This is a genomic window from Streptomyces sp. STR69, assembly GCF_024519455.1.
Classification (GTDB): domain Bacteria; phylum Actinomycetota; class Actinomycetes; order Streptomycetales; family Streptomycetaceae; genus Streptomyces.
In genome coordinates this window covers 207,966-436,781 of the sequence record NZ_JALJRY010000002.1, presented here as the reverse complement: position 1 = coordinate 436,781, position 228,816 = coordinate 207,966, and the positions used below count along the sequence as shown (strand labels likewise).

The 228,816-nt window shown below is 70.8% G+C and carries 202 protein-coding genes and 2 pseudogenes (1 of these 204 cut by a window edge); 101 read left to right on the top strand and 103 right to left on the bottom strand.

What is annotated here, in order from left to right; all coding sequences use genetic code 11:
• The 6 genes from dnaK to OC490_RS05635 form a co-directional block, all read right to left on the bottom strand.
• Window positions 1-1,561, bottom strand: partial view of a molecular chaperone DnaK gene (gene dnaK / locus OC490_RS05660; protein WP_262056666.1) — the 5' portion only. Its footprint begins 314 nt before the window's first position; the window shows 1,561 of its 1,875 coding nt (coding positions 1-1,561); the start codon lies at window positions 1,559-1,561; its stop codon lies beyond the left edge, outside the window.
• A gap of 115 nt (window positions 1,562-1,676) precedes the next feature.
• On the bottom strand, window positions 1,677-2,102 hold the full coding sequence (locus OC490_RS05655) for an OsmC family peroxiredoxin (protein ID WP_262056665.1): 426 nt from the start codon (window positions 2,100-2,102) through the stop codon (window positions 1,677-1,679).
• Between the two features lie 53 nt (window positions 2,103-2,155).
• Window positions 2,156-3,961 carry a DUF2201 family putative metallopeptidase gene (locus OC490_RS05650; RefSeq protein WP_262056664.1) on the bottom strand — a complete coding sequence of 602 codons (1,806 nt, stop codon included), beginning with the start codon at window positions 3,959-3,961 and terminating at the stop codon, window positions 2,156-2,158.
• A 19-nt stretch (window positions 3,962-3,980) separates the two neighbouring features.
• The gene (locus OC490_RS05645) at window positions 3,981-5,042 is read right to left on the bottom strand and encodes an ATP-binding protein (protein ID WP_262056663.1); all 1,062 of its coding nucleotides are present in this window, start codon (window positions 5,040-5,042) and stop codon (window positions 3,981-3,983) included.
• Between the two features lie 79 nt (window positions 5,043-5,121).
• Entirely contained in the window at window positions 5,122-7,197 is a 2,076-nt protein-coding gene (locus OC490_RS05640) for a phage holin family protein (RefSeq protein ID WP_262056662.1), read from the bottom strand.
• An 82-nt stretch (window positions 7,198-7,279) separates the two neighbouring features.
• Complete coding sequence (locus OC490_RS05635; RefSeq protein ID WP_262056661.1) at window positions 7,280-7,711, bottom strand: hypothetical protein; 432 nt, start codon at window positions 7,709-7,711, stop codon at window positions 7,280-7,282.
• Between the two features lie 85 nt (window positions 7,712-7,796).
• Between OC490_RS05635 and OC490_RS05630 the strand changes: the two genes are divergently transcribed.
• Both OC490_RS05630 and OC490_RS05625 read left to right on the top strand, forming a co-directional pair.
• A complete protein-coding gene (locus tag OC490_RS05630; protein ID WP_262056660.1) occupies window positions 7,797-8,570 on the top strand; it encodes an MBL fold metallo-hydrolase in 774 nt (257 codons plus the stop codon).
• Window positions 8,567-9,202 carry a DedA family protein gene (locus tag OC490_RS05625; RefSeq protein WP_262056659.1) on the top strand — a complete coding sequence of 212 codons (636 nt, stop codon included), beginning with the start codon at window positions 8,567-8,569 and terminating at the stop codon, window positions 9,200-9,202. Before OC490_RS05630 ends, OC490_RS05625 begins: the two co-directional genes overlap by 4 nt.
• Here the strand turns inward: OC490_RS05625 and OC490_RS05620 are convergent.
• The 7 genes from OC490_RS05620 to OC490_RS05590 all read right to left on the bottom strand — a co-directional run bounded on the left by OC490_RS05620 (window position 9,199) and on the right by OC490_RS05590 (window position 15,908).
• Complete coding sequence (locus OC490_RS05620) at window positions 9,199-10,251, bottom strand: MBL fold metallo-hydrolase (RefSeq protein WP_262056658.1); 1,053 nt, start codon at window positions 10,249-10,251, stop codon at window positions 9,199-9,201. The genes OC490_RS05625 and OC490_RS05620 overlap by 4 nt on opposite strands.
• On the bottom strand, window positions 10,248-11,495 hold the full coding sequence (locus tag OC490_RS05615; protein WP_262056657.1) for an aminotransferase class I/II-fold pyridoxal phosphate-dependent enzyme: 1,248 nt from the start codon (window positions 11,493-11,495) through the stop codon (window positions 10,248-10,250). The genes OC490_RS05620 and OC490_RS05615 overlap by 4 nt, the downstream gene beginning before the upstream one ends.
• 53 nt (window positions 11,496-11,548) lie before the next feature.
• Window positions 11,549-12,151: a hypothetical protein gene (locus OC490_RS05610; RefSeq protein ID WP_262056656.1), complete on the bottom strand. Its 603-nt coding sequence runs from the start codon at window positions 12,149-12,151 to the stop codon at window positions 11,549-11,551.
• Between the two features lie 186 nt (window positions 12,152-12,337).
• Window positions 12,338-13,144 carry an RNA polymerase sigma factor SigF gene (locus OC490_RS05605; RefSeq protein ID WP_262056655.1) on the bottom strand — a complete coding sequence of 269 codons (807 nt, stop codon included), beginning with the start codon at window positions 13,142-13,144 and terminating at the stop codon, window positions 12,338-12,340.
• A gap of 115 nt (window positions 13,145-13,259) precedes the next feature.
• Window positions 13,260-13,532, bottom strand: a complete 273-nt coding sequence (locus tag OC490_RS05600; RefSeq protein WP_262056654.1) for a DUF6158 family protein — start codon at window positions 13,530-13,532, stop codon at window positions 13,260-13,262.
• A 30-nt stretch (window positions 13,533-13,562) separates the two neighbouring features.
• Window positions 13,563-15,182 (bottom strand): ABC-F family ATP-binding cassette domain-containing protein, encoded by a 1,620-nt coding sequence (locus tag OC490_RS05595; RefSeq protein WP_262056653.1) that lies wholly within the window; start codon window positions 15,180-15,182, stop codon window positions 13,563-13,565.
• 42 nt (window positions 15,183-15,224) lie between these two features.
• Window positions 15,225-15,908, bottom strand: coding sequence for a histidine phosphatase family protein (locus OC490_RS05590; RefSeq protein ID WP_262056652.1), 684 nt, complete (start codon window positions 15,906-15,908; stop codon window positions 15,225-15,227).
• 78 nt (window positions 15,909-15,986) lie between these two features.
• On the opposite strand from OC490_RS05590, the gene OC490_RS05585 reads away from it, so the two are divergent.
• The 3 genes from OC490_RS05585 to OC490_RS05575 all read left to right on the top strand — a co-directional run bounded on the left by OC490_RS05585 (window position 15,987) and on the right by OC490_RS05575 (window position 18,830).
• Window positions 15,987-17,504, top strand: coding sequence for a bifunctional phosphatase PAP2/diacylglycerol kinase family protein (locus tag OC490_RS05585; protein ID WP_262056651.1), 1,518 nt, complete (start codon window positions 15,987-15,989; stop codon window positions 17,502-17,504).
• Between the two features lie 78 nt (window positions 17,505-17,582).
• Window positions 17,583-18,404: a class I SAM-dependent methyltransferase gene (locus OC490_RS05580; RefSeq protein ID WP_262056650.1), complete on the top strand. Its 822-nt coding sequence runs from the start codon at window positions 17,583-17,585 to the stop codon at window positions 18,402-18,404.
• Between the two features lie 78 nt (window positions 18,405-18,482).
• Window positions 18,483-18,830, top strand: a complete 348-nt coding sequence (locus OC490_RS05575) for a VOC family protein (protein ID WP_262056649.1) — start codon at window positions 18,483-18,485, stop codon at window positions 18,828-18,830.
• A 37-nt stretch (window positions 18,831-18,867) separates the two neighbouring features.
• On the opposite strand, the gene OC490_RS05570 is transcribed toward OC490_RS05575, so the two are convergent.
• On the bottom strand, window positions 18,868-20,829 hold the full coding sequence (locus OC490_RS05570) for a DUF5107 domain-containing protein (protein WP_262056648.1): 1,962 nt from the start codon (window positions 20,827-20,829) through the stop codon (window positions 18,868-18,870).
• 145 nt (window positions 20,830-20,974) lie between these two features.
• On the opposite strand from OC490_RS05570, the gene OC490_RS05565 reads away from it, so the two are divergent.
• On the top strand, window positions 20,975-21,322 hold the full coding sequence (locus OC490_RS05565; RefSeq protein WP_262056647.1) for a DUF6204 family protein: 348 nt from the start codon (window positions 20,975-20,977) through the stop codon (window positions 21,320-21,322).
• Here OC490_RS05565 and OC490_RS05560 read toward each other — a convergent pair.
• The 7 genes from OC490_RS05560 to OC490_RS05530 form a co-directional block, all read right to left on the bottom strand.
• Window positions 21,294-21,845 (bottom strand): GNAT family N-acetyltransferase, encoded by a 552-nt coding sequence (locus OC490_RS05560; protein WP_262056646.1) that lies wholly within the window; start codon window positions 21,843-21,845, stop codon window positions 21,294-21,296. The genes OC490_RS05565 and OC490_RS05560 overlap by 29 nt on opposite strands.
• Window positions 21,846-21,858: 13 nt before the next feature.
• Window positions 21,859-22,107 (bottom strand): LapA family protein, encoded by a 249-nt coding sequence (locus tag OC490_RS05555; protein WP_262056645.1) that lies wholly within the window; start codon window positions 22,105-22,107, stop codon window positions 21,859-21,861.
• Window positions 22,108-22,166: 59 nt separating this feature from the next.
• Window positions 22,167-23,948 carry a CocE/NonD family hydrolase gene (locus OC490_RS05550; RefSeq protein ID WP_262056644.1) on the bottom strand — a complete coding sequence of 594 codons (1,782 nt, stop codon included), beginning with the start codon at window positions 23,946-23,948 and terminating at the stop codon, window positions 22,167-22,169.
• 75 nt (window positions 23,949-24,023) lie between these two features.
• Window positions 24,024-24,956 carry an LD-carboxypeptidase gene (locus tag OC490_RS05545; RefSeq protein ID WP_262056643.1) on the bottom strand — a complete coding sequence of 311 codons (933 nt, stop codon included), beginning with the start codon at window positions 24,954-24,956 and terminating at the stop codon, window positions 24,024-24,026.
• Window positions 24,953-26,905: a prolyl oligopeptidase family serine peptidase gene (locus OC490_RS05540; RefSeq protein WP_262056791.1), complete on the bottom strand. Its 1,953-nt coding sequence runs from the start codon at window positions 26,903-26,905 to the stop codon at window positions 24,953-24,955. Before OC490_RS05540 ends, OC490_RS05545 begins: the two co-directional genes overlap by 4 nt.
• Before the next feature lie 15 nt (window positions 26,906-26,920).
• Window positions 26,921-28,231, bottom strand: coding sequence for a M20/M25/M40 family metallo-hydrolase (locus tag OC490_RS05535; RefSeq protein ID WP_262056642.1), 1,311 nt, complete (start codon window positions 28,229-28,231; stop codon window positions 26,921-26,923).
• The gene (locus OC490_RS05530; protein ID WP_262056641.1) at window positions 28,224-29,057 is read right to left on the bottom strand and encodes a M55 family metallopeptidase; all 834 of its coding nucleotides are present in this window, start codon (window positions 29,055-29,057) and stop codon (window positions 28,224-28,226) included. The genes OC490_RS05535 and OC490_RS05530 overlap by 8 nt, the downstream gene beginning before the upstream one ends.
• 200 nt (window positions 29,058-29,257) lie before the next feature.
• Here OC490_RS05530 and OC490_RS05525 point away from each other — a divergent pair, with 200 nt between their 5' ends.
• A complete protein-coding gene (locus OC490_RS05525; RefSeq protein WP_262056640.1) occupies window positions 29,258-29,659 on the top strand; it encodes a hypothetical protein in 402 nt (133 codons plus the stop codon).
• Between the two features lie 54 nt (window positions 29,660-29,713).
• On the opposite strand, the gene OC490_RS05520 is transcribed toward OC490_RS05525, so the two are convergent.
• The 3 genes from OC490_RS05520 to OC490_RS05510 form a co-directional block, all read right to left on the bottom strand.
• Window positions 29,714-32,491, bottom strand: a complete 2,778-nt coding sequence (locus OC490_RS05520) for an ATP-binding protein (RefSeq protein WP_262056639.1) — start codon at window positions 32,489-32,491, stop codon at window positions 29,714-29,716.
• A gap of 251 nt (window positions 32,492-32,742) precedes the next feature.
• A complete protein-coding gene (locus OC490_RS05515) occupies window positions 32,743-33,540 on the bottom strand; it encodes an SDR family NAD(P)-dependent oxidoreductase (protein ID WP_262056638.1) in 798 nt (265 codons plus the stop codon).
• A gap of 3 nt (window positions 33,541-33,543) precedes the next feature.
• Window positions 33,544-35,079 carry an acyl-CoA synthetase gene (locus OC490_RS05510; protein WP_262056637.1) on the bottom strand — a complete coding sequence of 512 codons (1,536 nt, stop codon included), beginning with the start codon at window positions 35,077-35,079 and terminating at the stop codon, window positions 33,544-33,546.
• Between the two features lie 213 nt (window positions 35,080-35,292).
• On the opposite strand from OC490_RS05510, the gene OC490_RS05505 reads away from it, so the two are divergent.
• From OC490_RS05505 to OC490_RS05495, 3 genes are all read left to right on the top strand, one after another.
• A complete protein-coding gene (locus OC490_RS05505; protein WP_262056636.1) occupies window positions 35,293-36,072 on the top strand; it encodes an enoyl-CoA hydratase/isomerase family protein in 780 nt (259 codons plus the stop codon).
• A gap of 72 nt (window positions 36,073-36,144) precedes the next feature.
• Window positions 36,145-37,203 carry a 2,3-butanediol dehydrogenase gene (locus OC490_RS05500; protein ID WP_262056635.1) on the top strand — a complete coding sequence of 353 codons (1,059 nt, stop codon included), beginning with the start codon at window positions 36,145-36,147 and terminating at the stop codon, window positions 37,201-37,203.
• 1 nt (window position 37,204) lies between these two features.
• A complete protein-coding gene (locus OC490_RS05495) occupies window positions 37,205-38,359 on the top strand; it encodes an acyl-CoA dehydrogenase family protein (RefSeq protein WP_262056634.1) in 1,155 nt (384 codons plus the stop codon).
• Between the two features lie 43 nt (window positions 38,360-38,402).
• Here OC490_RS05495 and OC490_RS05490 read toward each other — a convergent pair whose 3' ends face one another.
• Window positions 38,403-39,110, bottom strand: coding sequence for a TetR/AcrR family transcriptional regulator (locus tag OC490_RS05490; RefSeq protein WP_262056633.1), 708 nt, complete (start codon window positions 39,108-39,110; stop codon window positions 38,403-38,405).
• A 141-nt stretch (window positions 39,111-39,251) separates the two neighbouring features.
• Between OC490_RS05490 and OC490_RS05485 the strand changes: the two genes are divergently transcribed.
• Window positions 39,252-41,240: a dehydrogenase E1 component subunit alpha/beta gene (locus tag OC490_RS05485; protein ID WP_262056632.1), complete on the top strand. Its 1,989-nt coding sequence runs from the start codon at window positions 39,252-39,254 to the stop codon at window positions 41,238-41,240.
• Between the two features lie 78 nt (window positions 41,241-41,318).
• Here OC490_RS05485 and OC490_RS05480 read toward each other — a convergent pair whose 3' ends face one another.
• Entirely contained in the window at window positions 41,319-42,368 is a 1,050-nt protein-coding gene (locus OC490_RS05480; RefSeq protein WP_262056631.1) for a cyclase family protein, read from the bottom strand.
• 157 nt (window positions 42,369-42,525) lie between these two features.
• Here OC490_RS05480 and OC490_RS05475 point away from each other — a divergent pair, with 157 nt between their 5' ends.
• Together OC490_RS05475 and OC490_RS05470 are read left to right on the top strand one after the other, a co-directional pair.
• Window positions 42,526-42,924 carry a nuclear transport factor 2 family protein gene (locus OC490_RS05475; protein ID WP_262056630.1) on the top strand — a complete coding sequence of 133 codons (399 nt, stop codon included), beginning with the start codon at window positions 42,526-42,528 and terminating at the stop codon, window positions 42,922-42,924.
• Window positions 42,925-42,976: 52 nt separating this feature from the next.
• Window positions 42,977-43,375 carry a nuclear transport factor 2 family protein gene (locus tag OC490_RS05470; RefSeq protein WP_262056629.1) on the top strand — a complete coding sequence of 133 codons (399 nt, stop codon included), beginning with the start codon at window positions 42,977-42,979 and terminating at the stop codon, window positions 43,373-43,375.
• A 60-nt stretch (window positions 43,376-43,435) separates the two neighbouring features.
• On the opposite strand, the gene OC490_RS05465 is transcribed toward OC490_RS05470, so the two are convergent.
• A complete protein-coding gene (locus OC490_RS05465) occupies window positions 43,436-45,064 on the bottom strand; it encodes a flavin-containing monooxygenase (protein ID WP_262056628.1) in 1,629 nt (542 codons plus the stop codon).
• A gap of 227 nt (window positions 45,065-45,291) precedes the next feature.
• Between OC490_RS05465 and OC490_RS05460 the strand changes: the two genes are divergently transcribed.
• The 6 genes from OC490_RS05460 to OC490_RS05435 are packed head-to-tail and all read left to right on the top strand — an operon-like array spanning window position 45,292 to window position 50,188.
• On the top strand, window positions 45,292-45,687 hold the full coding sequence (locus OC490_RS05460; protein WP_262056627.1) for a carboxymuconolactone decarboxylase family protein: 396 nt from the start codon (window positions 45,292-45,294) through the stop codon (window positions 45,685-45,687).
• A gap of 58 nt (window positions 45,688-45,745) precedes the next feature.
• Window positions 45,746-46,486, top strand: coding sequence for a 3-oxoacyl-ACP reductase family protein (locus OC490_RS05455; RefSeq protein ID WP_315986653.1), 741 nt, complete (start codon window positions 45,746-45,748; stop codon window positions 46,484-46,486).
• A 44-nt stretch (window positions 46,487-46,530) separates the two neighbouring features.
• Window positions 46,531-47,730 carry an NAD(P)/FAD-dependent oxidoreductase gene (locus OC490_RS05450; RefSeq protein ID WP_262056626.1) on the top strand — a complete coding sequence of 400 codons (1,200 nt, stop codon included), beginning with the start codon at window positions 46,531-46,533 and terminating at the stop codon, window positions 47,728-47,730.
• An 18-nt stretch (window positions 47,731-47,748) separates the two neighbouring features.
• A complete protein-coding gene (locus OC490_RS05445) occupies window positions 47,749-47,943 on the top strand; it encodes a ferredoxin (RefSeq protein WP_262056625.1) in 195 nt (64 codons plus the stop codon).
• Between the two features lie 49 nt (window positions 47,944-47,992).
• Window positions 47,993-49,234: a cytochrome P450 gene (locus OC490_RS05440; RefSeq protein WP_262056624.1), complete on the top strand. Its 1,242-nt coding sequence runs from the start codon at window positions 47,993-47,995 to the stop codon at window positions 49,232-49,234.
• Window positions 49,235-49,270: 36 nt separating this feature from the next.
• Window positions 49,271-50,188 carry an SDR family NAD(P)-dependent oxidoreductase gene (locus OC490_RS05435; RefSeq protein ID WP_262056623.1) on the top strand — a complete coding sequence of 306 codons (918 nt, stop codon included), beginning with the start codon at window positions 49,271-49,273 and terminating at the stop codon, window positions 50,186-50,188.
• Window positions 50,189-50,264: 76 nt separating this feature from the next.
• Here the strand turns inward: OC490_RS05435 and OC490_RS05430 are convergent, their stop codons facing one another.
• The 4 genes from OC490_RS05430 to OC490_RS05415 form a co-directional block, all read right to left on the bottom strand.
• A complete protein-coding gene (locus tag OC490_RS05430) occupies window positions 50,265-50,993 on the bottom strand; it encodes a class I SAM-dependent methyltransferase (protein WP_262056622.1) in 729 nt (242 codons plus the stop codon).
• A 162-nt stretch (window positions 50,994-51,155) separates the two neighbouring features.
• Window positions 51,156-53,618 carry a SpoIIE family protein phosphatase gene (locus OC490_RS05425; protein ID WP_262056621.1) on the bottom strand — a complete coding sequence of 821 codons (2,463 nt, stop codon included), beginning with the start codon at window positions 53,616-53,618 and terminating at the stop codon, window positions 51,156-51,158.
• A 150-nt stretch (window positions 53,619-53,768) separates the two neighbouring features.
• Entirely contained in the window at window positions 53,769-56,198 is a 2,430-nt protein-coding gene (locus tag OC490_RS05420; RefSeq protein WP_262056620.1) for an MFS transporter, read from the bottom strand.
• Window positions 56,199-56,364: 166 nt separating this feature from the next.
• Window positions 56,365-56,808 (bottom strand): SRPBCC family protein, encoded by a 444-nt coding sequence (locus tag OC490_RS05415; RefSeq protein WP_200711535.1) that lies wholly within the window; start codon window positions 56,806-56,808, stop codon window positions 56,365-56,367.
• 178 nt (window positions 56,809-56,986) lie between these two features.
• On the opposite strand from OC490_RS05415, the gene OC490_RS05410 reads away from it, so the two are divergent.
• From OC490_RS05410 to OC490_RS05395, 4 genes are all read left to right on the top strand, one after another.
• On the top strand, window positions 56,987-58,033 hold the full coding sequence (locus tag OC490_RS05410) for an Rv2578c family radical SAM protein (protein ID WP_262056619.1): 1,047 nt from the start codon (window positions 56,987-56,989) through the stop codon (window positions 58,031-58,033).
• A 166-nt stretch (window positions 58,034-58,199) separates the two neighbouring features.
• Window positions 58,200-59,780, top strand: coding sequence for an alpha/beta hydrolase (locus OC490_RS05405; protein ID WP_262056618.1), 1,581 nt, complete (start codon window positions 58,200-58,202; stop codon window positions 59,778-59,780).
• Between the two features lie 66 nt (window positions 59,781-59,846).
• Window positions 59,847-60,245 (top strand): RidA family protein, encoded by a 399-nt coding sequence (locus tag OC490_RS05400; protein WP_262056617.1) that lies wholly within the window; start codon window positions 59,847-59,849, stop codon window positions 60,243-60,245.
• Window positions 60,246-60,286: 41 nt separating this feature from the next.
• Complete coding sequence (locus OC490_RS05395) at window positions 60,287-60,820, top strand: GNAT family N-acetyltransferase (protein WP_262056616.1); 534 nt, start codon at window positions 60,287-60,289, stop codon at window positions 60,818-60,820.
• A gap of 63 nt (window positions 60,821-60,883) precedes the next feature.
• Here the strand turns inward: OC490_RS05395 and OC490_RS05390 are convergent, their stop codons facing one another.
• On the bottom strand, window positions 60,884-61,459 hold the full coding sequence (locus tag OC490_RS05390) for an adenylosuccinate lyase (protein ID WP_262056615.1): 576 nt from the start codon (window positions 61,457-61,459) through the stop codon (window positions 60,884-60,886).
• 339 nt (window positions 61,460-61,798) lie between these two features.
• On the opposite strand from OC490_RS05390, the gene OC490_RS05385 reads away from it, so the two are divergent.
• The 9 genes from OC490_RS05385 to pssA all read left to right on the top strand — a co-directional run bounded on the left by OC490_RS05385 (window position 61,799) and on the right by pssA (window position 72,737).
• Window positions 61,799-63,604 carry a 3-hydroxyacyl-CoA dehydrogenase family protein gene (locus OC490_RS05385; protein WP_262056614.1) on the top strand — a complete coding sequence of 602 codons (1,806 nt, stop codon included), beginning with the start codon at window positions 61,799-61,801 and terminating at the stop codon, window positions 63,602-63,604.
• Window positions 63,605-63,752: 148 nt separating this feature from the next.
• Window positions 63,753-64,562 carry a TetR family transcriptional regulator gene (locus tag OC490_RS05380; RefSeq protein ID WP_200711542.1) on the top strand — a complete coding sequence of 270 codons (810 nt, stop codon included), beginning with the start codon at window positions 63,753-63,755 and terminating at the stop codon, window positions 64,560-64,562.
• A gap of 427 nt (window positions 64,563-64,989) precedes the next feature.
• The gene (ccrA, locus tag OC490_RS05375; RefSeq protein ID WP_262056790.1) at window positions 64,990-66,327 is read left to right on the top strand and encodes a crotonyl-CoA carboxylase/reductase; all 1,338 of its coding nucleotides are present in this window, start codon (window positions 64,990-64,992) and stop codon (window positions 66,325-66,327) included.
• Window positions 66,328-66,336: 9 nt separating this feature from the next.
• A complete protein-coding gene (locus OC490_RS05370) occupies window positions 66,337-68,376 on the top strand; it encodes a protein meaA (protein WP_262056613.1) in 2,040 nt (679 codons plus the stop codon).
• A complete protein-coding gene (locus OC490_RS05365) occupies window positions 68,373-69,344 on the top strand; it encodes an HpcH/HpaI aldolase/citrate lyase family protein (protein ID WP_019071296.1) in 972 nt (323 codons plus the stop codon). The genes OC490_RS05370 and OC490_RS05365 overlap by 4 nt, the downstream gene beginning before the upstream one ends.
• A 5-nt stretch (window positions 69,345-69,349) precedes the next feature.
• Window positions 69,350-69,862, top strand: a complete 513-nt coding sequence (locus tag OC490_RS05360) for a MaoC family dehydratase (RefSeq protein WP_262056612.1) — start codon at window positions 69,350-69,352, stop codon at window positions 69,860-69,862.
• Window positions 69,863-69,864: 2 nt separating this feature from the next.
• Entirely contained in the window at window positions 69,865-71,070 is a 1,206-nt protein-coding gene (locus OC490_RS05355) for an acyl-CoA dehydrogenase family protein (protein WP_262056611.1), read from the top strand.
• A gap of 169 nt (window positions 71,071-71,239) precedes the next feature.
• Window positions 71,240-71,896, top strand: a complete 657-nt coding sequence (locus OC490_RS05350; RefSeq protein ID WP_200711547.1) for a phosphatidylserine decarboxylase — start codon at window positions 71,240-71,242, stop codon at window positions 71,894-71,896.
• A 22-nt stretch (window positions 71,897-71,918) separates the two neighbouring features.
• Window positions 71,919-72,737 carry a CDP-diacylglycerol--serine O-phosphatidyltransferase gene (gene pssA, locus OC490_RS05345; RefSeq protein ID WP_262056789.1) on the top strand — a complete coding sequence of 273 codons (819 nt, stop codon included), beginning with the start codon at window positions 71,919-71,921 and terminating at the stop codon, window positions 72,735-72,737.
• A gap of 70 nt (window positions 72,738-72,807) precedes the next feature.
• Here pssA and OC490_RS05340 read toward each other — a convergent pair whose 3' ends face one another.
• Entirely contained in the window at window positions 72,808-73,926 is a 1,119-nt protein-coding gene (locus OC490_RS05340; protein ID WP_262056610.1) for a glycerate kinase, read from the bottom strand.
• 198 nt (window positions 73,927-74,124) lie between these two features.
• Here OC490_RS05340 and OC490_RS05335 point away from each other — a divergent pair, with 198 nt between their 5' ends.
• Window positions 74,125-75,201 carry an ADP-ribosylglycohydrolase family protein gene (locus tag OC490_RS05335; RefSeq protein WP_262056609.1) on the top strand — a complete coding sequence of 359 codons (1,077 nt, stop codon included), beginning with the start codon at window positions 74,125-74,127 and terminating at the stop codon, window positions 75,199-75,201.
• Here the strand turns inward: OC490_RS05335 and OC490_RS05330 are convergent.
• Window positions 75,198-76,217 (bottom strand): NAD-dependent epimerase/dehydratase family protein, encoded by a 1,020-nt coding sequence (locus OC490_RS05330; RefSeq protein WP_262056608.1) that lies wholly within the window; start codon window positions 76,215-76,217, stop codon window positions 75,198-75,200. The genes OC490_RS05335 and OC490_RS05330 overlap by 4 nt on opposite strands.
• Window positions 76,218-76,350: 133 nt before the next feature.
• Between OC490_RS05330 and OC490_RS05325 the strand changes: the two genes are divergently transcribed.
• A complete protein-coding gene (locus OC490_RS05325) occupies window positions 76,351-76,908 on the top strand; it encodes a TetR/AcrR family transcriptional regulator (protein ID WP_262056607.1) in 558 nt (185 codons plus the stop codon).
• Here the strand turns inward: OC490_RS05325 and OC490_RS05320 are convergent.
• Window positions 76,877-77,761 carry an SDR family NAD(P)-dependent oxidoreductase gene (locus OC490_RS05320; RefSeq protein WP_262056606.1) on the bottom strand — a complete coding sequence of 295 codons (885 nt, stop codon included), beginning with the start codon at window positions 77,759-77,761 and terminating at the stop codon, window positions 76,877-76,879. The two genes, OC490_RS05325 and OC490_RS05320, sit on opposite strands and share 32 nt — an antisense overlap.
• A gap of 101 nt (window positions 77,762-77,862) precedes the next feature.
• Between OC490_RS05320 and OC490_RS05315 the strand changes: the two genes are divergently transcribed.
• The 3 genes from OC490_RS05315 to OC490_RS05305 all read left to right on the top strand — a co-directional run bounded on the left by OC490_RS05315 (window position 77,863) and on the right by OC490_RS05305 (window position 80,095).
• The gene (locus OC490_RS05315) at window positions 77,863-78,720 is read left to right on the top strand and encodes a helix-turn-helix transcriptional regulator (RefSeq protein ID WP_262056605.1); all 858 of its coding nucleotides are present in this window, start codon (window positions 77,863-77,865) and stop codon (window positions 78,718-78,720) included.
• On the top strand, window positions 78,717-79,214 hold the full coding sequence (locus tag OC490_RS05310; RefSeq protein WP_262056604.1) for an NUDIX domain-containing protein: 498 nt from the start codon (window positions 78,717-78,719) through the stop codon (window positions 79,212-79,214). Before OC490_RS05315 ends, OC490_RS05310 begins: the two co-directional genes overlap by 4 nt.
• Window positions 79,215-79,366: 152 nt before the next feature.
• On the top strand, window positions 79,367-80,095 hold the full coding sequence (locus tag OC490_RS05305) for an SIR2 family NAD-dependent protein deacylase (RefSeq protein WP_262056603.1): 729 nt from the start codon (window positions 79,367-79,369) through the stop codon (window positions 80,093-80,095).
• Here OC490_RS05305 and OC490_RS05300 read toward each other — a convergent pair.
• Both OC490_RS05300 and OC490_RS05295 read right to left on the bottom strand, forming a co-directional pair.
• On the bottom strand, window positions 80,092-80,577 hold the full coding sequence (locus tag OC490_RS05300; RefSeq protein WP_262056602.1) for a methylated-DNA--[protein]-cysteine S-methyltransferase: 486 nt from the start codon (window positions 80,575-80,577) through the stop codon (window positions 80,092-80,094). The genes OC490_RS05305 and OC490_RS05300 overlap by 4 nt on opposite strands.
• Window positions 80,578-80,592: 15 nt before the next feature.
• Window positions 80,593-82,071 (bottom strand): AlkA N-terminal domain-containing protein, encoded by a 1,479-nt coding sequence (locus OC490_RS05295; RefSeq protein ID WP_315986652.1) that lies wholly within the window; start codon window positions 82,069-82,071, stop codon window positions 80,593-80,595.
• Between the two features lie 147 nt (window positions 82,072-82,218).
• On the opposite strand from OC490_RS05295, the gene OC490_RS05290 reads away from it, so the two are divergent.
• Window positions 82,219-83,505 carry an aminotransferase class I/II-fold pyridoxal phosphate-dependent enzyme gene (locus tag OC490_RS05290; protein WP_262056601.1) on the top strand — a complete coding sequence of 429 codons (1,287 nt, stop codon included), beginning with the start codon at window positions 82,219-82,221 and terminating at the stop codon, window positions 83,503-83,505.
• Window positions 83,506-83,617: 112 nt separating this feature from the next.
• Window positions 83,618-84,004, top strand: coding sequence for a luciferase family protein (locus tag OC490_RS05285; protein ID WP_262056600.1), 387 nt, complete (start codon window positions 83,618-83,620; stop codon window positions 84,002-84,004).
• Between the two features lie 24 nt (window positions 84,005-84,028).
• Here OC490_RS05285 and ppk2 read toward each other — a convergent pair whose 3' ends face one another.
• Genes ppk2 through OC490_RS05270 form a run of 3 tightly spaced genes read right to left on the bottom strand, consistent with a single transcriptional unit; the run spans window position 84,029 to window position 86,375 of the window.
• The gene (gene ppk2 / locus OC490_RS05280; RefSeq protein WP_262056599.1) at window positions 84,029-84,919 is read right to left on the bottom strand and encodes a polyphosphate kinase 2; all 891 of its coding nucleotides are present in this window, start codon (window positions 84,917-84,919) and stop codon (window positions 84,029-84,031) included.
• Between the two features lie 50 nt (window positions 84,920-84,969).
• Window positions 84,970-85,203, bottom strand: coding sequence for a hypothetical protein (locus OC490_RS05275; RefSeq protein WP_262056598.1), 234 nt, complete (start codon window positions 85,201-85,203; stop codon window positions 84,970-84,972).
• 17 nt (window positions 85,204-85,220) lie between these two features.
• Window positions 85,221-86,375: an inorganic phosphate transporter gene (locus OC490_RS05270; RefSeq protein WP_262056597.1), complete on the bottom strand. Its 1,155-nt coding sequence runs from the start codon at window positions 86,373-86,375 to the stop codon at window positions 85,221-85,223.
• Window positions 86,376-86,667: 292 nt separating this feature from the next.
• On the opposite strand from OC490_RS05270, the gene OC490_RS05265 reads away from it, so the two are divergent.
• Window positions 86,668-88,527: a M1 family aminopeptidase gene (locus tag OC490_RS05265; protein ID WP_262056596.1), complete on the top strand. Its 1,860-nt coding sequence runs from the start codon at window positions 86,668-86,670 to the stop codon at window positions 88,525-88,527.
• 51 nt (window positions 88,528-88,578) lie between these two features.
• Here OC490_RS05265 and OC490_RS05260 read toward each other — a convergent pair whose 3' ends face one another.
• Window positions 88,579-89,724, bottom strand: a complete 1,146-nt coding sequence (locus OC490_RS05260; RefSeq protein WP_262056595.1) for an FHA domain-containing protein — start codon at window positions 89,722-89,724, stop codon at window positions 88,579-88,581.
• Between the two features lie 244 nt (window positions 89,725-89,968).
• On the opposite strand from OC490_RS05260, the gene OC490_RS05255 reads away from it, so the two are divergent.
• From OC490_RS05255 to OC490_RS05220, 8 genes are all read left to right on the top strand, one after another.
• On the top strand, window positions 89,969-91,645 hold the full coding sequence (locus OC490_RS05255) for a serine/threonine-protein kinase (protein WP_410098578.1): 1,677 nt from the start codon (window positions 89,969-89,971) through the stop codon (window positions 91,643-91,645).
• A gap of 464 nt (window positions 91,646-92,109) precedes the next feature.
• Window positions 92,110-93,360, top strand: coding sequence for an MFS transporter (locus tag OC490_RS05250; RefSeq protein WP_410098577.1), 1,251 nt, complete (start codon window positions 92,110-92,112; stop codon window positions 93,358-93,360).
• A gap of 11 nt (window positions 93,361-93,371) precedes the next feature.
• The gene (locus OC490_RS05245) at window positions 93,372-93,935 is read left to right on the top strand and encodes a hemerythrin domain-containing protein (RefSeq protein ID WP_262056593.1); all 564 of its coding nucleotides are present in this window, start codon (window positions 93,372-93,374) and stop codon (window positions 93,933-93,935) included.
• Window positions 93,932-97,678 carry a nitrate reductase subunit alpha gene (locus OC490_RS05240; protein WP_410098557.1) on the top strand — a complete coding sequence of 1,249 codons (3,747 nt, stop codon included), beginning with the start codon at window positions 93,932-93,934 and terminating at the stop codon, window positions 97,676-97,678. Before OC490_RS05245 ends, OC490_RS05240 begins: the two co-directional genes overlap by 4 nt.
• Window positions 97,678-99,387 carry a nitrate reductase subunit beta gene (gene narH / locus OC490_RS05235; RefSeq protein ID WP_262056592.1) on the top strand — a complete coding sequence of 570 codons (1,710 nt, stop codon included), beginning with the start codon at window positions 97,678-97,680 and terminating at the stop codon, window positions 99,385-99,387. The genes OC490_RS05240 and narH overlap by 1 nt, the downstream gene beginning before the upstream one ends.
• Entirely contained in the window at window positions 99,384-100,028 is a 645-nt protein-coding gene (gene narJ, locus OC490_RS05230; protein WP_262056591.1) for a nitrate reductase molybdenum cofactor assembly chaperone, read from the top strand. Before narH ends, narJ begins: the two co-directional genes overlap by 4 nt.
• Entirely contained in the window at window positions 100,025-100,768 is a 744-nt protein-coding gene (narI, locus tag OC490_RS05225) for a respiratory nitrate reductase subunit gamma (RefSeq protein ID WP_262056590.1), read from the top strand. Before narJ ends, narI begins: the two co-directional genes overlap by 4 nt.
• Window positions 100,768-101,145, top strand: a complete 378-nt coding sequence (locus OC490_RS05220) for a cupin domain-containing protein (protein ID WP_262056589.1) — start codon at window positions 100,768-100,770, stop codon at window positions 101,143-101,145. The genes narI and OC490_RS05220 overlap by 1 nt, the downstream gene beginning before the upstream one ends.
• 94 nt (window positions 101,146-101,239) lie before the next feature.
• Here the strand turns inward: OC490_RS05220 and OC490_RS05215 are convergent, their stop codons facing one another.
• From OC490_RS05215 to OC490_RS05195, 5 genes are all read right to left on the bottom strand, one after another.
• Window positions 101,240-101,758, bottom strand: a complete 519-nt coding sequence (locus OC490_RS05215) for an O-acetyl-ADP-ribose deacetylase (protein WP_262056588.1) — start codon at window positions 101,756-101,758, stop codon at window positions 101,240-101,242.
• Entirely contained in the window at window positions 101,755-103,164 is a 1,410-nt protein-coding gene (locus OC490_RS05210; RefSeq protein ID WP_262056587.1) for a phytoene desaturase family protein, read from the bottom strand. Before OC490_RS05210 ends, OC490_RS05215 begins: the two co-directional genes overlap by 4 nt.
• A 112-nt stretch (window positions 103,165-103,276) precedes the next feature.
• Window positions 103,277-104,119, bottom strand: a complete 843-nt coding sequence (locus OC490_RS05205) for an inositol monophosphatase family protein (protein ID WP_262056586.1) — start codon at window positions 104,117-104,119, stop codon at window positions 103,277-103,279.
• 109 nt (window positions 104,120-104,228) lie between these two features.
• The gene (locus OC490_RS05200) at window positions 104,229-106,031 is read right to left on the bottom strand and encodes a gamma-glutamyltransferase family protein (protein ID WP_262056585.1); all 1,803 of its coding nucleotides are present in this window, start codon (window positions 106,029-106,031) and stop codon (window positions 104,229-104,231) included.
• 80 nt (window positions 106,032-106,111) lie between these two features.
• Entirely contained in the window at window positions 106,112-107,266 is a 1,155-nt protein-coding gene (locus tag OC490_RS05195) for an ROK family transcriptional regulator (RefSeq protein WP_262056584.1), read from the bottom strand.
• Window positions 107,267-107,635: 369 nt separating this feature from the next.
• Between OC490_RS05195 and OC490_RS05190 the strand changes: the two genes are divergently transcribed.
• The 7 genes from OC490_RS05190 to OC490_RS05160 all read left to right on the top strand — a co-directional run bounded on the left by OC490_RS05190 (window position 107,636) and on the right by OC490_RS05160 (window position 118,845).
• Window positions 107,636-109,696 (top strand): fibronectin type III domain-containing protein, encoded by a 2,061-nt coding sequence (locus tag OC490_RS05190; RefSeq protein ID WP_262056583.1) that lies wholly within the window; start codon window positions 107,636-107,638, stop codon window positions 109,694-109,696.
• 56 nt (window positions 109,697-109,752) lie between these two features.
• Window positions 109,753-110,778, top strand: a complete 1,026-nt coding sequence (locus OC490_RS05185) for a carbohydrate ABC transporter permease (RefSeq protein ID WP_262056582.1) — start codon at window positions 109,753-109,755, stop codon at window positions 110,776-110,778.
• Between the two features lie 11 nt (window positions 110,779-110,789).
• Window positions 110,790-111,728, top strand: coding sequence for a carbohydrate ABC transporter permease (locus OC490_RS05180; protein WP_262056581.1), 939 nt, complete (start codon window positions 110,790-110,792; stop codon window positions 111,726-111,728).
• A 32-nt stretch (window positions 111,729-111,760) separates the two neighbouring features.
• Window positions 111,761-114,178, top strand: a complete 2,418-nt coding sequence (locus tag OC490_RS05175; protein ID WP_262056580.1) for a glycoside hydrolase family 95 protein — start codon at window positions 111,761-111,763, stop codon at window positions 114,176-114,178.
• On the top strand, window positions 114,172-115,209 hold the full coding sequence (locus tag OC490_RS05170) for an acetylxylan esterase (RefSeq protein ID WP_262056579.1): 1,038 nt from the start codon (window positions 114,172-114,174) through the stop codon (window positions 115,207-115,209). Before OC490_RS05175 ends, OC490_RS05170 begins: the two co-directional genes overlap by 7 nt.
• Window positions 115,206-116,567, top strand: coding sequence for an ABC transporter substrate-binding protein (locus OC490_RS05165; protein WP_262056578.1), 1,362 nt, complete (start codon window positions 115,206-115,208; stop codon window positions 116,565-116,567). The genes OC490_RS05170 and OC490_RS05165 overlap by 4 nt, the downstream gene beginning before the upstream one ends.
• Window positions 116,568-116,661: 94 nt before the next feature.
• The gene (locus OC490_RS05160; RefSeq protein ID WP_262056577.1) at window positions 116,662-118,845 is read left to right on the top strand and encodes an alpha-galactosidase; all 2,184 of its coding nucleotides are present in this window, start codon (window positions 116,662-116,664) and stop codon (window positions 118,843-118,845) included.
• Here OC490_RS05160 and OC490_RS05155 read toward each other — a convergent pair.
• Together OC490_RS05155 and OC490_RS05150 are read right to left on the bottom strand one after the other, a co-directional pair.
• A complete protein-coding gene (locus OC490_RS05155) occupies window positions 118,826-119,548 on the bottom strand; it encodes a response regulator (RefSeq protein ID WP_262056576.1) in 723 nt (240 codons plus the stop codon). The genes OC490_RS05160 and OC490_RS05155 overlap by 20 nt on opposite strands.
• Window positions 119,545-120,660: a sensor histidine kinase gene (locus OC490_RS05150; RefSeq protein WP_262056575.1), complete on the bottom strand. Its 1,116-nt coding sequence runs from the start codon at window positions 120,658-120,660 to the stop codon at window positions 119,545-119,547. The genes OC490_RS05155 and OC490_RS05150 overlap by 4 nt, the downstream gene beginning before the upstream one ends.
• Window positions 120,661-120,826: 166 nt before the next feature.
• Here OC490_RS05150 and OC490_RS05145 point away from each other — a divergent pair, with 166 nt between their 5' ends.
• On the top strand, window positions 120,827-121,816 hold the full coding sequence (locus tag OC490_RS05145; protein WP_262056574.1) for a carboxymuconolactone decarboxylase family protein: 990 nt from the start codon (window positions 120,827-120,829) through the stop codon (window positions 121,814-121,816).
• 163 nt (window positions 121,817-121,979) lie between these two features.
• A complete protein-coding gene (locus OC490_RS05140; protein ID WP_262056573.1) occupies window positions 121,980-122,651 on the top strand; it encodes a hypothetical protein in 672 nt (223 codons plus the stop codon).
• Between the two features lie 27 nt (window positions 122,652-122,678).
• Here the strand turns inward: OC490_RS05140 and OC490_RS05135 are convergent, their stop codons facing one another.
• The 9 genes from OC490_RS05135 to OC490_RS05095 form a co-directional block, all read right to left on the bottom strand.
• The gene (locus OC490_RS05135) at window positions 122,679-124,226 is read right to left on the bottom strand and encodes an NCS1 family nucleobase:cation symporter-1 (RefSeq protein WP_262056572.1); all 1,548 of its coding nucleotides are present in this window, start codon (window positions 124,224-124,226) and stop codon (window positions 122,679-122,681) included.
• Window positions 124,227-124,354: 128 nt separating this feature from the next.
• Window positions 124,355-125,374: a TIGR03842 family LLM class F420-dependent oxidoreductase gene (locus OC490_RS05130; RefSeq protein WP_043678720.1), complete on the bottom strand. Its 1,020-nt coding sequence runs from the start codon at window positions 125,372-125,374 to the stop codon at window positions 124,355-124,357.
• 11 nt (window positions 125,375-125,385) lie between these two features.
• On the bottom strand, window positions 125,386-126,789 hold the full coding sequence (hydA, locus tag OC490_RS05125) for a dihydropyrimidinase (protein ID WP_262056571.1): 1,404 nt from the start codon (window positions 126,787-126,789) through the stop codon (window positions 125,386-125,388).
• 142 nt (window positions 126,790-126,931) lie between these two features.
• Entirely contained in the window at window positions 126,932-127,774 is an 843-nt protein-coding gene (locus tag OC490_RS05120; RefSeq protein ID WP_019071248.1) for a nitrilase-related carbon-nitrogen hydrolase, read from the bottom strand.
• A gap of 155 nt (window positions 127,775-127,929) precedes the next feature.
• Entirely contained in the window at window positions 127,930-129,492 is a 1,563-nt protein-coding gene (locus OC490_RS05115) for a PucR family transcriptional regulator (protein WP_262056570.1), read from the bottom strand.
• 27 nt (window positions 129,493-129,519) lie between these two features.
• Window positions 129,520-130,806, bottom strand: a complete 1,287-nt coding sequence (locus tag OC490_RS05110) for an aspartate aminotransferase family protein (protein ID WP_262056569.1) — start codon at window positions 130,804-130,806, stop codon at window positions 129,520-129,522.
• Entirely contained in the window at window positions 130,803-131,645 is an 843-nt protein-coding gene (locus tag OC490_RS05105) for a nitrilase-related carbon-nitrogen hydrolase (RefSeq protein WP_262056568.1), read from the bottom strand. Before OC490_RS05105 ends, OC490_RS05110 begins: the two co-directional genes overlap by 4 nt.
• A gap of 158 nt (window positions 131,646-131,803) precedes the next feature.
• Window positions 131,804-133,528, bottom strand: a complete 1,725-nt coding sequence (locus tag OC490_RS05100; protein ID WP_262056567.1) for a hypothetical protein — start codon at window positions 133,526-133,528, stop codon at window positions 131,804-131,806.
• A 166-nt stretch (window positions 133,529-133,694) separates the two neighbouring features.
• A complete protein-coding gene (locus OC490_RS05095) occupies window positions 133,695-133,946 on the bottom strand; it encodes a helix-turn-helix domain-containing protein (protein ID WP_262056566.1) in 252 nt (83 codons plus the stop codon).
• A gap of 32 nt (window positions 133,947-133,978) precedes the next feature.
• Between OC490_RS05095 and map the strand changes: the two genes are divergently transcribed.
• Both map and OC490_RS05085 read left to right on the top strand, forming a co-directional pair.
• Window positions 133,979-134,749 (top strand): type I methionyl aminopeptidase, encoded by a 771-nt coding sequence (gene map, locus OC490_RS05090; RefSeq protein ID WP_262056565.1) that lies wholly within the window; start codon window positions 133,979-133,981, stop codon window positions 134,747-134,749.
• A 140-nt stretch (window positions 134,750-134,889) separates the two neighbouring features.
• The gene (locus OC490_RS05085) at window positions 134,890-137,448 is read left to right on the top strand and encodes an ATP-dependent Clp protease ATP-binding subunit (RefSeq protein WP_262056564.1); all 2,559 of its coding nucleotides are present in this window, start codon (window positions 134,890-134,892) and stop codon (window positions 137,446-137,448) included.
• On the opposite strand, the gene ggt is transcribed toward OC490_RS05085, so the two are convergent.
• Window positions 137,432-139,234, bottom strand: coding sequence for a gamma-glutamyltransferase (gene ggt / locus OC490_RS05080; protein ID WP_262056563.1), 1,803 nt, complete (start codon window positions 139,232-139,234; stop codon window positions 137,432-137,434). The genes OC490_RS05085 and ggt overlap by 17 nt on opposite strands.
• A gap of 143 nt (window positions 139,235-139,377) precedes the next feature.
• Here ggt and OC490_RS05075 point away from each other — a divergent pair, with 143 nt between their 5' ends.
• Window positions 139,378-140,133 (top strand): hypothetical protein, encoded by a 756-nt coding sequence (locus OC490_RS05075; protein WP_262056562.1) that lies wholly within the window; start codon window positions 139,378-139,380, stop codon window positions 140,131-140,133.
• 116 nt (window positions 140,134-140,249) lie between these two features.
• A complete protein-coding gene (locus OC490_RS05070; RefSeq protein WP_262056561.1) occupies window positions 140,250-141,818 on the top strand; it encodes an alpha/beta fold hydrolase in 1,569 nt (522 codons plus the stop codon).
• Window positions 141,819-141,855: 37 nt separating this feature from the next.
• Here OC490_RS05070 and OC490_RS05065 read toward each other — a convergent pair whose 3' ends face one another.
• The 5 genes from OC490_RS05065 to OC490_RS05045 form a co-directional block, all read right to left on the bottom strand.
• The gene (locus OC490_RS05065; RefSeq protein WP_262056560.1) at window positions 141,856-142,713 is read right to left on the bottom strand and encodes an amino acid ABC transporter permease; all 858 of its coding nucleotides are present in this window, start codon (window positions 142,711-142,713) and stop codon (window positions 141,856-141,858) included.
• Window positions 142,710-143,354, bottom strand: a complete 645-nt coding sequence (locus OC490_RS05060) for an amino acid ABC transporter permease (protein ID WP_262056559.1) — start codon at window positions 143,352-143,354, stop codon at window positions 142,710-142,712. The genes OC490_RS05065 and OC490_RS05060 overlap by 4 nt, the downstream gene beginning before the upstream one ends.
• Window positions 143,355-143,365: 11 nt before the next feature.
• Window positions 143,366-144,271, bottom strand: a complete 906-nt coding sequence (locus OC490_RS05055) for a glutamate ABC transporter substrate-binding protein (RefSeq protein WP_262056558.1) — start codon at window positions 144,269-144,271, stop codon at window positions 143,366-143,368.
• 17 nt (window positions 144,272-144,288) lie between these two features.
• A complete protein-coding gene (locus OC490_RS05050; RefSeq protein WP_262056557.1) occupies window positions 144,289-145,032 on the bottom strand; it encodes an amino acid ABC transporter ATP-binding protein in 744 nt (247 codons plus the stop codon).
• A gap of 112 nt (window positions 145,033-145,144) precedes the next feature.
• Window positions 145,145-145,552 carry a DUF6278 family protein gene (locus OC490_RS05045; RefSeq protein WP_262056556.1) on the bottom strand — a complete coding sequence of 136 codons (408 nt, stop codon included), beginning with the start codon at window positions 145,550-145,552 and terminating at the stop codon, window positions 145,145-145,147.
• A 148-nt stretch (window positions 145,553-145,700) separates the two neighbouring features.
• On the opposite strand from OC490_RS05045, the gene OC490_RS05040 reads away from it, so the two are divergent.
• Complete coding sequence (locus tag OC490_RS05040) at window positions 145,701-147,068, top strand: lipase family protein (protein WP_262056555.1); 1,368 nt, start codon at window positions 145,701-145,703, stop codon at window positions 147,066-147,068.
• Here OC490_RS05040 and OC490_RS05035 read toward each other — a convergent pair.
• The 8 genes from OC490_RS05035 to OC490_RS05000 all read right to left on the bottom strand — a co-directional run bounded on the left by OC490_RS05035 (window position 146,993) and on the right by OC490_RS05000 (window position 157,971).
• Entirely contained in the window at window positions 146,993-147,772 is a 780-nt protein-coding gene (locus OC490_RS05035; protein WP_262056554.1) for an exodeoxyribonuclease III, read from the bottom strand. The genes OC490_RS05040 and OC490_RS05035 overlap by 76 nt on opposite strands.
• 30 nt (window positions 147,773-147,802) lie before the next feature.
• Entirely contained in the window at window positions 147,803-148,447 is a 645-nt protein-coding gene (locus tag OC490_RS05030) for an MBL fold metallo-hydrolase (RefSeq protein ID WP_262056553.1), read from the bottom strand.
• Between the two features lie 70 nt (window positions 148,448-148,517).
• Window positions 148,518-149,810 (bottom strand): 4-carboxymuconolactone decarboxylase, encoded by a 1,293-nt coding sequence (gene pcaC, locus OC490_RS05025; protein WP_262056785.1) that lies wholly within the window; start codon window positions 149,808-149,810, stop codon window positions 148,518-148,520.
• Window positions 149,811-149,979: 169 nt separating this feature from the next.
• Window positions 149,980-152,136: an SWIM zinc finger family protein gene (locus OC490_RS05020; protein WP_262056552.1), complete on the bottom strand. Its 2,157-nt coding sequence runs from the start codon at window positions 152,134-152,136 to the stop codon at window positions 149,980-149,982.
• Between the two features lie 218 nt (window positions 152,137-152,354).
• Entirely contained in the window at window positions 152,355-155,189 is a 2,835-nt protein-coding gene (locus OC490_RS05015; RefSeq protein ID WP_262056551.1) for a DEAD/DEAH box helicase, read from the bottom strand.
• Between the two features lie 98 nt (window positions 155,190-155,287).
• The gene (locus tag OC490_RS05010; protein ID WP_262056550.1) at window positions 155,288-155,869 is read right to left on the bottom strand and encodes a sugar kinase; all 582 of its coding nucleotides are present in this window, start codon (window positions 155,867-155,869) and stop codon (window positions 155,288-155,290) included.
• Entirely contained in the window at window positions 155,866-157,014 is a 1,149-nt protein-coding gene (locus OC490_RS05005) for an ROK family glucokinase (protein WP_200713538.1), read from the bottom strand. Before OC490_RS05005 ends, OC490_RS05010 begins: the two co-directional genes overlap by 4 nt.
• 219 nt (window positions 157,015-157,233) lie before the next feature.
• A complete protein-coding gene (locus OC490_RS05000) occupies window positions 157,234-157,971 on the bottom strand; it encodes a GntR family transcriptional regulator (protein WP_262056784.1) in 738 nt (245 codons plus the stop codon).
• Between the two features lie 129 nt (window positions 157,972-158,100).
• On the opposite strand from OC490_RS05000, the gene OC490_RS04995 reads away from it, so the two are divergent.
• Window positions 158,101-159,117 (top strand): Gfo/Idh/MocA family oxidoreductase, encoded by a 1,017-nt coding sequence (locus tag OC490_RS04995; RefSeq protein ID WP_262056549.1) that lies wholly within the window; start codon window positions 158,101-158,103, stop codon window positions 159,115-159,117.
• Between the two features lie 122 nt (window positions 159,118-159,239).
• Here OC490_RS04995 and OC490_RS04990 read toward each other — a convergent pair whose 3' ends face one another.
• The 4 genes from OC490_RS04990 to OC490_RS04975 form a co-directional block, all read right to left on the bottom strand.
• Window positions 159,240-159,638 (bottom strand): PaaI family thioesterase, encoded by a 399-nt coding sequence (locus OC490_RS04990; protein WP_262056783.1) that lies wholly within the window; start codon window positions 159,636-159,638, stop codon window positions 159,240-159,242.
• Between the two features lie 109 nt (window positions 159,639-159,747).
• Entirely contained in the window at window positions 159,748-160,932 is a 1,185-nt protein-coding gene (locus OC490_RS04985) for a cytochrome P450 family protein (protein ID WP_262056548.1), read from the bottom strand.
• A 65-nt stretch (window positions 160,933-160,997) separates the two neighbouring features.
• A complete protein-coding gene (locus tag OC490_RS04980) occupies window positions 160,998-161,684 on the bottom strand; it encodes a response regulator transcription factor (protein WP_262056547.1) in 687 nt (228 codons plus the stop codon).
• Window positions 161,685-161,722: 38 nt separating this feature from the next.
• Window positions 161,723-162,979 (bottom strand): histidine kinase, encoded by a 1,257-nt coding sequence (locus tag OC490_RS04975; RefSeq protein WP_262056546.1) that lies wholly within the window; start codon window positions 162,977-162,979, stop codon window positions 161,723-161,725.
• A gap of 288 nt (window positions 162,980-163,267) precedes the next feature.
• On the opposite strand from OC490_RS04975, the gene OC490_RS04970 reads away from it, so the two are divergent.
• Window positions 163,268-163,657 carry a ribonuclease gene (locus OC490_RS04970; RefSeq protein WP_262056545.1) on the top strand — a complete coding sequence of 130 codons (390 nt, stop codon included), beginning with the start codon at window positions 163,268-163,270 and terminating at the stop codon, window positions 163,655-163,657.
• Between the two features lie 169 nt (window positions 163,658-163,826).
• Here OC490_RS04970 and OC490_RS04965 read toward each other — a convergent pair whose 3' ends face one another.
• Entirely contained in the window at window positions 163,827-164,903 is a 1,077-nt protein-coding gene (locus OC490_RS04965; RefSeq protein ID WP_410098575.1) for a DUF6745 domain-containing protein, read from the bottom strand.
• 177 nt (window positions 164,904-165,080) lie between these two features.
• Entirely contained in the window at window positions 165,081-165,407 is a 327-nt protein-coding gene (locus tag OC490_RS04960; RefSeq protein WP_093630027.1) for a hypothetical protein, read from the bottom strand.
• Between the two features lie 166 nt (window positions 165,408-165,573).
• On the opposite strand from OC490_RS04960, the gene OC490_RS04955 reads away from it, so the two are divergent.
• From OC490_RS04955 to OC490_RS04930, 6 genes are all read left to right on the top strand, one after another.
• A complete protein-coding gene (locus OC490_RS04955) occupies window positions 165,574-166,533 on the top strand; it encodes an STM4015 family protein (RefSeq protein WP_262056544.1) in 960 nt (319 codons plus the stop codon).
• Window positions 166,530-167,702: an STM4014 family protein gene (locus OC490_RS04950; protein WP_262056543.1), complete on the top strand. Its 1,173-nt coding sequence runs from the start codon at window positions 166,530-166,532 to the stop codon at window positions 167,700-167,702. Before OC490_RS04955 ends, OC490_RS04950 begins: the two co-directional genes overlap by 4 nt.
• Before the next feature lie 158 nt (window positions 167,703-167,860).
• Window positions 167,861-168,676 carry an STM4013/SEN3800 family hydrolase gene (locus OC490_RS04945; RefSeq protein ID WP_262056781.1) on the top strand — a complete coding sequence of 272 codons (816 nt, stop codon included), beginning with the start codon at window positions 167,861-167,863 and terminating at the stop codon, window positions 168,674-168,676.
• Window positions 168,673-170,010: an STM4012 family radical SAM protein gene (locus OC490_RS04940; RefSeq protein ID WP_262056542.1), complete on the top strand. Its 1,338-nt coding sequence runs from the start codon at window positions 168,673-168,675 to the stop codon at window positions 170,008-170,010. The genes OC490_RS04945 and OC490_RS04940 overlap by 4 nt, the downstream gene beginning before the upstream one ends.
• 9 nt (window positions 170,011-170,019) lie before the next feature.
• Window positions 170,020-170,943 (top strand): STM4011 family radical SAM protein, encoded by a 924-nt coding sequence (locus OC490_RS04935; RefSeq protein ID WP_262056541.1) that lies wholly within the window; start codon window positions 170,020-170,022, stop codon window positions 170,941-170,943.
• Window positions 170,944-171,281: 338 nt separating this feature from the next.
• On the top strand, window positions 171,282-172,280 hold the full coding sequence (locus tag OC490_RS04930) for a CHRD domain-containing protein (RefSeq protein ID WP_262056540.1): 999 nt from the start codon (window positions 171,282-171,284) through the stop codon (window positions 172,278-172,280).
• Window positions 172,281-172,374: 94 nt separating this feature from the next.
• On the opposite strand, the gene OC490_RS04925 is transcribed toward OC490_RS04930, so the two are convergent.
• The 4 genes from OC490_RS04925 to OC490_RS04910 form a co-directional block, all read right to left on the bottom strand.
• Complete coding sequence (locus OC490_RS04925) at window positions 172,375-174,741, bottom strand: glycoside hydrolase family 95 protein (RefSeq protein ID WP_262056539.1); 2,367 nt, start codon at window positions 174,739-174,741, stop codon at window positions 172,375-172,377.
• Between the two features lie 188 nt (window positions 174,742-174,929).
• Window positions 174,930-175,835 carry a DMT family transporter gene (locus OC490_RS04920; RefSeq protein ID WP_262056538.1) on the bottom strand — a complete coding sequence of 302 codons (906 nt, stop codon included), beginning with the start codon at window positions 175,833-175,835 and terminating at the stop codon, window positions 174,930-174,932.
• 91 nt (window positions 175,836-175,926) lie between these two features.
• Entirely contained in the window at window positions 175,927-176,553 is a 627-nt protein-coding gene (locus OC490_RS04915) for a dihydrofolate reductase family protein (protein WP_262056780.1), read from the bottom strand.
• Between the two features lie 90 nt (window positions 176,554-176,643).
• Window positions 176,644-177,459, bottom strand: a complete 816-nt coding sequence (locus tag OC490_RS04910) for an AIM24 family protein (protein ID WP_262056537.1) — start codon at window positions 177,457-177,459, stop codon at window positions 176,644-176,646.
• A gap of 100 nt (window positions 177,460-177,559) precedes the next feature.
• Here OC490_RS04910 and OC490_RS04905 point away from each other — a divergent pair, with 100 nt between their 5' ends.
• Complete coding sequence (locus tag OC490_RS04905) at window positions 177,560-178,312, top strand: SDR family oxidoreductase (protein ID WP_262056536.1); 753 nt, start codon at window positions 177,560-177,562, stop codon at window positions 178,310-178,312.
• A gap of 173 nt (window positions 178,313-178,485) precedes the next feature.
• On the opposite strand, the gene alc is transcribed toward OC490_RS04905, so the two are convergent.
• Together alc and allB are read right to left on the bottom strand one after the other, a co-directional pair.
• Entirely contained in the window at window positions 178,486-179,616 is a 1,131-nt protein-coding gene (alc, locus tag OC490_RS04900; RefSeq protein ID WP_262056535.1) for an allantoicase, read from the bottom strand.
• Between the two features lie 49 nt (window positions 179,617-179,665).
• Entirely contained in the window at window positions 179,666-181,003 is a 1,338-nt protein-coding gene (allB, locus tag OC490_RS04895; protein ID WP_262056534.1) for an allantoinase AllB, read from the bottom strand.
• 281 nt (window positions 181,004-181,284) lie between these two features.
• Between allB and OC490_RS04890 the strand changes: the two genes are divergently transcribed.
• Window positions 181,285-182,079 carry an IclR family transcriptional regulator gene (locus OC490_RS04890; protein ID WP_262056533.1) on the top strand — a complete coding sequence of 265 codons (795 nt, stop codon included), beginning with the start codon at window positions 181,285-181,287 and terminating at the stop codon, window positions 182,077-182,079.
• Window positions 182,076-182,753: a DUF6304 family protein gene (locus OC490_RS04885; protein ID WP_262056532.1), complete on the top strand. Its 678-nt coding sequence runs from the start codon at window positions 182,076-182,078 to the stop codon at window positions 182,751-182,753. Before OC490_RS04890 ends, OC490_RS04885 begins: the two co-directional genes overlap by 4 nt.
• Before the next feature lies 1 nt (window position 182,754).
• On the opposite strand, the gene OC490_RS04880 is transcribed toward OC490_RS04885, so the two are convergent.
• Window positions 182,755-183,075 carry a DUF5955 family protein gene (locus tag OC490_RS04880; protein ID WP_262056531.1) on the bottom strand — a complete coding sequence of 107 codons (321 nt, stop codon included), beginning with the start codon at window positions 183,073-183,075 and terminating at the stop codon, window positions 182,755-182,757.
• 188 nt (window positions 183,076-183,263) lie between these two features.
• Between OC490_RS04880 and OC490_RS04875 the strand changes: the two genes are divergently transcribed.
• Both OC490_RS04875 and aceB read left to right on the top strand, forming a co-directional pair.
• A complete protein-coding gene (locus tag OC490_RS04875; protein ID WP_262056530.1) occupies window positions 183,264-183,863 on the top strand; it encodes an NTP transferase domain-containing protein in 600 nt (199 codons plus the stop codon).
• A 187-nt stretch (window positions 183,864-184,050) separates the two neighbouring features.
• Window positions 184,051-185,673: a malate synthase A gene (gene aceB / locus OC490_RS04870; protein WP_262056529.1), complete on the top strand. Its 1,623-nt coding sequence runs from the start codon at window positions 184,051-184,053 to the stop codon at window positions 185,671-185,673.
• 25 nt (window positions 185,674-185,698) lie between these two features.
• Here aceB and OC490_RS04865 read toward each other — a convergent pair whose 3' ends face one another.
• The 3 genes from OC490_RS04865 to OC490_RS04855 form a co-directional block, all read right to left on the bottom strand.
• A complete protein-coding gene (locus tag OC490_RS04865) occupies window positions 185,699-185,968 on the bottom strand; it encodes a SelT/SelW/SelH family protein (RefSeq protein WP_262056528.1) in 270 nt (89 codons plus the stop codon).
• A 38-nt stretch (window positions 185,969-186,006) separates the two neighbouring features.
• Entirely contained in the window at window positions 186,007-186,921 is a 915-nt protein-coding gene (locus OC490_RS04860) for a HipA family kinase (protein ID WP_262056527.1), read from the bottom strand.
• Between the two features lie 500 nt (window positions 186,922-187,421).
• Window positions 187,422-188,924, bottom strand: a complete 1,503-nt coding sequence (locus OC490_RS04855) for an IucA/IucC family protein (RefSeq protein ID WP_262056526.1) — start codon at window positions 188,922-188,924, stop codon at window positions 187,422-187,424.
• Window positions 188,925-188,961: 37 nt separating this feature from the next.
• Here OC490_RS04855 and OC490_RS04850 point away from each other — a divergent pair, with 37 nt between their 5' ends.
• The 3 genes from OC490_RS04850 to OC490_RS04840 are packed head-to-tail and all read left to right on the top strand — an operon-like array spanning window position 188,962 to window position 192,617.
• Window positions 188,962-190,530, top strand: coding sequence for an IucA/IucC family protein (locus OC490_RS04850; protein WP_262056525.1), 1,569 nt, complete (start codon window positions 188,962-188,964; stop codon window positions 190,528-190,530).
• Window positions 190,531-190,539: 9 nt separating this feature from the next.
• A complete protein-coding gene (locus OC490_RS04845; protein WP_262056524.1) occupies window positions 190,540-191,805 on the top strand; it encodes a VWA domain-containing protein in 1,266 nt (421 codons plus the stop codon).
• A complete protein-coding gene (locus OC490_RS04840) occupies window positions 191,805-192,617 on the top strand; it encodes a hypothetical protein (RefSeq protein ID WP_262056523.1) in 813 nt (270 codons plus the stop codon). Before OC490_RS04845 ends, OC490_RS04840 begins: the two co-directional genes overlap by 1 nt.
• Before the next feature lie 42 nt (window positions 192,618-192,659).
• Here OC490_RS04840 and OC490_RS04835 read toward each other — a convergent pair whose 3' ends face one another.
• A complete protein-coding gene (locus OC490_RS04835; protein ID WP_262056522.1) occupies window positions 192,660-193,289 on the bottom strand; it encodes a winged helix-turn-helix transcriptional regulator in 630 nt (209 codons plus the stop codon).
• A gap of 88 nt (window positions 193,290-193,377) precedes the next feature.
• Between OC490_RS04835 and OC490_RS04830 the strand changes: the two genes are divergently transcribed.
• From OC490_RS04830 to OC490_RS04810, 5 genes are read left to right on the top strand one after another with little or no spacing between them, the layout of a single operon-like run.
• Window positions 193,378-194,586 (top strand): pyridoxal phosphate-dependent aminotransferase, encoded by a 1,209-nt coding sequence (locus OC490_RS04830; RefSeq protein ID WP_262056521.1) that lies wholly within the window; start codon window positions 193,378-193,380, stop codon window positions 194,584-194,586.
• A gap of 36 nt (window positions 194,587-194,622) precedes the next feature.
• Complete coding sequence (locus OC490_RS04825) at window positions 194,623-195,156, top strand: HAD domain-containing protein (protein ID WP_262056520.1); 534 nt, start codon at window positions 194,623-194,625, stop codon at window positions 195,154-195,156.
• Window positions 195,157-195,159: 3 nt separating this feature from the next.
• Window positions 195,160-195,759 (top strand): histidine phosphatase family protein, encoded by a 600-nt coding sequence (locus OC490_RS04820; RefSeq protein WP_262056519.1) that lies wholly within the window; start codon window positions 195,160-195,162, stop codon window positions 195,757-195,759.
• A 50-nt stretch (window positions 195,760-195,809) separates the two neighbouring features.
• Window positions 195,810-196,439, top strand: coding sequence for a hypothetical protein (locus OC490_RS04815; protein ID WP_262056518.1), 630 nt, complete (start codon window positions 195,810-195,812; stop codon window positions 196,437-196,439).
• Window positions 196,440-196,494: 55 nt separating this feature from the next.
• Window positions 196,495-196,917 carry an acyl-CoA thioesterase gene (locus OC490_RS04810; protein ID WP_262056517.1) on the top strand — a complete coding sequence of 141 codons (423 nt, stop codon included), beginning with the start codon at window positions 196,495-196,497 and terminating at the stop codon, window positions 196,915-196,917.
• Window positions 196,918-196,937: 20 nt separating this feature from the next.
• On the opposite strand, the gene OC490_RS04805 is transcribed toward OC490_RS04810, so the two are convergent.
• On the bottom strand, window positions 196,938-197,327 hold the full coding sequence (locus OC490_RS04805) for a winged helix-turn-helix transcriptional regulator (protein ID WP_262056516.1): 390 nt from the start codon (window positions 197,325-197,327) through the stop codon (window positions 196,938-196,940).
• 191 nt (window positions 197,328-197,518) lie between these two features.
• Between OC490_RS04805 and OC490_RS04800 the strand changes: the two genes are divergently transcribed.
• On the top strand, window positions 197,519-198,856 hold the full coding sequence (locus OC490_RS04800; protein WP_410098573.1) for an MFS transporter: 1,338 nt from the start codon (window positions 197,519-197,521) through the stop codon (window positions 198,854-198,856).
• 20 nt (window positions 198,857-198,876) lie between these two features.
• On the opposite strand, the gene OC490_RS04795 is transcribed toward OC490_RS04800, so the two are convergent.
• Complete coding sequence (locus tag OC490_RS04795; RefSeq protein ID WP_262056514.1) at window positions 198,877-199,743, bottom strand: NAD(P)H-binding protein; 867 nt, start codon at window positions 199,741-199,743, stop codon at window positions 198,877-198,879.
• Window positions 199,744-199,839: 96 nt separating this feature from the next.
• Here OC490_RS04795 and OC490_RS04790 point away from each other — a divergent pair, with 96 nt between their 5' ends.
• Both OC490_RS04790 and OC490_RS04785 read left to right on the top strand, forming a co-directional pair.
• On the top strand, window positions 199,840-200,640 hold the full coding sequence (locus OC490_RS04790; protein ID WP_262056513.1) for an AraC family transcriptional regulator: 801 nt from the start codon (window positions 199,840-199,842) through the stop codon (window positions 200,638-200,640).
• 43 nt (window positions 200,641-200,683) lie between these two features.
• Entirely contained in the window at window positions 200,684-201,280 is a 597-nt protein-coding gene (locus OC490_RS04785; protein WP_262056512.1) for an exonuclease, read from the top strand.
• Between the two features lie 178 nt (window positions 201,281-201,458).
• Here OC490_RS04785 and OC490_RS04780 read toward each other — a convergent pair whose 3' ends face one another.
• The 6 genes from OC490_RS04780 to OC490_RS04755 form a co-directional block, all read right to left on the bottom strand.
• The gene (locus OC490_RS04780) at window positions 201,459-202,832 is read right to left on the bottom strand and encodes an 8-oxoguanine deaminase (protein ID WP_262056511.1); all 1,374 of its coding nucleotides are present in this window, start codon (window positions 202,830-202,832) and stop codon (window positions 201,459-201,461) included.
• Between the two features lie 48 nt (window positions 202,833-202,880).
• A complete protein-coding gene (gene pucL / locus OC490_RS04775; protein WP_262056510.1) occupies window positions 202,881-203,765 on the bottom strand; it encodes a factor-independent urate hydroxylase in 885 nt (294 codons plus the stop codon).
• 2 nt (window positions 203,766-203,767) lie between these two features.
• Window positions 203,768-204,175, bottom strand: coding sequence for a hydroxyisourate hydrolase (gene uraH, locus OC490_RS04770; protein ID WP_262056509.1), 408 nt, complete (start codon window positions 204,173-204,175; stop codon window positions 203,768-203,770).
• Window positions 204,172-204,687 (bottom strand): 2-oxo-4-hydroxy-4-carboxy-5-ureidoimidazoline decarboxylase, encoded by a 516-nt coding sequence (gene uraD / locus OC490_RS04765; protein WP_262056508.1) that lies wholly within the window; start codon window positions 204,685-204,687, stop codon window positions 204,172-204,174. The genes uraH and uraD overlap by 4 nt, the downstream gene beginning before the upstream one ends.
• Window positions 204,688-204,793: 106 nt before the next feature.
• A complete protein-coding gene (locus OC490_RS04760) occupies window positions 204,794-205,162 on the bottom strand; it encodes a helix-turn-helix domain-containing protein (RefSeq protein ID WP_262056507.1) in 369 nt (122 codons plus the stop codon).
• Window positions 205,159-205,410 (bottom strand): thiamine-binding protein, encoded by a 252-nt coding sequence (locus OC490_RS04755; protein WP_262056506.1) that lies wholly within the window; start codon window positions 205,408-205,410, stop codon window positions 205,159-205,161. Before OC490_RS04755 ends, OC490_RS04760 begins: the two co-directional genes overlap by 4 nt.
• A 445-nt stretch (window positions 205,411-205,855) precedes the next feature.
• Here OC490_RS04755 and OC490_RS04750 point away from each other — a divergent pair, with 445 nt between their 5' ends.
• From OC490_RS04750 to OC490_RS04740, 3 genes are all read left to right on the top strand, one after another.
• Window positions 205,856-206,677, top strand: coding sequence for a TIM barrel protein (locus OC490_RS04750; RefSeq protein WP_262056505.1), 822 nt, complete (start codon window positions 205,856-205,858; stop codon window positions 206,675-206,677).
• A 22-nt stretch (window positions 206,678-206,699) separates the two neighbouring features.
• Window positions 206,700-207,590, top strand: coding sequence for a 2-hydroxy-3-oxopropionate reductase (locus OC490_RS04745; RefSeq protein ID WP_262056504.1), 891 nt, complete (start codon window positions 206,700-206,702; stop codon window positions 207,588-207,590).
• A gap of 427 nt (window positions 207,591-208,017) precedes the next feature.
• Window positions 208,018-208,257, top strand: a complete 240-nt coding sequence (locus OC490_RS04740; protein WP_262056503.1) for a hypothetical protein — start codon at window positions 208,018-208,020, stop codon at window positions 208,255-208,257.
• Between the two features lie 72 nt (window positions 208,258-208,329).
• Here the strand turns inward: OC490_RS04740 and gcl are convergent, their stop codons facing one another.
• Entirely contained in the window at window positions 208,330-210,114 is a 1,785-nt protein-coding gene (gene gcl / locus OC490_RS04735) for a glyoxylate carboligase (protein WP_262056502.1), read from the bottom strand.
• Window positions 210,115-210,295: 181 nt separating this feature from the next.
• Here gcl and OC490_RS04730 point away from each other — a divergent pair, with 181 nt between their 5' ends.
• The gene (locus OC490_RS04730) at window positions 210,296-211,003 is read left to right on the top strand and encodes a hypothetical protein (protein ID WP_262056501.1); all 708 of its coding nucleotides are present in this window, start codon (window positions 210,296-210,298) and stop codon (window positions 211,001-211,003) included.
• Here the strand turns inward: OC490_RS04730 and OC490_RS04725 are convergent.
• Window positions 211,000-212,613 (bottom strand): AMP-binding protein, encoded by a 1,614-nt coding sequence (locus tag OC490_RS04725; protein WP_262056779.1) that lies wholly within the window; start codon window positions 212,611-212,613, stop codon window positions 211,000-211,002. The genes OC490_RS04730 and OC490_RS04725 overlap by 4 nt on opposite strands.
• Before the next feature lie 8 nt (window positions 212,614-212,621).
• A complete protein-coding gene (locus OC490_RS04720) occupies window positions 212,622-214,298 on the bottom strand; it encodes an AMP-binding protein (protein ID WP_262056500.1) in 1,677 nt (558 codons plus the stop codon).
• A gap of 125 nt (window positions 214,299-214,423) precedes the next feature.
• On the opposite strand from OC490_RS04720, the gene OC490_RS04715 reads away from it, so the two are divergent.
• From OC490_RS04715 to OC490_RS04705, 3 genes are all read left to right on the top strand, one after another.
• Window positions 214,424-215,257, top strand: coding sequence for a LuxR C-terminal-related transcriptional regulator (locus tag OC490_RS04715; protein ID WP_262056499.1), 834 nt, complete (start codon window positions 214,424-214,426; stop codon window positions 215,255-215,257).
• Between the two features lie 174 nt (window positions 215,258-215,431).
• The gene (locus tag OC490_RS04710) at window positions 215,432-218,251 is read left to right on the top strand and encodes an ATP-binding protein (protein ID WP_262056498.1); all 2,820 of its coding nucleotides are present in this window, start codon (window positions 215,432-215,434) and stop codon (window positions 218,249-218,251) included.
• Between the two features lie 201 nt (window positions 218,252-218,452).
• Window positions 218,453-219,244, top strand: coding sequence for a S1 family peptidase (locus tag OC490_RS04705; protein ID WP_262056497.1), 792 nt, complete (start codon window positions 218,453-218,455; stop codon window positions 219,242-219,244).
• 93 nt (window positions 219,245-219,337) lie between these two features.
• Here the strand turns inward: OC490_RS04705 and dmpI are convergent.
• Together dmpI and OC490_RS04695 are read right to left on the bottom strand one after the other, a co-directional pair.
• Window positions 219,338-219,526 (bottom strand): annotated as a pseudogene (gene dmpI / locus OC490_RS04700) (4-oxalocrotonate tautomerase DmpI); the annotation flags it as partial.
• A gap of 85 nt (window positions 219,527-219,611) precedes the next feature.
• Window positions 219,612-220,478, bottom strand: a complete 867-nt coding sequence (locus OC490_RS04695; protein ID WP_262056496.1) for a LysR family transcriptional regulator — start codon at window positions 220,476-220,478, stop codon at window positions 219,612-219,614.
• A 66-nt stretch (window positions 220,479-220,544) separates the two neighbouring features.
• Here OC490_RS04695 and OC490_RS04690 point away from each other — a divergent pair, with 66 nt between their 5' ends.
• Window positions 220,545-221,192, top strand: coding sequence for a LysE family translocator (locus tag OC490_RS04690; protein WP_262056495.1), 648 nt, complete (start codon window positions 220,545-220,547; stop codon window positions 221,190-221,192).
• Between the two features lie 4 nt (window positions 221,193-221,196).
• On the opposite strand, the gene OC490_RS04685 is transcribed toward OC490_RS04690, so the two are convergent.
• Window positions 221,197-222,318 (bottom strand): winged helix DNA-binding domain-containing protein, encoded by a 1,122-nt coding sequence (locus tag OC490_RS04685; RefSeq protein ID WP_262056494.1) that lies wholly within the window; start codon window positions 222,316-222,318, stop codon window positions 221,197-221,199.
• 188 nt (window positions 222,319-222,506) lie between these two features.
• Between OC490_RS04685 and OC490_RS04680 the strand changes: the two genes are divergently transcribed.
• The 3 genes from OC490_RS04680 to OC490_RS04670 all read left to right on the top strand — a co-directional run bounded on the left by OC490_RS04680 (window position 222,507) and on the right by OC490_RS04670 (window position 225,382).
• Window positions 222,507-223,712, top strand: a complete 1,206-nt coding sequence (locus tag OC490_RS04680) for a magnesium and cobalt transport protein CorA (RefSeq protein ID WP_262056493.1) — start codon at window positions 222,507-222,509, stop codon at window positions 223,710-223,712.
• 478 nt (window positions 223,713-224,190) lie between these two features.
• Window positions 224,191-224,583, top strand: a complete 393-nt coding sequence (locus OC490_RS04675) for a hypothetical protein (RefSeq protein WP_262056492.1) — start codon at window positions 224,191-224,193, stop codon at window positions 224,581-224,583.
• A 208-nt stretch (window positions 224,584-224,791) separates the two neighbouring features.
• Window positions 224,792-225,382, top strand: coding sequence for a DUF3105 domain-containing protein (locus OC490_RS04670; RefSeq protein ID WP_262056778.1), 591 nt, complete (start codon window positions 224,792-224,794; stop codon window positions 225,380-225,382).
• A 77-nt stretch (window positions 225,383-225,459) separates the two neighbouring features.
• Here the strand turns inward: OC490_RS04670 and OC490_RS04665 are convergent.
• Window positions 225,460-226,240 (bottom strand): annotated as a pseudogene (locus tag OC490_RS04665) (cation diffusion facilitator family transporter); the annotation flags it as partial.
• Window positions 226,241-226,459: 219 nt separating this feature from the next.
• On the opposite strand from OC490_RS04665, the gene OC490_RS49510 reads away from it, so the two are divergent.
• From OC490_RS49510 to OC490_RS04645, 4 genes are all read left to right on the top strand, one after another.
• Entirely contained in the window at window positions 226,460-226,612 is a 153-nt protein-coding gene (locus OC490_RS49510; protein ID WP_410098548.1) for a hypothetical protein, read from the top strand.
• A 9-nt stretch (window positions 226,613-226,621) separates the two neighbouring features.
• Window positions 226,622-227,422: a hypothetical protein gene (locus OC490_RS04655; protein ID WP_262056491.1), complete on the top strand. Its 801-nt coding sequence runs from the start codon at window positions 226,622-226,624 to the stop codon at window positions 227,420-227,422.
• The gene (locus tag OC490_RS04650) at window positions 227,353-228,096 is read left to right on the top strand and encodes a YcnI family protein (protein WP_262056490.1); all 744 of its coding nucleotides are present in this window, start codon (window positions 227,353-227,355) and stop codon (window positions 228,094-228,096) included. Before OC490_RS04655 ends, OC490_RS04650 begins: the two co-directional genes overlap by 70 nt.
• A gap of 181 nt (window positions 228,097-228,277) precedes the next feature.
• Window positions 228,278-228,676, top strand: a complete 399-nt coding sequence (locus tag OC490_RS04645) for a DUF6174 domain-containing protein (RefSeq protein ID WP_262056489.1) — start codon at window positions 228,278-228,280, stop codon at window positions 228,674-228,676.
• Window positions 228,677-228,816 lie beyond the last annotated feature (140 nt).

The window sequence follows — 228,816 nt, the reverse complement described above, 5'->3', positions numbered from 1 at the left end:
GGTAGACGAGTTGTTCGGCCTGGTTGCGGGTCTCGGCGGCCTCGCGGCGCCTGCGGTCCTCGTCGGCGTACTGTTCGGCCTCGCGCATCATGCGGTCGATGTCGTCCTTGGGGAGCGCGGAGCCGCCGGTGACGGTCATCTTCTGTTCGCGGCCGGTGGCCAGGTCCTTGGCCGAGACGTGCATGATGCCGTTGGCGTCGATGTCGAAGGCGACCTCGATCTGCGGGACGCCGCGCGGGGCGGGCGGCAGGCCGGTGAGGTCGAAGACGCCCAACTTCTTGTTGTACGCGGCGATTTCGCGCTCACCTTGGTAGACCTGGATGCCGACCGAGGGCTGGTTGTCGGTGGCGGTGGTGAAGATCTCCGAACGCCGGGTGGGGATGGTCGTGTTGCGTTCGATGAGTTTGGTCATGATGCCGCCCTTGGTCTCGATGCCCAGGGACAGCGGGGTGACGTCGAGGAGCAGGACGTCCTTCACGTCGCCGCGGATGACGCCGGCCTGGAGGGCGGCGCCGACCGCCACGACCTCGTCGGGGTTGACGCCCTTGTGCGGGTCCTTGCCGGTGAGTTCCTTGACGAGGTCGGTGACGGCGGGCATCCGGGTCGAGCCGCCGACGAGGATGACGTGGTCGACGGCGGAGAGTTTGACGCCGGCGTCCTTGACCGCCTGGTGGAAGGGGGTCTTGCAGCGGTCGAGGAGATCGGCGGTGAGTTCCTGGAACTGGGCGCGGGTCAGTTTCTCGTCGAGGTGCATCGGGCCGTCGGCGGAGGCGGTGATGTAGGGGAGGTTGATCGTCGTCTCAGTGGACGAGGAGAGTTCGATCTTCGCCTTCTCGGCGCCCTCGCGCAGGCGTTGCAGCGCCATCTTGTCCTTGCCGAGGTCGATGCCGTACTGGCCCTGGAACTTCTTGACCAGGTACTCCATGACCCGCTGGTCCCAGTCGTCGCCGCCGAGGTGGGTGTCGCCGTTGGTGGCCTTGACCTCGATGACGCCGTCGCCGATCTCCAGGAGGGAGACGTCGAAGGTGCCGCCGCCGAGGTCGAAGACGAGGACGGTCTGTTCCTCGCCGCGGTCGAGGCCGTAGGCGAGGGCGGCGGCGGTCGGTTCGTTGATGATGCGCAGGACCTTGAGGCCCGCGATCTCGCCGGCCTCCTTGGTGGCCTGGCGCTGGGAGTCGTCGAAGTAGGCGGGGACGGTGATCACCGCGTCGGTGACGTCCTCGCCGAGGTACGCCTCCGTGTCCCGCTTCAGTTTCTGCAGCACGCGCGCGGACAGTTCCTGGGCGCGGTACCGCGTTCCGTCGATGGCGCCCGTGTCCGGGAAGCGCCACGCGGTGTCTCCCATGTGGCGTTTCACCGAGCGCGCGGTGCGGTCGATGTTGGTCACCGCCTGCCGTTTGGCGACCTCGCCGACCAGTACCTCGCCGTTCTTGGCGAAAGCCACCACCGAGGGTGTGGTCCTCGCTCCCTCGGCGTTGGCGACGACCGTCGCCTCCCCGCCCTCCAGCACCGCGACCACCGAGTTCGTGGTCCCCAGATCGATCCCGACCGCACGTCCCATAGCCGTCCCCTTCCGCCAGGCACTGCCCGATCTCCAGCACAAAACTTGAGTGGCGGAAAGTCAATGCCGCACCCGTTTTCCGAGTGCGGCATCGAGGTGGGAGAGGGAGCCGGGGTCAGGCGGATTCCACCGTCAGCGTGATCGTCGTACCCGCGAGGGCCTGGCTGACCGGGCAGTTCTTCTTGGCGTCCTCGGCGGCGGCGGCGAAGCCCGCCGCGTCCAGGCCGGGGACCTCGCCGCGGACGGTGAGGTGGATGCCGGTGATGCCCTCGCCGGGCTGGAAGGTGACGTCGGCCTTGGTCTCCAGGCGGGTGGGCGGGGTGCCCGCGCCGGTGAGGCCGTGCGACAGCGCCATGGAGAAGCAGCTGGAGTGGGCGGCGGCGATCAGTTCCTCGGGGCTGGTCCTGCCGTTGGCCTGCTCGGCGCGCGACGCCCACGTCACCGGCTGCACACCGATGCCTGACGAGTCGAAGGTGACCTCGCCGCTGCCCTTGATGAGTTCGCCTTCCCAGACGGTGTGTGCGGTGCGCGTGGTTGCCACGATGATTCCTTTCGACGCGGATGTCGTTCGGAGCCATCCGATCACATTCCGGTTCAGCGCACCCGGAAGACCGGCCCACGCGGGGTGAACGGCAGGCGAGCGCCTTGTGGAATCAGATAGGCGTGCTCGCGCCGCACCCGCAGGACGTCGCACCAGCCGTCGGTGATGACGAGGACGGGCGCGCCCGGCGGGAAGTCGTCGGCGCGGTGCAACAGGTCGATTCCGGGCTGCAGTACGGTGCCGCCGCGGCCGTGCACGCGCACCCGGCCGGCGATGTCGGTGACCGGTACATAGCCCGCGTCGTGCGGGGCCGCGTCGCAGAACACGACCCTGGCCGCCGGTACGTCACGGGCCTCTGCGTACGAGGCGATGGCGCCCAGCGCCTTGCCGAGGAGGGTGCGTTCCATGGAGCCGGAGGTGTCGAGGACGACGCCGAAGGTGCAGCGGGCGACCTCCTCGGGCGGGAAATAGCGGCCGGCACGCGGGATGTCGGGGGTGGAGGACTGGCGGCGCGAGGGGCGGGCGTACGACCGTACGGGCTCGGGGCGGGGCACGAACTCGTCGAACCAGCGGGCGAGTTGGGCGTCCCAGGGCAGGGGCGGATGGCTGAGGGCACGGATCTCCTCGACCAACCCGCCGGGCAGGAAGCCGCGTTCGTGCTGCTGGTGCAGGTCCAGGCCGCGGGCGAGGCCGCGCCGGTAGAACTCGTCGAGGTCGACGTAGTCGCGGGCGCTGCCGAGCGGTCCGCCGAGGATGTCGCCGGTGCCCTTGCCGCGCAGGGTGGCCAGGCGGTGGGTGCGGCGCAGGTCGGCGGTGATCCGGTCGTAGGCCTCCTCAGCGGAGAGGTCCTTCAACTCCGGGTCGTACAGCAGGCCTTCGGGCATGGTGCCGATGTCCATCTCGCGCAGCCAGCCGTTGATGACGTAGTCGGCGGCGACGTTGAAGAGGAACGGGTCGCGGGTGCCGCAGCGGTCGCCGTGGCGCAGGGCGGCGTGCAGCATCTCGTGGGCGAGGACGAACCGCCATTCCTCGTCGTCGAATTGACGCAGCGGGTTGATGTAGATCTCGGCGGCCTCGGTGTCGACGGCGGCGACGGAGATGCCGTGGGCGCGGGCGAGTTCGGCGTCGGCGACGAGGGTGATGCCGGCCGCGATGCCGCCGAGGAGCGGGTAGTTGGAGACGAACCAGCTCAGGGCGCGCTCCCAGGGGCGCAGCCGGGTCGGGCCGCCGTACATCGAGTCGCGGCGACCGCCGGCGAGGTCCATGGCGACGGACATGGTGCGGGTGAGGGCGCTCGCGAAGGCGATCTGCCAGTCGACGGGGTTCCCGGGCCAGCCGTGCCACGGTACGAGCCGCTGGTCGGGGGCGCTGCCCGCCGTACCGCAGTGTTCGTAGGCGGCCGGGATGCCGTCGCGGCGCCAGCGGGCCGCGAGTTGTTCCTCGTCGCCCGAGGGGTAGGCGGCGGGGAGGTCTTCGGGGGTGCGGCCGATGGGGAAGGTGAGCAGGAAGCGGTTGACGACGACGCAGCGGGCGGCGAGGTCGAAGCGGTCGGGCTGTTCGCGCTCGCCGTTCGCGCCGGGGACGTGTCCGAAGCCGAGGTGGATGAGCGCGTGGGCGATCGCCCAGGCCCATTCGGCGGGTTCGGCGAGGCGGGTGGGGTGCGCGTGGAGATACCCGTTGGAGTTGACGAGCACGAGCCCGGCGAGGGGCGCGGCCCGGCACTCCTCCTCCCGGCACAGCTCGAAGTCGATCGCGGCGAGCGCGGGGTTGGCCCACACGAGCTTCAGCCCGGCTGTGAACGCCTCGGTCGCCGGGTCGGGCTTCTTCTTCTCGGGGTCCTTCTTGCGGGTACGGCTCACCGGGGCACCTCCGTGGAACTCATCGGCGCGCCTCCACCAGGCGGGGCATGTCCCGGGCCGCTTCCACCAGGAACCAGGCCGGAAGGACCGGGTTGCCGTCGTCGTCCGAGGCGATGACGCTCTGCGCCACCTCGACGGAGATCTCGGCGAGTTGGACGAGCAGGGACTTGGCGCGGTACGCGGTCTGGCGGCCGTTCGCCGACAAGTGGTCCTTGCTGGCGGGGAGTTCCTTGATGAGGCGGCCCCGGAACGACTCCGCGAGGTAGTAGAGGAGGTCGCGGTCCTCGGTGCGGTTGGGCCAGCGGGCGTCGCCCTTGAGGACGGCCTCGATGCCGAAGCGGCTGCGCACGATCTTGACGTAGCCGCAGAACGCGACCGCGTGCGCGGGCGTCAGCGTGCCGTGCGCGATGACCTTGAGGGTGTCCTCGTCGAGGTCGGGCCCGAAGGAGCCCAGCGCGTCGGAGAGCATGTGCCAGGAGCGGGGCGTGGAGAAGGGTTCTTCCGTCTTCGGCGGCTTGGACCACAGGTGGTCGGGGCGGTCGGTGAGGTGGTCGAGGACCCACGGGTGGATGCCGTTGGCGGCGGCCCACTTGAGCCAGTCCTTCGGGGACGCCTCCAGGTGGACGTGGGTGAGCCGGTTGATCAGCGCGGAGGCGATCGGGCGGGCCAGCGCGTTGTCGGTCGCGCGGTTGCCGGCGCCGATCACGATGGAACCCTTGGGGAGTTCGTAGTTTCCGATGCGGCGGTCCAGGATCAGCGAGTAGAACGCCTTCTGCACATCCGGTGTGGCCGCGTTGAGTTCGTCGAGGAACAGGCAGTAGGGCTCGTCCCGCGCGATGGCCTCCGGCGGGCAGAACACCGACCGCCCGTCGCGGATCTGCGGTACGCCGATCAGGTCCTCGGGCGCGAGCTGCGTACCGAGCAGACTGACGCACTCCAGCCCCAGCGACTGGGCGAACTCCCTTACCAGGGAAGACTTTCCGATGCCGGGCGCGCCCCAGAGGAAGACGGGGCGGACGGTCGCGAGACCCAGCAGCAGTTCGGGGATCCGGGCGGGCGTGACAGTGACGGCAGCCTGCAAAGCAGCAGCTCCTGAAGGAGGTTCGAGGTGGGGAGACTCGAACAGTGTGGGCGCACGAACCGCCCACCGCAGCCCATTTTCAGGCGGCCCGCTCCTCCGGCTCCGCCGTCAGCGGCACCTGCGGGCCGTTCAACTCCCGCAGCCAGCGCCGCAGTACGCGGTGAATGCGCTCGGCGCCGACGAGGTCCTCACCGTCCTCGACGGGCGCGGAGAGGGCACGCGGCGACAGCAGGAACGGCTTGCCCTGGCAGCCGCCGAGGCCGCCGTGAGAGCCGATCTGCTCCTCGAAGGCGAGGACTTCGCCCTCGACCGGGTCGTACCAGGAGTTGACCATGATGTCGGCGGTGTGCGGGAAGGAGTGCGTGCGCCGGACGGCGTCCGCGACCCCGGGACCGAAGTCCGCCAACGGGCCCTGCTTGTCGTCGAGTTCGGCCACCGGCAGCTCCGCGCCGTGCGCGCCGAGGACGACTCCGCCGTACTCCTCGCTGCGCACCAGGACGAAGCCGACGCCGGGGTGGTTGGCGAGGGTGGTGAGGAGCGCCGGGTGGCGGGCGTCGATCTCCTCCTTGGTCATACGGTGCGGCACGTCCGGGAAGGAGACCAGGCCGAGGTTGCCGGAGGCCAGCACGATCGGCTCCGAGTGCCGGCCGGCGTGAACCTGCCGCTCGTCGCCGTCCTTGGCGGGCCTGCGCAGCGCCGCGCGTACGGCGGCACGGGCCTCCGCGCCACTGTGGGTACGGCGGGCCCGACGCGGCACGGGCAGCCCGCAGCCCGCCCGTACGAGGTCGCCGAGGGTGAGGCCGTAGCGGCCCTGGAAGGTCTCGCCGGGGCTCTGCCCGTGGTCGGAGAGGACGACGATGCGGTACGGCCGCGGGGCGTGCTCGGCGACGTTCTCGATCAACGCGAGGGAGCGGTCGAGGCGTTGGAGGACCTTGGCGGCGTCGCGGCTGCGCGGGCCGGAATGGTGGGCGACCTCGTCGTAGGCCACGAGGTCGGCGTAGACGGCGGTGCGGCCGGCGAGCATGTCGCCCATGACCGCGGCGACGACGACGTCCCGCTCCACGACGGTCGCGAAGGCGCGGACAAGGGGGTAGAGGCCGCCGCGTTTGATGCGTGGGCGCTGCTTGGTGAGGCGGGAGCGGGTCGACTGGCCGATCTCGCGGCCGACCTCGGCGACGAAGGACAGCGCGGTGCGGACGGCGTTGGCGGGGTCGGAGAAGTAGGCGAAGTAGCCCGCGCGGGAGCGGTTGTCGCGGCCCCGGCGGCGGATGGCGATGGACAGCACGAGGGCCTGTTCGTCGGCGCCGCCGCTGAACAGGTTGCCGCGGCTGGCGCCGTCCACAGTGAGGAGGCCGCCGTCGCCGGTGTGCTCGACGGCGCGGCGCTGGAGCTCGGCGGCGCTGGTCGGGCGGTTGCAGACCATCACCTCGCCGGTGTCCTTCTCGTACCAGCGGAACGCGGGGATGTCGTGGTTGGAGCCGTGCAGGATGCCGAGCTGGCTGGCGCCGGTCTGGCTGGACCAGTCGGTGCGCCAGGGGGTGAGGCGGTGGGTGGCGCGGTCGCCGCCGAGGAGCCGCGCGACAGTGGGCATCAGCCCCTTCTCCATCGCGTCGAGCAGGACGTCGTGGCCGACGCCGTCGAGCTGCAGGAAGACCGTGCCGGGCGAGGACGGGCCGGGCGGGAGGGCTCTGCGACGGCGGTCGGCGAGGCGGTAGAGGCGGCGGCGGTAGGCGTCGTCGTCGCGCACGGCCAGGGCACCACCGGTCGCCGAAGCCACGGCGGACATCACGGCGGCCACGACCACGGCGGTCTCGGGGGCGACCTGGCCGCGCAGTCCTCCGTCCGGATTGATGCGCAGGGCGATCAGCAGCAGCGAGCCGTTGAGGACGAAGACCAGGAGGCCGAGGACGAGTGCGGGCACCAGCAGCAACAGCCGTACCAGCAGCGGCCAGACCAGGGCCGACAGCACACCGAAGGCGCCGGCGCCGAGCGCGGCCGTGACCGCGATCCGGGTGGCGCTGTCGCCGTCCGCGGACTGGAGCTGGAAGTCGGGCAGGATCCCGGCGAGCACCAGCATGGTGACCGTGGAGACGGCCCACACCGCGATGCTCCGCCCGATCTGACTGGCGAGCCGCCGCCAACGCCCTCCACGCACGCCCCGTACACCTCACGTCCCGGGCCCGTCGACCTGGCGGGCCTGTCCCCAGCCTGTCATACGGGACGCGGGGACCCCGGAGCTAGCGGCCGTCGTAGCCGGCCGTGGGCATCGACAGCCGCCGGTGCACACGGGCCTTGGCCTGGGCGTCGTACGACGGTTCCGCGCGGCCCACCGTCTCGATGCGCACCCCGCGGCGCGCGCACTCGTCGGTGAACTCCTCGACGGAGGACAGCGCGCTCTCCAGGACCCGGCGGCTGGGGGCGACGAACAGGTCGAGGCCGGGGCGGACGCCGTCCCACAGGGCGCTGTGGTCGGGGCGCAGTCCGCGCACGAGAAGTTCGCGGGCGATCACATAGCCGTGGTCGGCGGCCCAGCGGGCGCACATGGCGTGCTGGCTGCGGGAGTCGACCAGGAAGGGGTCCTCGTCCAGCTCCTCCAGCGGTGTCAGGCTGGCGATCGCCGTGACCCTGACCCGCGAGGGCATACCGGAGGCACCGCGTACCTGTCCCATGGCGTCCCCCTCACCTCCGGGTTTCGCCGCCGACCCTACTCCTGCCCGTAGGCTTCGGGGGAGTCGCGCGAAGGAGGCAAAGAAGGTGCCGGTGGAGATCACCTGGTGGGGTCACGCCACCTGCACGATCGAGGACTCGGGCGTACGTGTCCTCACCGACCCCCTGTTCGCCCGCCGGCTCGCGCATCTACGACGGCGCCGGGGTCCGGTGCCGCCGCCCGAGGCCCGGCGCGCGGACCTGGCGCTGGTCTCCCATCTGCACGCCGACCACCTGCACCTTCCCTCGCTGGGCGCCCTCGCCCCGGGTACGCGCCTGCTCGTGCCCCGGGGCGCACTCCGCGCGGTGCCCGGGCTGCGCCGGCTCCGGCAACTGCGGATCGACGAGGTGTCCCCCGGCGACCGGACGATGGTCGGTGACCTGGTCGTACGGGTCGTGCCCGCGCGGCACGACGGGCGGCGGCTGCCGGTCGGGCCGCACCGCTCCCCCGCGCTGGGCTACGTCGTCGAGGGCGAGGCGCGCACCTACTTCGCCGGGGACACCGGGCTGTTCGACGACATGGCCAAGGAGGTCGGGCCGGTCGACGTGGCGCTGCTGCCGGTCGGCGGCTGGGGACCGTATCTCGGCGAGGGGCATCTGGACGCGGGGCGCGCGGCCCAGGCGCTGGTGCGGCTCGCGCCGCGCAGTGCGGTGCCGGTGCACTACGGCACGTACTGGCCGATCGGGATGGACGCGGTGCGCCCGCACGAATTCCACACGCCGGGCGACGAGTTCGTGCGGATCGCGGCCCGACTGGCGCCCTCGGTGGCGGTGCACCGGCTCGGGCACGGGGACAGCGTACGTCCGGAGGTCGCGCGGTGAGCTGGATCGCGGACGCGCTGTCCGCGACGACGACGACCTCGCCCGAGTCCACCCAACAGGCCATCGGCTACCCGACGTTGTTCCTGCTGGTGCTGTTCGGGGCGCTGGTGCCGGTGATTCCGACGGGGGCGCTGGTGAGTTCGGCGGCCGTGGTCGCCTTTCACCAGACGGCGCCGTTCGCGCTGGCGCTGGTGTTCGTGACGGCGTCGCTGGCCGCGTTCCTCGGGGACATCGCGCTGTACTGGCTCGGGCGGCGCGGGATGGGGTCGAAGAACGGCTCGCGCTGGCTGGAGGCGATCCGCGCGCGGGCTCCGGAGGACCGTCTTGAGCAGGCCCGGAAGAAGCTGGCCGACCACGGGGTGACGGTGCTGGTGCTGTCCCGGATGGTGCCGGCGGGCCGTATCCCGGTGATGCTGGCCTGTCTGCTGGCCGAGTGGCCGATCCGCCGGTTCGCCCGCGGCAACGCGCCCGCGTGTCTGGCGTGGGCCGTGACGTACCAGCTGATCGGCATTCTCGGTGGGTCGCTGTTTCCGGAGCCGTGGGAGGGTGTGGTGGCGGCGGTTGTACTGACCGTGGTGATCAGCGCCGCCCCGACCGTGTGGCGGCGCGTACGCAGGACAACTCCCGTTTAGGCAAGCACTCTTGAGCCTCCCACCGGTAGATCCCACAGGTTCTCGCGCGCCAACTCCGCCTTCTCCCAGGCTGCCTTGACCCGTGTCAGCGGTTCCAGGACCGGCTCCGCCGAGAGGACAAAGGTGCCCCAGTGCATCGGGGCCATCCGGCGCGCCCCCAGATCCTGGGCTGCCCGGACCGCTTCCTCCGGGTCGCAGTGGACGTCGCTCAGCCACCAGCGGGGGTCGTACGCGCCGATGGGGAGCAGGGCGAGGTCGATGCCGGGGTAGCGGGCGCCGATGCGGGAGAACCAGTGGCCGTAGCCCGTGTCGCCCGCGAAGTAGACGCGTTGTCCGTCCGGTGCCGTCATCACCCAGCCGCCCCACAGGGAGTGGCAGGTGTCGGTGAGGCTGCGCTTGGACCAGTGGTGGGCGGGCACGAAGTCGAGCCGTACGCCGTCGAGTTGGGCCGCCTCCCACCAGTCGAGTTCGGTGACGCGGGTGAATCTGCGGCGCCGGAACCAGCTGCCGAGGCCGGCCGGGGCGAACACCGGGGTGTGGCGCGGGAGTCGGCGCAGGGTGGGGGCGTCGAGGTGGTCGTAGTGGTTGTGGCTGATGACTACGGCGTCGATCGGCGGGAGCGCTTCCCAGGCGACGCCCACGGGGGTGATCCGGGCCGGGGTGCCGAGGATGCGGCGGGACCAGACCGGGTCGGTGAGGATGGTCAGCCCGCCGATGCGCACCACCCAGCTGGCGTGTCCCGCCCAGGTGACGGCGACGGTCAGGGAGTCGACCCGGGGCAGTGGTTCGGGTGCGAACGGGAGTCGGGGGATGTCGGCGAGCCCCTCGGGGCGGGGGCGTACCGAGCCCTCGCGGGCGAAGCGGGCGATCGCCTTGAGGCCGGGCAGCGGGGCGGTGAGCCGGTCGTGGAAGGTCCGGGGCCACACACGGCGCTCGCCGAGGGGGCGGGGTTCGGCGAGCGGGGGCGAGGAGGGGACGAACGGGGGCGTCTGGTCGGCGGTTTCCCGCGCGGTCGGCGTGCTGGTGGTCGACTCGGACTGCTGCGTCATCGAGGAGGCTCCCATCGCTGAGCGTCGTCGCGGAGATCGTCGAAGATCGACCTCAAGGACATCAACGCGCGTTGCACGTGTGGCAGTTCCAACGGCACGGGTGACATGAGGCATTCCGCGCGTTCCTCGTCGGTTCGGCCCAGCAGTGGTCCGGTGGACAGCCGTACCCGCAGCGCGCCCAGGTCGTCGCCGAAACGGTGACCGCCCGGCGCGGGCATGCCGAGCCGGGCGGTGAGGAACTCCTCCAGGTCCTGGGCGTCGCCCACCCCCTGCGGGGTGAGCGCGTGGCGCAACGGCCCGAGATCGACGTACAGATGACGTCCCGCCTGCGGCGGCCGGGCGAACGCCCCCGCCCCGGTGACGGCCGCGTGCGCGGCGGCGGCCACGCGCGCGTGCAGGCCTACGGCGGTGTCGCGGCGGGCGTTGACGGGCGGGGGTTCGCCGAGGGCGTGGCCGGCCGCGGCGGCGACGGGTGCGGCGACGCGGGCGCCGAGTGCGGTGAGGACGTCGAGCACGCGCGCGTGGAGCGCGTTCCCGGCGCGGCCGGCGGGGAAGCGGGCGATGGCGGCGGGCCAGCCGGACGGGAGGAGCGCGCCGGCCAGGTCGGTGACGACGGTGACCCGGTCGGGCAGCATCTCGGCGGGGCTGAGCAGCATGGTGCGCCGGGGCGCGTGCAGGGTGTCGCGCCAGGTCTCGTCGCTGACCAGGTGCAGGCCCTCGCCCGCGGCGGCCTCGACGGTCTCGTGCATGACCTCGGGCGGCACGACGGTGGCGGTGGGATCGTCGGCGACCGACAGCACCAACAGCCGTGGGTCACCGCCCTCGTCCCGGACCCTGCGCACGGTCTCCAGCAGGGCGTACGGGTCGGGCACCCCGCCGCACTCGGCCGGAGTGCCCACATGGAACACGGGTCTGCCCAGCAGCCGGGCGTACGGCGCCCACCAGGCGGCGCAGGGTCTGGGTACCAGGACGTCGCCGCCGAGCGCCGCGGTCAGCGCGACCAGCAGCGCGGGGGCGCCCGGGGCGGCGGCCACGCGGGCGGCTTCGGCGGGCAGGCCACGGCGTTCGAAGTAGCCGCTCGCGGCGTCGAGCAGTGCGGGGGCTCCGCCGACCGGCTGTTCCCCGGTGCGGCTCGCGGCGGCGGCGAGGACGGCGGCCAGTTCCGGCAGGACGGGCAGTCCGTCGTCGGGGAACACCGGCCCGTAACGGACGGGTCCCTGGCCTACCGCGTCCGCCTGCCGCATGGTGCCTCCGCGCAGTCGCTGGTGCAGTGCCGTGCCGTGTCCTGGTCGCGCCCTCAGTGTCCCGGTGTCCGCCTGCGCAGCCGGTACACGGCACCACCGAACGCGCCCGCGATCAGCACACCCCCGGCGACCAGCGCCGGCACGGAGTCGGTGAAGGTGCCGCCCTCCCCGGCCCGCACCCCGCGCTCGATCACTGCGGCACCGGCACAGGAGTCGGCCCGGGGTTCCTGGCAAGGCCGCTGCCCGCCTCCTCCCCCGTGTTCCACGCTGAAGGTCGCGCTCCACGGCCTGCCCTGCCCGCCCGGCGGCGCCGGACAGGACCCGTCGACGGTCCACGCGGCGTCCCGTCCGACCTGCTCGTCGTCGGAGATGCGCGCGGTACCGCGATACGCGGCTCCGGCCACCCGGTCGTCGTCGCCGGGCACCCGCCGCAGCTGAACGGTCCCGTCGTCGAAGGCCTGGGAGGAGGCGTCCAGGGTCTCGGGCGCGATCCCTCCGATCACCTCGCAGGAGACGGACACGGTCACGCTCCCGCCCGCCTGGGCGGTGCTCGGGCTGACCTGAGCGCCCGGATCGGCGGCCAGAGCCGGGGCGGCGGCACCCCCGACGACGCCGACCAGGGCGACGACGGACAGGGCAAGGGCGGTGCGGCGCATGAGCGGGGCTCCTTAGACCGAGGACGGCGGCAACACCATCACAGCCCGGTCAGGAGAGAGCCGCGCGCGGCCAGGCCCCATTGGGGTTAAGGAGACGGGCCGAGCGAGTGAAACGCAGGCCGGGTCCAAAGGGGCGCGGGGAACTGCGCGACCAGCCCCGACGGACCCGCGGCCGACATACAACCGCTACGCGGCGTCCTCAAGAACCTCTTCCCGGATCCGCCGGCAACACCGGCTGATCAACCGGGACACGTGCATCTGCGAAATCCCGAACTCCTCCGCGATCCGGCTCTGCGTCATGTCCCCGAAGAACCGCAGGTACAGAATCTCCCGCTCCCGCTCGGGCAGCGCGGCCAACCGCGGCTTCACTGCCTCCCGGTCCACCACGACGTCCAACGCCGGATCAGCAGACCCGAGTACGTCCCCCAACGCCCACCCGTCCGCGCCGCCGGAGGTCACCGCGTCCAACGACAACGCGCTGAAACTCTCCAGCGCCTCCAGCCCGGCCCGCGCATCCTCCTCGGAGAGGCACGCGTGCGCGGCGAGTTCCGCCACGGTCGGCCGCCGCCCCGGCAGCGTCTGCTCCAGCTCCTGCCCGGCGACCCGCACCCGGTTCCGCAGTTCCTGCACCCGGCGCGGCACGTGCAGTGTCCACATGTGGTCGCGGAAGTGCCGTTTGATCTCGCCGGTGATGGTCGGCACGGCATAGCTCTCGAAGGCGTTGCCGCGCCCGGGGTCGTATCGGTCGACGGCCTTGACCAGGCCGATGGCGGCGACCTGGCGTAAGTCCTCGGTGCTCTCGCCCCGGTTGCGGAACCGTCCGGCGAGCCGGTCGGCCATGGGCAGCCAGGCCTCCACGATGCGTTCGCGGACGGTGTCGTGCTGCGGGCCCGGCGGCAGCGTGACCAGGGTGCGGAACGCCTCCGCGGTGTCGGGGGCGTCAGGGTGGGCATGGCGTTTCTGGTGCGTACGAGGGGACGTGGTGCTGGGCATGGTGCGTCACAACTCCCTTGAGCATGCTCCGGGTTGGACGGTCACCGGTGAGGAACGCGTCTGCGCTCCAGCGCTGAGGATTCGCCTGCCCCCGACCTCAGGGCACAAACCCGCGTCAGTCCCGCTCGCGTGCCCCCTGCCGGGTACGGCCGGGGGCCACGAGGCGGCGCGGATGGCGGCGCAGGTACTCGCCCTCCAGCCCGGCCATGCGGTCGTTGTGGGCGCGCAGCGCGTCGTTCGAGCCGTACAGCAGGGTGTCGTGGCGCGTGCGGTGGATGGTCTCCAGCTCCTTCATGAGCTGCGAGTCGTCCAGGCGCGCAGGGTCGACTCCGGTCATGGTGTGCCCCGCTCGTCGAGTCTCACGGTCCTGACACCACTGTACGAACATTCCGGCCCCGCAGCCTCCGCACGGAGGGAGCTATCGCGCGCGCTCCACCCGCCGCTCGTCCCACACGGGCTCGGTGCTCTCGCGGACCCTGCCGTCGCTGCCGAAGACCAGGTAGCGGTCGAAGGAGCGGGCGAACCAGCGGTCGTGGGTGACGGAGAGCACGGTCCCGTCGAAGGCCTCAAGGCCCTCCTGGAGGGCTTCGGCGGACTCCAGGTCGAGGTTGTCGGTGGGCTCGTCGAGGAGGAGCGCGGTGACTCCCTGGAGTTCCAGGAGCAGGATCTGGAAGCGGGCCTGCTGGCCGCCGGAGAGGCGGTCGAAGCTCTGCTCGGCCTGGCCGGTCAGCTCGTAGCGGCGCAGCCGGGACATGGCGGGTCCCTGGGCCTGCGCGTGCTCCTTCCACAGGATGTCGAGGAGGGTGCGGCCCTGGAGTTCGGGGTGGGCGTGGGTCTGCGCGAAGTGGCCTGCCACGACGCGTGCGCCGAGCTTCCACTCCCCGGTGTGCTTCACGTCGTCGCCGGCGAGGAGGCGGAGGAAGTGCGACTTGCCCGAGCCGTTCGAGCCGAGGACGGCGACGCGTTCGCCGTAGAAGACCTCCAGGTCGAAGGGTTTCATCAGCCCCGTCAGTTCAAGTCCCTTGCAGGTGACGGCCCTTACTCCGGTCCGGCCGCCCTTGATGCGCATGGTGATGTCCTGGTCGCGGGGCGGCTCGGGGGGCGGGCCCGCCTCCTCGAACTTGCGCAGGCGGGTCTGGGCGGCGGCGTAGCGGGACGCCAACTCGTGGGAGATGGACGCGGCCTGACGGAGGTTCAGGACGAGCTTCTTCAGCTGGGCGTGCTTCTCGTCCCAGCGGCGGCGCAACTCCTCGAAGCGGGCGAAGCGTTCGCGCCGGGCCTCGTGGTAGGTGGCGAAGCCGGCGCCGTGCACCCAGGCGTCGGCGCCGGTCGGCGAGGGTTCCACGGAGACGATCTTCTCGGCGGCGCGGGCGAGGAGTTCGCGGTCGTGGGAGACGAACAGGACCGTCTTGCGGGTCTCCTTGAGGCGCTCCTCCAGCCACCGCTTGCCGGGCACGTCGAGGTAGTTGTCGGGCTCGTCGAGCAGCAGCACCTCGTCGCTCCCGCGCAGCAGCGCCTCCAGGACGAGCCGCTTCTGCTCACCGCCGGAGAGAGTGCTGACCTGCCGGAACTGCGCCTTGTCGTACGGCACTCCGAGCGCGGCCATGGTGCACATGTCCCACAGGGTCTCGAACTCGTAGCCGTGCACCTCGGCCCAGTCGGACAGGGCCTGTGCGTAGGCGAGTTGGGCCGCCTCGTCGTCGACGGTCATGATGCCGTGCTCGGCCTTGTCGACCTCCGCCGCGACCGCGCGGATGCGGGGCGGGGCGACCGACACCAGCAGGTCCCGTACGGTGCTCTCGTCGCGTACGGAGCCCACGAACTGGCGCATCACGCCCAGGCCGCCACTCACGGTGACCGTGCCGCCGTGCGGTTTCAGCTCTCCGGAGATCAGCCGGAGCAGGGTCGTCTTGCCGGCGCCGTTGGGCCCGACCAGGGCGACCACGGCGCCTTCGCCGACCCGGAAGGACACATCGCCGAGCAGCGGCCTCCCGTCGGGGAGGTAGTACTCGAGGTGTGCGGCTTCCAGATGTCCCATGACCACGCATTCTGTGGGGCGGCCTCGCGGCCGGGCAAACCTTTATTGTGCCCTGTCGGGCCGCTGGTCCGCGTCGAGCGGCTGCCCGGCCGGGCCGCCCTCGGTGTCCGGTCCGGCCGCCTCCACCAGCGCGCCCGCCCAGGACAGGGCCTTCCAGCCGTCGGCCGGGGAGCCGTCCAGGATGACGATGCCGGTGTTGTCGAGGGGGCGGGCGGCGGCGAAGTCCACGTCGACGTTGTCGGCGCGGGCGGCCGTCCACATCCGGATCGCGGCGCCGTGGCTGATCATGGCGACGGTTCGGGCGCCGCTGTCGGCGGCCTCGGCGATGACGCCGTCGTAGCGGGCGAGGGCCTCCACGCCGTTCTCACCGCCCGGCATCCGCAGCCGGGTGTCACCGGCCGCCCACGCGAACACGATCCGCATGTACTCGTGGCCGGGCTCGCGGTCGCCGGGGAGCATCTCCAGGTCACCGGCGGTCAGCTCGCGGATGCCGTCCCGGACGCGGACGTCGAGGCCGCGGGCGGCGGCCAGCGGGGCCGCGGTGTGCTGGGTGCGGATCAGGGTGGAGGCGTAGAGGGCCTCGATGTCCTCGCCGGCCACGGCGGCGGGGAGGGCCGCGGCCTGGCGGCGGCCGAGGTCGGTCAGCTCCGCGCCCGGGACGGCCGTATCGAGGAGGAAGTCCACGTTGGCCGTGGTCTGGCCGTGGCGGATGAGGAGCAGGCGCATGCGGGGGTTCCTCCGATGAAACGGTCCGCCGAGGGTCCGCCGGGCAACAAACGGCCATTTCAGGGTACCCGGCACCGCATGAGCCCCGACGTCGACCTCACGGTCCCCCTTCCCGGCCGCCACGCCCTGCGCGAGTGGCTGCTCTCCCTGGACTCCCGTCTCTTCGAGGCGGCGGCCGAACGGAACTGGCCCGCCGGTGAGCCGGTGCTGCCCCGGCTGAGCCGGAGTGCCAATCACGGTGTGCTGTGGTTCGCGACGGCCGCCGCAGTGGCCGCGAGCCGTACTCCGCGCGCCCGCCGGGCCGCCGCCCGGGGCATCGCCTCGCTGAGCGTCGCCTCCTTGGCCATCAACACCATCGGCAAGCGGTCCGTGCGCCGCCCCCGACCCGTTCTGGACCCGGTCCCGCCGGTACGGCAGCTGAAGCGGCAGCCGATCACCACCTCGTTCCCGTCCGGTCACGCGGCGTCGGCGGCGGCCTTCGCGACGGGCGTGGCCCTGGAGTCGCCGGCCTGGGGTGCCGTCGTGGCCCCGATCGCGGTCTTGGTCGCCCTGTCCCGCGTCTACACCGGCGTCCACTTCCCGAGCGACGTGCTGGCGGGCGCCGCCCTGGGCGCGTGCGCGGCGTTCGCGGTGCGCGGCATGGTGCCGACCCGCGGGCAGATCGTGCCACCGGCCCGCGAGCGCGCCGAGGTGCCGGCGCTGGAGGACGGTGCGGGTCTGGTCATGGTGGTCAACTCGGCGTCGGGCACCGCGGACAAGGCGGACGCGCTGACCGACGTACTGCCCGGCGCGGAGATCGTGGCCTGCCAACCGGCCGACATACGGGCCGAGTTGGAGAAGGCGGCGGCCCGCGCCCGGGTCCTCGGGGTGTGCGGCGGCGACGGCACGGTGAACGCGGCGGCCGAGGTCGCCCTCCGCCACGGCCTGCCCCTCGCGGTCCTCCCCGGCGGCACCCTCAACCACTTCGCCTACGACCTCGGTGTGGAGGGCCCCCGGGACCTGGGCCGGGCGGTCAAACAGGGCGACGCCGTCCGCGTGGACGTCGGCCGCTTCACGTCCGGCGCCACCCGGGGCATCTTCCTCAACACCCTGAGCCTGGGCGTGTATCCGGAGCTGGTGCGCGAGCGGGAACGCTGGGCGCCCCGGATCGGTGGCTGGCCGGCGGGCGTGCTGGCGGCGCTGTGGGTACTGCGCGCGGACCGGCATCCGCTGCAGGCCGAACTCGGCGGCCGTACCCGCCCGTTGTGGCTGCTGTTCGCCGGCAACGGCACCTACCACCGGAAGGGCATCGCCTCGGGCCGCCGGGTGGACCTGGCGGACGGACGGCTCGACATACGGGTCGTGCACGGCGGTCGCAGGCCCGCGCTACGACTGCTCGCGGCGGCCCTCGCGGGCCCGTTCAGCCGCTCCCCGGCGCACGCGGCGACCCAGGTCCACCGCCTGCGTCTGAGCGGTCTCGCGCCCGGCACGCTGCTGGCCTACGACGGTGAAGTCATCGACGTGGGCGGCGAGTTGACGTTGGAGGAGTTGCCGGAGGGGCTGACGGTGTACCGGCCGATGATCGAGTCCCTGATCACCCGTCAGTCCACATCGTAAAACGCAGGTCTCATCATTCGACATGCGCGCGTACCGTTCCGTCTACGAGGAAGAAGACGCGAAGGGGTAGGTAGAGCCATGCCGAAACCGCAGGAGACCGCCGTCTACACGCACGGGCACCACGAGTCCGTACTGCGTTCACACACCCAGCGAACTGCCGTCAACTCGGCCTCCTACCTGCTCGGTTCGCTGAAGCCGCACATGAAGATCCTGGACATCGGCTGCGGTCCGGGCACCATCACCGCGGATCTGGCGGCCCTGGTCCCGGACGGCACCGTCACCGGTGTCGACCGCGAGCCGGGGATCCTGGACCAGGCCCGGGCCACGGCCGCCGAGCGCGGGCTGACGAACGTCGACTTCGCGGTCGCCGATGTCCACGCACTGGACTACCCGGACGACACGTTCTGCGTGGTCCACGCCCATCAGGTGCTGCAGCACGTGGGTGATCCGGTGCAGGCCCTGCGGGAGATGGTGCGGGTGACCAAACCGGGCGGGTTCATCGCCGCCCGTGACGGGGACTACGCGGTGATGACGTGGTACCCGGAGGTGCCGGGGCTGGACGACTGGCTGGAGCTGTACCGGCGGGTGGCCCGCGCCAACGGCGGCGAGCCGGACGCCGGACGCCGTCTCAAGTCGTGGGCACTGCGGGCGGGGCTGAGCGACATCACGGCGACGTCGAGCACCTGGACGTTCCACACTCCGGACGAGCGGGCCTGGTGGAGCGGCCTGTGGGCGGACCGCACGGTCGCGTCCTCGTATGCGGCGGTCGCGACCGAGGGCGGCCACGCGACCACCGAACAGTTGTGCGCCATAGCGGACGCCTGGCGGGAGTGGGGGAAGCAGGACGACGGCTGGTTCGCCGTGCTGCACGGCGAGATCCTGTGCCGCAAGGCCGTCTGAGTACACCCGCGACGCTGCCGGGCCGGGATCGTCCGAAAGGATCACCACGGCCCGGCCGTCCCAACTAGGCTCGTCCGTATGGACATTCTGGGAGCCACGCTGCGTATCTGCGTCGACGACCTGGAGACCGCCGTCCCCTTCTACGAACGCCTCACGGGCGCCCCGGCGCTCCGTTTCGAGCGCGGCGGGGTGTCGGTGGCCGCGGTCGGTTTCTTCCTGCTGATGAGCGGGCCCGAGGCGGAGTTGGAGGTGTTGCGCAAGGTCGCGGCGACGATCGCCGTCAAGGACGTCGACGAGGCGCACACACTCCTCACCGAACTCGGCGCCCGGATCGTCGCGGGCCCGCTGGCGACACCGGCGGGCCGCAATCTCATCGCGGTCCATCCGGACGGGACGGTCTACGAGTATGTGGACCGGCGGGGCTGACAGCCGACCGCCGGTCCACGTCTCACCTCACCTCGCCTCAGGACGTTTCCGGCCCCATCCGGAAGTCGTAGCGCGTGGGCAGTGGTTCGTCGGTGAGACGGGTCCAGAGCCGGCCGATCGACTCGGCGCCCTCGCGCAGGTCGGCGACCTCGAAGCCGTCGGCGAAGACCGCCCACGCGTCGTCACGCCGCCCTTCCGCGAGCAGCAACTCGGCCTGGAGCAGCAGGAATCGGCCGCGTTCGCGGGTGGCGGGGTGCAGCATCTCCCAGACGGCGCGGGCGTCCGCCACCCGCCGCACCCGCAGCAGTGCCTCGACGGCCTCGCGGCCGAGCGCGGCCGTGGCGGCGGTCCAGCTCTCGCCGGCGTCGCGCCGCTCGTGGCACAGGTCGGCGAAGGCCTCGTTGTACCGGTCGGCGGCCCGCTCGTGGTTCCCCGACTCCTCGTCCGCCACGGCGAGACAGCGCAGCAACGGCCAGAGGGACGGGGCGAGTTCGAGGGCCCGCTCCCAGCTGCGCACCGCCTGCGCCCGGTCGCCGGCGTGCCATTGGGCGACGCCGAGGTGGTACTCGGTGAGCGGGGTGGCGGGCGCCGTCTCCAGCATGTCCCGCCAGTGCGGGGCGACGAGGGTCTCGCCGGGCGGCCGGACCCGGCGCGGCTCGGGCAGCACACCACTGCGCAGCAGCGCCGCCCAGGGCGCCTGGGCCTCACCGAGCGTGGCATCGTCGAAGGGGGTGCCGGGCAACTTCCAGTCGGTGCGCAGGACTTCGAGGGCGCCCCAGCCGGAGCCGGTGGCGAGGATCTCGCCGGGTTCGGTGTCGGCGTACGGCTTCCAGGCGGCGTAGGCGGCGTCCAAGTCGGCGCGGGGCAGCGCGGTTTCGAGCCGGGCCTCGGCACCGTCCACCACGGCGGGCCACTCCCCCTCGGCCTCGGCGTCGAGCGGACCGTAGGCCTCCAGCCAGGACACCTCGCTCTCCGGGTCGAGCCGTATGTGCTCCAACTGGGTGCGGGCCAGGCCTGCTTGGATCTCGCAGTAGCCGCCGGCCCCCGGTTCGGTGAGCCACTCCTGCCAGCGGCGGCCACCGCTGCCGGTGCCCCACACGAAGAGTTTGCGGCCTCGCAGCACATCGGTGGACGTCTGCACCAGTCCGTGCCCGTCCGCGTCGAGCGCGGCGATCCAGCGCCGCCGCGTGTCCGGGATCCCGTAGAAGTAGTCGGCGGCGTAAGGGCTGTTGAGGGGGTAAGTCCAGTCCACTCCGTCGTACGACGGCACGGGCACCCGGCGCAGTCGCCGCTCGTACCCGAAGTGCCAGGCCTCCGACGCCGGTGCGAGGACCCGGCGTTGCTCCGGTACCGCGATGTTGGACCACCAGTAGGTGGGCGTGGGCCGCTCGTGCGGGTTGCGGATGCGGACGCCGACGTGGAGGAAGTCGGAGCCGTCCGGGAGCCACAGGTCGACCTGGAACGGGAGGTCGCGCAGGCGTTCCCACTCCCACAGGCGGAGCATCTCGCCGCCGTCGGGGGCGGGGACGCGGGCGGCGTGCAGAGGTGCGCAGGAGAGGGTGGTGTGGCCGGTGGCGCCGATGTTCCATTCGATGCCGCCGGAGAACCAGGCGCCGTTGAGGGCGAAGTTGGCGGGCTGCAACACCGGGTTGCGGTACAGGAGTTCACGGTCGGTGGGCTTGTGGACGAGGGAGGCGATCCGGCCGCCGAGGGCCGGGAGCACGGTGGCGCGCAGCCGGTCGTTCTCGATCACCAGGGCGTCGATCCGGCGGGGTGCGCGGTCTCTGTCGTAGCCGTCGCGGACGCGGGTGGGAAGCAGGCTGCAGAGGGGTTCGTAGCCGACCTGGCGGGCCATGTCCCGGGGCAGGGCCTCCCGGTCCCGGGCGTCGACAAGGTGTGCCTCGTCGAGCGGACGCAGTGGGGGCAGCGGGTTGTCCGGACCCAACTCCGCGGTGGGCAGGGTCAGTACCTCACGTCGGATCGTCGTCACGATCACCATGGAACCCGGCAACCGGTGCGGTGGCCAGGGGCGCCACCGGCAGGATTCCGCAAAGACGGGGGCGCCGGGATATTCCGCGTGCGGTGCGTCCACGTCGACGTAGAGTCGGGCGATCGACGGCACGGACCGAGGAGTGGAACGGCGGATGGGCGAGCAGCACACGTACCGGGTGATCGTCCGGGGCACCTGGGACGCGCTGACGGACGAGGCGCGGCAGCGGCTGCTGGGCGAGGCCTCGGAGCACGGGATGCTGAGCATGCGGTTCGGCGAGGAGGGCTCGCTCAGTTACGAACCGTCGCCGCTCAAGCACTTCTCGTGGCGGTATGTGGTGGTGTCGGACGCGGCGGACGGCGAGGAGATGGCGGCGGCGATCGCGGAGGACCGCGCCGAGACCGCTCTGCGGGGCCTCGGCTACGGCTTCCGGGATCTGAAGTCGACGGTCACGGACCTGGACACGATGAAGGTCAACCGGAAGTCCGCATCTCGGCGGTGATCGCCCAGCGCTCGTGGTCGCGCCAGGCGCCGTCGATGTAGATCATGTTCGGTGAGAAGCCTTCGAGCCGGAACCCACAGCTGCGGGCGAGACCGATCGACCCGGCGTTGCCGGGCTGCGCGTTGATCTCCAGCCGGTGCAGCCGCATCGGCCCGAAGGCGTGGTCCACCACGAGGTTCATCCCCTCGCGCATCAGCCCGCGCCCCACCGCGTGCGCGAAGGCGCCGTATCCCAGCGCACCGCACTGGAAGCCGCCCTGCACGATGTTGTTGATGTTGATGAACCCGGCGATTCCCCCGCCGTCGAGCTCGCACACGAGGAACCCGGCCTTGGTCGGATCCTGGATCAGCCGTCCCGCGTAGGCGGTGTACGCGTCCCCGCTCGCCGGCGGGAACAGCCACGGCTGGTGCAGATCCTTGCTCTCCCGGGCCCGAGCGGTGAACTCGGCGGCGTCCTCGTGGGTGAAGTGACGTATCCCCACGCGGGGGCCCCGGGCCAGAAAACGGGAAGCTGAATGCGGCATCCCGTCACCCTAGTCAAGGTCGGCGACGGCGGCGCATGAAATAGGCCCCGCACAGGGCGCCGATGATCGCCGTGGCCAGCAGTGCCATCCACAGCGGCATGGTGACCTCGGGGATCAGCAGGCGGATTCTGGTGTCGCGGGTGTTCTCGAAGATGAAGACAAGGGCCAGGACGGCGAGCAGCAGAACAATGATCCGGGCGGGCGTCAGCAGGCGTTCCCGCTGGCCGGTCCGCCCACCGCTCTCGGTGGTCTTCGGGCTCATGTCTCCAGGGTGAGCCCGAATCGGCCATCACGCACGGTGAAGGGGTGCCCCCGGGTGGCTCAGCCGCCGACGACCGGCAGCTCCAGCACCCCGGTGTCCTTCGGCGAGCTGACCACGGTGACCGGCTTGATCCCCCGGTTCCCGGTGTACGCGTCGTCGCTCGCCGCGATCACGAACCGCAGTCGGTGCCCCTTCGCGAACCGGTGCACGATCCCCGGCAGGGTGACCGTGAAGCTCTTCGTGACGTCCGGGATCCGGACCGGGGCGACCAGCCGGTGGACCAGGGTCGTGGTGCCGTCGGGGGCGAGGTCGTAGAGCTTGGCGAAGAGGACGAGGTTGTCGGCGGCGTCGCCGGAGTTCTGCACGCGCCGCGCGGCCGGGGAGACGACCTCGAGTGTCGCTCTCGGTGCGCCCACGACGTCCGTGGCGCGGGTCAGGGGTGCGCCGGTCCAGCCGAGGCAGGTGCCACGGGTGTCGTAGGGTGCCGGGTCCGGCAGGCCGGTCATGCCGCTGAGCGAGTTCTCCGAATGGCTCGTGGGGGCGGGTCGGTTGACATAGGTACGGCTGCCGCGCGCCGCCTTCGCCCGGTCGTCCACCAGCTTGCCGTCCCCGGAGAGATACAACTTCTCGTCCGGCGCGGGGAGTTGGTCCGCCGTGGCGTAGGTGCCGGCCGGGTCCGTGATCCAGTCGCGGTAGTAGGCGAAGGCCGGTCCGGTGTCCACGTCCTTCCGCCCGCGCAGATAGCGGTCGAACCAGGCCGCGATCCGCCGCCCGACATAGCTCGACTCCAAGTCGCCCTGGTTCAGGTTGAGTTCACCGGCGGTCGACCCACCGCTGTGCCCCCACGACTGCCAGATCATCTTCGTCGTGGTCCCCCGCGCTTTCAGCGTCCTGTACGTCGCTGTCGCCTCGTCGAGGTTGAACAGGCTGTCGGCCTGCCCCTGGACGAGGAGTGTCGGCGCCTCGACCCGGTTCAGATACGACACCGGCGAGACGCTGTGGGCGTACCCGAGCACGTCCGCCGTCGCCTTCGCCGGATGGCTCCCGGAGTTCAGCGCGCGGATCAGGGCGCAGGCCTTGCTGACGAAGTGCACGCAGGCGAGGGAGTTGATCCGGGTCGGATCCAGGCCCGGTACGGTCAGGGGCTGGGTCTCGCCCATGAGGTAGAAGGCGTTGGTCCACTGCCACTTGAAGACTCCGGGGGGCACGCTCCCGCCACCGGCCGCGTTGTTGGGGTCGAGGGAGTACGCCAGGTCGTGCCAGGTGACCATGGGGACGAGCGCGTCCACCCGGTGGTCCACGGCGGCCGTCGCCAACTGGACGGCGCCGCCGTACGATCCGCCGATCATCCCGACCCGGGGGTCCCCCTTCGCGTCGAGGGTCACGAAGTCCGCCCTGGTCCCGTCGTCCGCGGCGCGCGTGCCCGCCAGGAAGTCGACCAGTCCCGACGCCGCCTTTCCGTCGACGGCCGGGTCGTCGAGCGAGATGAGGCACCCCGACTTCCCGAACCCCAGCCCGGAGTAGACGAGTCCGACATAGCCGCGCCGCGCGAAGGTCCTGCCGATGGCGTCCGTGGACCCGTCGGACTTGCTGCCGCCGAAGCCGTTGGTCGCCAGTACGGCGGGCGCGGGGTGGGCGCGGTCCACGCCCGCGGGCCGGTACAGGTCGGCGTCGACCGCGCAGTCCCGGCCGGCCGCGCGGACGGTGAACCGCACTGCGGTGACGGTGTACTGGTCCGTCGCGGCGGCACGGTCGGCGCGGGCGAGCGGTGCGGTGAGGGTGAGCAGGGGCGTGAGCGCGAGGGCCAGCGCGGCGCGGATTGCGGGGACACGACAGAACAAAGGGGACCTCCACGGTGAGGACAACCCGACAGGGAGCAAAGGGTGTTGCGCGACAGCGCTTCAACCAGCGCGCGGCTACCGCAGCGCGGGCTCGTCCAGCGTCAACGTGCCCGCGTCCGCGTCCAGTTCGGCCGCCACTCCGAGCGGTATCGTGAGCGCCCCTTCGCAGTGCCCGAACCCGAACTCCTCGACGACGGGCACCCCGAGCCCGCCCAGCCGGTCGGCGAGCACCGGGCGCAGTCTCTCGTAGGGGCCGCAGCCGGACCACGAGCCGAGCGCGATCCCCGTGACGCCGTCCAGCCAGCCGCTGCGCAGGAGTTGGGTGAGCATCCGGTCGATGCGGTACGCCTGTTCGCCGACGTCCTCGATCATCAGCAGCCCGCCGCGCGCGCTCGCCGGTGCGTGCGGGGTGCCGAGGTCGGCGGCGAGCAGGGCCAGGCAGCCGCCGAGGGTGACGCCCCGGGCCCGCCCGGGCACCAGCGCACCGCCACCGCCCGGGACGGCCCGGATGCTCTGCACGGACTCCGGGTGGAACAGGGTCGCCCTCAACTGGCCCTGGGTACTGGCGTTCTTGACGAAGTCGGCGCCGGCCGCGGCGGGCCCGTACAGGGTGACCAGGCCCAGCCGGGTGGCGAACGCCTGGTGCAGCACGGTGGGGTCGCTGAAGCCGACGAACACCTTCGGTCCTGCGGCGCGCATCGCCTCCCAGTCGAGGAGGTCGACGATGCGCTGCACGCCGTAGCCGCCCCGGGCGCACAGGACGGCGGCCACGGACGGATCGCACCAGGCGTTCTGCAGATCGGCCGCGCGGTCCGTGTCCGTACCGGCCAGATAGCCCAACTCGCCGTGCCGGTCGCGGACATGGGGTGCCACGACCGGATCGAGGTCCCAGCCGCGCAGGATGTCCAGGCCCGCCTCGAGCCGTTCCTCGGAGACCGGCCCGCTGGGCGCGACGACGGCCACGCGGGCGCCGGGGGCGAGTCGGAACGGCCTGACGAGTGCGGTCACTTGGTGAGCTCCAGGGTGGGGATGCCGGGCGGTTCGATGCCGAAGACCTGTGCGTACAGGGAGAGTTCGGCCTCCAGGGCGCGGATCATGGTGTCGGCGCGGCGGAATCCGTGGCCCTCGCCCTCGAACGCGAGGTAGGCGTGCGGCACTTGGCGGCCCCGCATCCGTTCCAGGAGGCGTTCGCACTGGACGGGCGGGCAGATCACGTCGGCCAGGCCCTGCATCAGCAGGAAGGGCGCGGTGATGCGGTCGGCGTGCTCGACGGGTGAGCGCTCGGTGTACCGGGCGGGCACGTCGGCGAGGGGGCCGACCAGGGTCTCCAGGTACCGGGACTCGAAGTCGTGGGTCTCCCCCGAGGCCCAGTTGGCGAGGTCGAGGACGGGATAGATGATGGTGCCGCAGGCGTAGACGTCGGTCGTCACCAGGGACGCGGCGCTGGTCCAGCCGCCCGCGCTGCCGCCCCGGACGGCGAGCCGGGCCCGGTCGGCGGTGCCCTCGTCGGCGAGGGCGAGGGCGACCGCGGCGCAGTCCTCGACGTCGACGACGCCCCATTGTTCGCGCAGCCGGTTGCGGTACTCCCGGCCGTGCCCGGTGGAGCCTCCGTAGTTGACCTCGGCGACGCCGATGCCCCGCGAGGTGAAGTAGGCGATCTCCAGGTCGAGGACGAGCGGCGCGCGGCTGGTGGGTCCGCCGTGCGCCCAGATGACGTACGGCGGCAGTTCGTTGCCCGGCGCGGACCGACTCGGGCTGTGCGGCGGGTAGATGTGGGCGTGGATCTCGCGTCCGGCGGGGCCGGTGAAGGTGCGGATCTGCGGTTCGGGATAGTGGGCGGGGTCCACCGGGTCGTCGTGGGCGGCGCCGATGACCCGCGCTCTGCCCGTGCGCGTGTCGAGTTCGACGACCTCGAGGGCGCTGCGCGGGCTCGCGCCGACGCCGACGATCCGGTCGCCGTGCACCGCGAGGGTGGATGTGAACTCGGTCCAGGGACCGGCCGCGTCGACGACCTCGCCGGTCTCCGGGTCCAATACGCCGAGCAGGGCGGCGCCCCGGCCGTGCACGACGGCGATCAGGCCGCTCTCCAGCGGCGCGAACCAGCGCTGGCCGAGCTTCCACAGCGGCCCGCCGAACTCCTCCTCGCGCGGGCACACCGGCTCGTGGTCGCGGTAGAGGTTCCACCAGCCGGTGCGGTCGCTCGCGTACAGCAGCGAGCCGTCGAACCCCCAGTCGACCTGTGCGATCGACTCCTCGGGCCCGCCGGCCACGACCCGCTGCTCGCCGAACGTGCCGTCGTCCGCCAACTCGGCGAGCAGCAGCTCCGTGCCGTCCCACGGCATCCGGGGATGGTCCCAGGCGAGCCAGGCGGCCTTCCGCCCGTCGGGCGAGACGCACGGCCCGGACACGAACCGGTGCCGGTCGTCGGTGAGTTCGCGTACGGCGCCCCGGTCCTCGGCGGCGGAACCGTCCAGCGGTACGGCGGCCAGGACGCGCCGTACGTCACCGGGTCCGTCGCCGGTGAACTCCTCCAGCACGCACCACACTTCACCGGTCTCCGGGCGCAACTGCGGCTCCGCCCAACGGAGTCCACCGCCCACCCGCGACACGGGAGTGAGGGGGCGCGGCTCGCTCCCGGGGTCGTAGCGGTACAGCCGCTGATCGGCGAAGTTCACGAAGACGACGAACGGCAGGCCGTCCCGGACGGCTCCGGCCCAGGGCCGTCCGCCGTACTCGATGACCCTGCTGCGGATGTTCCAGGGCGCGGGGAGCACCGACTCCTCGGAGCCGTCCGCGCGTCGGCGCACCAGGGTGCGGCGGCCGGCCTCGACGGGCCGTGGTTCGGTCCACCAGACCTCGTCGCCGACGAACCCGACCCACTCGGGATGTCCGTCGTGGGCGGCGGCGAGCGCCGCGTCGATGGGCGAGGGCCACGAGCCGTACGCCAACGTCCGCATGTTCTCCCCCACTTGCTAAGCCGTCCTCAGGAAGCGGTCCAGGACGCGGACACCGAAGTGCAGTGCCTCGACGGGGACCCGTTCGTCGACTCCGTGGAACAGTGCCTGGTAGTCGAAGCCCTCGGGGAGCTTCAGCGGTGCGAAGCCGTAGCCGGTGATGCCGAGGCGTGAGAACTGTTTGGCGTCGGTGCCGCCGGACATGCAGTACGGCACCACATGCCCCTCGGGCGCGAACTCCTCGACGGCGGCCCGCATTCGGGCGTACGTCGGTGAGTCGACCGGGGCCTGGAGGGCGACCTCGCGGTGGTGGAACTCCCAGTCGACGTCGGGTCCGGTGAGCCGGTCCAGGGTGGTGCGGAACTCGTCCTCGCCGCCCGGCAGATAGCGTCCGTCGACATGGGCCACGGCCTCGCCCGGGATCACGTTGACCTTGTAACCGGCGTTCAGCATGGTCGGGTTGGCGCTGTTGCGGACGACGGGCTCGACGAGTTTCGCCGCCGGACCGAGCTTGGCGAGGAGCCCGTCCACGTCGCCGAGGTCGGGGTCGACGCCGTACAGGGCGGCGAGTTCGGTGAGGGCCGCGCGGACGGTCGGGGTGAGCCGCAGCGGCCATTCGTGTTCGCCGATGCGGGTGATCGCGGCGGCCAGGCGGGTCACCGCGTTCTCGTGGTTGACCTTGGAGCCGTGGCCGGCCCGGCCGTGCGCGGTCAACTTCAGCCAGGCGGTGCCGCGTTCGCCGGCGGCGATGGGGTAGATCTCCCGGCCGCCGCCGTCGTGGAAGGTGAACGCCCCCGATTCGCCGATGCCTTCGGTGCAGCCCTCGAAGAGCCCGGGGTGCTGGTCGGCGAGGAATCCGGAGCCGTCCTCGGCGCTGGCCTCCTCGTCGGCGGTGAACGCGATGACGAGATCGCGGCGCGGCCGTACGCCCTGTCTGGCCCAGGCGCGGACGACGGCGAGGATCATCGCGTCCATGTTCTTCATGTCGACGGCGCCGCGCCCCCACACGACGCCGTCGCGGATCTCGCCGGAGAAGGGGTGCACGGTCCAGTCCTCGGCCTGCGCCGGTACGACGTCGAGGTGACCGTGGACGAGCAGCGCGTCCGCCGAGGGGTCGGTGCCCTCGATGCGGGCGACGACGTTGGTGCGGCCCTCGGTGCGTTCCAGGAGGGTGGGTTCGAGGCCGGCGCCGGCCAGTCGCTCGGCGGCGTACTCGGCGGCCGGGCGCTCCCGGCAGTCGCCGCCGCCCCGGTTGGTCGTGTCGATGCGGATGAGGTCCGAGGTGAAGGTGACGACCTCGTCCAGTGCCCGCGCGTCGATGTCAGCCATACTGCTCCTCCACCGCGGCCGAGACGATCGTGGTGACCGCCTTGAAGGTTCGGATCCCCTCGTACATGGTGTCGCTGGTGTAGGCGACCTTCCGCTCCCCGACCCGGCCGACACCCGGTACGACGGTCGCTGCCATCGCGAGATGTTCGGCGTCGAATTCGAGGGCGACGGTGAACGGCCCTCCCCGCACCGGTTCCTGACGGACCGCCAGCGTCGCCGCCTCCTTCGCCGCCGCACGGATGTCGGCGGCCGTCCTGGCCGGTGTCCGGCACACGGCCGCGTACCGCGACACATGGTCCTTGACGGCGACCTTCAGCGCCCCGGGCGCGTACCCGAGGGCGTCCTCGCAGGCCACGTCGTCACCCGTGACCAGGATCACCGGTACCCCGTACTCGGCGACGACATGCGCGTTGAGCAGTCCCTCGCTCGCGCGGACGTCGTTCAGCCACACCCCGGTGATCGAGTTCGCGAGGTAGGTGTGGGCGAGGACGCCCTCCATGCCGGCGCCCGCGTGATAGCCGACGAACGCGATGCCGTCGACGTCGCCGTGCTGCACGCCCTCCACCATGGACAGCGACTTGTGGCGTCCGGTGAGCATCTCGGTGCGCTCGTCGAGTCGCTCCAGCAGCAGGTTGCGCATCGTCCAGTGCGCCTCGTTGACGAGCACCTCGTCGGCGCCGCCGTCGTAGAAGCCGAGGACGGCGGCGTTCACGTCCGAGGTGAACAGCGAACGGCACCGCTCCCACTGGGGTGTCCCCGGCAACACGTCGGCGGGCCAGGTGACGCCGGTGGCACCCTCCATGTCGGCGCTGATCAGGATCTTCATGCTGCGTCACGTTACGCGTCGACGATGCGGCCCACCAGGAAGCGCCGCACCCCCTGGTGTCCCCACGCCAGGGTTATCCCCGACCTCGCCTCTGGGGCGTGGACCCGGGCGCCGTTCCTAGAGTCCGCGTGCAGGTGACGGTCGAAGCCGCTCCATCCACGAGCCGCTCGCCGTCTTCGGGGAACGCAAGGGAGACGACCATGGGACCGAACGATGTCGAGCTGGTGCGGGTGTTCACCCGACGGCCGAAGAGCACCATCGCGGACGTGACGTTCGAGGCTTCCGGGGAGATCGAGATCGTGCTGGAGGCGGAGTGCGGATCCACGCTCCTGGGGCTCGGCGGCAAGTACCAGGCGGAGATCATCGTGCGTGACATCACCGCGAACAACAACATTCCCTTCAAGGCGGCGGGCCCCACGAAGGGCTCCTTCATGGACGCCAACTGGCCTCAGGAGGACCAGAAATTCCAGTACCACGTGGAGCCGGCCGCGCTGAAGGGGCGCGCCGGGCACCTGTGTCAGGTGTACGCCTACCTCCTCGTCGGCCTGCGGAACTTCGACGCCGACTTCGAGACCAGCGACCTGTTCCTGATCGAGCCGTAGACACGGGGGCATCGTCCTGGGCCGGCCCGGGGAGTACCCCGGGCCGGCGGGCCCTCAGGGTGAGGGTGCCAGGGCGGCGACGAGGCCCACGCGTGAGGTGAGGCCGAGCTTCGCGTAGATGTGGCCGAGGTGGTACTCGATGGTCTTGATGCTGAGGGCCAGCTCACGGGCGATCTGCCGGTTGCTCAGGCCCTGAGCGGCGAGACTGCCCACGGTGAGTTCCTGCGGGGTGAGCACCGAGTGCGAGGCGGTGCGGGGGCGGGCCGAGGTGCGTCCGCAGGCGGCGAGTTCCGTCCGGCACTGCTCCAGGAAGGGCACCGCGTCCAGCCGGGTGAACGCGGCCCAGGCCACGTCGAGTTCGACGGCGGCGGCACCGCGTTTGGAGCCGCGGCGCAGGAACGCGCCGTAGGCGAGGTGCAGCAGTGCCCGCTCCCAGCAGGTGGTGTCCTGTCCGCAGTGGCGCAGTCCGGCCCGGAAGGCCCGCTCGGCGGCGTCGGTGTCGCCGCGGGCCCCTTCGACCATGCCGCGGCAGCGGGCGGCGGCGGCCATGTCGGGCCAGCGGCCACGGGCCTCGGCCAGACTCTCGTACGGCACGAGCACCGCCTCCGCCTCGCGCGGGCGGCCCGTGCGGAGCAGGCCCTCGACCAGGAGATGGCGCCAGGGGAAGACCCCGGGTTCGTCGATGGCGTCGCGGTAGGCCAGTTCCGGGCCGAGCAGCGGACTCAGCGCCTCGACCACGCCCGCGTGGTCGCTCTCGGCGGCCCGCAGCAGGGCCAGTGCGCTCATCGCGTACGCCAGGTCGTTGGCGTCGGCGAGCCGGTTCGCGTAGTCGATGGCGCACCGGACGTGCTCGCGTGCGGCGGGGAAGTCGCCGCGGCCCGCGAGCGGGTACGCGGCGACCGCGTGGGCCAGGGCCAGCATCGACATGTGGTCGGTGTCCTCGGCCAGGGACACGGCCTGGGTGCTGTGGGCGATGGCCTCGTCCCAGCGTCCGGCGCGGTACTCGGCGTCGGCGAGATAGCCCAGGGAGGGCGCGACCACCGACGGCAGACCGCCCTTGCGGTGCGCGGCGCAGGACTCGCTCAGGTCGCGGCAGGCGGCGTCGTACTCCCCGTTCCACATGCGCAGCGCACCGCGCGCGAACAGTCCGTCGAGTTCCTTGGCGCCCGAGTAGGGGCCGTGTTCGGGCAGGTCCGCGACGGCTTTGAGCCCTTCGTCGAACCGCCCGGTCAGCGCCAGCGCGAGAGTGAGTTCGTCGCGCAGGAGCGAGGCCCGGTCGCCGGGTCCGGTGTCGAGTCCCCGGCGGGCCCAGCTGACCGCGCCGTGCGCGTCGCTCTGGATGAGGCACAGCCATGCCATCTGTTCGGCGACGCACCGGACGGTCCCCGGCTCGGTGTCGGCGCTCCGGCTGCGCCAGGCGGCGGTCAGTTCCCGGCGGGCTTCGTCCTGGCGGCCGGACTCCAGGGCGAGGCGTCCGAGCACGTACTGCTGCTGCGCGGTCCGCGGCAACCCCCGTACGGTGTCGGTGAGTTCGACAGCCTGGCCGACGTCTCCCGCGAGCAGCAGGTACTCCACCGCCTGGACGGTGCGTTCCTCGGCGCGGGTGCGGTCGGCGGTCAGCCGGGCACCCGACATGAGGTAGGCGGCAGCCGCCGACCAGGCGCCCTCGTCGGCCTGCCGGGCGGCGTACGCGGCCAGTTCGTCCGCGAGGCCGGCGTCGGGCTGGACGGCGGCGCGGGCCCGGTGGCGGAGCACCTCGGCGGGTTCGTCCGCGAGCCGGGCCGCCGCCTCGTGCAGATGCGAGCGTCGGCGCGGCCCCAACCCCTGGTAGACGGCGGCCCGTTGCAGCGGGTGGGCGAAGGTCGCCCGGGGCAGGTCGACGGCGGGTTCCTCGGCCAGCAGTCCCGCGGCCACCGCCTCCTCCAGGGCGTCCAGCGGGGTGGTCACCTCCCCGACCCGCGCGGCCTTGTGGAGCGGGCTGGACATACCGAGCACGCTGGCCGCGGCCACGAGTCGCTGGGCGGGGACGGTGCATGCGGCGAGTCCGTCGTTGACGAGGCGTGCGTAGCTGCGCGGGGCCGGCAGTGCGGCGTCGCTCGCGGCGAGGACGTCACGGGGGACCTGGTCGAGCAGGGCGCGGGTGTGCAGCGGATTGCCGTGGGTGTGCGCCTGCAGCCGGGTGGCGGCCCGCCGCGACAGTGGGGCGGCGCCCAACTCGCGGCCGAGTTCGGCCAGTTCGTCGACGCTGAGTCCGTCAAGGGTCAGCCTGAGGGTGCCGTCCTCGGCCAGGACCCGGCGCAGTCCCGCGGGCAGTCGCGGGTCTACGGTGTCGCGGGCCGCCAGCAAGGTCAGCACCCGGTCCACGCGCAGCCTCCGCAGGACGAAGGTGAGTGCGTGCAGCGAGGGTGTGTCGGCCCAGTTCATGTCGTCGATCACCAGGACGACCGGGGACCGGTCCTGGGCCCGGCCGAGGGCGTCGATCAGCGCGGAGCCGACGCCGATCGGATCCGGCAGTGCGGAGCCGGCCCGCCCGCAGCCGTTCAAGTCCCGCAGGGGAGCGTCCGGTTCGTCGGCGAGGCCCGCCACCAGCTGGGCCAGCACGCCGTACGGCAGATCCGCCTCGCCCTCCGAACCGCTGGCCCGCAGCACCCGGTGGGCCGCACCCAGATCCGTCAGGAACCGGCGCACCAGCGAGGTCTTGCCGATCCCCGCGGGTCCGTCGACAACCACGACCTGGGGTTCGCTGTGCCCGGCGCGACGCAGCCGGGCGGCCATCCTCGCGAGTTCGTCCTCACGGCCCAGAAACACCGTTTCCGGCATCCGTCCCGGCATGCGGATCCCTCCCCCTTGAGCACCGCGTCAACGGAAGAGTTCAGGCCACGAAGTCGCACTACCGCCAACGATTCGGACCGCGTCCCCCAACTGCACGATGCCGGGGCGGCCGTGCTTCTTCAAGCCACTTCACGGACAGAACGGCGCACGGGCGAGCGCCTCCTTCCCCACCTGAAGCCCCAGCCACCGCAGGCGAACCGGCCATCTACTGTGCGGCCCACCCGCCCGCTACCGCTCGGTCGATCCGCCCCCTACCGCGCGGTCCACCCGCCGTCCACCGTGAGCGTCGTCCCGGTGACGAAGCGCGAGGCGTCCGAGGCGAGGAAGACGGCGGCGCCGCCGAGCTCCTCCACCTCGCCGACGCGGCCCAACGGCGTGCTGTCGACGATGCGTTGGCCCCAGCGGCTGGCCAGCAGGCCGGAGCTGAGGTCGGTGTGGAAGTAGCCGGGCGCGAGGGCGTTGACCCGCACCCCGCGGTCGGCCCACTCGACGGCGAGGGCCTTGGTCAGCGCCTCGACCCCGCCTTTGCTGGCCGCGTAGGCGGCGATCCGCTCGAAGCCGGTTCGGGCGTGCACCGAGGAGACGTTGACGATCGAGCCCGAACGCTGCTCCAGCATCACCTTGCCGGCCTCGCGGCAGCAGTAGAAGGTGCCCTGGAGATTGACGTCGAGGACCTGCTGCCAGTCCTCGTCGGTGACCCGCTCGCTGCGGGTGAAGTGGGGACTCGTACCTGCGCAGTTGACGACCGCGTCGAGACGGCCGGTGCCGTCGGTGATGCGCTCGACGATGGTCCGTACGACGGCGGAGTCGGCGACCGAGCCGGGCAGCGCCAGCACCTTGCCGCCGTGCGCGGCGAGTTCGGCCTCCAGACTCTCGAGGTCCGCCGCGGTACGGGCCGTTGCCGCCACGGTGGCACCCGCCTGGGACAGGGCGACAGTGATCGCCCGGCCCAGGCCCTTCCCCGCGCCCGTCACCCACACCGTCCGCCCGTCGAGGCGGAGTTGGGCGTTCACGTCGTTCACGCCATTCACGTCGTTCGCTTCCGTCATGGCTCAGCCCTCCGTCGGGATGTCGCGCAGGGTCCGCTTGAGGACCTTGCCGGACGGGGTACGGGGCAACTCGTCGACGATGTCGAAGCGGGCCGGCACCTTGAACTTCGCGAGCCGGGCCCGGCAGAACTCCCGCAGCTCCTCCGCGCCGGCGCCCTCGCCCGGCCTGAACACCACGAAGGCGCGCGGCACTTCACCCCACCGGGGATGGTCGAGCCCGACCACGGCGGCCTCCAGAACGGCCGGGTGCTCGTACAGCACGCGCTCCACCTCGGGCGTGGCGATGTTCTCGCCGCCCGAGACGATCATGTCCTTCTTCCGGTCGTCGATATAGAGGAAGCCGTCCTCGTCGACGTGCCCGATGTCACCGGTGTGGAACCAACCGTCCCGGAGCGCAGCCGCCGTGGCCTTCTCGTCCCGCCAGTACCCGGCGAAGACCTTCGGCCCGCGCAGCGTGATCTCGCCGAGCTCGCCGGCCGGAACCTCGACGCCCGTGTCGTCGACGATCCGCACGCGCGTCTGCGGCACGGGACGCCCGACCGAGCCCAGCTTCGACAGCGCATGCGCCCGGTCGAGGAAGGTGTCGCCGGAGACGGTCTCGGTCAGGCCGTAGGCGTCGGCGAACCAGGCGTTGGGGAACGCGGTCATGATGCGCCGCAGCACCGGCTCGGGAGTCTTCTCGCCGCCACCGAGGATGAAGCGCACCGAGCTGGTGTCGTACTCCTCCCGGCCCGGGACCTCAAGAACCGCGTTGACCATGGCGGGCGCCAGCCACACGTTGGTGACCCGGTGCTTCTCGATCGCGTCCAGCACGCCCTGCGGATCGAACTTCCGCTGGAGCACGACACTCCCGCCCGCGTGGAGGACCCCGAGGGCCGGCATGTCCAGACCGCCCACGTGGTAGAGCGGGCCGCACACCAGAGTGGTGTCCGCCGCCGTGAGACCGAAGTGGACGATGTGGGCGAGGTTCTTGGCCTCAAGGTTTCCGTAGGTGATGCGGACGCCCTTGGGCCGTGAGGTGGTGCCGGAGGTGTACATGAGCCGCTGAAGATCGTCGAGTTCGACGTCCACGGGCTCCACCCGCTCCCCCTTGTGCCGGGCCAGCAACTCCTCGTAGTCGGTCCACGGCTCCTCGGGCAGCTCGCCCCCGCCGATCAGCACCCGGTGCTCCAGATCGGTCAGACACCCGGCACTGCGCTCCACCGCCCGGACGAACTCCGGCTCGGTGACGATCACCTTGGCCTGGGCGTGCCCCAGGATGTACTGCCATTCCTCTTCGGAGAGGCGGTAGTTGAGCGGCAGGAAGACCGCGCCGAGCCGGTTGCTGGCGTACACCAGCTCCAGGAACTCCGGCTGGTTGTAGAGCAGCAGACCTACGACATCGCCGCGCCCGACGCCGAGCTCCGCCAGGCCGGCCGCCAACTGGTTGACCCGCTCGTGCAGTTGACGGACGGTCAGAGAACGCTCGTCCTGGACGACGGCGACGGCCTCGGGCCGCTGCGCCAGGTGGTAATCGAGGATGCTCGCGAAATTGTGCACGGCTCACTCTCGCTCTGTGGTGTTCGGCGCTGAACACGGCTCGACCACGGCTCATGGGGCAAACCGGATCCCGACCGGTCGGTTGCCCACTCACATAATTTAGTGTACCCCTTGGTCTATAAAACCTATGAGCCGCACTTTACGACGGCACGTGCGCATCGACAACCACCCGAGCGCACGTGCCGCCGCTTCAGCCGACGAGGAGGGTTCCACGTGCCACGCATCCGGCTGGACACCGACGGACCGGTCGTCACGCTCCGCCTCGACAACCCGCCGATGAACGCCTTCGACTCCCTGCAGAGAGAGGAGCTGTCCGCCCGCGTACGCGAGCTGGCCGACTCCCCCGCCGTACGGGCCGTGGTCGTCCACGGCGGCGAACGGCTCTTCGCCGCGGGCGCCGACATCAAGGCCCTGGCCGCGATGGACCCGGAGGAGATACGCGGCTGGAACCGCGCCCTCCAGCGCACCTTCGACGAGGTCGCCCGCCTGCCGATGCCGGTGATCGCGGCGGTCACCGGCTACGCCCTGGGCGGCGGCATGGAACTGGCCCTCGCCGCCGACTACCGGGTGGCCGCCGAGGACGCGGTCTTCGCACAGCCGGAGGTCCAGCTCGGGATCATGCCGGGCTCGGGCGGCACCCAACGCCTCGCCCGGCTGATCGGCCCGTCCCGCGCGAAGAACCTCCTGATGACCGGCCGCAGGGTGAAGGCGGAGGAGGCGCTGCGGCTGGGCCTGGTCGACGAGGTGGTCCCCACCGGCACCGCCCTGCAAGCCGCCCTTGCCTACGCCCGCCAACTCGCCGAGGGTCCACCGGCCGCCCTGGAGGCGATCAAAGAGGCAGTGGACCACGGCACGGACGCGAGCATGGCGGCGGGGCTGGCCCTTGAACGCGCCCTGTTCACGGGGGTGTTCGCGACCCAGGACGCCGCGACGGGCCTCAACTCATTCCTGAACACCGGTCCTGGCAAAGCAAGGTTCAGCAACCCCACCTAGGGGCGCGGGGAACTGCGCGACCAGCCCCCACCGGGCCCGCAGACAAGACTCAACACGAAAGGGGCGGAAAACATGGAGGCACTCGTCTGGCACGGTGCACAAGACCTACGTCTCGAAGAAGTACCCGAGCCACCCGACCCCGCCCCGCACGAAGCCGTCGTAGAAGTGTCGTGGTGCGGCGTATGCGGCACAGACCTGCACGAGTACCTAGAAGGCCCCCACATGATCCGAGAGGGCCCCCACCCCCTCACCGGCACCAAGCCACCCCTCGCCCTCGGTCACGAACTCAGCGGCACAGTAGTCGCGTTGGGCGCAGACCTGCCCGGCGTCAAGGTCGGCGACCGCGTCACCGCGGACCCCGTCTGGCGCTGCGGCACCTGCTTCTGGTGCACGCGCGGCGAGTACCACATCTGCCCCAAGAGCGGCTCGGTCGGCCTCGCCTCCCCCGGCGGCTTCGCGGAACGCGTCACCGTCCCCCTCGCCGGCCTGACCCGCCTCCCGGACAACGTCAGCGACGAACTGGCCGCCGTGGCAGAGCCGTTGGCGGTAGGCCTGCACGCCGTGACCCGCGCCGGGGTCAAGCCGGGCGACAACGTACTGGTCGTCGGCGGCGGCCCGATCGGCGTAGCCGTGGTGCTGGCGGCCCAAATCGCGGGCGCCGCAGGCCTGTTCGTGAGCGAACCCCTCGCCGGGCGGCGCGAGATGCTGCTCGGCATCGGCGTCACCGAGGCCTTCGACCCGCGCGAGACCGACGTACGGCGCGAGGTGTTCGTGCGGACCGGGCGGATCGGCCCGGACGTCGTCATCGACGCGACCGGCGTGCCCGCGCTCGCGGGCCAGGCCGTGTCGATCGTGCGGCGCGGCGGACGGGTTGTGCTGGCCGGGGTCGGGCACGGCAGCGTCGAGTTCGACATGGGCCAACTCGTGTTCTACGAGCGGTCGGTGGTCGGCACGCTCGGCTACAACTTCGACATCCCGCGCGTGATCGACCTGATGAGCACCGGACGTCTGGATGCCTCCGCCCTGATCACCGGCCGTTTTCCGCTCTCGGGAGGAGCCGGTGTCTTCGAGGACCTGGCCGCCGACCGGGCCAAGCACCTGAAGGTGCTGCTGACCCCGAAGGGACTGTGACATGGACTTCGACCTGCCCGAGGAGACCCTCGCTCTCCAGGACATGGTCCGCGAGTTCGCGGCCAACGAGATCACGCCCCACGCGGCCGAGTGGTCCGAGAACGAGATCTTCCCCACCAAGATCTTCACCAAGCTGGGCGAACTCGGCCTGATGGGCATGCTCGTGCCGGAGGAGTACGGCGGGGCGGGCTCGGACACGGTCACCTATGTCGCGGTGATGGAGGAACTCGGCGCCGCCGACCAGTCGGTGGCCTCCTCGTGGAACGCGCACTCGACCATCGGCACGCTGCCGTTGCTCGCGTACGGCACCGAGGAGCAGAAGCGGCGCTGGCTGACCCCGCTGGCGAAGGGCGAGGCGATCGGCGCGTTCGGGCTGACCGAGCCGGACGCCGGCTCGGACGCGGCCGGTATCGCGACCACCGCCCGCCGGGCGGACGGGGGTTGGGTGATCAACGGCACGAAGATGTTCATCACCAACGCGGGCACCGACATCAGCCAGGGCGTCACCCTGCTGGCCACGACCGGCAAGGGCGCGGACGGCCGCAAGGGGTACGCGACCTTCTACGTGCCGACGGGCACGCCCGGTTACACGGTCGGCGCGAAGCTGAAGAAGCTGGGCTGGCACGCCATGGACACAAGGGAGTTGGTGTTCACCGACTGCTGGGTCTCCGACGACCATCTGATCGGCGAGGAGGGCAACGGGCTGCGGCAGTTCCTGTCCGTGCTCGACGGCGGCCGGATCAGTGTGGCGGCGCTGGGTCTCTCGCTGGCCAAGGCGGCACTGGCCCTCTCGGTCAAACACGCCAAGGAACGGCACCAGTTCGGGCGTCCGCTCTCCGACTTCCAGGCGGTCGCACACAAGATCGCCGACATGGGTACGGAGTACCAGGCGGCCCGCTGGATGGTCTACCGCGCCGCGTGGCTCGCCGACCAGGGACGCCCGCACAGCACGGAGGCCGCGATGGCCAAGCTGTACGCCTCCGAGGTCGCCAACCGGGCCGCCTCGCAGGCAGTTCAGATCCACGGCGGCTACGGGTACGTACGCGAGTCGGAGATCTCCCGTTTCTACGCCGACGCCAAGATCCTGGAGATCGGCGAGGGCACCAACGAGATCCAGCGCAATGTCATCGCCAGGGCCCTGGTCAAGGGCGCGTGACCGGGCGGGATCCGCGGTGCGCCGTAGCACACCGCGGGTCCGGTCAGCTCGCGACGGAGACCGCTTCCCACAACGCCTCGGGATCGAGGGGCAGTTCGGGCCGGGCCCGCTTGAACTCGGCGGCCAGCGTCTCGACATCGGGCAGTTCGCCGACGTCGGCGGCGAAACCGCGGAACAGGGTCGAGCAGTACTCGCCGGACAGGAACGCGGCGTCCCAACTGCCGCCGGGCCGCACCCACTGGTAGGTGTGGTTGTGCAGGTTGAGGAACTGGAGGGTGGCCAGGTGCGGTTCGACCGCGCGGAAGGTCCCCTCCTCGACGGCCTCGGTGAGCAGCCCGGTGATCAGGTGCTCGAAGTCGGCGCGCTGCCGCAGCACGATCTCCAGCTCCTTGCCGCTGAGGCTGCGGTAGTCGTGCTCGTAGACCCAGATGTGGTCGAGCCGGCGGAAGATGATCGTCAGCAGCGACTCGGACAGCAGCCGCAGCCGCAGCAGCGGCACCTCGTCGAGGGCCGCGATCTCCTTGGCACGCGCCAGCAGCGGGCCGAGCACCCGCGACTGGATCTCGATGAGCAGGTTCTCCTTGGAGCCGATGTAGTAGTACAGGGCACCCTTGGCGAGCCCGACCGCGCGGCCCAGGTCGTTGATGGAGGTCGCCGCGTAGCCCTGTTGCGCGAACAGGGACGCCGCGGTGTCGATGATCTTCTGGCGTCTGACTTCGAAGCCCGGCCCATGACCCGGCGGTCGTGGCATGTCTTCTCTCCCCTGGCTGTGACGACGTGCGTGCTGTCCCGGGCCCGCACAGGCGCCGCGCTGCGGCACGCCTGGGGGAAGCGGCCCCGGGGACGTCGCTCTAGTTTGCTAGACCAAACGGTACATTAAAGCGAGGACCGTATGACTCAGGCATCGCACCACATCGGAACCGCCACCGGCACCGCACGGACGGACCAGCTCCTGGAGATGTACCGGCGGATGCGGCGCATCCGGCGCTTCGAGGAGCGGGCGTCGGACCTCTACAAGGCGACGGAGATCCCGGGCTTCCTGCATCTGTCGATCGGCCAGGAGGCGAGCGCCGTCGGCGCCTGCTGGCCGCTGGGCGCGCGCGACGGCATCACCTCCACGCACCGCGGCCACGGCCACGTCCTGGCGAAGGGCCTGGACTCGGCGTCGATGATGGCCGAGCTGATGGGCAAGGACGCGGGCACCTGCCACGGCCGCGGCGGCTCGATGCACATCGCGGACCCCGGTCTCGGGATCTACGGCGCGAACGGCATCGTCGGCGCGGGCCTCCCGATCGCCGCCGGGGTCGCCACCGCCGCGAAACTGCGGGCGGCCGGTGACGTGGTGGTGGCGTTCTTCGGGGACGGGGCGGTGGCCCAGGGCATGTTCCACGAGGCCGTGAACCTGGCCGCCGTATGGGATCTGCCGGTGGTCTTCCTGTGTGAGAACAACCACTACTCCGAGTTCTCCCCCGAGTCCGAACAGCACCGCGCCCCGCTCTCCGCGCGCGCCGCCGGATACGGCATCGAGTACCAACACGTCGACGGCAACGACGTGTTGGCGGTGGCGCAGACCATGACCGGGCTGGTCGCGCGGCTGCGCGCGGGTGCCGGTCCGGTCCTGCTCGAAGCCGAGACCTACCGCTGGCACGGCCACTACGAGGGCGACCCCGAGCGCTACCGCCCCGCCGAGGAGGTCGCCGCCGCCAAGGAGCGCGACCCACTGCTGATCGCCCGCCGCCAGTTGGACGCGGCGGCGGCGGACGCCGTGGACGAGGAGATCGACAAGGAGATCGAGGCGGCGATCGACTGGGCGAGGAGCCTGCCGGAGCCCGCCCCCGAGACCCTGCACGACTACGTCTCGGCCCCCCGCCTCCCGATCCCCGAGCCCACGCCGCTCCCGGCCGACGCCGAGATCTTCCGGTCCATGGACGCCGTACGACTGGCCCTGGAGCATGAACTGACCGCCGATCCAACGGTGTTCGTCGCCGGCATCGACGTCGGCGCGGGCGGCAACGTCTTCGGACTCACCCGCGGACTCGCCCAGGCCTTCCCCGGCCGGGTGCGGGACACGCCGATCAGCGAGAGCGCCATCGTCGGTACGGCGGTGGGAGCGGCCATGGCCGGCATGAAGCCGGTGGTCGAGATCATGTACATGGACTTCATCGGCGTCTGCCTCGACATGCTCCTCAACCAGGCCGCCAAACTCCGCTTCATGACCGGCGGCCGGGCCTCCATGCCGCTGGTCGTCCGCACCCAGTTCGGCGCCGGGCGCTCCTCGGGCAGCCAGCACTCGCAGAGCCTGGAGGCGCTGCTCGCGCACATCCCCGGCCTGACGGTGGTCATGCCGTCCAACCCCGCTGACACCTATGGCCTGTTGCGCGCCGCGATCCAGGACCCCAACCCGGTGGTCTTCGTCGAGAACCGTCTCCAGTACGGCCTCAAGGGCCCCAAGCCCCCGGCCGACCATCTGATCCCGCTGGGCAAGGCGAAGGTGATCCGCGAGGGCACCGACATCACCCTGGTCTCCTGGTCGCGGATGGTCCAAGACGCCCTGGCTGCCGCCGAGTTGCTCGCGGGCGAGGGCATCAGCGTCGAGGTGATCGACCTGCGCACCATCGCCCCGCTGGACCGCGAGACCGTCCTCGCCTCCCTCGCCAAGACCAACCGCCTGGTCATCGCGCACGAGGCGGTACGGGACTTCGGCGTCGGCGCGGAACTCTCCGCGATGGCCGTCGACGAGGGCTTCTGGCACCTGGACGCCCCGGTCACGCGCGTGGCCCCACCGTCCGTCCCGGCGCCGTACGCACCCTCGTTGGAACACGTCTGGCTGCCCTCGCGGGACACGATCGCGGACACGGTCCGCCGGATCGCCGCGGTCTGATCCGAGATCCGAGCGGTGCTACGACGGGAAGGGCCCCCAGAATCTCTGGGGGCCCTTCCCGTCGTGGCGCAGCCGCTGTCAGACGGTCGCGACCGGTGTCAGCGGACTGCCCTGCGTGCCGGGCAGGTTGAGCGGGGGCGCGCTGAGGAGGAAGCGGCTGCGGTCGTGCTCGCGGAGCCAGGCCGCCAGCTTCTCCAGGTACCACAACTCGCCGAGCGGGACGCCCAGTTTGAAGAGGCAGAGGTTGTGGATCGGGAGCAGCGAGTGCGGGGTGTTGTCCTCGGGACCGACGCCCACGCCCTCGACGGCGTAGTTGTCCGAGACCAGCGCCGAGATCTGCGAGTCGGCGATCCACTCCAGCAGCGCCGGGTCGAACGCGTCGAGGTAGGAGGCCGTGGTGTGGATGCCCACGGGGTCCGGGTTCTTGCCCCAGCCGAGGACCGCGGTGTCGAAGCCGGTGTGCAGGAGGAGCATGTCGCCGGGTTCGACGACGATGTTGTCCGCCGCCATGATCTCCTGAAGGGTCTTCAGGTTGACCGGCTGCCAGGTGTTGCCCAGGTGGTGGGCGAGGTCGACCAGGACGCCCCGACCCTGGACCCCGTGCTCGGCCATGTGCTCGAGGCCGAGGTGGCGGGCGAAGCCGAGGGTGCCGCTGCCGTCGCCCTTGGCGTCCTCCTGCGGTCCGACGATGTCGGTGTCGGCGCGGTAGCCGTTGTAGTAGACCGCCTCCTCGACGCCGTCACCGTCGGCGTCGAACTCCTGGCCCTGGTGCGCGAGCGCGTCCCACTGCGTCGAGTACTGGAGCCAGAGGGTCACCACGTCGTCGGACCAGACGTCCCTGAGGTGCGGCGAGAAGTGCTCGCGCGCCTTGATGTTGTAGAAGACGTCCTGCTTGTGTTCCAGGTCCTCGGTGGGCCGCAGGATCGGAGGGTAGCGCCGCTGGTTCAGCTCGCTCCCGCCCGGATAGTCGAGCGGCAGGCTCAGGCTGAAGCTGATCCCGTGCTCGACCTCGCGGACCCCCTGGAGCACCTTCTCGGGGGTGAGCAGGTTGATACGGCCCAGTTCGTCGTCCTCGCCCCAATCGCCCCACGTCGAGCCCGGCGGACGCTGCTTCCAACGCTTCGTCATGATCACGCCTCCTTCGGCGACAGTCCCCGTTGACCAGCCGCACGCATGTTATTTGTGATTGTACCGATCGGTCAACGAATCCGGCGCACCCCCCTCCCTTTATCTTCGACTCATCAATAGACTGAGTGGTCGAAACACCCTGACCTTGGAGCGAAGAATGAGCGAATCCACACAGGCGTGGGTCGTGGCGGGCGTACGGGCCGTACTCGGCGCGCACACTCAGGCCCAGGACGCCGGCCGCACCGACGAGATCGTCGCGCTGTACACGCCCGACGCCGTCCTGGAGATACCGGGCATGGACCCGGTCGAGGGGCGCGACGCGATCCACGCGGCCTTCAAGGGCTGGGAGCCGGTCAAGCCGCAGCTCCACCTGGTGACCAACACCGTCGTGACGTCGACGGGCGAGGACGAGGCCCGCGCGCTGAGCGACGTGGCCTTCCTCCAGCGCGGCGAGGCGGGCTGGGCGATCGGCGTGGTCGGGCACTACGACGACACCCTGCGCCGCCAGGACGGCAGCTGGCTGCTGCACCGCAGGAAGACGACGTACCAGGCGTAACAGCCGCCCTCAGCAAGCCAGTTGACCTTCCTGACTTTGACCTTGGAGTGAGATGACCACCTCGATCGACCCGTCCGTCACGGCGGCCGTACAGACCGCCATCGCGGCCTACGCCCAAGCCCTGGACGCCGGACGCACCGACGACATCGCCGACCTGTACACCCCCGACGGCGTCGCCGAGATCGTCGGCATGGCCAAGTTCGAGGGCCGGGAGGCGATCCGGCAGGGCTTCGGCGGCTTCGCACCGCAGGCACCGCAGTTGCACCTGATCGCCAACACCGTCGTCACCTCCGCCACCGAGGACGAGGCGACGGCCACCAGCAACCTGGCGTTCTTCGCGCGCGGCGAGGCGGGCTGGACCGTGCAGATGGTCGGACGCTACGACGACGTCCTGCGCCGCGAGGACGGCACCTGGCTCTTCAAGCAGCGGGTCACGACCTTCGCGGAGTAGCGCGCGGGAACCCGGACGCCCGTGCCGCCCACGTCCAGGGCGGCACGGGCGTCCGGGCGTTCAGGCGTCCGGGTTCTCGGCCTTGGTGAGCACGAAGGTCGGGAACTCGTTCTGCTTGACGGTGTTGATCGCCTCCTGGAGCGCCCACCGGCCCGTCGGGTTGAGGAGCTGCTTGACCGGCTTGCCGGGGATGTTGCCGCCGTAGAAGTAGCTGCTCTCCAGGAAGGAGGACATCTTGCTGTTGTTCATGCTGTCCGTCCACTCCTCCTCGGCGGCCTCGGTGACCTCGACGACGTCGTAGCCGTGGTCGCGCGCGTGGACGATGGCGTCGGTGATGATCTCCACCTGGTCGCCGGCGTAGCGCGGGTTGTTGCCGGTCGCGCCGTGCGGGCCGCCGGGGAAGAAGAAGTTGGGGAAGCCGGCCGTCGCGACACCGAGGTAGGTGCGCGGGCCGTCGGCCCAGTACTCCTTCAGCGGGAGACCCTGACGGCCTTGCACGCCAAGCCTGTTGAGGGCGCCGGTGCCGAAGTCGTAGCCGGTGGCCCAGATGATGATGTCGAACTCCTCGACACCGTCGGCGGTTTCGATGCCGTCCTCGGTGATGCGGGTGATCGGCGTCGTGTTGATGTCGACGAGGGAGACGTTCGGCTTGTTGTACGTCTCGTAGTAGCCGGTGCCGAAGGGGGGCCGACGGCCGCCGTAGCCATGCCCCTTGGGGATCAGCTTGTCGGCGGTCTCGGGGTCCTTGACGATGCTGCGGATCTTGTCGGCCATGAACGCGCACCACTCCGCGTTGACGGTCTCGTTCGACAGCATGTCCATGTAGTGCTCGGTGAGCTTGGTGAAGCCCGGGCCGTTCCACCGCTCCTCGTAGAACGCCTGGCGGTCCTCGGGGCTGTCGTCGAGGCCGGAGCGCATGACGATCTGGTGCAGGAAGCCGCTCGGGGAGGTGTTCAACGTGTCGCGGATGGACTCGTAGTTGGCCTTGAGCTCGGCCTGTTCCTCGGGTGTGATCGGCGCGTTGTTGAGCGGGGTGAGCCAGTCGGCGTCCTTCTGATACACCGTCAACTGTGCTACGTCGTCAGCGATCGCGGAGATGATCTGCACCCCGCTGGAGCCGGTGCCGATCTGCGCGACCCGCTTGCCGGTGAAGTCGATGGGCGTCTTCGGCCAGCGCGAGGTGTGGTGCTGCTCGCCGCGGAAGTCCTCACGGCCGGGGATGCCGGGGATGAAGGGCACGGAGAGGTTGCCGGTGGCCGCGACGACGTAGCGGGCCCTGACCTCGGTGCCGTCGCTGCCCCGGACGGTCCAGGTGCCGGAGGGCTCGTCGAAGACGGCCGAGGTGACCTTGACGCCGGTGCGGATGTCGCGCCGCAGGTCGAACCTGTCGACGACGTGGTTGAAGTAGCGCTCGATCTCGGGCTGGCCCGCGAACCGCTCCGACCACTCCCACTCCTCCCACAGCTCCTTGGAGAACAGGTAGCCGTAGGTGTAGCTCTCGGAGTCGAAGCGCGCCTCGGGGTAGCGGTTCCAGTACCAGGTGCCGCCCACACCCGTGCCCGCTTCGAGGAGCCGCACCGAGAAGCCCGCCTCGCGGGCGGTGTACAGCTGGTATATGCCGGTGACGCCGGCCCCGATGACGAGGACGTCGACCCGGTCCTGGACCGCCGGCTTCGAAGATTCGCTCATTTGCGCTCCATGGTGACTGGGGCTGCGGCTCCCACATGAGCCTGGTTTGATAGTTCGACCAGTCGGTCGAATATTCAGACCGAGACTAGATGAGGGTCTCGGCCCGATCAATGGCGATGACGGAGAGAGCTCGGACCAGCCATATCCGCGACAGGCATTGATTGTACCGACCGTTTGATCTAACTTTCGTTTGGGACGAATGCAATCGCATGGACCGGGAGTCGCGCATGAGCGCCGAAGACGTCAAGGAAACCACCGATCTGCGCGTCGCGGGGCTGAAAGCCCTTCGTGCCGCGCTGCCCGGGGTGGTTCCCGCGGAGGGTGAGCTCGACATGCGGGACGGCAAGTTCGGCGAGGATCTCGTCGAGATCGGCCTGTCCACGGTGTGGGGCGCGCTGTGGGGCCGCGAGGGTCTGGCCCCGCGCGACCGCAGCCTCGTCACCATCGGCATCCTGATCGCGCTCGGCGCCGAGACCGAGCTGAAGACCCATGTCCGGGTCGCCCTGACCAACGGGGTGACCAGGGACGAGCTGGCCGAGGTCATCTACCACTCCGCCGGGTACACCGGCTTCCCCAAGGCCGTGGCCGCCCGTACCGCGGCCCGCGAGGCCCTGGGCGAATAGCCGAACGAACCACCGGTGTCCGTTCTCCGGCACCGCGCACGAGCTCAAGGGAGCGCACATGTCACTGCAGGGAAAGGTCGCCGTCGTCACCGGCGGCGGTCGCGGCATCGGCCAGGCGATCGCGAAGGTGCTCGCGGCCAGGGGAGCCGCGGTCGCGGTGTGGGACCTCAACACCGAGGGCGCCGAGAAGACCGCGGCAGCCATCCAGGAGGCGGGCGGTACGGCGATCGCCGTCTCCGGCGACGCGGCCGAGGCCGGCGCGGTGGCAGCGGCGGCGGCCCGCACCCGCGAGGACCTCGGCCCGATCTCGATCCTCGTCAACAACGCGGGCATCACCGCCTACGAGCCGTTCACCAGCATCTCCGAGGCGTCCTGGGACCGCATGATCGCGATCAATCTCAAGGGCCCCTTCCTGGTCACCAAGCAGATCGTGCCCGACATGATCGAGGCGGGCTGGGGCCGGATCGTCAACATCTCCTCGTCCTCCGCGCAGACCGGTGCACCCTCGATGGCCCACTACGCCTCTTCCAAGGGCGGTGTCATCGGCCTCACCCGGGCCCTCGCGATCGAGTACATCGACAAGGGCATCACCGTGAACCACGTGCCGCCCGGCTTCATCGACACCCCCCTGGTCCGTCAGGGCCCCGTCGACGTGGACGCGGTCGCCGCGACCATGCCGATGAAGCGCGCCGGGCAGCCGGAGGACGTCGCCTACGCGGTGGCCTACCTCGCCTCCGAGGAAGCGTCCTACGTCACCGGCCAGACCCTCAGCACCAACGGCGGACGCTACCTCGTGTGAGCACCCGCAAAGTACATCGCAACGACGCTGCAACGGAGCCGCACATGAGCATCGAGGACGACACCGGGGCCGTGGCCCACGTGCTGGTGGTGGGCGCCTCCGCCTCCGGGCTGACCACGGTCGAGGCGCTCCGGCGCAAGGGGTACACGGGCCGGATCACGGTGCTCGGCGCCGAGCCGCACGCCCCGTACGACCGTCCGCCGCTCTCCAAGCAGGTCCTCTCCGGCGCCTGGGAGCCCGGCCGGGCCGCGCTGCGCACCGAGGAGATGCTGACCGGCCTGGACACCGAGTTCGTGTACGGCGATCCAGCGGTCGGTCTGGACACGGCGACCCGGACCGTGCGCACCGGGTCCGGGCGCGAGCTGAGCGCCGACGCGATCGTGGTCGCCACCGGGGTACGGCCCCGAGTGCTGCCCGGGCAGGGCGAGTTGGCCGGTGTGCATGTGCTGCGCACCCTCGACGACGCGCTCGCCCTGCGCACCGATCTGCTCGCCGGGTCACGTCTGGTGGTCGTGGGCGAAGGGGTCCTCGGCTCCGAAATCGCCGCCACCGCACGGACGTTGGGCCTGGACGTCACCCTGGCGGGACCGCTCACCGGACCGCTGGCCCTTCAGGTGGGCCCGCTGGTGTCGGGACTGCTGGCGGAGCTGCACACCGAGCGGGGGGTGCGACTCCGGCTCGGGAACGGCGTCGTAGGCCTGACCGGCGCCCAAGGCCGCGTCTCCGGCGTCGAGTTGAGCACCGGCGAGGTGCTGCCCGCCGATGTGGTCGTGGTCGCGATCGGGGCGAGTCCGGCGACGGAATGGCTGGCCGACAGCGGGCTGGAACTCGACAACGGCGTGGTGTGCGACTCGCGTTGCCGGGCCGCGCCCGGGATCTACGCCGTCGGTGACGTGGCCCGCTGGCACCACGAGCAGCTCGGCCGGCTGATCCGGCTGGAGAACCGGACGAACGCCACCGAGCAGGCCATGGCGGTCGCCGGCGCGATCCTCGGCGAGGACCGACCGTACGAGCCGGTGCCGTACTTCTGGACCGATCAGTTCGACGCCAAGCTCCAGGTGCACGGTTTTCTGCCGGCCGATGCCGAAGTGGACGTCGTGGACGGCGAGTTGGCGGCCCGCCGGTTCGTCGCCCGTTACCGCAGCGACGGCCGGGTCACCGGGATCCTCGGCTGGAACATGCCCAAGCAGGCCAGGCAGCGCCGTCAGGAGATCGTCGACTCGGTCCCCTCCCCCGCCCACTGAACGATCAGGAGAGTTGCCATGAAGGTTGTCGTCGACGAGGACAAGTGCGTCGCCGCCGGGCAGTGCGTCGCCGCCGCGATGGACGTGTTCGACCAACGGGACGAGGACGGCATCGTCGTCCTGCTGGACGAGAACCCGCCGGCCGAACTGGCCGACGACGTACGGAACGCGGCGGCCGTGTGCCCCGCGCTGGCGATCCGTATCGAGGGATGACCCTCACCCCCGCAGTCCCCTCCCCCCACCCTCACCTGGAGGAATGACCATGTCCGAGGCCGAGACGGAACTCGTCGCCCCCGACGCGGAACTTTTCGACTACCCGGGCGCGCGGGACCGTACCTGCCCGTTCGCCCCGCCGGCCGGGCTGCGCGCCCTGAACGAGACGGCGCCGGTGTCCCGGGGCCGGCTCTGGGACGGCAGCACCCCGTGGCTGGTGACCGGGCACGCCGCGCAGCGCGTGATCCTGTCCGACCCGCGGGTCAGCTCGAACGACAAGCAGCCCGGGTTCCCGCACCCGAACCAGGCCATGGCGGAGAACTCCCCCCACCACCCGCTGACCATCTTCAACGCCGACGGCGCCGACCACACGCGCATCCGGCGCATGATGACGGCTCCCTTCACGCGCAACCGGATGGAGAAGCTGCGGCCGGAGATCCAGCGGTTCACCGACGAGCTGATCGACACGATGCTCGCGGGCCCGAAACCGGTCGACCTGGTGGAGGCGCTCGCACTGCCGCTGCCCTCGCTGATGATCTGCGCGCTGCTCGGAGTGCCGTACGAGGACCACGAGTTCTTCCAGGAGCACGCCTCGCTGGCGACCCGCAGCGACAAGACCGCCGAGCAGGACCGGACGGCCATGGAAGCGCTCGGCGGCTATCTGGCCGGGCTGCTGCAGAAGCGGATGGAGGAGCCGAGCGACGACGTCATCTCGGACTTCGCCGGGCGGATCAAGGCGGGCGAGGTCACCCTGCCCGAGGCCGTCATGCTGTGCATGATCCTGCTGATCGCCGGTCACGAGACCAGCGCCAGCATGATCACCCTGGGCACCGCCCTGCTCCTGCAGAACCCCGAGCAACTCGCCCTGCTGCGCGAGACGGACGACCCCAAGGCCGTCGCGAACGCGGTCGAGGAGATCCTGCGCTATCTGACGATCCCGGCCCTCGGCCAGCGGCGGATCGCCGCCGAGGACATCGAGTTCGAGGGCGTCACCATCAAGGCCGGCGAGGGCATCGTCGTCGCGCTGCCCGCGGGCAACTGGGACCCGGCGGCCTTCCCCGAGCCGGAGAAGTTCGACATCACCCGCGAGGCCCGCCACCACCACGCCTTCGCCTGGGGTATCCACCAGTGCCTCGGCCAGCAGCTCGCCCGCATCGAACTGCAGGTCGTCTACGGCACGTTGTACCGCCGCGTCCCGACCCTGCGCCTCGCCGTCGGCTTCGACGAGCTCAGGTTCCGCAGGGACGACGCGCTCGCCTACGGCATTCACGAGCTGCCGGTCACCTGGTAGCGACCCACGCTTTCCCGCACACAACTGGAGTCACCCATGAGCGAGTTCGGCTTCGAAGGACGCGTCGCCGTCGTCACCGGCGCGGGCCGTGGCCTCGGCCGCGCCTATGCCCGTCTGCTGGCGGAGCGCGGGGCGAAGGTCGTCGTCAACGACCTGGGCGGGTCGATGGAGGGCGAGGGCTCCGACGCCGGACCCGCGCAGAAGGTCGTCGACGGGATCATCGCGGCGGGCGGCGAGGCGGTGGCCGACACCCACGACGTGTCCACGACCGCGGGCGGCGAGGCCATCATCGGCGCCGCGATCGAGAACTTCGGCCGGATCGACGTGCTCGTCAACAACGCCGGGATCATCCGCTACGCGGGCCTGCCGGAGATCGAACTCGACAACCTGGAACGGCACTTGGCCGTCCACCTGCTCGGTTCCTTCAACACGATGCGGGCCGCCTGGCCGCACTTCGTCGAGCAGGGCTACGGCCGGGTCGTGCTCACCACCTCCAGCGGCATGTTCGGCATGGACAACAACCTGTCCTACGCCGCCGCGAAGGCGGGCACGGTCGGCATGGCGCGCAGCGCGAAGCTGGCGGGCGAGCCGCACAACATCAAGGTCAACCTGATCGCGCCGGCCGCGATGACCCGGATGGGCGGCGGCCCCGACGAGGAGCCCGCCGTGACCGCGGAGGGCATGCCGTACATGCCGTCGTCGGCGGTGGCGCCGATGGTGGCCTATCTCGCGCACGAGAGCGTCCCGGTGAGCGGCGAGATCTACACGGCCGGTGCGGGCCGCTTCGCGCGGGTCTTCCTGGCCTCGACGGAGGGGTACGCGCACGAGGGCGGCGACGCCTCCGTCGAGGACGTCGCGAAGAACTGGGACGCGATCAACGACGAGAAGGGGTACTACGTGCCCGCGGACCTGATGGCGTGGTCCGGGTCGTTCCTCAAGCACCAGTTCGGCTAGGACGGGTCGGGGCAGGCCATGTTCGGTTGATCCAGGCAGGGGGAGGCGGTGAGCCGCCCCGCCTCCCCTTGCCGCCTCACGTCGTCGCGCGGCCCGCGATGTACCACTTCGACGGCAGCTCGATGCGGGCGCCGTCGGCCCTGAACTCGGTGGTGATCAGGGGGAGTTCACCGCTCGCGAGGATGGTGAGGCCGACCGCGCGGAGGAGTTCGGGCACCTCGCCGTCGGCCACCTCGCCGGGGGCGATGCCGTGCCGGAGGATCGGGGCGAGCTTCGCGGGCGGCCCCTCCGGGTCCTGGGCCAGACCGCCGATGATCGGGCGGGCGGCCTCGGCGAGTTCGACGAGGAAGACATGGCCGCGCTCCCCGACGAGCGTGGCGATCCCCTCCACCAGCGGCTGCCGGTCGTCGGGGTCCACCTGGTGCAGCACACCCCGCATGTAGACGTTGGCATCGCCGAGTTCGGTGTGCAGCGTCTCGACCTCGGTCTTGTCGGTCGCGTCCAGCAGCCGGTAGGTAGCCTGCCCCGCCGGGTCGGCGCGCCGGGCGTGCTCGATGGCCGCGGCTGACAGGTCGGCGCCGACGACATGGTTGAACCGGTCGGCGAGGAACCGGGTCTGCGTGCCGTTGCCGCAGCCGAGGTCGATCATCTGCAGGCCCGGGTCACGCAACTTCGGTTCGAACAGGGCTAGATGGAGTCCCACCGTCTGCGTCGGCGACGCGTCCCAGAAGACGGCCCCCTGTTCCTCGGGCGCCTCGCGCCAGAAACCTTCCCAGGCGTCCCGGTACCGACTGGTCACACTCATGCCCAACTCCCCAGGATGCAAGGCCGTTCCGCCGTAAGTGACGGGCCAGTACGGTCTATCGCGCCCGGGTCCCGCTCACAAGCACACGGCGCATTCCTTCACCGCTCATTCGACACGTGTACGCCGATGTGCGCCCCGTGCGCCCCCACGGCCACCTGCGCGTCAACGGCGAGGCAGGGTGAGTTCGAACCAGACGGTCTTGCCGGCGGTGGTACGGCTGGCGCCCCATTCGCGGGCGAGTACGCCGACCACGTGCAGTCCGCGTCCGTACTCGGCGTCGGGGCCCGCGCCGAGCAGGGTCGGCAGGGTGGGGTCGTCGTCGTCCACCTCGCACAGCAGGGTGTCGCCGCGCACCAGGCGCAGTGCGATCCGGCGGCCGTGGGAGTGCCGTACGGCGTTGGTGACCAGTTCGTCGGCCAACAGGGCGGCGGTGTCGGCGAGTTTGGCGAGGCCCCACTCGTGGAGCTGTTCGCGGACCACCGCGCGGGCCCGGCCCGCCTCGACCGGGTCGAGGACGAGCCGCCATTCGGCGACGTCGTCCGGCTCGATGCCGTTGAGGCGGGCCATCAGGAGCGCCACGTCGTCCTTGCGGCCACCGCGCGTGTTGAGGGACCTGATGATCGTGTCGCAGGCGTCGTCCATGGACGCGGCCGGATGCGCGGCCGACTCGCTCAGGGTCGCGAGTCCTACGCCGATGTCCTCGCCGCGCACCTCGACCAGACCGTCGGTGCACATCACGAGCCGGTCGCCGGGCTCCACGCGCACACGCACCGCCTCGAAGGGCACCCCTCCGACGCCGATGGGCGCGCCCGTGGGCAGGTCGAGCAGTTCGCTGCGGCCGTCCCGGGCCCGCACGATCACCGGCGGGATGTGGCCCGCGTTGCCGATGTGGAGTTCGCCCGCGATCGGGTCGTAGACGACGTAGAGGCAGGTCGCGAGATAGGTGTCGCCGAGGCGCTGTGCCAAGTCGTCGAGGTTGCGCAGGAGTTGGGCGGGCGGGAGGTCCATGGCGGCCATGGTCTGCACGGCGGTGCGCAACTGGCCCATCATCGCGGCCGAGTTGAGCCCGTGGCCCATGACGTCGCCGACGACGAGGGCGGTGCGGGCCCCGGGCAGTTTCACCGAGTCGAACCAGTCGCCGCCGACGCGTCCCAGCAGCGTGCCGGGCAGATAGCGGGTGGCGATGTCGCAGCCCGCCATGCGTGCCGGGATGTGCGGCAGCATGCTGTCCTGGAGGGTCTCGGCGACGGACTCCTGGTAGGTGTACATGCGCGCGTTGTCGAGCACCAGGCCCGCGCGGGCGGCGAGTTCGGCGCCGGTGACGCGGTCCATGTCGTTGAACTCGACGCGCTCGGGGTGGCGCAGCAGGATCATGAAGCCGAGGACGACATTGCGTGCCTTGAGCGGGACGACCAGCATGGAGCGGCCGGTGATCAGCGGCCGGATGTCGCGCTTCTCGAACTGCGAGGCGATCATGTGCCCCATCTGCTCGCTGATGCGCGGCACGAGGACGGGATCGCCGGTGGTCATGCACTGGAAGAACGGGGTGTGCGCCGGGAACGGCATGGCCTCGCCGACCGGCACGACGTCGTCCCAGCGGCCGGGTTCGTCGGTGTGCTCCAGGGCGACCCGGTGCCACATGGTGGTGGTGTCCGGCACGCCGTCCGGGAACCCCTCGCCTGCGACGACCTGTTCGCGAAGATACGTCCCCGCGACATCCGTGAACTTGGGTACGACGGCCTTGCTGACCTCGATGATGGTCTGGGCGAGGTCGAGCGAGGTGCCGATACGGCCGCTGACCTCGTTGAGGAACTCCAGGCGCTCGCGTACGGCGACGTATTCGAGGTCCTCGCCCTCGTCCGCGACCTCCTGGGGCACGGGCAGGCCTTCGGCGACCGCTACGGCGGCCCGCTCGCGGCGTGCCTTGCGCTCGGCGCGGCGGGCGACGCCCCAGTCCGGGGTCACGGGGACCCGCTCGTTCTGGCTGAACTCCAGCACGGGATAGCCCAGTTCGAGAACCTGCGCGACGATACGGGCGCTCTCGTCGACGCTCATGCTGGGCAGGATCTCGGGGAGCCTGCGGGCGAGTTCGTCGGCGCCGGGGAAGTCGGTGTGGTGGGCGAAGCCGGGGGCTATGCGCTCGAAGGCGCCGTCCGCCTCGGGGAGGTCCTGGCGCAGGCCGCCCGCGTCGGCGGCGAGCACGAGCAGCCGCTCCCGGCCGGGGCCGACCAGCGGGTACGCCCACCACAGGACGTCCACGCGGTCCCGCTCGGGCACAGTGAGGCGCGCGCGGCCTGCGGCCGGGTAGGACAGTTGGCCGTCGAGGGAGGACTCCAGGTCGGGGCCGAGTCCGTCGTAGGCGTCGAACGCGTCGTAGGGACTGGCCTCTTCGTCGTCGGGCAGGGCGCCGGAGACGGGGAGGAGGTCGACCGCCGTCTGGCCGATCGCCTCTTCCTTGGTGGTGCCGAACAGCCGTCGGGCGCCGCGGCTCCAGTGCGAGACGAGTCCGTCGCGGTCGATGAGGATCACAGCCAGCGGGATACGGCCCGCCGCGGTGTGTTCGCTCACCACGTCGTCCCCGGCTCCGCGGCCGGGAGGCGCCTCCCGCTCGGTGCCACGGTCCATGGCCCAGGCCCTCTCTCCCCACGGCTCCGCAAGATCTGTGCCGCCATCCACCACGCTACGGGTGCGGCCGGTGGCGATGTGCGGCATTCCTGGAATTGGTTCCACCCAATCCGCACCGGCGTGCGCCGCCGCGCCCCCTGGGGCGGGGGATCAGTCCTCGTGGCCGAGTTGCAGATCGCGCTCGGTGCGTCCCCCGCCCGCCACTTGGAGCACGGTGGCCACGGGCGGATACCCGGCGGCGATCACCGTGTACTCGCCGGAGGACAGGTCGATGAACCGGAAGGTGCCGTCGGGTCCGGTGGTGAGGGTGTCGACAACGTTGCCCGCCGCGTCGAGAAGCGTCACGCGCGCGTCCTCGACGGGCCGCCCGCCGCTCGCCCTGACCGTGCCGCGCAGCACGGCGCCGCCGGCGAGTTCGACGTCCTGGCGGGTCTCGCGGGACGCCTGCACGCTGACGGGGAGCGCGGCCGGGCGGAAGGCGGGCGCGCTGGCCGCGAGGGTGTACTCGCCGGCCACCAACTCGCTGATCACATAGGTGCCTTCGCGCCCGCTGCGGGTACTGGCCACCACCTCGCCGTGCACATTCGTGAGCGTCACGGCGGCCTCCCGCACCGGGGTGCCGTCCGCGGTCAGCACACTCCCGGCCAGGCGTCCGGCGCCACCGAGGACGACGTCGAGTTCGACGGGCCGCTCCCCCACGGTCACCGACACCGCCTGCGGCTGGTGCCCGCCGGCCGCCGCGATCAGGACGTACGACCCGGAGCCGGGCGTCGACAGCGCGTACCGCCCGTCCCCGCCGCTGGCACCACGCCCGATCTGCTGCCCGGCGACGTCGATGAGAGTGAGCGCGGCCCGGGGGACGACGGTCCCGTCCGGGTGCTGCACCGTGCCGCAGACCGGAATTCCGGGGGTGTACGACGAGCGTAGCGAGATGGGGGTCCCCCCGGCCGAAGGCTGGGGGAGGGCCTGCGGGATCGGGGAGTTGAAGGGGGCGGTCTCCGCCGTCTCGGCGGGGGCGTTGTGGGACACCAGTGGTTTCTCCTTGAGGAAGAAGGCGATGAGCAGGCCGAGGGCGAGCACCGGCACCAGGTAGAGGAAGATCCGGGGCATCGCGTCGGCGTAGGCCCGGATGTAGCTGTCGCGCAGCGCCGGGGGCAGCGCGTGGACGAGCTGCGGGGTGATGGACTCGGGGTCGGGGAGGCCGGTGCCCGCACCTGCGGGGATGCGGTCGCGCAGCGCGTCGGTGAGCCGGTCGGCGAACAGGGTGCCGAAGACGGCGGCGCCGACGCTGCCGCCGATCTGCCGGAAGTAGTTGTTGGCGCTGGTGGCGGTGCCGAGGTCGGCGGGCCGTACGGAGTTCTGCACGGCGAGGACGAGCACGGGCATCACCAGGCCGATGCCGGCGCCGAGTACGGCCATCCACACGCTGTACTGCAGCCGGGACGTGTCGACTTCGAGCCGGGACAGCAGCCACATGCCGAGGACGGAGAGGGCGCTGCCGAGGACCGGGTAGATCTTGTACCGGCCGGTGTGGCTGATGAGTTGGCCGGAGACGATGGACGCGCCGACGATGCCGCCCATCATGGGCAGCATCAGCAGTCCCGACTCGGTGGCGCTCGCCCCGTCGACCATCTGCAGGAAGGTCGGCAGATAGCTGGCGGCGCCGAACAGCGCGACCCCGATCACCAGGCCCACCAGGGCGGTGACGTTGAAGACGGCGTCCCTGAACAGCCGTAGCGGGATGAGGGGTTCGGGCGCGAAGTGCTCGGCGACGAGGAAGAGGACGGCGGCGGCCACGGCTCCCGCGCCGAGCCCGAGGATGACGCGCGAGCCCCAGGCGTACTCGGTCCCGCCCCAACTGGTCAGCAGGACAAGGCACGTCGACGCGGCGGCGAGCAGCAGTGCGCCGAGGATGTCGAGGCGGGCTCTGACGGTGGGCTTCGGGAGTTTCAGTACGACGGTGACGACGGCCAGAGTCACCACGCCGAAGGGCACGTTGACGTAGAAGCACCACCGCCAGGAGAGGTGGTCCGTGAAGTAGCCGCCGAGCAACGGGCCCGCGACGGAGGCGAGTCCGAAGGTGGCGCCGATCAGGCCCATGAAACGGCCGCGCTGCCGGGGCGGCACGATGTCCGCGATGATCGCCTGCACGCCGATCATGAGTCCGCCGGCGCCGATGCCCTGCACCGCGCGGAACACGATGAGTTGGTCCATGGACCGGGCGCGGCCCGCGAGCGCGGAGCCGATCACGAAGACGGCGATCGCGAACTGGAACACGCTCTTGCGGCCGAGGAGGTCGCCGAGCTTGCCGTAGACCGGCAGTCCGACCGTGGAGGTGAGGAGGTAGGCGGTGATCGCCCAGGACATCTTCTCCAGGCCGTGCAGTTCGCCGACGATCTTCGGCAGCGCGGTGGCGACGATCATCTGGTCGAGAGCCGCGAGGAGCAGCGCGAGCATCAGGCCGAGGAACACCAACCGCACGCGGCGCGGGCTGAGTTCGGCCTTCTCGACGGGTGCGGGGACCGGTGTCTCCGGGGGCGTCGAGGGCCGTTCGTCCTGCACCAGAGTCGTCCCGCCCACGTACCGCTCCCCTCGTCGCGCCTGCCGCACAATTCCCGCTTTAGGCGACAACTGCGAGCAAGCGTGACGAGTTACGGCATACGTCCGGCTCGAACGGAGATCCACTCGATCCGGTGAGGGAAGCCCTCAGGGCGTCAACGCGCCCTGGAGGCTTGGCCCTTGGGGTCTACTTCTCGACCTCGGTGGCGAGCTTGTCGAGGACCAGGTCGTAGATGCGGCCGAGGCCCTTGGGGGCGAAGGTGCGCTCGAAGAAGCCGCCGATGCCGGTGGCGCCGTTCCAGGTGCTGGTCACGACGACGCGGGACTTGCCCTCGCCGGCCGGGGTGACCCGCCAGGTGGTGACCATGGTGGAGTTGCGGTCCTTCTCGACCAGTTCGCCGTCGGTCGGCTCGCTGACCTCCAGGAGGCAGTCGCGGACGCGCTTGCTGGTGGCCTGGAGCTTCCAGTGGACGAGGGTGCCCTCGCCGTCGCCGCCCTCGCGCACCTCGTACTCGCTGAACTGCTCGGGCAGCAGGTTCGCGCGCGTGCCGGTGTAGTCGGCGAGGGCGTCGAACACCTTCTCCGCGTCGGCTGCGACGACCCGCTCGGTGGTGGCCTCGACCTGCGCCATTTCGTTCCTCCAGGACTTGCGTTCTCGGGGTCGGGGCAAGCCAACCACCCCCGCACTCGGTCACCCAAATCGGGGTACCCCAGGGCGTCGGAAGCGATCAGGAGTGATGAGGAAGTTCACTTGCACAGTAATTCGAACAAGTGTTTCACTCTGGGGGCAGGCCTACCGAGGAGGCGCCATGCGCTGGGAGAACCTGACAACGGAGTCCGACAGTCACAGCCGGACGGCCGACGTAGCGCTGTTCGGCGCGGACGCAGTGACCACCCGTACCTTCGACACGCCCGAGTTCCGCGGAATCACCTTCCACGAGGTGCGGGCCCGCTCGATCATCAACCGGGTGCCGGGGGCCTCCCGCATGCCCTTCGAGTGGACGGTCAACCCGTACCGGGGCTGCTCGCACGCTTGCGTGTACTGCTTCGCCCGCAAGTCGCACAGCTATCTGGACCTCGACACCGGCCTCGGCTTCGACTCGCAGATCGTGGTCAAGGTGAACGCGCCGGACCTGCTGCGCCGCCAGCTCGGCTCGCGGCGCTGGCTGGGCGAGCACATCGCGATGGGCACGAACGTCGACTGCTACCAGCGCGCGGAGGGCCGCTACCGGCTGATGCCGGGCATCCTCGGCGCCCTGCGCGACCACGCGAACCCCTTCTCGATCCTGACGAAGGGCACGCTGATCCTGCGCGACCTGGATCTCCTGGTACAGGCCTCCGAGGTCACCGACGTCGGCATCTCCGTCTCGGTCGGCTTCACGGACCCCGCGCTGTGGCGCACGGTGGAGCCCGGCACACCCTCCCCGGAACGGCGCCTGGACGCCGTACGGACACTCACCGAGCACGGCATCGACGTCGGCGTCCTGATGGCTCCGGTGATCCCCTTCCTGAGCGACCATCCGGCCCAACTGCGCGCCACCGTAAGGGCGATAGCGGCCTCCGGGGCGACTTCGGTGACTCCCCTGGTACTGCATCTGCGGCCCGGTGCCCGCGAGTGGTTCATGGCCTGGCTCGGGCAGCACCACCCGCATCTGGTGCGCCGTTACGAGCGGCTGTACGCGGAGGGCTCGTACGCCCCGAAGTGGTACCAGCGCCGGATCACCCGTCAGGTCCACGACCTGGCGCAGGAGTACGGCATCGGTCCCGCGCGCGCGGGCATGCCGCGCCGGATTCCCGAGCCGGCGGACCCGGTCGACGAGCCGGTGAGCGAGCCGACGCAGCTCTCGCTGATCTGAAGGCGCCTCTCACTGAGCCGATCTGAGGGCGTTCGAGCGCATCCGGCGGCCCAATTGGGTCAAGTATCGGCCGAACAGGTTCTTCCACCCCGGCTTTTCGGGACTATCCGGCGAGGACAGACCGCGAGAACCGCGGTCCGCCGCCTCTCCGTCCTGGGAGGACTTGATGAGAAAACGCGCAGCCGTACTGTGCGGTGCCGCCGTCGTCGTGGCCGGGACGGTCACCGCTCTCCCCGCCGACGCCAGCACCACGCATCCCACGACCACCGTTCAGTCGGCGAAGCTCAGCTGGAAGAGCTGTGCCACCACCGACTATCCGACGCTCCAGTGCGCGAGCGTCAAGGTGCCCCTCGACCACGCGAACCCGCACGGCAAGCAGATCTCGCTCGCTCTGTCCCGGGTCCCGCACACCGCGAAGACGTACCAGGGCCCCCTGTTGGTCAACCCCGGCGGCCCCGGCGGCAGCGGACTGACCCTCGCGGGCTTCGTGGCCTCCTCGCTGCCCAAGGCGGTGGCCTCCCAGTACGACGTCGTCGGCTTCGACCCGCGCGGCGTCGGCAAGAGCACACCGGCCCTCGACTGCAAGCCCGGCTACTTCAACCCGGTCCGCCCCGACTCGGTGCCGAGCACCCCCGCGCTGGAGAAGGCCAACCTCACGCGCGCGAAGTCCTTCGCGGCGGCCTGCGGCAAGAAGTACGCGAGCGTGCTGCCGTACATCAACACGATCAGCGCCGTGCGGGACATGGACTCGATCCGGGCCGCACTCGGCGCCAAGAAGATCAACTACTTCGGTTACTCGTACGGCACGTACCTGGGCGCCGTCTACGCCAAGCTCTACCCGGAGCGCGTGCGCCGCCTGGTCCTGGACTCCATCGTCGACCCGACGGGCGTCTGGTACGACGACAACCTCGGGCAGGACTACGCCTTCAACGACCGCCAGCAGGCGCTGATGGCGTGGATCGCGAAGTACGACTCCACGTACAAGCTCGGCACCGACCCGGCCAAGATCGAGGCCAAGTGGTACGCGATGCGGAAGGCACTGGCCAAGAAGCCGGCCGGCGGGAAGGTGGGCGCCTCCGATCTGGAGGACACCTTCATGCCCGGCGGCTACTACAACGGCTACTGGCCCTACCTCGCCGAGGCGTTCGCGGCGTACGTGAACGACAAGAACGCCGATCCGCTGGTCGAGGCGTACGACAACTTCGCCGCGATCGACGCCTCCGGGGACAACGGGTACAGCGTCTACACCTCGGTGCAGTGCCGTGACGCGTCCTGGCCGCGCGACTGGAACCAGTGGCGCAAGGACAACTGGGCGGCCTACGACAAGGCGCCGTTCATGACCTGGAACAACGCCTGGTACAACGCGCCGTGCGCGTTCTGGCCGACGAAGTCCGAGCACCCGATCAACATCGCCAACGGCAAGCTGCCGCCGGTGCTGCTCTTCCAGGCGACGAACGACGCGGCGACCCCGTACGAGGGCGGCGCGACGGTCCACCAGCTGCTGGCCGACTCCAGTTTCGTGGTCGAGCAGGGCGGCGGGAACCACGGCATCACGCTGAGCGGGAACGCCTGCCTGGACAAGTACCTGGCGACCTATCTGACCAACGGCACGGTGCCGCGCAGCGGTGGCGAGGTCGACGCGGTGTGCCAGAAGACGCCCGACCCGAAACCGCTGACCACGGCGAAGTCGGCGACGAGCACGGCACACGGTTCGACGCTGCACGGCCTGCTGGGCTTCCGCGGCTGAACCGCGCCCGACGGTCCCTCGGGGGCGGGAATCCTCGTTGTCAGACCCATGGTCCACCATGGACGCATGAGTGAGCTGACGAGGATTCCCGCCCCCGACGGCGTCGCCCCCGCGACGGCCTACACGCACGTCGTCATGGGTACCGGCCGCTTCGTCGCGATCTCCGGCCAGCTCGCCCTGGACGAGGACGGCAAGCTCGTCGGCGAGGGCGATCCGGCCGCGCAGGCCCACCAGGTCTTCGAGAACCTCCGCCGCTGTCTCGCCGCCGCGGGCGCCACCTTCGACGACGTGGTCAAACTGACCTTCTTCGTGACGGACATGGCCCATATGCCGGCCGTCCGCGCGGCCCGCGCCGCCCACATACCCGACGACCGGCTCCCCGCCGCATCGGCCGTACAGGTCGCCGCGCTGGTGCGACCGGAGTTCCTGATGGAGATCGAGGCCTTCGCGGTGATCGGCGAATAATCAGGGGCCGGCCCGGCAGCCGATTCCCTAGGGTGCCCGCCATGGACGATGCCGACCCCCTTCAGATCCGCCCCATGGTCCTCGCCGACTGCGACCGCGTCTCCGAAATCCGCGTCCTCGGCTGGCAGTTCGCGTACCGGGGCCTCATGCCGCAGTCCTTCCTCGGCGCCCTCAGCCCGAAGGACGACGCCGAGCGCCGCCGGGCCCGCTTCGCGCAGGGGGACGGCAGCGTGGTGAACCTGGTCGCCTCGCGGGGCGAGGAGATCATCGGCTGGGCCGCGTTCGGCCCCTACCGGGACGGCGAAGTCCGCACCGGGGACGCCGAGTTGTACGCCGTCTACCTCGACCCGCGACACCTGGGCACCGGCGCAGGCCGGGCCCTGCTGCGGGAGGTGCTACGGCGGTGCGCGGCCCTCGGTCACGACCGCGTGTTCCTCTGGGTCGTCCGGGGCAACGCCCGCGCCCGCCGCTTCTACGAGCGGGCGGGCTTCCGGGCCGACGGGGCGGAGGAGCCGTACGAGGTGGAGGGGGTGCTGGTGCCGGAGATCCGGTACGTCAGGCAGCTGACGCGGTGAGGTGGCATTCACGGGGTGGGGAAAGGGTCGGCGCCGGCGTGGAGGCCGCGACCGGTGAGCGGCTCAGCGCTGCCGGGGAATCCGCCCCAGCGCCTGCACCGCCGCCTCCGCCAGTGCCGGATGGGCGAGGGCGTCGTTCAGTACCGGTCTGGCGCGGGGGTCGCCCAGTTCGCCGAGGCCCTGTACGCAGGCGAGGGCCACACGGCGGTACGGGTCGTGGGGGCGCAGGCGTCGCTCCAGGGTGGTGATGAGGGCGGGGACGGACTCGGGGGCGCGCAGGTCGGCCAGCAGACGGACGGGGTGCAGGGCGTAGGCGACGCGGAGTTCATTGGTGGCGAGGGCCGCTGCCGCGCGGGCGGTGCGGGGGTCGTCGAGGCGGGCCAGGGCGTAGGCGGCGGAGGCGCAGCGCGGCGGGTCGCGGTGGTTGAGGAACAGGACGAGGGACTCGAAGGCCCGCCGGTCGCCCGCGAGGCCGAGCCGGAACGCGGCCAACTCCCTTGCCCACAGCGGGTGGCCGGGGGCGGTGAGCACTTCCGCCAGTTCGTCGAGGTCGCCGGTCGAGGCGAGTCGCTCGTACGGTGCCACCCCTCCCGACTCCTGCCGTAAGCGCTCCGTGAGTGATCGCAACTCTTCGTCCATGAAACCGAGCCTATGGGGGTCGCGGGACAGACGGGACCTACATCACAAACTCCGGGGGCTGGCGCGCTCGTTACCCACCGGTTAAGCTCAGGTGAGCGAGTTACCCACTCGCGTATCTCCTTACGGTGGCCTGGTGACGCAGCCGCCGTGAGTGCAGTCGGTTCGGTACTTCGTGTGCCGCAGTACGACACGGCTTGGGACAGGGCCGGTCGGAACTCTCAACTCGCCGGGCGTGTGCGCTCGTTGCCCGGCACCACCCGCACTCCTTCTCGCACCCCGTGCGCCCCTCGGCGTACGGCGCGCGCTCCCAGTCGTCACCCTCATTCCAGGAGTCCCGCGATGGCAGCTCCCCTGTCCGACGCTCCCCTGTCCCCGTTCAAGACCATTGCCGTCGTCGGTCTCGGCACCATGGGCACCGGTATCACCGAGGTCCTCGCCCGGGCCGGCCGCGAGGTCGTCGGCATCGACGTCAGCGAGGCCGCGACCGCCCATGCCGTCGCCGCCCTGGAGACCGCCACCGCCCACGCCGTGCGGCGCGGCCGGCTGACGGAACAGGAGCGCACCGACGCCCTGGCCCGGGTCCGCACATCCACCGATCTGAGCGCGGCGGCCGACGCCGACCTGGTCATCGAGGTGGCCCCGGAGTCGTACGAGATCAAGCACCAGATCTTCCGCGAGCTGGACGGGATCGTGCGCCCCGAGACGATTCTCGCGACCGGCACGAACGCCCTGTCCGTCACCCGGCTCGCCGCCGACTCGGCGCGGCCGGAGCGGGTGCTCGGGCTGCACTTCTTCAACCCGGCGCCCGCGATGAAGCTGGTCGAGGTGGTCTCCTCGGTGCTGACCGCGCCCACCGCCGTCGCCGCCGTCACCGAGCTGGCGATCGAGCTGGGCAAGGAGCCCGTCGCGGTCGGCGACCGGCCCGGCTTCGTCGCGGACGGGCTGCTGTTCGGCTATCTCAACCAGGCCGCCGCGATGTACGAGGCGAAGTACGCCTCCCGCGAGGACATCGACGCCGCGATGCGGCTCGGCTGCGGACTGCCCATGGGCCCGCTCGCGCTGCTCGACCTGATCGGCATCGACACCGCGCGCACGGTCCTGGAGGCCATGTACGCCGAGTCCCACGACCGCCTGCACGCCCCCGCGCCGATCCTCAAGCAGTTCAGCGAGGCCGGCCTGACCGGCCGCAAGACGGGCCGCGGTTTCTACTCCTACGAGGCTCCCGGCAGCGCGACCGTCGTGCGGGACGCGCTGACGCCGACCGAGGGCGCACGGCTCACGCCGGGCCGTACGGTCCGCTCGGTCGGGGTCGCCGGTTCCGGGACCATGGCGTCCGGGATCGCCGAGGTCTTCGCCAAGGCCGGGTACGAGGTCGTGCTCGCAGCCCGCAGCGAGGAGAAGGCGCAGGTCGCCAAGTCCCGTATCGGCAAGTCGCTTTCGCGCTCCGTCGACCGGGGGCGGATGACCGCCGAGGCCGCCGCGCAGACCATGGAGCGGATCACTCCGGCGGGTTCCTACGACTCCTTCGCAGACGTCGATCTCGCCGTCGAGGCGGTCGCCGAGGACCTGGAGATCAAGCAGCAGTTGTTCGCGACGCTGGACAAGGCCTGCAAGCCGGGCGCCGTCCTGGCCACCACGACCTCGTCGCTGCCGGTCGTCGCGTGCGCCCGCGCCACGTCGCGTCCGCAGGACGTGATCGGCATGCACTTCTTCAACCCTGCACCGGCGATGAAGTTGGTCGAGGTCGTCCGTACAGTGTTGACGGATGTTGACGTCCAATCAACGGTGCACGAGGTCTGCATCAAGATCAAGAAGCATGCGGTCGACTGTGGTGACCGGGCTGGATTCATCGTCAACGCACTGCTTTTCCCGTACCTCAACAACGCGATCAAGATGGTGCAGGAGCACTATGCATCCCTTGACGACATCGACGCGGCGATGAAGCTGGGCGGCGGCTACCCGATGGGCCCCTTCGAGCTGCTGGACGTCGTCGGGCTCGACGTCTCCCTGGCGATCGAGAAGGTCCTGCACCGCGAGTTCCGTGACCCGGGCCTCGCTCCGGCGCCGCTCCTGGAGCACCTGGTGGCCGCGGGCTGCCTCGGCCGCAAGACGGGCCGCGGCTTCCGCGAATATGCCCGCCGCTGAGCATCCCGGCGACCGGTTCGGGAGCGACGAGGACGGCGACGGGGACTGGGGCGGGCTGCTCGACCCCACCGGAGGACCCCTGCCCATGGCGGGCGGGGGAAACCCCCGACGTGCGCGGCAAGCTGCGCACATGCAGTACGTTCGGGTCATGCCCCAGCCCGCCAAGCCCTCACGTACCGCAGCCGCGCCCGACGCACCGGAGAGTGCCGCGGGGAGTCGTGCCGCCGCCCAGCGCCTCAAGATGCGGCGCGAACTGGCGGCGGCGGCGATGGAGCTGTTCGCGACGAAGGGGTACGAGGCGACCACCGTCGACGAGATCGCCGCTGCGGCCGGGGTCGCGCGCCGGACGTTCTTCCGCCACTTCCGCTCCAAGGAAGAGGCGATCTTCCCGGATCACGACGACACATTGATCCGGGCCGAGGCGGTACTCAATGCCGCCCCGGCGCACGAGCACCCGCTCGACACGGTGTGCCGGGGCATCAAGGAAGTCATGCGCATGTACGCGGCGCAGCCGGAGATCTCGGTCGCGCGCTACAAGCTGACGCGCGAGGTGCCCACCCTGCGCGAGGCCGAGATCGCGTCGGTGGCCCGCTACGAGCGGCTGTTCACGCGTTATCTGCTGGGCCACTTCGACGAGCACGCGCACGACGACGACGCCAACGACGACCCGCTGCTCGCCGAGGTCGCCGCCTCGGCCGTGGTCACCGCCCACAACCACGTGCTGCGGCGCTGGCTGCGGGCCGGCGGCCAGGGCGACGTGGAGGCACAGCTCGACCACGCCTTCGGGATCGTACGGAAGACGTTCGGCAGCGGCATCGGCGCCGGCCGCACCACGACCCCCAAGCCGGCCACGGCGATGGTGCACCAGCAGGGCGAGGTCCTGGTGACGGTCGCCCGCACCGACGCCCCGCTGGACGAGGTCATGCGGACCATCGAAGAGGCACTGAGGGACCGCTGACCCGACCCGCGCTGTGTGATGACGGCCACCCCACGGGGTGGCCGTTTTGGCATGTCAGAGCCCCTTTTCACGCACCTTTCAGACCCCGTTCGATCGATCATCGCTCATTTGTTACGTAAAGATTTCACCCGAGAGCGATTCATGGCACTCGGTGCCTTGCGGGGTGACACGCAGTGTCATACGTTGAAGGTGTCCGGGCGGCCGGCGTACAGAGACCTCTCGTACGTCGGCTGTCCCCGCAACCCACCACTGGGCTGCGCGCCCGGACGCCTGCGTCACAGGCACCCTCCCGCGCCACAAAGCGCTGCCGAAGCACCACCCGCCGAACCGACGGCACCTCTCCACCCACCCTCAGCAGCAGCAGCACCGACGTAACCATCGGCGCCCCTCCCTCAGGGCGCACTTCGCCGGAGGCAACACCGTGACCGTGAAGGACATCCTCGCCGCGATCCAGTCGCCGGACTCGACTCCGGCCGATTTCGCCGCCCTGCCGCTCCCCGAGTCGTACCGCGCGATCACCGTGCACAAGGACGAGACGGACATGTTCGCGGGCCTCACCACCCGCGACAAGGACCCCCGCAAGTCGATCCACCTGGACGACGTCCCGGTGCCGGAACTCGGCCCGGGCGAGGCCCTGGTGGCCGTGATGGCCTCCTCGGTCAACTACAACTCCGTGTGGACCTCGATCTTCGAGCCGCTGTCGACGTTCGGCTTCCTGGAGCGCTACGGCAAGCTCAGCGAGCTGACCAAGCGGCACGACCTGCCGTACCACGTCATCGGTTCCGACCTCGCGGGCGTCGTCCTGCGCACCGGCCCCGGCGTCAACGCCTGGAAGCCCGGGGACGAGGTCGTCGCGCACTGCCTGTCCGTCGAGCTGGAGTCGAGCGACGGGCACAACGACACGATGCTCGACCCCGAGCAGCGGATCTGGGGCTTCGAGACCAACTTCGGCGGGCTCGCCGAGATCGCGCTCGTCAAGTCCAACCAGCTGATGCCCAAGCCGGACCACCTGTCGTGGGAGGAGGCCGCCGCCCCGGGCCTCGTGAACTCCACCGCCTACCGGCAGCTGGTCTCCCGCAACGGCGCCGGCATGAAGCAGGGCGACAACGTCCTGATCTGGGGCGCGAGCGGCGGACTCGGCTCGTACGCCACGCAGTTCGCGCTCGCGGGCGGCGCCAACCCGATCTGTGTGGTGTCCTCGCCCCAGAAGGCGGACATCTGCCGGGCGATGGGCGCCGAGGCGATCATCGACCGCAACGCCGAGGACTACCGGTTCTGGAAGGACGAGCACAACCAGGACCCGCGCGAGTGGAAGCGGTTCGGCAAGCGGATCCGCGAACTCACGGGCGGCGAGGACGTGGACATCGTCTTCGAGCACCCGGGCCGCGAGACCTTCGGCGCAAGCGTTTACGTCACGCGCAAGGGCGGCACGATCGTCACCTGCGCCTCGACCTCCGGGTTCAACCACGAGTACGACAACCGCTACCTGTGGATGTCCCTGAAGCGGATCATCGGCTCGCACTTCGCCAACTACCGCGAGGCCTGGGAGGCCAACCGGCTGGTCGCGAAGGGCAAGATCCACCCGACGCTCTCCAAGGTGTACTCCCTGGAGGAGACCGGACAGGCCGCCTACGACGTCCACCGCAACCTCCACCAGGGCAAGGTCGGCGTCCTGTGCCTCGCCCCCGAGGAAGGCCTCGGCGTGCGCGACGAGGAGAAGCGCGCCCAGCACATCGACGCGATCAACCGCTTCCGGAACATCTGAGGTCCTGAGATGACTGAGCGTCAGAAGGACCGGCCGTGGCTCATGCGCACGTACGCCGGTCACTCCACGGCAGAGGCGTCCAACGAGTTGTACCGGCGCAACCTCGCCAAGGGCCAGACCGGTCTGTCGGTCGCGTTCGACCTGCCGACGCAGACCGGCTACGACTCCGACCACATCCTCGCCCGCGGCGAGGTCGGCCGGGTCGGTGTGCCGGTGGCCCACGTCGGTGACATGCGCCGTCTGTTCCAGGACATCCCCCTGGACCAGATGAACACCTCGATGACGATCAACGCCACCGCCATGTGGCTGCTGGCGCTCTATCAGGTCGTCGCCGAGGAGCAGGGTGTGGACATCACCCAGCTCCAGGGCACGACCCAGAACGACATCGTCAAGGAGTACCTGTCGCGGGGCACGCACGTGTTCCCGCCGGTGCCCTCGCTCCGGCTGACGACCGACATGATCTGCTACACGGTCAACCACATCCCCAAGTGGAACCCGATCAACATCTGCAGCTACCACCTCCAGGAGGCCGGGGCCACACCGGTCCAGGAGATCGCCTACGCGATGTCCACCGCGATCGCCGTCCTGGACGCGGTGTTCGCGTCCGGGCAGATCCCCGAGGACCGCAGGGGCGATGTCGTCGCCCGTATCTCCTTCTTCGTGAACGCGGGCGTCCGCTTCATCGAGGAGATGTGCAAGATGCGCGCCTTCGGCCGCATCTGGGACGAGATCACCCGCGAGCGCTACGGCATCGAGAACCCGAAGCAGCGCCGGTTCCGCTACGGCGTCCAGGTCAACTCGCTCGGCCTGACCGAGGCGCAGCCGGAGAACAACGTCCAGCGGATCGTGCTGGAGATGCTGGCCGTGACGCTGTCGAAGGACGCACGCGCGCGTGCCGTGCAACTCCCGGCGTGGAACGAGGCGTTGGGGCTCCCCCGGCCCTGGGACCAGCAGTGGTCGCTGCGCATCCAGCAGGTGCTGGCGCACGAGAGCGACCTGCTGGAGTACGCGGACATCTTCGACGGCTCGCACGTCATCGAGGCGAAGGTGGCCTCCCTGGTCGAGGAGTCCCTCGCGGAGATCGACCGCATCGAGGAGATGGGCGGCGCGATGGCCGCCGTCGAGTCGGGCTATCTCAAGTCGCAGCTCGTGTCCTCGCACGCGGAGCGCAGGGGCCGTATTGAGTCCGGTCAAGAGAAGATCGTCGGCGTCAACATCTTCAACACGACCGAGCCGAATCCACTCACCGCCGACCTCGACACGGCGATCCAGACGGTCGATCCGGCCGTCGAGGCGCGGGTCATCGAGTCGTTGCAGCGCTGGCGGGACACGCGCTATCAGCCGCCGTTCAACCACCCGCGCCCGTGCAAGGCGCTGGAGCGGCTGAAGGAGGCCGCCAAGGGCACCGACAACCTCATGGAGGCCACCCTGGAGTGCGCCCGCGCCGGTGTCACGACCGGCGAGTGGGCCGGGGCCCTGCGGGAGGTCTTCGGCGAGTTCCGGGCGCCCACGGGCGTCTCGTCGGCGCCGGTCGCGGTGCCCGTCGAGGAGGGCTCGGCGATGGCCGGGGTGCGCCGCAAGGTGGATGTGACGGCACGCGAGATGGGCGTCGGCAAGCTGCGCTTCCTGGTCGGCAAGCCGGGCCTGGACGGACACTCCAACGGCGCCGAGCAGATCGCCGTACGCGCGCGTGACGCCGGCTTCGAGGTGGTGTACCAGGGCATCCGGCTGACCCCGGAGCAGATCGTGGACGCGGCCCTCGCCGAGGACGTGCACGCGGTCGGCCTGTCCATCCTGTCCGGCTCGCACGCGCAGCTGGTGCCGGACGTGCTCGATCGGCTCCGTGTGGCCGGTGCCACAGACATACCTGTCATCGCCGGTGGGATCATCCCCAATGGGGACGCCGAAAAGCTCCGGGAAGCCGGAGTGGCCGCGGTCTTCACCCCGAAGGACTTCGACATCACCGGAATCATCGGCCGCATCGTCGACGAGATCCGGAAAGCGAACAAGCTCGACCCCCTGCTCGACCCCTTGGAGGTCCCCGCATGACCACGCCCGCCCCCGTCAACCGGCTCCGCCCGCGGCGCTCCTGTCTCGCGGTCCCGGGCAGCAACCCGCGCTTCCTGGAGAAGGCGCAGGGTCTCCCGGCCGACCAGGTCTTCCTGGACCTGGAGGACGCGTGCGCGCCGCTGGCCAAGCCCGACGCGCGGCACACCATCGTCAAGTTCCTCAACGAGGGCGACTGGACGGGCAAGACGAGGGTCGTGCGCGTCAACGACTGGACGACCGAGTGGACGTACCGCGATGTCGTGACCGTGGTCGAGGGCGCGGGCCAGAACCTCGACTGCATCATGCTGCCGAAGGTGCAGGACGCCCAGCAGGTCGTGGCCCTGGATCTGCTGTTGACACAGATCGAGAAGACGATGGGCTTCGAGGTCGGCAAGATCGGTATCGAGGCGCAGATCGAGAACGCGCAGGGACTCAACAACGTCAATGCGATCGCTCAAGCCAGTCAACGTGTCGAGACGATCATCTTCGGACCGGCCGACTTCATGGCGTCGATCAACATGAAGTCGTTGGTCGTGGGCGAGCAGCCGCCCGGCTACCCGGCGGACGCCTACCACTACATCCTGATGAAGATCCTGATGGCCGCCCGCGCCAACAACCTCCAGGCGATCGACGGCCCTTACCTCCAGATCCGCAACATCGACGGCTACCGCGCGGTCGCCCAGCGGGCCGCCGCGCTCGGCTTCGACGGCAAGTGGGTGCTGCACCCGGGCCAGGTCGAGGCGTCCAACGAGATCTTCTCGCCGTCCCAGGAGGACTTCGACCACGCCGAGTTGATCCTGGACGCGTACGACTACTACACGTCCGAGGCCGGCGGCAAGAAGGGCTCGGCGATGCTCGGCGACGAGATGATCGACGAGGCCAGCCGCAAGATGGCGCTGGTCATCTCGGGCAAGGGCCGGGCCGCCGGTATGCAGCGCACGTCCACGTTCGAAGCCCCGGAGGCCTGAGCACCATGCAGTTCGGACGCACCTACGAGGAGTTCGAGGTCGGCGCGGTCTACAAGCACTGGCCCGGGAAGACGGTCACGGAGTACGACGACCACCTCTTCTGTCTCCTGACCATGAACCACCACCCGCTCCACATGGACGCCAACTACGCCGAGAACACAACGGACTTCGGCAAGAACGTGGTGGTCGGCAACTACATCTACTCGCTGCTGCTGGGCATGTCGGTGCCGGACGTGTCGGGCAAGGCGATCGCCAACCTGGAGATCGAGTCGCTGAAGCACGTGGCGCCGACCTTCCACGGGGACACGATCTACGGCGAGACGACGGTCCTCGACAAGACGCCCTCCAGGTCGAAGAACGACCGCGGGATCGTCTACGTGGAGACCAAGGGCTACAAGCAGGACGGCACGCTGGTCTGTGTGTTCCGCCGCAAGGTGATGGTGCCGACCGAGACGTACATCAAGGAGCGCGGCGGCGAGCAGCCCGGCCGCCCCCGGCTCAAGGAGCAGGAGAAGTAGCCATGGCGCGACTCGCCCAGACCGCCGGTCTCACGGACGTCCAGCGGGAAATCCTGTCCACCGTCCGCGACTTCGTGGACAAGGAGATCCTCCCGGTCGCCACCGAGCTGGAGCACCGCGACGAGTATCCGCAGCAAATCGTGGACGGGCTCAAGGAGTTGGGCCTGTTCGGCCTGATGATCCCGGAGGAGTACGGCGGCCTGGGCGAGTCGTTGCTGACATACGCCCTGTGCGTGGAGGAGATCGCGCGCGGCTGGATGTCGGTCTCCGGGATCGTCAACACCCACTTCATCGTGGCGTACATGCTCAAGCAGCACGGCACGCAGGAGCAGAAGGACCACTTCCTGCCGAAGATGGCGCTGGGTGAGATCCGGGGCGCTTTCTCGATGTCCGAGCCGGCCCTGGGATCCGACGTCTCCGCGATCACGTCCAAGGCGGTCAAGGACGGTGACGAGTACGTCCTGACCGGTCAGAAGATGTGGCTGACGAACGGCGGTACGTCCTCGCTCGTGGCCGTCCTGGTGCGCAGTGACGAAGGGCACCCGGAGGGCACCGCGCCGCACAAGTCGATGACGACGTTCCTGGTGGAGAAGGAGCCCGGTTTCGGGGAGGTCCGGCCCGGTCTCACCATTCCCGGGAAGATCGACAAGATGGGCTACAAGGGCGTCGACACCACCGAGTTGATCATGGATGGTCTGCGCATTCCGGCCGACCGCGTGCTCGGCGGGGAGACCGGCCGAGGTTTTTACCAAATGATGGACGGAGTCGAGGTGGGCCGCGTGAATGTGGCGGCGCGTGGCTGCGGCGTCGCTCAGCGTGCCTTCGAGCTGGGCGTCTCGTACGCGCAGCAGCGTCACACATTCGGGAAGCCGATCGCCCAGCACCAGGCGATCCAGTTCAAGCTGGCGGAGATGGCGACCAAGGTCGAGGCCGCCCATGCGATGATGGTAAATGCGGCACGCAAAAAGGACTCCGGCGAACGAAACGACCTTGAGGCAGGGATGGCGAAGTACCTCGCCTCCGAGTACTGCAAGGAGGTCGTGGAGGACGCCTTCCGGATCCACGGCGGGTACGGATTCTCCAAGGAGTACGAGATCGAACGCCTTTACCGCGAGGCGCCGATGCTGTTGATCGGCGAAGGTACCGCCGAAATCCAGAAAATGATCATCGGGCGCAGGTTGCTCGAAGAGTATCGATTCCAGGGCTGATTGTCCGTTTCGGGGTGTTTTCTTCGAGAAGAAGATCACACCCCGTCAACGCTCTTCGGCCGCCGACTCGACTTGCTGGCTTAGCCAGTTGTGGCCCACGACCGGTACGATCCCGGGAAAGCCGCCGTCCCCCGTTACAGTGCGGCATCATCCGCTACGAAGGTCATCCATGCCCCACAGCCAAACCTCTGCACCACGCGACAGCCTGGCAGGCGTACGCCTCGCGCGCGGAGCATCGCCGTGGCTCCTGCCGACCGTCGCCACCGCAGCCCTCAGCCTGGTACGTGCGCGCAAGTCCGGCGCCGCCAAGGCCGTGGCCGTTCCCGCCACCGCGCTCGCGGCGGGCATGCTGTGGTTCTTCCGCGACCCCGAGCGCGAGATCACCCGGGGCCGGGTCATCTCGCCCGCCGACGGTGTGGTGCAGAGCATCATGCCGTGGAAGGACGGTCGCACCCGCGTCGCCATCTTCATGAGCCCGCTGAACGTCCACGTCAACCGCGCGCCGCTCTCCGGCACGGTGACATCGGTCGAGCACATCCCGGGCGGTTTCGTTCCCGCGTTCAACAAGGAGAGCGAGAACAACGAGCGGGTCGTCTGGCACTTCGACACCGAGCTCGGTGACATCGAGATGATCCAGATCGCCGGCGCCGTCGCCCGCCGCATCGTCCCCTACGTCCCGCAGGGCACGAAGGTCGAGCAGGGCGAGCGCATCGGACTGATCCGCTTCGGTTCGCGTGTCGACATCTACCTCCCCGAGGGTGTCGAGGTGGACGTTGAGGTCGGTCAGAAGACGGTGGCTGGGGTGACTCGCATTGACCGTGATTGATCCGGAGACACAGGCGGGCTGGGTGCCCGAGGCGGACGAGGTGGACGACGAGGAGGAGATGCCTCTTTCTCTCCGCCTCTCAATAGCGGACACCCTCACCCTCGGCAACGCCACCTGCGGCTTCATGGCGGTGTACTTCACCACCACCGGCATCCTGATCCCGCACCTGACGGGCAACGACGAGTCGACCGGCATGGCCCGCCACAGCGCGGCCACCGCGGTCATCCTGATGCTGTGCGCGGCGGTCTTCGACCTCTTCGACGGCCTCGTCGCCCGCAAGCTGCGCTCCTCCCCCATGGGCGCGGAGCTGGACAACCTGTCGGACCTGATCAGCTTCGGCCTCGCGCCGGCGTACTTCGTCCTCGTCTACGGCATGGTCGCGGACGACGCGCACCAGAGAGTGGCCGCGGTCGGTGCGATCGTGGTGCTGCTGGCGGTGGTGCTGAGACTCGCCCGCTTCTCGTGCGTGACCCCGCCGAACGGCATGTTCCAGGGCATGCCCTCCCCGTTCGGCGCGCTGACGGTGGTCTCGATCGTGCTCCTTGAGCTGCCCTTCGTGGCCACGCTCATGGCGATCCTGGGCACCGCCTGGCTGATGGTGAGCCGGGTCGAGTACCCGAAGCCGCGCGGTCGCCTCGCGGTCGCGATGCTTGCCTGGATCGTCCTGTCGATGGGCCTGTTGGCATCCTGGGCGTTCGATGCCCCGGGCGGTCAACTGCTCCTGCAGACGGGCTGCGCGCTCCAGTTGGTCATGGGCGCGGTGATCCCGCTGTTCGCGACGGCCCGGCGGGTGAACAACTTCCGCGGCAACCGGCGTGAGGCGCGAGCAGCGCAGCCGTAGCGGTCGTAGCAGACGAAAACGAAGGGCCCCGAGCCACTTGGCTCGGGGCCCTTCGGCGTTCCTCGGGCGCTCAGACCAGGAAGTCCCGCGCGATGTTCTCCGCCACCCGCTCCAGGATCGGGCCCGCGTCGGCGATGCACTTCACCACGTCCGGTTCTACGGCCGTCAGCGGGTAGGCGCGGCGGATGCCCGCGTGGCCGAGGGCCTGCGGGGGCAGGGCGAGCCGGCCGCAGACGGCGACGACCTCCTTGCCCTCCGCGCGGGCCGCCGCGGCTACGCCTGCCGGGGCCTTGCCGTGCAGGGTCTGTTCGTCGAGGGAGCCCTCGCCGGTGATGACGAGGGTGGCGCCCTCCAGGGCGGAGGCGAAGCCGAGGACGTCGAGCATGACCTCGATGCCGGGGCGGAAGCGGGCGCCGAGGAGGAGGGCGCCGTAGCCGATGCCGCCGGCGGCACCTGCGCCGGGCGCGACGGCGTACTCGGCGGCCCTGGTGCCGATCGACTCCTCCAGGATCTTCGCGTAGTGGCCGAGGGCCGCGTCGAGGGCGTCCACGTCGTCCGGTGCGGCGCCCTTCTGGGGGCCGTAGACCGCGGCGGCGCCCTTGGGGCCGGTGAGCGGGTTGTCGACGTCGCTGGCGAGGACGAGGGCGACGGAGGCGAGGCGCGGGTCGAGGCCGGAGAAGTCGGCCGAGGCCAGGTCGCTCAGGCCGCCACCGCCCGGGGGCACCGGTTCGCCGTCGGCGTCCAGGAAGCGTGCGCCGAGCGCGGAGAGCATGCCCGCGCCGCCGTCGGTCGTGGCGCTGCCGCCGACGCCGAACACGATGGTCCGCGCGCCCGCGTCGAGCGCGGCCCGCAGCAGTTCGCCGGAGCCGTACGTCGAGGAGGTGAGGGGGGCGAAGACGCCCTTGGGCAGGCGTTGCAGCCCGCTCGCCTCGGCCATCTCCACCACGGCCGTGTCGCCGCGGACCGCGAAGGCCGCGGTGATCTCGTCCCCGAGGGGTCCGGCGACCCGTATCTCCCGTCGCTCGAACCCGGCCGCGACGGCCGCGTCCACCGTGCCGTCGCCGCCGTCGGCGACCGGCATCGCCGCGACCTCCAGATCGGGGACGACCCGGCGCAGCCCGGCCGTCACCCGCTCGGCGACCTGCACGGCCGTCAGCGACCCCTTGAACTTGTCCGCGGCGATGAGCACCCTGTGGGTGCCCCTCTGTGCAGCGTCCGCCACCTTGCGTTCCCCTTGCTCTACGGGCCCTCACACACTTCAGGGCCAGTCGCGCCGCTGCGACCTTAACCGGCCGACACCCTCGTCGTCATGCCCCGCCCGAACGCTGGGACCGGGCTGAGCGCCCCCTGTGCCACTGCCCCGCCTGGAATCGGGTACACCGGAAACATGACCCCAGTGCGAACCGAGCCGACGCTCGCGGACCGCATCCTCGGGGGCTGGCTGGGCCGGATCGCGGGCAACATGCTCGGCAAGCCGGTCGAGCAGGGCGACCTGTGGACGCGCGACCGCATCGACCGCTACCTCCGGCGGGCCGCCGCCCTGCCGCTCACCGACTACCTGCCGGAGCCTCCCGGCGAGGACGACGGCTTCGAGCTGCGCCCCGAGTGGCAGCGGTGCGTGCGCGGCCGGATCCACGGCAGCTGCCGTGACGACGACGTCGACTACGCCATTCTCGGCCTCGACCTCCTGGAGACCCACGGCTTCGGCTTCAGCACCGAGCAGGTCGGCGAACTGTGGCTGCTGCGGCTCCCGTACCTCCAGACGTACACGGCCGAGCGGGCCGCCTACCGCAACCTCGCGAACGGCCTCAAGCCGCCGCTGACGGCGACGTACGACAACCCGTACCAGGAGTGGATCGGTGCCCTGATCCGCGCCGACATCCACGGCTGGACCAATCCGGGCGCCCCGCGCCGCGCGGCCCAACTGGCGCGCAGGGACGCCGTGTTGTCCCATACGGGGAACGGCGTGTACGGCTCGATGTGGGCCGCCGCGCTGATCTCGGCGGCGTTCACCGCGCCGACCGTGCGGCACGCGCTGGACACGGCGCTGACCGTGATCCCGCCGGGCTGCCGCCTCGCGCGCACCGTGCGCCGGGTGCTCACGCTGCACGAGACCCGGATGACCTGGGAGGACACGCTCACCACACTGTCCGAGGAGACGGCGGGGCTCGGCTGGATCCACACGATCCCGAACGCGGCCGTCCTCACCGCCGGACTCCTCTACGGCGACGGCGACTTCACCCGCACCATCGCACTCACCGTCCGCGGCGGCCTCGACACCGACTCGAACGGCGCGACCGCCGGTTCGGTCGCCGGGGTGCTCAACGGTGCCGCCGCGATCCCGGGACAGTGGAAGGACCCCCTCGAAAACACCGTGCGCAGTGCGGTGTTCGGGTTCGACGGGGTTCGGATCAGTGAACTGGCCGAACGGACCGTGCAGTTGGCGGAGGCCGCCGACAACTAGACGGCCCCGTGCGCGATGAGACTCCGGGCACAGTCGAGGACGGCCTCCCGGGCCGGGCGCGGTTCCCAGCCGAGGACGCGGCGGGCCTTCTCGGTGCTGTGGCGGTTGCGGCGGCCGAGCGCGGGGGTGATCTCGCGCAGGGACGGGTCCCGGAAGCGGGCCGCGAGCCGGACCGCGAAGTCCGGGAGACGGCGCGTGGAGACGGTACGGCCGTGCTCGCCGAGGCCGTCGCGCAGGGTGCGCGCGATGTCCGCCATCCACACGAACTCCCCGGTGGCCAGGAAGCGTTGACCGGCCGCCGCCGGTGACGTCATCGCCCTGATATGGACGTCGACCAGGTCCCGGACGTCCACGACTTCGAGGCCGATGCGCGGGACGCCGGGCATCTTCCCGCTCACCATGCGCGCGATGATGCCGACGGAGCCGAGGTTCGCGGTGGTGAGGACCGGCCCGAAGACCGCGCCGGGGAGCACCGTGGTCAGCTCGGTCGGACCGTCGCAGCCGCTCATGAAGTCCCAGGCGGCCCGCTCGGCGAGGGTCTTCGAGCGGCGGTACGGGATCAGGGTCGGGTCGTCGGGATCCGTCCACAGCGTCTCGTCGGTGACGCCTTCCGAGGCGTACGACGAGGGGCTCGCGGCGTTCGCGGCCGAGGTCATCACGACGCGTCGTACGCCCGCCCCGGTGGCCGCGCGCAGGACGCGCAGGGCGCCGTCGCGGGCCGGCGCGATCAACGCCTCGGGGTCGTCCGAGGCGGCGCCGAGCGGGGAGGCGACGTGCAGGACGAAGTCGACGCCCTTGAGCGCGGCGTCCCAGCCCTCGTCGGCGGTGAGGTCGGCGACGGCGAAGCCCAGCCGCCCGGCAGGGTCGACGACGGTCGCGACGGCGTCGGTGACCGCGCGCTCCTTGCCCTCGGCGCGGACGGTCGTACGGACGTCGTAGCCGCGGCGCAGCAGTTCCGCGATGCACCAGCCGGCGATGTAGCCGCTGCCTCCGGTGACCAGGACGAGTTCGGGCATGACGGTGCTCCCTGCGGTGTCAGGTGGGGGTGTGCCAGAATGGCGAGCGAAACGGAGGCCCCTCCGGTACGCCTGTCAACGTACCGGAGGACCCTCCGCTTAGCAATCCGACACCGGACGGACGCCCTCAGACGTGAACCCGAAACCGACCCGCCGCGACGCCCTCGACAACCGTGAGCGCATCCTGACCGTCGCCCGCGAGGCCATCGCCGCGTCGAACGGCGCCTCCCTCACCGCGATCGCCAAGCAGGCGGGCGTCGGCATCGGGACGCTCTACCGGCACTTCCCCACCCGGGAGGCGCTGATCCTGGAGCTGTACCGGCACGACATCCAGCACCTGATCGACCGCGCACCCGTGCACCTCGCGGAGCATCCGCCGCTGGTGGCGCTGCGGCACTGGTTCGACGAGGTCGCCCACTACGGCCGGCTCAAGTACGGCGTCGCCGCGGTGATCCACGCGGCGACCGACGGGGGCGCGGCCGACGAGTACTTCGCGCCGTTCGTGGCCGCGATCGACGTACTCCTGAAGGCCGGGGCCGCCGACGGTTCGCTGAAGTCCGGGATCGACCCGGAGGACGTGCTGCTCCAGCTCAGCGTGGTGTGGCGGATCGATCCGGCGCGGCCGGGCTCGGAGGCGCGGGCCGGGCGGATCCTCGACCTCATCGTCGACGGGCTCCGGACGACTCCGTGAGGACCGTGTCGTCGAACGCCTCCGCCGTCACTCCGAACGCCTTCAGCACCACCCGGTCCCGCAGGCCGTCCGGCAGGAACCGCAGCAGGGCGAGGGCGCGGCCGTCGCGGCCGGTGGTGGTGAGGGTGGCGGGGCGGCGGGTGGTCAGGGCGCGTACGACGGCGTCGACGGCGGGGGTGACCGGGCCGAGCGGCTGGCGGGCGGCCGTCGCTCGTACGGCGTCCAGGGCGCGGGCGTAGTGCTGCCGCGTCGCCGGCGATCCGGCCCGGCCCAGTTCCGCGCTCGCCTTCTCCGCCGTCGCGAAGATCGGGGTGTCCATGGCGCCGGGTTCGACGAGGGTGACCCTGACGCCCTGGTGGCGGAGTTCCGCGCGCAGGGAGTGGGTGAGCGCGGCTAGCGCGGCCTTCGAGGCGGCGATGGGGCCGAAGAAGGGCGGCGGGACACGGGCCGAGACGGCGCCGACATTGACGATACGGCCGCCGGACGCCCGTAGCGCCGGCAGGAAGGCGCGGATCACGGTCGCCTGGCCGATCACGTTGATCTCGAACTGGCGGCGCCACGCCTCTGCGGGCGTCAGCTCGACGGGGCCCTGGCCCATGATCGCCGCACTGTTCACGAGTCCGTCGAGCCGCGGTCCGACCTGCTCGGCCGCGGCGAACACGGAGTCCTCGTCGGTCAGTTCGAGCCGGACAGGGGTGAAGCCGGCGTCCCGCAGCGCTTCCGCGTCCTCGGGCCGTCGGTGGGCGGCGTACACGATCCAGCCGCCGGCGTGCAGGGCGCGTGCGACCGCGGAGCCCACACCGCCGGTGGCGCCGGTGACCAGGACGGTGCGGGGAGGGGACAGCTCAGCCACAAGGGCCGCCTTTCACAAGGGAGTTCGGATCACCATGGAGTCCGGTGTCCCCCTCACCCTGCGCCCGGCAGCCGCCCACTTGAAGAGTGCAGAATTAACTGGTGCCAGCGACACCACCACCGGAATCCCCGGATCACGGCCGCAAGGCCCTCGCCGCCTTCCTGCGGTCCCGGCGTGAGCGTGCCGACCCGGACGGGACGGGGCTGCCCGCCGGCGGCCGACGCCGAACTCCCGGTCTGCGCCGCGAAGAAGTCTCCCTCCTCTCCGGTGTCAGCCTGACCTGGTACACGTGGCTGGAGCAGGGCCGCGACATCAATGTCTCCCCGCAGATCCTGCTCGCCCTGGCCCGCGCGCTGCAGTTGGACGAGGTGGAGCGCGCGCACCTGTTCCGGCTGGCGGGCAGGGCCGCACCCGAACCGGCCGAGCGGTCCCTCCAAGTACCGGACGCCGTAAGGGCGTTCCTCGACACGCTGATGCCGAACCCCGCGTTCGTCATCGACCGCTGCTTCGACGTCCTGGCCTGGAACCGGGCCCAGGAGGCCGTCCTCGGCGCCGCCCTGCTCGACCGGCCGCGCCGTGAACTCAACAGCGCCTGGCTGCTGTTCAGGGAACCCGGCATCCGCGCCCTGATGCCCGAGTGGGAGGCGGAGACCGAGTGGATGGCGGGCCTGCTGCGGCAGCAGGCGGCGTACGAACTGGACAACCCGCGCTTCGCCGAGCTGATCGACGAACTCACCGCCACCAGCCCGCGCTTCGCGCGACTGTGGGAGGCGCACGAAGTGGTGGAGTTCCGTTCCTCCGTGCGCCACTACCGGCTCCCCGATGCGGGTGACATCGAGGTGTCGTTCGTACGGCTCGCGGTGCAGGAAGCGCCCTGGCTGAGCCTGATCTGTCACTTCCCCGAGCCGGGCAGCGAGTCGGAGAGGCGGCTGCGCGGGCTGGTTACCCTTCCTCAATGACCACCACGCCAGACTTCGCCACGTACCTCGCCGGCCTCCCCCGTATCCTCGCCGGGGCCGCCGCGCTCTTCCGCGACGCCGAGGGCAATGTCCTGCTCGTCGAGCCCAACTACCGTGAGGGCTGGGCCCTTCCGGGCGGCACCATCGAGTCGGACGACGGCGAGACACCGCGCCAGGGAGCGCGCCGCGAGACGCTGGAGGAGATCGGCCTCGACGTCGAACTCGGCCGACTGCTCGCCGTCGACTGGATCTACCACGGGCCGGACTACCCGCCGCTGGTGGCCTACCTGTACGACGGCGGAGTCCTCACCGCGAACGACCTCAAGTCGATCCGGCTCCAGGAGGAGGAACTGCTGTCGTGGCGCCTCGTCCCGCGCGGGGAACTCACCGAGTACCTTCCGGGTTCCCTGGGACTCCGGGTCCTGGTCGGGCTCGATGTGCTGGCGGAGGGGTCGGGCACGGCGGAGCTGGAGAACGGGCGGCGGGTGGGCTGAGCCCTTTCGAGACGTTCACCCCGGCCGTGCGGGGACGCCGGCACCCGCCGTCGAGCTCCGGAGATGCGGACGAGGCGAGGAGCCCACCGCACCGATGCCGGACGGTTGATATCCGTTCGCGTCCCGGCGCCCGGGCGACCTACCCTCGGCCCATGAACAAGCCTCTCGTCGCCCTCCTGAGTGGCGCGGGCATCTCCACCGACTCCGGAATCCCCGACTATCGCGGCCCCAACGGGCTGTGGCGGCGCGACCCCGAGGCCGAGAAACTCGTGACGTACGAGTACTACATGGGCGACCCCGAGATCCGGCGCCGCTCGTGGCAGCTGCGCCGCGACAACCGCGCGCTCCGGGCCGAGCCGAACGCCGCGCACCGGGCGGTGGCCGAACTGGAACGGTCCGGGGTGCCGGTCAGGGTCATCACACAGAACGTCGACGGACTCCACCAGCTCGGCGGTGTGCCGGCCCGCAAGGTGCTCGAACTCCACGGCAGCGCACGGAGTTTCGTGTGCACGAAGTGTCATGCGCGGGGCCCGATGCAGGACGCCCTGGCCCGGGTCGCGGCCGGCGAGGCGGACCCGCCGTGCCTGGAGTGCGGCGGAATCCTGAAGTCGGCGACCGTGATGTTCGGCCAACGCCTCGACCCGGCAGTCCTCGGCGAGGCCGTCGCCATCACCAAGGCCTGCCAGGTGTTCGTCGCCGTCGGCACCAGCCTCCAGGTCCAGCCCGCCGCGGGCCTCGCCGGCGTCGCCGCCGACCACGGGGCACGCCTGATCATCGTCAACGCCGAGCCCACGCCGTACGACGAACTCGCCGACGAGGTGGTACGGGAGCCGATCGGCACCGCCTTGCCCGAACTGCTGCGGACCCTGCAGGGCAGCTAGAAAAGCGCCGCCCCGCCCTCGAAGTCCAGCAGTCGCTGCTTGCGGTCCAGGCCGCCGCCGTAACCCGTGAGGCTGCCGTTCGCGCCGACGACGCGGTGGCAGGGGACGATGATCCCGATGGGGTTCTTGCCGTTGGCGAGGCCTACCGCGCGGGAGGCGCCCGGGTTGCCGAGGGCGTCGGCGAGGTCGCCGTAGGAGCGGGTCTCGCCGTAGGGGATGCGGCGGAGCTGGTCCCAGACCGTGCGTTGGAACGGGGTTCCGTGCAGGCGCAGTTCGAGGGTGAACTCCTTCAACTCGCCCGCGAAATAGGCCTGTAGTTGGGCAGTTGCCTCGGTGAAGGGAGTGTCGTCGGGGTCGCCGAAGGATTCCTCCGGGGGACGGTGGCGCTGGTCGACCATGTAGAGGCCGCAGAGGGCGCCGTCGTCGTCCGCGACGAGGGTCAGCGGGCCGTAGGGGCTGTCGATCACTGTGTGGTGCTTCATCACTTCTGTTCTCCCTTACACAGGCAGGAAGTTGATCGGGTGATTGTCGGTCGCCCACAGGTACTGGACCGCGTAGGCCCGCCACGGCCGCCAGGCCGCCGCGCGGGCGGTGAGGGCGGCCGGGGTCGACGGGAGGCCCAACTCCTGTGCCGCGCGCCGGATTCCGAGGTCGGTGGGGAGGAAGGCGTCGGGGTCGCCGAGGGCGCGCATGGCGATGACGTCGACCGTCCAGGGGCCGAAGCCGGGGAGGGCGAGGAGTCGGGCTCGCGTTTCCGACCAGTCGCTCTCCACGCCCAAGTGGAGCGTTCCGTCCGCCAGTTGGCTGATCAGGGTGGTGAAAGTGGTGCGGCGGGTGTGCGGCATCGCCAAGGACTCCGGGTTCACCGCCGCCAGTGCCTCGGGGGACGGGAAGAGGTGGGTCAGGCCGCCCTCGGGGTCGTCGACCGGTTCGCCGTGCGCGGTGACCAGGCGGGCCGCGTGGGTGCGGGCCGCCGCCGTGGAGACCTGCTGGCCGAGTACGGCCCGTACGGCGAACTCGGCCTCGTCGACCGTGCCCGGGACACGTCGGCCCGGCGCCTTGTCCACCAGCGGCGCCAGCACCGGATCGGTCCGCAACTGGTCGTCCACCGCGACCGGATCGGCGTCCAGGTCGAGCATGCGGCGGCAGCGGCTGATGGCCACGGGCAGGTCGCGCAGGTCGCTGAGGGTGAGGCGGCAGGCGATGTGGTCGGGCTGGGGAGCGAGGGACACGATGCCGTGGCCGTAGGGGAGGCGGAGGGTGCGGCGGTACGCGCCCGCCCGCCACTCCTCCACGCCCGGTACGGCGGTCGCCGCCAGGTGGCCGAAGAGGTTGTCGGGGTTGAGCGGGGCACGGAACGGCAGGCGGAGGGTGAGTGTGCCGGGGGTCAACACCGCTGTCCTCGGGCGCCTGTTGCGCAGCTCGCTCGGGGACAGGGCGAAGACCTCGCGCACGGTGTCGTTGAAGGTGCGGATCGAGGAGAAGCCGGCGGCGAAGGCGGTCTCCGCCATCGGGAGCGCCGTCGTCTCGATCAACAGCCGTGCCGTCTGGGCGCGTTGGGCCCGGGCGAGCGCGAGGGGGCCGGCGCCCAGTTCGGCGAGGAGCTGGCGTTCGATCTGCCTCGTGCTGTAGCCGAGGCGGGCGGCGAGGCCGGGGACGCCCTCGCGGTCCACGGTTCCGTCGGCGATCAGGCGCATCGCGCGGGCCACCAGGTCGGCCCGCTGGTTCCACTCCGGGGACCCGGGGCTGGTGTCGGGGCGGCAGCGCTTGCAGGCCCGGAACCCCGCCTGCTGGCAGGCCGCCGCACTCGGGTAGAACGTCATGTTCTCGGGCTTGGGCGGTACGACCGGGCAGCTGGGCCGGCAGTAGATGCGGGTGGTCAGGACGGCCGTGAAGAACCAGCCGTCGAAGCGCGCGTCCTTGGACTGGACGGCGCGCACACAGCGCTCCGTATCGGTGTGCATCCCGTTCTGCATGTGTCCAGCATCCGATACGGGGCGGGCCGGGGCTGGCGGGAATCCGACATCGACGTCCCGTGGCCTGGCCCCCGCCCGGTTCCCTACAGGTGAAGGCCGGGCTTATCGGTTTGTGGTGCGACACCCGGCTTTGTAGCGTCGACCTCCGTGACCCCTCCCTCACCCTCGCACAGCGCCGATTCCCTCCCGGCCCGCCTCGACGCGGCCCGGAGCGACTACGAAGCCCTCCTCACGAAGAAGCTGTCGCTCGACCTGACCCGCGGCAAGCCCTCCGCGCGGCAGCTCGACCTGTCCGCCGAACTGCTCTCGCTGCCCGGCGACCGCTACACCTCCGCCGACGGCACGGACTGCCGCAACTATGGTGGCGCGGAAGGGCTGTTGGAGCTCCGGGAGATCTTCTCCGGGTTCCTCCAGGTACCGGCCGGGCAACTGCTCGCCGTGGGCAACTCCAGCCTGGAGCTGATGCACGACTGCCTGGTGCACGCGCTGCTCGGCACGCTTCCAGGGGCGGCGCGCCGCTGGGCCGACGAGGAGCGGATCGCGTTCCTGTGCCCGGTCCCCGGCTACGACCGGCACTTCGCGCTGTGCGAGCGCTTCGGCATCGAGATGATCCCGGTGCCGATGACCGCCGAGGGTCCCGACATGGATGCGGTGGAGCGGCTGGTCGCCGCGGACCCGGCGGTCAAGGGCATCTGGTGCGTGCCCAAGTACAGCAATCCGGACGGGACCTGCTACAGCGACGAGGTCGTACGACGACTCGCCGCGATGCCGACGGCGGCGCCCGACTTCCGGATCTTCTGGGACAACGCCTACGCCGTGCACCACCTCACCGACGAAGAGGTGCAGATCGCCGACCTGTTGGCCGCCTGCGCCGAGCACGGCAGCCCCGACCGGGTCTTCGTCTTCGGGTCCACCTCGAAGATCACGCTCGCCGGTGCGGGCGTGGCGTTCTTCGGCTCGTCCCCGGCCAACGTGGCCTGGCTGCGCGGCTACAGCGCCAAGCGCTCCATCGGCCCCGACAAGGTCAACCAGCTGCGGCACGCGATGTTCCTGCGCGATCCGGACGGGGTGCGCGCCCATATGCGCAAGCACCGCGAGCTGCTGCGGCCGAAGTTCGACACCGTGCTGCGCATCCTCGCCGACCGGCTGGGAGACACCGGTCTCGCCACCTGGTCCATGCCCAGGGGCGGTTACTTCATCACGCTCGACGTCCCCGACGGCTGCGCCCGCGAGGTGGTGCGCCGCGCGGCGGACGCCGGTCTCGCCCTGACACCGGCGGGCGCCACCCATCCGTACGGCGACGACCCCGGGGACCGTACGATCCGGATCGCCCCCTCCTTCCCGGACGCCTCGGAGATCGAGGAGATCATCGACGGGGTGGCCACGTGCGTACGGCTCGTGGGCTACGAAAAGCTGGTGGCGGACGCGAGTTGACCCGGCGCGGGTACCGCACACCGGACACTCCAGAGGTGTGCGGTACCTCACGCCCCGGTTACAAATCGCTCAACCTCTGGTTGCGAAGCGGTGAGCAGTCCACGATGGGGACATGACCCTGGCCGAGCGAGCCATGCAGCGACTGGAAGGCTGGCGCGACCTCAGCGCGGTCCCGGCCAGTTGCGGCACGGGGCGGGCGCTGCGGTCCGTCCACAGCGAGATCGTGCACTTCCACTCCGACCACGATGTGGACCTGCATCTCACCGTCGGGGCCATCCTCCGGTTCCATCACGACCTCAGCGAGTCGACCGCGATCCGGATCATCCCGGGCTCCCGCTGGGTGACCGTCCACCTGGACTGCGAGACGGACGTCGACCTGCTGCTGAGCCTGGTCAGCGTCGCCCTCAAGGCGCACGCGGGCGGGCCCCCTTCCGGGAACCCGCCCATGACCGGCTGCAACTTCCACCGGGTGACACTGGTGCCGCGCGACGGCGACTAGGACCGGCCCGAAGGGCCCCGCCCCCTAGAACACCGCCGCCGTGTCGTCCTCCCCCGCCTCCAGCAAGGTCGCCGCCGCGCCGACGATGCGTGGATCGGGGCTGCCGACGACCTCCTCGTCCTTGTCGGCGTAGTCGAAGCGGGCCAGCACGCTGCGCATGGCTTCGACGCGGGCCCGCTTCTTGTCGTTGCTCTTCACCACGGTCCAGGGCGCCTGCTCGGTGTCGGTCTCCCGGAACATGGCGACCTTGGCGGCCGTGTAGTCGTCCCAGCGGTCCAGGGACTCCAGGTCCATCGCGCTGAGCTTCCACTGCCGTACGGGATCCACCTGGCGAATCGTGAAACGGGTGCGCTGTTCACCCTGTGAGACGGAGAACCAGAACTTGATCAGGTCGATACCGTCGTCCGCCAGCATCCGCTCGAACAGCGGGGCCTGGCGCATGAAACGGCGGTACTCGTCGTCCGAGCAGAAACCCATCACGCGCTCCACGCCCGCCCGGTTGTACCAGGAGCGGTCGAACAGCACGATCTCACCGGCGGTCGGCAGATGCTGGACGTAGCGCTGGAAGTACCACTGCCCGCTCTCGCGCTCGCTCGGCTTCTCCAGTGCGACCACGCGCGCGCCACGCGGGTTCAGGTGCTCGGTGAACCGTTTGATCGTGCCGCCCTTGCCGGCCGCGTCGCGCCCCTCGCAGACGATGACGAGCCGACGGCCGGTCTCCTTGACCCAGCGTTGCAGCTTCAGCAGTTCTATCTGCTGGAGCCGCTTGTGCCAGTCGTACTCCTTGCGCTCCATGCGCTGTTCGTACGGGTAGTTCTCCCGCCAGGTGTCCACCGGGCTGCCGTCGGGCCGGATCAGCACCGGGTCGTCCTGGTCCGTGTAGTCGACGCGCAGCCCCGACAACAGCTCAGTCATCCCGGCCTCCTTCTCGATGGTGTTCGGTTGATCAGTGGCATCAGCGGCATTCAGTGGAACTGCGGCACGATGAGATATATGCCGTACGCCACGACAGCCGCACAGGCGAGAAAGCACAACCCCGCCTGGGCAAATCCCAGTGCGTGGGTGCCGCCGTCCTGTTCGCGGGCGGCCTCGACCTGGGCGATGCCGAGCACCCCCAGCGCGAAGACGACGACCACACCGACGGTCACTCCGACACTCACCGCGGCGACCTCGCCGAGGGCGTTCCAGTCCAGGCTCATCAGTCAACTCCCTTGACTCAGGCGGCCGTACGGACGTCCGTGGACGCGCCGCCGCGGATGGTGACCTCGTGGGTCTCGTTGACGTTGTCGGCGTGCACGGGGTTGCGGCGCGAGGCGATCACGATGAATCCGGCCACGGCGGCGGCGATCAGGGCGATCAGGGCCGTACCGAGGTTGCCGCCGTGCTTGACGACGGTCGCGGACAGACCGCCGACCAGGGCGGCGGCCGGGAGGGTGACCAGCCAGGCGATGACCATGCGGCCCGCCGTACCCCAACGCACCTCGGCCAGGCGCCTGCCCAGACCCGCGCCGAGGATGCCACCTGAGCAGACCTGCGTGGTGGACAGCGCGAAGCCGAGGTGGGCGGAGGTGAGGATGACGGTCGTGGAGGCGGCCTCGGCCGCGAAGCCCTGCGGGGACTGGATGTCGGTGAGGCCCTTGCCCATCGTGCGGATGATGCGCCAGCCGCCGATGTAGGTGCCGAGGCCGATCGCGAGTCCCGCCGAGGCGATGACCCACACCGGCGGACCGGCGTCGTGGCCGAGCGCGCCCACGGAGATCAGGGTCAGGGTGATAACGCCCATGGTCTTCTGCGCGTCGTTCGTGCCGTGTGCGAGGGAGACCAGCGAGGCCGAGGCGATCTGGCCGATCCGGAAGCCCTTGGTGACCGAGTCCTTGCGGGCCCGGGCGGTGATCTTGTAGGCGAGGTACGTGGCGAGGAGAGCGGCGATTCCGGCCACGAGCGGGGAGGCCACCGCGGGGATCAGGATCTTCTCCACGACCTTGTCGAAGTGGACGCCGTTGGAGCCCGCGCCGACCCAGACGGCACCGATCAGACCACCGAAGAGCGCGTGCGAGGAGCTGGACGGGAGTCCGAGCAGCCAGGTCAGGAGGTTCCACAGGATCGCCCCGACGAGCCCCGCGAAGATCATCCCCGGCGTGACCAGGGTGTCGTCGACGATGCCGCCGGAGATCGTCTTGGCGACTTCCGTGGAGAGGAAGGCACCGACGATATTGAGAGCTCCACTGATCAGGACCGCCGTTTTGGGCTTCAGCGCCCCGGTGGCGATGGACGTCGCCATCGCGTTGGCGGTGTCGTGGAATCCGTTGGTGAAGTCGAAGGCCAAGGCCGTGACGATGACGACCGCCACGAGGAACGTGATGTGGTCCATCGCTCGATGGAAGCAATCGAAGGCGTACATTCGGCCAACCGGAGGCCAAATCCAGGCATGGCCCGGTCAACGCGGGCGTACGTACGGCCCCCTCCAGCCCTCGTCCGCACCTTCCTCCACTTCATGCGCACACTTCCTTCTTTTTATGGCATGGCCCGGTCAAATCTGCGAAGCTTCCCCCGCGATCACGCAACAACTACGCGCGTTCCCGAGGCCGCCCACCGGCACACCCAGTCCGGCCGGGCAGCCACCGAGCAGGCCGGGATCCCGGCCGCCGTATAAGGAGTTCCGTGTGAGACCGACCCCCCACAAGGCCCTCGCAGCCGGCGTCTTCGCCGTCGCCGCGGTGGCCGCCCTCTCGCTGCCCGTCACCCCGGCCGCCGCCGCGCAGTCCGCGGCTCCCGTGGCCGCCGCCTGCACCCCGGCGCAGGCGGTCGCCAACGGCGGCTTCGAGAGCGGCACTTCGTCCTGGACCCAGTCCTCGACGACCGTCATCACCAGCCGCACCGGGCAGAGCGCCCACGCCGGCACCAGCTTCGCCTGGCTGGACGGCACCGGTGGCACGCACACCGACACGCTCTCCCAGAGCGTGACGATCCCGTCCGGCTGCGCCAGCGCCACGCTGACCTTCTGGCTGCACATCGACACCGCCGAGACGACCTCGTCCACCGCGTACGACAAGCTCACGGCGAAGATCGGCAGCACGACGCTGGCGACCTACTCGAACCTGAACAAGGCCACCGGGTACGTCCAGAAGTCGTTCGACGTGTCGTCGTTCGCCGGCCAGACCGTGAGTCTCGCCTTCTCCGGCGTGGAGGACTCCAGCCTCCAGACGAGCTTCGTCGTGGACGACATCGCCCTCAACACCTCGGGCGACACGGCCCCGCCGGCCGACTCGACGCGCACGCCGGCCGCCCCGGCGTACACCGTGAGTCTGAGCAGCAACACCGCCGGCACGGTCTGGACCGGCCACGAGAGCACGACCTTCACCAACGCCTCGGCGACCCCGCTGACCGAGGTGTACCTGCGGCTGTGGGACAACTACCACGGCACCTGCTCCGCACCGCCGATCACGGTCACCAATGTCACCGGCGGCACCGCGGGCGCCCTCTCGGTCGCCTGCACCGCCCTCCAGATCGCGCTGCCGACCCCGCTCGCGCAGGGTCAATCGACCACCATCGGCTTCGACTTGGGGATCACGGTCCCGAGCGGCGCCGACCGGTTCGGCTACGACGGCGCGTTCAGCATGATCGGCAACGCGCTGCCGGTCCTCGCGATCAAGGACGGCTCGGGCTGGCACCTGGACCCGTACACGAACAACGGCGAGTCCTTCTACTCCCTGGCCGCCGACTTCAAGGTGACCCTGGACCACCCGACCACCCTGCTGGTCCCGGCCACCGGCGCCTCGGTCGACACCCCCGGCACCAGCGGCCGTACGGTGACCACGGCCACCGCGTCCAAGGTCCGCGACTTCGCGTGGGCGGCGGGCCCGTTCACCAAGATCTCGGGTACGTCGACCGCGGGCACCCCGATCAACATCTACTCGGTGACAGGCATCAGTTCGGCCAACGCCCAGTCGATGCTCACCACCGCCAAGTCGGCAGTCGACGCCCACGCCGGCCGCTTCGGGGCTTACCCGTACGGCGAGTTGGACGCCGTCATCGACAACAACTTCTGGTTCGGCGGCATGGAGTACCCCGGCTTCGTCCTCGACCTGGTCAGCACCACGGCACTCACCCATGAGATCGGCCACCAGTGGTTCTACGGCATCGTCGGCGACGACGAGTACAACAGCCCCTGGCTGGACGAGGCGTTCACCGACTACGCCACCGACCTGGCCCAGGGCCTGACCGGCACCAACTGCTGGAACAACGTCTCCTGGGCCTCGACGGCGGAGAACATCACCAACTCGATGGCCTACTGGGACGCCCACTCGTCCCGCTACTCCACCGTCGTCTACGGCTACGGCAAGTGCGCCCTGCACGATCTGCGCCGCACCCTGGGTGACACGGTGATGGCCAAACTCCTGAAGGACTACGCCACTTCGCACTGGTACGGCGTCTCGACCACGGCCGAGTTCAAGGCGGCGGCCCAGGCCGCCACGACCACGGACCTGACCTCGTTCTGGACGACGCACCGCATCATCGGCTGATCTTCGGCCGGCGAAAGGGGGGTCGGCGGTGCCGCCGGCCCCCCTTTGCCGTCAGACCCGTCGCGTAGGCGCCGCAGCGGTCGGCGGTACGGCGGTCCCGCCGGCCTCCGTGCGCCAGGCGTCGGCGAGTTCGGCGGGGAAACGCCGGCCGCTGCGGGTGAGGACGACACCGGGGGCGAGTTCGACCTCGTCGCCGGGCCGGAAGGACCGGTCGGCTCCCGGCGGAAGCGTCTCCCAGGAGCCGGGCACGCCGCTACGGCCGACTCCGCGCATCCGCGTCCCGTAGGTGCTGACATCACGGACCAGGACCGTCCCGCCGCGCGCGGAGAGCGCCACATGCCGACGGCTGACCTGCGCGGCGACATCCGGCGACAACAGACGGTGCAGGGCGATGCCCTCGGGTCCCGGCAGCCGTCCGACATGCGCCTCGGAACCCTCGTCGAGGGTGTAACGGGCCACGCAGACACGGTCGATGACGACCTTGAGCTGGGCGGCGGCGGGCCTCGGCCCCTCGTCGGCCAGCGGGGCGCCGTGCAGTTCGCAGGTGGGGACACCACGCCGCATGCGCGGCAGCAGGACGCGGTCGCCCCGGTGGACGTCGTAGAGCGTGCAACGGGGTTCCGGGCAGCGCCAGTTGCGCATGATGACCTGGGTCAGCGGGGTGCGGGACGGGCCGAGCAGGCCCTGCTTCTTGAGGGCCGCGAGTTCCATGCGGTAGGAGATCTCGGCCTCCGTGCGCACGCCCATGTCCATGGCCACGAGAGCGACCGAGCCGTCGGGGCGGGGCTCCGGTCTGAGGAACTGCCAGGTGTTCCCCTGGATCCACGGGTGTTCGACGCGATGGTCGACGTACTGATCCCCGGTGACGACGCGGGTACCGGTCATCCGCGCCAGGTCCAGGATCCGCTCGTCGGCGTCGTCCACCTCCTCGACCAGCCCCTCGGCCACCCACCGGCGCAGCCGCCGGACCTCGGCCGGATCGCCGAACTCCCGGTGCCCGCCCAGCAGACTGGTGTCGGCGACCAGGTAGACGGAGACGTCGGGGTCCCCGGTGAGTTCCGTCAACGCCCGGAGGACAAGCCCGAGTCGGCGCAGCGAGCGCGGCCCTCGGGGGCCGATGGAGGTCTGGCGTACGACGTTGGAGAGTTCCAGCAGATAGTCGGCGCCCTCCGCCGAAGGGGACAGATGTTGTTCCATGCACGCCTCACCGTCCGACGGGACTTGCCAACTACCCTGATTCTCCCCGAACTTCGCCTCGATTCCTTGATCTCCTCGGACCCTTACGGATGACCGGGTTGCACCGGTACGATCACTCGCCTGGCGAGGGGGGCCGATCATCTTGAACAACGCTGGAAACGGTGACCACTTGAGACCGTTGGGTCCCGACGACCCACGGGACGTGGCCGGTTACCGGCTGCTCGCGCGGATCGGCGAGGGCGGCATGGGGTCCGTCTATCTCTCGCGCACCCGCGGCAACCAGCCGGTCGCCCTGAAGGTGATCCGCCGGGAGTACGCCCAGGACGAGGAGTTCCGGCGCCGCTTCGAGCAGGAGGCGAACTCCGCGCGCCGAGTGCAGGGCTACCACATCGTCCCGGTCGTCGACCACGACACCACCGGACCACAGCCCTGGCTCGCCACCGTCTACGTCCCCGGCCTCGCCCTGGACCGGGTCCTCGCCCTGCACGGGACGCTCCCGCTGCCCACCGTGCTCCAGTTGACCGGCTGTGCGGCGGAGGCGCTGCAGGCCGTGCACAAGGCCGGTGTCATCCACCGGGACATGAAGCCTGGCAACATCCTCGTCGGCTCCGACGGCCCCTGGATCATCGACTTCGGCATCGCGCGGGCTGCCGACGCGACCCAGCTCACCCGCAGCGGCGGGCTCATCGGCACGCCGCAGTTCATGTCGCCGGAGCACGCGAACGGCCAGGAACAGACCCCGGCCGCCGACGTCTTCTCCCTCGGCCTGATCGCCGCCGTGGCCGCGACCGGCCGCCACCCGTACGGCGACTCGGGGGCCATCACCCTGGCGACGAAGATCGCCAACACCGAGTTCCGGCCGCCGGACCTGACGTCGTACCCCGAGCCACTGCGCACGGTCCTGGAACGCACCCTGACCGCAGACCCGGCCGCCCGCCCGACCCCTGCTGAACTAGCCGCCCTGTGCCAGGAGTCGGCGGGGCGCCCGTTGCGGGACTTCACCGACTGGCTGCCCGCGGCGGTCGCGACGGACATCGCGCGACAGGAGCAACTCGCGGGTGAGCAGACGGATTTGACGGGTGACGTGAGCCTACCGAGTGCCTCGCCGGACGCTGGTTCGGCGGGTGCGACCACCGTTCCTCCCGCCGCTGCGGCAGCCAACTCCTCGGCGCCCGCCGGGTACACGCCCACACAGACATCGGGACCCGACCAGCCGACGCAGCACGCTCCGACACGACAGCCGATTGCCGGTCCGACGCCCTCGTTCCCGCCCGGGGCACCGCCCGCGGCTGTGGCGCCGGCCCGCAGCCGGACCCCGCTCGCGGTCGGCGCCGCCGCGCTGGCCGTGGTGGTCGTAGCCACGGCGGCCTGGGTCTTCACCCGTGACGACGACAAGGACACCGGCGCGAAGGGGAGCACCGGACACACCGCTTCGTCAGCGCCCACCGGAACCACCTCGTCACCGTCCACGAGCGCGACGGCGACCGGCTACACGGCGGTGTTCAAGGCCAAACCGCTCACCCTGCGCGCCCAGTTCACCACCGGCCGCAGCTCGTACACCAACGTCGACCTGGACGCACCGCAGATCGACACCCACGCCTCCAGCTCGACGACCGGGGCCGAGCTGCAGTACGCGGAGTGGGGCACCGCCCACACCCTGAACTTCGTGACGACCACGGGCAAGAGCGCGGGGCTCACGCCGGAACAGTGCGCCGAGGGCGCCGCGGCGAACGCGCTGCCCTCCCAGCTCGCCGACGCCGACCAGGGCAAGGAACTGACCAAGGGCACGCTGCTGTGCACCGTCACCGACGAGAAGAACCTGGCACTCCTCGACATCAAGGACGTCATCGTCCGGAAGGACGCCTCCGGCGTCGCGGCCCGCGACTACGTCACCGAGCTGACCCTCTGGAAGACGCCCTGACGGGTGGCGAGTCGAGCACCCGCTCCCGGACCGCCGCAGGTCATCATTCCCCGGAGCACACTGCTGTCCTCTGTCCACGAGATGGGGCTGGGCTCAGGCCGGACGCCCTGGACCTCGGCGGCATACTGCCAGTTGACACGGATGCATCGGCTGCGTTCTCCGGCCGCCCGACGCCTCCCCCGCGGCCGCCGGTTCCGTTCCGTCTCCCCTCCTGCAGCCATGCTCGCTGTGCAGCGCTCCGAGCGTGTGCGCGCCGTGGGGCACCGCGCGATGAGAGGCCCCACGATGGCGCCCCGGCACATGTACCCCGCCCGGCGCTGGAGATGAGGACCAACGGCCCCTGTCCTGGGAGCCGGCCCCTGGCGATCCTGGCGGAGACGGCCCGGTCCGGGCACCACGGCCACAGGACACGCGACGCGACTGTCTGCGGGCACACATGAGGAGCCGAGAAGACCATGCCGACGATGCCCCGCTCCCCGAAGCCGGAACCTCCAGCGGGAAGGCTCCCGACGGCCGGTCGGCGGCGGCAGCAGCTGATGCTGGCGCTTGCCACCATCGGGTTCGCGGTGAACTTCTGGGCCTGGGCGCTGCTGAGCCCACTCGGCCCGCGGTTCAAGGACAGCCTGCAACTGAGCGCGTTCCAGCAGGCGTTGCTGGTCGCCGTACCGGTGGTGGTGGGCTCGCTGGGCCGCATACCGATAGGCGCGCTGACGGACCGGTTCGGTGGCCGGGTGATGTTCCCGCTGGTCTCCGCGGCGACCATCGTCCCTGTCCTGTACCTGGGGCTGGCCGGACACTCCTCCCTGAACCGGTTGCTGGTGGGCGGGTTCTTTCTCGGTATCGGCGGCACCGCGTTCGCGGTGGGGGTGCCCTTCGTCAGCGCCTGGTTTCCGCCCGGGCGCAGGGGGCTCGCGATCGGTGTCTTCGGTGCCGGGATGGGCGGCACCGCCATCAGCGCCCTGACCACGGTGAACCTGGTCAAGTCGCACGGTCTGGCCACCCCGTTCGTGGTGACCGCGATCGTGCTGGCCTGCTATGCGGCGCTGGCCGCTGTCCTGCTGCGCGACGCTCCGGGCAGGACCGTACCGCCCGGGACCATGGCGGGCCGGCTCGCCGCCACCGTCAGACTCCGTGTCACCTGGCAGGCATCCGCGCTGTACGCGGTCGCGTTCGGCGGATACGTGGCCTTCTCCGTCTATCTGCCCACCTACCTCAAGTCGGGGTACGGCCTGGCGCAGGCCGACGCGGCCAACCGGATGGCCGGGTTCGTCCTGCTGGCGGTGGTGATGCGGCCGGTCGGCGGCTGGTTGTCCGACCGGCTGGGCCCCACGCGCGTGCTGGCCGTGGCACTCGCCGCGGTCACACTGAGTGCGGCCGTTCAGTCCTTCGCCCCGCCGCTGGCCCCGCTGGGCACCATCACCTTCCTGACGATCGCCGCCGCGCTCGGCGCGGGCAGCGGTGCCACCTTCGCCCTCGTCGCCCTGCTCGCCCCGGCCGGCAAGGTCGGCGCCGTCACCGGCGTCGTCGGCGCGGCCGGCGGGCTGGGCGGTTTCGTCCCACCTCTGCTGATGGGTTCCCTCTACGGCGCCTACGGCTCCTACGCACTCGGGCTGGCCCTGCTCGCCCTGATCGCCGCCACCGCCCTGGCATTCACCGCGACCGCCGTCCGCAAGGCCGTCACCCACGGCGCCCCGACGGCACCCAACCCGGCCTGAGACGAGTCACCATGTGTGAGTACTGCGGCTGCCAGGCATTGCCCGAGATCGCCGAACTGACCCGCGAACACGACCTGGTCGTCAATCTCATCGGGGACATCCGCACCGCGCACCGCGACGCGGACGTACCCCGGATGGCGTGGATCGCGCGGCGCGTCGCGGCCGTACTCGTGCCGCACACGGCGGTGGAGGAGCAAGGTCTCTCCCCGCCGCTGGCGGAGGAGTTCCCCGACGGCATGGCGGCGCTTCGGGCCGAGCACCGGCACGTCGAGGCCGTCCTCGACGAGGCCGCCGCGGGCGTCCCGGCCGACCCTGCCTGGCCCCGGCGGCTCCTGGACACCCTGGATCTGCTGCGCAACCACATCCTCAAGGAACAGGACGGTGTGTTCCCCGCCGCCCTGGCCGTGCTGAGCACCGAGGACTGGGAGGCCATGGACGCGGTCCGCTCCCGCGTCGGAACGATGAGCCCGGACTTCGCCACAACGGAGTTCGCCACAGAAGCCGGTGTCGACATCGATCAGCACGCCGGATCACAGCAGGACGGGCCGCTGACACCCGGGAAGGCGGCATCGTGAGCCGAGGAACCGCAGGAACCGACCCCCAGGCACGCCAACCAACCGGTCTGGACGGAGAGTTGGCGGACGCACTGGTGAGCACCCGCCGGTTCTTCACCCGAGCCGAGGTCTCCCCCGACCACCGCACCCTGTACAAAATCGGTGGCCGCAAGGCCGACGACTTCTACCGGGACCGCTGGAGCCACGACAAGGTGGTGCGCTCCACCCACGGGGTGAACTGCACCGGCTCGTGTTCGTGGAAGGTGTACGTCAAGGACGGCATCATCACCTGGGAGTCCCAGCAGACCGACTACCCCACGGTCGGCCCGGACAGCCCGGAGTACGAGCCGCGCGGCTGCCCGCGCGGCGCCGCGTTCTCCTGGTACACCTACTCGCCCACCCGCGTCCGCTACCCCTATGTTCGTGGAGTGCTCCTGGAGATGTACCGGGAGGCCCGGGCCCGGCTCGGTGACCCGGTGCTGGCGTGGGCGGACGTCGTGTCCGACCCGGAGCGGTCCCGGCGCTACAAGTCGGCGCGCGGCAAGGGCGGCCTGGTACGGGCGAGTTGGGACGAGGCGAGCGAGATGATCGCCGCCGCCCATGTGCACACCATCAAGGAGTACGGTCCCGACCGGCTGGCCGGGTTCTCGCCGATACCGGCCATGTCGATGGTCTCCCATGCCGCAGGGGCGCGCTTCTACTCGCTGCTCGGCGGGGTGATGCTGTCGTTCTACGACTGGTACGCCGATCTGCCTGTGGCCTCCCCGCAGGTCTTCGGGGACCAGACGGACGTACCGGAGTCCGGCGACTGGTGGGACGCCGGCTATCTGATCATGTGGGGTTCGAACCTGCCGGTGACCCGCACCCCGGACGCGCACTGGATGGCGGAGGCCCGCTACCGGGGGCAGAAGGTGATCGCGGTCGCCCCGGACTACGCGGACAACGTGAAGTTCGCCGACGAGTGGCTGCCTGCCGCACCGGGCACCGACGGGGCGCTGGCGATGTCGATGGGGCACGTGATCCTCAAGGAGTTCTTCGTCGACCGCCAGGTCGGCTACTTCACCGACTACGTGAAGCGGTACACCGACCTGCCCTTCCTCGTCACCCTCGAACAGCGCGGCGCCGGGGCCGACTTGACGTACGCACCCGGGAAGTTCCTGACCGCCGCCGACCTGGGCGGCACGGCGGCCGAGGCGGAGAACGCGGAGTTCAGGACCGTCCTCCTCGACGCCGCCACCGGTGACCCCGTCGTCCCGAACGGTTCGCTCGGCCACCGCTACGGCGAGTCCGGCGCGGGAAAGTGGAACCTCGACCTCGGCGACACCGACCCACTGCTGACAGCGGCCGGCGGCAGCGATGACGCCGAGGCCGCCGTGACGGTGGAGCTGACCCGGTTCGACACCCCGGACGGGACCGCCGGACAACTGCGGCGCGGAGTCCCCGTACGCCGGATCGCGGGCCAGTTGGTGACCACGGTGTTCGACCTGCTCCTCGCCCAGTACGGCGTCGCCCGCGACGGGCTGCCCGGCATCTGGCCGACCGGCTACGACGACCCCGATCAGCCCTACACCCCGGCCTGGCAGGCGGCCATCACCGGGGTCGCCGGGGAAACGGCGGCCCGCATCGCGCGCGAGTTCGCCGCCAACGCCGAGGAGTCCAAAGGCCGTTCAATGATCATCATGGGGGCGGGGACCAACCACTGGTTCCACTCCGACACCATCTACCGCTCCTTCCTCACCCTGACGACCCTGACCGGCTGCCAGGGCGTCAACGGCGGCGGCTGGGCGCACTACGTGGGCCAGGAGAAGGTCCGCCCGATCACCGGCTACTCGGCGATCGCGACGGCCGCCGACTGGCACCGGCCCGCCCGGCAGATGATCCAGACCGCGTACTGGTACCTGCACACCGACCAGTTCCGCTACGACCCCTTCAGCGCCGACACCCTCGCCGCCGCGGGTGCGGGCGGCACCTTCGCGGGGAAGAGCACGGCGGATGTCATCGCGGCCTCGGCCCGGATGGGCTGGATGCCGTCGTACCCGACGTTCGACCGCAACCCGCTCACCCTCGCCGGCGACGCGGAAGCCGCCGGGCAGGAGGTGTCGGAGTACGTCGTGGACGAACTGAAGTCAGGCGGACTGAAGTTCGCGGGCGAGGACCCGGACGCGCCGGAGAACTTCCCCCGGGTGCTGACCATTTGGCGGGCGAACCTGCTCGGCTCCTCCGCCAAGGGCAACGAGTACTTCCTCAAGCACCTGCTCGGTACCGACTCCGCCGTACGCGCCACCGAGGCGCCGCCCGATGCCCGCCCGCGCGACGTGGTGTGGCGGGACGAGGCGCCGGTGGGCAAGCTCGACCTGCTGCTCACCCTGGACTTCCGGATGACCAGCACCACCGTCTACTCCGACATCGTCCTTCCGGCCGCGACCTGGTACGAGAAGCACGACCTAAACACCACGGACATGCACCCGTTCGTGAACTCCTTCAACCCGGCCATCCCGCCGCCGTGGCAGACCCGCACCGACTGGGACGCCTTCAACACCATCGCGGCGGCGTTCAGCCGTCTCGCCGAGGGGCGGCTGGGCACCGTGAAGGACGTGGTGGCCGCGCCGCTGCTGCACGACACCCCCGACGCGATGGCCACCCCGCACGGACGTGTCCGGGACTGGAAGGCGGGCGAGTGCGAGCCGGTCCCCGGCCGGACCATGCCCAAGCTCGTGACGGTGGAGCGCGACTATCCGGGCATCGCCGACCGGATGACCGCCCTCGGCCCGCTGCTCGACACCCTGGGCGCCACCACCAAGGGTGTCACCTTCGACGTGCGGCAGGAGTTGGAGTACCTGCGGCACAAGAACGGCACCGTGCGCGGCGGTCCCGCCGACGGCCGCCCGTCGATCGCCCGGGACGTGCAGGTCTGCGAGGCGATCCTGGCCCTGTCCGGCACCACCAACGGGCACCTGGCCACCCAGGGTTTCCGCACCCTGGAAGCCCGTACCGGCGTCGAGTTGGCCGACCTGGCCGCCGAGGCCGAGGGCAAGCGGGTCACCTTCGCCGACACCCAGGCGGGCCCCGTCCCGGTCATCACGTCGCCGGAGTGGTCGGGGACCGAGTCCGGCGGGCGCCGCTACTCGCCGTTCACCATCAACGTCGAACGCCTCAAGCCCTGGCACACTCTGACGGGTCGTCAGCACTTCTTCGTCGACCACGACTGGATGGCCGAACTCGGCGAGTGGATGCCCGTCTACCGGCCGCCGCTCAACATGCACGCCCTCTTCGACGAGCCCCAGGTGGGCGATCAGGGCGAACTCGGCATCACCGTCCGCTACTTGACCCCGCACAACAAGTGGTCCATCCACTCCGAGTACCAGGACAACCTGTTCATGCTCTCGCTCTCCCGGGGCGGCCCGACCGTCTGGATGAGCAAGGAGGACGCGGCGAAGATCGGCGTGCACGACAACGACTGGATCGAGGCGGTCAACCGCAACGGCGTCGTCGCCGCCCGCGCGGTCGTCTCCCACCGCATGCCGGAAGGCACCGTCTACATGCACCACGCCCAGGACCGGCTCATCGACGTCCCCCGCACCGAGACCAACGGGCGGCGCGGCGGCGTCCACAACTCGCTGACCCGGCTGCTGGTCAAGCCCAGCCATCTCATCGGCGGCTACGCCCAGTTGACGTACGCCTTCAACTACCTCGGCCCGACCGGGAATCAGCGCGACGAGGTCACCGTCATCCGCCGCCGCACGGACCAGGAGGTGACGTACTGATGGCACCGGACGCACCGCCCGGCCGCCGGGTCATGGCGCAGATGGCGATGGTGATGAACCTCGACAAGTGCATCGGCTGCCACACCTGCTCGGTCACCTGCAAACAGGCATGGACCAACCGCCCCGGCGTCGAGTACGTGTGGTTCAACAACGTCGAGACCCGCCCCGGCCAGGGCTACCCGCGCCGCTACGAGGACCAGGAGAAGTGGCGCGGCGGCTGGGACCTCAACAGGCGCGGCAATCTGAAGCTGAAGGGCGGCGGCCGGTTCAAGAAGCTCATCAACATCTTCTCCAACCCCACGCTGCCCTCGCTCGACGACTACTACCAGCCCTGGACGTACGACTACGAGACGCTGACCAACGCGCCGCTCCAGGAACACACCCCGGTCGCCCGCCCCAAGTCCCTGATCACCGGCAAGGACATGAAGATCACCTGGTCGGCCAACTGGGACGACAACCTCGGCGGCTCCGCCGACCACGGCGACAAGGACGTCCTCCTCGCGGGCATCGCCGAGAAGGTCAAGTTCGAGTTCGAGCAGACCTTCATGTTCCACCTGCCACGGATCTGCGAGCACTGCCTCAACCCGTCCTGCGTCGCCTCCTGCCCCTCCGGCGCGATCTACAAGCGCTCCGAGGACGGCATCGTGCTGGTCGACCAGGACCGCTGCCGGGGCTGGCGGATGTGCGTGTCCGGCTGCCCGTACAAGAAGATCTACTTCAACCACCGCACCGGCAAGGCCGAGAAGTGCACCTTCTGCTTCCCGCGCATCGAGGTGGGCCAGCCCACCGTCTGCGCCGAGACCTGCGTGGGCCGGCTCCGCTACATCGGCCTGGTCCTCTACGACCCCGACCAGGTCCTCGAAGCCGCCTCCACCCCCGACGACACCGACCTGTATGAAGCGCAGCGGAAGGTCTTCCTCGACCCCGACGACCCGCAGGTGGCCGCCGACGCGGAACGGTCGGGCATCCCACGCGACTGGATCGAGGCCGCCCGGCGCTCCCCGGTCCACGCCCTGATCAACACGTACAAGGTCGCCCTGCCGCTGCACCCGGAATACCGCACCCTGCCCATGGTCTGGTACATCCCACCGCTGTCCCCGGTCGTGGACGTGGTCCGCGACACCGGCTACGACGCCGAGGACCGCGGCAACCTGTTCGCCGCGATCGACGCCCTGCGCATCCCCGTGGACTACCTCGCCCAACTGTTCACCGCCGGCGACCCGGCCCCCGTCGACGCCGTACTGCGGCGGCTGGCCGCCATGCGCAGCTACATGCGCGACATCAACCTCGGCCGCGAACCCGACGCGACCATCCCCGCCGCGGTGGGCATGACCGAGGAGCAGATGTACGACATGTTCCGGCTCCTGGCGCTGGCCAAGTACGAAGACAGATACGTCATCCCGCCCGCGCACGCCGAACAGGCGCACAGTCTGGAGGAGTTGGCCACCGAGTGCAGCCTCGACTCCGAGGACGGCCCCGGCATGGGAGGCTCCGGTCCTTTCGGCGAGGCGTCCGGTGCTCCGGCCCCGATCGCCGTGGAGAACTTCCACCTGTTGCGCGACCGCCAGAGAGCCGATGCCGTGGACACCCCCGCGGCCCCCGGCGACAAGTCCACCCGGCTCAACCTCCTCAACTGGGACGGCAACGGCCGCCCCCAGGGCCTGTTCCCCCGCTCCTCCGGCGACGACGAGAGCGAGCCGCGCCCATGACCCGCGAAGGCACCGCCCGCAACACCGCCGCCTGGCAGGTCCAGTCCCTCCTCCTCGGCTATCCCGACGAGCGACTGCTCGAACAGGCGCCGCTGGTACGGGCCGTCACCGAGACCCTGCCCGACCGGATCGCCGCGCCCCTGCGCCGGTTCCTCGGGCACCTCGACCGCACGCCCGCCACCGACCTGGCGGCGGACTACGTCGCCACCTTCGACCACCGCAAACGCAACTGCCTGTTCCTCACCTACTACGCCCACGGCGACACCCGCAATCGCGGCGCCGCACTGCTGCGCCTCAAGCAGACCTACGCCGCGGCCGGACTGCGGCTGACCGACGACGAACTGCCCGACCACCTCTGCGTCGTCCTGGAGTTCGCCGCCACCGGCGACCCCGAAGCAGGCCGGCGCCTCCTCACCGAGCACCGGGCAGGACTGGAACTGCTACGCCTGGCCTTGCGCGACGCGCGCTCCGCGTGGGCCGACGTCCTGGACTCCGTATCGGCGACCCTGCCCCCACTGGCCGGTGACGAGCGCGAGGCCGTCGCCAAGCTCGCCGCCCAGGGACCGCCCGAGGAGCAGGTCGGTCTCGCGCCGTTCGCACCCCCGGAGTTCATGCCGGCCCCGGCGGGAGGCCGGTCATGACCCTTGGCGCGGACGCGGACCCGCTCGACATAGTGCTGTGGGTCGTCCTGCCGTACATCGCGCTGACCCTGTTCGTCGTCGGCCATGTCTGGCGCTACCGCTACGACAAGTTCGGCTGGACCACCCGTTCCAGCCAGCTGTACGAGAGCCGACTGCTGCGCATCGGCAGCCCGCTGTTCCACTTCGGGGTCCTGGCGGTGGTGCTGGGCCACATCGGCGGACTGGTGATCCCGAAGGACTGGACCGGAGCCATCGGCGTCAGCGAGCACGCCTACCACCTCATGGCCACCGGGCTCGGGACCATCGCCGGCGTCGCCACCCTGGCCGGACTGGCGATCCTCGTCTACCGGCGACGTACGGTCGGCTCGGTGTTCAGCGCCACCACCCGCAACGACAAGCTCATGTACGTCATGCTCACCCTGACGCTGGCACTGGGGCTGTCCGCCACCGTGGTCAGCAACATCATCGGCGGGGGATACGACTACCGCACCACCATCTCGCCCTGGTTCCGGTCGGTCTTCTACCTGCACCCCGACCCCACGCTGATGGCCGGTGCGCCACTGCTGTTCCGGCTGCACGCGCTCAGTGCCCTGCTGCTGTTCGGCGTCTGGCCGTTCACCCGGCTGGTGCACATGCTCACCGCACCGCTCGGCTACCTCACCCGTCCCTACATCGTCTATCGCAGCCGGGATGCGCAGTTGGGCTCCCGCGCACCCCGGCGCGGATGGGAACGCACCTGATGAGCACCGACCACAACGGTCCTGCCCGGCCTCCCGAGACACATCTGTCCGCCGGTGAGGTCACCAATCTGCCGGCCATGGGAGAGCGGTTGCTCGCCGACGCCAGGTCCGCGACCTCCGGGAGGGCGGCACGAACCGTCGTCGCACTTCCGGGACTTCGTGTCACCCTGATCGCGCTCGCGTCGGGTTCCGAACTCGCCGAACACGAAGCCCCGAACGCCGCCACCCTCACCTGCCTGACCGGCGAGGTGACACTCGACACCACCGACCGCACATGGCCCCTCGGCCAAGGTGACATCGTCGCCATTCCCGACCAACGGCACAGCCTGACCGCCGAGACCGACGCGGCGGTGCTTCTCACCGTCCGGCCGGCATGAACACCGGCGGAGAGGATCTCGTGTATCCGCCCCTCCCCTCCCTGTGCCCTGAAGAGCCGTAAACCACGATCGACACGGGAGGCGGGGACCGTCGTCAGCGGACGTGCCGGGCGAACGCCTCGTACGCCCGCTCGTCGAAGAGGACGAACCTGACCTCGTCGACCGACGTCGTCGCCGCCTGTACCGTCTCCACCGCGATCCGCGCCGCGTCGTCCATCGGCCAGCCGTAGATACCGGCGGACACGGCGGGGAACGCGACCGTACGCGCGCCGAGTTCGTCCGCGACGCGCAGCGACTCCCGGTAGCAGGAGGCGAGTTGCCCCGAGCGGTCCTCCGCGCGGGAGTGGACGGGGCCCACGGTGTGGATCACCCATTGGGCGTCCAGCTCGCCCGCCGTCGTCGCGACCGCCTGGCCTGTGCGCAGGCCCTTGCCGTAGTGCGAAGCGCGGAGTTTTCGGCAGGCCTCCAGGATCGCGGGGCCGCCCCGGCGGTGGATCGCGCCGTCCACGCCTCCGCCGCCCAGGAGCGAGGAGTTGGCCGCGTTGACGATCGCGTCGGCGCTCTGGCGGGTGATGTCGCCCCGGACGAGCTTGATGGTGGTGCTGGTGGTCATGCCTGCCTCAGTCTGCGCCAGACGGCCTTCGCCGCGTTGTGTCCCGACATGCCGTGCACACCGGGGCCGGGCGGGGTCGCCGAGGAGCAGATGAAGACGGCCGGGTGCGGGGTGGCGTACGGGGAGAGGGAGAGTTTGGGGCGCAGCAGGATCTGGAGTCCGGAGACCGCACCGGTGCCGATGTCGCCGCCGACGTAGTTGGCGTTGCGGGCGGCGAGTTCGGGCGGGCCGGCGGTCGCGCGGGCGAGGACTCGGTCGCGGAACCCCGGGGCGAAGCGCTCCAGTTGGCGTTCCAGGGCGTCCGTGAGGTCGCCGGTCCAGCCGCTCGGGACATGGCCGTAGGCCCAGAAGACGTGTTTGCCGGCCGGGGCCCGGGTGGGGTCGACGATGCTGGGCTGGACGGTGATCATGAACGGCCGGTCGGGGGCGCGGTTCTCGCGGGACGCGGCGCGCAGGGCGTTGCCGATCTCCGTGCTGTCGGCGCCGATCTGTACGGTGCCGGCGGTCCGCGCCTCCTTGGCGGTCCAGGGCACCGGGCCGTCCAGCGCGTAGTCGATCTTGAAGACGCCGGGGCCGTAGCGGTAGCTCTCGTAGTAATTACCGAAGCCCGCGATCTTCGCCAGGGCGGTGGGCGAGGTGTCGAAGACGTACGCGCGGGCCGGGGGGAGGTCGTCGAGGCGCTTGACCTCGTAGTCGGTGTGGATCTCGCCGCCGAGGTCCTTCAGGTAGGCGGCCAGGGCGTCCGAGATGGACTGGGAGCCGCCGCGCGCCACCGGCCAGCCACGCGCGTGTGCCGCGAGGGCGAAGACCAGGCCGATGGCTCCGGTGGCGAATCCGTTGAGCGGGGCCATGACGTGGCCGACCAGCCCGGCGAACAGGGTTTTGGCGCGCTCGTCGCGGAAGCGGCTGGTCAGCCAGGTCGACGGGGGCAGTCCGGCCAGGCCGAAGCGGGCGAGGGTGACCGGGTCGCGGGGCAGCGAGGTGAGCGGCAGGGACATGAAGTCGCGGACCAGGGTGTCCCACTTGGGGAGGAAGGGCTCGACCAGCCTCCTGTACGTCCCCGCGTCACGCGGTCCGAAGGACGCGGCCGTCTCCGCGACCGACCGGGACAGCACGGCCGCGCTGCCGTCGGTGAACGGGTGCGCCATGGGCAGCTCGGCGTGCAGCCACTCCAGGCCGTAGCGCTCCAGGGGCAGGGCGCGGAACGCGGGCGAGTTGATGCCGAGCGGGTGCGCCGCCGCGCAGGGGTCGTGCCGGAAGCCGGGGAGGGTGAGCTCCTCGGTGCGGGCGCCTCCGCCCACGGTGTCCCGTGCCTCGAACACGGCCACGGAGAAGCCGCGCCGGGCCAGCTCCACGGCAGCCGTCAGTCCGTTCGGCCCCGCACCCACCACGACCGCATCGAGCATCGACGGCACCTTCGGACCCCTTCTTCGTCAGCCCATGGCCACTCGGGGTCAGGATATGCCGCAGGACTGACATCCCCGGGGCCAGCCCGTCCAGTGTGCGGAACCCGTGACCCTATGACGCCCTCAGCAGCTCCATGACGCGTCGGGCCGTCGCCGCGTCCCGGGCCGTCGTGAACGGCAGTGCGTTGCCGCCCGTGATGCGGAAGGGCTCTCCGGTGAGGGTGAGGTGGGCGCCGCCCGCCTCCGCGACGAGGAGCAGGCCCGCCGCATGGTCCCAGGCGGCCTCCCAGGAGAAGGCCGTGGCGTCCAACTCGCCCCGGGCGATGGCGAGATACTCAAGGCCGGCCGAGCCGCACGGGCGCGTGCGCACCCCGTCCGCCCAGAGGCCGAGCAGGGCGCGCTTCTGGGCGTCCGTCGTGTAGTCCGGGTGGGAGGTGGCCACTTCCAGGTCCCGGGTGGGGTCCGGGGCGCCGGAGCGCAGCCGGACGCCGTCGAGGAATGCGCCGCCGCCCTTCACCGCCGTGGCCAGTTGGTCGCGGGCGGGGGCGTAGGTCCAGGACGCGAGCAGTTCGCCGTGCCGGGCGAGCGCGACCAGCGTGCAGAAGCCGGTCTCGCCGCGCACGAACTGGCGGGTGCCGTCGACCGGGTCGACGATCCAGACCGGGGCGTCGCCCTGAAGCGCCTCGTACGTCTCCGGGTCGGCGTGCACCGCTTCCTCGCCGACCACGACGGAGCCGGGCAGGAGGGCGCCGAGCACCTGTGTGAGGTGCCGCTCGGCGTTGCGGTCGGCGTCCGTGACCAGGTCGTGCGGGCCGCTCTTCTGGTCTATCTCGTGCGCGGCGAGCTGCCGGAAGCGGGGCATGATCTCGGCCGCCGCCGCCTTGCGGATCGCGTCCTCGACGTCGGCCGTGTGCTGTACGAGAAACTCGTCGATGGTTTCGGTGTCTTCGATCATGTCTCCATGAGAGCACGGGCCACTGACAATCCCCACCCGCCCGGTGCACTCCGGGTGGAATCACCATGAACACCCGGATTCACGATCACCGTCCGATTCACCCTCCGCGTCACCGTCCGACGGCATACCCCTGCATGCCCCGTGGATTCGCCGCCGCCGAGAGGATCCCGGCCACCGGGTCCCGGGCGACCGCGCACAGCCGTCCCTCCGACCAGGCGTCCCCGACGGTCACGTCATGGCCGCGCCGACGCAGCTCCTCCACCACCTTCTCGTCCATACGCGACTCGACGGTCACGCTGCCCGGTCGCATCCCGCGCGGGTAGAAGGAGCCGGGGAAGCTGTCGTTGTGCCAGTTCGGGGCGTCGATCGCGCCCTGGAGGTCGAGACCGCCGCGTGCCTTCGCGCGCGTGGCGACCGCCAGGAAGAAGTGCAGCTGCCACTGGTCCTGCTGGTCCCCGCCGGGGGTGCCGAAGGCCAGCACCGGCACTCCGTCGCGCAGGGCGATCGACGGGGTGAGCGTGGTACGCGGACGGCGGCCCGGCGCAAGGGAGTTGGGCAGGCCCGGTTCGAGCCAGGCCATCTGCAGCCGGGTGCCGAGCGGGAAGCCCAGCTCGGGCACCACCGGGTTGGACTGCAGCCAGCCGCCGCTGGGCGTGGCCGCGATCATGTTGCCCCAGCGGTCGACGACGTCGAGGTGGCAGGTGTCGCCCCGGGTGCCGCCGTCGGCCGTGATCCGCGCGACGGTCGGTTCCCCCGCCCCCATCGGGTCGAAGCCGGACTCCGCGGGTGCCACCACGCGCGCGTGCCCGCTCAGCCGTGGAACGCGCCCTCCGGGACTGCCGGGCCGCAGTTCGTGCGAGGCCTTCTCGCCGATCAGCTCCCGTCGCGCCGCGTTGTACTCCGCCGACAGCAACTCCCCCAGCGGTACGGCGTCTTCGCCCGCGTCCCCGTACCAGGCCTCCCGGTCGGCCATCGCGAGCTTGCAGCCCTCGATCAGGAGGTGGACGTAGTCGGCGGACCCGTAGGCCGGCAACTCGGGCGGGAGCAGGGCGAGTTGCTGGAGAAAGGCCGGGCCCTGGCTCCAGGGGCCGGCCTTGCAGAGGGTCCAGCCGTTCCAGTCGTACGTCGCCGGGGCCTCGTAGGACGCGGACCAGGAGGCCAGGTCGGCGGCCGTCAGGGTACCGGTGTGGCGCTCGCCGCTGGTGTCCATGGTGGGCCGCCCCGACTGCCGGACGAGCGCCTCGGCGATGAACCCGGACCGCCACACCGCCCGCGCCGCCTCGATCTCGGCCTCCCGGTCACCCGCTCCGGTGACCTCGGCGAGCAGTCGCTTCCAGGTGGCGGCGAGGGCGGGATTGCGGAACAACTCGCCGGGGCGGGGCGCCTTCCCACCGGGCAGGTAGACGTCCGCCGACGAGGTCCACTGCGTCTCGAACAGCGCCCGTACCGTCTCGACGGTCGCGCCGACGTTCTCCACGCACGCGTGCCCGGCCTCGGCGTACCCGACGGCGTACTTCAGGACGTCGGCGAGGGACTTCGTGCCGTGGTCGCGGAGCAGCAGCATCCAGGCGTCGAAGGCGCCGGGGACGGCCGCGGCGAGGGGGCCCGTTCCGGGCACGAGATCCAGACCGAGTCCCCTGTAGTGGTCGATCGTGGCCCCGGCGGGTGCGACGCCCTGTCCGCACAGCACCCGCACCTCGCCGCCCGCCGGGGCGAGCAGGACGGGCACCTCGCCGGCCGGGCCGTTGAGATGCGGCTCGACGACGTGCAGGACGAAGGCTCCGGCGACGGCGGCGTCGTAGGCGTTGCCGCCGTCCTCCAGGACGGCCATCGCGGACTGCGAGGCCAGCCAGTGGGTGGAGGACACCATGCCGAAGGTGCCCTGGAGGGTGGGGCGGGTGGTGAAGGACATGTCTCACCTCGGTGGTTATGCGCGTGGTCGTCCTGATCGATCAGCAGACTATCGACCGGGTCCGTGAACACTCCGCCGCCCTACTTCGCGGGAGCGAACACACGTTGCGCCGCGACCACCGCCCCGCCGCGTGCCCACTCCTCGAACGGCAGGGGGCGGACCACGAGATCGCAGTCCACCGCGGCACCGAACGCGTGGTCCACGAAGGCCTGCCGGATGTGGTCGGCGAACAGGTCGTAGGAGGCGACGCCCTCGCCGGAGATGATGATCCGCTCCGGTCCGATGAGGTTGGCGACGCAGGCCAGGCCGAGGCCCACGGCGTGTCCGGCGCGGGCGAAGACGGCGCGGACGGCGGGGTCGCCGGTGTGCGCGAGGCGGATCGCGCCGTCCATGGTCAACTCGGCGTCGCCGGTGGCCTGTCGGGCCTGCTCGACGATCGCGTGGGTGGAGGCGACCGCCTCCACGCACCCGGTGTTGCCGCAGGTGCAGATGCGGTCGGTGCCGCTCACGGGCAGGTGCCCCACCTCGCCCGCCACGCCGTGTGCTCCGGAGACCACCCGGCCGGCGACACAGAGCCCGGCGCCGATGCCGGCGCCGACGGTGACCAGGGCGAAGATCGACAGCCCGACACCGGCGCCGAACCACTGCTCGGCCACGGTCAGCGCGCGTACGTCGTTCTCGATGACCGTGGGTGTCCCGGTGGCCGTCTCGACGAGCTGGGCGAGCGGTACCCGGCGCCAGTTGAGGAAGGGCGAGTACTGGACCGTGCCCAACTGGCTGTCCACGTCACCGGAGATGGTCACCCCGATGCCGTGGAGGTCGGCGGCGCCCGCCGGGTTCGCCGCCGTGCGCAGTTCGTCGACGAGCCGGGCGATGGCCAGCACCACGGTGCCCACGTCCCGTGAGTCGAGCCGGACGCGCCGGGAGGCCAGCGGACGGGCCGTCAGATCGGCGAGTACGCCGATGAGTTCCTCGCCGGTGACCTTCACACCGGCGAACAGGGCGCGTTCGGGCCGTACTTCGACCGGGGTCGCCGGGCGGCCGTTGGTCCGCTCGGTGGCGGTCCTGCCGCCCTCGGTGATCCAGCCGTCGGCCATCAGCGAGGTGGCCACTTTGGTGACGGCTCCCGGGGTCAGTCCGGTCCGCCGGCCGATCTCGGCGCGACTCAGCGGACCGTGCTGGAGCAGGGTCTGCAGGACGAGTGCGGCCGCGGGTGGCTGGTCGGCGAGGCTCATGGGGCGACGTTACCTTTCCTTTGGAAAGTAAGACAAGGGATATACATCGGCCCTCTGGGCCTGAAACCGCAGGTCATTCGACAGCAGGTGGCTGAAACCCCCCACCAGGCCCCACAAAGGTCGGAGTTTTCTGGGCGTCGACTATGTTGACGCTGGAAGGAAACTAAGCCTAGATTCGCCGCACTCCTCGTCGGGGCGGACGGGACGGTCCTGCACCGGTGAGGAGTGTGTGGCCCCCACCCACTCGCCCGTTGGTCCCAGCGAACCCTCTCGGTGATGTCCCGGGACGACCACCACCGAGAGGCTCCCCGCACCTCGACACCTCAGGCGGGAACCCCGCCTGCAGCCGCGCCCTGACGGAGTACACACATGCCTCGTCCAGCTCGACCCACACGTCTGAGAACTCTCACCTGCCTCACCGCGCTGACGGCGGCGCTCGTCGTGCCCGCCTCCGCACGGGCCGCGACCACCGCGGACGCCTCGGGGGCCCAGGCAACCGGTGCCACGACCACGCCTCTCGTGGCCGCCAAGCCCTACATGGGCTACAGCACCTGGAGCGTCGAATCCACCAACTTCCCCGGCTACGGCGGGGACTGGCTCACCGAGGCGCATGTCCTGCAGCAGGCGGACGTGCTGTCCTCGAAGTTGAAGTCGCACGGCTACAACTACGTGAACGTGGACGCCGGTTGGAACGACGCCAAAGGCGACGCCTACGCCCGGCCGACCCCGAACCTGACGAAGTTCCCGCACGGGATGAAGTACCTCGCGGACCAACTCCACCGCAAGGGACTGAAGTTCGGCCTCTATCTGGCCGTCGGCCTCTACCAGCAGGCGTACAACGACGGCAAGACGCCCATCTACAACGCCCCGGGCTGCACCACCAAGGACATCGTCTACCCGGACCTGCGCAAGACCAGCGGCTGGGACGACGTCTCCTACCAGCTGGACTTCTCCAGCCCCTGCACCACCAAGTACATCCAGTCCGAGGCCGACCAACTGGCCTCATTCGGCGTCGACTTCCTCAAGATCGACGGCGTGGGCCCCGGTTCCAACCAGGGCGACGAGGCGCACAACAACGTCCCCGACATCCAGGCCTGGCACACCGCCCTGAAGAACACCGGGCGGCCCATCGAGTTCACCCTGTCCTGGTCGCTCAGCCACAACCAGGCCGACGTCTGGAAGGCCAACTCCAACGGCTGGCGCATCGACACGGACGTCGAGTGCTACTGCGACACCCTGGTGACGTGGAACAACTCCGTGAAGGCACGCTGGAACGACGTCGTGCCGTGGATCGACGACGCCGGGCCGGGCCACTGGAACAACCTCGACTCGCTCGACGTGGGTTCGGACGTCATGGACGGGGTCAACCAGACCGAGCGGCAGAGCTACATGACGCTGTGGGCCATCGAGGCCGCGCCGCTCTACATCGGTGACGACCTCACCAAGCTCGACAAGTACGGCCTGAAGCTGCTCACCAACGACGAGGTCATCGCGGTCGACCAGGCGGGCACCCCCGCCAGGCCGGTCAGTCAGAAGACCCCGCAGCAGACCTGGTACACCCGCAACGCCGACGGCAGTTACACCGTGGCCCTGTTCAACCTGGGCAAGGGCTACTCGGACGTGACCGCCGACTTCAGCGACCTCGGCATCACCGGCAAGGCCAAGATCCGCGACCTGTGGAGCCACAAGAACCTCGGCTCGGCCAGCGGCAGGTTCACCGACAACCTGGCCCCGCACGGCTCGCGGCTGCTGCGCATCACGCCTCCCAGCACCGGCAGCCACCCGGGTGTGCCGCTCAACGTGCACGGCACCGCGTCGACGGCCGACAGCGTCTCGCTCGCCTGGAGCGCGGTGAACTCCGGTACGAAGACCACCGGTTACGACGTGTACGCGGGCGGCACCAAGAAGGCCACCGTCACCGGCACCTCCGCCACCGTGAGCGGTCTGAAGGCCGGTACCGCCTACTCCCTCACCGTGGTCGCCCACGACGCCAAGGCCCGAAAGTCCGCCCCCAGCAAGCCAGTTGACGTCACCACCCCGGCGACCGGCGGACCGGTGTCCTACGAGGCCGAGGCCTCCGGGAACACCCTCGGCGGCAACGCCTCCGTGGGCGACTGCTCCGCGTGCTCGGGCGGCAAGAAGGTCGGCAACCTCGGCGGCACCGGAACCGTGGCGGTCAACCACGTCACCGCGCCCCGGGACGGCACCTACCTGATGAAGCTCGACTACACCGACGGCGACACCGGCCGCACGATGATCATCACCACCGGTGACACCTCCTTCCAGCAGTTCCTGCCGGGCAGCAACGACAACGTCTGGGGCCGACCGAGCTCGATCACCGTGCCCGTCCAGCTGAAGGCGGGCGACAACACGATCACCTTCGGCAACGCCACGGACTACGCCTCCGACGTGGACCGGATCGTCCTCTGAGCGTCGTCCGTCCGACCTGATCAACCTCCACCCGACCGACATCCGAGGAGAGTTCCGTGGTGGTCACATCACAGGGCGAGCCCAAGACGCCGACCACACCGCCGTCCGGCGCGGTGACCACCACGGCCACCGCCCCCGGCCCAACCACCCACGTCCACAAGGCCCGTTCGGCCCGCAGGGCGGGCCGAAACGCGCCGACCAGGTCCGCGGCGGCCCGCCGCCGCGACCTGCCGGTCGCACTCCTGCTGATCATCCCCAGTGTCGTCGGATTCGCGGTCTTCTACGCCTATCCGACCCTGCGCGGCATCTACCTCAGCTTCACCGACTTCCATGTCCTCACCCCGCCGAACTGGGTGGGACTGGCCAACTTCCACCAGATGTTCGGCGACGACGTCTTCTGGCACTCCCTGCTCGTCACCGTCTACTTCGTGATCCTGGCCGTCGTCTTCGGCACCCTGGCCTCCCTGGTGACGGCCGTGGTGCTGCACCGGGTGACCAAGTCGTCGGCGCTGCGCGGCGTCATCCTGCTGCCCTTCCTGATCTCCAACGTCATCGCCGCGCTGGTCTGGCAGTGGATGCTCGACCCGTCCCTCGGTGTCGTCAGCCTCGTCCTGCAGCATCTGACGGGCCACTCCATCCTCTTCTTCGGCAGCAGCGCCTGGGCCGTCCCGTCCCTCGCCGCGATCAGCATCTGGAAGTGGATGGGCTACTACTCCCTGCTGATCTTCGCCGGACTGCAGACCATCCCGGCCACCGTCTACGAGGCCGGCCGGGTGGACGGCGCCAGTGAAGCGCAGATGTTCCGGCGCCTCACGGTGCCCCTGCTGCGGCCGATCCTGGTCATGGTGGTCGTCCTGACGGTGATCAACTCCTTCCAGGTGTTCGACATCGTGCAGGTCACCACCCAGGGCGGCCCGGCCAACGCCTCGAACGTCCTGCAGATGTACATCTACAGCAAGGCGTTCAGGCAGTTCGACTTCGGCTACGCAGCCACCCTCTCGCTCGCCCTGTTCGCCCTGCTCATCACGGTCACCTTCACCCAGCTGCGGCTCGCCCGCGCAGGCGAATCCGACCTGAGCTGAAGGAGCCCGTCATGGCAGTCACCCTCGCCCCCGGCCGGGCGGCCACCGCGCAGCCCAGGCCCCGGAAGAACCGCCGCAGCCTCTCCCCCGGCAGGATCGTCGCCTGGATCTATCTGGGCATCGTCGTCCTGATCACCCTCTTCCCGTTCTACTGGATCCTGCGCACCGCGCTGTCCAACAACTACAAGCTGTCGACGCACCCGTCCTCCCCGCTGCCGGTCGGCTTCACCTGGGGCGCCTTCGAACGCGTCCTCGGTATCGCCTCCACCGCCGACGCACTGGCCCAGGGCGGCTCCGGCGCGGCCATCGACATCGCGCTCTACCTGCGCAATTCGCTGATCTACGCGTCCGTGCAGACGGTGCTGATCGTGCTGTTCGCCTCGGCCGGCGCCTATGCGTTCTCCCGGCTGCACTGGCGTGGCCGCAACCTGGTGTTCAACATCCTCATCACCGCGCTGATGGTGCCCAGCGTCTTCACGCTGCTGCCCAACTTCGTCCTCGTCAAAGACCTCGGCCTGACCAACACCTTCGCCGGACTGATCCTGCCCGGGGCGCTCTTCCAGGCGTTCACGCTGTTCTTCCTGCGGCAGTTCATGCTGGGCCTGAGCACCGAGGTCGAGGAAGCCGCCATCATCGACGGCGCGGGCCCGCTGCGGATCTTCTTCCGGATCATCCTGCCGATGTCGACGGCACCGATCGCCACCGTGTCGCTGCTGATGTTCGTCAACGCCTGGAACGACTACTTCTGGCCGCTGCTGATCACCAACAGCGACAACGTGGAGCCGCTGACACTCGCGCTGGGTGTCTTCAAGCAGTCCTCGCCGCAGGCCGCCCCCGACTGGGCGGGTCTGATGGCCGCCGCCCTGGTCGCGGCGCTGCCGATGCTGCTGCTGTTCGTCGCCTTCGGCAAGCGCATCGTCAACTCCATCGGCTTCTCCGGCCTCAAGTGACCGGCCGCACCCCGCGATTGGACGACACAGTCATGCACTCCAGCGACCTGGTGCTGAGCTGGCCCGCGCCCGCCGCCACCTGGACGGAGGCCGCCCCGGTCGGCAACGGCAGGATCGGCGCGATGGTCTTCGGCGGCACCGGCCGGGCCCGTATCCAGATCAACGACTCCACCGTCTGGTCCGGCACCCCCGACGGACCGGCCACCGCCCTAGCCGCGCTCCGCGCGCAAGGGGCCGGCCCGGAGCGCCTCGAAGAGGTCCGCGCCGCGCTCCGCGCCGGCGACCAGGACCGCGCCGAGTCCCTGCTCATGACCTTCGAGGGGCCGTACACACAGGAGTATCTGCCGTACGCCGACCTGTACTTGACCGTGCCGGGCGGCGAGCGCGCCGAGTACCGCGGCAGGACGCTCGACCTCGACACCGCGGTGGCCGAGGACGGCTTCGACCTCGACGGGACGACGGTACGGCGCCGGGTCTGGGCCGACGCCGTCACCGGCGCGCTGTGCGTGACGCTGGACGCGGACGGCGGCACGGTCGACCTGACCGCCGAACTGTCCACCCCGCTGCGGGAGATACTCCGCTCGGCCGCGCCCGACGGCATCACGCTGGGCATCGAGATACCGGTGGACGGCGCCCCCTCGCACGAACCCGAGGTCGCGGAACCGCTGCGCTACGCGGACGGCCCCGTCGACGGCTACGACCCCTTCGGCGCTCTCGCGCTCGCCGTGCACACCGACGGCACGACAACCGTGGACGACGAGGGAGGTCTGCGCGTCACCGGCGCCTCGCACGTCCTCCTCACCCTCGCCAGCTCCACCGCGGCCAACCGCGACTGGAGCGGGGCCCCGGCCGTGGACCGCGCCAACCATCTGGCCGAGGCCGGCGAACTCGCGGCCCGGGCGGTCACGCAGGGCGCCGACCGCCTCCTCAAGAACCACGAGGCCGACGTACGGGCTCTGTTGGGCGGCACGTCCCTGCGTATCGGGCCACGCCGCTCCGGCACCTACGACGTCGCCCGCGACATCCTCGGCGGCGACGACGAACTCCTCACCGCCACCGTGCTGTTCCAGCTCGGCCGCCATCTCCTGGCCACCGCCTCCCGCCCGCGCACCGGCCCCCCGGCCAACCTCCAGGGCATCTGGAACGCCGAGCTGCGACCCGCCTGGTCGTCCAACTACACGATCAACATCAACACGCAGATGAACTACTGGGGCGCGGAGACGGTCGGGCTCAGCGCCTGTCACGAGCCCCTGTTCGACCTGCTCGACCGCGTGGCCGTCCAAGGCACCCGCGTGGCACGGGAGTTGTACGGCGCTCGTGGCTGGGTGGCGCATCACAACACCGATCCGTGGGGGTGGGCGCTGCCGGTCGGCATGGGGCACGGCAACACCTCGTGGGCGCTGTGGATGATGGGCGGCGCGTGGCTGTCCCAACACCTGTGGGACCACTACGACTTCACCCGCGACCCCGTCTTCCTGCGGGAACGGGCCTGGCCGTTGCTCAGCGGCTGCGCCGAGTTCCTGCTGGACTGGCTCGTCGACGACGGCACGGGTCATCTGGACACCTTGCCGTCGACCTCCCCGGAGAACCTGTTCCTGGCCGACGGCGTCCCGAGGTCACTGACCCGCACCGCCACCATGGACCTGGCGCTGATCCGGGCCACCTTCGAACGGACCCTGGCGGCAGCCGAGTTGCTGGGTCTGGACACCCCGCTGACCGGCGAGATACGCGCGGCGCTGCCCCGACTGCGCCCGCTGCCCCTCTCGTCGGAGGGCCGACTCCAGGAGTGGGCCGAGGACCTGACGGAGGCCGACCCGCACCACCGTCACCTCTCGCACCTGATCGCCGTACACCCGCTCGGTCTGATCGATCCCGTCTCGACCCCCGAACTGGCCGACGCCGCAAGGAAGTCGATGGACGGGCGCGGGCCCGGGGCGATGGGCTGGTCGTGGTCCTGGAAGATCGTGCTGCGGGCGTGGCTGCGCGATGCGGCGATCGCGCGCTCGCTGTTCCTTGAGGCCGTCCGGCCGCTCGACGGCGATGCCGGGGTCGACGCCCCTGTGGACGGCTCGCGTTGGGGCGGGCTGCTCCCCAACCTGTTCTCCACGCATCCGCCGTTCCAGATCGACGGCAACTACGGGCTGATGGCCGGTGTCGCCGAGATGGTGGTGCAGAGCCACACCGGCACCCTCGACCTGCTGCCCGCGCTGCCCGTGGAGTGGGCCGACGGTGAGGCCAGGGATCTGCGGTGCCGCGGCGGTCTGGCCGTCGATTTCGCCTGGAACGAGGGCGAGTTGACCGGTGCGACCGTGCGCAGGCACGCGGGTGACGCCGGCGAGCCCGTACGGATCCGGTATCGCGACCGGACCACCGAGCTGCTGCTTCCGGCCGGTCACCAGGTCGAGTTGGACGCCGAACTGCGGCCCCGAGGGGAGCCCGTGCCGTGCTGACCGAGCAGGACGTCCCCGAGCTGTTCGCCTATCGCAGCGCCTACCGCGAACCCGCCGACTTCGACACCTTCTGGAAGGGCACCCTCGCCAAGACCCGCGCCGGGCAGGAGGCCTCGCTGGATCTGACGGAGGTCGCCACCGGCCTGGAAACGGTCGACGTCTTCGACGCCGTCCTGCCCGGCTTCGGCGGCCACCCCGTCCGCGCCTGGCTGCGGATGCCCCGGCAGCGGGGCGGCCCACTGCCCGCCGTCGTCCAGTTCCACGGTTACGGCAGTGGGCGCGGCGCCCCGATCGACGACCTGCTGTGGGCGTCCGCGGGGTACGCCCATCTGCTGGTGGACGCGCGCGGCCAGGGCGGCGCCTGGGCGGGCGGGGGCGCGACCCCCGATCCGGTCGGCAGCGGCCCGGCGCATCCCGGTTTCCTCACCCGGGGCATCGAGGACGAGGACACCTACGTCTACCGGCGGGTGTTCACCGACGCCGTCCGTGCCGTGGACGCGCTGCGCGCCCGCACCGATCTCGTCGACCCGGACCGGGTCGCCGTGCTCGGCCCCAGCCAGGGCGGCGGTATCGCCCTCGCGGTCGCCGGACTGGTGCCCGGCCTGGCCGCCGCGCACTTCCAGTCGCCGTTCCTCTGCGACATCCGGCACGCCACCCGGCTCACCTCCGCCGAGCCCTACGCCGAGATCATCGGCTATCTGGGGGCCCGCCGGGACCGGGTGGAGCAGACCTTCGACACCCTCGGCTACTTCGACGGACTCGCCTTCGCCCGCCGCGCGAACGCCCCGGCCTGGTTCTCCGCCGGGCTGCGCGACGAGGTGTGCCCGCCGGTCACCGCGATCGCCGCCTACCACGCCTACGCCGGCCAAAAGGAGCTGCGGCTCTGGGAGTTCAACGGCCACGACGCGGGCGGGCCCGAGGACCTGGCCGTAGCACTGGGCGCGTTCGGCGCCCTCCTCAAGACGTCGTCCCATCCGCTGGTGCAGCCGTCCCCCGCACCGACCGCGTCATCCCGAAAGAAGGAACAATGAGAAGAATCAAGGGAGTTCGGAAGACGGTCGCGCTGGGCGCCACGCTCACGCTGGCCGCGCTGCTCTCCGCGTGCTCCAACGGCTCCTCCTCCGCCGGTGGTTCCAAGACCGTCAACTGGTGGACCTGGGACGACAAGCAGGCCGCCGCGTACAAGGTGTGCGCCACGGACTTCGAGAAGGCCAACCCCGGCACCAAGGTGAAGATCACGCAGTACAACGTGAACGACTACTTCACCAAGCTGACCGCCGGTTTCGTGGCCGGCAGCGCGCCCGACGCCTTCCAGAACAGCGTCCAGTTCTTCCAGGCGTACGCCTCCCAGCACCAACTGCTGGCGATGGACGACTACATCAAGAAGGACAACTTCGACCTGTCCCGGTTCTCGGTCGGCGTGGACGCCTGGAAGTTCACCGACGGCAAGCAGTACGCCCTGCCGCTGGACTGGGCGGCGTCCGGCGTCTACTTCAACGAGGACGCCGTCAAGAAGGCCGGATACACCGACCAGGACGTCAAGTCGCTGAACTGGAACCCCGACAACGGCGGCACGCTCGGCAAGATGATCGCCCACCTGACGATCGACACCAAGGGCCGGCGCGGCGACGAGAAGGGCTTCGACAAGTCCCACGTCAAGACCTACGGCTACGGGGAGATCGCGGCCAAGGACTTCATCGGCCAGACCACCTGGAGCCCGCTGGTCAGCACCACGGGCTGGCGGCTGGGCGACAAGGCCAGCTGGCCGACGGTGTTCAACTACTCCGACCCGCGGTTCGTGAAGACCATGGACTGGATCCGCTCGCTGACCGACAAGGGCTACGCGCCCAAGATCGGGCAGTTCACCGACAGCGTCAGCGACGTCGACCTGCTCTCCTCCGGCAAGGTCGCCATGGAGACCGGCGGTTCGTGGGAGGCCTCGACCTTCGTGAAGATCCCCGGCCTCAAGGTCGGCATCGCGCCCACCCCCTACGGCCCCGACGGCAGGACGAGGTCCGTGCTGAGCAACTCCAACGGGAACAACATCTGGGCAGGCACCAAGAACCCCGAGCAGACCTGGAAGTGGGTCTCCTACATGGGCAGCGAGGCCTGCCAGTCCAAGGCCTCCCTGACCGGTAGCTTCTTCCCGTCGATCCCGGCCTCCATGGAGGCCTCGGCCGCGGCGCTGGCCAAGACGGGCGTGGACCTGTCCGTCTTCACGGACATGATCAAGGACAAGGTGCTCTACCCGTCCCCGGTCTACGGCAACGGCGCGGCCCTCCAGGACGCCCTGCAGCCGCTGTTCCAGGCCTACTTCGCCGGCCAGAAGAGCGACTCCGTCTTCACCGACATGCAGAAGCAGAGCAGGCAGCTGCTCGCCAAGAAGTGACCCCACCACTCCTCCGCACTCCCTGTCCGACCGCCGGACGGGCCCACTGAGCCGGGCCCGTCCGGTGGAACCGGGCGATCGGAAAGGACTCTTCATGTCGGACACCACGGCGCGGATCCACATCCTGCGCGCGGCGGGCACCGCCCTCGTCGTGGAGCTCACCGAGCCGGTGCCCAGGGTGCTGCACTGGGGGGCCGACCTCGGCGATCTCCCGCAGGACGCCCTGGCCGCGCTCGCCCTGACCGGCGAACCCGCCGTGCTCAACAACTCCGTCGACATCCCGCGCCGGTTCACCGTCTGGCCCACCGAGGCCGACGCCTGGTCCGGCACCCCGGCCCAGGAGGGCCACCTCGCCGGCGCGTTCGCCGCACCCCGGCTGACCCTGGCCGACAGCTCCTACCAACCACGGGCTGCGGGCGGGGAGTTGACCCTTCACCTCACCGACCCCGGCACCGGACTCGACGTCACCCTCTCCTACCTCCTGGAGCCCTCCGGCGTACTGGGCGTACGGACCACGCTCACCCGCCGGCCGGACGCCGACCCGGCGCCGTACGACCTGGCGGGCGTCACGACGCTGCTGCCGCTGCCGCGCCGGGCCGCCGAGGTCCTCGACTTCACCGGCAAGTGGAGCCGGGAGCGCTCGCCGCAGCGGCAGCCGCTGGGCTTCGGCACCCATGCCCGTGAGGTGCGGCGGGGCAAGCCGGGAGTGGACTCGCCGTACGTCATGGCGGTGGGCGTGCCCGGATTCGGCTTCCGCGACGGGGAGATCTGGGCCGTGCATGTGGCCTGGAGCGGCGACCAGCGGTATCTGGCCGAGCAGTTGCCGGAGGGCGCGGGCGCCCATGCGGCGGTGCTCGGCGGCGGCGAACTCCTGCGCGCCGGGGAGATCCGGCTCGCGCCCGGTGAGTCGTACACCGCTCCGGTCTGTCACTTCGCCTGGTCCGACCAGGGTCTGGACGGGCTTGCCGACCGCTTCCACACCCTGCTCCGGGCCCGCCCCACGCATCCGCGCGGCCCCCGCCCGGTGATCCTCAACAGCTGGGAGGCGGTCTACTTCGACCACGATCTGAACCGGTTGCTACGGCTGGCGGACCGGGCCGCCGAGGTCGGTGTCGAGCGGTTCGTGCTGGACGACGGCTGGTTCCGGGGCCGTCGTTCGGACGACGCCGGCCTTGGCGACTGGACCGTCGACCCGGTGGTGTGGCCCGAGGGCCTGACCCCGCTGGTGGACCATGTGCGGTCGCTCGGCATGGAGTTCGGGCTGTGGGTAGAGCCGGAGATGATCAATCTCGACTCCGACCTGGCCCGCGAGCACCCCGACTGGGTGCTGGGCCCGGCCCGTGGGGTCGGCCCGGCGGCGCGCCATCAGCATGTGCTGGACCTGGCCAACCCCGATGCCTGGCAGTACCTGTTGGACGCGCTGGACGCGCTGGTGGAGAAGTACGCCATCGCGTATCTCAAGTGGGACCACAACCGGGAACTCCACGAGACCGTGCACTCCGCCGCCGACCGTCCCGTGGCGCACGCCCAGGTGGTGGCCCTCTACCGGCTGATCGACGCGCTCCGGGAGCGCCATCCCGCGCTGGAGATCGAGAGCTGCGCCGCCGGTGGCGGCCGGGTCGACCTGGGCATCCTGGAGCGGACCGACCGGGTCTGGGCCTCGGACTGCAACGACCCGGTGGAGCGCCAGACCATCCAGCGCTGGACCGCGCAACTACTGCCCCCCGAACTGGTCGGCACCCACGTGGGCCCGCGCACCAGCCACACCACGGACCGCGTCAGCTCGGAACAACTCCGCCTGACCACCGCCCTGTTCGGCCACGCAGGCATCGAACAGGACCTCACCCACTGCTCCCCGGAGGAACTGGCCCGCCTCACCGCCTGGACCGCGCTCCACCGCGAACTCCGCCCGCTGCTCCACGGCGGTCGCACGGTCCGCGCCGACCTCAGCGACGAGTCGACACTGCTGCACGGAGTCGTCGCCCACGACGGGTCGGCGGCGCTGTACTGCTGGGCGCGGCTCGCCACCTCCCCCGAGGGCCAGTACGGGCGAGTGCAGTTGCCCGGTCTGGACCCCGAGGCGACCTACCGGGTGCGGGTGCGCTCCGAGCTGGGCATGCCGTCCTTCCACGAGACAGCGGAACCGGCCTGGCTGTCCGCGGCCCTCGAGGAGGCGCTGTCCCTGCCCGGTTCGGTGCTCACCGTCGCCGGCCTGCCCCTGCCGAACCTCAACCCCGAGCAGGCCCTGCTCCTCGAACTCACGAGAACGGCCGGCTGACCGTGGGCGGCGGGGTGTGCGGCTCCTCCTCGCAACGCGATTCCGGCGTGCGGGCCGTCACGAGGCCCGACTCGTAGGCGAACACGACGAGTTGGGCCCGGTCGCGGGCGCCGAGCTTGGTCATGGCACGGCTGATGTGGGTCTTCGCCGTGAACGGGCTGATGACCATGTGGGCGGCGATCTCCTCGTTGGTGAGGCCACGCGCGGCCAGGGCGGTGACCTCGCGTTCGCGCCGGGTGAGGTGTTCCAGGCCGGTGGCGGTGGAGCGGTCGGGGGGCCGGGAGACGAACTCGCCGATGAGGGTACGGGTGATCGACGGGGAGAGCAGGGCCTCGCCGCCGGCGACGATCCCGATCGCCTGCAGCAGGTCCGCCGGATCGGTGTCCTTCAGGAGAAAGCCGCTGGCACCCGCCCGCAGCGCCTCGAAGACGTACTCGTCCAGGCCGTAGTTGGTGAGGATGACGACCCGGACCGCGGCGAGGGCGGGGTCGGCGGCGATGCGGCGGGTCGCCTCGATGCCCGTCATGACCGGCATCTGTACGTCTATCAGCGCGACGTCCGGGAGTTGCGCGCGGACGAGGGCCACGCCCTGTTCGCCGTCGGCCGCCTCGCCCACCACCTCGATGCCGTCCTCGGCGTCGAGGAGGGCACGGAAACCCGCGCGCATCAGCGCCTGGTCGTCGACGACCACGACCCGGATCATCCCGCCTCCCCCAGTGGCAGTTCGGCCTGTACCGCGAAGCCGCCCTCCGCGCGCGGGGCGGTGTGCAGGGTGCCGCCCAAGGCCGTGACGCGCTCGCGCATGCCGGTGAGGCCGATGCCGGGCTTCGGCGGGCAGCCGGGGTCGGCCGCCCCGTCGTCCTCCACGCGTATCGTCAAGTCGTCGTCGCCGTAGTCGAGTTGGACGCTGACCTTGGCCGGGCCCGCGTGCCGGGCCGCGTTGGTCAGGGCCTCCTGGACGATGCGGTACACCGCGCGGTCGACCGTCGCCGCGAGGGGGCGCTCCTCGCCCGTCACCGCGAGTTCGACGGCGAGGCCGGCCGCGCAGGCCCGCTCGACGAGCAGCTCGGGGGTGCCGGTGGGCTCCTCGGTGGTGCGCAGGATCTCCAGGGTGGCCCGCAGCTCCCGCATCGCCTCGCCGCCCGCCTCCTGGATGGCGAGCAGCGCGGGCGGCACCTCCTCGCCGCGCTTGCGGGCCAGGTGGACGGCGACGCCCGCCTGGAGCTTGACGATCGAGATGCTGTGGGTGAGGGAGTCGTGCAACTCCCGCGCTATCCGCAGGCGTTCCTCGCCCGCGCGGCGCAACGCGACCTCCTCGCGGGTGCGTTCGGCCTCCAGGGCGCGCTGTTCGGTCTGCCGCAGATACGCCTGCCAGTTGCGGTCGGCCAGGCCGGTGACCACCGCGCACAGGAACCAGCCGGCGATGAGCGCGGTCCGCTCGACCACCTGCTGGGTCGTGGGTCCCGTCGCGAAGTACGCGGCCAGGAACAGCCCGCCCGCCCCGGCCGCCCAACCGCGGTGTCCCGCGCGGGCCGCCGTGTGCATGGCGGCGAGCACGGGCAGACCGGCGACCGGCCCCGGGTGGGCGTGCAGGACGTAGGCCGCCTCCCCCGCCGTGGCCACGGCGAGGACCGCGCGCGGAGCCGTCTGGTAGAACGCCAGGGCCACCGAGGCGAGCGCGACCAGCGCGTAGTCGACGGTGGTCGTGTCCGCGTCGAAGGCGGCGACGGTCATGACGAGGGCGCCGATCACGACCGCGAGGGAAGCGTCGGCGAGGCGCCTGCGTGGGGTCACATCGACCGGGTACCCGCTCATGACCGCACAGTAGACCGCCGCGCCGACGCAGGCGTCAGCCCTGTGGACAACTCCTGGACTACTCCCCACGCAGTACTTCCCGGGCCTGCGCCACCCGGCCGACGCAGCGTCAACTCCCTTCGGCCGTACGACGACCGGGGGCACCCGGGCAGCGCACGCTGCTGCCATGCCCACACCCTTCCGTCACACCCTGCCCCCGTCGCCGAAGTCCGCCACGGGCCGCACCGCCGAGGTCTTCGAGCAGATCGCCGTCGACTTCGGGATAGAGCGGCCCCCGACCTTCGTGGTCCTGTCCTCCGTGCCCGAACTCCTGGCGCCCGCCTGGGCGTTGATGCGGGAGTCGCTGATCGCGGGCGACGGCAGCCGCACCGGCAAGGAGCTGGCCGCCCTCGGGGTCTCGCTCGCCAACAAGTGCCCGTTCTGCGCGGACGCGCACACCGTCCTGCTGCACGCCACCGGCGACCACGCCCTCGCCGAGCACCTGGCGCGCGGCGGCACACCGGAGAACGAGGAGCACGCGCGCGTGCTCGACTGGGGCCGCCGGACGCGTGTCCCGGGCGCGACCCTGACGCCGTACCCCTATCCCGCCGAGCAGGCGCCCGCCTACCTGGGCACCGCTCTCGCCTTCCACTTCATCAACCGCATCGTGTCGGGCCTGCTGACCGAACAGCTCCTGCCGGGCAACGCCCAGCGGTTCCGGGCCGTACGCAGCCTCGCCGGCCGCAGCGTGGCCCGCACCGTGCGCCGCAGCGCCGTACCGGGAGCGGCGCTCCCCCTGCTCGACGCGCCGGGCCCCGGCCCGGACTGGGCGGCCGGAACCCCGGTGGGCCCGGCCTACGACGCCCTGCGCACAGCGGTGCTCGCGGGCGCGGATCTGCTCGACACGGACGACCTGACCCTCGTACGGGAGACGCTGTGGGCCTGGGACGGGGGGCATCCGCCGGTCGTGCTGCGCGGCTTCCCGAACCGGCGGGAGCGGCCGGCGGCGCGCCTGGCGGTACTGGCGGCGCTCGCGCCGTACCGGATCACCGAGGAGGACGTGGCCGCCTGGCGCGGGCACACGGACGCGAGTCTGGTGCGGCTGATCGCGTACGGGGCGTTCGCCGCCGTCGAACGGGTCGAGACAACGATGCGTGTGCCCGCCGCTCACACCTGACCGGTGGACATAAGAGGACACACAACGCGTCCACAGTCAGGCACTGTCACCGCACAGGCACGGAGCGAGTTCATACTTCCGCCTCACAGGGAGTCATGTGACACTGACGTTCCCGTCCGCAGTGCGGACCCGCTCCGCACCCTTCCCCCACGAGAAGTGCGACTTGCGTTCTCTACCTCTGCCGCTCGCTCTCACCGCGCGTCTGTCGCCGGTCGTCGTGCTCGCCGCGATGGGCTGGGCCCTGACGTCCGGTCCGTTCGCCGCGACGACGACCGCCGATCACAAGGCGACGCCCGAGTCCGACTCCTCGTCCGGGGCCTCGGCCCCGTCGACGGCACCCGTGGTCAAGACGTATTCCACGTCCCCCGCCCCGTGCGGAAGTGTGACGGCGGCGACGCTCAAGTCACTGGTGCCGGGCGCGAAGACGGCCGGCAAGGAGATCCCGTCGACGGACACGAAGGTGCGCCGCACCTGCTCGTGGAACGCGCTCAAGGGGTACGACTACCGCTGGCTCGACGTGTCGTACGAGATCACGGAATCGGACGAAGCGGCAAAAAAGTCGTACACCGAGACCACTACGGAGAAGAGCGGCGGCGGGGTGGTGCCCGGGCTCGGTGACTCGGCCTACTCCATCGTGAACCTCACCACAGAGGACAAGCAGCAGACGCGTGAGGGCACGGTCGTCGTCCGCGCGGGCAACGCGCTGGTGACCATCACGTACAACGGCAGCGACTTCGAGAACAAGAAGGCGCCGAGCACGGACGTCATCAACAAGGGCGCGATCAAGGCCGCGAAGGAAGCGGTGACCGCGCTGGAGGGCGCCAAGGCCAGCTAGCCCCGGCGCCCTCCGACACGACGAGTCCTACGCCTTGACGAGCGTCGGCCCCTTCGGCGCCGGCTCCTTCCGGGTCAGCAGTGTCAGCACCACGTAGAGGACCATCGACGTGCCCAGGCCCACGGCCCAGCCGTAGTCCGCGAGCGAGGACAGGGCCGGGATGGGCCGGCCGTCGACCAGTGGGTGGAAGTCGGCGCCGCCGACGGCGAGCACGCCACCCACCAGGAAGGCGACGACGGCACGCCAGTTCCAGCCGCCGTCGTACCAGTAACGGCCGCCCGCCTTGTACAGGTCGGTGAGGTCGAGCTTGCCGCGGCGCAGGATCCAGTAGTCGGCGATGAGGATGCCGGCGACCGTGCCGAGCAGACCGCCGACCAGACCGAGCCAGGTGAAGATGTAGCCCTGCGGGTCGGAGTACAGCTTCCAGGGGAAGATCAGCACCCCGAGGACGCTGGTGATCAGGGCGCCGGTGCGGAAACTGATCTTCCGGGGCGCGATGTTGGAGAAGTCGAAGGCGGGCGAGACCAGGTTGGCCGCGATGTTCACGGACAGGGTCGCCACCAGGACGGTCACCAGCGCGTAGAGCAGACCGACCACGTTGTCCGTCTTGGCGGCCAGCTGCACCGGGTCCCAGATCGCCTTGCCGTAGACGGCCTGCGAACCGGAGGTGACCAGCACCGACAGGAACGCGAACAGGGTCATGGTGGTCGGCAGACCAAGTGCCTGCCCCCACGTCTGGGCCTTCTGGCTCTTGCCGTAGCGGGTGAAGTCGGGGATGTTCAGCGACAACGTGGACCAGAAGCCGATCATGCCCATCAGCGAGGGCCAGAACAGCTTCCAGAAGCTGCCGCCCCAGCCCAGCTTGGAGGGCTGGTCGAAGAGCGGGCCGAGGCCACCGGCCTTGCTGCTCATCCACCACAGCATCACGAACGCGCCGACGAGCACGAAGGGCGCCGCCCAGTTCTCGAAGCGGCGGATCGTCTCCATGCCCCGGTAGATGATGGCCACTTGGAGCACCCAGAACAGCGCGAACGACAGCCACATCGTCCAGGCGTACCCGCCGATCTGCGAGGCGTTCGCCCAACTGTCCCCGATCAGCTTGCCGGCGAGGAAGAAGATCGCCTCACCGCCGATCCAGGTCTGGATGCCGAACCAGCCGCAGGCCACCAACGCCCTTACCACGGCAGGGAGGTTGGCGCCGCGCACACCGAACGAGGCACGCGCGAAGACCGGGAAGGGGATGCCGTACTTCGGTCCCGCGTGCCCGGTGAGCAGCATGGGCACGAGCACGATGAGGTTGGCCAGGGCGATGGTGAACACCGCCTGCTTCCAGTCCATGCCCACGGCGATGAGCCCCGAAGCCAGGGTCCAGGAGGCCGTGTTGTGGGCCATACCGACCCACAGCGCGGAGAAGTTGTACGTGGTCCAGGTGCGCTTCTCGACGGGAACCGGCAGCAGATCGTCGTTGGCGTACGGCCCGCTGGGCTGCGGAGATCCGGGGGCGATCTCCACCCGCCCGTCGGCGAGGGTGACTTGAGCGGTCGGCTCTATGGCCGTGGGAGCGGTGTCGGTCATGGGCAGGCCAATCAATGAGGTGGGTCCGGAAAGGCCGTGCGGAGGCTCCGGTCCCCCTCCCCAGGACGGTGGGGAGGGGGAGAACTGGAGTGGGGGGACGGGGAGTTGAGCGGTGGTGCGGGGGTACGTCAGCCGTTGACGGCCGGGATCACCTTCGACCCGTAGGCGTCGATCGTGGCCTCCTGCGCGTCGTGCATGTCGTAGACGGCGAACTGGTCGACGCCCAGCTCACGCAGGGCGTTGAGCTTTTCGATCTGCTTCTCGGCCGATCCGATGATGCAGAACCGGTCGACGATCTCGTCGGGCACGAAGGCGGTGTCGGGGTTGTCGGCACGGCCGTGATGCGAATAGTCGTACCCCTCACGGGCCTTGATGTAGTCCGTGAGTTCCTCGGGTACGGCGGCGGAGTGCTCGCCGTACTTGGAGACGAGGTCGGCGACGTGGTTGCCGACCATGCCGCCGAACCAGCGACATTGGTCGCGGGCGTGGGCGAGCGCCTCGGGCGAGTCGTCCTCGGTGACGTAGGCCGGGGCGGCGACGCAGATCTTGACCTCGGACGGGTCGCGGCCGGCGGCGACGGCCGCGTCCTTGACCGCCTTCACCATGTATTCGGTGAGGTAGAGGTCGGAGAGCTGGAGGATGAAGCCGTCGGCCTCCTCGCCGGTCATCTTCAGGGCCTTGGGGCCGTACGCGGCCATCCAGACCGGGAGTTGGGCGTCCTCCTTGGCCCAGGGGAACTTGATGACCGTGCCGCCGAGGTCCGCCTCCTGGCCGGAGCCGAGCGCCCTGATGACCTTCATGGCCTCGCTGATCCGGGCGAGCGTGTTCGGGGTACGGCCCGCCACGCGCATCGCGGAGTCGCCGCGGCCGATGCCGCAGACGGTGCGGTTGCCGAACATGTCGTTCAGGGTGGCGAAGGTGGAGGCGGTGACCTCCCAGGTGCGGGTGCCCGGGTTGGTGACCATCGGGCCGACCGTCAACTTCGTGGTGTTGGCCAGGATCTGACTGTAGATCACGAACGGCTCCTGCCACAGCACGGCGGAGTCGAAGGTCCAGCCGTAGGTGAAGCCGTTGCGCTCGGCGCGCTTCATCAGGCTGATGACCCGCGAGGCCGGCGGGTCGGTCTGCAGGACGAGTCCGAAGTCCATGTGCGCCACTCCTAGTTGAGGTACTGACTGGTGGAGCGCGGGGTGTAGACGCCGTGGCCCGCGTGCCCGGTGTACTCCCGCTCGGTGATGACGAGTTCGCCGCGCGAGAGGACGGTCTCGACGCGGCCGGTGAGGCGCTTGCCCTCGTACGCCGAGTAGTCGACGTTCATGTGGTGCGTCTCGGCGGAGACGATCTGCTCGGCCGTCGGGTCGTAGATGACCACGTCGGCGTCGGCGCCCGGGGCGATGGTGCCCTTCTTCGGGTAGAGGCCGAACATCCGCGCCGGGGAGGCGCAGGCGATCTCGATCCAGCGGCGGCGGCTGATGTGCCCGTCGACGACGCCCTGGTGGAGCAGGTCCATGCGGTTCTCGACGCCCGGCATGCCGTTGGGGATCTTCGAGAAGTCGCCCCGGCCGAGCTCCTTCTGACCCACGAAGCAGAAGGGGCAGTGGTCGGTGGAGACCACCTGGAGGTCGTTGGTGCGCAGGCCCTGCCAGAGCTTGGCCTGGTGGTCCTTGGGGCGCAGCGGCGTGCTGCACACGTACTTCGCGCCCTCGAAGTCGGGCTCGGCGAGGTTGTCGGTGGAGAGGAACAGGTACTGCGGACAGGTCTCGCCGAAGACGGGCAGGCCCTCGTCGCGCGCCTTGGCCAGCTCGGCGACCGCCTCCATCGCGGAGACGTGCACGACGTACAGGGGTGCTCCGGCGACCTGCGCGAGCTTGATCGCGCGGTGGGTGGCCTCGGCTTCGAGGAGGGCCTTGCGGACCTCGCCGTGGTAGCGGGGGTCGGTCTCGCCGCGGGCGAGCGCCTGCTCGACGAGGACGTCGATCGCGATGCCGTTCTCGGCGTGCATCATGATCAACCCGCCGTTGTCGGCGGCGCGTTGCATGGCGCGCAGGATCTGGCCGTCGTCGCTGTAGAAGACGCCCGGGTAGGCCATGAACTGCTTGAAGGAGGTGACGCCCTCCTCCACCAGCAGGTCCATCTCCTTGAGGGTGTCCTCGTTGACGTCGGAGACGATCATGTGGAAGCCGTAGTCGATGGCGCAGTTGCCCTCGGCCTTGGCGTGCCAGGCGTCGAGGCCCTCGCGGAGGGCTCCGCCGACGCTCTGGATCGCGAAGTCGACGATGGTCGTCGTACCGCCCCAGGCGGCGGCCCGGGTGCCGGTCTCGAAGGTGTCGGCGGCCTTGGTGCCGCCGAACGGCATCTCCATGTGGGTGTGGGCGTCGACCCCGCCCGGGATGACGTACTTCCCGGTGGCGTCGATGACCCGCTCGGCGGTCCAGCCCTCGGCGACGGTGGTGCCGGAGGTGGCGAGGGCGGCGATTCGGCCGTCCTCGATCAGGACGTCGGCGTGGAGTTCGTCGGACGCGGTGATGACTAGGCCGCCGCGGATGACGGTACGGGTGCTCATTGTTTTGACTCCGCTGGATTGTGGTCTGGTGCGGGTCTGTGGGGGCTGGGCGCGCCCCGCGGCGAAGCCGCCGATGGACGCATCCCCGCGCCCCTGTGGGAGGGCTGCGCCCTCCATCGGGGCGCGGGGATGCTTGCGTTCTTTACGGTGCGGTCAGCGGGCCGTACGCGTCCGGGCGGCGGTCGCGGTAGAACTGCCAGCGGTCGCGGACCTCTCGCAACTTCGCCAAGTCCAGGTCCCGGACTACCAGTTCGGGCTCCTTGTCGCTGGCCACCTCGCCGACGAACTGGGCCTCCGGGTCGACGAAGTAGGTCGTGCCGTAGAAGTCGTTGTCGCCGAGCTCCTCGACACCGACCCGGTTGATGGCGCCGACGAAGTACTCGTTGGCGGCAGCGGCGGCCGGCTGCTCCAGCTGCCACAGGTAGGCCGACAGACCACGCGACGTCGCCGACGGGTTGAAGACGATCTCCGCACCCGCGAGGCCCAGCGCACGCCAGCCCTCCGGGAAGTGCCGGTCGTAGCAGATGTAGACACCGATCTTGCCGACCTTGGTGTCGAAGATCGGCCAGCCGCTGTTGCCCGGGCGGAAGTAGAACTTCTCCCAGAATCCGGGGACTTGAGGGATGTGGTGCTTGCGGTACTTGCCGAGGTAGGAGCCGTCCGCGTCGATCACGGCGGCCGTGTTGTAGAGGACGCCGGGCTGCTCCTCCTCGTACATCGGCAGGACCAGGACGATGCCGTGTTCCTTGGCGAGCGCCTGGAAGCGCTTGACGATCGGGCCGTCCGGGATCGCCTCGGCGTACTCGTAGAACGCCTTGTCCTGGACCTGGCAGAAGTACGGTCCGTAGAACAGCTCCTGGAAGCAGAGGACTTGAGCACCCTGCGCGGCGGCATCGCGGACCGCCTGCTCGTGGACCTGGATCATGGACTCCTTGTCGCCCGTCCAGGCTGTCTGGAACAGGGCGGCACGAATCACTGTGCTCATCGGGACCTCCGGTCGCTAGGTGTGCGAGGAGCTTAGGAAGCCCTGAAGTCCGGTTTGAGTTGCACGGTGTCACGTCTGCGGACGCTCGGCGTTCCACGGTGTCACCCTGTCGTGGCCGCATGTTTCACCGCCGTTTTCGCAGGTAGTCCCATGTTTCACCCCTGTTGCGCGTCGTGCGCGAGGAGCGCGATGTGCACCGACGCGGCCTGCTCGAAGTCGTCGAGGTCCACGCCGAGCCGGCCCTCTATGGCCTCCAGTCGGCGGTACAGCGCGGGCCGCGAGACGTGGTGGAGCTGAGCGGTGCGCGACTTGTTGCGGCCGGTGGCCAGATAGGTGCGCAGTACGGCGAGCAGGTCCTCGTCGGCCGCGCACAGCAGCCCGTCCAGCTCCCGCTCGGCGAACGACTGCACCTGCGGGTCGTCCCGCAACAGCCGGATCAGGCCGCGCAGATGGACGTCCTTGAGGCGTACGACGGTGGGGAGTTCGAGGGCGTCGCTGGAGTCGGCCACGGCGTCGGCGACGTGCTGTGCCTCGCGCAGCCCGGCGGGCACGTCGTCCCAGACGGTGCGCGGACCGGCGGCGGCCACCACCGCCTTCAACGCCCCGGACTCGGTGCGCAGTCGGCTCGCGAAGTGCGCGGCGAGGGCGTCCGCGTCCTGGTCCCGGGGGAGGCTGAGAAGGACGGCGGTGACGCCGTCGGCCAGTTCCGCGACGAGTCCGGGCAGCCCCAACAGCCGTAGCACTCGGTCCAGTTGGGCCGTGTCGCCGTCGCGTACGACCATCGGTACGAAGGTGCGCCGGTTGACGGGGAGTCCGGCGGCGCGGGCGCGGGGCAGGAGTTGGCGGGCCGGTACGACGCCGCTCGCCAGGTCGGTGAGCAGGCTCTGCGCGGACTGTTCCTCCCAGGTGTGGGCGGAGCCGCCGAGCATGCGGTGCAGGACCAGGGCCTCGGCGGCGCGGTCGGCGAGGAGGCGTCCGGTGGCGGTGTCGCCGCGGTGGCCGCACAGCATGATCTGGCCCCAGCGCTCGCCGCGTCCGCCCAGTTCGGCGCGGATCCAGCCGTCGCCCTCGCTGCCGCCGGCCTGCCGGGAGATGCGCTCCCAGTCGCGCAGCACGTCGTCGACTGCGGACCGCTCCCCCGCCGTGGCGAGGACCCGGTGGGCGAGGTTGGTGACGACCACGGGGCAGGCGCTGTGCGCGGCGACCTCGTCGAGCAGGCTCTGCAGCGGGGCGCCGCCGGTGATGAGTCCGGTGAGCGCGGTCCGTACGGCCTCGGAGAGGCTGACGGCGGCGAACTTCCGCCGGACCAGCCGGGATTGGACCTCTTCCGTCAACTCCGCGAAGGGGAAGGGCCGGTGGAGCACCACCATGGGCAGCCCGCAGCGCTCGGCCGCGCGGCGCATCACGTCCGGCGGGGCGGGGAAGGCGCGGCCGAGACCGAGCACGACGGCGGATGCCTCCGCGCGGTGCAGGGACTGGATGTACTCGGCCTGGGCGCCCTCGTCACCGGCGAGGAGCACTCCGGTGGTGAGGACCATCTCGCCGCCGGTGAGCATCACGCCGACGTCGGCGGCCTCGGCGACATGCACCCACCGCACGGCACGGTCGAGTTGACTCGCGCCGGCCACCACCTCGGGTTCCCCGGCGAGGACCCGTTCCAGGGCGAGGACCTGACGGACCGACAGGGCTGGTTCCAGGGTGTCGAAGGTGGTGGCCATGACGATGTTCCCTTGCTCGTACTGCTGCTACTGCGTGCTCGCCAGAGCCCGTTCGAGGATGGCGGCGCCCTCCTCGGCCTCCGCGACGGTGAGGGACAGCGGCGGGGCGATGCGCAGGGCGCTGGTGTCGTGTCCGCCGCCCTTGCCGATCAACAGCCCGCCCTCGCGGGCCGCTTCGAGCACGGCGGAGGCGGCCTGCGGATCGGCCTCGTCGGTGCCCGGTTTCACCAGCTCGACGCCGATCATCAGTCCGCGCCCGCGTACTTCCCGTACGCCGGGATGCTGGGCGGCGACGGCCCGCAGCCGCTCGATGAGAAGGCCGCCGACGCGCCGGGCGTTGCCCTGGAGGTCGTGCTCCAGCAGGTAGGTGAGGTTGGCGAGGCCCGCCGCCATGGTGATCTGGGTGCCGCCGAAGGTCGAAATGCTGTTGGAGTCGAGGCAGTTCATGATGTCGGCGCGGGCGACGACACCGCCGATCGAGCTGCCGTTGCCGATGCCCTTGGCGAAGGTGAGGATGTCCGGCGGACCGTTCTGGCCGTGCGCCTGCCAGCCCCAGAAGTGGTCGCCGGTGCGCCCCCAGCCGGTCTGCACCTCGTCGGCGATCCACAACACGCCCCGCTCGGCGAGGACTTCACGGAAGGCCGCGTACAGCCCGTCGGGCGGGGAGGTGAACCCGCCCACGCCCTGGACGGGTTCGGCGATGAGCGCGGCGGGCGGGCGGACGTGACCGAGCAGGTCCTTCAGGTCGGCCACGCAGGCGGCGATGAACTCGGCGTCGGACAGGTGGGCGTAGGGTCCGCGCGTCCGCACACCCCCGTGGACGTACAGCGTCTGGAGTGGGGACAGCGAGGTCGGGGACCAGCCGCGGTTGCCGGTGATGCCGACCGTGCTGAAGGAGCGGCCGTGGTAGCTGTTGCGCATGGCCAGGATCTGGTTGCTGCGCCGGTACGAGGTCGCGAGCATCAGGGCGGTGTCGTTGGCCTCGGTGCCCGAGGTGGTGAAGAAGACGCGGGCGTCGGGGATCCCGGACAACTGGGCGACGCGCTCGGCGAGTTCGACCATCGGCCGGTTGAGGTAGAGCGTGGACGAGTGGAGGATCCGCCCGGCCTGCTCGCTGACCGCCTTGGTGACCTCGGGGAGCGCGTGCGCGGTCATGGTGGTGAGGATGCCGCCGAAGAAGTCGAGGTACTTGTTGCCCTCGGCGTCCCAGACGTGCCGGCCCTCGCCGTGCGTGATCTCGAGCGGGTTCTCGTAGTACAGGGCGAGCCAGTCCGGGAGTACGGCCTTGTGCCGTCCCAGCAGGTCCTTGGTCACGGTTGCACCAACCCTTCGTAGGCGTCGGGACGACGGTCGCGGTAGAACGCCCACTGCTGGCGGACTTCCTCGATCAATCCGAAGTCCAGGTCGCGGACGACGAGTTCCTCGTCCTTGTCGCTGGCGACGTCGCCGACGAACTGGCCTCGCGGGTTGACGAAGTACGACGTCCCGTAGAAGTCGTTGTCCCCGTACTCCTCCTGTCCCACACGGTTGATCGCGGCGATGAAGTACTCGTTGGCGACGGCCGCGGCGGGCTGCTCCAGCTGCCAGAGGTAGGCGGAGAGACCGCGCGAGGTGGCGGACGGGTTGTAGACCAACTGGGCGCCGTTGAGGCCGAGTTGGCGCCAGCCCTCGGGGAAGTGGCGGTCGTAGCAGATGTAGACGCCGACCTTGCCGACCGCGGTGTCGAAGACGGGCCAGCCGGCGTTGCCCGGCTTGAAGTAGTACTTCTCCCAGAAGCCCTTGACCTGGGGGATGTGGTGCTTGCGGTACTTGCCGAGGAAGGTGCCGTCGGCGTCGATCACGGCCGCGGTGTTGTAGTAGAAGCCCTCCTGCTCGACCTCGAAGACCGGGACGACGATCACCATGCCGGTCTCGCGCGCGAGCTGTTGCATACGACGCACGGTCGGCCCGTCGGGCACCGGCTCGGCCCAGCTGTAGTGCTCCGGTTCCTGGACCTGACAGAAATAGGGGGCGTTGAACACTTCCTGGAACCCGATGATCTTGGCGCCCTGGCGGGCCGCCTCGCGGGCGTGTTCCTCGTGTTTCGCCACCATGGACTCGGCGTCGCCGGTCCAGGTGGCCTGGACCAGAGCGGCGCGTACGACGTTGGCCATGAGCTGCTCCTTCGACGGGACGTCAGAGCCTCTACGCCCGTAGACAAAGGCCGTAGAGGGATGAACGTAAGCCTCCGGAGGAGCCTTGCCAAGACCATCGTCGTTAACCCGCGGAGTCGATCGCGTTTCACACTCCGGTGGGCGAGCCGATGGGCCACTCAGGCAGTGAAGCCCGCCACCCGGAGGGCGTGGACCAGGTCCCAGTGGCGCTCGTCCGAGACACCCTGGGCGGCCTCCAGCAGCAGTGGGACGAGCTGCTGGGGGTCGGCCGCGACGCTGCGGGCCGCCTCCTCGGGGGTGCGGACCCGGACGTAGGCGTCGAGCATGGCCTGGATCTCGCGGCGGCGGCCCTCGGCGGCCAGCGCGAGCACGGCGTCGCCTATCTCCCCGGCCGGGCGGGCCACGCCCTGCCGCAGGATCTGCTCGCCGTCCGCCGTACGGCCCGCCGCGACCAGTGCGTCCGCCGCGCCGACCAGCCGGTCGGCGGGCAGCGAGGCGGCCTCCCACAGCAGCGTCGCCCAGTCCGCGCCGAGCCCGGCGCGCTGCAGCTCGGCCGCGAGCAGCGGGAAGCGCGCGGCGGGCCAGTACGCGGCCTCGGCGAGCAGCGCGTGCGCCTCGCCGCTACGGCCCTCCCGCCGCAGCCCGACGAGCCGCTGCACAGCCTCCACGGTGGTCTGCCGCGCGTCGGCATCCAACGCCTCCCGCTTGGGCTGCGTCCGCTCGGCCGGCCGCGTGGCCCCGGCGAAGCGGGCCCCACGCGGGGTGCGGCGGGGGGCGGGCGCGGAGGTCGGCAGCTCCGGTACGGCCGCTGCGGGGTCCGGGGTCGGGGTCGTCGCGGCGGTGTCGTCCTCGGCCATACCGGCGAAGCGGGCGCTGCCTCGGCGGCGCTTGCGCTGCTTGGGGGTGGGGGCCGGCTCGGGGTCGGGGTCGATGGATTGCGCGGGCTCGGGGGCCGCGGGCTGTGCCGCCTCGGGCGCGGGCCAGTCGGAGGTGTCCGTCGCGGGCCAGTCGGAGGGCTCGGGCGCGGGAGTGGCGGCGGGGCTCGGGAAGTCGTCCCGCAGGGGGGCCGGGCTGCCGTAGCCGGGGTTGGCGCGCTCGAAGTCCTCGTAACCGCGGCGCGCCTCACGGACGCCCTCGTCATGGCGCAGGGGATCAGGGCCGCCGTAGCCGCCCTGCGGTCCGGTTCCCTGTGTCTGTTCGGTGTCCCGCTGGCGGGGCAGGCGGTACGGGACCGGGCCGTTGCCGTACGAACCGTACGGGTCCTGCCCGCCGGACCGCCCGTCCTGGGCTTGATCCTGGTCCTGGAAGGTGTCGTCGACCCTGAACACGTTGCCGTGCCGGTCGCGGTGGACGGCGCCGGCACCCCTGAGATGGACGCGGTTGTCCAACTCCTCGATTCGGGCGCGGAGTTCGGCGCAGCGGGCGGTGGCGCGTTCGTGGTCGTCGCGGGCCCAGGCGAGGTCGAGGCGGAGGGCGTCGGCCGCTTCCTGCGTGCTGGCGGAGGTGAGCAACCGTCCCAGTTCCGCCTGCCGTTCGGCGGCGTACTTCTGCTCGCGGAGCATCACGTCGAGCCGGTCACTGAGGGCGTCCCGGCTGCCGGGCCGGGCGTCGAACACGGCGAGCGCAGCCGCGTGCAGGGCGCGGGCGCGCTCCTTCTCCTGGGCGGCGACACCGGGTCCGTACTCGGCAGCGAGGTCCTGGAGCAGCGCCTCCACCACGTCCCAGGGCGGTATCTCACGACCGCCCAAGCAGGCCTGCATACCATCGGGATCGCGCTGCCAGAACACCCCGCACCAGCCACCGCCCTGGTCGAGGCGCGCCAGGAGTCGGTCGAGGTAGTTCGCGAACTCCCGCACCTGTCCGGGGAGTTGATCCACAGCCATGCTCCAACTCCCGCCAGACCGGAATGCTCCAGTCCGTAGAAAACACCATTTGTGTTACGACGCGGCTACAGAAGCTTTTCGAGCCGGGCGCAGAGAGTTCGGAGCCTACGCCTCCCTCCTGTGCGCCCGCCGGGTTCCGCCGTATCCGCCGCGTCCGCCACCCGATTCAGGCCGCCAACGGCGCACATCTGACCACGAGTTGATCCATGGACAACCCGAGCGCGTCGGCAAGTGCGGCGACCGTGAAGAAGGCGGGTGTCGGCGCCCGGCCGGTCTCGATCTTGCGGAGGGTCTCCGCCGAGATGCCCGCGTGCGCCGCCACGTCGGTCATGCTCCGGCCACCGCGGGCCTCGCGGAGCAGCCGGCCGAGCCGTTCGCCGCGTTCACGCTCTTCGGAGGTGAGAGGGGTGCGTACCATGCCGTCATTCTAATACCGGTATAGTAATTGGCATGGTGGAACTCAAGACGGACACGTCTATCGATGCGATGTACGAGGCGGGCCAGGTCGTGGCCCGCGCCCTCACGGCCGTACGGGAGGCCGCCGACGTGGGCGTATCCCTGCTGGAACTGGACGAGTTGGCGCACGACGTGCTGCGCGCGGCGGGCGCGGGCTCACCCTTCCTCGGCTACCGCCCCTCCTTCGCACCCACCCCGTTCCCGGCGGTCATCTGCGCCTCGGTGAACGACGCGATCGTGCACGGCATCCCGGACGGCTACCGCCTGCGCGACGGCGACCTGGTCTCGATCGACTTCGGCGCCAAGCTGGGCGGCTGGGCCGGCGACTCGGCCATCAGCTTCACCGTCGGCAAGCCGCGCCCCGCCGACGTCCGCCTGATCGACACCGCCGAGCGCGCCCTCGCGGCGGGTATCGCGGCAGCCGTCGTGGGCAACCGCATCGGCGACATCGCCCACGCGATCGGCACGGTCTGCCGTGCGGCCGGCTACGGCATCCCCCAGGGCTTCGGCGGCCACGGCATCGGCCGCCAGATGCACGAGGACCCCGGCGTCCCGAACGAGGGCCGCCCCGGCCGGGGCCTCCCCCTCCGCCACGGCATGGCCCTCGCGATCGAGCCCATGCTGATCGCCGGCGGCAAGGACGGCTACCACGAGGCCCCGGACGGCTGGACCCTGCGAACGAACGACGGATCGAGAGCGGCCCACGTGGAACACACGGTGGCGATCACGGAGGCGGGACCCAGGGTCCTTACTGAGCGCCGGTAAGCGGTCCCACCCAGGGGGCGCGGGACTGTATCGATTTGCGGCTCCGCCGCGTGGGCGCTACCAGCCACAACGCACCCGCACCCATATACGCACCCAAACCCGCACATGCCCCACGCAGTGGTCCGTGCCATGGTGGATTGATGACCAGCGGCTACATATCCCCCGAAAACGACCCCTTCGAAGACTTCCTCGCCCGGTTCTTCGGCGGAGCCGCCCGTCCCGGTCCACGCGACATAGACATAGGCCGTCTGCTCAGCCAACCGGCCAAGGACCTCGTCCGAGGCGCGGCCCAGTACGCCGCGGAACACGGCAGCCACGACCTCGACACCCAGCACCTCCTCCGCGCGGCCCTGTCCGCGGAGCCGACCCGCGGCCTCCTCACCCGCGCCGGCGCTGACCCCGACTCCCTCGCCGCGGAGATCGACGAGCGCTCGGGCCCCGCCCAGCCCCCGGCGGGCACGTCGCTCGCCCTCACCCCGGCCGTCAAACGCGCCCTCCTGGACGCGCACGACCTGGCCCGGGCGGGCGGCGCCGGTTACATCGGCCCCGAACACGTCCTCGGCGCGCTCGCCGCGAACCCGGACTCCGCCGCCGGTCACATCCTGAACGCGGCCCGCTACGCCCCCACGGGCCTGCCGCCCGAAGCGCCCGACGGCACCCTGCCGCGCACCGAGCAGCCCCGCCCCACCGGCACCCCGACCCTCGACAAGTACGGCCGCGATCTCACCGACCTGGCCCGGCACGGCCGTATCGACCCGGTGATCGGCCGTGACAAGGAGATCGAGCAGACCATCGAGGTGCTGTCCCGACGCGGCAAGAACAACCCGGTGCTGATCGGCGACGCGGGTGTCGGCAAGACCGCGATCGTGGAGGGGCTCGCGCAGCGCATCACGGACGGCGACGTGCCGGACGTGCTGACCGGGCGGCGGGTGGTCGCTCTCGACCTGACGGGCGTGGTCGCGGGCACCCGTTTCCGGGGCGACTTCGAGGAGCGGCTGACGAACATCGTCGGCGAGATCCGCGCCCACTCGGACGAACTGATCGTGTTCATCGACGAGTTGCACACCGTGGTCGGCGCGGGCGGTGGTGGCGAGAGCGGTTCGATGGACGCCGGAAACATCCTCAAACCGGCCCTGGCGCGCGGCGAGTTGCACATCGTCGGCGCTACGACACTGGAGGAGTACCGCCGGATCGAGAAGGACGCGGCGCTGGCCCGCCGCTTCCAGCCGATCCTGGTGCCCGAGCCGACCGTCACGGACGCGATCGAGATCCTGCGCGGACTGCGCGACCGCTACGAGGCCCACCACCAAGTCCGGTACACCGACGAGGCGTTGGTGGCGGCCGTGGAGCTCTCGGACCGCTATCTCACCGACCGCCGGCTGCCCGACAAGGCGATCGACCTGATCGACCAGGCGGGCGCGCGGGTACGGCTGCGGGCGCGCACGAAGGGCACGGACGTACGGGCCCTGGAGCGGGAGACGGAGCAGCTCGCCCGCGACAAGGACCAGGCAGCGGCCGACGAGGACTACGAGAAGGCGACCCAACTCCGGGATCGTATCGCCGAGTTGAAGGTACGGCTTGCCGAAGCCGGCGGTGCGGACACCGGCGACGAGGGGCAGCACCTGGAAGTGACGGGCGAGGTGATCGCCGAAGTCGTGTCCCGGCAGACCGGTATCCCGGTGAGCAGTCTCACCGCGGAGGAGAAGGACCGGCTGCTCGGTCTGGAGGAGCATCTGCACGAGCGGGTCGTCGGCCAGGAGGAGGCGGTCCGGGTCGTGTCGGACGCGGTGCTGCGCTCCCGCGCCGGGCTGGCGAGCCCGGACCGGCCCATCGGCAGTTTCCTGTTCCTGGGCCCGACAGGCGTCGGGAAGACCGAACTTGCCCGCGCCCTCGCCGAGGCACTGTTCGGCAGCGAGGACCGGATGGTCCGCCTCGACATGAGCGAGTACCAGGAACGCCACACGGTGAGCCGTCTCGTCGGCGCCCCGCCCGGCTATGTGGGCCACGAGGAGGCCGGTCAGCTCACCGAGGTCGTACGCCGCCACCCGTACTCACTGCTGCTGCTCGACGAGGTCGAGAAGGCGCACCCGGACGTCTTCAACATCCTGCTCCAGGTCCTGGACGACGGCCGGTTGACCGACGCGCAGGGCCGCACGGTCGACTTCACCAACACGGTGATCGTGATGACCAGCAACCTCGGTTCCGAGGCGATCACCCGGCGCGGGGCCGGAATCGGCTTCGGGCCCGGTGGCGCCGACGCGGACGAGGAGGCACGGCGCGAGCAGATCCTGCGCCCGCTGCGCGAGCACTTCCGCCCCGAGTTCCTCAACCGTATCGACGAGATCGTGGTCTTCCGTCAGCTCACCGCCGAACAACTCCGCCTGATCACCGAGCTGTTGCTGGAACACACCCGCCGTCTCCTGCACGCACAGGGCGTCACGGTCGAGTTCACGGACCCGGCCGTCGACCGGCTGTCCCGCCAGGGCTTCCAGCCCGAGTACGGCGCCCGGCCGCTGCGCCGCACCATCCAGCGCGAGGTCGACAACCAGCTGTCCCGGCTGCTCCTGGACGGCCGGATCGCGAAGGGCGGCCGGGTGACGGTGGACGTCGAGGACGGGCGGCTCGCGTTCCGCACGGATGTGTTCCGCACGGATGTACCGCCGCCCGCCTCCGACTCACCGGCTACGGCGCCGGATTGACAACCGCCGCCGAGCCACCGCCACGCCGTACCTTCTCGGCGGCTGCCAACCACTCGCCGTTCGGCAGCCGTTGGACACCCGTCGCCGCGCCGATCTCCGGATTCAGGGTGAAGGAGTGCCCGATGGCCTGGAGTTGGGTCTTCAAGTCGCTGTTGTAGAGGGCTGGTTCGAGTTCCGTGTTGGCCGCGTTGCGCTGACTGGCGCGGGGTGCGGCGATCGCGTCCACGAGCGGGAGACCTCGGTCGAGGAACTCGGTGAGGGTCTGCAGCACGGTCGTGATGATGGTCGCGCCACCGGGTGAACCGAGCGCCACGACCGGCTTGTTGTGCTTGTCCAGGACGATCGTCGGTGAGATCGACGAGCGCGGGCGCTTGCCCGGACCCGGGAGGTTCGGGTCGTGGACGGCCGGGTTGGCCGGGGTGAAGGAGAAGTCGGTCAGCTCGTTGTTGAGCAGGAAGCCGCGGCCGGGCACGGTCATCGCGCTGCCGCCGGTCTGCTCGATGGTGAGCGTGTAGGAGACGACGTTGCCCCACTTGTCGGCGACGGTGAGGTGGGTGGTGTTCTCGCCCTCGTAGGTCGTCGGGGCGGCAGTCCCGGTGGCGGTGCAGGCCGTGGGATTGCGCGGGTCGGCGGGTGCCAGCGGGCTGGTGAGCACCGCGTCGTCCTTGATGAGGCAGGCGCGCGAGTCGGCGAACTTCTGCGAGAGGAGTTCCTTCGTCGGTACGTCCTCGAAGGCGGGGTCGCCGACCCAGCGCCCCCGGTCCGCGAACGCGATCCGGCTGGCCTCGATGTAGTGGTGCAGGTACTGGACCTCGCCGGCCTTCGAAAGGTCCGTCTTCTCAAGGATGTTGAGGGCCTCACCGACGGTCGTGCCGCCGGAGGAGGAGGGCGCGATGGAGTAGACGCCGAGTCCGCGGTACGACGTCTTCGTGGGCGCCTGGAGCTTGGCGCGGTATGCCGCGAGGTCCTGGGCGGACAGCTGGCCGGGGCGGGCGTTCCATCCCGAACTCGTGTCCACCTTCGGGGTGTTCACCGTGGCGAGGATGTCCTTGCCGAGGGCGCCCCGATAGATGTCCCCGATCCCCTTCTTGCCCAACTCCTTGTAGGTGGCGGCGAGTTCGGGGTTCGTGAAGGTGGAACCGACCACCGGCAGTGCGCCGCCGGGCAGGAACAGCTTGGCGGTGTCGGGGAAGTAGCGGAAGCGGGTCTCGTTGGCCGCTGTCTGGGTGCGGAAGGTGTCGTCGACCGTGAAGCCTTCGCTCGCGATCCGTTCGGCGGGCTTGAGCACCGTGCCCAGCTTCTCGCTGCCCCACTGGTCGAGCGCCGTCTGCCAGGTGGCGGGCGTGCCCGGGGTGCCGACGCTGAGGCCGCTGCTGACGGCGTCGGCGAAGGCGAGGGCCTTGCCGTTCTCCACGAAGAGGTTGGAGTCGGCGGTCAACGGCGCGGTCTCGCGGCCGTCGATCGTGTGCACCGTACGGGACTTGGCGTCGTAGTAGACGAAGTAGCCGCCTCCGCCGATGCCGGAGGAGTAGGGCTCGGTGACGCCGAGCGCGGCGGCGGTGGCGACGGCCGCGTCGACCGCGTTGCCGCCCTTCTTCAGGACCTCGATACCGGCCGCGGTGGCGTCCGCGTCGACGCTCGCGACGGCGCCGCCGTAGCCGACGGCGACCGGAACCTTCGTCGGTGTGCTGCTGTTCGTCGCGGCGGGTGGGGCCGCGGCCCCGACCGACACCACGGCGGCCGAGACCGCCAGGACCGACAGTTTCCGTGCCACAGGGCGACGCATCCGTACCTCCAGTCCAGAACCGTCCGCGCAGCGTATCCACCTGGCACGGGACCCGACAGACCGCTTCCGGCCGCCGCCACACGAACGTCACACGTCGAACACCGGTACGTACCAGCCACATCGGGCCGCTAACATGCGCGCCCATGAATGACGACCTGCGCAACATCGTTCTGGGCGTGGCCGCCGCCGGCATCAGTGCCGCCCTCGGCTGGCTCGCCCGCACCTACCTGTGGAAGCGCAAACTCCGGCGCAAGCAGGCGTTCTTCGGGCTGCCCGACAACTCCGAGTCGCTGCTCGTGGTGAACCGCGAGGCGGGCGGCCCCGAGCTCACGGTGATGCGGCACGACGTGTTCGCGCTCCTCGAACTCGCCGCCCTGATCAAGGACTGCAACGCGCACGCCCAGGTCGTCGCGCACGACGCGACCCAGCAGGGCTTCGGAGAACGCACCGAGTTCTGCGTGGGCGGCCCGGCCTCCAACCGCCGGATGGCCGCACATCTGGCGTCCCTGCTGCCCGGCATCCGCGTCAACGTCGACCCCGAGCCGGGACCGGACCGGGGCGCGTTCCAAATAGGCAGTGAGCGCTACCGACTTGAGCCCGGCAAGGGCGAGTACGTGCTTCTCGCCCGCCTCACCGCCGGCCAACTGGGCGGCGCGCGGCCGGTGTTCCTCTTCTGCGGCCAGCGCGCGATCACCAACCAGGCGGCGACCCGCTATCTCGCCCGCAACCATGAGAAGTTGGCCCGCAAACACGGCGGCAACACCTTCGTCCTACTGCTGAAGGTGGTCAACTCGCAGGCGTACGGCCCCGATGTGGTGGAGCTGGTGGCGGACGTGACACGGGCGGCGGAAACGCCCCTACCTGCACCGGCACCACGGAGTTCGCACCGCGCCTCCTGAAGTCACACACACTTCAACAATCGTTACTGGCACGTAACTTACCCACGGGTTACCTCAGGTAAAGGGCTGCGGTTACCGTCGGGTCACTTTGCATTGACACGTGTGAGGAGTGACCCGTGCGAAACCGTCGCCAGTCCCTGCGTACGACCGCCGCGGTCGCCGTCTCCGCGACTCTCGTCGCCGGAGGCGTCCTCGGGCTCGCCCCCGCCGCCCAGGCCGCCACCAGCGGCGTCCGCTTCGTCGACATCGCGGGCGACGGCGGTACGAAGCTCGCGGCGAACGTCGTCACACCCGCGGACGCGGACGGCTCGCACCGCTACCCCCTCGTCGTCCTGCCCACGAGCTGGGGCTTCCCTCAGGTCCAGTACCTGGCCCAGGCCGAGAAGCTCGCGAACTCCGGCTATGTCGTGGTGAGTTACAACGTCCGCGGCTTCTGGCAGTCCGGCGGCGGGATCGAGGTCGGCGGCCCGGCCGACGTGGCCGACGCGTCCAAGGTGATCGACTGGGCGCTCGCCAACACCCCTTCCGACGCGGGGCACATCGGCATGGCGGGGGTGTCGTACGGCGCCGGGATCAGCCTGCTCGCGGCGGCACACGACAAGCGGATCAAGGCAGTTGCCTCACTCAGCGGCTGGGCGGACCTGATCGGGTCGATCTACTCTGGCCGCACCGAACACTCCCAGGCGACCGCCCTGCTGGACGGCGTCGGCCTCGTCACCGGCCGCCCGAGCGCGCAGACCAGCCAGGTCTTCAAGGACTTCCTCGCCGCCGACCTGTCCAAGGAACAGGAAATGATCGACTGGGGGAAGGAGCGCTCCCCCGCGACCTATGTCGATCGGATCAACAAGAACGGCGCGGCGATCATGCTCGCCAACGCCTGGGGCGACACGATCTTCCCGCCCAACCAAATAGCGGACTTCTACGGCGAGTTGACCGGTCCCAAGCGGCTCGAACTCCGCCCCGGCGACCACGCCACCGCCGAACTGACCGGACTGTTCGGGTTGCCCAACGACGTGTGGACGGACACCGAGCGCTGGTTCGACCACTACCTCAAGGGCGAGGACAACGGGATCGACCGCGAGGACCCCGTGGAGCTCAAGTCCCGTTCCACTGGCGGCTACGAGGGCTACCCGGACTGGAAGTCGGTCGGCGCGACGCGCAAGAAGATCGACCTCGCGGGCACGACCACCATCCACACCAACGTGGACTCGGGCGCGGACGGCGGAATCGTCTTCCTGTCCAGCATCCTCGACCAGGTGGCGCAGGTGCCCCCGGTCGCGTGGGTCCCGCTGCTGCCGCGCCGCTGGGCCGCCGTATGGCAGTCGGGTACGTACACGAGCGCCCAACAGGTGCGCGGCACCGTCACGTTGCACACCACGGTCACGGACACCAAGGAGAGCGGCACCCTCGTCGCATACCTCTACGACGTGGGCCCGCTCGGCCTCGGCAAGCTGGTCTCCAACGCGCCGTACACCTGGCACGGGCAGACGCCCGGCCAGCCGTTCGGTGTGGACCTGGAGTTGTTCTCCACGGCCTACGACGTCCCGGCAGGGCACCATCTCGCCCTGGTCGTCGACACGGTCGACCCGCTCTACATCGAGCACAACCCGACCGGCGCGCAGCTGACCTTCTCCTCGCCCGCGAACGACCCGTCATACGTGTCGATCCCGCTGCGCGAGCAGTGATCTCCGGCTGCCGCCGGACGGGCAAGTGCCCTCTCTACTACTGCACCCGCGGCAGCAGCGTCCCTGGTTCGGCCGGGGCCACGTCCACGGCCTCGGTTTTGGGACTGCGCTGCTCCCGGCGGGACACCCATCCGGCGAACCAGGAGAGCAGCATGCACATCCCGATGTAGATCGGCGAGATCACCATCACCACTGGGATGAACGGCAAATCGTAGTCGAGGTTCGACGCGATCAGCTTCCCGGCGTGGAGAAACTCCTCATAGGTGATCAGATAGCCCAGCGAGGTGTCCTTCAGCGCGACCACCAACTGGCTGATGATGGCGGGCAGCATGGCCCGTACGGCCTGCGGTACGAGGACGTACGACATGACCTGGGTCTTGCGCAGCCCGAGTGCGAACGCGGCCTCCCGCTGGCCGCGTTCGACGCTGTTGACGCCGGAGCGGAACACCTCGGCGAGGACCGAGCCGTTGTAGAGGGTGAGTCCTGCGACCAGTGCGGGCAATGGCTGAACCTTGAGCGCCACGAAGATGAAGAAGATCATCACCAGGACGGGCATGGCGCGGAAGAACTCCACGACGAGCGTGGACAGCCAGCGCACCGGCCGGTGGTCCGACAGCCGTCCTACGGCGAGCAGGGTCCCAAGTGCCAGCGACAGTACGGCCGCGAGCCCGAAGGCCTTGAGCGTGTTGCCGAGGCCGCGCAGCAGCAGTTCCTGAATTCCCTTGTACTCGAAGGGCATCCACTTCGTGTAGGTGAACTGGTCGGTGTCGAACAGGAGATAGAGGATCCAGGCGAGGAGACCGAGGATGACGACGGTGGACGCGATGCCGTAAAGGCGGTGCCGTTTGCGGGTCTTGGGGCCCGGGACGTCGTAGAGGGCGTTGGCGGTGGTCATCGGGCGACTCCCCACTTCCTCTCCAGCGCGTTGAACAGCGCGCTGATGGCGAGGGTGATGATCAGGTAGCCGAGGGCGATCCAGACGAAGGTCCAGACGATGTTGTAGCCGAGTTCGCTCAACGTCCGGTAGGTGCCGAGGAGTTCGGTGACACTGAACGCGCCCGCGATCGCCGAGTTCTTGGCGAGCGCGATGAGCGTGGAGCCGACCGGCGGGATCACCGAGCGGAACGCCTGCGGCAGCACGACCAGTCCGAGGGTCTGCCCGAAGGTCATCCCGAGAGTGCGGGCCGCCTCTCCTTGTCCCCTGGGCACGGTGTTGATGCCGGCGCGCAGCGCCTCGCAGATGAACGCCGAGGTGTAGCAGCCGAGCGCGAGGACCGCGAACACCTTGAAGGGCAGCACGAGTCCGAAGCGCGGCAGGCCGAGCAGCACCGCGAAGAACAGCAGGGTGAGCGGGGTGTTGCGCAGGACGGTGACCCACACCGTGCCGAACACCCGCAGCGAGCCGACCGGGGCGACCCGGAAGGAGGCCATCAGGAAGCCGAGGACGAGCGCCAACACCGAGGCGTAGAGGGTGAGTTCGACGGTGCCGAGGAAGCCGTCGCCGAAGGTCGAGAAGTTGTCTGTCAGTACGTTCACATCGGCCTCGCTCAGCTCGCCGGGTAGCGGTCGATCGCGGGCGGGGTGGGCGCGGGCACTCCGGACAGGCCGAGTGTCGCCTCGTACCCCTTCTTCCAGTCGCCGTTCTTCTCACGGGCCTCCAACGCGTCGTCGAGGGCGAATCGCAGGGCGTTGTCGCTGTGCGGGACACCGATGCCGTACGGCTCCTTCGAGAAGGGCTTGCCGACGACCTTGAGCTGATCGGGGACCTTCGCCGCGTAGCCGATGAGGATCGCGTCGTCGGTGGTGACGGCGGCGACCTGGTAGGTGAGCAGGTTGTCGACACAGACCGAGTACGTGTCGTAGGCGACGAGTTGGGCCTTCGGATAGTCGTCCTTGATGCGCTGGTACGGCGTCGAACCGGCCGCCGAGCAGACGCGTTTGCCGGCGAGGTCCTGCGGGCCGTGGATGTCGTGCTCGTCGGTGCGCACGAGGAGCGACTGGCCGGCCAGGTAGTAGGGGCCGGCGAAGCCGACCAGTTTCTTGCGCATGTCGTTGATGGTGTAGGTGCCGACGTAGTAGTCGATCTGGCCGTTCTGCAGGGCGGTTTCGCGGTTGGCGGAGGCGATCGTCCTGAAGTGGACGGTCTTCGGGGCAAAGCCGAGGGAGGCCGACATCATCTTGGCGATCTCGATGTCGAAGCCGGAGTAGGTGCCGGTCGCGGGGTCCTTCTCGCCGAGGTAGGGCTGGTCCTCCTTCGCGCCGACGACGAAGTAGCCGCGCTTCTTCGCCCGCTTCCAGGTCTTGGAGTCGGGGAGCTGAAAGCCTTGTGCCACTTGGTAGTTGGGGAGTTTCTCGGCGGCCGGGCCCTTCACGGGCGGGCTGCCCTCCTTGCCACAGGCGGTCGCGAGCAGCGCGAGGATCAGCACGAGGAGCACACGAGTGGTACGGAACATGGATCGCACTCCCCCGCTCAGTGCTTGAGGATCTTGGACAGGAAGTCCTTGGCCCGGTCGGTGCGCGGGTTGGTGAAGAACTCCTCGGGGGTGCGGTCCTCGATGACGCGGCCGTCGGCCATGAACACGACGCGGTTGGCGGCGGAGCGGGCGAAGCCCATCTCGTGGGTGACGACGACCATGGTCATGCCGTCGTGGGCCAACTGCCGCATGACTTCGAGGACTTCGTTGATCATCTCCGGGTCGAGGGCCGAGGTCGGCTCGTCGAAGAGCAGCGCCTTGGGCTCCATGGCGAGGGCGCGGGCGATGGCCACGCGCTGCTGCTGGCCGCCGGAGAGCTGCGCGGGGAACTTGGGTGCCTGTGAGGCGAGGCCCACGCGGTCGAGGAGTTCCATCGACCTCTTGTCGGCGTCGCCCCGCTTGCGCTTGCGGACCTTGATCTGGGCCAACGAGACGTTCTGCAGCACCGTCTTGTGGGCGAACAGGTTGAACGACTGGAAGACCATGCCGACTTCGGCGCGGAGCCCGGCGAGGGCCTTGCCCTCCTCGGGCAGCGGCTGACCGTCGAGTTCGATCGTCCCGGACTCGATGGTCTCCAGCCGGTTGATCGCCCGGCACAGCGTCGACTTTCCCGACCCCGAAGGGCCGATGACCACGACCACCTCCCCCTTGCCGACGGTGAGGTTGATGTCCTGGAGGACATGCAGCTCCCCGTAGTACTTGTTGACGTCCCGCAGTTCGATCAACGGATCGACGGCCATGCCCAGCCCTACTCACTCTCAGCTGTGTCGTGGTTGCCGCAAACTATCCACACAAGACCGGAGTTAACGCACGACACGCACTTTTCGGGCATTAGCCGTATTTACGCCCCTCTTACTCTTCGGAGACCTCCGCGTAGAGCTGCGAGAGCTCGGGCACGCCGCTCGCGGCCCACTCATGACCGGAGGCCACGACGTCGAACTCGCGCCCGGAGACCAGCCGTACGACGGGCTGGCCGTCCGACCGGATCTCCCAGGCGGCACCCTCCACCGTGCGCACGATCACGGTGCCCAGATACAGACCGGCGTCGTTGCCGAGCCAGGACACGGTCTCCTCGTCGTCCCGCCAGCGCGGCACCAGCTGGTCGAGCGCCTCCAACGAGCTTGCGGAGTCGTCGAGTTGGATGCCCTCCCGGGCCGCGTGCGAACGGAGCAGCTCGCACTCGGCCAGCAACTCGGCGATGCCCTCGGCGTCGCGGATACGGTGCTTCTCGGCCCGGTCACCCAGGAAAGGGATGTTCATACATACAGCGTGTCATTCGGACCGCCGTACGCACCACAGGGCGTCGCCGGTGGCGTGTCAGCACCCCGGCCGCAGCGGGGGAAAGCCCCTCTCCCGAGCGCGGGTTGGCCGGATGGTGGGCGCGATGTCCCGTTCGTACGGTCGCAGTATGAATCGGACAGGCAGGATGATCGTGATGTCGTCGGTTGCCGCGGCCCTGGTGGTGAGCGGTTCGGTGTCCGCGGGTGCCGTGGGGGCGGGGGCGGTTCCGGCCGCGTCGGCGCGGGGCGCGCACGATGCGAGCCGGGGACGGGTGGTGTCGGTGACGCAGCTGCGGACCCTGTCCGCGCGGCAGGTGACCGCCGAGCTGAAGAGCGACAAGGACGGCCCGGACTGGGACACGAGGACCGTCCGTTACGGCGTGGACACGTACCGGGTGGTCTATCGCACGGTGGACGCCAAGGGCCGGCCGACCACCGCGAGCGGGCTGCTGGCGTTCCCGCGCGGGGGTGAGCGGCGGCTGCGGACGGTGTCGTTCACGCACGGCACCGAACTCTTCAAGGGCGATGTCGCCTCGGTGTCGACGGAGGTGTGGGGCCAGGCGCCCGCCCTCACCTACGCGTCGGCGGGCTTCGCCGTCGTACTCCCGGACTACCTGGGGCTCGGCCTCGGCTCCGGGCCGCAGGCGTGGATGGATGTGCCGTCCGAGACGACGGCCGCGCTGGACCTGTTGCGGGCCGCGGCCTCCTTCGCGCCCACGGTGGGACGGCAGTTGGGGCACGAGGTGCTGGCCACCGGCTTCTCCCAGGGGGCGTCGGCGGCGCTCGGGCTGACCCGGGCCCTGCAGGAGGGAGCCGATCCCCGTTTCCGGGTCGCGGCGGTGGCACCGGTGAGCGGCGCGTACGCCTTCCGGGACGTGGCGTTCCCGTCCCTGCTGGACGGGCGGGCGGACGCGAAGGACGGCGTGATCTACACCGCGCTGGCCCTGGTCGCCTTCAACCGGCTCCATCACGTCTACGACAGCCCGCGCGAGGTCTTCCGGGCGCCGTACTCCCGCACGATCGAGGGCCTGTTGGACGGCACGCACACCGGGCAGGAGGTGATGTCCAGGACGCCGGGCACGATCGACGCCCTGCTCACCCGGCACGGGCGGGCGCTGATCGCACACCCGACGGGCGGGCTGGCCGCCGCACTGCGGATCACCGACGGGGTGTGCACGGGCTGGACACCGAAGATGCCCATGCGGCTCTACTACGCCGAGGGCGACGAACAGGCCGTGAACGGGAACAGCGAGCACTGCCAGGCGTCGTTCCGGGCCCGGGGTGTCGACGTACCGCTCGTCGACCTCGGCACTCCGGACTACGGCGGCTCCCGCCATCTGGGCTCCCAGCAGGCGGCGACGGGGGCCGTCGTACGGTGGTTCGCCTCGCTGGGCCGAGCGGGCGGGGGCGCGTCTCCCGGTCAGACGTCCAGGTCGACGACCACCGGCGCGTGGTCCGAGGCGCCCTTGCCCTTGCGCTCCTCGCGGTCGACGTAGGAGTCGGTGACGGCCTTCGCGAACGGCTCGTTGCCGTAGACGAGGTCGATGCGCATGCCGCGGTTCTTCGGGAAGGCGAGCTGGCGGTAGTCCCAGTACGTGTACGGGTGGTCGTACTTGAGGGGGCGCGGGACCACGTCCGTCAGGCCCGCGTCGCGCAGGGCGGTGAGGGCGGCGCGCTCGGCCGGGGTGACGTGGGTGAGGCCCTCGAAGGCGGCCACGTCGAAGACGTCGTCGTCCGTCGGCGCCACGTTGTAGTCGCCGAGGACCGCGAACGGGCGGGTGCCCTGGGCGTCCTCCGCAACGGCCGCCCTGAGAGCCTCGAACCACTGGAGCTTGTACGTGTAGTGGGGGTGGTCCACCTCGCGGCCGTTGGGCACGTACACCGAGCAGACGCGGACCGGGCCGCAGGTCGCCGCGACGGCGCGGGGCTCCTGGACGCCGTCGTAACCGGGGTCCCCGGGAAGGCCCTTGACCACGTCGTCGAGTCCTACGCGGGAGAGCACCGCCACGCCGTTCCACCGGCCGGTCGCGTTCACCGCCGCCTCGTAGCCCGCCTCGCGCAGCTCGTCGAACGGGAACTGCGCCTCGGCCAGCTTGGCCTCCTGGAGGCACAGCACGTCGGTGCCGCTGCTCTCCAGCCAGGCCAGGAGCCTCGGCAGACGGGCGGTGATCGAGTTCACGTTCCAGGTCGCGATGCGCATGCCTCACAACCTACCGGGCGGCACTGACACTCAGACCGACGCGCTGTCCCCGGGCGCCAGCCGCAGGTGCTCCGCGCCGCCGAGCGCGCCGATCTGGTGGTCGTAGATCGGGCGGGCGAGGTCCGTGAGCAGGGCGTCGTGGATGTCGTAGGCGCGCTGCGGCTTGACCTCGCGGACGTAGTCGATGACCTCGGAGATCTTGCTCCAGGGGGCCATCACCGGGAGCATCAGGGTCTCGACGGGGTGGTCGGGGACGGTGAGGGCGTCGCCGGGGTGGAAGACGCGGCCGGCGTCGATGAGGTAGCCGACGTTGGTGATGCGCGGGATGTCGGGGTGGATCACGGCGTGCAGTTTGCCGTGCACCTGGACGTCGAAGCCCGCCGCCGTGAAGGTGTCGCCGTGGCCGACGGTGTGCACCCGGCCCGGGAAGGCGGCGGAGAGCTGGTCCGCGACCGACTTCAGGGTCCAGATCTCGGCGGCCGGGTTGGCCTCCAGGCCGGCCCGCAGCCGGTCCTCGTTGAAGTGGTCGAGGTGCTCGTGCGTGACGAGGATCGCGTCCGCCCCGATCGTGGCGTCCTCCTCGGTGAAGGTGCCCGGGTCGATGACGAGGGTCCGGCCGTCCTTCTCCAGACGGATGCAGGCGTGCGACTTCTTGGTGAGCGTGGTGAGCGTCATGGGTCCATCCTGCCGCTGCCCGGCTCCGGGCGGGCGGCCGAGACTGGTGCTTTCGGTACCGGGCTGAAGATCACTCCGTGGGGGTCGTCTCCTCGCGGATGACCTGCTGGGCGACCTTGAAGGCGCTGTTCGCCGCGGGCACTCCGCAGTACACGGCCGCCTGCAGCAGCACCTCCTTGATCTCGACCGGGGTGAGGCCGTTGCGCAGCGCCGCCCGGGTGTGGAAGGCCAGCTCGTCCAGGTGCCCGCCCGCGACCAGCGCGGTGAGCGTGACACAGCTGCGGGAGCGCCGGTCGAGGCCCGGCCGGTCCCAGATCTCGCCCCACGCGTACCGCGTGACGAACTCCTGGAAGTCCCCGGAGAACTCGTCGGCCTGCGCCAGCGCCCGGTCCACATGTGCGTCGCCGAGCACCTCGCGGCGGACCTTGATCCCGGCGTCGTAGGGGTCCGGACGGCCCATGGCCTGCGGCGGTACGGGGGGCGGCGGTGCGATCTCGGCGATGGGCGCGGCCTGTTGCGGCGCGGCGAGGACCGGCCTGACCGGGGGTGCCACGACGGCGACCTGCCCGGTGGACTGGTCGTAGGGCGGCTGCCAGGCGGTGGAGAAGTGCCGGACCAGGAGGTCGGTGACGGCGGCGGGCTGCTCGACCGGGACCAGGTGCGAGGCGCCGGGTACGACCGCGAGGCGGGCGTCCGGGATGCCGGCAACCAGGGTGCGGGCCTCGGCGGGCCCGGTGACCTGGTCGTCCGAGCCGACGAGGACGAGGGTCGGCACGCCGATCCGGGCGAGTTCGGACCGTACGTCGAACGCGGCCAGCGCCTCGCACGCGGCGATGTAGCAGCCGGGGTCGGTGGTGCGCACCATCTGCACGGCCCACTCGGTGATCGCGGGCTGCGCAGCGGCGAAACCGCCGGTGAACCAGCGCTCGGGCGAGGTGCGGGCGATGGGGTCGAGCCCGTTGGTGCGCACGATCACCCCGCGCTGACGGAACTCGTCCGCCGTTTCGAAGCGCGGCGAGGTCGCGATCAGCGCCAGCGAGGCCACCCGCTCGGGGTGGCGCAGGACCAGTTCGAGACCGACCGCACCGCCGAGCGCGCAGCCCGCGTAGCCGAAGCGCTGCACGCCGAGCGCGTCGAGGGTGGCGAGCAGCCGGTCGGCCAGGTCGGAGACCGAGCCGGCCGGATACGCGGGCGAGCCGCCGTGGCCCGGCAGATCGAACCGGAAGACCCGCCACTGCTTCGTCAGCTCGGGCACCTGGCGGTCGAACATGTGCCAGGTGGTCCCGAGCGACGGGCCCAGGATGAGAACAGGGGCGTCTTCGGGGCCGTCGAAGCGGTACTGGAGGGCAGGGCTGTTGTTCATGTCGCTCACCACTCCAACGTAACCGCCGTTTCTTACGGCCCGGCTGTGGGGCCCTCGGTCTCCCCACCCGGCTCCCACACTTCGGTGGGGAACTCTCACGTCGCCTTCACCGCATTTCGGGGACTGTGGCGAAGGACGGTCCCTGGTGGCGCGGTGGGTGCTCGGCGGCTCAGAGGTCGCCGGGCGCGCCCAAACCCGTGAGTGCGCCGACCGGGTCCAGGTCGGGGGTGCCTCTGGGCCACCAGTCGTCGTGGCCCGGTTCCGATTCGTAGGCGTACCACAAGCCGTCGCGGCCCAGGCGGAGTTGGACATGGCCGTGGGGGTGGGTGAGGTGGTTGTGCCAGGGGCGGAAGGCCGGGAGGTCGGCGGCGAGGAGCAGCGGGCGCGCGCGGTCGAAGCGGCCGGCCGGCGGATCCCAGGGTTCTTCGAGCACCGCGAGCCCCTCGATGCCGCCCTGCCGCCAGGCGGCCACCGCGCGCGCCAACTCGGCCGCAGTCCGTCCGGTGGCCTTGGCGAGGGAGGCGTAGAGGGAGCGGGTGGTGGCGGTCAGCCCCGAACCCGGGCGAGCGGCGGCGAGCCGTACCGCGTCCTGCCACAGCGTCAGTTCACCGACCGGATCCCGGCCGGTGCTGAGCAGCGCGTGTGCCCGGGTGGCGGCGTCGGTCGCCAACTGGTCGAGGGCGAAGGGGTCCGGGCCGCCGGGCGCCGCCGGGTACACGGGAGGCTGCTCGGGGTGCGGGGGCGTGGGCAACGGGGGTGGGAGCGGCGGGAGTCGGCGTTCCGTCGCGAGGGCTTCCGTGGCCCGCACTCCGGGGAGGGGGGCCGGTTCCTGCTCCTGGGCGGCGCGGGCGGCCCGGGCCGCGTTGCGGCGGGACAGCGCGTCGAGCAGCGGGCGTTCACCCCGGCCGCGCAGCAGGAGCAGCACGAAGGGGTCGGCGTCGAGGAGACGCGCGGTCTGGTAGCAGAGGGCGGCGGCGTGCTTGCAGGGGTGACCGGAGTCGGGGCAACTGCACAGGGGGTCCAGGTCACCGGGCCCCGGCAGCAGCGGAACTCCGCACTCCGCAAGGGACTTGGGCATCTCCTTGTCGAGCAGGGCGGCGATGTGTCCTGGCCGGTCGGCGGCGGCGTCCAGGAACCGGTCCCAGTCGGCGTCGTCGAGCGTCCGCAACCGCACCTGTACGCGGTACGGCCGCGGGCGGCTGCCCTGCACATACGCGAGCACGAGCCCCGGTGTCACGGTGATCGCGTCGACGTGGCCCTTCTCGGCGTAACCACGCCCACGCACAAGGCGCTTGGCGTCCAACGCGCCTTCCTCCAACGCGGTGACCCAGGCATTGCCCCACCAGGTCTCGGCGAAACTCGTGCCCTTCGACGGCCTGGGCGGGAACGCGGGGAAGGTACGGCGGAGGTCGCCGTCGCGGGTGGGGGAAGCCATGGAGGTGAGGGTGAGGGTGGTCGCGGGTGGGTTGGGGGCATCCGGGGCGGTCGGGTCGGGGTCCTGGCGTCGGTCCGGGTTCGGGTGCGAGTGCGAGTGCGGTGGTTGTACGGCCCGACTCGCTTGGCGCGCTTGGTCGTTGTCGCCGGGCGGCTCCCTGCCGAAGTCCTCCTCCTGGGGCATCCGGAAGGCGTCGGCGACCAGATCACGCACCGCGCGGGCCCGCACGGCTTCGACACCACCGGGTCCCTGGGCGGCGCGCGGACGTGAGGCCCTGGACGGGACGGGAGTGGGGGCGGTGGGAGCAGGCGTGGAGGCACGGTGGGGTGATCGGGTCGTCGGGTCGGCACCCTGGTGGCCTCCTTCCGTCCGGGCCTGTTGACTCTCACGCCGAGCCGCTCGCAATGCCTCGCGCGCGACATCGGCAGGGCGTTCCGGGACCGCTTCCGACGGACCGGCCGTCGCAGCCGTCTCGCGTCGAACGGGCAGCGCACGGCGCAATGCCGCGCGGGCGGCGTCACCGGGCCGGGGAACGGATGGCGTGGGGTCGGTCGGCGAGGGACCGGTCTGCGGGGGTACTTCGGCCGAGGTCTCCTCAGGATCATCGGTTCGCGGGGATGCGTCGGGTGCCGACTCCCAAGAGCGGGTCCGCGAGGGTGCGTTGGACGCCGCCTCCCCCGAGTGGGCCCGCGAGAGTGTTTTGGACCCCGCCTCCCGGGAGTCGGTCCGCGACGGTGATGTGAGCGCGGTCTCCTCAGAAACGGTCGGCCCCGGCGCGCGAGCCGCCGCCTCCTCCGTGTCGTCCGGGCGGCCCACGTGGTTCTCCTGCGCGCGCTCCCGACGTTCACGCGCGGCCCGCAGTGCTTGGCGTGCCAGGTCGGCAGGGCGCACTGGTCGCTCCTCGGCCCGGCCGCCCGTCGCCCCCGCCTCCCTTGCCTCCGGTGTCTCCTCCGAGGCCCTCGCGGCCGGCTCCGTTACCGACCTGTCGGCCTCCACCGCCGTACCAGGTCCGACAGTCGCGGCCCCGTCGTCATCCGCACCAGGTCCGGCAGCCTCCGGAGAGTCGCCATCCGTACCCGTCCCGAACCCGAGGCCCCGCCCCGCCCCCGTCACGCCGGCCTCCGCAGTGACACCAGGTCCGACAGTTCGCGGTCCGTCAGTTCTGTCAGTGACGACTCTCCGGAGCCGAGGATCGCGTCGGCCAACGCCCGCTTGGATTCGAGCATTTCGGCGATCCGGTCCTCGACCGTGCCCTCGGTGATGAGGCGGTGGACCTGGACAGGCTGGGTCTGGCCGATGCGGTAGGCGCGGTCCGTGGCCTGTTCCTCGACCGCCGGGTTCCACCAGCGGTCGAAGTGGACGACATGGCCCGCACGGGTGAGGTTCAGGCCGGTGCCGGCCGCCTTGAGGGACAGGATCAGGACCGGGGTCGCACCGGCCTGGAAGCGGTCCACCATGCGCTCCCGCTCCGGTACCGGTGTGCCGCCGTGCAGCAGGTCCACCGGGACCGCGCGGGCCGACAGGTGGGAGGTGATCAGGCGGGCCATGCCGACGTACTGCGTGAAGACGATCGCGGAACCGTCCTCCGACAGCAGCGTGTCCAACAGCTCGTCCAGCAGGGCGAGTTTGCCGGAGCGGGCGGCGAGGCGGTCGCCGCCGGCCTGTGCCGCCGTGTGCTCCTCCTTCAGGTACAGCGCCGGGTGGTCGCAGATCTGTTTGAGGGAGGTGAGGAGCTTCAGGACCAGGCCCCGGCGTGCGATGCCCTCCGTCGTCTCGATCGCCAGCATCGATTCGCGTACCACCGCCTCGTAGAGCGAGGCCTGTTCGCGGGTGAGTGGGACCGGGTGGTCCGTCTCCGTCTTGGGCGGGAGTTCGGGGACGATGCCGGGGTCGGACTTCTTGCGGCGCAGCAGGAACGGGCGGACCAGGCGGGCGAGTCGGGTCACCGCCTCCTCGTCCTCGCCGTTCTCCACCGCGCGCGCGTGCCGGGCGCGGAAGGACTTCAGGGGGCCGAGGAGTCCGGGGGTCGTCCAGTCCAGCAGGGCCCAGAGTTCGGAGAGGTTGTTCTCGACCGGGGTGCCGGTCAGGGCCACGCGCGCGGGCGACGGGATCGTGCGCAGTGCCTTCGCGGTCGCCGAGTACGGGTTCTTGACGTGCTGTGCCTCGTCCGCGACGACCATGCCCCAGGGCTGTTGGGCGAGCGTCGCCGCCGCCGAGCGCATCGTGCCGTACGTCGTGAGGACGAAGCCGCCGGTCAGGTCCTCCAGGGTGCGGTCCGCGCCGTGGAAGCGGCGGACGGGGACTCCGGGGGCGAAGCGGGTGATCTCCCGCTGCCAGTTGCCCAGGAGCGAGGCGGGGCAGATCACCAGGGTGGGGTCGCGGTGTGCCCGGCGCAGGTGGAGGGCGATGAGGGTGATGGTCTTGCCGAGGCCCATGTCGTCGGCGAGGCAGCCGCCGAGGCCGAGGGAGGTCATCAGGTCGAGCCAGGCCAGGCCCCGGAGTTGGTAGTCCCGGAGGGTGGCCTGAAGGCCGGAGGGGGGCTCGGCCGGGTGGATGCCCGCCGTCAGGCGGTCCCGCAGGGTGGCCAGCGCGCCGACCGGGACCGCTTCCACCCGCTCGCCGTCGACCTCCGCCGTGCCCGTGAGCGCGACGGACAGCGCGTCGACCGGGTCGAGCAGGCCCAGTTCGCGTTTGCGGGCCTTGCGGACGAGGGCCGGGTCGACCAGGACCCACTGGTCCCGCAGTCGTACGACCGGGCGGTGGGCCTCGGCCAGGGTGTCCATCTCGGCCTCGGTGAGCGGGTCGCCGCCGAGCGCCAACTGCCAGCGGAACTGGAGCAGTTCCTCGCTCTCGAAGAAGCCCGTGCCGTCGGTCGCGGACCCCGGCGCCGACCGGACCACGGCGGACACCGTGAGGTCCTGGGCCAGGTCCCGGGGCCAGTGGACGGCGACTCCGGCCGCGGCGAGCCGGGTGGCCGCCATGCCGAGCAGGTCGCCCAACTCCTCCTCGGAGAGGGCGAGCACATCGGGCACGTCCTGCTCGGTGAGGCGGTCCAGCGGTGGCCAGACGCGCGCGGCCCGGCGTACGGCCAGTGCGGCGTCCACGCGCGCGCGGGGGCCGAAGGCGGTGTCCGCCGTGCCTGCCCACAGGGCCGCCGCGTCGACCACGAGGGTGGGGTCGGCGAGGCTGTGCACCTGGACGATCGCCGCGACCGCGCTGCGCACTCGACCGCCGTCGTCGAACAGGTCGTAGGCCGAGAGGTCCAGGCGGAGCGAGATCCGTACGCCCGCGTCCATGCCGGCGGCGACCTCGGCGGCCCAGTCCTGGGCGTCGCGCAGGCGCTGCGGCTTGCGGGCCGCGAAGGGCAGCCCCGAGGTGTAGGGCGCGGCCGGGGTGCGGGGCAGGGTGTCCGCGACGGCGTCCAGGAAGGACCGCATCAGCGCTTCCGGCTCGGGCAGCCGGAGCGGGCCCGGGCCGGGCAGCGGGACGGCGTGGCCCTCGTACGGAAGGGCCGCCGCGACCGCGCGGACGTGTGCGATGTCCTCGGGCTCCAGGGGGCCCGCCCGCCAGGCGTCGTGGCCCGTGGCGGTGAGGCCGGGCAGCAGCCGGCCGCGGGCGGCGAGCCGGAGTGCGTGCAGGGCGGCGGCGCCCCAGCAGGCCGTGGCGGGGTGGGCGGCGGGGTCACGGCGGGCGCGCACCAGCAGGGGCAGGGCCGCTTCGATCGACAGGGTCAGCGCCGGGGTGGGCCTGCGGCGGACTCCGGCGCCGTGTCGTCGTACGACCGTCAACTCGGTCTGTTCCACGCCCTCTTCGGCTTCGGGGAGTGCGCGCTCGCCGTCGGGGTCCCAGAAGGCAACGCGGCCCTCGCGCGGGACGACGGGGGACGGCAGGAAGACCGCGGCCAGTCGTACGGAGATCTGCTCCATGAGTGCCGTGTCCGTCATACGTCCTGCCACCTCCCGCCCGTCAGTCGTGTCAGCTGTCTTCGACTCTACGGGCGGGGTCTGACAATCGGCCCCGGCGACCGGCCGGGGCCGGCCCGCTAGGGAACCGTGCGGGAGACGACGTAGACCATGGGAAGGGCCGGATCGGACAGGTTCACCACGATGTCCTGGGTGGGTGCCGGGTCCTTCTGCTTGTTGACGACGCCCCACCACGGGCCGGGGCGGGTGAACTTCCAGCCGGTGATCTTCTGGTCGCGGTCGCTGATGGTGATGTCGTTCTTCTTCAGCGTGTCCCGGTCGACTCCTATGCCGGCGAGGAAGGTGTCGAGGCCGGCTTCGGAGGTCTGGAACTGGACGTAGAGGCGGCTGGTCTTCCAGTTGTTGGTCTCGTAGAAGGCGACCTCTTCCGCCGGGTGCGGGACCGGTACCTGGTAGAGGCGGCGCTGGACCTTCGAGGGCCAGCCCACGGTGAGGCCGGTCGCCGAGTACTTGGCCTCCTTGTCCTTGCCGCTGTTGCGGCTCTGGTTCGCGGAGATCGCCAGATAGACGGCCGGTACGCCGATGAGCAGCACGATGATGAGCAGGGTGATCGCTCGGCGGCGGGCCTTGTGGCGGGGGTCCTCGGGTGGTCGGGGCGGCTCGTCCCGGGGGGTCGCCTGGCGGGGCAGCGATGCGATCATGCCGTGTCCTGGGTGTCGCGCCGGGACTCGGCGAACCGCTCGTAGCGCTCGTATCGCTCGACACGGCGGCGCTTGGCGCGGCGGAAGCGGCGGGCGACCAGGCGGGCGAGGTCGGCGGCGCCGACCATGCCGGCCTCGGGGCCGAGCTGGGCGCGCACTATGCGGGCCTCGGGGCGGTAGCCGCGGCCGGTGAGCTGACGCTTGAACGCGTCCCGCGCGGGGCCGATCAGCAGGTCGTCGGCGGCCGAGACACCGCCGCCGATCACGAAGCAGGACGGGTCGAGCGCGGCGGCGAGGTTGGCGATGCCGACGCCGAGCCACTGGCCGATGTCCTGGAGCAGCTCGATGCACATCGCGTCGCCCTCGCGGGCCAGCTCGGTGATCATCGGCCCTGTGATCTCGCCGATGTTGCCCTTGACGTGCTCGATGATCCCGTAGGCCACCGGGGAGTCGGCCGCGGCCAGTTCGCGGGCCTCCCTGACCAGCGCGTTGCCGGAGCTGTACTGCTCCCAGCAGCCGCGGTTGCCGCACGCGCAGCGGTGGCCGCCGGGCACGACCTGCATATGGCCGAACTCGCCGGCGACGCCCCACTTGCCGCGCTTGACCTGGCCGTCCTCCAGGATCGCGCCGCCGATGCCGGTGCCGAGCGTGATCATGACGAGGTGGTCCTCGCCGCGGCCGGCGCCGAAGCGCCACTCGGCCCAGGCGGCGGTGTTGGCGTCGTTGTCCACCAGGACGGGGACGGAGAGCCTGCTCGTGATGCGGTCCCTGAGGGGCTCGTTCCGCCAGGACAGGTGGGGCGCGAACAGGACTCGGTTGCGCTCGGCGTCGACCCAGCCGGCCGCGCCGATGCCGACCGCGTGCACGTCGTGCCGGTCGGACAGGTCCAGGACCAGTTCGACGATGGTGTCCTCGACGACCTTGGGGCTCTTGGACTTGTCCGGGGTCTCCGTGCGGAGCTTCTCCAGGATGTTGCCGTCGGCGTCCACGACGCCCGCCATGACCTTGGTGCCGCCGATGTCGATGCCGACCGTGGGCACGCGGGGGGCGGTCAGGTGGGAGCGGCGCTCCCTCGTGCCGACCGTCCTGAGTGCGGGGGCACGCCGGGAGCCTATGGGGGCGCTGAAGTTGCCGTAGGTGCTCATCAAGGCCCGATTCTGCCTCACGGTGACCGTGGGTGCTGTGCGGGGGCGTACAGGGGGTGCGGATCGTTGTCCGGTGCGGGTGCGTTGTGGCTGGTCGCGCCCCGCGGCGGAGCCGCGAATGGACACAGCCCCGCGCCTCCAGAAGGGGGCGCTGTGGCGAACACCTATTGAACTCGCTGTCCGGACATTACGACAAACATCACGGGCGAAGCGGTGCAGTCAGGGACGTACCAGGAGCTGGAACTCGAACGAATAGCGGGTCGGCCGATACGTATGGCTGCCGAATTCGACCGCTCGGCCCGTGTCGTCGAATGTGGTGCGCTGCATGGTGAGGAGCGGGGCGCCCTCGGTCTCTGCCAAGCGCTCCGCCTCCTCGGCCGTCGCGCCGCGGGCGCCGATGGACTGGCGGGCGCTGTGCAGGGTGATTCCGGCGGTGCGCATCATCCGGTACAGGCCGGTGGCCTCCAGCTGTGCGGTGTCCAGGGTGAGCAGGCCGAGCGGCAGGTGGTTGGAGAGGTACGCCATCGGCTCGCCGTGCGCGAGGCGCAACCGGTCGATGCGGTGGACGTCGCTGTCCTCGGCCACGCCGAGTGCCGCCGCCACCTCGGCAGACGCCGGGACGACGGTGTTGACGAGGACCTTGGTGGCGGGGCGCTGTCCGGCCGCCTCCAGGTCGTCGAAGAGGCTGCTGAGTTCCAGCGGGCGTTTGACCTGGCTGTGCACGACCTGGGTGCCGACGCCCCGGCGGCGCACCAGGAGACCCTTGTCGACCAGGGACTGGATGGCCTGGCGGACCGTGGGCCGGGACAGGCCGAGCCGGGCGGCGAGTTCGATCTCGTTGCCCAGCAGGCTGCCCGGGGTCAGCGAGCCGTGCTCGATCGCGGCCTCCAGCTGTTGGGACAGCTGGAAGTACAGCGGCACCGGGCTGCTCCGGTCCACGCTGAGTTCGAGCGGCACTGTCGGGTCCACATCTGGTTTCGGCACGGGCCGAGCGTAGCTCTGTGAATGGTTGACGGGAAGTGATGTAGTTCGATTGTCCGGACATACGCATTGACAGCGTGCCTGGTCGGCCCTCAGTTTGTTCCCATGCGCATCGGAGTCATCGGTACGGGCCGCATCGGGACCATCCATGCCAGGACGCTCAGCCGTCATCGTGAGGTCGGTTCACTGATCCTCACCGATGTGGACCCCTCGCGGGCCCAGGACCTGGCGAACCGGCTGGGGGAAACGGCGGCACCGAGCACGGAGGAGATCTTCAAGTGGGGTGTGGACGCCGTGGTGATCACTACGGCGACATCGGCGCACGCCGAATTAATCGGCAGGGCGGCGCGTTCCGGGCTCCCGGTGTTCTGCGAGAAGCCCATCGCGCTTGATCTGCCCGGTTCGCTGGCGGCGATCGCCGAGGTCGAGACGGCGGGAACGATCCTTCAGATGGGGTTCCAGCGCCGGTTCGACACGGGCTACACGGGTGCCCGGGAGGCGGTGCGCTCGGGGCGGCTGGGACGGCTGCACACGGTCCGCGCGATGACCTCCGACCAGACCCCGCCCCCGGCCGCTTATCTGCCGATCTCCGGCGGGCTGTACCGGGACACCCTGATCCACGACTTCGACATGCTGCGCTGGGTCACCGGACGCGAGGTGGTCGACGTGTTCGCGGCCGGGTCGGACGCCGGGCCCGCGATGTTCCGCGAGGCCGGTGACATCGACACGGCCGCCGCCGTCCTCACGCTGGACGACGGCACCCTGGCCACGGTGACGGCCACGCGGCTGAACGGGGCGGGCTACGACGTCCGGATGGAGCTGGCCGGGGAGCTGGACCAGATCGTGGTCGGCCTGGACGACCGCACCCCGATCGCGTCGACCGAACCGTCAGGGCCACCGGCCGCGACCAAGCCGTGGACCGGCTTCCTGGAGCGTTTCGGGCCCGCCTACGAGGCCGAACTGATCGCCTTCGTCGAGGTCGTGGTCGGTCAGCGGACCAATCCGTGCGACGGGCGCGAGGCCCTCCAGGCGCTGCGGATCGCCGAGGCGTGCGAGGTGTCCCGGCGCGAGCGAAGACAAGTCCGGCTCGGTGAGATCGCGGGCGGGTACGCCGTCACCTGAGCGGCCGGGGGGCCAGGTTCGTGGCGATCGCGAACTCGCGGTGCGGGCAGGGCAGTTCGTACGGCCGTAGTGCATCGGTCCGCGCCCTGTGCCGTCCGCCCCGGGCGACAGGTCGGCCCTCCTCAGGCCGGCCGGACCGGCAGCACCGTGCCCTGGGCGACCGCGCAGAGGGACTCCGTGCCGTCGTCGGCGACCGTGAGGACGTCGCAGCGGACCACTGCCTGGCGGCGGCCGGCCTGCACGACCTCGGCCCGGGCGCGCAGGGTGGTGCCGGTGGCCGGGCGGACGTACTGGATGGTGAGGCCGCCGGTGAGGATCGCGGGGCCGAGGACGGTGCCGCCGGCGAAGGTGAGCGCGTTGTCGGCGGCGTAGGCGAGGACTCCGCCGTGCACGAAGCCGTTCTGCTGGTGGAGGTCCTCCCTGATGTCGATCTCCAGCGTGGCGCCGCCGTCCCCGAAGGCACTCAGCCGCGCGCCGATCAGTCTGCTGAAGGGCTGGCTCTCCAGCGCCTTCCTGGCCATGGTCAGGTCGAACTCCACGAGTGCGGTCACGAGAGCGGGCCTCCTGGGGCTTCCACTACGGCTTGCATCACACCTTCGACGGCTGCTGCGGCCGTCCGGTGCGGCCGTTCTACCAGCGCACCGGCAGGCTGCGCATCCCGCGCATCAGCATGCCCGGGAGCCAGTCGCCGGGCGGGCCGTCCAGGGCTAGGCCGGGGGCGCGCTCCAGCAGGGTCCGTATCGCCGTGCGTGCTTCGAGGCGGGCCAGGGGAGCGCCCAGGCAGTAGTGGATGCCGTGGCCGAAGGCGAGGTGACCTCGGGTGTCGCGGCGGATGTCGAAGCGGTCCGGGGCGGGGAAGCGGTCCCCGTCGCGGTCGGCGGCGGTCAGGCCGACCATGACGGCGTCGCCCTTCTCGATGGGGGTGCCCGCGATGTCGAGGGGTTCCGCGGCGAAGCGAAACGTGCCGTTCTCCACCGGGCCCTCGTAGCGCAGCATCTCCTCGACCGCACCGTCCAGGAGGGTCATGTCGGCGCGCAGGGCGGCGAGTTGGTCCGGGTGTGCGAGCAGGGCGTGGACACCGCTGGTGAGGAGGTTGACGGTGGTCTCGTGGCCGGCGATGAGCAGGATGAAGGCCATGCCCCGCAGTTCCCGCGGGGAGAGCCGGTCGCCGTCCTCGGCGGTGGTGCGGATCAGGTCGCTGAGGAGGTCGCCGCTGGGCCCGGCGCAGCGCTTGTCCTCGATCAGGTCACCGAGGTACTCGGCGAGCCGCACGAACGCGTCGTACTCGCTGCCGGTGCTGGTGGGTGCGACCGCCTCCGTGGACAGTTTGCGGAACTCCGCGCGGTCCATGTCGGGCACGCCGAGGAGCTCGCAGATCACGGTGATGGGCAGCGGGTAGGAGAGCGACTCGACGAGGTCGCCGTGGCCGAACGGCAGCATCGCGTCGAGGAGTTCGTCGGTGATCTGCTGGACGCGCGGGCGCAGTTCCTCGACGCGGCGCATGGTGAAGGAGCGGGTGATGAGCCCGCGCAGGCGGGTGTGCTGCGGCGGGTCGGCGGCCAGCAGGTACTTGCCGATCAGCTCCTCGTCGAGGAACGTCACTCCGATCCTGCTGCCGTCCTTGGCCAGCCGGGGGTCGGCGAGCGCCGCGCGCGCCTCCTCGTACCCCACGACCAGCCAGGTCACATGATGCTCGTCCGACGCCGGCAGGCGCACCAGGTGCACCGGGCCGCGCTCCCGCAGCATCGCGTACACCGGATGCGGGTCGCGCCGGAACTCCTCGCCGAACTCCCCAAGATCGATTACCTCGGTCATGCCCTGCCCCCTCCGGACGATCCCCCGAGATCTCCCAGTGCAGTGGGAACGCGCGGCGGCAGCGACTAGTGCCCGCCGTCACCGTCCTCTTCGAGCAGGCCCGCGTCGTATGCCAACAGGGCGATCTGCACACGGTTGTTCAGGTCGAGCTTGGCCAGGATGCGGGAGACGTGGGTCTTCACAGTGGCGACGCTCATGAAGAGGCCGGTGGCGATCTCGGCGTTGGCGAGGCCCTGTCCGACGGCGACGGCGACCTCGCGTTCGCGTTCGCCCAGGACGGCGAGGCGGGCACGCGCGCGTGCGCGTCGGGTGTCGGTACCGGTGCCCGTGCCGGCCGCGTGCTCCATCAACTGACGGGTGACCGCGGGCGACAGGACGGGATCGCCGGCCGCGACCCGGCGCACCGCGTCCAGGATCTCGGCGGGCGGGGTGTCCTTGAGGACGAAGCCGGCGGCGCCCGCGCGCAGGGCCCGTAGCACCTGTTCGTCGGCGTGGAAGGTGGTGAGGACGACGATCTGCGGCGCGTGGCCGCGGGCGCGCAGCCGTTCCGTGGCGGTCAGTCCGTCCACCGCGGGCATGCGGATGTCCATGAGGACGACGTCGGGGCGGACGCGGTCGACGAGTTCCTCGACCTCGCTGCCGTCGGCGGCCTCGCCGACGATCTCGATGTCGGCGGCGCCGCCCATCATGAGGGACAGTCCGGCCCGCACCAGCGGGTCGTCGTCGACGAGGAGCACTCTGATCGCGGTCATGGGGCTACGTAACCACGCCCCCGCGAGCGAAAGCCGGGTCACCCCCAGGGCAGCCAGGCGTCCACCCGGAAGCCCCCGCCCTCCAGCGGGCCGTGCTCCAGCCGTCCCCCCGCCAGCGTCGCCCGCTCGGTCAGGCCGATCAGGCCCTGCCCGGAGCCGGGGACGTGCGGGACCTCGCCCTCCGGGGGCGGGTTGTCCACGCCGATCCTCAGACCTTGGCCGGTCCGGCCGGAGACAGTCACCGTGACCTCCGTGCCGGGGGCGTGTTTGCGGGCGTTGGTGAGGGCCTCCTGGGCGATGCGGTAGGCGGTGCGGCCGATCGAGGCGGGAACCGCGGCGGGGTCGGTGACCCGGCTGTCGAGGGTGACCTTCATGCCGGCCTCGCGGGACTCGGTGACCAGTGCGTCCAGGGCGCCGAGTGTGGGCTGCGGGCGGCCGGTGTCGTCGGGTTCGCCCGCGCGCAGGACGCCGATGATCTCGCGCAGGTCCTGCAGCGCCTCGTGGGCGCTCTCCCGGATGACTCCGGCCGCCCGCGCGACCTCCTCGCGGGGTGCGTCCGGCCGGAACTCCAGCGCGCCGGCGTGCACGCTGAGCAGGGTCAGCCGGTGGGCGAGCACATCGTGCATCTCGCGGGCGATGGCCTCCCGGGCGAGCCGCTGGGCCTGCTCGGCACGGAGCTCCGCCTCGGTCTCGGCGCGCCGGGCGCGGTCGCGCAGGCTGAGCATGAGCTGCCGCTTGGAGCGGACGAACATGCCCCAGCCGATGACGGTGAGGGTGAACAGTTCGGTGAACGCGACCGCGCCGGCGTACGGCAGGTCGGGGTCGGGGCGCAGCCAGAAGAAGAGCGGGGTCAGGGCGAGTTGGATGCCGCCGATCCAGGCCACGTACCGGAAGGGGCGGTGCACGGCGAGGGTGAAGAGGGCGACCAGGCCGGCGCCGCCCGCCGTGGTCGAGACGAGGCCGACGGGGATCATGGCGATCGCCAGCCCGACCGGCCAGCGGCGGCGCAGCCACACCGCGAAGCAGGCGAGGCCTCCGATCAGCTGGTCCGCGACGGCCAGGGAGTGCGAGGTCGAGGTGTCGTCCCTGAGGCTCTGCGCGGCGATCAGCGCGATGATCACGGCCAGCAGGAAGCAGGACGTGTCGACGACCCAGTCGCGTGCGGTACGGCGGGGCCGTCCCGGCCGTTCGACGTCCGGATCGAGTTCGTCTGCCACGGCGGACGGCAGCAGCCAGCGGCGCCCCGCGAACGCCGGCGGTACCTGCGCGGTCCTGTCATCGGTCACGGTCGACAAATCTACGCAGGACCGGGCCCGGTCACCCCACCGCGACGGGGATCGGCGACCAAAGTCGCGGCATCACAGACTTTCGGCGGACACGTCGAGGAGGGAGAGGAGGGAGCAGAGACCTCCGGACGGCGCTGCGGGTCGATCGCAGCCGGGAAGGTTCCGCCGACGCCCGTGCGCAGACCGCGTGCAGACTGCGCGCGCCAAGTTAACTTCCCGAAAACTCATCGGACTTGACGGGAAAATCTCTGCGGTTGTCATTGACATGCCACTATCTACGCGCGTCATCATGAACGCATGAGATTCCCCCCACGGATCACCGGCATCGGCGCAGCAGCCGCCGTCCTGTCCACTCTCGTCATCGGCGGCACCGTCGCCACCGCGACCCCGGCGGCCGCCGCGGTCGGCAGCATCTGTTACAGCGCCCTGCCTTCCCAGGCGTACGACACGCTCGACCTGATCGCGACGAACGGGCCCTTCCCGTACTCGCAGGACGGCGTCGTCTTCCGGAACCAGGAAGGCGTCCTCCCCAGCCAGGCGTCCGGCTACTACCACGAGTACACGGTCAAGACTCCCGGCTCGTCCACGCGCGGAGCGCGCCGGATCGTCACCGGGAAGAAGACCCAGGAGGACTACTACACCTCGGACCACTACGTCACCTTCAACCTGATCAACTTCGGCTGCTGAGCCGATCGGTCAGGTCCGTTCCGTAGTCACCCGGGTGTCCGGCTCCCACCGGCTGCACCATCGCTCACCCCTCGCCCCGCGGCTCCCCCCACGTTCATGGGCCGCGGGGCGAGGCACGTCCTGGCGCCGCCGGTCGAAGCCGGACCTCGTCCGGCGGTGTACGGGGCTCTCAGGTCTCCCGCTCGGGTGCGTACGCCTCCGCGTCCAGGCCGAAGGTCCAGGCCACCCCTGCTCTGGCCGTGCGCGTCGACGGAGGGACCCGTAGCCAGTACGTGCGGTGAGTGCCGTCGGGCTCCGGTGTGGAGTTGAGGACCTCCACCATGACCACGGGCTCGTCGTCGGCCAGGTCGATCCGCCACAGCGTGCCCGTCTCGTCCCGGTGCAGGGGGCGGGCGCCCGAATCGGCGAGGTACCGGTCGTAGCCGTAGTACTCGAGCATCACGCGGCGCAGTTCGGCGTTCTCCTCGGCCCGGACGCGTTCGGGGGTCAGCGCGGGCAGTTCGGCCAGGAAGGCGGCCGGGACCGGCATGCCGCGCCAGGCGTGCAGGGCGAAGCCGTCCGGGTACGAGAGCGCCGGGCCGTCCCCGTGGTCGAGTCGTCCCGCCTCGTCGCGGTGGAGGGCCGAGGGGCGTTCCGACAGCACCGCGACCCGTGCGAACGGCCACCACCAGCCGGCGCTGCGGCACACCGCGGACACCGCGGACAGCGCGTCGATCGGGCCGTCGTCGGCGGGGAACGCCGCGAGCCACGGCGCGTCGTGCTGCCCGAGCACGGCGTCCAGGAGGAGCAGCCGGATCTCCGCGGCCTCCTTGCCGGTGTCGCCCCCGGCCAGGTCCTCGATCACGCCCGTACGGATCCGGTCCACCAGGCCCTGCGTCGACGGCCACAGCCGTCCGCCGGTCGCCGCCCAGTGCGCCGACCACCCGGCGGGCCCCAACTCGGCGTGCAGCCGCCGCCTCGCTGCCGCCCACGGCGCGCTGCGCACCGCGTCCCGCACGCTCGGGCCCCGGTCCGTCAGCTCACGGACGAGAGCGACCGCCTCGCGCGGCGAACCCGCCCAGACCACGCGCTCCGGTTCCGCGAGTCCCGCCAGCCGGTAGGCCCGCCGGACGCCCTCCTCGGCGCTCGCCCGGTCCGCGGCGCCGGTCGCCGAGGCCCACATCCGCCACTGCGCGAGGTCGGCGGAGGGGCCGAACGACGTTCCCCCGTCGTCGAGTTGGGCCCCGTCGGTGCCCGGCTCCACCATCGCCGTCGCCGCGCTCCCCGCTCCCCCGACCACCGCCGTCGTACTCCCCGCTCTCCCAGACGACGCGCCGTCCGACTTCCAGTCCATCGTCCCGTCCACTTCCACGTCCGTCCCGCTCACGTGCCCCTCCTCCACACCTTGCCCGGCGCTCTCGTACCGCCGGTGCGTCCCGGTCCCTCAGTCGGCCACGATCCGTACGGACCCGGGCACGTACTCCCGCTGTCTGACGACCCGGAACCACCCCTTGGGCAGCGCGATCGCCGCGTGCTCCTCGTGCACCACCCGCCCGCCCTGGGGCAGATGCAGCAGCAACGGACCGTAGGGACCCGGCTCGCGCACCAACTCCCCCGGCCCGACGACCGCGTGGGCGTGGCCGGTCACCTCCCCCAGCGCCAGCACGAGCCGCCCGCGTCCGTCGCGCCGCTCCCGCGGGGCGTGCGCCGCGTGGGCGGGCACCGCTTCCTGCGCGACCGGCACGATCAGCACGTCTCCCTGTCGGTACATGGCTGTCCCCTCACCGCCGGGTGCTTCGCGCACCGGCCTCATGGCCACGACGTTAGGCGCCACCACTGACAACGCCCCGGCCACGCCCCGCCGACGGGCACTGTCAGTGCCGGTTGGTAGAAATGCCCATCACACACCACGCACTCTTCTCCTCAGGAGCGGCCGCATGACCATCGGTGAGCACCTCGACGCGCTGTACCGGCTGCCCTCGTTCACCTTTCCCGGGCCCGACGCCCCGGCCGACCGCCTGCCCGAGCCCGACTCGGTCGCCTGGCGCCTCGGCGGCAACGTGTACGACAACGACGAGGCGTGGACCGACACGTTCGCCCGCTTCCGCGCCGCCGTCGACACGGCCCGGGTCCGGGCCCTGATCATCGGCGGCTGGGAGGACGCCTACGACTCCGCGCCCACGCCGATCGTCGAGGCACTCGTGGAGGCGCGGGACGACTTCCCCGCACTGCGCGCGCTGTTCCTCGGCGACCTGGTGATGGAGGAGTGCGAGATCTCCTGGATCCACCAGACCGACGTCACCCCGCTGCTCAACGCCTACCCGGCGCTGGAGGAGTTCGGTGTGCGCGGCGGCACCGGCCTGGAGTTCCCCGCGCTGCGGCACGGTGCGCTGCGCCGGCTGGTGGCGGAGACGGGCGGACTGCCCGTCGAGGTGGTGCGCGGCATCGGCGCCAGTGACCTGCCCGCCCTGGAGCACCTGGACCTGTGGCTCGGCACGCCGGACTACGGCGGCGACAGCGAGGCCGCCGACCTGGAGCCGATCCTGTCCGGTGCCCGGCTGCCGCGCCTGCGCCATCTGGCCCTGCGCAACAGCGAGATGCAGGACGCGGTGGCCGCCGCGGTCGCCGCCGCCCCCGTGGTGGAGCGCCTGGAGGTGCTGGACCTGTCGATGGGCGTGCTGACCGACGAGGGCGCGGTCGCACTGCTGAGCGGGCAGCCGCTGACGCATCTCAAGAAGCTGGACCTGCACCACAACTACCTCAGCGAGGCCGTCGCGGAGCGGGTACGGCAGACGTTGGTGGCGGCGGGCGTGGAGGTCGACCTGGACCGTGACGACGCCGACGAGGACACGGAGGACGACGGCACGGTCTGGCGCTACGTCGCCGTCGGGGAGTGACCGCGTCCGCCGCGGCCCGACCGGCCGCCGTCACGTCGCCCGACCGCACCGGCCCCCGGTTCGCGGTGGTCGGCAACCCCGAGAACCGCAGGGTGTCCCTCTTCACGGACGCCGTGCGGGCGGCCGGGCTGCCCGCCCCCCGGGTCGTCGCCTGGGCTGACGTCCTGCGCGCGCGGGGAGCGGACTTCGCCGCCGACGAGTTGGTCCGGGTCGACTCCCCCGGTGAGAACCCCGAGGTCGACCGGCTGCTGCGGGGTGCCACGGACCCCACCCGGGTGGAGGGCTCGGCCCGCTGGTACGCGCGGTTCACCTCCGCGCTGCGCACCCTGCGCGGCGGAGTCCCCCTCGCCGACCCGGACGACCTGGCGGTGCTGTTCGACAAACGCAGGTGTCACGCCGTGCTGGACGCGGCCGGTGTGCCCGTCCCGGACTCCCCCACGTCGGGTCCGCTCGGCGCGCGCGTGCACGGCTGGGACGACGTACGGGTGCTGATGCGCGAGCACCGGATGCCCCGGCTGTTCGTCAAGCCGGCCCACGGTTCGTCGGCGTCGGGTGTCCTCGCGGTCGAGACGGCGGGCGGCGGCCGGATCAGGGCGACCACGTCCGTCGAGACCGGTCCGGACGGCGCGCTGCACAACTCCCTCCGGGTGCGGCGGTATCACGACGAGCGGGAGGTCGCCCGCATCGTGGACGCGCTGGCGCCGGACGGGCTGCATCTCGAACGCTGGGTCCCGAAGGCCTCGCAGGCGGGCCGGGCCGCGGATCTCCGGGTGGTCGTCGTGGCCGGCCGGGCCACCCACGCGGTGGTGCGCACCAGTCGCGGGCCGCTGACCAATCTCCATCTGGGCGGCAGCCGCGGCGATCTCGACGGCGTCCGGCGGGCCGTCACCGCCGCGGGCGCCCGGTGGTCCGACGTCCTGGACGTGTGCGAGCGCGCCGCGTCCTGCTTCCCGCGCACGCTGTGCGTGGGGGTCGACCTGCTGCCGGCCGTGGACTGGCGGCGCGCCTTCGTCGGCGAGGTCAACGCCTTCGGCGACCTGTTGCCCCGGCTCACCGGACTGCCCGGCAGTGGCGCGGAGGGGCTGGACACCTACGGCGCGCAGGTGGCGGCCGTCCTGCGCGCACCGGCCACCAGGGCCTGTCCGGCGGAGCAGGTCGCAGCAGAGTGACCGTGCCTGATCAACGCCGGTCAGCGCGGTCCGGTGCGTCCGACTGCAACGCCGCAGGTGGGCGGCCACTCCCCGCGTCTGCGGCATGCTCTGCCGGACAGGTCCCCGCGGCCCGCGTCACCCGTACAGAACAGGAACAGCCCATGCCTGAGCCCGACATGAACGCGGTCGTCGGCGACCACGACATCCTGCTGGTCACCCTCGACACGCTGCGGCACGACGTGGCCGCCGAGTTGGCGGCCGAGGGGCGCATCCCGCAACTGGCCCGCCATCTGCCCGGCGGACGCTGGGAGACGAGACACGCCCCGGGCAGTTTCACCTACGCCTCGCACCAGGCGATCTTCGCCGGGTTCCTGCCCACTCCGGCCCGACCCGGCCCGCATCCACGGCTGTTCGCGGCGAGCTTCGCCGGCAGCGAGACGACCGCCGAGGGCACCTTCGTCTACGACACCCCCGACCTGGTGTCCGGGCTCGCGGCGGCCGGCTACCGCACCGTCTGCGTCGGGGGCGTGGGCTTCTTCAACCGGCGCGGTCCGCTCGGCTCCGTACTGCCCGGCCTGTTCCAAGAGGCGCACTGGGAGCAGGAGTTCGGCGTCACCTCGCCGCACTCCTTCGAGAACCAGGTCGCCCGCGTGGAACAGGTGGTCGGCCAACTGCCCGCCGAACAGCGCCTGTTCCTGTTCGTGAACGTGTCGGCGCTGCACCAGCCCAACTGGTTCCACCTGCCCGGCGCTACCCGCGAGGCGGGCGACACCCGGGAGACGCACGCCGCCGCGCTGGAGTACGTCGACCGGCACATCGGGCGACTGTTCGCCGCCGCCAGTTCCCGGCGCCCCTGCTTCGTCATCGTCTGCTCCGACCACGGCACCGCCTACGGCGACGACGGCTACACCGGCCACCGCCTGGGCCACGAGTCCGTGTGGACCGTGCCGTACGCCCACTTCTTCCTCGACCCCGCCGAGGCCGTCCGATGACCACCGCACAGCAGACCAGCCCCTACCAGCACTACGTGTACGCCTATCCGCACAAGACGGCGTACCGCCGCCTCCAACACCGGCCCGCGCTGCGGGAGTTGTGGGCGGCGCAGGACCGCAGCGCGCTCTCGCTGTATGTGCACATACCGTTCTGCGAGATCCGGTGCGGGTTCTGCAACCTCTTCACCCGCATCGGTGCCCCGGACGGCCTGACCGGCGCCTATCTGGACGCCCTGGAGCGGCAGGCGGACGCCGTCCGGGCGGCGCTCGGTGACGCGGAGCCGGTGCGGTTCGCCACCGCGGCGTTCGGCGGCGGCACCCCGACCTTCCTCACCGCGTCCGAGCTGGAGCGCCTGTGCGACATCGCCGAGCGGCGCATGGGCGCCGACCTGCGCGCGGTCCCGCTCTCCGTGGAGGCCTCGCCCGCCACGGCCACCGCAGACCGGCTCGCCGTCCTCGCGGAACGCGGCGCTACCCGCCTCAGCCTGGGCGTCCAGAGCTTCGTCGACTCCGAGGCCAGGGCAGCCGTACGCCCGCAGCGCCGCGCCGACGTGGAGGCGGCGCTCGGCCGGATCCGGGACGCCGCCGTCCCCGTCCTCAACATCGACCTGATCTACGGCATCGACGGCCAGACCGAGCGGACCTGGCGCGCCTCCCTGGACGCGGCCCTGGCCTGGCGGCCCGAGGAGCTGTACCTGTACCCGCTCTACGTCCGGCCGTTGACCGGCCTCGGCCGGCACCAGGGGGACGCCGGAGCCGACCCGGTGTGGGACGCGCAGCGGCTGCGGCTGTACCGGGCGGGACGCGACCATCTCCTCGCGCGGGGCTATGTCCAGCAGTCGATGCGGATGTTCCGCCGGGCCGACGCCCCGCCCCAGGGCGCCGACGACTACGCCTGCCAGACGGACGGCATGATCGGGCTCGGCTGCGGCGCCCGCTCGTACACGTCGGCGCTGCACTACTCCTTCGACTACGCCGTCGGCATGCACGAGATCCGCGGCATCATCGACGACTACGTCACGACGACCGACTTCGCGCACGCGGAGGTCGGCTACCGCGTGGACGGACACGAGGCGCGTCGCCGTCATCTCCTCCAGTCCCTCCTCCAGGCCGAGGGGCTGCCCGCCGCCGACTACCGCGCCCGCTTCGGGAGTTCACCCGACGACGACTTCGGGGCGGAGCTGGACCGGCTGGCCGGGCGCGGCTGGCTGACCGGCGCGGCGGACGAGCGGCTGGTGCTGACCCCGGAGGGGCTGGCGCACTCCGACGCCGTGGGACCGGAGTTGTTCTCCCCCGAGGTGCGGTCCGCCATGGCCGCCTACGAACGGAAGTGACGGACCGTCATGGATCTCACCGTCCTCTACCGGGGGCCGCTCGCGTCCTGCGACTACGACTGCCCCTACTGCCCGTTCGCCAAGCGGCGCGACTCGACCGCCCAACTGCGCGCGGACCGGGCGGCGTTGGAGCGCTTCGCGCGCTGGGCGGCGGACAGTGAGGACGACCTGTCGCTCCTGTTCACGCCGTGGGGCGAGGGGCTGGTCCGCTCCTGGTACCGGCGCACCCTCACCGAGCTGTCCCGGCTGCCGCACGTGCGCCGAGTCGCCATCCAGACCAACCTGAGCTGCCGGACCGGCTGGCTCGCCGAGGCCGACCTCGACACGCTCGCCCTGTGGTGCACGTACCACCCGGGCCAGACGCCCTACGACCGCTTCCTCGGCAAGTGCTGTGAACTGGCCGACCGCGGGGTGCGCTTCAGCGTCGGCGTGGTGGGCCTGCCTGCCCATCTGGCGGCGGCCCGCCGACTCCGCGACGACCTGCCCCCGCACGTCTACCTCTGGATCAACGCGGCCGAGGGGCACACCTACGGGGACGCCGAGGCCGACGACTGGACCGCGCTCGACCCCCTCTTCCCGTACAGCCGGCACCCGCACCGCAGTGCCGGACTCCCGTGCCGCACCGGCGAATCCGTGATCTCGGTCGACGGCACCGGCACGGTCCGCCGCTGCCACTTCGTCCGCGACGAACTGGGGAACCTGTACGACGGCTCCTACCGGACGGCGCTGCGCCCGCGCCCATGTCCACTGGCCGTCTGCGACTGCCACATCGGCTATGTCCACCTGGAGTCCCTGCCGTTGTACGACGTCTTCGCGGGCGGTGTCCTGGAGCGGGTGCCGTCCGCCCTCCCCGGGCAGGGCACCGCACGCGCCCTGCCGCTCACGGCGCGGTCGATGTCCGGCGGAGGCGGCACCGGCGGACCGGGCCGCTGAGCCGGCGGGTTCGCGGACGGGGGGCGCGTCGGGCACGGGCCGGACGGGGGTGTGTCGCGCGAGGGCCGCACCCGGTGGTCTCCGGGCCCAGCGCCCGCGCGGAAAGGGCGAGTTGGCGCCGGAGGCCTTCGCAGCCGTCACCTGCGTCCGGCCGGCTGCCTCTCCGCGGACGGTCGATGTGCGTCGTAATGTCAAGATCGTGTCCTCAGTGATGCCGTCCCTTCTCAGGCGTGTCTCAGGAGTGTCATCGGCTGAGGGATCGCCCCAGGGGCCCCGTGATGGAGGGAGAACGACCGCGGGGCAACCGCGGATCGGCAATCACGGGGAGAACGAGACACATGATGTTCAAGCGATTCGGGACCATCGCCGCGACCGCCATCACCGGCACCCTGCTCCTGACCGCCTGCAACGGCGTGGACGGTGCGGCCGACGCCACCGTGTCGCATCCGGCGGCAGGGGCGACGCAGGCGGCGGGTGCCATCGGCCGCTACTCCGAGAACGCGCCGGGGGCGCGGTACTTCACCACGATCCTCACCGGTGACAACGAGGTGCCCGTCAAGGGCAAGCCGGCGGTGGGCGACAAGGACGGCAACGCGGTGGCCCTCATGCGGATCCAGGGCGACGAGGTGTCCTTCGCGTTCGCGTGGACGGGTATCGGCACCCCGACCATGGCCCACCTCCACCAGGGGGCGCGGGGTACCAACGGTGACGTGAAGATCCCGTTCTTCATGGAGAAGCTCAAGGGCGGCACGCCGTTCGTGTTCGGCACAGTGAAGGTCAAGGACGCCGACCTGCTGCGCAGCATCAAGGCCCACCCGGACCAGTTCTACTTCAACCTGCACACCGCCGAGTTCCCCGGCGGCGCGGTCCGCGGACAGGCCGTCGCACTCCCGGGCGCGGTCTCGCTGCCCGACGCCATCCGGCACTCGGCGCTGGCCGGCGTCGTCAAGGGGGCCCAGATCTACGCCTGCACCAAGCAGGACGACGGCTCCTACGCCTTCACCCAGGACAACGTCGACGCCACCCTCCAGGGCGGGATCCAGCACAGCTTCGCCAAGCACGCCCCCGCCGGCCCGCCGCAGTGGATCGCCCCCGACGGCTCCTCGGTGACCGGCACCGTCGTCAACAAGTTCGACAACGGCACGGGCAACATCCCCCAACTCCTGCTCCGCGCACAGCAGACCGGCAAGAGTGAGGGACTCCTGGCCAAGACCACCTCGGTCCTGCGGCTCAACACCGCCGGCGGCGTCGCCCCGGCCGGCACCTGCAACCCGGCCACGCAGCCCACCGCCCGCGTCCCCTACACGGCCGACTATCTCTTCCTCGCCACCAAGTAACGCCGGCTGAACGGGCGCACCCGAACACGCCAGGCGATGCGAGTCCCCACGGACTCGCATCGCCGCGTGTTTCCGACAACCCGCGCCTCACACCTCAGGAAATGTTGATCTTTACGGATGCCCCGGGCTTGAGGGAGATCTTCTTGCGCACCGTCCCGGCGCGGAGCTCCGTCTCCGTTCCTCCGACGCTCCGGACCGTCACCGTGGTCGCCTTGCCGTCCCGCCAGGAGAAGTCGAGCGTGAATCCGCCGCGGGCGCCGATCCCGGTGACGGAACCCTTCGCCGACCAGGCCTTCGGCAGCGCCGGGAGCAGTTCGAGGACTCCCGGCCTCGAGTACAGGATCATCTCCAGCGCGGCAGCGGGGCCGCCGAGGTTGGCGTCGATCTGGAAGATCGTGTAGCTGCCCTGGCTGTACGTGTCGAACCAGTTCGCCGAGGTGCCGTTGCCGTTGTTCATCGAAGGGCGCAGCACGGTGAGATAGAGCTGGTAGGCCTTCTCGGCGTCCTTGAGCCGCGACCAGCACAGCGATCGCCAGGCGCAGGCCCAGCCGAAGCTGTCCATTCCCCTGGCGGTGAGGAGTGCGCGTACGCCGTCCACCAGTTCGCGCGGGCTGGTGTCGACGGAGATCCGGTCGCCGGGAAAGAATCCGATGAGCGGTGACAGATGACGGTGTGTCGTCTCACCGAGATTGTCGGGGCTCATCCACTCCTCCAGCCAGCCGGTCTTCGGGCTGACCCGCGGGAGATAGAGCCGGGCGCGCATCGATTCCAGCTCGGCGGCGAGGTCCTCGTCGCGACGCAGCGTGCGGGCCGCGACGGCGAACTCCCGGAAGAGTTCCCACGCGAGCTCCTGCGCGTAGGTGTTTCCCTTGCCGTCCGGTCCGTGCTCCGGCGACCAGGAGGTGTCGTCCACCAGGACCTCGCGGGACGAACCGTCCGCATCGGTGACGTCGGTGGTGATCAGCCGCGCCTTCCAGAACGCGGCGGCCCCCTTCAGCACCGGATAGATCGTCTCCAGATACGCGCGGTCCTGGGAGTACTCGTAGTGGCGCCACAGCGTGGCACAGAGCCAGGCGTTGCCCGAGGGGTGCCAGGCCCAGCCGCTGCCGCCGTAGACGTTGGTGGAGAAGGCGATGGCCCAACCGGCCACATTTCCCGAGCTGTTGCGGAAACGGTTGTCGGGGCTGTTGAAGAGCCGTCTCGTGACGTCGGTCCAGACCGGCAGTTGGGACCGGCAGTAGCGGGCGAGCGCCTCCGCGTTGTCGCCCAGTCCGGCGGGGTCGGCCAGCCAGTAGTTCATCTGCACGTTGATGTCGGTGTGGTAATCGGCGTACCAGTCAGGGGTGTTGTTGTGGATCCACAGGCCCTGGAGGTTCATGGGCAGCCAGTCCCTGGACCCGGTGATGGTCAGATAGCGGCCGTACTGGACGTAGGCGGCCTCCAACTCCGGGTCCGGGGTGGACGCGTCGGTGTGTCGGACGGCGATGCGCGACCACGAGTCCAGTGACCGCTGCACCGTCGAGGATCTGCCGAGATCGATCGAGAAGCGGTCGTAGAGGCGCCGGTAGTCGGCCACATGGGTGGCGAGCAGCGCGGCGCCTGAGACCTTCGCCGCGGCAGCTGTCTTGGCGCGGGCCACCGTGAGCGGGACCAGGGACGGATCCCGGAAGTCCTTGTCTGCATCGGGTGCGTAGTCGGTGCCCGCGCAGACCGCGATCAGCAGCTCGCGGCAGCCGGAGAAGGACAGCTTGCCGTCCTCGGCCCTGATGGTTCCGGTGCTGCTCACGGCGGTCACGGAGGCCGCGTACCGCAGGCCGTTCTTCAGGGTCGCGGCGAACGAGAGCTGTTTCCCGTCCGCCGACGTGGTCTCGCCGTGCGTGCCCTCCAGCGAGATCGCACCGGTGTGACTGCCGCCTCCGGTGAGCCGGACCACGATCACGTCGTCCGGGTGGCTGGCGTAGATCTCCCGGCGGAAACGGGTGCCCCGGTGCTGATAGGTCGCCGACACGACACCGTTGCTCAGGTCGAGGCTGCGCCGGTAGCCGCTGATCTCCTGTGCGGTGTGGCCCGGCAACGCGACCCGGAGTTTGGCCAGCAGCCCGAAACTGCCGAAGTCATCGGCTCCGTAAGGAAGTTGGCCGTCGCTGGTGGGGGTGTCGTTGCGTCCGCCCGTCCAGAACGAGCCGTCCGTGAGGTACAGGAAGTCGTCCGCGGGGTCGCAGCCGACCAGGGCACCCATCCTGCCGTTGCCCACGGGAAGCGCCTCTTGGATGATGCGCGACTCGTCGGCCGGCTGCCGGTACCAGAGGGTGGTGGCCTCACTCTCCGGAACGATGTCCGCTTGAGCGGGACGCTCGGGGGCGGCATGCGCCACGAACGGGGGCAGGCCGCCGAAGGCGGCGAGACCACCACCGGCGACACCGGTCAGACGAAGGAAGTCGCGGCGGGAGGAAGAGGGCACGGCGGATCTCCTCGGGCGAGACGGTCGGGATTAATTCGTAAATTAATGAGACGCCGAGGAACAAGCAATGGTCGTGCAGTCAAAAGATCCGACCTCTGAGACGTCTCCTCGACACCAAAGAGGCGATTCGCGAACATATCGGGACTATTTATCGGATGAATGACCGCTGCCGTTGAGCTCTTCGGGAGTCAACGTGCCGCCCCACGCCCCCACGCCGTCCCCACCAGGACGAGCACGCCGCCCGCCAGCCCGAACGCGCCGAGCCGTTCCCCGCCGAGCGCGATGCCGGCCGCGGCGGCCCACAGGGGTTCGGTGCCCAGCAGCAGGCTGACCCGGGAAGGGGAGGTCCGGCGTACGGCCCACATCTGGACGAAGAAGGCGAACAGGGTGCAGAACACGGACAGGAACAGCAGCCCGGCCCACTCGCGCGGTCCGAAGTCCGCCGCCGTCGCCCACGGCGTGGGGCCCGCGCCGGCCGACAGCAGCGCGAACACCGCGACGGCGGCGCCGAGTTGGACGGTGGTCAGGGACAGCGCGTCGGCGCCCCGGACCGCCTTGCTGCGGGACATGGCCAGCACGTGCAGGGTGCGGGCCAGGGCCGCGAGCAGCATCAGGAGGTCACCGAGGGAGGGGCGGCTGAAGCCGGCGCCCTGGGTCAGCAGCAGCACGCCGAGCACCGAGAGGCCCGCTGCCCCGAGGAAGGCGCGGGAGGGCCTCGTGCGGGTCACCGCGGCCTCGGCGAGCGGGGTGAAGATCATGGTGAGGCTGATGATGAGGCCCGCGTTCGTCGCCGAGGTGTGGACGACGCCGTAGGTCTCCAGGAGGAAGATCCCGGCGAGGATCAGGCCGAGCAGCCCGGCGCCGCGCCACTGGGCGGCCGTCAGGGCGCGCAGCGAGCGGTGGCCCACGACGGCCAGGACGGGCAGGACGAGGGCGAAGCGCAGGACCAGGACGGCGAGGACCGTGCGGGCGGTGGTGATGTCCTTGGCGGCGAGATAGCTGGCGCCCCAGACCACGGCGACCAGCAGGACGGGCAGGTCGGTCGACCAGGTGCGGTGGGGCGCGGCGGCGCGCGGTACGGCGATCGAGGACATGGGGGCGGCTCTCCCGGTCTCCGGCGAAGGGGTGGAGACATCGGCGGCTGCCACACGGAACGATCACCGTACCGGCGCGGATCCCGGTTGACTAGGCGTTTTCCGGTTCGGCGTACGAGCCGTACGTCGGGCGACCCGCCACGTCGTACGACTGGATCGAGACCCCGGTGCCGGTAATGGTTCCGCCCGTGCGCTTGAAGGCCTTGGGGGCGGTGCCCTCGGGGAACAGGCGCAGGCCGGTGCCGAGTACGACCGGGAAGGTCACCATGTGGATGGTGTCTAGGAGGTCGAGCTCCAGGAGGGACCGGACGAGGGCGCCGCTGCCGTGCACCTGGAGTTCGCCCTCGGTGCGCTCCTTGAGGTCCGTGACCTCCTTGGCGAGGTCGCCGCCGAGGACGGTGGTCCCCGCCCAGGAGGGGTCGGTGAGGGTGGCCGAGGCGACGTACTTCGGCAGGGCGTTCAGCTTGGACGCGATCGGGTCGGCGGGGTCGGTCATGTTCGGCCAGTACGAGGCGAAGATGTCGTACGTACGGCGGCCGAGCAGATAGGCGCCGGAGCGGCCGAAGACCTCGACCACGAACCGGCCGAAGTCGTCGTCGCCGTACACGAAGCTCCAGCCGCCGTGCTCGAAGCCGCCGCGGGTGTCCTCTTCGGGGCCGCCGGGGGCCTGGTAGACGCCGTCGAGGGTGACGAAGATGGTGGAGACGAGCTTGCCCATGTCGGGTGCCTGCTTCCTGGTGCGGGGACTTGGTGTCATCAGCTCAGACCCCGTCCGCCCCCGCAACTCATCGGTCGTCGCTACGACACCTCACCCGGCGTGCGTCGAGAACATGCCGCCGGTCGGGCCCTGCTTGTCGCCGCCCTGGGCCTTCTTCAGGGCGTTGGCGAGGCTCTCGATGGTGAGGGACTGAAGGATGACGCGGCCGTTGCCCTCCAGGGTGGCCAGGGAGAGGCCCTCGCCGCCGAACACGGCGTTCATCAGGCCCTGGCGGTTGAGGCCGCCGATGCGCTGGACGCCGTACTGGACGCCCTCCTCGAAGGCGACGAGGCAGCCGGTGTCGACCTCGATGCGACCGCCGAAGTCGGCCGGGTTCAGGTCGATGAAGTTGCCCGCCCCGGCGATGATCACCGTGCCGTGCCCGGTGAACTTCTCCAGGACGAAGCCCTCGCCGCCGCTCATGCCGGTCCGGCCGCCCTGGAAGGCGATGCCGAACTGGACGCTGGACTCGGCGGCCACGAAGGCGTCCTTCTCCGCGAACCACGCGCGCGTGCCGTCCAGTTCCAGGGCGCGCATCTCTCCGGGGAGCACGCCCGCGAAGCCGACGGTGCCCTCGCCGCCCTGGGAGGTGAAGTACTGGAACGCCAGCGACTCGCCCGCGAGCGCGCGCTGGCCGACCTGCATGGCCGTCCCCATGGCCTGCCGGAGCATGCCGCCCATACCGCCGGAGCCCGCGCCGCCCTGCTGCTGTCCGGCGCCGGGCGGGCCGCTCAGACGGGTCTCCATGGTCACGTTCGTCGTCTTGAAGAGGAACTTCCCGGCCTCGCAGTACACGGTCTGGCCGGGGTTCAGGTTGACGACCGCCATCTGCATGGCGTTGCCGACGATTTCTTGCTGAAGGGTCACGAGGGGAGAACGCCGGAGGCGGCGGAATCAGTTCCGCCCGCGCGAGGTCGGCGTCCGTTCGCCGCCAGCACGCGGGTGCGCCGACCGCTGGGATGGGCCCATGACAACGACTTACGGAACCCTGAACGGCAAGGTCGCCCTGGTCACCGGCGGCAGCCGTGGCATCGGTGCGGCGACGGCGCTGCGGCTGGCGCGGGACGGCGCGGACGTGGCGGTCACGTATGTGGCGGGCAAGGAGGCGGCCGAGGACGTAGTAGGGCGGATCGAAGCGCTGGGACGGCGGGCGGTCGCGTTGCGGGCGGACTCCGCGGATGCCGTCGAGGCGACGGGGGCGGCGGAGCGTGCGGCGGAGGCGTTGGGCGGGCTCGATGTGCTGGTGAACAACGTGGGTGTGGGTGTGCTCGGTCCGTTGGACGGGCTGTCCCTCGCGGACGTGGACCGGGTGCTTGCGGTGAACGTCCGCGGGGTGTTCCTGACCTCGCAGGCGGCTGCCGCGCGGATGTCGTCCGGGGGCCGGATCATCACGATCGGTACCTGCATGACACAGCGGGTGCCGGGGCCCGGCGGGACGCTCTACGCGACCAGCAAGTCGGCGCTGGTCGGCCTGACGAAGGCGCTCGCCCGTGAGCTGGGCGGACGCGGGATCACGGCGAACATCGTGCACCCGGGGCCCACGGACACCGGCATGAACCCCGCGGACGGGCCGTACGCGGCCGACCAGTCGGCCATGACGGCGCTGGGGCGGTTCGGGACGGCGGACGAGGTGGCGTCGATGGTCGCGTACCTGGCGGGGGCGGATGCGGATTACGTCACGGGGGCGGAGTTCGCGATCGACGGCGGGCACGCTGCGTAGGCCTCCGGCGGTTGGCCGGGTACGTGCGGGTGCGCTGTGGCTCGCGTCCCTGGGGGCTGCGCGCCCCCAGACCCCCGCTTCGGCCCTGAAGGGGCCTCGTCCTCAAACGCCGGACAGGCTGGATACGGCCGGCCTGTGCGGGAAGGCGCCGGTCCGGCGTTTGGAAGCTCGCGTCAGCCGCCCAGCTCCTGGTGTCGGGCCGCCAGTGTCGCCGCCCCCTGATCCGTCAGCGAGCCGAACAACCGCAACCGCGAGATCCCGCCGTCGGGATAGATGTCCACGCGCGCGTGCGTCCCGATGGCCGGAGCGGGGAGGACGAAGCGGTGGTTCGTGTCGGGCTGGAGGCGGGTGCGCGGGAGGATCTCGTGCCAGTCTCCGGACTCGCCGTCCCGTACCGACACCGACGCCCAGCCCGCGCTGTTGCCCTTCAGGTACGCCGTGTCGATCTCGACGGCGCGGATCTCGGACTGCGCGGCCAGGCCGTAGCGGATCCAGTCGTTGCCCCGGTCGCGGCGGCGGCGGGTCTCCCAGCCGTCGTCCATCTTGCGGGAGCGGCCGGGCTGGATGGTGTTGGTGGCTGGTGAGTAGAAGAGGTTGGACGCGTCCTCGGCCCGGCCGCCGTTCTCCAGCGCGACCAGGTCGAAAGTTCCCAGCGCCGCCAGCCAGTTGGGGTCGGGGACGACCTCGCCGTAGACCCTCAGTCGCGCGATGCCGCCGTCGGGGTGCTGGTTGACGCGGAGGTGGGTGAAGCGCTGCTCGATCGAGACGGGGAAGCCGTTCGCCGCGTGGCCGCCTACCGGCGTGCGCGGGACCAGGGTCGTCCACTTCACGTCGTCGGAGAGCAGGTCCTCGGGGGACGGGGAGCCCGGCAGCGAGATGCCCTCGACCGACACCGCCTGCGGGTAGTTGCCGCGGAAGTGGGCCGTGTCGACGACGATCCCCCGGATCACGCCGGGCGCGCCGAGCCGGACCAGTGCCCAGTCGTGGTCCTCGGCCGTCGGCCACGGGTGCTCGGCCGAGGCGCCACGTCGGCGGCGGGTCTCCCAGCCGTCCATGATCTTGCCCTTGTGACCGAAGTGCTCGGGGTCGAACTCGGCGGGCCCGGGCACCAGGAGGTTCTCGCGCTGGGCGAAGAACTCGTCGTTGGCGGCGATGACTCCGGCACCGAGCTGCCGGTCGGCGAGGTTGGCGTACTGGGTGAAGGGGAAGTCGGCCGTGCGGTAGTCCGCGTACGGGTCACCGCCTCCGTAGGGGTTCGCGTCGCCGGTGAAGCGAGCCAAAGGAAATGGATGCTGCGCCGTCACTGCTGTGTCTGCCTTTCGGGAGTGGGCCGCTGCGGGTGCGGATGGGGGATCAGGGGGTACGGGTCAGGAGTTGGCCCTTCGGGTCGGTGAACTCGCCGTCCAGCACGATGCGTTCGCCGCGCAGCCAGGTCGACTTCACGACGCCGCTGAGGGTCTTTCCGGCGTACGCCGTGACGCGGTTGCGGTGTTGGAGGGTGGCCGGGTCCACGGTGAACGTCTCGTCGGGTGCGAGGACCGCGAAGTCGGCGTCGCGGCCCGCCTCGATGGCACCCTTCTGGTCAAGTCCCGCCAGCCCAGCCGTCCTTGACGACATCCAGCGGACCACGTCCTCCAGGTCGTGGCCCCGCTTGCGCGCCTCCGTCCACACCGCCGCGAGGCTCAACTGGAGGCCGGAGATGCCGCCCCAGGCCGTGGCGAAGTCGGCGGTCTTCAGGTCGGCGGTCGACGGTGAGTGGTCCGTCACCACGCAGTCGATCGTGCCGTCGGCCAGCGCCTGCCACAGCAGGTCCTGGTTGGCGGACTCGCGGATGGGCGGGCAGCACTTGAACTCGCTTGCGCCGTCCGGGACTTCTTCGGCCGTGAGGGTGAGGTAGTGGGGGCACGTCTCCACCGTGATGCGGACGCCCTCGGCCTTGGCTGCGGCGATCAGCGGCAGCGCGTCGGAGGAGGAGAGGTGCAGGACGTGGACGCGGGCGTCGAGGCGCTTGGCGGCAGCGATCAGACCGGCGATGGCCGTGTCCTCGGCGTCGCGGGGGCGACTGGCGAGGAAGTCGGTGTACTTGGGGCCGCCTTGTTGCGGGGCCGCTTCGAGGTGGTGCGGGTCCTCGGCGTGCACGATGAGCAGGCCGCCGAAACCGGCGATCTCCGCCAGGGAACGGGCCAGTTGGTCCTGGTCGAGGTGCGGGAACTCGTCCACGCCGGACGGGGACAGGAACGCCTTGAAGCCGAAGACGCCGGCGTCGTGCAGCGGGCGCAGGTCCTTGACGTTGTCGGGCAGGGCGCCGCCCCAGAAGCCGACGTCGATGTGGGCCTTGGTCGCGGCGACTTCCTGCTTGGTACGGAGGTTGTCGACCGTCGTCGTCGGCGGAAGAGAGTTGAGCGGCATGTCGATCAGGGTGGTGATGCCACCGGCCGCCGCCGCGCGCGTGGCGGTCCAGAAGCCCTCCCAGTGGGTGCGGCCGGGGTCGTTCACATGCACATGGGTGTCGACCAGGCCGGGCAGCAGGACGTCGTCGCCGAAGTCCTCGAACCGTGCTCCGGACGGGACTTCGGCGTCGTAGGGGAGAACGGCCGTGATCTTCCCGCCGGTTACCGCGACCGCCGCGGCACGTGTTCCCTCGGGAGTGATGACACGTGTGGAGCGCACCACCAGTTCAGCGTCGGACACCCGGACCCCTCTCTACCACCGTCGTCGCTTCCGTTACTTCCGGGAAACGGGATTTACGTCCACGTAACGGAATTCAACGTTCTGTTGAAGGAGTCTTCACTCCCGCTCCCGTACCGTCAAGGGCACACCTCTCCGCGATGTGCCGCAGACGCACACTCTGGATGTTTCCACAAAGCGGAAGTAGACTTCCGGCAAGCAGAACGTAGCTACGCACCGGCGGGGAGTCAACCGGCCCCCGGGTAGGCTTCAGCCCTTCCCGCCCGTGCCGAAAGGAACGCGCCGTGCCGCCGTCCAGCGCCAGCAGCACCGACTCCACCAAGTCCGCCACGGGGGGTGTCCAGTCCCTCGAGCGCGCCTTCGACCTGCTGGAGCGGATGGCCGACGCGGGCGGTGAGGTCGGCCTGAGCGAGCTCTCCGCGAGCAGCGGACTGCCGCTGCCCACCATCCACCGGCTGATGCGCACGCTGGTGGTCTGCGGTTACGTCCGCCAGCAGGCCAACCGGCGGTACGCCCTCGGCCCGCGGCTGATCCGGCTCGGCGAGTCCGCGTCCCGGTTGCTCGGCACCTGGGCCCGCCCTTACCTCGCCCGGCTGGTCGAGGAGACCGGCGAGACGGCGAACATGGCGCTGCTCGACGGCGACGAGATCGTGTACGTGGCACAGGTGCCGTCCAAGCACTCGATGCGGATGTTCACCGAGGTCGGCCGGCGCGTCCTGCCGCACTCCACGGGCGTCGGCAAGGCGCTGCTCGCCAACACCCCGGACCACGAGGTACGCGCGCTGCTCGCCCGTACCGGCATGCCCGCCGCGACCGACAAGACGATCACCACGCCCGAGGGTTTCCTCGCGGCACTGGAGGACGTACGCCGCCTCGGCTACGCGATCGACGACAACGAGCAGGAGATCGGCGTGCGCTGTCTCGCCGTCTCCGTGCCCAACTCCCCAACCGCCGCCGCGATTTCGATCTCGGGTCCGGCGGGACGGGTCACCGAGTCGGCGACCGAGAAGATCGTGCCGATCCTCCAGCAGGTGGCCGGCGAACTGTCGGAGGCACTGGCCAGCCAGAACCCGGCGTGAACGCCGTACAGCGCCGGCCCGGGCGGTACACCGACCGGCACGGCAGCGAGGACGTCGTCTTCGAGTCGGACGGCCGGCAGCTGATCCGCACGACGATCAGAGGCGTCCACTTCGAGAGCTACAGCATGAACGACCTCCGCGCGCTCGACGGGGAGCCGCCGGAGGCCTCGTTCACCATCTCCGACGGGGCGCTGTGCTCCTGCCTGCTGGAGTGGGAGGTGCCGCTGTCCGTCGCGGTCGAGGGGCAGGGCGTACGGGCGACGGTGCTGGACTGCGCGTTGCGGCTCGGCGGCCCGGTCGGACCCCTGCGTGGCCTGGACGTGGAGATACTCACCACCACCCTGCGCCTGGACGGGCGCGAGTACCGCAACAACGAAGGCGGCGACAACTTCGAGGACGCGCTCCACGAGATCCAGCGGCGGCTGCCGGCCGGGGTGCGACTGTGGGCCTGTACCGCGTGCGCCAGGTCCGACTACCTACCGGTGGGACACGGGCTGATGGGCGGACTGGGCTGCTTCCGTGACGCCCGGCCCGGTCCGGACGGCGTCCTCGACGCCTGGAACGAGCACACCGAGTTCGTCCAGGAGACCTGGCTCTGCGAACAGTTCGAGCACCGGGCCACCACCAGGCACACGGGACACCGGGGACCGTTCCCGTCGCACCCTCGGCAGTGAACTAGCCCTGCCCGCCCCGGGGTTGACCGAACAGGTCCACGGCGTTGCGTACGTCCGTCAGACCCCTCGCGAGGGCACTCACCGAGCCGATCGCGCCGGCGATGAGGAGCAACGAGCGGCGCAGGCGCGGGATTTCGGGAACGCCGTCGATGGTCATCGCGGCCAGCGCGGCGAGTTCGTCCTCGGCGATGACCCGGTCCGGGAACTCGGCCGGATGCGCGGCCAGTTCGCGGCGCAACCGGGACACCGCGGTCCGCAGTTCCGCCACCCTCGGATCCTCGTCGCTGCCGGTCAATGACCTCTGCCCCAAGCTCCGCAACACAGCTCTCCCCCCTCGCACGTCTTCGTGCGCAAGAACTTTGTGGTCCCGCCGCGCACCCCGCAACACTGGTCGGGCGCCGAGGGACGCGGGCCAGTAAACGCCACCCGGTGCGAGGCGCGCCACTCCATGGACCGAAATTAAGTAGGAGGATTCCGTCCGGTCGCCGCCGCGTCAGGTATGCAGGAGGCATGACGCGAAACGAAGACCAGGTCGCCGGGCTGCTGCTCGCCGCGGGAGGCGGCCGACGGCTCGGCGGGCGGCCCAAGGCGCTGCTACGACACCGGGGGCGGCCCCTCGCGGAGCACGCGGTCGGGGTCCTGCGCACGGCCGGCCTCACTCGCGTCCATGTGGTCCTGGGGGCGCGCTCCGACGCCGTAAGAGAGCAGGCGGAGCTGACCGGGTGCGTGGTCGTGGAGAACCCGGAGTGGGAACAGGGGATGGGGTCATCACTGCGCGCGGGGCTCGACTCGCTCACCGGTACGGGGGCGCGGGCGGCGCTCGTGTCGCTGGTCGACCAGCCCGGGATCGGTGCGGAGGCGGTGGCGCGGGTACTGGCGGCCTACCGCTCCGAGGACTCGCTCGTCTCGGCCGCCTACGACGGGGTGCGCGGGCATCCGGTGCTGTTCGGGGCCGCGCACTGGGCCGGGATCGCCGAGAGCGCGACCGGGGACCGGGGGGCGCGGGCGTACCTCAAGGCGCACGCGGACGCGGTCGTGCTCGTCGAGTGCGGGGATGCGGCGGAGCCGTACGACATCGACACTGAGGCGGATCTCGTCCACCTTGAGTGAACGGGGTGACACTGAGCGCCACTTTGGCTCGATGCGGAGAATCTCGACGTCAACAAACCATTGAACTTCCACGATGAGGAAACTAGTATCCACTGTTCAGAAGCGCCCGGCGGCCCCTCGGGTGCTCTCCGTCCTACCCGGGTCATCTGGCACCCGGTGCCACGCTCGCTGAAGGAAGTGACAGTTCATGTCCGCACCAGCGCCGTCCTCGCCGGTCGTCGTCGACGCCGAACCGCTGCCCAGGCAGGAGGAGGTCCTCACCGCCGAGGCCCTCGCCTTCGTGGCCGAGCTGCACCGCCGGTTCACGCCCCGCCGGGCCGGACTCCTCGCCCGCAGGGCCGAGCGCCGTGCGGAGATCGCCCGCACCTCCACCCTCGACTTCCTCCCGGAGACCGCCGCGATCCGCTCGGACGACTCCTGGAAGGTGGCCCCCTCCCCCGCCGCGCTGAACGACCGGCGGGTCGAGATCACCGGCCCCACCGACCGCAAGATGACGATCAACGCCCTCAACTCGGGTGCGAAGATCTGGCTCGCGGACTTCGAGGACGCCTCGGCGCCGACGTGGGAGAACGTCGTCACGGGCCAGCTCAACCTGATCGACGCCTACACCCGCGCCATCGACTTCACCGACCCCAACTCCGGTAAGTCGTACGCCTTGAAGGCCGATGACGAGCTGGCGACCGTCGTCATGCGGCCTCGCGGGTGGCACCTCAACGAACGGCACCTGCTGGTGGACGGTGAGCAAGTCCCGGGCGCCTTCGTGGACTTCGGGCTGTACTTCTTCCACAACGCGCAGCGGCTGCTGGACCTGGGCAAGGGCCCGTACTTCTACCTCCCGAAGACCGAGTCGCATCTCGAAGCCCGGCTGTGGAACGACGTGTTCGTCTTCGCGCAGGACTACGTCGGCATCCCGCAGGGCACCGTCCGCGCGACCGTGCTGATCGAGACGATCACGGCCGCGTACGAGATGGAGGAGATCCTCTACGAACTCCGCGACCACGCCTCGGGGTTGAACGCGGGCCGCTGGGACTACCTGTTCTCCATCGTGAAGAACTTCCGTGACGGCGGGCCCAGGTTCGTCCTCCCGGACCGCAACGCGGTCACGATGACGGCCCCGTTCATGCGGGCGTACACCGAACTCCTCGTCCGCACCTGCCACAAGCGCGGGGCGCACGCGATCGGCGGCATGGCGGCGTTCATCCCGTCCCGCCGGGACGAGGCGGTCAACAAGGTCGCCTTCGAGAAGGTCAAGGCGGACAAGGACCGTGAGGCGGGCGACGGTTTCGACGGGTCCTGGGTGGCCCACCCGGACCTGGTGCCGATCGCCCTGGCCTCCTTCGACGCGGTGCTCGGCGAGAAGCCGAACCAGAAGGACCGGCTGCGCGAGGACGTCGACGTCAAGGCCGCCGACCTGATCGCCGTCGACTCACTGCACGCCAAGCCGACCTACCCGGGGCTCGTCAACGCCGTTCAGGTGGGCATCCGTTACATCGAGGCGTGGCTGCGCGGGCTCGGCGCGGTCGCCATCTTCAACCTGATGGAGGACGCGGCCACCGCCGAGATCTCGCGCTCGCAGATCTGGCAGTGGATCAACGCGGACGTCGAGTTCGAGAACGGCGAGCGGGCAACTCCCGAGCTGGCGCGCAAAATCGCCGCCGAGGAGCTGGAGAACATCCGTGCCGAGATCGGTGCGGACGCCTTCGCCGCGGGCCACTGGCAGCAGGCCCACGACCTGCTCCTTGAGGTCGCGCTCGACGCCGACTACGCGGACTTCCTGACGCTGCCGGCGTACGAGCAGCTCAAGGGCTGACCCCTCGACTGCCGCGAGGCGAAGCTCACTTGTCCGAGTGGCCCAGGGACTTTCCCGGGGCCACTCGGTCGCGTACGAGCTGCTTCACGGCCGTGGGCTCCGGGAAGCCCTGCTCGCGGCGGTCCCACACGACCTCGTCGTTGACGCGGACGACGAAGACACCGCCCGTGCCGGGCTTCAGGGACAGTTCCGTCAACTCGGTCTCGAAGGTGGTCAACAGCTCCTGCGCCAGCCAGACGGCGCGCGGCAGCCAACGGCACTGGGTGCAGTACTCGATCTGAACTCGTTGGGTCATGCCCGTCGTCTTCCCCGTCATCCCGATCGTCTTCCCGTTCATCCCAGGTGTACCGACCAATCCTGTTCCGCCGCCGGCTTGCCGTGCAGGTCGGGGACCCGCTTGAGCCAACTCGGGCGGCCCTGCTGTGTCTTCGCCGCGCGCCGGGCCTCTTCGGCGGCGAGTTCCTCCCTGCTGGGGAAGTCGGTGGGCAGCCAGGCCGCGGAGGCCTCCACGCGCGCGTGGAGGTAGTCGACGTACGCCTCCCGGACGGCGTCGGGGGTCGTGAGGCCCGGTTCGCCGGCCAGCCAGGCGTCCGGCACCTCGGCCACGATCCGGCGCAGCAGCTCCTCGGTGACCCGGGGCGCGAGTTCCGCGTCGGCGGCCCGGATGTCCGGCGTGTAGCGGCCGAGGGCGTGGTGGCGGAAGTCGTAGGCCTTCGTGGGGTCGGCGCCGTCCCAGCGGTGGTGGAAGACGAGGGCGGCGCCGTGGTCGATGAGCCACAGGCGCGGGGGTGCGATGCCGAGGGTGGGCCAGATCATCAGGTTCGAACTGTGCACCGTACGGTCGACGTTGACGGTCAGCGCGTCGAGCCAGACGATCTTCCCGGCCTCCAGCGGGTCGACCGTGCAACGCGCGGCGACCTCGGGGGTGAAGTCCCGGGCGCCCGGCAGATAGTCCATGCCGAGATTCAGGCCCGCGCTCGCGCGGTGCAGGTCCCGGACCTCGTGATGCGGTTCCTCGTCGGCGATCTCCGGATCGAAGTGCACGAGCACGAGTTCGGGGAAACGCAGCCCCAGGGCGCGGGCGAGTTCCCCGACCACGACCTCGGCGACGAGTGCCTTGCGACCCTGCGCGGAGCCGGTGAACTTGACGACGTAGGTGCCGAGGTCGTCGGCCTCGACGACTCCGGGGACGGAACCGCCGGAGCGCAGGGGCTCGATGTAGCGGGTCGCGGTGACCTCTCTCAGCACTTCCTCCGACCGCCTCACTCTTCAGCCTTGCAATCCACAGCCGGCCCGGGAGCGCCGAGGAGTGGAACTGCCCGCCATCAGCCCTGGGGAGAATCCGGGGAGGCCTCCGGTATGAAGTGAGAATAGTAACCGAGGGTGATCGCCGACGAGGAACGCCCAGGCCACCGTGCGGCGGGATGATTCCGGCCTTGGCCGACGCGGGCTTCCAGGTGTAGGTGTTCCACGTGTTCACCGCAATGGCGTTGCCGAATCGCGTGGTGAGCAAACGGCAGGGCGAAGTGCAGACTCCCCTTGATCGCCTGGACTTGGCGGCGGACGTGAAGGACACCTCTCGCGTAGTCGCTGTCGGGAACGCGGAGAAAAACCCGTTCCCCCGCCGCGGCCGAAGCCACCGGCATCAACTCACCGGGGTTCGCCCAACAAGGCTCGGATCTCTCCAGGCGTTGCCATCACTCCGGGCGAGCGCCACCCACGGAACGAGAAGGGGCCCGCGTCGCCGCTCAGTCGGCCAGCGGGTTGGGCACCGGCAGATAGCGCGCGTCGGCGCCGTCCGCGCCGGTCCAGCGCAACAGCAGATTGGTCTTGCCGGGCAGGGTGGGCGAGGCGAGGAGCGCGGCGGCCTCGGGAAGGTCGTGGCGGCGGGCCAGTTCGGCGCGGACGGCGGGCCAGGGGTCCAGCTTCGGGTGGCGTTCGGCGAGAACTCCGGCCACCTCGACGAGGTGGTTGACGACCAGGCAGTACACCAGCCGCTCCCACCCGGCGGCCCGGTCCACGTCCGACAGCAGCTTCACGCCCTCCGCGTCCCGGTACAGCGCTTGCACGGGCGTTCCGTCGCCGTCGACGACGACCACCGTGTTCTGCAGATGCGCTTCGAGTACGACGCCGTGGTCCGCGAAGGCGTCCAGCGCGGGCGGTACGACCTGCCGCAGATACGCCTCCCACCAGGCCGCCGGGTCCGCCGTACCGTCGAGCGGGTTGCCGTCGAAGCCCTCCACCAGCGCCGCGGCGAGCAGCGGGGTGGTGCCGGGCAGAACGTGGTCGCACAGGCCGTCGCGGACCAGGACGGCGAGTTCCTCGAAGGCGAAGTCGGCGGTGCGGTAGCCGCGGTCGCTCAGCCAGCCGGCCGGGCCGCCCAGCGCCGTGAACGCGTCCCGGACGGCCGTGTCGGTGCGCCGGAGTTTCAGCAGGTCGTGGCGCCAGAGCCGGCGCACGTCGTTGGTGATCCGCACGTCCAGGCTGAACTTGAGGAACAGGTCGTCGACGGGGCTGTACACCGTGCGGATCGCGGCCGTCGGCCAGGCCTCGGCCGCGGTCGTGCCGAGCCGGACCAGTCGGCCGTCGGCGAAGGCGTGCGTCAGCCCCTTGCCCACGAGGTCGAGCTGCCAGGGGTGGGCGGGCAGCAGCCGGTAGCCGGGCGGGGCCTCGCCGAGCGCGTCCAGGGCCGAGGTGTCGCCCTCCTCGACCACGGCGTCCTCGCGCAGCCCGAGCAGCACCAGCGGGAAGCGGGCGTACGCCTCCGGGGCGTAGGGCAGCCAGCCCGCGACGGGGCCGCCGCCGCGGGCCTTGGGCGCGGGATGGTAGGGATGGCCGGTGATCAAGGACTGTTCGGAGCGGAGATACGGGTCGTCGGGCGCCGTCGCGCCCTCCCGCGCGCCGAGCAGCGCGGCGACCACGTCACGGCTGTCGGTCATCTCGGCGGGCAGTTCGTGGTTGGCCACTCCGGTGTGCCGGCGCAGCTCTTCGGCGACGAGTCCGACGAGTCCGGTGTGGGCGACGCGGTGCCAGTCGCCGTCCGCGTACACCTCGGGCTCGGCGGGCCGCCGCTCGCCGCGCACCCGCAGCAGCCGGCCACTCCCCGGCAGCCGGTACACCCGTCGCTCCCCGGGATCCGGGAGTGGCCGGGCCACCTCCCGGAGCAGACAGTTGAGCAGGGGCGCCGCCGCGTACGCGTCGGCACGCTCCGCCGTGTCGGCGCCCGGAGGTGTGAAGTCGACGCGATGCATTCGTTCCCTAAGTCCGTGTCCTGCGATCGCGATCAGTATGTCTCTCGTCGTCACCGACCCTGACGCCCCGTCCGCACCCGAGGAGTCGACCGTGGACCGTCCCCTGCATCCCGAGGCCGAGGTCGCCGAGGAACTCGCCGCCGTACGGACCGACCTCCCGCAGCGGTACGCGGCCGAGCTGCCCGGCGCCCGTGCGGCGGTGCTCACCCGGCTGTGGCGGGCGCTCGCCCATGAGCCGCTGCCGTGGATCACCGGCCGGGCCCCGGGCCTGGTCCTACGGCTCTCCGACGGCCGGACGCTGCACGGCCCGCCCGCCGATCCGTACGCGACGGCCGCGTACGTCACCGTCGTCCACCTCGACGGCGTGGCCTACGACGATCCGGCGCGACTGATGACCGATCTCACCGTGCCGCACGGAACGGCCTTCGCGGCCGAACTCGCTCACAGCGTGGCCTCGTTGGCGCTGTCCCGGGCCAACCAGCCCGCGCACACGGAGGAGTGGCCGGAGCACGACTGGGAGTGGGAGCAGCGGATCGTGGACGGGCATCCGTTCCACCCCAACTGCCGTTCCCGGCCCGGGTTCTCGGTGGCCGAGCAGCTCGCGTACGGGCCCGAGCACCGGCCGGTGGTGGCGCTGGGATCGGTGCCGGTACGGGCGGAGGAGTGTCTGCTGACCGGCGAGTGGCCGGACGAACTGCGGGACGCGGGGCGGCTGTTGATCCCGGTGCACCCGTGGCAGGCGGCCCATGTGCTCAAGCGCACCGGGGACGCTCCGGTGGACGCGCATCCGCTGATGTCACTGCGCACGCTGGCCCTGGCGGACGGCACTCACGTCAAGACCGCGCTGAGCGCCCGGCTGACGTCCTCGGTGCGGGACATCTCCGTCTACTCGATCGGTCTTTCGGCGGCCCTGTCGGCGTTCGGGGAGACCCTGGCGGCGCGCTCGGACGGCCTGTTGCACGTCACCCGTACCCTCGGCGCGGCGACCGCCGACTCCCCCGATCTGGCCGCCGTGTTGCGGGAGTCGCCGCAGACGTACGCGGCCACGGAGGCGGGCGAGCGGGTGCTGCCGGTGGCCGCCCTCGCGACCACCGACCTGCCCCGATCGCCCGTCTGGCTGGCCGAGTTCACGCGTCTCGCCCTCGTCGTCGGTCTGCGTCTGCTGGAGTCCGGTGTGGCTCTTGAGGCGCACGGTCAGAACCTGCTGGTGGTGCTGTCACGGACGGGTGCCCCGGTCCGCCTGGTCTACCGCGATCTCGCCGACATCCGGGTCAGCCCCAAACGCCTTGCCCGGCACGGGATCCCGGTCCCGGGGCTGAGCGGACGGATCGTCACCGATGACGAAACGACCCTGCGCCGCAAGCTGTTCGGCTCGCTGGTGGCGGGCGCGCTCGCGGGTACGGCCGGTTCCGGTACGGCGCTCAGGGCGGCGCTGGCGACCGTCGTACCGAAGCTGGAGCGGACGCCCGACCTCCTCGCGCTCCTCCGACAGCCGCTGCCGACCAAGGCGTTGACGCTGATGCGGCTGTCGCCCGAGCAGCCCGGGGACCAGTGGACCGCGCTGCCCAACCCGCTCGTTTTGGAGCCCGGTCCATCTGATCAATAGGATCCGGCGATGATCACAAGACAACGGCTGGCGGCGGGGATCTGTGCCCTGCTCGCCACCCTCACGGCCGGGGTCGCCTTCCCGGCCGGAGCGGTCGCCGACGAGACGGACTCCACGGCCTCCCCCAAGGTCGAACTCGTGCTGGACGTCAGCGGTTCCATGAGCGCCAAGGACATGGACGGCGGCTCCCGGATGGCAGCGGCGAAGCAGGCGTTCAACGAGGTACTCGACGCGACACCCGAGGAAGTGCAGCTCGGCATCCGGACATTGGGCGCCAACTACCACGGCAACGACCGCAAGACGGGCTGCAAGGACACCGCGCAGCTCTACCCGGTGGGCACCCTGGACCGCACCGAGGCCAAGACCGCGGTGGCGACGCTCCAGCCCACCGGCTGGACGCCGATCGGGCCCGCGCTGCTGAAGGCGGCGGACGACCTGAACGGCGGTGACGGCACCCGCCGTATCGTCCTGATCAGCGACGGCGAGGACACCTGCCAGCCGCTGGACCCGTGCGAGGTGGCCCGCGAGATCGCGGCCAAGGGCATCGGCCTGACCATCGACACCCTGGGCCTGGTGCCGGACGCCAAGACCCGAGACCAGCTCAGCTGTATCGCGGACGCGACCGGCGGCACGTACACGTCCGTGCAGCACAAGGAGGAACTCTCCGACCGCGTGGGCCAGTTGGTGGACCGCGCGGCCGACCCCGTGGTGACTCCGGTGGCCACCGAGGGCGCCGCCCAGTGCTCCAGCGCCCCGACCCTCAAGTCCGGTCTCTACACGGACCGCGAGGAGTTCGGCAAGCAGCGCTTCTACCGCGTGGACGTCGACCCCGGCCAGGAGCTGCGCGCTTCGGTGAGCGTAGGCGCGGACCGCCAAGTGAACCCGGACTACGGGGTGTTGCTGCGGGCGGTCACCGTGCACGGCCGTGAGATCGTGCGCGGCGAGGGCACGGGCAACGGCCGTACGGACGTCATCTCCACCGGGCTGCGCTACCCGAAGGCCGAGAGCGACGACGACAACGCACCGGCGGAGACCGTGTGTCTCCAGGTCACCAACTCCTTCTCGGCCGCCTCCGGGGTGAAGACCACACCGGGTCTGCCCCTGGAACTGACCGTGGACGTCGTGGACGCGCCCAGCAAGGCGAGCGACGTGGCCTCCTTCGGCCTCGGCCGCGGCTGGTGGCTGCTCGGCGCGCTCGTGCTGACCGGCTTCGTGGCGGGTCTGCTCTGGGGCTGGCTGTCGCGCTGGCGTCTCGCGGTCTGGAGGACCAACTGATGCGGATCACACGTGTGTTGAGCGTCGCACTGCTCATGACCGGACTGGCCGCGGGCCCCGCGACGGCGGACTCCTCGCCCTCCGCGAGCCCCTCCTCCTCCGACGACAGCTCGGCGCCCACCCAGGCCGGCACCTCCTTCCGTACGGCCACGGAACTCGACCAGGGTCAGCAGGCCACCGCGACCGGCTCCGCGGGTGACTACCTGTACTGGTCGTTCGCCGCGGACGCCGGTCAACGCCCCACCGTCAAGGCGACGGTGAAGCTCCCGGACACACACGCGGGCGAGACCTGGCAGCTCGATGTCTACGACGGACTGCGGCGCCGCCAGGCCTGTCAGTACGGGGCCGCGACGCGCACCGCCGCGCAGGGCACCGGCTCTCTGGACCTGGCGTGCACGCTGCGCACGGTCCGTGCCTGGTCGGAGCAGTGGGCCAACGACCCGTTGCCCGGCACGTATTACGTCCGGCTGACGGTCGTGGATCTCCAGTCCTCGGACCTGGGCCAGCCGGTGAGCACCGAACTGCGGGTGGACTCCAAGGACATCGGCGGTTCGGCGGCGGTGGACGGCTCGCTGGCGGAGCCGCTGACACCGGGGATCGCGGTCAAGTCGACGTCGGACGAGGACAGTTCGTCGTCCACGTCGGCCGCGCTGTCGAGCATCGAGCCCGACGGAGGCTGGTCGTCGGGCTGGTGGTCGGACCGCTGGGTGTGGACCGCCGTGGGCGGTGTGCTGGCCGCGCTCGCGGGCATCGGCGGCTATGCGCTGACGCGCGGGTCGGGACGGCCGCGCCGGGTGCCACCGGCGATGTGACGTCTCATCAGAAGGCCCGCCCCTGGCGGGCCTTCTGCCATGTCAGGCCTCCCGCAGGGCCTTGGCGAGCGTTCCGTCGCCGCTCACGTCGACGCGTCCGGCGCGCACCGCGTCGGCAAGGCTCAACTCCCCTTGTGCGACGGCCGTACAGGTGTCGACGCCGAGCACGAGCCGGGCGTCGGGTTCCCGGGGCGCGGGCCCTTCGCCGTAGACCTCGCCCTCCCCCGCCGCCCCTGCCCATACATGGAACTCCCCCTCTTCCAGCCGGACTTCGACCAGCCCCTCGCCCTCCAGCGCTCGCAGCAACGGCAGCGCGAACCAGTGCGCACGCACCGCGTCAGTGGGCCGCCGCTCCCCCAACTCGGGCGCGCCCCAGGCGCCGAGGGCCTGCAGCACGGGCAGCAACTCCCGCCCCCGCCCGGTGAGTTCGTAGACGTAGGCGGCGCCGGGCGGCGGCAGTCGCCGCCGCGTCGTCAGCCCGTCCCGCTCCATGTCCTTCAGCCGTGAGGCGAGTACGTCCGTGCTGACACCCGGCAGATCGGCGTGCAGATCCGTGTAGCGGCGCGGGCCGGCGAGGAGTTCGCGGACGATCAGCAGGGTCCAGCGGTCGCCGACGAGGTCGAGGGCCCGGGCCGCGGAACAGTACTGGTCGTAGCTTCGGCGAGGTGACATGCGACGCAGTCTAGACATGTTGTTGGACTTTCCAAGCTCACACTTGGTAAAACCAAGCAACACACGAAGCCGATGGGGCGAGGGCGCAATGGAGTTCCGGCAGTCGAGCAAACTCAGCGAGGTCTGTTACGAGATCCGCGGACCGGTGATCGAGCACGCCAACGCACTGGAGGAGGCGGGCCACAGCGTCCTGCGCCTGAACACCGGCAACCCCGCGCTCTTCGGCTTCGAGGCGCCCGAGGAGATCATCCAGGACATGATCCGGATGCTCCCCCAGGCCCACGGCTACACGGACTCGCGCGGCATCCTCTCCGCCCGCCGCGCGGTCGCCCAGCGCTACCAGACCCTGGGTCTGGAGGTGGACGTCGACGACGTGTTCCTGGGCAACGGCGTCTCGGAGCTGGTCTCCATGGCCGTACAGGCGCTGCTGGAAGACGGCGACGAAATCCTCATCCCCGCCCCGGACTTCCCGCTCTGGACGGCGGTGACGACTCTCTCCGGCGGCAAGGCGGTCCACTACCTCTGCGACGAACAGGCCGACTGGTACCCCGACCTGGACGACATGGCGGCGAAGATCACCGACCGCACCAAGGCCGTCGTCATCATCAACCCGAACAACCCCACCGGCGCGGTCTACCCCAAGGAGATCGTCGAGGGCGTCCTCGACCTCGCCCGCAGGCACGGCCTGATGGTCTTCGCCGACGAGATCTACGACCAGATCCTCTACGACGACGCCGTGCACCACTCGGCCGCCGCGCTCGCCCCCGACCTGGTCGTCCTCACCTTCTGCGGCCTGTCGAAGACGTACCGGGTGGCCGGCTTCCGCTCGGGCTGGCTGGTGGTGACGGGCCCCAAGCAGCACGCCAAGAACTACCTGGAGGGCCTGACGATGCTGGCCTCCATGCGGCTGTGCCCCAACGCGCCCGCCCAGTACGCCATCCAGGCCGCGCTGGGCGGCCGGCAGTCCATCCGCGACCTGACCGTCCCGGGCGGGCGGCTGCACGAACAACGCAACGTGGTGTGGGAGAAACTCAACGAGATCCCGGGGGTCTCGTGCGTGAAGCCGAAGGGCGCGCTGTACGCGTTCCCCCGGCTCGACCCGAAGGTGCACAAGATCCACGACGACGAGAAGTTCGTCCTGGACCTGCTGCTCCGGGAGAAGATCCAGGTGGTCCAGGGCACCGGCTTCAACTGGCCCACCCCCGACCACTTCCGCATCCTCACGCTGCCGTACGCGGACGACCTCGAAGCGGCGATCGGCCGGATCGGGCGCTTCCTGGGCGGGTATCGGCAGTAGCAGATATCCGCGCATCGCCTTGGGTAGCCCCTCCGCATGGCAGACCGCCCCTTACTGCTCCTCGACGTCGACGGTCCCCTGAACCCGTACGGCGCCCGGTTCCTGCGCCACCGCGGCTACGTCACCCACCGGCTGTGGCCGACGAACTGGTCGGCCCAGCAGCGGCCGGGCTCCCGGCGGCTGCGGCGCGGGCTGCGGGTGCGCCTGCACCCGGGGCACGGCGAGCGAATACTTGCGCTGCCGTACGCGCCCGCCTGGGCCACCACCTGGATGCACCAGGCCAACGAGCTGATCGCGCCGGCGGTCGGGCTCCCCGGCGACCTGCCGGTGATCGAGTTCACCCAACTGTTCACCAAGGACCCGGACGGCCTCTACTGGAAGACCCGGCAGATCGTGGCCTGGGCGGCCGGGCGCCCCTTCGTCTGGGTCGACGACCTGATCACCGACCTGGACGTACGGCATGTCGAGGCGCACCACGACGGGTCGGCGCTCCTCCTCAAGGTGGACCCGCGCAGGGGTCTGCGCGAGACCGATTTCGCGACGCTGGAGCAGTGGGCCCATAGCCTGTGAGGTATGGGTGATCTTTTCCTTGTACGGCATGGAGAGACCGAATGGTCCCGGTCGGGGCGGCACACCGGCTGGACCGATGTCCCGCTGACCGAGAAGGGGCGGGCGGAGGCGCGCGGACTGGTGCCGCTGATCCGTTCGCACCGGGTCGGCGCCGCGTTCGTCAGCCCGTTGCAGCGGGCGCGGGAGACCGCCGAGCTGATCGGTCTGACGGACGTACGGATCGACCCGGATCTGCGCGAGTGGGACTACGGCGGCTACGAGGGGATCACGACCGTCGAGATCCAGCGCACCCGGCCGGACTGGTTCCTGTTCACCGACGGGGTCGCGCCCGGGCCGCCGGATCATCCCGGGGAGAGCCCGGAGCAGGTGGGGCGGCGCGCCGACCGTGTGCTGGCCGAGGTCGACGCGGCACTCGCCAACACCGAGGGCGTGGTGGTGCTGGTGGCGCACGGTCATTTCCTGCGGGTCCTCACCGCTCGGCGGCTCGGACTGCCGCCGTCGGACGGGGCGCTGTTCCAGCTGGCGACCGGGACGCTGTGCCGGCTGGGCACGGAGCACGGGCGGCCGGTCGTCGCTGCCTGGAATGTCAGACCCCCGTCGTAGCCTTCGAATGAGCCGCGGACACCCGTCGACGCGGCGGGGAGGAGCACGCCGTGACACGACCGCCGACCGCCGCGCAGCGGCGTGTCATCGACGCCGCCGATCCCGTCAGCGGGCGGCTGCGGGGTACGGAGGCACAGCTCGCCGCGCTGGTGAAGCGGGGGCTGGCGTTCCGGCATCCGCGTCCGCCGCACGACCACTTCCTGACCCCGGCGGGGCATCGCATACGGGAGTCCGTCCCGGAGGTCGCCGAGCCCGTCGTGGAGGCGCCCGCGACCGCCGGGGTGTTCGCCGCGCGGATCGGCGGCGAGGACGCGGCGGACACCGGTCCGGCCCGCACCCGTGAGGTGCACAGCGCCTGGCAGGGGCTGGTGGAGCTGCGCCGGATGACCAATCGGGACGGCTCCGTGGACCGGCCGTGCGGCTGGGAGCGCACCCATCTGGTGCAGGCCGCGGCGCTCGCCCTGGAGGCGGCCGGGCACCGGCCCTCCGGGCGGGACGACACGGAGGGCTACCGGGTGCGGGCGACCCCGCAGCCCGAGGCCGTCGCCGTGCGCGACCCGGACAGGGCGGCGCTGCGCGCCTGCGCGGAGACGCTGGAGCGGGCGGGCTGGCAGGTGAGCGAGCACAACGAGCCGCGTACGGGGGCGAGTTACCTGCTGGCCTCACCGCGAAGAAACTGAGGGGCATGCCAAGATCGGTGCGGCAGATCGTCCGTCAGTGCGAGAAGGGAACGCAGTGAGCGAGCCGTTTTCCGTCCCGGTGACCGTCCGCGGATACGAGACCGACACCCTGGGACACCTCAATCAGAGCGTGTATCTGCAGTACGCGGAGCATGCCCGCTGGGCGCTGTTGCAGGCCGCGGGGGTGGGTCAGGCCGAGTTGCTCGCCGAGGGGATCGGGCCGGTCGTCCTGGAGACGACGATCCGCTATCTGCGGGAGCTGCGCGCGGGCGACGAGGTCCAGGTGAGCTGTGTCTTCGAGTGGGGCGAGGGCAAGACGTTCCGGATCACGCAGTCGATCACGAAGACCGACGGCACGGTCTCCGCGGAGGTCGCGTCGGTCGGCGGGCTGCTCGACCTCAAGGAACGACGGCTGGTCGCCCGACCGCGGGAGCACTTCAAGCAGTTGACGACCGATCCGGGTCTGTTCGGGCTCTGAGCCGGGGCGCGCTGTCGCCGTCACTCGGGCCCGTGCTCGGTGTCGTAGGCCGCGCGTGACTCGGCGATGTGGACGCGGTTGCGCTCCGCCCAGTCCGTGAGGCGTTGCAGTGTCTCGTGCAACTCCTGGGCCACCGGGGTGAGTTGGTACTCGACCTTGGGTGGCACGGTCGGGAAGACGGTGCGGGTGACGAGTCCGTCGCGCTCCAGGTTGCGCAGCGTCAGGGTCAGCATGCGGCGGCTGATGCCCTCGATGCTGCGCTCCAACTCGGTGAAGCGGATCGGGCCGTGGGCCGCCGCGACCAGGATCTGCACGCTCCATTTGCCGGCCACCCTGTCAAGAACTTCGCGCACCGGGCAGGCGTGCGCGTTCACGACCTGGGCGGTAACACCGGTGTTCCCCTGGGACATCGAAGTGCCTCCTTCTGCCGCCCTCCATGGTTCCCCACGATGGTCCCCGTTACAAGTCGTGCACCTATGGGTGCAACGGAGAACAATGGAGGCCACGAGCCATGTCGACCCTGTCAGAGGCACCGCCGCAAGGGCTGGAACGAACGTACTCCCGCTGGGCGTCCCTCGTCGTCCTGTGCGCGGGGACGCTGATGACGATCCTGGACGGCAACATCGTCACGGTCGCCATGCCGGCGATCCAGCGCGACCTCGGGTTCTCGGGGCCGGGGCTCGCCTGGGTCGTGAACGCCTATCTGATCCCGTTCGGCGGACTGCTGCTCCTCGTCGGCCGGCTGGGTGATCTGGTGGGCCGCAAGCGGATGTTCACGGCGGGGATCGCCGTGTTCACCGCGGCCTCCGTACTGTGCGGGGTCGCGACGAGTCAGGGGATGCTGATCGCGGCCCGGGCGGTGCAGGGCGTCGGCGGGGCGATGGCCTCGGCGGTCGTCCTCGGGATGCTCTTCGCGCTCTTCCCCGAGCCGCGTGAACTGGCCCGCGCGATCGCGGTGTTCAGCGCGGTCGGCGCCGGCGGCGGAGCCCTCGGCACCTTCCTCGGCGGGGCGCTGACCCAGGCCCTGAACTGGCACTGGATCTTCCTGATCAACCTGCCGATCGGGATCGTGGCGTGGTTCGCGGCCGTCCGCGTCCTCGCGCCGGAGCAGGGCGCCGGACTCGGCAGGGGCGCCGACTATCCGGGGGCCGCGCTGGTCACCGGCGCACTGATGCTCACGGTGTACGTCATCGTCGGCACCGGCGACCGCTCCCTCGCCGCCACCCTGCTGCTGGCCGCCCTCGCCCTGGCCCTCTTCGTGGCGTTCACCGTCCGCCAGGCCCGGGCCGCGCGCCCGCTGCTGCGGCTGCGGCTGTTCCGCTCCCGGCTGCTGACCGGGGCGAACGCCGTGCAGATCCTGATGATCGGCACCATGTTCGGCTTCCAGTTCATCGGCGCGCTGTACGTCCAACGTGTCCTGGGCTTCAGCGAGTTGCTCACCGGCACGGCGTTCCTGCCGGCCCCGGTCGCGATCGGGGTACTGATGCTGGGCCTGTCGGCACGGACCATCGGCCGTTTCGGCGCGTACCGGGTGCTGCTGGCCGGGCTGGTCCTGATCGTCGCGGGCATGGGCCTGCTGAGCCGCGCCCCCGCCGACGGCTCGTACGTCGCCGACGTCCTGCCGCCACTGCTCCTGCTGGCCGCCGGGTTCGCCGCCGCGATGCCCGCGCTGACCGGGCTCGCCATGTCGGGGGCGATGGAGGAGGACGCGGGGCTGGCCTCCGGGCTCTTCAACACCACGCAGGTGGTGGGCGGTTCACTGGGGCTCGCGGTGCTGTCGACACTGGCGGCGGGCCGGACCGACGGACTGGTCGCCAGGGGTGCGGAGTTGATCCCGGCGACCGCGGCGGGGTACCAACTGGCGTTCCGGGTCGCGGCGTTGATCGCCGTGGGGGCGCTGGTCCTGGCGGCGGGGGTGCTGCGGGGGCGGCGCGACTGACGCCCCCGCAGCGGCTCGGGTCACCCCTGCCCGAACTCCGCCCCGAACGCCGCCCTGTGGTCCTGGGCCCATTCCCGATAGGTGCGCGGCGGGCGGCCCAGGACCTCCCGCACCTCCTCGGTGACGACCTCGTTGCCGCCGTTCCGGACGAACTCCCTGCTGATCTCGGAGGCGTCGACGAACGTGTCGCTGTAGCCGAGACCGAGCAGATACTCACGCGCCTCGGCCGAGGACAGGTCGCGCACCTCGACGGCGCGCCCCAGGATCTCGGCCAGCACGGCGGCCTGGTCCGGCACCCTCAGCACCTCGGGTCCGGTCAGCGTGTAGGTCCGCCCCGAGTGGCCCGGGTCGAGCAGCGCGGCCACCGCCACCTCGGCCACGTCACGCGGGTCGACGACCCCCTGGCCGCCGGTGCCGCTCGTGTTCGGCAGCGGGGTGCCCGCCCGTACGGAGGCCGCCCAGCCGAGCGTGTTCGAGGCGAAGGCGGAGGGGCGCAGGATCGTCCACTCCAACCCGCTGTCCCGCACCGCCTGTTCACCGGCTACGTGCCAGCCGCCGACCGGTCCGATGGCGGGGTCGCCGGTGCCGATGCCGGAGAGCTTCACGATCCGGCGCACACCCGCTGCCCGCGCGGCCTCGACCAGGCCCCGGTCGTGCTCCGCGTCGTCCGGTCCGAACACGCCCACCAGGAAGGCGACTTCGGCGCCGGTCAGCGCCGCGTCCACGGAGGCCCGGTCGGCGGGACCGCCCCGCACCGGCTCCACCCCCGAGGGAATCCGGGCCTTCTCGGGGTCCCGGGTCAGGGCGCGCACCTTCTCGCCGCGCGCCACGAGCTGTCGTACGACCTCACTGCCGATGGTGCCCGTGGCACCCGTCACTAGGATCATGACCTCTACGGTGGGCGGGCAGGGGCCTTCGGTTCTAGGAGATTCCGGCACGTTCGGGGGCCCGGTGCGGGCCGGTGGCGCGCTTACCGTGGAGGGGTGACGAACGCCGACGTGTCCGAACGGGAGTTGCCCCTGCCGGACGAGCTGCGCCCCTGGGTCTCGCGCATCGCCGACCTGACCGTGAACCGCTTCCCGGTGGAGCCGTTCGTCCACCTCCCGGACGCGGCGACGAAGTTGGTGGTCCGCGTGGAGGAGAACGGCCGCCGCAGCGTCCTCGTCGTCGGACCGCGGGTCCGGGCCACCTACCACGCGGCCAAACACCTCGTGTCCTGCGCGGAGTTGCGGCTGACGCCGGGCACGACCCGGCCGTTGCTGGGCGTTCCGGCCATCGATCTCGTCGGCCGGGCCATGCCCCTGGGCGAGCTGCCCGGCCGGGCCGCCCGCCAACTGGCAGCGGAGCTGCACGGGTTGGAGCCCGAGGCGGCGGTCGCGCGACTCACGGAGATCGTCCCCGCACGCCTTTCCGCCGTCGCGGACTCCGCGCGCGCCGAACTCGTCCGGGCCGGTGTCGACGCGATGTCGATCCGCACCGGCCACCTCCCCGGCCCGGTACCTGCCGTCGCCCGCGAACTCGCGGTCAGCGAACGGCAGTTGCGCAATCTCTTCACCGAGGGGGTCGGTCTCTCCCCCAAGCACTACGCCCGTATCAACCGGGTGCGCGCGGTGGTGGCCCACGCCACCGAAGTCTCCTGGGCCGAACTCGCCGCGGTCACCGGCTACTACGACCAGTCCCACATGACGTCCGACTTCCGGGCCCTGATGGGTGTCCCGCCCCGGTCGTACTTCACGGGCCGACTCCCCGAGGCCATGCCCTGCCGGGCGGTCCTGGGCGGCTGAATCCGGGTGCGAACCACCCCGTCCACCTGCGATGCTCCGACCCATGGCCGTACGACGCGTCAAGCCCAGCCTGTACATCTCCGTCGACATCGAAGCCGACGGCCCGATCCCGGGCCCGTACTCCATGCTGAGCCTCGGCGCGGCCGTGGCCGGGACGCAGGACGCCGGCGGGTTCACCGCGGCGGACCCGGAGAAGCTGACCTTCTACCGTGAACTGCGGCCGATCGGCGAGGAGTTCGTGCCGGAGGCGCTGGCGGTGAGCGGGCTCGACCGGGAGCGCCTCGGGCGCGAGGGTGCGGAACCGGGCGTCGCGCTCGCCGAGTTCAGCAGCTGGGTACGCGAAGTCGCCGTGGGCGCCCAGCCGGTGATGTGCGGCTACCCGGCGTCGTACGACTGGATGTTCCTGTACTGGTACCTGATCCGCTTCACCGGCGCGAGCCCTTTCGGGCACTCCGGCTGCCTCGACATGAAGACGCTCTACGCGACGAAGGCCGGGCTGCCGCTGCGTGCTGTCGCCAAGGGCACCATGCCACGCGAGCTGCTGTCCCGGCGGCGGCACACCCACCATGCCCTCGACGACGCGATCGAGCAGGCCGAGCTGTTCGCCAACCTCATGGTGTGGCAGGGGAGTTCACAGTGACTCGCCGACGCTGCAGGGGAACAGCCGACCGGTGCGGGGTGTCTCCTGTGTCTGCTGCGCAAGGCCGTTCCGGGGCGCACACGTCCGTGCACGCCCCGGCCACGGCCACCGGGTGAGGGCCGTCCCCCTCAACCGGAGATCTTGGACCGGGCGACCGGGCGACCGGCCGGTCAACTGGTCAGCCCTGTGCGGCGATCCGTGCCAGCCGCCGGGCCTCTTCCCGTGTCGCCCGGGCGATGGCGTCCTCGTCGACGTGCAACAGGCGGTTGTTCTCGACGACCTGACGGCCGTTCACGAACGACGCGGTGACCGGGGCCGCCGCGCCGAAGACCAGCGCGGTCACCGGGTCGGCGATCGAGGCGTGTGCCAGGGTGTCCAGGTTCCACAGCACCAGGTCGGCCAGCTTGCCGGGCTCCAGGGAGCCGATCTCGCTTGCGCGGCCCAGGACTTGGGCGCCGCCGAAGGTTCCGAGGCGCAGCGCCTGGCGGGCGTTGAGGGCCGCTTCCCGGTGGGCGCCGAGGCGGTTGATGAGAAGCGCGTTGCGGAGTTCGGTGTGGAGTTCGCCGGACTCGTTGGACGCGGTGCCGTCGACGCCGAGGCCGACCGGGACGCCGGCGGCGAGCATGTCGGGGACCCGGGCGATACCGGCCGCGAGCCGGGCGTTGGACGAGGGGCAGTGGGCGACACCGGTCTTCGTCCGAGCGAAGGCGGCGATGTCGGAGTCGTTCATGTGGACGCAGTGCGCCATCCATACGTCCTCACCGAGCCAGCCGGTGGACTCGAAGTAGTCGGTCGGGCCCATACCGAACAGCTCCTTGCAGAACTGCTCCTCCTCGACCGTCTCCGAGCCGTGCGTGTGCAGCCGTACCCCGAGCCGGCGGGCCAACTCGGCGCCCTGCTTGAGGAGTTCGGTCGAGACGGAGAACGGTGAGCAGGGGGCCACGGCCACCTGGGTCATCGCGTCGAAGGAGGCGTCGTGGTGCTCCCGTACCGTCGCCTCGGTCGCGGCGAGGGCACCCTCCAGGGTCTCCACGGCGAAGTCGGGCGGCAGCCCGCCGTCCTTCTCGCTGCGGTCCATCGAACCGCGGGCCAGGGTGAAGCGGACGCCCATCTCGCGGGCGGCGCCGATGATGGCACCGGAGAGGTCGCCGGAGCCCTTCGGGAAGACGTAGTGATGGTCCATCGCGGTGGTCACCCCGCCGCGCGCCATCATCGCGAGGGAGCCCTGCGCGGCGGCGCGGACCATCGGCTCGTCGATGCGCGCCCAGGTCGGGTACAGCGCGACGAGCCAGTCGAAGAGGTTGTGGTCGGTGGCCAGGCCCCGGGTGATCCACTGGTAGAAGTGGTGGTGGGTGTTGACCAGGCCGGGGGTCACCAGGTGACCGCTCGCGTCGATGCGCCGGACCACATCCGTGAGCCCCTCGGGCGCCCTGCCCGCACCGAGCGACTCGATGCGGTTGCCGGCGATGACGACATACCCGGTGGCGTACTCGGTGTCGGCGGCGTCCACCGTCGCGATCGCGCAGTTCTCGATGACGACGCGCTGAACCATCGTTACCATCGTTCGTCCCAACTTCCTTGATTCTGTGCCGAGTTCGCGTCAGAGGTTGGTTACATCCACCGGGATGCTCGGCGTGCAGCCGTCCCGCAGGACGGTCGCCTCGATCAGGCCGTAGGGGCGGTCGGCGGCGAAGTACACCTCGTTGTCGTTCTTCAGCCCGAACGGCGCCAGGTCCACAAGGAAATGGTGCTTGTTGGGGAGCGAGAAGCGGACCTCGTCTATCTCGTCGCGGTTGTCGATGATCCGCGAACCCATCTGGTACAGGGTCTGCTGGAGCGAGAGCGAGTAGGTCTCGGCGAAGGCCTGGAGCATGTGCTGCTTCGTCCGCTCGTAGGACTCCTCCCAGTCCGGCATCTCCTGTGCGTCGTCGGACCAGTTGAAGCGCCAGCGCCCGGAGACCTCGGTCGCGAGGATGCGGTCGTACGCCTCGGGCAGCGTCGTGTACTTGTCCTTGACGTAGCCCCAGAACTCGGAGTCCGTCGAGTTGAGGACCGTCAAGTCCTTGAGCCCGGAGACGACTTCCCAGTTCCGGCCGTCGTAGGTGATCTGGGTGAGCCGGGTCTCCTGGCCCTTGCGGACGAAGGAGTGGCCCCCTGTCGTGCGCTCCCAGGCGTACTCCTCTATCCGGATCCGCGCGTTCTTGATCGGCTCCTGGCTGGTCACGAAGTGCCGGGCGAGGTGGATGCCGAACTGCTCGGCGGACTCGATGCCGTGCTCCTTGGCGAACGCGTACACCGTGTTCTTGGTGGTGTCGGTCGGCAGCACGTTGGCGTTCGAGCCGGAGTAGTGGACCTCGTCCATGTCGCCGCTCAGCGACACGGACACGTTGAGGTCCTTGATGTGGTGGGTGGCGCCGTCCCGCGTGATCCTGACGACTCGGTTCTCGGCCTTGCCGTACTGGTTCTGTCCCAGGATGGTTGGCATAGCTAGCTCCCTCGGTATACGGAGTAGCCGAACGGGTTGAGCAGCAGCGGTACGTGGTAGTGCTCACCAGGCTCGACGGCGAACGTGATCGCCACCTCCGGGAAGAACACTCCGCTCGCACCGCTGTCCCGATTCGCGGGGGCGTCCTGCTGCGTATCGGCTTGCTTGTCGTCTGAACGCTCGAAGTACGGTTCCACCGCGAAGTCGAGCCGTACGTGTGTGGTGCCCGCCGGCAGCGCCGGGAGGTCCTTGCACCGCCCGTCCGCGTCGGTCGCGGAACCGCCGAGTGCCTGCCAGTCCGCCAACGTGCCACTGCGGGCGGCGAGTTGGACGGCCACGCCCTCGGCGGGGCGACCGACGGAGGTGTCCAGGATGTGCGTGGACACCGAGGCGGTGGTGCTGCTGCTCATACCGCTTCTTCCTCTACGAGCTTGGCCAGCCGGATGCGGTTGATCTTCCCCAACTCGGTGCGGACGATCTCGCGTTCCCGCTCCGGCGCGTTGCCGATCCGTTCCCTGACCGCGTCGCGCATCTGCTCGCCGGTGCGGCCGGTGGCGCAGATCAGGAAGACATGGCCGAACCTCTCCTGGTACGCCAGGTTGAGATCGAGCATCTCCGCCTTGAGCTCCTCGGAGGCGCCCGCCATGCCACGCTGTTCGCGGGCGGAGGTGGGGTCGCCGGGCTTGGGGCGGCCGATCGGCGGGTGGCCGGCCATCGCCTCGCCGAGGTCCTCGGCCGTCAGGTCCGCCATCGCGGCGTCGCTCTCGGCGTAGAGGTCCTCGGGTCCGGCGTACGGGCGGGCAGCGAGCAGTCGCCGGGTCCACGCCGTGGATGCGCACACCTCCAGGAGGGCGGCGAAGGCCGCGTGGTCCTCCAGGGTGTTGAACCGGGCGAGACCCGGCGGCGTGGAAGTCGACGTCACGGGAACCTCCGTGGCCTTGTGCTGATCGGGCTGGCAGTAGCTAACGCCCCCCGGCAACACCACGTCAACACTTTGTTGAAAATTCGGGGTAACAAGCGGGAGGGGCTCAGCTCTCCTTCTCGCGGTTCAGGTAGTTGTACACGGTGAACCGGCTGACCCCGAGGGCGCTCGCGACGGTCTCCACACCGTGCCGTACGGAGAAGGCGCCGCGCGCCTCCAGTATCCGTACGACCTCCTGCTTGGCCTTGCGGTCCAGGTCCGCGAGGGGCTTGCCCTTCTTGCGCTCCATGGCGGCCAGGATGTGGTCCAGCGAGTCCGCGAGCTGCGGCAGGCGCACGGCGACCACGTCGGCGCCCTCCCAGGCGAGCACGACGTCGTCGGGGCCGGCCTCGTCGGGCGGGACCAGCTCGCCGCCCATCGCGTCGACCAGCGGCTTCACGGCCGTGATGAAGGGCTCGTCCCCGATGCCGGTCACCGGTCACCCTCGCCGATCACGTTGAGCTGGAGCGAGATCCGGGTGGCGCCCGCCTCCAGGGTCCTGCGCAGCAGCGCGTCGACGGCGGTGAGCACCGCGTCGGCGCCCCCCTCGACCGTGTTGCCGAACGGCCCGACGTCCACGGCATCCAGCTCCGCAGCCTCGATGACCTCCCTGGCGACCAGCGCATGCGCGGGGGCCTCGTCGAGGTCGAAGGGTTCGGTGGTGAACTCGACTCTCAGTCGCATCGCGCCCCACATCTCTCTGCCGTCGTGCCGACGGGGAGAGGACCACCGGCGCCGGGATCCGACCCTAACGGACCGGGAGACCGGCCGGCGGCGCCTCCCGCGAGCAGGGAAGCGCCCTCGCCAGTCGCGTGGAAGCAGCACGTCCGGCGGTGGCTCCTCGCCGGTCGCGAGATACGCGTCGAGCGCGGCACCGTGCGCGGCGGTGAGCGGGCCCCGGCCGCAGGCGACGAGCCTCGCCGTCCGTACGGCCGCGGTGGCCGCCGCGGCCTGCGCGCCTTCCGGTCCCGTCCCGCGCCGCTGGACACCAGGGCACTGCCGGCGGGCTCCGGCGTTTCACCCCTTGACAAGCACCGACACCCGACGGCAATCTTCCATTGAGCAGAAACAAACTTCCACTATACGGAATAGCAATCCAGAACCTCGACACGGAAGGGAGCGCGACCCCATGGGATTCGACGACCAGCGCTTCAACGTCAACCTGTCGATCCTCTTCACCGAACTCCCGCTCCTGGAACGCCCCGCGGCAGCGGCAGCGGCGGGCTTCACCGCGGTCGAGCTGTGGTGGCCCTGGGTCGACTCCCCCACCCCCGCGCAGTCCGAACTCGACGCCCTCAAGCGGGCGTTGGAGGACGCGGGCGTCCAGCTCACCGGGCTGAACTTCTACGCCGGACAGCTGCCGGGACCGGACCGCGGCGCCCTGTCGATCCCGGGCGAGGAGTCGGAGCGGTTCCGCGCGAACATCGATGTCGCCGCCGACTTCGCGGGCTCGCTCGGCGCCACGGCACTCAACGCGCTCTACGGCAACCGCGTGGCGGGCGTCGACCCGGCCGAGCAGGACGCGCTCGCGCTGGAGAACCTGGTCCTGGCGGCCCGCGCGGCCGACCGGATCGGCGCGATCCTCCTGATCGAGGCGCTGAACAAGCCCGAGTCACCGCTCTACCCGCTCGTCAGCGCCCCCGCCGCCGTGGGAATCGTCGACAAGGTGAACGCCGCGACCGGCCTGGGCAACGCGCGCTTCCTCATGGACCTCTACCACCTGTCCATGAACGGTGAGGAACTCCCGTCGGTGATCGAGGAGTTCGCGGCCAGGACCGGCCATGTGCAGATCGCGGACAACCCGGGCCGCGGCGCCCCCGGCACCGGCACGCTCCCGCTCGAAGACCTCCTCGACCAGCTGAGGAAAGCCGGTTACGACGGCTGGGTGGGCCTGGAGTACAAGCCCGGCGACCGCCCGAGCGCCGAGGCCTTCGCCTGGCTGCCCAACTGACCTTCACCGAAAGGCACTTCCGATGAGCAAGCTCCCCAAGATCGCCTGGATAGGCCTCGGCATCATGGGCTCCCCCATGTCCGAGAACCTGCTCAAGGCCGGGTACGACGTCACCGGATTCACCCTGGAGCAGGACAAGTTGGACCGCCTGGCCACCGCCGGCGGCAGCGCGGCCGGCTCCATCGCCGAGTCCGTGCGCGACGCCGACGTGGTGATCACGATGGTGCCCGCGTCCCCCCAGGTCGAGGCCATCGCCTACGGCCCGGACGGCATCCTGGAGAACGCGCGCGCCGGCGCTCTGCTGATCGACATGTCGTCGATCACCCCGCAGACCTCGGTCGACCTGGCAAAGGCGGCTGCGGACAAGGGAATCCGGGTCCTGGACGCCCCCGTGTCCGGCGGTGAGGCCGGTGCGATCGAGGCCGTGCTGTCCATCATGGTCGGCGGCGACCGGGCCGACTTCGACGAGGCGCGGCCGGTCCTCGACGCGCTCGGCAGGACCATCGTCCTGTGCGGTCCGCACGGCTCCGGCCAGACCGTGAAGGCCGCCAACCAGCTGATCGTCGCCGTGAACATCCAGGCGTGCGCGGAGGCCGTGGTCTTCCTGGAGAAGTCGGGCGTGGACCTGGCGGCGGCTCTCGACGTCCTCAACGGCGGGCTCGCGGGCTCGACCGTGCTGACGCGGAAGAAGGACAACTTCCTCAACCGCGACTTCAAGCCGGGCTTCCGGATCGACCTGCACCACAAGGACATGGGCATCGTCACGGACGCGGCCCGCAACGTCGGCGCGGCCCTCCCGGTCGGCGCGGTGGTGGCCCAACTGGTCGCGTCCCTGCGGGCGCAGGGCGACGGCGGCCTCGACCACTCGGCGCTGCTGCGCGCCGTCGAGCGCCTCTCCGGCGCGCGACTCTGAGACTTCCGGGCGGCGCCGTCGCTGACAACTGTCCTGTCGCGCCCAGGCGGTGGCGCCGCCCGGAATCATGCCGGACCGAGAAAACCAACAGACGGCCCGTGTGTGCCGGACGACCCGGATGAGGGGTGGTCGTCGGCACCGCGCGGGCGGGGCCAGGACCGCGGCGGAGTGCGAGCCAGTGCGGTGGTGAAGGTCCCGGGGCCTCCTTCTCGACCTGAGAGAAAGAGCCCCCGGTTCCGTCGCGACCGCCGCGGTCCCAGCCGAGACACCGACCCGGAACACCCCGCCCCATGACCCCGTCCGGCGGCGCGAACGTCCTGTCGCACCCAGCCTCGCGCCGTCGGACGGCCACCACGAAGAGCGCCGGACACGGCGCTCTTCGGCGTTTCCGGGTGCGGATCCGCCGTACGCGCAGGAGCCTTGACGCATGACACATCCACCGACGGAGTTTCCGCACATCGTGGTCCACCCCCCGGCCCTGGACGGCTCCCGCCGGGTCACCACCGGCGACGAGACGCTCGGCCTCGCCTCCCACCTGGACGACGTGGTCGAGATCCTGCGGCTGGCCGACCTGGACCGGATCGAGGTCGAGGAGAGCGACCTGATCGAGTGGCAGGGCGGCGGTCCGGAGGACTGGCCGGGGCTGTCGGAACACCACGACCGGTGAGCCGGCGATCGACAACACGGCCACACAAAAGAGGGGGCCGTCCCTCAGGACGGCCCCCTCTCCTCCCGCGTCTCAGACCTTCAACGTCCTGATCGATGTCGGTGCGTGGCCGGGCTCGGTCGCGAGTTCCTCGAACTCCACCACCTGGCCGATGTCGTTCGTCCGGCTCATCGAGATGTTGGTGACGCGCTCCAGGATCGCCTCGACGACGACCGGCACCCGGAACTCCGCGGCGAGCTTCTTCGCCTGCTCGAAGGCGGTGCCGAGTTCGGCGGGGTCGGTGACCCGGATCGCCTTGCAGCCCAGGCCCTCGACGACCTTGACGTGGTCGACGCCGTAGACGCCCAGGTCCGGCGAGTTGATGTTCTCAAATTCCAGATTGACCTGGAAGTTGATGTCCAGGCCGAGCTGTGCCTGCCGGATGAGGCCCAAGTAGGCGTTGTTCACCAGGACATGGACGTACGGGATGCGGTGCTGGGCGCCGACCGCCAGCTCCTCGATCATGAACTGGAAGTCGTAGTCGCCGGAGAGCGCGACGACGGACGCCTCGGGGTCGGCCTTGGCGACGCCGAGCGCGGCCGGGATGGTCCAGCCGAGGGGGCCCGCCTGGCCGCAGTTGATCCAGTGGCGGGGGCGGTAGACGTGCAGCATCTGGGCGCCGGCGATCTGCGAGAGGCCGATCGTGGAGACGTACCGGGTCTCCGGGCCGAAGGCCTTGTTCATCTCCTCGTAGACGCGCTGCGGTTTGATCGGGATGTCGTCGAAGTGCGTACGGCGCTGGAGAGTTGACCTCTTCTCCTGCGCCGAGGCCGCCCAGGCGGAGCGGTCGGGCAGGCTGCCTTCCGCCTTCGACTCCCTTGCCACCGCCACGAAGAGCTCCAGCGCCGCCTTGGCGTCGGAGGCGATGCCGTAGTCGGGGGCGAAGATCCGGCCGATCTGGGTGGGCTCGATGTCGACGTGGACGAAGGTGCGTCCGGCGGTGTAGACGTCCAGCCTGCCGGTGTGGCGGTTGGCCCAGCGGTTGCCGATGCCGAGGACGAAGTCGGACTCCAGGAAGGTCGCGTTGCCGTAGCGGTGCGAGGTCTGGAGGCCGACCATGCCGGCGTTCAGTTCGTGGTCGTCGGGCAGGGCGCCCCAGCCCATCAGGGTGGGGACGACCGGGATACCGGTCAACTCGGCGAACTCGACGAGGAGTTCGGCCGCGTCGGCGTTGATGACACCGCCGCCGGCGACGATCAGCGGGCGCTCGGCGACGTTGAGCATCGCGAGCGCCTTCTCGATCTGGGGGCGGGTCGCGGCCGGCTTGTAGACCGGCAGCGGCTCGTACGTCTCCGGGTCGAACTCGATCTCGGTGAGCTGGACGTCGATCGGCAGGTCGACGAGGACCGGGCCTGGGCGGCCCGAGCGCATCAGGTGGAAGGCCTGCTGGAAGACGCCGGGAACCTGGGCGGCCTCCAGGACGGTGACCGCCATCTTCGTCACCGGTCCCGCGATGGAGGCGATGTCGACAGCCTGGAAGTCCTCCTTGTGGATCACCGAGGTCGGGGCCTGGCCGGTGATGCAGAGGATCGGGATCGAGTCGCCGGTCGCGGAGTAGAGGCCGGTGATCATGTCGGTGCCTGCCGGGCCCGAGGTGCCGATGCAGACGCCGATGTTGCCGGGGCGGGTGCGGGTGTAGCCCTCGGCCATGTGCGAGGCGCCCTCGACATGGCGGGCGAGGGTGTGGTGGATACCGCCGGAGGCCTTGAGGGCGGCGTAGAAGGGGTTGATCGCCGCGCCGGGGACGCCGAACGCGTCGCTGACGCCCTCGCGCTTGAGGATCTCGACTGCCGCGCGGGCAGCGGTCATACGAGCCATGGAGTACTCCTGCTTCGGCTGTCGGATTCGCTTCACCGTCGCGCCCCGCGGTGAGTAATTCCGTAATGAGTTCCGCGTCAAGTTCCGCATTGCGGAAACTAGATTCTACTATCTGGAAGAAATGTAAGTGGAGGCACGAAGGCCGTCAAGAGACGGACAAGCAGGGGTTTCCAGGAGGACGATGGGGCCCATGTCCGAGAGCGTGCCGGTGCTCTGTCCGGCCTGCCGACGTGAGCACGTCTATGCCGCGCCGTCCTATCCCTGCGTCTGCGGTGCCCCCGTCGCCCCGCCGCTGGATCCGCACGGCGCGGCCACGGTCGTGAACCACCGGGTCTGGGACGAGGACTGGATCGCGGTGCGCTGCGAGGCCTGTGGGCGTCTGGACGAGTGGCCGTACCCGGAGCTGGGCTGCCCGTGCGGGACCCTGCTGCGGATTCCCGTCGCCGGGGAGGAACCGCCGGCGCAACCGGCCGCGAGCGTCGCCATGGTCGACACCGGCGCCCGGGACCGGCCCGCGTTCCAGCCCGTCACGATCCGCACCGCGCGCGACGCGGTCACCGCCGCCGCGCTCTATCTGCGCTGGCTCGGCTACCGGGACATCCGCCGCGCCGACCAGCGGCCCCCGTCCGGCATCGGCCTGGCCGCCCGCGGCATCCTGGCGCAGGTGGACCCCACCGTGCGCCCGGCCTCACTCCGGGACGTGGAGTGCCTGTGGCTGACGGCGATGACGGAGTCCACCGGGTGCGTCTACTTCTCCCTCGCCGGATACGCCGACGACGCCCGCGTCCGCGCCGACGCGCTCGGCGTCCCCCTGTTCGTCCTCGACCTCACGGGCACACCCCAGCCGATGAACGAGCCGGCGGACCAACTCGACGCGGCGGGCGGCTAGTTCGAGGAGTCGGCCCCAGGCCGGCCGAGCCGCACCGCCCGCTCCCGCAACTCGATCTTCCGTACCTTCCCCGAGACCGTCATCGGGAAGGCGTCCATGATCTGGAGCAGGGTCGGGATCTTGTAGTGGGCCAGCCTGTCCTCGCAGAAGGCGCGGAGTTCCTCCAGGGTCAGCGGGTCGGCCGGGTCGCGCGGGATGACGCAGGCCAACACCTCCTCGCCGTAGCGCTCATGGGGTACTCCGACCACCTGGACGTCGGCGATCCTCGGGTGGGTGTAGAGGAACTCCTCGATCTCGCGCGGGTAGATGTTCTCGCCGCCACGGATGATCATGTCCTTGATGCGGCCGACGATCTCGACGTAGCCGTCCTCGCGCATCACGGCCAGGTCCCCGGTGTGCATCCAGCGGCCGGTGTCGATCGCCTCGGCGGTCTTCTCGGGCTCGTTCCAGTAGCCGAGCATCACGCTGTAGCCGCGGGTGCACAACTCGCCTGCGGTGCCCCGGGGTTGGGTCATACCGGTAGCCGGGTCGACGACCTTGACCTCCAGGTGGGGCAGCACCCGGCCGACCGTGCCCGTGCGGTGTTCCAGGTCGTCGTCCCGCCGCGTCTGGAGCGAGACGGGGGACGTCTCCGTCATGCCGTAGCAGATGGACACCTCCGCCATGTGCATCTCGGCTACCACCCGTTTCATCACCTCGACCGGACAGGGCGAGCCCGCCATGATGCCGGTGCGGAGCGAGGAGAGGTCGTAGCTCGCGAAGTCGGGGAGGTTCAACTCCGCGATGAACATGGTCGGTACGCCGTAGAGGGACGTGCACCGCTCCTGCTGTACGGCCTTCAGGGTCGCCGCCGGGTCGAAGGACGGGGCCGGGATCACCATGCACGCGCCGTGCGAGGTGGCCGCCAGATTGCCCATCACCATGCCGAAGCAGTGGTAGAAGGGCACCGGGATGCAGACCCGGTCCTGCTCGGTGTAGGTGATCGACTCGCCCACGAAATAACCGTTGTTGAGGATGTTGTGGTGGGAGAGGGTCGCACCCTTGGGGAACCCGGTCGTGCCCGAGGTGTACTGGATGTTGATGGGGTCGTCGCAGGACAGTTCGGGGTACGGCTCGTCACCTGTGCCACGGCTCAGCAGCGCGTCCCAGCTCGGGTCGCCGATGTACACGACCTCGCGCAACTCCGGGCACTTGCCCCGCACTTGGTCGACCATCGCCCGGTAGTCACTCGTCTTGTGGCTGACCGAGGCGAACAGGACCGAGATGCCCGCCTGCTTGAGGACGTACTCCACCTCGTGCGTGCGGTAGGCCGGGTTGATGTTCACCATGACCGCGCCGATGCGGGCGGTGGCGTACTGAACCAGCACCCACTCCGGGCAGTTGATCGCCCAGATCCCGACCCGGTCGCCCTTCGCCACCCCGCTCGCGAGCAGCGCGTACGCCAACTCGTCGATGTCTGCGGCGAATTGGGCGTACGTCCAGCGCCGCCCGGACGGTACGTCGACGAGCGCCTCGCGGTCGGGCCAGGCGGCCACCGCGCGGTCGAGGTTGGCGCCGATCGTGTCGCCCAGGAGTGAAGTCCCGCTCGTTCCATGGCTGTACGAGTTCATCGGCGAGTTCATCGGAAGTCCTCCTCGCGGTACTCGGCGGCCGATCCCGCGGCCGTCACCTCGCGCAGTTCGATCCGGCGGATCTTGCCGGAGACGGTCTTGGGCAGGTCGGCGAACTCCAGCCGCCGGATGCGCTTGTACGGGGCGAGGACCTGGCGCGAGTGCTCGAACAGCACCTTCGCGGTGTCGGGTCCCGGCTCCCAGCCCGCCGCGAGCACCACGTACGCCTTCGGTACGGCGAGCCGCAGTTCGTCCGGCGCGGGCACCACGGCGGCCTCGGCCACCGCCTCGTGCTCCAGCAGGGCGCTCTCCAGCTCGAACGGGGAGATCTTGTAGTCGGAGGCCTTGAAGACGTCGTCGGACCGGCCGACGTAGGTGATGTAGCCGTCCTCGTCGCGGGAGCCGATGTCGCCGGTGCGGTAGTAGCCGCCGGCCATCGCCTCCGCCGTACGGTCCGGGTCTCCGTGGTAGCCGGTCATCAGGCCCACCGGCGGGTCGGACAGGTCGAGCGCGATCTCGCCCTCGGCCGCGCCCGGGGCGCCCGAGACCGGGTCGAGGAGTTCGACGCGGTAGCCGGGGGTGGGCCGGCCCATGGAGCCGGTCTTCAGCGGCTGGCCGGGGCTGTTGGAGACCTGGACGGCGGTCTCGGTCTGGCCGAAGCCGTCCCGGATGGTGACGCCCCAGGCCCGCCGGACCTGTTCGATGACCTCGGGGTTCAGGGGTTCCCCGGCGGCCAGGGCCTCGCGGGGCGGGGTGCGCAGCTGGGTCAGGTCGGCCTGGATGAGCATCCGCCACACGGTCGGCGGGGCGCAGAAGGTGGTGACACCCGCGCGGTCCATCTCGGCCATCAGCCGGACCGGGTCGAAGCGGGTGTAGTTGTGGATGAAGACGGTCGCCTCGGCGTTCCAGGGGGCGAAGAGGTTCGACCAGGCGTGCTTGGCCCAGCCGGGCGAGGAGATGTTGAGGTGGACGTCGCCGGGCTGGAGGCCGATCCAGTACATGGTGGCGAGATGGCCGATCGGGTACGAGGTGTGGGTGTGCTCGACCAGTTTGGGGTGGGCGGTGGTGCCCGAGGTGAAGTAGAGCATCAGCGGGTCGTCGGCCCGGGTCGGGGCGGGGTCCCGTACGAAGAGGGAGGCGGAGGTGTCGTAGACCTCCTCGAAGTCCAGCCAGCCGGGGCGCTCCGCGCCGACGGCGATGCGTGTGTAGTCGCCCGGGACCTCGTCGAACTTGCCGGTGTCCTCGTCGCGCACGATGACGTGCCGGACCCGGCCGCGCTCGACGCGGTCGCGCAGGTCGGCGGGGCCCAGCAGCGGGGTGGCGGGGATGACGACGGCGCGCAGCTTCATCGCGGCCAGGGCGGTGATCCACAGCTCGGCCTGGTTGCCGAGCATGACCAGGATCCGGTCCTCCGCGCGGACGCCCCGGGTGCGCAGCCAGTGGGCGGCCTGGTCCGAGCGGACGGACAGCTCGCCGAAGGACAGCTGGGTCTCGCGGCCGTCCTCCTCGACGATGTGCAGCGCGGTGCGGCCGTTGCCGTGGGCGATGACGTCGAACCAGTCGGTCGCCCAGTTGAAGTGCTCGGGCCGGGGCCAGGAGAAACCCTCGTAGGCCGTGGCATAGTCCTCGCGATGTGCCAACAGGAAATCCCGCGCACTGCGGAACGACTCACTCGCCGTCGTCATCTGTCCTCCTAGGTACCGGACCATTGCCGGGCGGCTCTCTGACATCGTGTAATCCGTGATGTGGGTCTCACTACCCCCGTACGGGGGTGTGTGCAGCAGAACGGCCGCAACGAAGGGGCAAGCGGGTGGCGACGGACGCGGCGGGGATGGTGGAGATTCAGGCGGCACTGGTACGGCTGCGGCGCGGAACGGGGCTGCCCGTCGCCTTCGGCGGCCTGGTCGAGGCCGGTCGGCAGCAGATGCGCATCAGCGAACTGAGCGGCACGGCGACCCCGGCCCTGCGCGCCCTCGCCGTGAACTCGGGCAACGGTCTCGGCGGCAAGGCGGTCGCCCTGGCCCGCCCGTGCGCGGTCCTGGACTACTCCGCCTCCCGCCAGATCAGCCACGAGTACGACGCCCCGGTGGCCGCCGAGGGCCTGCGCGCGATCCTCGCGGTCCCGGTCGTCGTACGGCGCCGGGTGCGCGGTGTCCTCTACGGCGCGCTGCGCACCGCCCAGCCGTTGGGCGACCGGATGCTGAGCGCGGCGATGGCGGCCGCCCGGGACGTGGAGCAGGCGCTGGTGGTCCGGGAGGAGGTGCGGGAGCTGCTGAGCGCGGCGCTGCCGACGCCGGCCCCCGACCCTGCGGCGAGCGCGGTGTGGGAGCAGGTGCGGGAGGCACACGCGGCGCTGCGGGCGCTGGCCCCGCGCATCCCGGACCCGGCGCTGCGGGCCGAACTCCTCGGCGCCTGCGGCCTGTTGACCGCCGAGGCGGCCACCGGGGACGTGGAACTGGCGCCCCGGGAACTCGACGTACTGGCGTGCGTGGCGGCCGGGGCGACGAACGCGGTGGCGGCGGAGCGGCTCGGGCTGCGGCCGGAGACGGTGAAGGGGTATCTGCGCTCGGCGATGCGGAGGCTGGGCGCGCACACCCGCGGGGAGGCCGTGGCGGCGGCCCGGCGGGCAGGGGTGCTGCCGTGAGACGGGCCCGGGTTCGAGCCCGGGTACCGACTCCGGTGAGGGCCGTCTATTCATTCATCGGAGCTTTGAATTTCCTCCTGTCACACGGTTGTTATTTCCCTCACCACCCCATCCATCCGAATTTCAAGGACTGATTGCCTAATATTGGCCCGGACACGACACACGAGGGGAGCGGTGACCGTGCGACGGGACTTCAAGGAGCCTGCCAGAACCCGCCCCGACCTGGTCATAGGCCGGGAGGAGATGTTCAACGCCGCCCGTGACCAGCTCGCCGGCGGTGGCAGTGTGCTGCTCCACGGCTCCGCCGGAATAGGAAAGTCGACCGTCCTGCGGGCGCTGAGCGCGGAATACGGCGACTCGGCGCGGACCGTGTTGCGCTGCTCGGCCACGGAGTCCGAATCGCATCTCCCCTTCCTGGCCCTCGCCGACCTCCTCGGTCTGGTCCTCGACGAGGTGTCCGAGCGGCTGCCCGCCGCCCAGCGCACGGCACTGGAATCCGCGCTCACCGGACGCGGCGAGTCCTCCCTCCAACGCGACGGACTCGCGCTGCGCCTGGCGGTCCTGTCCGCGCTCCGCGCGCTCGCCGCCGACGGCCCGGTCCTCGTCGTGGCGGACGATCTGCAGTGGCTGGACCCGGCCAGCGCGGAGCTCCTCGGCTTCGCCGCCCGCCGCCTCGGCGACACCCAGGTCCAGATGATCTTCGCGGTGCGCACCGAGGGCCAGGAGTACGACCGCTATCTGAACGCCTCCCCGCCGGACACCCTCGCGTTCCGGCTCAGTCCGCTCTCCCGGACGCAGGTCTCCGCGCTGCTCGACGACCGCGGCTACACCGGGCTGCCCCGCTCCACGGTCCGCGAGATCCACCGCACCAGTGGCGGCAACCCGCTGTTCGCGCTGGAGCTGGGCCGCGCCCTCGCCGAGAACCCCACCCCGCCCAGACCCGGCGAGCCGCTGCCGGTGCCCACGTCGCTACGCGCGTTGGTGCTGAGCCGGCTCGACATGCTGCCCGCCGAGGCGCGCCGCACCCTGCTGGTCGCCAGCGCGGGTGCCCGCCCGACGGTGGCCCTGCTGCAGACGGCGGGCCGGGAGAACGCCGAGGCGGAGACCGCCCAGGCCGCCGAACTCGGCCTGCTGGCAACGGAACCCGAGGGGCCCGCCGTACGGTTCGCGCATCCGCTGATCTCCGCCGCGCTGTACGCGGAGGCCCCCGCACAGGAGCGGCGGGCCGCGCACGCGGCGCTGTCCACCGCGGCCTCCGACCCCATCGAGCGCGCCCGGCACCTGGCCCTCGCGACCACCGGCACCGACCCGGAGGTGGCCGCCCGGCTCGCCGAGGCCGCCACCCTGGCCCGTGATCGCGGGGCGCCCTCGGTCGCCGCCTCCCTCGGACTGCTGGCCGCCCGGCACACTCCGGCCGACAGTGTGCCGGGTCCCGACGAGCGGCGGTTGCAGGCCTCCGAGGACGCGATCACCGCGGGCGAGCTGGACCTCGCCCGGGACATCGCGCGCGAGGTGCTGACCCGGACCTCGGTGCCCACCGAGCGGGTGCGGGCCTGGATCATCGTCATCGACACGGCCGGCCACTCCATGGCGGACGTCGACGCCGTCTTCCCGCAGGCCCTCGCCGACGCGGGCGACGACCCCCGGCTGCTCGCCCTGGTCCGCTACCAACTGGCCTGGCGCGCCCTGCTCGTGGAGGGCGACTTCGCCGAGGCCCGGGCGGAGACCGCGCGCTCGGCCGAGCTGGCGGCGCTCGCCGGCGACCGGCGCACCGAACTGCTCGCGCTCTCCTTCCAGGCGCAGACCGAGACCCTGATGGGCCATCCGGACGCCCCCCTCACCATCAAGCGCGCGCTGAAGGAGCCGCAGGACCCGAGGGTGGCGTGCCATCACAACGGCGCAGGCTCGGCCCGGTTCCGCTGGCTGGTGATGAGCGATCAGCTGCCCGAGGCCCGTGCCACCATCACCGCGCTGCTGCGCGAGGTACGGCGGCGCGGCTCGGTGGAGAGCGAGGTGCACTTCCTGCGCGGCTTCGCCGAGACCGAACTGCGCTCCGGTCACTGCGGTCGCGCCCTCGACCTGGCCCGCGAGGGCCTGCGGCTGGCCCGGGACTCCGGGATCGGCCAGACCGCGTCCGCGATGCTCACCGCGCTCGCCGAGGCCTCCGGCGGTGACGTCGAGGAAGCCCTCGCGCTGGCCCGGGAGGCGGTCGAGCACGCCGAGGAGGACGGCGACCAGATGTATCTGTCCCGTGCCCTCGGGGCCCTGGGATACGCCCAGCTGGTGGCCGGGGACGCGCACGGCACCGTCCGCTCGCTGCGCCGGGTCCGCGAACTGGAGCAGGCCCTCAAGGTGACCGACCCCGCACGCGGACGCTGGCACGGCGACCTCGCCGAGGCCCTCGTGCGGATCGGCGAGACCGCCGAGGCCCAGGACGTCATCGACGTGACCCGCGAGCGCGCGCTGCGGCTCGGCCGCGAGAGCGTCCTCGCCGTACTCGACCGCGCCGAGGCCCTGGTGCGCGCGGCCCGCGGCGAACACGACGCCGCCGTGGCACAACTGACGTCCGTTCAGGACCGGCTCGCCAAACTCGGCTACGGCCTGGAGGAGGCCCGCGCCGCCTTCGCACTGGCCACGCTGCGCACCCGGCAGCCCGGGCCCACGTCGTACGACGAGGCGACTCGTCTCTTCCGCCGCTGCCGTGCCCTGCCCTGGCTGCGACAGGTGGACGAGGCCGCCGTCACCCGCCCGCCGGAGCCCGCGCCCGCGGCCACCCCCGCGCCGCCCGCCCCTGACGGGCTCGACGGGCTGGCCTCGATGGAGCGTCAGGTCGCCGCGCTGGTCATGGAGGGCGCCACCAACCGGGAGATCGCCGCGCGGCTGTTCATCAGCGTCAAGACGGTCGAGGCGACGCTGACCAGGGTCTACCGGAAGCTGGGGATCCGCTCGCGGGTGGATATCGTCCGACTGGCGGCGGGGCGTCGTCCGAACTGAGGACCCTACGGGTTAACTGTGCGGCGACCGAGGGTTTTCCCTGCCCAACTCCCCTAGGGGGTTCCCTCATTGGGAGCAGGGTGTGCCGGGTTCTAGCTTATGGGTGTGCCGCTCGCCCGGGCATACGGGGGTCGGTCCCGCGACCCCCGTTGCACCCCCCACACCCGCGCGACCCCCACCGGCAACCCAATGAGGAGACTCATGTTCGGGCTCAACCGCGCCAAGAGAACCACCGCAGTCGTCGCAGCAGCAGCCGCTGCCGCAGCGACCGCACTGCTCAGCGCCCCCACCGCTGTGGCAGCCCCCCAGCCCATCGTCGGCGGTTCCACGACCACGACGACGTCGTACCCGTTCGTCATGCAGATCACGGACGCCTCGCAGAACCAGTTCTGCGGCGGCACGCTCGTCTCCGCCACCAAGGTGGTCACCGCCGCCCACTGCATGGTCGGCGAGACCACCAGCAGCGTGCGCGTGGTGGGCGGCCGTACGTACCTCAACGGTACGAACGGCACCGTCAGCAAGGTCAGCAAGATCTGGATCAACCCCAGCTACACCGACGCCACCAACGGCGACGACGTGGCCGTGCTGACCCTGTCGACGTCGATGCCGTACACCACGGCGTCGTACGTCTCCTCCTCACAGACCAGCGTGTACGCGGCAGGCACCACCGCCCGCATCCTCGGCTGGGGCACCACCTCGGAGAACGGCAGCTCCTCCAACCAGTTGCGGACGGCGACCGTGCCGATCGTGTCCGACACCAGCTGCAAGAGCTCCTACGGTTCGGACTTCGTCCAGACCGACATGGTTTGCGCCGGATACACATCCGGCGGCGTAGACACCTGCCAGGGCGACAGCGGCGGTCCCCTGCTCATCGGGGGCGTCCTGGCAGGGATCACTTCTTGGGGCGAGGGCTGTGCCGAGGCGGGTTACCCGGGTGTCTACACCCGGCTGACCACGTTCTCCAGCCTGGTGACCACACAGGTCAACTCGTAACCCGGAAGGTCTCCTGAGTACACCTCAGGGAAATACCAGGGTGCGTTGCGGGCTTCCACGAGCAGCCCGCAACGCACCCTATCCATGTGCCCGCTACTTGTCGGCGATGAGCTGTCCGGCCGCTCCCCAGCTGTCGGCGGGCACCTCGTGGATCCACACCTGCACGGTCTCGGCGGGGATCTTGTACGCGTCGACGAACGCGTCGGTGACCCGCTTGACCAGGTCGCGCTTCAGCTCGACGTCACGCGGTCCCTGCTGGATGGTCACGATGGGCATGCTGAACTCCCTTGAGTGGTGTGTCTGTCGGGTGACTCCAGTTCACCGCGCCGGGCGTCCCCGACCAAGAAGCAGTCCGCGAAGGCCACGATCAGTTCTCGTGATCGCCGCAGGCCAGCAGCAGGGTGTCGAGATACGGGGGCCGACGCGTGGCGTGCACGGCCAGGCCCGTCGACAGCGCGAGACCGGGCGCCTCGAACGGTACGAAGGCCACGCGCGGGTTGTGCAGCACGCGCGCGTGGGAGGCGTAGACGACGGTCCACAGCGGGCGGGTGCCGATGCTGGCGAGCGTGTCCTGGAGGGACCCGCTCACGGGTCCGGGCAGCGGCTCGAAGCCTGCCCGGTGACAGGCGCCGACGACGAGATCGACCAGCGCGGGATTGTTCCGGCGCTCGGTGAGCGCGAGCGGCAGCGCGGCCAGTTCGTCGACGCGGAGCTCGGGGCGCCCGGCCAGCGGATGCGAGGCGGGGACGGCGGCCACGAGGGGATCGGGCCACAGGGGCCGCACCCGTACGCCCGGCACCGGCTCGACGGCCCGGACGAACGCGGCGTCCAACTGCCCGCCCGCGACCCGGACCAGCCGCTCGCCGACCGGCAGCGAGAACAGCTCGACGGGCACGTCCGGTGCCCGCTCGGCGAACGCGCCGAGGACCCGGTCCAGATGCGCGCCGAGCCCGGTACTGGTGCCGATCCGCAGCCCCGGCGGCGGGGTGACGGCGGCACGGGCCCGCTCGGCGGCGGCCAGCACCGCCCGCGCCTCGGGCAGCAGCCGCTCCCCCGCCCCCGTGAGCCGGACCCGCCGGGGCGAGCGGTCGAACAGCTCGGCGCCCAACTCCCGCTCCAGCCTCCGGACTTGCTGACTGACCGCCGACTGCACGATGTGCAGCCGCTCGGCGGCCCGCCCGAAGTGCAGCTCCTCGGCGACCGCGACGAAGTAGGTGAGCTGCCGCAATTCCATGGGTTCGACTCTAGAGGGGGCTCCCGGACGCCTGTTTCAATGAGCCCCTCGATAGGGGTGACAGGCATGGTGTCCACGGACCGTTTTCTCGCCTTCGCGGCGATGTCGCTGCTGGTGATCGTGATCCCGGGGCCGAGTGTCCTGTTCGTCATCGGCCGCGCGCTCGCCCACGGCCGCCGCACGGCGGTGGCGACGGCGATCGGCAACGTCTTCGGCTCGTACGTCCTGGTGGCGGCGGTGGCGTTCGGCATCGGCTCGTTGGTGGAGCGGTCGGTCACGATCTACCTGACGGTGAAACTCGCGGGCGCGGCCTACCTCGTGTACCTCGGGGTCCAGGCCTTCCGCCACCGCAAGGACCTGAAGGCCTCGGCGATGCGGACGGCCGCCACGGCGGAACCGCGCGGCGACCTCCGCACGGTCCTCGACGGCGCCCTCGTCGGCGTCACCAACCCCAAGGGCGTGGTGTTCTTCGCCGCCGTACTCCCCCAGTTCGTGAACCACTCGGCGGGCCATGTCCCGCTCCAGATGCTCCTGCTGGGCCTCATCCCGATCTCCATCGGCCTGGTCACGGACACCCTGTGGGGCCTGACGGCCTCGGCGGCCCGCACCTGGTTCGCCGGCTCCGACCGCCGTCTGTCCCTGATCGGCGGCGCGGGCGGCTGCACGATGATCGGCCTGGGCGTGACGGTCGCGGTGACGGGCCGCGCGGACTGAACCTCTACTGCCCTACGACGGTCCCGAACCGGATGTCGTACGACGTCCCCGGGTGCATGGTGTCGAGCATCCGCGCCCCTTCGGCGGTCACGTCGTCCTTCTCGACCTTGGTCAGCTTGCCGAAGGGTTCGATGACGAGGTGGTGATGGCCGTCGGCGTCTTCGATCTTCCAGACGCCAGCGAGGAAGCCGTCGACCAGGAACGTGCGGTGGGCGACGTTGCCCTGCCAGGCGCGGCCCCAGTACTCGGCCGGTACGACCCGGGTGCGGTCGGCGTGGGAGAGGAGCAGGTTGTCGAACTCGGGCAGGAAGCGCGGCGGGGCCGGGGTGTCGGCGGCGGGGCGGGGCGCGTCCGGGAGGTCGAAGAGTTCGACGCCGTTCGGGTCGTAGAAGGTGGCGAGTCGCGGGCGCAGTCGCTCGAAGGCCTCGCGCAGCCGGGTCAGGCCGGCCCAGGTCTGCATGTCCTTGACGGAGGCCGGGCCGAAGGCGGCGAGATAGCGCAGCACGGTCGCGTCGGGGGTGGGCACGGGTTCGGCGGGTCGGTCGAGCCAGTGCTCGGCGGTGGTGAGCGCGACCTGGCCGCTCCGGCCCCACAGTCCGCGCGGGGTGACCTGGACGAGCGGGAGCGTGCAGCGGGCGGCGATCGCGAGGGCCTGCGGGTCGGCGTCGGGCCACTCGACGAGCAGCGCCTCGCGCAACTCCTTCATGGTGCGCGGCTCGGCCTCGACGAGTTCACGGGCGAGTACGGCGAGCCGGTCCAGGTCGACGCCGACGAGCCCCTTGCGGAAGGCGCCCAGCTCACGATCGCGGGCGGCCTGCACCAGCGGGCGCAGGGTGAGCGCGTCAGCGGCCGTGTGGGTGTGGATGGTGGACCGCATGGTGACGATCCGTACGACCTCTCGCTCCGCCATCAGCCCGGACAGCGCCCCGGGCGTGAAGCCGTCCAGGCGGGCGGCGAGCGCGTAGTACGGCGGCTTGACGTTCTGGGCCTGGAGGCCGAGGAGATGCTCGACGGCGGCGTGCGCGGGGAGGGCGGAGCGGCGCAGGAGGAGCTGCCGGTCGAGGGTGGCGCGGCTGAGAGCGCGGAGGTCGAGTACGGGAGCGGTCGGAGTCTTCGCCTTGGTCACACTCCGCACGCTAGCGACGATTGCGGACACCTTCGGTCCGCAACCCCCTCACCGCGCTCACCACTCTCACCGATTTCCGGAGCCCGTTCCGACGCCCGGGGCGTTTGCCCCGTATATCCTGCTCGTGCTCCGTGATCACGCAGACGCAGACGCAGACGTAGTCATAGGCCCGATCGAGAGGCACCGCGATGCCCCAGCGACGCGCCCGCCCCACCTCGAAGAACGGCTGGACCGACAGGATCGCCGGCACCGGCAGGATCGGCAGGGCCGCCAGGAAGTCCGGCTGGCGCCGCACGCCCGCCCCGCCCCCGGCCCCCAGGCCCGAGCCCCCGCCCTCCGCCACCGACGCACCCCTCTCCGAACCCTCCGACGCGGGCAGCGTCGTCCAGGCCGCGCTGTACCGGGACGGGGTGCGGGTCTCGGCTCCGGACACCCTCGCCGACACCTTCCGCGAACTGCGCGAACAGCCGTCCGGCATGGCCTGGATCGGCCTCGCCCGCCCCACCGAACGCGAACTCCTCTCCCTGGCCGCCGAGTTCGACCTCCACCCCCTGGCGGTCGAGGACGCGATGGAAGCCCACCAGCGTCCCAAGCTGGAACGCTACGGCGACACGCTCTTCGTAGTCCTCAGCGCCGCCCGGTACTTGGACACACCGGAGGAGGTCGACTTCGGCGAACTGCATGTCTTCGTCGGCCCGGACTTCGTGATCACGGTCCGGCACGGTGCGGCCCCCGACCTGTCGGCGGTGCGCCAACGCATGGAGGAATCACCGGAGTTGCTGAACCTCGGCCCCGAGGCGGTGCTGTACGCGATCCTCGACGCGGTCGTCGACGGCTACGCGCCGGTGGTAGCCGGCGTCCAGACCGACATCGACGAGATCGAGACGGAGGTCTTCCGCGGCGACCCGGCGGTCTCCCGGCGCATCTACGAACTCTCCCGGGAAATGGTCGAGTTCCAGCGCGCCACCCGCCCCCTGGTGGGCATGCTGCACAGCCTGATGGCGGGCTTCGCAAAGTACGGCACGGACGAGGAACTCCAGCGCTACCTCCGCGACGTCGCCGACCACGTCACCCACACCAGCGAACAGGTCGACAGCTTCCGCCAGGCCCTCGCGGACATCCTCACGGTGAACGCGACCCTGGTCACCCAGCAACAGAACGCGGAGATGCGGGCGTTGGCGGAGGCGGGGTTCGAGCAGAACGAGGAGATCAAGAAGATTTCGTCGTGGGCGGCGATTTTGTTCGCGCCGACGCTGGTCGGGACGATCTATGGGATGAACTTCCATCGGATGCCGGAGTTGGGCTGGCGCTTCGGATACCCCTTCGCGATCGGCCTGATGGGGGTGGTATGCGTGAGCTTGTACCTGATTTTCAAGCGGCGGGACTGGCTCTAGGCCAGGCAGCACCCCTCAAGCCCGTCGCGTGTTCTGCTCTCGCACCTCCCGAAAACAGAGCCATGACGGGCTCTGGGGAGTGCCTGGGGAGAATTCGGGGAGAGACAAATGACAGCCCGCTCCTTATGCCTGCGACATCGACCCGCCCGGTTTCCCGCGCGGCGCCCCCTGCAGAGCCCGTCAACCCGCAGCGCATCACAGACAGTGGCAGCCATGCAGAACGCCGTGCCCACCGGACTTTCACTCGGCCTGGTTCGCGAGGGCTACGACCTCGGCGCGTGGGACCACCAGTGCGGTTGAAACAGGCCCCGAACAGCACACAACCGGAAGGGGCCTCTGCTTGTCTGTGACAGCAGCCGGTCGGCGAGCACTGGCGCGACGACCTGGCGGCGCCTCCTGAGCATCCTCCGTTCCGTGGCGACCTGCGCCTTGGCTACGATCTGGCGCGATGAGGAAATGGCGCAGGGGGTTCAGGGGCGTGTCACGACGCGTCGGCTCGCTTCTCGCGCTGCGCTGCGTCGCCCTCCTCGTCGCCGCGGTGGCGGTGCTCCCGGTGTGCGCGCACATCGCGGACGAGACGGTCGCGGCGGGCGGGATGCCCGTGCCGGTCGTGGCGATCACTGTGGACACGGTCTCCGAGCCGGGCTGGGAGCACGAGTGCCCGGGCCCGGCGCATGGTCCTGGCGATGCGGGCTGCCGTCCCGTGGTCCGGGCCGTCACGGGCGCCACCTCGCCGACTCCGGTGCCGCCGGCCAAGGCGGTTGACCTGGCTGCGGCTGTCCTGAAGGCAGCGACTGCACCCCCGCGCGGGTCAGCGCGGACCCGCGGTGTCACCCCCGGCATTCACCAACTGCAGGTTCAGCGGATCTAGGCCGGTGTGCTCCGCGCGGCTGCCTCTGTGGCCGCGCCCGCCGATCCTTCCTGCCCCGTCCCCGCCTCCGTATCGCGGGAACGCGGGCTGCCCACCGACCGCTCGACCGCACCGTCGTGCCTTTCACGCACGACGGGGACAAGGACATGCCATGGGTTCCGCCGGAGCCAAAGCACAGCGTGCCGAACGCCGCGCCAAGATAGAGGAAATGCGTCGCGCCGAAGCCGCACGCGAACGCCGCAACCGGATCCTCACCGTCACCCTGAGCGGGCTCATCGTCGCCGGACTCGTCGGCGGCACCTGGTACTTCCTCCTGGACAACAAGAAGAAGCAGGACGCGAGGGAACAGGCTGCCGCCACCCCGGTCAAGGGCGAGAAGTCCTGGAAGAACCTGGGCCGCAACCACGTCAGCACCCCGGTCACCTACAAGATGTCGCCCGCGACCGGCGGGGACCACGACCCGACCTGGATGAACTGCAACGGCGACGTGTACGCCCAGGAGATCGACGAAGCCAACGCCGTGCACTCCCTGGAGCACGGCGCGGTCTGGGTCACCTACACCGACAAGGCCACCGCCAAGGACGTCAGTGCCTTGCAGACGCTGGTGAAGCAGACCCCGTACACCCTGATGAGCCCCTACGCCGACCAGTCCTCCCCCATCGTCGTGTCCGCCTGGGGCAAGCAGCTGGGTGTGAAGTCCGCGTCGGATCCGCGTGTGCGGGAGTTCCTCGCCAAGTACGTGCAGGGCAAGCAGACTCCGGAGCCGGGTGCCGTGTGCACGGGCGGGAAGTCCGTGTGAGCGGGGGCGCCGGCAATCGCGGCCCTGTCCGTTCCGTGGTGGCGCACCACCGGATCCAAGGCGTACGCCGCTCCCGGTGACCGGTCGCCCGGGAGTGCCACCTGGAGCACGTTCTCCGGTGCGTGGTCGGCCTGGAGGGTGGTGTGGGTGATGCCGTAGTCGTGCTGGAGGAGTTTCTCCAGGTCGCGGCGGACGGCGTGACAGTCGCCGCCGGCCTCGACCAGGACGTGGGCCGCGAGGGCGGTCTGCCCGGAGGTGCTCTACCAGATGTGCAGGTCGTGGACCTCGACGACGGTCGGCTGGGCGACGAGCCTGTCGCCCAGCGCGTCCGGGTCGATGTCCGCGGGCGCCGCCTCCAGGAAGATGCGGCCCGACTCGCGGATGAGCCCGTAGCCCGCCTTGAACATGAGGGCGACGACGACCAGCGTGGCGATGGGGTCGACGCGCGTGAAGCCCGTCAGGACGATGATCAGCGCGGCGATCGCGGTGCCGACGAAGGCGAACAGGTCGTTGAGGATGTGCTGGTAGGCGCCCTCGACGTTCAGCGGGGTGCGGTTGGCCTTGGAGATGCACCAGGCGGCCACCACGTTCACCACGATGCCGACGAGCGCGGTGCCCAGCATCGGCCCGCCCTCGACCTCCGGCGGGTCGGCCAGCCGGCGGATCGCCTCGTAGGCCGGCCACGTACCGAGCAGCAGGGTCAGCCCGTTGGCCTGGGCGGAGAGGATCTCGGCGCGCTTGAGGCCGTAGGTGAAGCCGCCGCGGGCCGGGCGCGCGGCCAGTCGCATCGCGATCAGGGCGAGCACGGATCGAGGCGGCGTCGGTGAGCGTGTGCGCCGCGTCCGTGAACAGTCCCACCCGACCCGACGTATACGACGAAGTGAACGCGCGTGACCTCCACCAGCCGGCTCGTCCACGACGAACGTCTGACCGCCCCGCGAGTCCGGTGGGTCATCGCCGTGCTCTTCGGCGTCCCCGTGGCCCTGGTCTTCCTTCCCTACGGGGGCATTGCCGCGGTCGTCGGCCTGCCTATCGGTACCTGCCTGGCGGACGTACAAGGCGGATCTGCGGTCCTTCATGGTGATGCGCGGCTTCATCCCCGGCGCGGTGCGTACCGGGGTCGTCGACCCCCACGGCCCCACCCCTACCTCTACGTCTACCTGCCCGCACGCCCGAGCTGCCGGCCGAGGCGTTCGGCGCGCGGTCGTGAGAACGCCCAGTAGGGGATGATGGGCGACCGTGCCACCTGATCACGTGACCGGGTACCAGGAACGTGCCGGAGCAGGCCGGGCCGGCCACGCGGGAGCGTGTGCGCGGGCCGGCCTGTTCGCCGTGCTCGGCACCGTGCTCGCGACCTTCGGGCATCACGCGATCGCCGAAGGCACGGTGCCCTGGCGGCTGGTGGGTGTACTGATCGCGGCTCAGTTCGCGGCGGTCTGGCCGCTCGCCCGTCGCCGCTACGCGCCGGTCGCGACGGTCATGGCCACGCTGGCCATGCAGGGCCTGCTGCATCTCGCCCTGTCCGCCACGGCCGGCGACGCCTCGACGGCGATGCCGCACGCGATGCACCCCGGGCACATGGCCGCGGCCTCCGGGGACGGGCACGCCTGGCACCACGCCGGGGCGGCGATGACGATCGTGCACACGTTCGCCGCGCTGACGGTGGCCTGGCTGCTGCACCGGGCGGACGTACGCATGACGGCCGCGCTCGGCACGCTGCGCACGCTGGCCGGGGCCGCCGCTGCCGCCCTGGCCCAGGTGCTGCCGCGGACGCCGGCCGAACCGGACCGCGCGCTGCCCCGGCTGCCCGAGGCACGTACGAACGGGTTCTTCGCGGCGAAACAAGCGCGGGAGGAGGTACTGGAACACGCGGTGGTGCGCAGGGGACCACCGCGGGAACGCCTTCCAGTCCTTCACCGGTTCCGGCACCTGCCGGACCGGATCCTCCCGTACCAGCAAGGAGTTCCCCTGTGTCCGCATCCACCCACCCGCTGGCGCGCGCCGGCGGCCGTGTCGCTCTCGCCGGCGCAGCCGCGCTGACGGCCACACTCGCTCTGGCCGCACCGGCCGCCGCCCACGCGGAGGTCGAGGCCGACCGCCCCCAGGCGCTCGCCGAGAACGTCACCCTCAGCTTCGTGTCCGAGGCGGAGTCCAGCTCGGCCGGTTTCACCACGCTGCGCATCGTGCTCCCCGAAGGCGTCACCCCCGGTGACGTGACGCTCGGCCAGGCCCCCGAGAAGTGGAAGCTGACGGCCACCGACGACGGCTACACCGTTGGCGGCCCAGCACTGAAGGCCGGAGTCGACGCCGAGCACACGATCAAGGTCCGGCAGCTGCCGGACGCGAAGGAACTGGTCTTCAAGACCGTCGAGACCTACAGCGACGGGAAGATCTCCCGCTGGATCGAACTGCCCACCGGTGGCGAGGAACCCGAGGAGCCCGCGCCGGTCCTGAAGCTGAAGGCCGCGGCCCCGGGCGCCAAGCCGGTCAGCCCCAGCCCTACCGAGAGCACGACACCCAGCGCCGCGGAACCCACTCCCTCTGCGGCGACATCCCGACCGGACGCTTCGACAGCCGCCAGTGACACGGCCGCGGACGAGGACGACGGCATGTCCTCGGGCGCGCTGATCGCTGTGACCGTCGTCGTCCTGCTCGTACTGGGTGGCGGCGCGTGGTGGCTGGTGAAACGGCGAGCTGCCTCGTCTCGGAGCTGACGTCCGAAAGCCGTCGCCCTGGGGCCACAACTGCCCCGGGGCGACGGCCTCTTACTCCACGAACGTAGGTCGGGCGGCCGGCGTCACAGTGGTACTCGACATCGAGGGAGCCACCATGACGGCCGCACGTCCCCGTCCGTATTCCGTGTCCGCTGCCGCATTGGCAGGGACTCTGCTGTGCGTGGCCACTGCCTGCGCCTCCGGGCCGTCGGCCTCCGTGGAGGCGGGCAAGGCGGAGACCACCTGGGAGGAGCCCGCCTCGTACGACTACACGCTGACCTCGACCACCCAGGTCCTGGCGGGGACCTTCCGGGTGAAGGTCCGGGACGGCACGGTGGCGCAGGTGACGGGCATCGACGCGGACAGCCGACGGCAGTCACGCGAACTGCCCGGTCAAGTGCCCACGATGGGCGAGCTGTTGAAGAGACTGGACCAGGCCCGCCGCGACCACGCGGACACGGCGGAGGCGGAGTACGCGGCCGACGGGCACCCTCTGCGGATCACGTTGGACGGGGACAAGAACGCCATAGACGACGAGGCCCTCTACGTCATCAGCTCCTACGATCCGACCGGCGGCTGACCCGGCTCACCCCACCGGTCTTGGGCCTCCGGCAACGTCCCGGCAGGCGGAGACCCGCGGAACGTCGACGGTCGCAACGGCTGCCGCGGCGCACAGGCACGCATCCTTCGCAGGACGCGCGTGGCGGGGTCCGCCGGGGG

Coding starts and splice junctions, on each gene's coding strand:
- OC490_RS05635 (WP_262056661.1), bottom strand. CDS start 7,711: ATGGGACAGGTACGCGGTGCCTCCGGTATGCCCTCGCGGGTCAGGGTC.
- OC490_RS05620 (WP_262056658.1), bottom strand. CDS start 10,251: ATGACGCAGCAGTCCGAGTCGACCACCAGCACGCCGACCGCGCGGGAA.
- OC490_RS05615 (WP_262056657.1), bottom strand. CDS start 11,495: ATGCGGCAGGCGGACGCGGTAGGCCAGGGACCCGTCCGTTACGGGCCG.
- OC490_RS05610 (WP_262056656.1), bottom strand. CDS start 12,151: ATGCGCCGCACCGCCCTTGCCCTGTCCGTCGTCGCCCTGGTCGGCGTC.
- OC490_RS05605 (WP_262056655.1), bottom strand. CDS start 13,144: ATGCCCAGCACCACGTCCCCTCGTACGCACCAGAAACGCCATGCCCAC.
- OC490_RS05600 (WP_262056654.1), bottom strand. CDS start 13,532: ATGTTCGTACAGTGGTGTCAGGACCGTGAGACTCGACGAGCGGGGCAC.
- OC490_RS05595 (WP_262056653.1), bottom strand. CDS start 15,182: ATGGGACATCTGGAAGCCGCACACCTCGAGTACTACCTCCCCGACGGG.
- OC490_RS05590 (WP_262056652.1), bottom strand. CDS start 15,908: ATGCGCCTGCTCCTCATCCGCCACGGCCAGACCACGGCCAACGTGGAC.
- OC490_RS05585 (WP_262056651.1), top strand. CDS start 15,987: ATGAGCCCCGACGTCGACCTCACGGTCCCCCTTCCCGGCCGCCACGCC.
- OC490_RS05580 (WP_262056650.1), top strand. CDS start 17,583: ATGCCGAAACCGCAGGAGACCGCCGTCTACACGCACGGGCACCACGAG.
- OC490_RS05575 (WP_262056649.1), top strand. CDS start 18,483: ATGGACATTCTGGGAGCCACGCTGCGTATCTGCGTCGACGACCTGGAG.
- OC490_RS05570 (WP_262056648.1), bottom strand. CDS start 20,829: ATGGTGATCGTGACGACGATCCGACGTGAGGTACTGACCCTGCCCACC.
- OC490_RS05565 (WP_262056647.1), top strand. CDS start 20,975: ATGGGCGAGCAGCACACGTACCGGGTGATCGTCCGGGGCACCTGGGAC.
- OC490_RS05560 (WP_262056646.1), bottom strand. CDS start 21,845: ATGCCGCATTCAGCTTCCCGTTTTCTGGCCCGGGGCCCCCGCGTGGGG.
- OC490_RS05555 (WP_262056645.1), bottom strand. CDS start 22,107: ATGAGCCCGAAGACCACCGAGAGCGGTGGGCGGACCGGCCAGCGGGAA.
- OC490_RS05540 (WP_262056791.1), bottom strand. CDS start 26,905: ATGCGGACGTTGGCGTACGGCTCGTGGCCCTCGCCCATCGACGCGGCG.
- OC490_RS05535 (WP_262056642.1), bottom strand. CDS start 28,231: ATGGCTGACATCGACGCGCGGGCACTGGACGAGGTCGTCACCTTCACC.
- OC490_RS05530 (WP_262056641.1), bottom strand. CDS start 29,057: ATGAAGATCCTGATCAGCGCCGACATGGAGGGTGCCACCGGCGTCACC.
- OC490_RS05525 (WP_262056640.1), top strand. CDS start 29,258: ATGGGACCGAACGATGTCGAGCTGGTGCGGGTGTTCACCCGACGGCCG.
- OC490_RS05520 (WP_262056639.1), bottom strand. CDS start 32,491: ATGCCGGGACGGATGCCGGAAACGGTGTTTCTGGGCCGTGAGGACGAA.
- OC490_RS05515 (WP_262056638.1), bottom strand. CDS start 33,540: ATGACGGAAGCGAACGACGTGAATGGCGTGAACGACGTGAACGCCCAA.
- OC490_RS05500 (WP_262056635.1), top strand. CDS start 36,145: ATGGAGGCACTCGTCTGGCACGGTGCACAAGACCTACGTCTCGAAGAA.
- OC490_RS05495 (WP_262056634.1), top strand. CDS start 37,205: ATGGACTTCGACCTGCCCGAGGAGACCCTCGCTCTCCAGGACATGGTC.
- OC490_RS05490 (WP_262056633.1), bottom strand. CDS start 39,110: ATGCCACGACCGCCGGGTCATGGGCCGGGCTTCGAAGTCAGACGCCAG.
- OC490_RS05485 (WP_262056632.1), top strand. CDS start 39,252: ATGACTCAGGCATCGCACCACATCGGAACCGCCACCGGCACCGCACGG.
- OC490_RS05480 (WP_262056631.1), bottom strand. CDS start 42,368: ATGACGAAGCGTTGGAAGCAGCGTCCGCCGGGCTCGACGTGGGGCGAT.
- OC490_RS05475 (WP_262056630.1), top strand. CDS start 42,526: ATGAGCGAATCCACACAGGCGTGGGTCGTGGCGGGCGTACGGGCCGTA.
- OC490_RS05470 (WP_262056629.1), top strand. CDS start 42,977: ATGACCACCTCGATCGACCCGTCCGTCACGGCGGCCGTACAGACCGCC.
- OC490_RS05465 (WP_262056628.1), bottom strand. CDS start 45,064: ATGAGCGAATCTTCGAAGCCGGCGGTCCAGGACCGGGTCGACGTCCTC.
- OC490_RS05460 (WP_262056627.1), top strand. CDS start 45,292: ATGAGCGCCGAAGACGTCAAGGAAACCACCGATCTGCGCGTCGCGGGG.
- OC490_RS05455 (WP_315986653.1), top strand. CDS start 45,746: ATGTCACTGCAGGGAAAGGTCGCCGTCGTCACCGGCGGCGGTCGCGGC.
- OC490_RS05450 (WP_262056626.1), top strand. CDS start 46,531: ATGAGCATCGAGGACGACACCGGGGCCGTGGCCCACGTGCTGGTGGTG.
- OC490_RS05445 (WP_262056625.1), top strand. CDS start 47,749: ATGAAGGTTGTCGTCGACGAGGACAAGTGCGTCGCCGCCGGGCAGTGC.
- OC490_RS05440 (WP_262056624.1), top strand. CDS start 47,993: ATGTCCGAGGCCGAGACGGAACTCGTCGCCCCCGACGCGGAACTTTTC.
- OC490_RS05435 (WP_262056623.1), top strand. CDS start 49,271: ATGAGCGAGTTCGGCTTCGAAGGACGCGTCGCCGTCGTCACCGGCGCG.
- OC490_RS05430 (WP_262056622.1), bottom strand. CDS start 50,993: ATGAGTGTGACCAGTCGGTACCGGGACGCCTGGGAAGGTTTCTGGCGC.
- OC490_RS05425 (WP_262056621.1), bottom strand. CDS start 53,618: ATGGACCGTGGCACCGAGCGGGAGGCGCCTCCCGGCCGCGGAGCCGGG.
- OC490_RS05415 (WP_200711535.1), bottom strand. CDS start 56,808: ATGGCGCAGGTCGAGGCCACCACCGAGCGGGTCGTCGCAGCCGACGCG.
- OC490_RS05410 (WP_262056619.1), top strand. CDS start 56,987: ATGCGCTGGGAGAACCTGACAACGGAGTCCGACAGTCACAGCCGGACG.
- OC490_RS05405 (WP_262056618.1), top strand. CDS start 58,200: ATGAGAAAACGCGCAGCCGTACTGTGCGGTGCCGCCGTCGTCGTGGCC.
- OC490_RS05400 (WP_262056617.1), top strand. CDS start 59,847: ATGAGTGAGCTGACGAGGATTCCCGCCCCCGACGGCGTCGCCCCCGCG.
- OC490_RS05395 (WP_262056616.1), top strand. CDS start 60,287: ATGGACGATGCCGACCCCCTTCAGATCCGCCCCATGGTCCTCGCCGAC.
- OC490_RS05390 (WP_262056615.1), bottom strand. CDS start 61,459: ATGGACGAAGAGTTGCGATCACTCACGGAGCGCTTACGGCAGGAGTCG.
- OC490_RS05385 (WP_262056614.1), top strand. CDS start 61,799: ATGGCAGCTCCCCTGTCCGACGCTCCCCTGTCCCCGTTCAAGACCATT.
- OC490_RS05380 (WP_200711542.1), top strand. CDS start 63,753: ATGCCCCAGCCCGCCAAGCCCTCACGTACCGCAGCCGCGCCCGACGCA.
- OC490_RS05370 (WP_262056613.1), top strand. CDS start 66,337: ATGACTGAGCGTCAGAAGGACCGGCCGTGGCTCATGCGCACGTACGCC.
- OC490_RS05365 (WP_019071296.1), top strand. CDS start 68,373: ATGACCACGCCCGCCCCCGTCAACCGGCTCCGCCCGCGGCGCTCCTGT.
- OC490_RS05360 (WP_262056612.1), top strand. CDS start 69,350: ATGCAGTTCGGACGCACCTACGAGGAGTTCGAGGTCGGCGCGGTCTAC.
- OC490_RS05355 (WP_262056611.1), top strand. CDS start 69,865: ATGGCGCGACTCGCCCAGACCGCCGGTCTCACGGACGTCCAGCGGGAA.
- OC490_RS05350 (WP_200711547.1), top strand. CDS start 71,240: ATGCCCCACAGCCAAACCTCTGCACCACGCGACAGCCTGGCAGGCGTA.
- OC490_RS05335 (WP_262056609.1), top strand. CDS start 74,125: ATGACCCCAGTGCGAACCGAGCCGACGCTCGCGGACCGCATCCTCGGG.
- OC490_RS05330 (WP_262056608.1), bottom strand. CDS start 76,217: ATGCCCGAACTCGTCCTGGTCACCGGAGGCAGCGGCTACATCGCCGGC.
- OC490_RS05310 (WP_262056604.1), top strand. CDS start 78,717: ATGACCACCACGCCAGACTTCGCCACGTACCTCGCCGGCCTCCCCCGT.
- OC490_RS05305 (WP_262056603.1), top strand. CDS start 79,367: ATGAACAAGCCTCTCGTCGCCCTCCTGAGTGGCGCGGGCATCTCCACC.
- OC490_RS05300 (WP_262056602.1), bottom strand. CDS start 80,577: ATGAAGCACCACACAGTGATCGACAGCCCCTACGGCCCGCTGACCCTC.
- OC490_RS05295 (WP_315986652.1), bottom strand. CDS start 82,071: ATGCAGAACGGGATGCACACCGATACGGAGCGCTGTGTGCGCGCCGTC.
- OC490_RS05285 (WP_262056600.1), top strand. CDS start 83,618: ATGACCCTGGCCGAGCGAGCCATGCAGCGACTGGAAGGCTGGCGCGAC.
- ppk2 (WP_262056599.1), bottom strand. CDS start 84,919: ATGACTGAGCTGTTGTCGGGGCTGCGCGTCGACTACACGGACCAGGAC.
- OC490_RS05275 (WP_262056598.1), bottom strand. CDS start 85,203: ATGAGCCTGGACTGGAACGCCCTCGGCGAGGTCGCCGCGGTGAGTGTC.
- OC490_RS05270 (WP_262056597.1), bottom strand. CDS start 86,375: ATGGACCACATCACGTTCCTCGTGGCGGTCGTCATCGTCACGGCCTTG.
- OC490_RS05260 (WP_262056595.1), bottom strand. CDS start 89,724: ATGGAACAACATCTGTCCCCTTCGGCGGAGGGCGCCGACTATCTGCTG.
- OC490_RS05255 (WP_410098578.1), top strand. CDS start 89,969: ATGGGGTCCGTCTATCTCTCGCGCACCCGCGGCAACCAGCCGGTCGCC.
- OC490_RS05250 (WP_410098577.1), top strand. CDS start 92,110: ATGCCCCGCTCCCCGAAGCCGGAACCTCCAGCGGGAAGGCTCCCGACG.
- OC490_RS05245 (WP_262056593.1), top strand. CDS start 93,372: ATGTGTGAGTACTGCGGCTGCCAGGCATTGCCCGAGATCGCCGAACTG.
- narH (WP_262056592.1), top strand. CDS start 97,678: ATGGCACCGGACGCACCGCCCGGCCGCCGGGTCATGGCGCAGATGGCG.
- narJ (WP_262056591.1), top strand. CDS start 99,384: ATGACCCGCGAAGGCACCGCCCGCAACACCGCCGCCTGGCAGGTCCAG.
- narI (WP_262056590.1), top strand. CDS start 100,025: ATGACCCTTGGCGCGGACGCGGACCCGCTCGACATAGTGCTGTGGGTC.
- OC490_RS05220 (WP_262056589.1), top strand. CDS start 100,768: ATGAGCACCGACCACAACGGTCCTGCCCGGCCTCCCGAGACACATCTG.
- OC490_RS05215 (WP_262056588.1), bottom strand. CDS start 101,758: ATGACCACCAGCACCACCATCAAGCTCGTCCGGGGCGACATCACCCGC.
- OC490_RS05210 (WP_262056587.1), bottom strand. CDS start 103,164: ATGCTCGATGCGGTCGTGGTGGGTGCGGGGCCGAACGGACTGACGGCT.
- OC490_RS05205 (WP_262056586.1), bottom strand. CDS start 104,119: ATGATCGAAGACACCGAAACCATCGACGAGTTTCTCGTACAGCACACG.
- OC490_RS05200 (WP_262056585.1), bottom strand. CDS start 106,031: ATGTCCTTCACCACCCGCCCCACCCTCCAGGGCACCTTCGGCATGGTG.
- OC490_RS05195 (WP_262056584.1), bottom strand. CDS start 107,266: ATGAGCCTCGCCGACCAGCCACCCGCGGCCGCACTCGTCCTGCAGACC.
- OC490_RS05190 (WP_262056583.1), top strand. CDS start 107,636: ATGCCTCGTCCAGCTCGACCCACACGTCTGAGAACTCTCACCTGCCTC.
- OC490_RS05180 (WP_262056581.1), top strand. CDS start 110,790: ATGGCAGTCACCCTCGCCCCCGGCCGGGCGGCCACCGCGCAGCCCAGG.
- OC490_RS05175 (WP_262056580.1), top strand. CDS start 111,761: ATGCACTCCAGCGACCTGGTGCTGAGCTGGCCCGCGCCCGCCGCCACC.
- OC490_RS05165 (WP_262056578.1), top strand. CDS start 115,206: ATGAGAAGAATCAAGGGAGTTCGGAAGACGGTCGCGCTGGGCGCCACG.
- OC490_RS05160 (WP_262056577.1), top strand. CDS start 116,662: ATGTCGGACACCACGGCGCGGATCCACATCCTGCGCGCGGCGGGCACC.
- OC490_RS05155 (WP_262056576.1), bottom strand. CDS start 119,548: ATGATCCGGGTCGTGGTCGTCGACGACCAGGCGCTGATGCGCGCGGGT.
- OC490_RS05150 (WP_262056575.1), bottom strand. CDS start 120,660: ATGAGCGGGTACCCGGTCGATGTGACCCCACGCAGGCGCCTCGCCGAC.
- OC490_RS05145 (WP_262056574.1), top strand. CDS start 120,827: ATGCCCACACCCTTCCGTCACACCCTGCCCCCGTCGCCGAAGTCCGCC.
- OC490_RS05135 (WP_262056572.1), bottom strand. CDS start 124,226: ATGACCGACACCGCTCCCACGGCCATAGAGCCGACCGCTCAAGTCACC.
- OC490_RS05130 (WP_043678720.1), bottom strand. CDS start 125,374: ATGGACTTCGGACTCGTCCTGCAGACCGACCCGCCGGCCTCGCGGGTC.
- hydA (WP_262056571.1), bottom strand. CDS start 126,789: ATGAGCACCCGTACCGTCATCCGCGGCGGCCTAGTCATCACCGCGTCC.
- OC490_RS05120 (WP_019071248.1), bottom strand. CDS start 127,774: ATGAGCACAGTGATTCGTGCCGCCCTGTTCCAGACAGCCTGGACGGGC.
- OC490_RS05115 (WP_262056570.1), bottom strand. CDS start 129,492: ATGGCCACCACCTTCGACACCCTGGAACCAGCCCTGTCGGTCCGTCAG.
- OC490_RS05105 (WP_262056568.1), bottom strand. CDS start 131,645: ATGGCCAACGTCGTACGCGCCGCTCTGGTCCAGGCCACCTGGACCGGC.
- OC490_RS05100 (WP_262056567.1), bottom strand. CDS start 133,528: ATGGCTGTGGATCAACTCCCCGGACAGGTGCGGGAGTTCGCGAACTAC.
- OC490_RS05095 (WP_262056566.1), bottom strand. CDS start 133,946: ATGGTACGCACCCCTCTCACCTCCGAAGAGCGTGAACGCGGCGAACGG.
- map (WP_262056565.1), top strand. CDS start 133,979: ATGGTGGAACTCAAGACGGACACGTCTATCGATGCGATGTACGAGGCG.
- OC490_RS05085 (WP_262056564.1), top strand. CDS start 134,890: ATGACCAGCGGCTACATATCCCCCGAAAACGACCCCTTCGAAGACTTC.
- ggt (WP_262056563.1), bottom strand. CDS start 139,234: ATGCGTCGCCCTGTGGCACGGAAACTGTCGGTCCTGGCGGTCTCGGCC.
- OC490_RS05075 (WP_262056562.1), top strand. CDS start 139,378: ATGAATGACGACCTGCGCAACATCGTTCTGGGCGTGGCCGCCGCCGGC.
- OC490_RS05065 (WP_262056560.1), bottom strand. CDS start 142,713: ATGACCACCGCCAACGCCCTCTACGACGTCCCGGGCCCCAAGACCCGC.
- OC490_RS05055 (WP_262056558.1), bottom strand. CDS start 144,271: ATGTTCCGTACCACTCGTGTGCTCCTCGTGCTGATCCTCGCGCTGCTC.
- OC490_RS05050 (WP_262056557.1), bottom strand. CDS start 145,032: ATGGCCGTCGATCCGTTGATCGAACTGCGGGACGTCAACAAGTACTAC.
- OC490_RS05045 (WP_262056556.1), bottom strand. CDS start 145,552: ATGAACATCCCTTTCCTGGGTGACCGGGCCGAGAAGCACCGTATCCGC.
- OC490_RS05040 (WP_262056555.1), top strand. CDS start 145,701: ATGAATCGGACAGGCAGGATGATCGTGATGTCGTCGGTTGCCGCGGCC.
- OC490_RS05035 (WP_262056554.1), bottom strand. CDS start 147,772: ATGCGCATCGCGACCTGGAACGTGAACTCGATCACCGCCCGTCTGCCG.
- OC490_RS05030 (WP_262056553.1), bottom strand. CDS start 148,447: ATGACGCTCACCACGCTCACCAAGAAGTCGCACGCCTGCATCCGTCTG.
- pcaC (WP_262056785.1), bottom strand. CDS start 149,810: ATGAACAACAGCCCTGCCCTCCAGTACCGCTTCGACGGCCCCGAAGAC.
- OC490_RS05015 (WP_262056551.1), bottom strand. CDS start 155,189: ATGACGGACACGGCACTCATGGAGCAGATCTCCGTACGACTGGCCGCG.
- OC490_RS05010 (WP_262056550.1), bottom strand. CDS start 155,869: ATGATCGCATCGCTGCCCCGCCAGGCGACCCCCCGGGACGAGCCGCCC.
- OC490_RS05005 (WP_200713538.1), bottom strand. CDS start 157,014: ATGAGCACCTACGGCAACTTCAGCGCCCCCATAGGCTCCCGGCGTGCC.
- OC490_RS04995 (WP_262056549.1), top strand. CDS start 158,101: ATGCGCATCGGAGTCATCGGTACGGGCCGCATCGGGACCATCCATGCC.
- OC490_RS04990 (WP_262056783.1), bottom strand. CDS start 159,638: ATGGCCAGGAAGGCGCTGGAGAGCCAGCCCTTCAGCAGACTGATCGGC.
- OC490_RS04985 (WP_262056548.1), bottom strand. CDS start 160,932: ATGACCGAGGTAATCGATCTTGGGGAGTTCGGCGAGGAGTTCCGGCGC.
- OC490_RS04980 (WP_262056547.1), bottom strand. CDS start 161,684: ATGACCGCGATCAGAGTGCTCCTCGTCGACGACGACCCGCTGGTGCGG.
- OC490_RS04970 (WP_262056545.1), top strand. CDS start 163,268: ATGAGATTCCCCCCACGGATCACCGGCATCGGCGCAGCAGCCGCCGTC.
- OC490_RS04965 (WP_410098575.1), bottom strand. CDS start 164,903: ATGGTGGAGCCGGGCACCGACGGGGCCCAACTCGACGACGGGGGAACG.
- OC490_RS04960 (WP_093630027.1), bottom strand. CDS start 165,407: ATGTACCGACAGGGAGACGTGCTGATCGTGCCGGTCGCGCAGGAAGCG.
- OC490_RS04955 (WP_262056544.1), top strand. CDS start 165,574: ATGACCATCGGTGAGCACCTCGACGCGCTGTACCGGCTGCCCTCGTTC.
- OC490_RS04945 (WP_262056781.1), top strand. CDS start 167,861: ATGAACGCGGTCGTCGGCGACCACGACATCCTGCTGGTCACCCTCGAC.
- OC490_RS04940 (WP_262056542.1), top strand. CDS start 168,673: ATGACCACCGCACAGCAGACCAGCCCCTACCAGCACTACGTGTACGCC.
- OC490_RS04935 (WP_262056541.1), top strand. CDS start 170,020: ATGGATCTCACCGTCCTCTACCGGGGGCCGCTCGCGTCCTGCGACTAC.
- OC490_RS04930 (WP_262056540.1), top strand. CDS start 171,282: ATGATGTTCAAGCGATTCGGGACCATCGCCGCGACCGCCATCACCGGC.
- OC490_RS04920 (WP_262056538.1), bottom strand. CDS start 175,835: ATGTCCTCGATCGCCGTACCGCGCGCCGCCGCGCCCCACCGCACCTGG.
- OC490_RS04915 (WP_262056780.1), bottom strand. CDS start 176,553: ATGGGCAAGCTCGTCTCCACCATCTTCGTCACCCTCGACGGCGTCTAC.
- OC490_RS04905 (WP_262056536.1), top strand. CDS start 177,560: ATGACAACGACTTACGGAACCCTGAACGGCAAGGTCGCCCTGGTCACC.
- OC490_RS04875 (WP_262056530.1), top strand. CDS start 183,264: ATGACGCGAAACGAAGACCAGGTCGCCGGGCTGCTGCTCGCCGCGGGA.
- aceB (WP_262056529.1), top strand. CDS start 184,051: ATGTCCGCACCAGCGCCGTCCTCGCCGGTCGTCGTCGACGCCGAACCG.
- OC490_RS04865 (WP_262056528.1), bottom strand. CDS start 185,968: ATGACCCAACGAGTTCAGATCGAGTACTGCACCCAGTGCCGTTGGCTG.
- OC490_RS04855 (WP_262056526.1), bottom strand. CDS start 188,924: ATGCATCGCGTCGACTTCACACCTCCGGGCGCCGACACGGCGGAGCGT.
- OC490_RS04850 (WP_262056525.1), top strand. CDS start 188,962: ATGTCTCTCGTCGTCACCGACCCTGACGCCCCGTCCGCACCCGAGGAG.
- OC490_RS04845 (WP_262056524.1), top strand. CDS start 190,540: ATGATCACAAGACAACGGCTGGCGGCGGGGATCTGTGCCCTGCTCGCC.
- OC490_RS04840 (WP_262056523.1), top strand. CDS start 191,805: ATGCGGATCACACGTGTGTTGAGCGTCGCACTGCTCATGACCGGACTG.
- OC490_RS04835 (WP_262056522.1), bottom strand. CDS start 193,289: ATGTCACCTCGCCGAAGCTACGACCAGTACTGTTCCGCGGCCCGGGCC.
- OC490_RS04830 (WP_262056521.1), top strand. CDS start 193,378: ATGGAGTTCCGGCAGTCGAGCAAACTCAGCGAGGTCTGTTACGAGATC.
- OC490_RS04825 (WP_262056520.1), top strand. CDS start 194,623: ATGGCAGACCGCCCCTTACTGCTCCTCGACGTCGACGGTCCCCTGAAC.
- OC490_RS04820 (WP_262056519.1), top strand. CDS start 195,160: ATGGGTGATCTTTTCCTTGTACGGCATGGAGAGACCGAATGGTCCCGG.
- OC490_RS04805 (WP_262056516.1), bottom strand. CDS start 197,327: ATGTCCCAGGGGAACACCGGTGTTACCGCCCAGGTCGTGAACGCGCAC.
- OC490_RS04800 (WP_410098573.1), top strand. CDS start 197,519: ATGACGATCCTGGACGGCAACATCGTCACGGTCGCCATGCCGGCGATC.
- OC490_RS04795 (WP_262056514.1), bottom strand. CDS start 199,743: ATGATCCTAGTGACGGGTGCCACGGGCACCATCGGCAGTGAGGTCGTA.
- OC490_RS04785 (WP_262056512.1), top strand. CDS start 200,684: ATGGCCGTACGACGCGTCAAGCCCAGCCTGTACATCTCCGTCGACATC.
- OC490_RS04780 (WP_262056511.1), bottom strand. CDS start 202,832: ATGGTTCAGCGCGTCGTCATCGAGAACTGCGCGATCGCGACGGTGGAC.
- pucL (WP_262056510.1), bottom strand. CDS start 203,765: ATGCCAACCATCCTGGGACAGAACCAGTACGGCAAGGCCGAGAACCGA.
- uraH (WP_262056509.1), bottom strand. CDS start 204,175: ATGAGCAGCAGCACCACCGCCTCGGTGTCCACGCACATCCTGGACACC.
- OC490_RS04755 (WP_262056506.1), bottom strand. CDS start 205,410: ATGCGACTGAGAGTCGAGTTCACCACCGAACCCTTCGACCTCGACGAG.
- OC490_RS04750 (WP_262056505.1), top strand. CDS start 205,856: ATGGGATTCGACGACCAGCGCTTCAACGTCAACCTGTCGATCCTCTTC.
- OC490_RS04745 (WP_262056504.1), top strand. CDS start 206,700: ATGAGCAAGCTCCCCAAGATCGCCTGGATAGGCCTCGGCATCATGGGC.
- OC490_RS04740 (WP_262056503.1), top strand. CDS start 208,018: ATGACACATCCACCGACGGAGTTTCCGCACATCGTGGTCCACCCCCCG.
- gcl (WP_262056502.1), bottom strand. CDS start 210,114: ATGGCTCGTATGACCGCTGCCCGCGCGGCAGTCGAGATCCTCAAGCGC.
- OC490_RS04730 (WP_262056501.1), top strand. CDS start 210,296: ATGGGGCCCATGTCCGAGAGCGTGCCGGTGCTCTGTCCGGCCTGCCGA.
- OC490_RS04725 (WP_262056779.1), bottom strand. CDS start 212,613: ATGAACTCGTACAGCCATGGAACGAGCGGGACTTCACTCCTGGGCGAC.
- OC490_RS04720 (WP_262056500.1), bottom strand. CDS start 214,298: ATGACGACGGCGAGTGAGTCGTTCCGCAGTGCGCGGGATTTCCTGTTG.
- OC490_RS04705 (WP_262056497.1), top strand. CDS start 218,453: ATGTTCGGGCTCAACCGCGCCAAGAGAACCACCGCAGTCGTCGCAGCA.
- OC490_RS04695 (WP_262056496.1), bottom strand. CDS start 220,478: ATGGAATTGCGGCAGCTCACCTACTTCGTCGCGGTCGCCGAGGAGCTG.
- OC490_RS04690 (WP_262056495.1), top strand. CDS start 220,545: ATGGTGTCCACGGACCGTTTTCTCGCCTTCGCGGCGATGTCGCTGCTG.
- OC490_RS04680 (WP_262056493.1), top strand. CDS start 222,507: ATGCCCCAGCGACGCGCCCGCCCCACCTCGAAGAACGGCTGGACCGAC.
- OC490_RS04670 (WP_262056778.1), top strand. CDS start 224,792: ATGCGTCGCGCCGAAGCCGCACGCGAACGCCGCAACCGGATCCTCACC.
- OC490_RS49510 (WP_410098548.1), top strand. CDS start 226,460: ATGGTGATGCGCGGCTTCATCCCCGGCGCGGTGCGTACCGGGGTCGTC.